We start from the raw sequence: 230,686 nt of genomic DNA, 5'->3' as shown, positions 1-230,686 counted from the left end.
TTACGGCCGGCGGCCACACCGGCCGCACGGCATGCCCCGACCGGGTGCCGCCGGTGCCGCGCCGACCGGGGCGGTACGGCGTCCCACCCTGGGCTGATCGGCCAGGCGTAGGTGACTGGGGGCACCTTGCTCGGGGAGGCTCGGGTCCGCGAGGCTTGCTGGCGGGTGGCATGCTCTGGCGTCTACGGGCCTGTCGACGACGGCCGGTACGCGGGCGGCGACGCTACGCACCCGAGGAAGGATGTCCGAGTTGGTCAGGATCCGTGTGGTTGGGCGGCGGTCGGCCGCGGTGACCCGATGAGCCTGGTCGACCGTACCCGTGGTGTGCTCGGTCAGGCCATCGACGTCTACCGCGGCACGCCGTACGAGCGGCGGCTGGCCGCCGTGCGCGACCGGCTCGACGAGCCCCTGCGGGTGGCCGTCGCGGGCCGGATCAAGGCGGGCAAGTCCACGCTGCTCAACGCGCTGGTCGGGGAACGGCTGGCGCCCACCGACGCCGGCGAGTGCACCCGCATCGTCACCTGGTACCGCGACGGGCACACCTACCGGGTCGTGGCTCAGCCCTTCGCGGGTCCGCCGCGGCAGTTGCGGTTCAGCCGCGAGGACGGCGCCATCGAGCTTGACCTGGGCGGCCTCGGCGTGGACGAGGTGGCGCAGCTGGAGGTCACCTGGCCGTCGCAGGCTTTGCGCACGGTCACGCTGATCGACACTCCGGGTATCGGGTCGCTGTCCGAGCAGACCTCGCGGCGGTCCTGGAGCCTGCTGGCGCCCGACGACGAGGAGACCCCCGCCGACGCCGTCATCTACCTGATGCGCCACCTGCACAGCAACGACGTCGAGTTCCTGCGGGCCTTCCACGACGTGGAGGTGTCCCGGCCCAACCCGGTCAACGCGATCGGGGTGCTGTCGCGGGCCGACGAGATCGCGGTGGGCCGGCTCGACGCGATGGCCTCGGCACGCCGGGTCGCGGGCCGGCTGAGCACGGACCCGAGCGTGCGGCGGCTGGTGCAGTCCGTCGTGCCCGTGGCGGGCCTGCTGGCGGAGACTGCGGCGACCCTCACCGAGGTGGAGTTCGCCCGGTTGCGCCGGATCTCGGAGCTGCCGCCGGCGCAGGCCGAGCAGCTGCTGCTCACCGCCGACCGGTTCGTGAACACCATGCCGGAACTGGGCATGACCTCCCTCGAACGGGAGGCGCTGCTGGGCCGCTTCGGCGTGTTCGGGCTGCGGCTGTCCGGGGCGCTGCTGCGGCACGGCACCTGCGGCACCGCGACCGAGCTGGCCCGGGAGCTGATGGAACGCAGCGGGCTCGGCCAGTTGCGCGAGGTCCTCGGGTCGCTGTTCTTCGAACGCCGCGACGTCCTCAAGTCCCGGTCCGCCCTGCTGGCCCTCGCCGACGTCACCCGGGTCTGCGACCGGCCGGGCAGCGCGCGGGTCGCCGCCGGGGTCGAGGAGATCATCGCCTCGGCGCACCCGTTCAACGAGCTGCGGGTGCTCTCCAGCCTGCGCGCCGGATGGGTGACCGGTAAGCCCGACGTCATCGCCGAGCTGGAACAGCTCATCGGCGGCGCCGGTGCCGCGGTCCACCAGCGGCTGCGGCTACCACCCGACGCCTCCGGCGCCGAACTGGACGCGGCCGTCGACGCGGCGCTGGCCCGCTGGCAGCGCCGGGCCGAGAATCCCCTGACCTCGGCGGAGCTGGCGGTCGCCGCGCGGGTGGCCGTCCGATCGTGCGAGGGCATGATCGCCGACCGGCGGCGGCCGCGGTGAACACCGGATGAGCCGGGATCGAACCGGTTGACGCGCCCCGGCGTTCGCCTCTGTGACGACCTGACCGAGCCTTGTATCGATGACCATAATCGGAGCACCCATCCATGTACGCGCTTGGCATTGACCTCGGAACCACGTTCACGGCGGCCGCGATCTGGCGCGACGGCCGGGCGGAGACCGTGTCGCTCGGCGACCGGAGCGCGGCGATCCCGTCGGTGGTGCTGCTGCGGCAGGACGAGACGTTCCTGACCGGCGACGCCGCCCACCGCCGGGGCTTCTCCGAGCCGCAACGGGTGGCCCGCGAGTTCAAGCGGCGGCTCGGCGACACCACCCCGATCCTGCTCGGCGGTGTGCCGCAGTCGGCGGAGGCGCTGATGTCGCGGCTGCTGCGGTGGGTCGTCGACGAGGTGTCGCGCCGGGAGGGCAGCCGGCCCGACGTGGTCTGTGTCACCCACCCCGCGAACTGGGGTCCGTACAAGATGGACCTGCTGCGCCAGGCCGCGCGGATGGCGGACCTCGACGTGCCGGTGACCTACGCCAGCGAGCCCGAGGCGGCCGCGGTCAACTACACCCAGCAGCAGCGCGTCGAGCAGGGCACCGTCGTGGCCGTGTACGACCTGGGCGGCGGCACCTTCGACGCGGCGGTGCTGCGCAAGACCGCGACCGGGTTCGAGGTGCTGGGCCAGCCCGAGGGCATCGAGCGCCTCGGCGGCACCGACTTCGACGCCGCCGTCTTCAACCACGTCCGTACGGCGCTGGGCGGCAAGCTGGAGGAGCTGGACGAGGACGATCCGGCGGTGATCAACGCGGTGGTCCGGCTGCGCGACGAGTGCGTGCAGGCCAAGGAGGCGCTGTCGTCGGACACCGACACGACGATCCCGGTGCTGCTGCCCAACGTGTCCACCGAGGTCCGGCTCACCCGGGCCGAGTTCGAGGCGATGGTCCGCCCGGCGCTGCACGGCTCCGTCGAGGCGCTGCAGCGGGCGATCCGGTCCGCCGACTGCGACCCGGACGAGGTGCATTCGGTGCTGCTGGTGGGCGGCTCGTCCCGGATGCCGATCGTCGCCCAGCTGGTCGGCTCGGAGGTGGGCCGCCCGGTGGTGGTCGACGCGCATCCCAAGCACGCGGTCGCGCTCGGCGCGGCCTGGCTGGCGGGCGGAGAGCTGGCGAAGCCGGCCACCCCGGCGGCGGCCGCGACCCCGGCCCCGGCCCGCCAACCGGCAGCAGCCGCCGCCCCGGCCGCACCCGCCGCCCCGGCCACACCCGCCGCCCCGGCGGCGGCCGCGACCCCGCCCCGGCAGCAGGCGGCACCCGCCGCCGCGCAGGCGAGGCCGCCCGCCAGCCCGGCGGCACCCCCGGTTCCGGTGGTCAGCCCGGCAGCCTCGGGCGGGCCGGTCCCGGCGACGTATCGCGGTGGGTCCATGACCCCCGACCCCTCGACGCGCGTGCTCCAGCCGGCGCTGCCCGCCGCGACCGTGGTCGGCAACGCGGGCGTTCCGGCGCCGGGCGGCGACCCGACCGGGCGGACCACGACGTTCGTGTCGGCCTCGGCCGCCGGTGCCACGTCGACGTCGTCGCGCGGCCGGGGCCGGGTGGCCCTGCTGGCGGCCGGCGCGGTGCTGGTCGTCCTGCTCGGCGGCGGCGCCGCGGCCTGGGCGTACACGAACCGCAACGCGGGCGACGGCGACCGCAAGGCGGCGGACGGCGGCCGGACGACGGCGGCCACGGCCCCCGCGGTCCCGGCCGACGAACAGTGCACCGACGAGATCAAGAGCAACCCGCGCTGGGTCTGCCTCACCTCGGCGAAGGTTTCCGGCGGCAAGTTCACCCTCGAGTACGACGGGGACTTCGACGGCACCCCGCTCGCCGTCAAGGGCGGCTACCACCTGCACATCTGGGGCAGCGACGGCATCACCCCACCGGACGCGATCATGGGTGAGCAGGCCGGCGACCAGAAGGGCTTCTGGTACGTCGACGATCGCAAGACGTCGGTGCTCGACACAGACGACCAGCGCTACACCAAGGCCATCGGCGACGCGCCGAAGGTGTGCGCCCGGATCGCGAACTCCCACCACGGCCTCGTGGAGGACGACCAGGGCAACTACCGGACCGGCAACTGCGTACCGATCAAGCGGGGCTGACGGGTCACGGGGTGACCGGGTCGGCCATGACCCGGTTGCGGCCGGTGCGCTTGGCCGCGTACAGGTTGCGGTCGGCGGCCGCCAGCAGCGCCGACGGGCTGGTCTGGCCGTTGGCGGCGGTGGTGAGCCCCAGGCTGGCGGTCACGGTCATCCGGCCGGTGATCGGCTGCCAGTCGTGCGCGGCGATCGCCTCGCGCAGCTGTTCGCAGCGCCGGTGCGCCTCCTCGGCACCGATGTCGGGGAAGACGAGCACGAACTCCTCGCCGCCGAGGCGCCCGGCGACCGCGGACCCGGCCGCCGCGTCGGCCAGCAGGCCGGCGATCTGGATGAGTACGGCGTCGCCGGTGGCGTGCGAGAGCGTGTCGTTGACCCGCTTGAAGTGGTCGAGGTCGACCAGGGCCGCCGAGATCGGGGTACCCGCGCGGATGGCGTGCTCGATGAGGATGGCCAGCCGTTCGTCGATGTAGCGCCGGTTGTACAGGCCGGTGAGCGGGTCGCGCTCGGCCAGCTCCCGGAACCGGGCGCTGTCGCGGCGGGCCTCCTCGTTCTCGAACATCGCCTGCATGGCGCGGGCGCGGGCCTCGCGCTGGGCCGACAGCAGCGACTGCATGGCGGCGTAGAAGCGCTCGAACTCCTCGTACGCCTCGCGGTAGCGGCCGGTGGCGGCGTACAGCTGGGCCTGGGCGTGCCGCACGTGTGCCCGCCCGGCTACCACCCCCCGGGCGTCGCACAACAGGGCGGCGCGGTCGAGGGTGGCCTGGGCGGCGGGGAAGTCCCCGCGCAGCCGCTGCGCCTCGGCCGCCGTGAGCAGGGCGGTGGCCAGCATCATGCCCTCACTGATCAGGTACTCGGCGTCGCCGGTCAGCACCGGGTGCAGGGCGGCCTCCGCCTCGGCGTAGTTGCCGCGCGACAACTCGATGCGGGCGACGGTGTCGAGGATGTGGGCGCCGAGGGTCAGGCCGTGGCGGGCGCTGACCGCCTGCAGCTCCGCCAGCAGCTCCTGGACCCGTTCCTCCTCGCCGTTCTCGTACGCCGAGTAGGCCATGTTGTTGAGGATCTGCAGCACCATCTCGTGGTCACCGGCGGCCGCGGCGATGTCGTGGGCCTGCTCGGCGCGGCGCTGGGACTCCTCGGGGGAGCCGTTCTCGTGCAGCATCATCGCCAGGACCTGCAGGTGCCGGGCGCGCAGCCGCGCCGGTACGTCCGGCTCGGTGTGCGCCACCGCCTGCACCGCGTGGGTCAGCGCGTCGGCCAGGTCACCCACATGGCGGAAGAAGCCCGCCAGCAGCAGGTGGCTGCGGGCGATGAGGTAGGCGTCGCCCTGTTCGGTGGCCCAGGCGTTCACCTGCTGGGCGATGCGGCCGGACTCGGCGGCGTCGCCGTCGCGGCGCAGCACGTCGGCGCGGATCAGCCGGGCGCGCATCTGCAGGTCGGGCCGGTGCAGGGTGAGCGCGAGCTGTTCGGCCCGCGCGGCCGCCGACCCGGTGGTCCGCAGCTCCTCGGTCCGGACCATCTCCAGGGTGTGCAACCCCGCGGCCAGCCGTTCGGCGGCCTGCGGAGTACCCGGAGACACCCCGACGAAGAGATCGGCGAAGCGGTCCGTCGGCACCGACGGATCGATGGCCTCGGCGGCATCCTTGACGCTCAGCACCCTGTCACGCACAGCGCAGAACGGTAGGTGCGCCGCGTTGCCCTCGCCCGGCCCGTTGCGGTGCAGTCCGGGTGCGCGGGGCGCGGACCCGGCGGCGGTCCGCCGCGCGCAGGTGCCATGCCGCCCTCAGCGGCCTCGCCGCCAACCCCTACGGTCTGAGGGAGGCCGTAGGGGCGATTAGGGGTCTCAGAACGCGCTGTCCCGGTGTAGAAAGGGGCCGCGACGTTCCGGCACCCCGGCGTCCCAGGAGTTGCAGCACTGCGAGGAGAGTCAGCCGGTGTTCAAGCGCGTCGCGATCGTCAATCGCGGGGAGGCCGCGATGCGGCTCATCCACGCCGTACGGGACCTTTCGGCCGAGACCGGAACGCGGATCGAGACGGTCGCCCTCTACACCGACGAGGAGCGCTCCGCGACCTTCGTCCGGCAGGCCGACGTCGGCTACGCGCTCGGTCCCGCCTCGGCCCGCCCGTACCTGGATCACGCCGTGCTGGAGCGGGCGCTGGTGGAGACCGGCGCCGACGCCGCGTGGGTGGGCTGGGGGTTCGTCGCCGAGGACCCGGCGTTCGCCGAGCTGTGCGAGCGGATCGGGATCACCTTCGTCGGGCCCAGCGCCGAGGCGATGCGCAAGCTCGGCGACAAGATCGGCGCGAAGCTGATCGCCGAGGAGGTCGGGGTGCCGGTCGCCGCGTGGAGCCGCGGCGAGGTCGCCACGCTGGCGGACGCGCTGCGCGCCGGTGAGGAGATCGGCTACCCGCTGATGCTGAAGGCGACGGCGGGCGGCGGCGGGCGCGGCATCCGCATGGTGGCCTCCCACGACGAGCTGACCGACGCGTACGAGCGGACCAGCCAGGAGGCGCTGCGGGCCTTCGGCTCCGGCGTGGTGTTCCTGGAGCGGCTGGTCACCGGCGCCCGCCACGTCGAGGTGCAGGTCATCGCGGACGGGCAGGGCACGGCCTGGGCGCTGGGCGTGCGGGACTGCTCGGTGCAGCGGCGCAACCAGAAGATCATCGAGGAGTCGGCCTCGGTGGTGCTGGCCCCGCAGCAGTCGGCCGAGCTGAAGGCGGCGGCCGTGCGGCTGGCCCTGGCGGTGGACTACCGGGGCGCGGGCACCGTGGAGTTCCTGTACCAGCCCGCCGAGAAGCTGTTCGCGTTCCTGGAGGTCAACACGCGGCTGCAGGTCGAACACCCGATCACCGAGATCACCACGGGCACCGACCTGGTCAAGCTGCAACTGCACGTGGCGTCCGGCGGGCGGCTCACCGGTGAGCAGCCGGTCGAGAGCGGGCACGCCGTGGAGGCGCGCCTCAACGCCGAGGACCCGGACCGGGACTTCGCCCCCGCGCCGGGGCGCATCGCGCGGCTGGCGCTGCCCGCCGGGCCGGGCATCCGGGTGGACACGGGCGTCTCGGAGGGCGACACCATCCCGGCCGCGTTCGACTCCATGATTGCCAAGATCATTGCGTACGGGCGGGACCGCGACGAGGCGCTGGGGCGGCTGCGCCGGGCCATGACCGAGACCACGGTGATCATCGAGGGCGGCGCCACCAACAAGAGCTTCGTGCTCGACCTGCTCGACCAGCCCGAGGTGCTCGACGGCAGCGCCGACACCGGCTGGATCGACCGGGTCCGCGCCCAGGGCCGCCTGGTCACCCACCGGCACTCCGCGATCGCCCTGGCCGCCGCCGCCATCGAGGCGTACCAGGACGAAGAGGAGGTCAGCCGCCATCGCCTGCTGGAGACCGCACACGGCGGGCGCCCGCAGGTGCAGCACGAGAGCGGCCGCCCGCTGGACCTCAAGCTGCGCGGCGTCGGCTACCGGGTCCAGGTCGCCCGGGTCGGCCGCAAGCGCTTCCGGGTCGGCATCTCGGCCGGCGGCGACGTGCGCTCCGTCGACGTCGAAATCGAGCGCTTCGACGAGCACAGCGGCCAGCTGGCGGTCAACGGGCACCGGTTCCGGCTGATCACGGCGACGCACGGGCCCGTACACCTGGTCGAGGTCGACGGCGTCACCCACCGGATCAGCCGCGACGAGGGCGGTGTGGTCCGCTCCCCCGCCCCCGCGCTGGTCGTCGCGACGCCGCTGGCGGTCGGCGACGAGGTCGAGGCGGGCGCGCCGATCGTGGTGCTGGAAAGCATGAAGATGGAGAACGTGCTGCGCGCCCCGTTCCGCGCCCGGGTCCGCGAGTGCCCGGTCTCGGTGGGCAGCCAGGTCGAGACGGGGGCGCCGCTGATGCGGCTGGAGCCGCTCGGCGACGAGGCTTCCGCGGACGCCGACGCGTCCGGCGACGCCGTCGAGCTCGACCTGCCCGCGGAGCGCACCGACGTGCCCGCCACCGTCCGGGTCGAGCGCGGCCTGCAGGACCTGCGCAGCCTGCTGCTCGGCTACGACGTCGATCCGCACGACCGCACCCGGGTGCTGGCCGGGTACCTGGCGGCCCGGGCCGAGCTGGGCGGCCGTCCGCTGCCCGGCGAGCTGGAACTGCTGACCGTCCTCGCCGACCTGCTGGAGCTGAGCCGCAACAAGCCCGCCGGCGAGGTCGAGGTCGAGCCGGGCAGCCCGGTGCACAGCCCGCGCGAGAACTTCCACAGCTACCTGCGCAGCCTCGACGTCGAGCGGGCCGGGGTCACCGACGAGTTCCAGGCCCGGCTGCGGCAGGTGCTCGGGCACTACGGGGTGAGCGACCTCGACCGTACGCCGGAACTGGAGGACGCGGTCTTCCGCATCTTCCTCGCCCAGCGGCGGGTGTCGGCCGACGTCGCGATCGTCTCCGAGCTGCTGCGGCAGTGGCTGGCCGGGCCGACGCCGCCCGAACCGCTGGCCGCGCGCGCCGGGCTCACCCTGGAACACCTGATCGAGGCCACCCAGGTGCGCTTCCCCGCCGTGTCGGACCTGGCCCGTGGCGTGGTCTTCCGCTGGTTCGCCCAGCCGCTGCTGCGCCGCAACCGGGCCAAGGTCTACGTCGAGGTCCGCGACCACCTGCGCCACCTCGACCGGAACCCGCACGCCCCCGACCGCGCCGAGCGGATCCAGGCCATGGTGGCCAGCGCCGAGCCGCTGGTCCGGCTGATCGGCCAGCGGATCGGCCGGGCCGGGCGCGACCACGCGCCGCTGCTGGAGGTGCTGACCCGCCGCTACTACGGCAACCGGGGGCTGTCGCAGGTCGCCACGCGCGACGCCGCGGGCTGCCGGTTCGTCACCGCCGAGCACACCGGCACCAGCGGTGTGACCCGCGTGGTCACCACCGCGGTGGACGTCGAGGCCCTGCCGAGGGCCGTCGGGGCGATCGGCACATTCGCCGCCGGTGTCACCGAGCGCGGCCTGGTCGCCGACGTCTACGTGCGGTGGGACGACCAGCCGGACGCCGACGCGACGGCCGTCCGGCTGGCCGAGGTGCTGGCCTCCGCACCGCAGACGCAGGCGCTGCGCCGGATCACCGTCACGGTCGCCGGGACCAGCGGCGTCATCCACCATCACTTCACGTTCCGGCCCGGCGGGTCCGGGCTGGAGGAGGACCGGCTGATCCGGGGCCTGCACCCGCAGATCGCCCGGCGGCTGCAACTGCAGCGGCTGGCCGAGTTCGTCCTCACCCGGCTGCCGTCGGTCGACGAGGAGGTCTACCTGTTCAAGGCGGTCGCCCGCAGCAACCCGGCCGACGAGCGGCTCATCGCGATGGCCCAGGTCCGCGACCTCACGCCGCTGCGCGACACCGACGGCCGGCTGGTCGCGCTGCCCGCGCTGGAGAACACCGCCGCTGCCGCGCTGGACGCGATCCGCGACGTCCAGGCGCAGCGCCCGCAGAACAAGCGGTACGACACCAACCGCATCATGATGTACGTCTGGCCGCCGACGGAGCTGCCGACCCACGACCTGAAGGCGCTGGTGCAGCGCATCCTGCCCACCACGGCGGGGGCGGGCCTGGAGGAGGTCCAGTTCCTCGCCCGGCGCCGCACCCCCGGCGGCGATCTCACCGAGGTCGCGGTCCGGGTCACCCTCGATCCCGGCAACGGCGCGCAGCTGCACATCGGCGAGCCGTCCACCGAACCGGTGCGCCCGCTAGACGACTACCGGCAGAAGGTCCTGCAGGCGGCGCGGCGCGGCAACGTCTACCCGTACGAGCTGACGGACCTGCTGGCCGGGCCGGACGGCACGTTCACCGAGCACGATCTGGGCGACGAGGGCACGCTGGTGCCGGTGACGCGCCCGAAGGGCCGCAACACCGCGGCGCTGGTGGCCGGGGTGGTCACCACGCGGACCGTACGCCACCCCGAGGGCGTCACCCGCGTGGTGCTGCTCGGCGACCCGACCAAGGCGCTGGGCGCGCTGTCCGAGCCGGAGTGCGCGCGGGTCATCGCCGCGCTGGACCTGGCGGAGTCGATGCGGGTCCCGCTGGAGTGGTTCGCGCTGTCGGCGGGCGCGCGGATCTCGATGAACTCGGGCACCGAGAACATGGACTGGGTCGCGGCCGCGCTCAAGCGGATCGTCACGTTCACCCAGGACGGCGGGGAGATCAACGTCGTGGTCGCCGGGATCAACGTGGGCGCCCAGCCGTACTGGAACGCCGAGGCCACGATGCTGATGCACACCAAGGGCATCCTGGTGATGACGCCGGACTCGGCGATGGTGCTCACCGGCAAGCAGTCGCTGGACTTCTCCGGCGGCGTGTCGGCGGAGGACAACTTCGGCATCGGCGGCTACGACCGGGTGATGGGTCCCAACGGTCAGGCGCAGTACTGGGCACCCGACCTGAACGCCGCCCGCGACGTGCTGATGGCCCACTACGACCACACGTACGTGGTGCCCGGCGAGGCGGGCCCGCGGCGGGCGGCCACGGACGACCCTGCCGACCGGGACATCTCCACGTTCCCGCACGCGGTGGCGGGCAGCGACTTCACCACGGTCGGGCAGATCTTCTCGGCCGAGCACAACCCGGACCGCAAGAAGCCCTTCGACATCCGTACGGTGATGCGCGCCCTCGCCGACCAGGATCACCAGGTGCTGGAACGCTGGGCCGGGATGGCCGACGCGGACACCTCCGCGGTGCAGGACGTCCACATCGGTGGCTGGCCGGTCTGCCTGATCGGCATCGAGTCGCGGTCGGTGCCCCGGCGCGGCTTCCCGCCCACCGACGGTCCGGACACCTACACGGCGGGCACGCTGTTCCCGCTGTCGTCGAAGAAGACCGCCCGGGCGATCAACTCGGCGTCGGGCAACCGGCCGCTGGTGGTGCTGGCCAACCTGTCCGGGTTCGACGGCTCACCGGAGTCGATGCGCAAGCTGCAGCTGGAGTACGGCGCGGAGATCGGCCGGGCGATCGTCAACTTCGACGGCCCGATCGTGTTCTGCGTGATCTCCCGCTACCACGGCGGCGCGTTCGTGGTGTTCTCCAAGGCGCTCAACCCGAACATGACCGTGCTGGCCCTCGAAGGCTCGTTCGCGTCGGTGCTGGGTGGTGCCCCGGCCGCGGCCGTGGTGTTCTCCGGCGAGGTGAACAGCCGCACCGCGAACGACCCGCGAGTCACCGAACTGCAGGCGCAGGTGGGCGCGGCCAGCGGCGCCGAGCGCGCGGCGCTGAACGCGCGGCTGGCCGAGACGCATTCGGCGGTGCGCGCGGAGAAGCTGGGCGAGGTGGCCGCCGAGTTCGACCGGGTGCACAGCATCCAGCGCGCGGTCGAGGTCGGCTCGGTGGACGCCATCGTCAGCACCGCCGACCTGCGGCCACGGATCATCGAGGCCATCGACCACGCCATGAAGCGCTGAGCATTTCCGTCGTAGTTCTAGGCAAGTCGTAGTTCTAGGCAAGGAGAGCCAACCATTCGCCGGTCCTCCCGCGTTAGACCGGTGTGAAAATCGAGTCGGGCGACGAGCGGGCGGAGTTCGTCGCCTTCGTCCAGGCCCGCCAGCACCGGCTGCTGCGCTCGGCCTACCTGGTCTGCGGTGACCACCACCTGGCCGAGGACCTGTTGCAGGGTGCGCTGGTGAAGCTGGCGCTGCGGTGGCGGCAGGTCCGCGACGGCGAGCCCGAGGCGTTCCTGCGCACGGTCATCTACCGCGACGCGGTGTCCTGGTGGCGGCGGTGGCGGCGGGAGCACCTGAGCGCGCAGGTCCCTGAGCCGCCGCGCCGCGACCGGGCGGCGGACGACGTGCCGATCCGGCTGGCGCTCGAGCAGGCGCTGTTCCGGTTGGCCCCGCGACAGCGCGCGGTGCTGGTGCTGCGCTACTTCGACGATCTCACCGAGGCGCGCACCGCGGAGATCCTGGGCGTCACGGTCGGCACCGTGAAGAGCCAGGCGAACGCGGCCCTGCGGCGACTCCGCGAACTGGCACCGGAACTCGGCGAAATCACGCGGACGGGACGGGAGAAGTGACGATGGGAGAGAACCGGCTGGCGGAACTGTTGCAGGAGACCGCGGCACCGATCGCGGCGCCGTCGCTCGCCGAGGCCGCCTGGGCGCAGGCCCGCCGGGTGCGCCGCCGCCGGTACGCGACGGTCTGCGCGAGCGCGGCCGTGGCCGTCCTGGCGGTCACGGCCGCGACGGTGCTGCCGCTCGGCGGCCGCGACCTGCCGAACCCACCGACGACCGCGACGACGCCGGCGCAGCGGCCGGTGGCCCACCCCATGCCCGGCACACTGCCGCGCCGTGCGATCGCCCCGCTGCCGGCCAACAGCACCGGCATGGCCCCGCCGGACGCGCGCAAGCTGTCCGAGCATCCCCTCGACCGGGCGGTCGCGGTGGTGCAGCCGTACGGGCCGGAGGGCAGCAGCGCCGTGCAGCCGGTGTACGCCCTCGGCACCGACGGCACCTGGGTCCGCGTGGACGTGGTCGACCTGGTCCTCGCCAGCGACGCGCATGGCAACCATGGCATCCCGCTGACCGGCTCCGCCCTGTCACCGGACCGGCGCCGGATCGCCCTGCCCCAACCCGGCTCGCTGGTGGTCGTCGACCTGACCACGGCGAAGGCCCATCGCATCGCGGTGCCCGGCTTCAACGAGCAGGTGCTGTGGTGGGGCAACCGGACCGTGCTGGTGGGCCAGGGCGGTCCGGGCGCGGTCGCCGTCGACTGGGCCGCGGGCACCGCCACGGCCACCACCACCGGACTGTCGGTCGGCGACAGCGCCTGGCCGGCGAGCGAAGGCGCGCCGGTGACCGAGTTGACCGAAGAGGCCAGGGAAGGCCAGCGGGCCCGGCTCAGCGTCAGGCAGTGGCCGCCGGGCAGGGCGGAACCGGTCAGCGACGTGCCGGTCGACGACACCGGGCTGGGCCCGCAGCACGGGGTGCTGGGCTGGAACGGCCCCGCCATCGGCGACGGCGCCGAGCGGGTCGTGCGGGCCGGGTGGGGCATCAGCGGCACCTACCACGGGGTCGAGATGCTGGCGGTGGTGAACACCCGCACCGGCGTGGTCGAGCGGATGCTGGACCTCGGCCGGGACCGGTACAAGGGGTGCTGCCGTGCGCTCGACTGGATCGACCGGGACACCGTCCTCGCACAGACCGACAAGGAGGGCGTGATCGCCTGGGACCTGCGCACCGGCGCCGTCACCCAGGTGGTCGCGGGCCCCCTGCCGGCCGCCCTGGCGGTGCGCCTGCACGACGGCTCATGATCTCCCGTCGCCGCGTACCGAGCGCAGCAGCAGTTCGGACACGTCGCTGACCCGTACCTCGTCGGCCGCCCTGCCCTGCTGTTTGCGGGTGGCGACGCCGTCGGTGAGCATGCTGATGCAGAACGGGCAGGCCGCCGCGACCACGCTGGCGCCGGTCTCCAGCGCCTGGTCGGTGCGGGTCTCGTTGATCCGGGTGCCCAGCGGCTCCTCCATCCACATCCGGGCCCCGCCCGCACCGCAGCAGAACGACGTCTCGCGGCTGCGTTCCATCTCGGTGAACCGCAGTCCCGGCACGCTGCCCAGCACGTCGCGGGGCGGTTCGAAGACCCGGTTGTGCCGCCCGAGGTAGCACGGGTCGTGGTAGGTGACCGCGGTGTCGACGGGGTGCGCGGGGCGCAGCCGCCCGTCCGCCACCAGCCGGGACAGCAGCTGCGTGTGGTGCACCACCTCGAAGTCGCCGCCGAGCTGGGCGTACTCGTTGCCGATCGCGTTGAAGCAGTGCGCGCACGTCACCACGATCTTGCGTGCCCCGACGGTGTTCAGCGTGTCCACGTTCTGCCGGGCCAGCTCCTGGAACAGCAGTTCCTGGCCGAGGCGGCGGGCGGAGTCGCCCGTACACGTCTCGCCGTCGCCGAGCACCATGAACTCGACACCGGCCTCGTGCAGCAGTTCGGCGACCGCGCGGGTGGTGCGTTTGGCGTTCTCGTCCAGCGCGCCCGCGCAGCCCACCCAGAACAGGTACTCGACGTCGTCCGGGAGCCGCTGCTCGCCGCTGGCGCCGAAGACGCGTACCTCGAAGGGCAGCCCGGCCGTCCACTCCAGCCGGGCGTTCGCGCCCCGGCCCCACGGGTCGCCGGCCCGTTCGAGGTTGCGCAGCAGGACGTTGGCCTCCTTGGGGAACTGCGACTCGATGAGCACCTGGTAGCGCCGCATGTCGACGATGTGGTCGACGTGTTCGATGTCGACCGGGCACTGTTCGACGCAGGCGCCGCAGGTCACGCAGGACCACAACACGTCGGGGTCGATGACGCCGCCGTCGGCCACCGGCGCGACCAGCGGCCGCTCCGCCTCCGCCCGGACGGTATCGGGCAGCTTCGCGCGCTCGGCGTCCGAGGAGGCCAGCAGGTACGGCGCCTTGTCCAGCGCGTGATCGCGCAGGCTCATGATGACCAGCTTGGGGTTCAGCGGCTTGTCGGTGTGCCAGGCCGGGCACTGGGACTGGCAGCGGCCGCACTCGGTGCAGGAGCCGAAGTCCAGCATGCCCTTCCAGGTGAAGTCCTCGATCGCGCCCCGGCCGATCTTGTCGTCCTCGTCGGGGTCCTCGAAGTCGACCGGCTTGCCGCCGGAGTACACCGGCAGCAGCGGGCCCAGCCCGCGCGGTCGCCGGGAGAACAGCACGTTGAGCGGCGCGAGCCCGATGTGCAGGTGCTTGGAGTGCACGACGATCACGAGGAACGCCAGCACGGCGCCGAGCGAGAGGAGGATGCCGACCGTCTCCAGTACCTCGTTGGCCGCCTCACCGGCCGGTGCCAGCAGCCGCCCGACCGCCTCCGACGCGAACGCCCCCTGCGGGAACGGGAAGTTGCCGGTGTTGACCTGCGCGCCTCGGTAGAGCAGCAGCGTCCACATCACGTTGAAGATCATGAACAGGACGAGCCACGCCGCGCCCAGGTGGGACCCGAAGAACCGCGACCGCCGCCCCTCCCGCTGTGGGCGGTGCCGCAGCCGGATCCCCGCGAACACGACCAGCGACACGAGTACGGCCACGGTGAAGAGGTCTTCGAGGAAGCCGAGCCAGGGCTGCGTGCCGATGATCGGAATGTGGAAGTCCGGGTCGAACAGCGCGCCGTAGCCCTCCACGATCGTCGCGCCCAGGATCACGAATCCCCAGAACACCGCGAAGTGCGCGAGGCCGGGCACGCTCCACTTCAGCAGCTTGCGCTGGCCCAGCACCTCGGTCACGATCGCCCATCCGCGCGTGCCGAGGTCGCTGGTGCGGTCGGGTTCGGCCGGCTGCCCGGAGCGGGCCAGCCGGTACAGGGTGAGGATCCGCCGCCCGGCCAGCACGAACGCGACCGCGGTCAGCGTCAGCCCGAGCACCAGTCGTACCGTCACGTCGTCTCCTCGCTGTGGCTGATCACCGGGTGGCCTTGCGTCGTGCGATCTCGGCCAGCAGCTCGGGCACCACCCGGTGCACGTCGCCCACCACGCCGAGGTCGGCCAGGTCGAAGATGGGGGCGGCCGGGTTCCGGTCGATCGCCACGATCTTCTCCGCGTGCTGCATGGCGGCCCGGTGCCGGACCGAGCCCGAGATGCCGAGTGCCAGGTACAGGCGGGGATGGACGATCGTGCCCAGCTGGTCGATCTGCTGGCGCCGTGGGCACCAGCCGAGCTCGGTCGCGGTGTGCGACCCGCCGACGGTGCCCCGCAGCGCCTCGGCCAGCGCGCCGACCAGGCCGAACGACTGCTGCGAGCCCAGGCCCCGGCCGCCCGCGACGACGATCGCCGCCGTGGCCAGCTCCGGCCGCAGCCCGGCACCGCCCGGCCGCCGGGTGCTGCGGCGTACGGCACGGACCTCGGGCGGGAAGCGGATCTCGACCCGCTCGACCACCGGCTCCACCGGCGCCGGCACCGGCACGACCGCGTCGGTCCGTACGGTGAACACCGGCGTGCCCCGGGTCACGCTGGACTCCACGCGGTACGCGCCGAGCAGCACCGACTGCACCGCGACCGGCCCGTCGGCACCCATCCGCAGGTCGACGGCGTCGGTGATGAGCCCGGAGCCGAGCCGCGCGGTCAGCCGCGCGGCGACCTCCTGACCGAGCCGGTGCGAGGCGACCAGGACGGCGGCGGGCGCCGTCCGGCGGACGAGCTGGGCCAGCAGTGCGACCCGGGCGGCGGCGGGGTGCTCGTCGAGTTCGGTGCGGGTGACGGTGGCGATCCGGATGGCGCCGAAGCGGCCCAGCATCGCCACCGCGGCCGGGTCGGCGGGACCGCACAGCACCACCGTGGGCGGGCCGAGCCGGCGGGCGAGGGTCAGCAGCGCGCACGTGGCGCGGTCGCTCGCGGTGTGCTCCGCCAGCACCAGCACCGATCCCATCGGCCCCTCCTCACGGGTTGCGCGCGGTGGCTACCGCAAGCGGCGGCTACAGGAACTGGTGTACCGCCAGGAAGTCCGCCAGCCGGATGGCCGCGACCGTGGGCTCGTCGCCGGGCACGAGGTGCGCCGTGCCGCCCGGCTGCGCCCGGACGGCCCGGACGACGGTGCCGTCGGCGCCGCGTTCGGCGATGCCGAGGTCGGCCAGTGACCAGGTGCGGACCAGTTTGTGGTGGGCGTCCAGAGTGGCCGCCAGCGACGGCAGCCGTGGCTCGCCGCAGCGCTCGGTCACGGAGACCACGGCGGGCAGCGCGGCCACGTACGCCCGCAGCCCGGCGCCGTCGTCGCGGCCGATCTCGACCCGGTGTTCGCGGACCCGCAGCAGGTCGGCGAAGCAGAGCACCGGGATGCCGAGCAGCTCGGCGACCATGGCGGGCACGGCGGCCGCACCGGCGTCCGAGGAGGCCGCGCCGGACAGCACGAGGTCGAACCCGAGCCGGCGCACGGCGGCCGTCAGCACCCGCGCGGTGGTGAGCGCGTCGCTGCCGCGCAGCCGGCCGTCAACGACGTGGACCGCCTCGTCGGCGCCGAGAATCAACGCCTTGCGCAGCGCCTCGACGGCCGGGGCCGGACCCATCGTCACGGCGGTGATCTGTACGTCGCGCCGCCGCCGCGCGATGCGCACCGCCTGGTCGACGGCGTACTCGTCGATCTCGTCGAGCTGGCCGCGCCGCGCGGTGCGGTCCAGCAGGTGATCGGCGCCGAAGCTCATGTCGCGTGTCGTCCAGGGGACGTGTTTGACCAGAACCACGATCCGCATCAGTGCCGGCCTCCGCCCGATCAAGAGCACGACGCTGTCGCGAGTTTACCGGCGTACGCATTGATCGCAATAAATTGATCACGCGAGCCAGACCGGATTGCTGAGGGCGACCATGGTGGTCAGCGTGGTCGAACCGGGCTGCGGTCGGTGCACCTCGGCCCGCAGGAATCCGGCGCGGGCGCCCCGGGTGCGCCAGGTCAGCACGCCGGCGCCGGTCCCGGCGATGTACCCGGCGGCGACCTGACCGTGCCGGGTGTGCAGGGTGACGGTGGTGCCGGGCACTCCACTCACGACGGCCGTCACCTCGACGGAGCCGGCGCCGGTCTCCAACGTCTGGCCCGGCCCGGCGACCCGGCCCCCGGCCGCGGCGGTCAGGTCGAGCGTGACGCCGGCCGACTCGGCCAGGTACGAGCGACCCGCGCGCACGGCGGCCAGGATCGCCGCGCGCGACAGCTCCGGCGCGTACACGACGGTGTGCGGCAGCCCCACGACGTCGCCGGGACCGTGCGCGTCGCTGTTGCCGACGGCGGCCACCCGGCGCCCCTGCCGCAGCAGACCGTCCCACATGCGCACGGCGGCGGCGTCGTCCAGCGTCCACGGCCCGTTCCAGACCTCGATGCCGTCGACGTGGTCGTACCCGAACTCCCACAGGGCGCCCGGCCCGGGGGTGAGGGGATGCGCGGCGACGGCGATGCCGCCGAGCGCGCGGACGGCGTCGGCGTACCGCTCGAACAGTCCCTGCCCGGGCGCGTAACGCCAGTCCACCCATTCGGCGCTCAGGCCGAGGGCGAGCCAGTGACCGTGCCGCGTGGTGACCTCCTCGCCGCCGATGATCAGCAGGTCGTCGGTGGCGTGCTGCCCCCAGATCTGGTTCGCCGCGCGGGTGTTGTGCTCGGTGGAGGCGAAGAAGTCCAGGCCACGGGCGCGCGCGTCGGCCGCCAGCCGGTCCGGGGTGCGCTGGCCGTCGGAGTGGACGGTGTGCAGGTGCATGTCGCCGCGGTACCAGGCGGGGCCCCGGCCCTCGGCGCGGGCCGGGGCCGGGGACGCCTGGAACGCCGGACCGGCCGGGCCGGATTCGAGGGTGACGTCGACCGTCCAGTCCATGCCGCGCGGGTCGCACACGATCGGGCCGAGCGCCACCGCCCAGGTGCCGGGGTCGAGGGGACCCGCGAGATAGCCCGGGGTGGCGTCGGAGGCGGAGAGGGTGAACGAGTCGCGCGCCCCGCCGGACCACCCCCGGAACCCCGCCTCGGCACCGGCTCCCCACCCGGCGGCGCCGAAGATCCCGATGTCCAGGACGTTCTGGAGCAGCCCCGGGACGAGCACGAAGGGGTGGAACCACCGGCTGACCGAGATGCGGTTCACCCCGGCGGGAACGTCGAACGGCACGTACGCCCACTGGTCGAATCCGGCCGGCGAGTGCCCGGTGAACCGGGTGGTCACGAGGCGGCCGCCGGTGTCGGCGCGCGCCGTCCGCGCGGGCACCATCGGGGCCAGGCCGCCGAACGCGATCGCCGCGCCGAGGCGCAGGACGTCGCGGCGCGGTGCCGTCGGTCGGGTTTCATCACGGTCCGTGGGCATGGGCGGGATCCGTTCCGCGTACGCGCCGCTACATTGATGAAACTCGATGTTAAACGGTTGCCCGCCGGGCAGCTACCCCAGGAACGCGCCGGTGCGCGACGACGGCTGCAACAGGCGGGCCGCCTTGGCCTTGTTGACCGCGTCGAGGCGCGAGACCGCCCCCAACTTGGTGTAGACGTTGGTGAGATGGCGCTTCACGGTGCCCTCGACGATGCACAGCCGGGTGGCGATCTGCGCGTTGCTCAGCGCCTGGGCGGCGAGCTCCAGCACCTGCAGCTCGCGGCGGCTCAACGGATTGCTGACCGGCACGGCCAGCTGGGCGGCGTTGCGGTGGGAGACCACCAGCACGCTGTTGGCCTCGTGGCACACCGCGCGGATCACGCCGACCAGCTCCTGCCGGCTGGCGGAGCGGACCAGCACGGCGTGGGCACCGGCCGCGAGCACGTCCTGCAGCAGCCGCAGGTCGTCGTCCATGGCCAGCACGATGACCCGGGTGCGTGGCGAGATCCGCTGGATCTGCCGCACCGTGGCGCAGACGGGCCGGTCGGGCATCTTGACGTCCAGCAGGATGACCCGGGGGCGCCGGGCGGCCACCGACTGGACGGCGGTCACGCTGTTTCCGGCCTGGCCGACGACCCGAAAGTCGGGCTCGGCCGCGACCAGCTCCACCAGGCCCTCGCGCAGCAGGGCGTGGTCTCCGGCGACCAGGATGTCGATCGATCCGACGTTCCGGGTGCGGCCCGGACGCGGCGAGACGAACAGACCCTGCCCGTTCCTGTCGAGCTCGTGCATGACACCTCGTACTCCCACGGATAGCCTTCCCCGGCGCGCATGATCCGGTGTTGGCAGCCGGGCTGTACTTCCTTCTCGCTCGACGACCGTGCCGCGATCGGTACATGCCTGACTTCGTCGATTCTGCCGACATCCGGGGGTGATTGTCCACATAGCCCGGTGCGATTGACGTCTTTTCACATACGCCTTCGGACTGTCAAGAGTGATTGGCCCCGCGATCTTCCGGGCAGGAAAACCGCCTACCCCTAAAGGTGTAGTTAGCGGCACGCCCTTCGTACACCCGGCGCCACGCAGCAGCGCCCGAGGTCCTGCTCATTGCGGCGCCGGGAGTCCCGCGCCCGGGTGGCAGCCCTGCCATCGCTGTTGACTATGGAACGTCCCGTTTCGGCTCTATTGGAGGACTCCCGTGACCCGACATGTCGAACCGCCCATCGGACGGCTGATCAGGCGGCACCGGTTGCGCCGTGCCATGACCCAGACGGCACTCGCGGATGCGCTGGCGGCCGCCTCGGGCAATCGCTCGGTCAGCCGGGACCAGGTCAGCCGCTGGGAGAGCGGCGGCCGCGTGCCCGGACCCTATTGGCGGGGCTGGCTCGGCGCGGTCCTGGATCTGCCCCGCCAGGAATTGGACCGGGCGGCCGCCGAGGCCCGGGCGGCGCGTCTACTGACGATCGCTGGCGTGCCGACCGGCCGAAGCTATTGACGACCGCGATTCAAATCAGCATTAGTGAATGACAATATTGTCAGGATGGTTTCGTGGCGGGGCGAACAAACCGGGGTGGCCAGAAAACGGACTCTTTCTCCGCGCCGTACCCGAGGACAGGATCTGTTCTCGAAAGGCCGGACCCGCACCACCGGCGGGTACCGGACAGTGTCGACCCCAGGAGGAACTCGTGTCTCTCATCACCCGGCGTATCGCTGCACTCGGCACACTCCCGCTGGCCGTGGGTGCCGCCCTGGCGCTGACCGTGTCGCCCGCCAGTGCGGCACCGCTCGTGCCCCCCGCGCCGGCGTCCAACATGGTGATCAGCCAGGTCTCCACGCAGGGCCCCGGCGGCGTCACCGACGAGTTCGTCGAACTGCACAACACGGGCCCGCAGTCGATGGACATCTCCAACTTCAGCGTCTGGGCCTGCAGCAACTCCGGCCAGCACATCCTGCTGGCGACGGTCCCCGCCGGTACCATCCTGAGCGGCACCGAGGAGCAGCAGCCCGAGACCGGCCAGTACTACCTGCTGGCGGCGCAGGGCTACGAGCGGCTGACCCCGCCCGACCAGACCTACAACGGCAACATCGCGCGGACCGGCGGCGTGCTGCTGCGCGGCACACCCAACATCGAGAACCCGATGGGCGCCCGGGTGGACTCGGTCGGCTTCTCGGCCACCAACATCTGCACCGAGACGGCACCCGCGCCCGCGCAGACCACGAACTTCTCCGACCAGTCCGTGTTGCGGGTGGCCGACCAGGACACCAACAACAACGCGTTCGACTTCCGCCGGGTGGCGCCCGCCATGCCGCGTAACAGCAGCTCTTCCTGATTCTCCGATGCCGAGCGGCCGCGCCATGTCTCAGCCCTGCCGCCCGATGGGTACGGCCCGGTGGGAACCCCCACCGGGCCGTTCCGCGATCGCCTCAGCGCGAGGGCGCCGCCGCGAGGCCGTACGCGCCGCGCACCGTCTGCTGCAGGCGGTTGCCCGCGCTGTCCCACGCCTCCGCCTTGAGCCACATGCCGTCCGGCCCGGCGACGGCGGGATTGCGTACGCCGATCTGGTAGCGGCCCGGCGCGAGCTGGCGGACGGTGGCCGGTCGCCAGGTCTGCCCGGCGTCGGCGGACGACCACAGCCAGAGGCCGGCCGGCGCGCCGCCGTTCTGCGCGCCCTGCGGCTGCCGGGCCAGCACCTCGAAGGCGAACTCCTGCCCGGCCGGTGCCCGGTTGCCCGGATCCAGACCCAGCCGGTAGGTCAGCTGGATCAGCGGCTGGTGGGCGCAGCCGCCCGCCACCGCGCCCGGGCAGGGCAGCGACGGCGACAGCGGCGGCCCGGAGCGGAACGTCCACCGCGACGTCGTGTGCGCCACGGGCCGGACCGAGACGCTGGACGGCGTCGGCCCGTCGACCTCCAGCCGGTAGTCCGCCGGCTCGGACGGCAGCCGGAAGGTCGGCATCGGCAGGCCGGCCGTCTCCTGCGGAGGGATCTCGGCGCCGTCGCGGAAGAGCTGGACCCGGCTGCGGTAGTCCGGCCACGACTGGATGGTGTGCGTACCGGTCGAGTCGCTCAGGTGCCAGGCCGGGAAGAACACGTCGCCGTCGGGCCCGCCACGGCACAGGCCGCAGCCGTCGGCGCCACCGACCGGCTCCCCTTCCAGGACCGGGCCCTCGTACCACCGCTCCTCGGGCAGCGATCGGGGGCCGGCGCCGAAGACATCGCGGCTGAGCAGCGAGGTCGTCTGCGCCGGGGCGTTCGCGGGCTGCTCGTTCTGCGTGGTCCAGCGGATCCAGGTCACGGCGGGGTCGGGCGGTCCGACGTACTCGGCCCGGACGGCCGGCGCCGTGAACTGGACGCGTTCGCGGACGGCGCTGAGGCTGCGCGGGCCGAACGCGTACCAGTTCTTCTCGTAGGTCATCGTCCGGTCGGCGTGGTAGCGGGTGGGGATCATCACCAGCGTGGCCGGGGTGGCGACGTCGGCGCGCCCGGCCGGGACGCCGGCGGCGGGATAGAACAGGTTGTAGTTGCTGTCCGGCGAGTCGTCGCCGGACAGCGTGATCCGCACCGTCCCGTCCGCCAGCCAGGCCCGCAGGGCCGCCCCCTCGGCGTAGCCGAGGAACAGCTGCGGCACCGGAGTCGCGGCGGGCCGGGCCAGCGGTACCGCGCCGGTCCGGTCGACGTACGCCAGGATGCCGGCGGCACCCGCGTCGGCCACCGCCCGGGTGGCCGCCGTGGCCGCCTGCGCGGCGGCGCCCACCGGGTCCGGGGCGTTGCCGGGCACGGCGACGGCGACCAGGGCGAGCCGGCCGCGCAGGTCGAGCCCGGCGAGGTCGGCAGGCTGCCCCCGGCCGGCCCACACCAGGTCGGCCTGCCGGCTGCCGGGCCAGCGGGCGGGCGTGCGGTACACGTCGTACCGGGGGTGCAGGTCCACGGCGGTGGCGCCGGTCTCCGCGCGCACGCGCAGCCCCGCGCCGGCCAGCGTGCGCTTGTCGTAGGTGTCCAGGTCGCCCCTGGCCGTGGCCGGCTGCGGGGTGGCGAAGATGCCCAGGTCCGGGTCGGTGCGTACGGCGGCCAGCAGGCCGATCTGGGCCCCGGCGGTGGTGCGCACCACCTCGACGGAGCGGGCCAGTTCGTCGGTGGCCTCGCCGGTGGTGACCGTGTGCCGCTGGCCCTTGCGGGCGTCCAGCGTGATCTCGGTGTCGCCGGTGACGGTGACTTCCGGCGACACCAGCAGATCCGTACGCCGCCCGGTCAGCTCGCCGACGGACATCGACGCCAGCGCCGTGTACACCCCGCCGCGCCGCACCGTGGCCTCCCCGGTCCCGTCCTCCACCGCGACGACGAGGGTGGCGGCGGCGAAGGGGTCGTTGGAGGTGGCCGGGTCGAGGCCGGCGTCGACCAGGTAGACGGTGCCGAAGGGTGCGGGGCGGCCGTGGTGGTCGGTCATCCGTACGGTCAGCCGCGCGGCGGGTGGGGCGAGGTAGACGCCGACCGCGGTGCGCAGCGAGACCTGTTTCCCGGTCGCCGTGACGGCCCCGCCGTACGCGCCGCTGGCGGCGGCCGGGTCGATGGTGACCGTGGCGGTGGCCTGGCCGCCCGCCGGCACGGTGAGCTCGGTCGTCGAGAGGCGCCCGAGTTCCGGCGCGGGGGCGCCGTTCCAGCCGGTGAACGTCATGCCCAGGTGCAGGTGCAGCGGTTCGGCGCCGTCGTTGACGTAGCTGATCGGGTACTGCGCGGAGTCCGGGGTGGGGCCGTCGGCCCCGGCCTGCAGGGCGCCGGTGGCGGCGATGTCCTGCCGGGTCGCCCGGGCCACGTCCACCCGGCCCGCCCCGACCGCCGCCCAGCCGCCGTCGACCGGGGCGGCGCTGCTGACCAGGGCATCCTTGAGCCGGTCGGCGCGCCACGCGGGACGCCGCTGGGCGAGGATCGCGGCGGCGCCCGCCACGTGCGGGGTGGCCATCGACGTGCCGGACAGCGTCGTGTACGCGTGGCCGACGGGTTCGCCGAGTTCCGTGCCGTCGGCGCGGGCCGCGACGATGCCCACGCCCGGCGCCACGATCTCCGGTTTGATCAGTCCGTCACCCAGTCGCGGGCCCCGGCTGGAGAAGCCGGCCACGTGGTCGCCGCGGTCCACGGCGCCGACGGTCAGTGCGGCGCGCGCCGCGCCGGGCGTGTTCACGCTGACCGGGGCGCCGTCGTTGCCGGCGGCCACCACGAACAGCGCGCCGGTGCGCCGGCTCAGCTCGTCGACCGCCACGCTCAACGGGTCCGTGCCGTCGGTGGGGTCGCCGCCCAGGCTCATGTTGACCACCCGGGCCCCACCGTCGGCCGCCCACTGCATGCCCGCAATCACCATGGAGTCCAGCCCGGACCCCTCGTCGTCGAGCACCCGCCCGATCATCAGGTCGGCGCCCGGGGCGACACCGCGGTAGCGGCCCTCGGAGGCCGCGCCGCTGCCCGCGATGATGGAGGCGACGTGGGTGCCGTGCCCCAGCCGGTCCGCCGTGGTGCCGGACCCGGTGAAGTCCACCGCGCTGGTGATCCTGCCCCGCAGGTCCGGATGGCCGGCGTCGACTCCACTGTCGAGCACGGCGACCTTCACGCCCCGGCCGTCGTATCCGGCCCGCCACGCCTCGGGGGCGCCGATCTGCGGCACGCTGTGATCCAGGCTGGCGGTGACCCGGGCGTCGAGCCAGATCCGGCCGACGCCGCCGCGCAGAGCGGGCCGGGCCGTGCGGGTGCCCGGCGGTCGGACCGCCTTCCAGAACGCGGCGCCGTCGCGGTTCACCCGCAAGGCGGCTCCGCCGAGGGCGGGCAGGGCGCGGGTCCGGCGGTTCGCCGCAAGCGGGGCCAGGTCCCCGGGGCGGGGGTGGGTGGCGATGACCGGCAGGGTGGCCGAGCGGTCGTCGTCCAGCCCTTGCCGGGTGAGCCCGCGTACGTTGAACAGCTCCCGGTCGAGCGCGCCCGCGCTGATCAGCGGCTCGGCGTCCGACGGGACGACGTAGAGCGCCGGGCCGCCGGCCGCCGCCCGGCGCGCGATGGTGGCGTAGGTGACGCCGCGCCGGTCGGGCGGGGTGTGGACGGTGACCTGCGCCCGGCCGTCGGGCAGATCGCGGTAGCGAACGCGGTCTCCGGTGAGCAGAGTGACGGTGTGCGTACCGTCCACGGTCGCGGGCGACGGCGCCGGGGGGCCGGCCGCCGCCGGTACGGCCCGCGCGCCGGTGGGCGGCAGCGCGGCACCGACGCAGACGAACACGGTGGCAACGGTGACCCCGGGGCGCCAGCGGTGGGCACCGCCGGAGGTGGGACTGGAGCTCATCGGACCGTCCTTCCGTCCAGGTGGCGAAAGAACAGCACCACGTCCGGTGGCGCACGACGCGGTGCTGGGTGGGCCGCTAGGGCTGGGGTTATGAACCTGCCACTAACAACTCATGAAAAGAATGAGGTCCCTCGATGCGTTGCGGAACGGCTGCGCCCTGGCGAGAACTCGCCCCTGACGCGATGACGCCAGCCCGAGGGCGGGTTTGCGGGCGACGATGAGCCAGATGTTCTCCGTAGCCGGACTCGGACCCGACGACGAGGCCGTGTACGCGGCCCTGATGGACGGGCCCGCGACCGTGCCGGAACTCGCGCGCAGAACCCGCCTGGCGGCGGAGCTGGTCCGCGTGGCTCTGGATCACCTCGAGGAGGCCGGGCTGGTCGGCCGCGGCGCCGGCCACCCGGAACGGCACACCGCGGCGGCCCCCGACGTGGCACTGGAGGCGCTCATCCTGCGCCAGGAGGAACAACTGCAGCGTGCCCGCCTGCACGCACACCAGATGGCCGCGCGGCACCGCCGCGCCCACGCGGGCGACGACCCGGCGTCGCTGGTCGAGGTGGTCACCGGGCGGATGGCGGTGCTGGAACGGTTCGAACAGGTCCAGCGCGCCGCCCGGCACGAGATCCGGGCCATCGACAAGCCGCCCTACGCGGCACCCTCGGGCAACCGCAACCCCGTCGAGCTGGACATGCTGGCCCGGGGCGTCCGCTACCGGGTGATCTACGACCCGCGCGGACTCGTGGAGTTCCACGATCTGCGCACCGACCTGGAGCAGAGCACCGCGCGCGGCGAGCTGGCCCGGGTCCTGGCCGCCACGCCGACCAAGCTGATCCTCGCCGACGACCGGGTGGGCCTGATCCCCCTGCAGGCGGCGCCGTCCTCCATCGAGAGCATCGTCGTGGTGCATCCCTCGGCGCTGCTGGAGGCGCTCGGTGCGCTGTTCGAGTCGCTGTGGGACCGGGCGCTGCCGCTGGGGTCCACGACGGACGCCGGTACCGGTGCCGCCGGTCCGACCCGCGACGAGCGGCGGCTGCTGACGCTGCTCACCACGGGCCTGCCGGACGAGGCGATCGCCCGTCAACTGGGCCTGAGCTACCGCACCTTTCAGCGGCGGCTACGCCGGCTGCTGGTCCGGCTGGACGCCGAGACCCGCTTCCAGGCCGGCGTACGGGCCGCCCATCTGGGCTGGATTCCGCCCGACGGCCCGTGACGCGTCGGTCAGGTGGTGCAGGTGTCGAGCATGGTTTGCAGGGCGCCGGCCTCACTCGCCTGCGCGGTGAGGCTCCAGTGGTACTTCACCGCGATCCACATCTTGGCGTAGGTGCACCGGTAGGAGTACACGGACGGCTGCCACGTGGCGGGGTCCTGGTCTCCCTTGGCCTGGTTGACGTCGTCGGTGACGGCGATCAGCTGGGGGCGGGTGAGGTCGTTGGCGAACGCCTGGCGCCGGCTGGTGGTCCAGGTGTTCGCGCCGGAGCGCCAGGCCTCGGCCAGCGGGACGAGGTGGTCGATGTCCACATCGGAGGCGGCGTACCAGGTGGCGCCGTCGAACGGTGAGTACCAGGAGCCGGAGACCGCGGCGCAGGACGCGTCGGTGACCACCGAGGTGCCGTCGCGCTGCAGCACGGTCTCCCGGGTGTTGCAGCTGCCGCTGATGGTTATCCAGTGCGGGAACAGGTCGCGCGAGTAGCCGCTGGTCGAGCCCTGCGGGGCCACGGTCAGCGCGTCCAGTTGGGCCTGCGCGGTCGAGGTGGAGGGGATCCCGGACGGGGTGGCGTCGGCGGCGGTCGCGGCGCCGATCGTGACCGCGAGGGTCAGCGTGGTGAGGGTGGCGAGGGGGATGGTCCAGCGAGGTGTGCGGCCCATTGCCGACTCCCATCGACGGTGAGACGGGCACCGTAGCGGTGATGTGTCAAATATGAACGAGAAACGGCGTCCAGCGCTCCCGGCCGCCGGTGAAAAGCGCGTGAGCTTCCGGCGAGCGTGCTGCCGGAGCTGCGCAGGCGGCCGGCGATCAAAGCGATCGTCTACTTCGACACCGAGAACGACGCGTTCGGTGACCGGGACATCAGCGTGGACAGCTCCGAGTCCGGCCTGGCCGCGTTCCGGCGGCTGGCGGCGGACCCGATCTTCGACGTCACGGTTAGACCGCACGCTGGATGACCGGCCGCCTCGGCACGCGGCCACCCTCGTTCAGAGAGCATGGGACAAAACGCACAGGTGAACTCCCGTGGTCAGGCCGGCCGGCGATGGGCGGCGGTGCTGCTGGCGACGCTGGTGCTGACGCTCGCCGGCTGCACCCGGGCGGCCCCGGCCCCGATGCCGCCGACCTCCGCGCCGCCGCTGCCCCGCCCGGACGGTGTGCCCCGCCAGTACAGCAAGGTGCTGCTGATCATGGAGGAGAACCACGAGTACGACGCCATCATCGGCGACGGGGACGCGCCGTACCTCAACGATCTCGCCGCCACCTACGGCCTGGCCCGCCAGGTGGACGCGGGCTACCCGCCGGAATGCCCGTCGCTGGCCGCGTACCTGCTGCTGACCAGCGGCAGCACGCACGACGTGTGCGACGACCGGGCCCCGCGCGCCCATCCGATCACCGGCGACAACCTCTTCCACCAGGTCGCCGCCAGCGGACGCGAATGGCGCAACTACGCCGAATCGTCGCCGGGCCGGTGTGTCCTGCAGAACGCGGCCGAGGGCCGTTACCTGGTCCGGCACGTCCCGGCCACCTACTACGTCGACGACCGGGCCGACTGTGCCCGCTGGGTGCTGCCGCTGGGCGATCCGAGTTCGGGCGCGCTGCACGACGATGTCGCCGCGGGCACGCTGCCGGCGTTCGGCCTGGTCAGTCCGGACGCCTGCCACGACATGCACGGCGCCGACGCCTGCCCGCAGCAGCGCACCGCCAACGGGGACCGCTGGCTGCGCGACTGGGTCTCCCAGATCCTCGCTGGGCCGGACTACCGGGCCGGACGACTCGCCGTGATCATCACCTGGGACGAGGGAACCAAGACAAACAACCACATCCCGACGCTGGTCATCGCACCGTCCACCCGGCACGTCACGGCGGACCAGCCGTACACGCACTGCTCCACCCTGCGCACGATCGAGGACATTCTGGGGCTGCCACCGCTGGGATGCGCGCGCACCGCCCCCGCGATGACGACCGCGTTCCGCCTCTGAGTCACTCGTACAGTCCGCCATCCGCACGGAGGTCCGTGAGCTGGCCCGGTAGCGTGGGTGATGTGGGAGCAGGCCGGAGTGCGGTCACCGGGCGGTTGGCGCGGTGGATGTTGCTGGCGTGCACGCTGTTCGGCCTGGCCGCGATGCACACGTTGGGTCACGCCGGTCTGCACATGGAGGCCCACACCGACCACCGGCCGGCCGGGCCAGTGGTCACCGTCGCAGCGGTGACCGCTGCCGGGCCGGCGGTGATGGAGGTGTCCGCCAGCGTGGTGGACGGCTGCCCCGGGTGCCCACACGGGGCCGACCCGTCCGGGTCCGGCCACGGTGACGGCGGCATGTCCGGGTGGGATGTGTGCCTGGCCGTGCTGACCGGGTTCGCCGCGCTCGGACTGCTGGCGGGGCTGCTGCTGGCGCGATCCCGCCCGGATCGTGCGCCGTCGGGTACGCCGCGGACGCCGCCGCGGGTGCCCCGGGGTCCGCCGCTGCGTCTGGGGTTGGTTCTTGCCGCGGGATCGGTGCTGCGCGTATAGGCCCGTGCGGGTCGCGGCTGCCCGCAGGTGGGTGGTCGTGGCACGAGGTCTGGTTGTGCAGGTTCGCCGATACCGAAAGGGCTTCTTGTTGTGTTGACACGTTCTGTTGTGCTGCGCCGTGCGCTGATCGCCGGTGCAGCTTTGACCATCACGGTCGTGCTGGCTGGTTGCGGCGGCGACCACGCGTCGTCGCCGGGGTCCGGGATGGGGCACGGTATGGGCGCCACCACGGCGTCCGCGTCGCCGGGCGCGGTGTTCAACACCGCGGACGTGACGTTCGCCCACATGATGATCCCGCACCACCAGCAGGCCATCGAGATGGCCGAGCTGGCGCCGACCCGGGCGGCCAGCAGCGAGGTCAAGGCACTCGCGGAGAAGATCAAGGCGGCGCAGCAGCCGGAGATCGATCTCATGAACGGGTGGCTGGTCTCGTGGGGTCAGCCGACTCCGATGCCGGGCATGAGCGGCGGCATGGCCATGCCGGGGATCAGTCACGGCCCCATGGCCGGGATGATGTCCCAGCAGGATATGAAGGCGTTGGAAGCGGCTTCCGGGGCCGCGTTCGACAAGCAGTTCCTGACCATGATGATCGGCCACCATCAGGGCGCGATCACGATGGCGCAGCAGGAGCAGGCGCAGGGATCCAACCCCGACGCCAAGGCGCTGGCGGCGAAGATCGTCACTGATCAGCAGGCCGAGATCGCCACGATGCAGGACCTGCTGAAGAACATGTGACCGGCTGGCGGCCGGTACCCTGCCTGGGTATCGGCCGCCAACGGGTCGCCGGTGCGTGGATCAGTGGGCGTGGTGGTACCGGTGCACCACCGCGTGGCCCTTGCCGCGGGAGATCATCCACCGGTTCACCGGGGTGGTCAGCAGGAACGCCACCACCAGTGCGAACGCCAGCGATCCCCAGAACAGGGCGCTGGTCAGCCCGGCGTCCATCGCGCCGGGCACCGCGACGATGACCGCGTTGTCGAGTAGTTCCATCACCGCGATCGACACGGTGTCCGCCGCCAGCGCGATCTTCAGCGCGGCGCCGAAGCTGACCCCGGCGCGGAGCACCCCGCGCATGGTCAGCCCGTAGCCGAACAGGAACGCCAGCGTGATCGAGAGCACCACGGTGGCGGCGTTGTGCAGACCGGCGGCGGTGCCGATCACCATGCCCAGCACCTCGCCGATCGCACAGCCGGTCAGGCAGTGCAGCGTGGCCGACGCCGCCATTCCCCAGGTGACCTTCGCCCGGCCCGGCTGCTCCTGGTTGTGGTGCTGGTGGCCGGTGTGCCCGGCCGAAGACGCGACGGAACCCGCGGCGGGAGCCGCCGTGGCGTGCTGGACGTGACCGCTGTGATCCATGTCAGGACCTCCCTCGCCGCTCAGCATACCCCCTGGGGGTATAAGCGCAAGGGCCGCTGGCGGCGGCCGCCGTCGCGCTGCTCGTCTGGGACATCGGCTTGATCCGCTCGGTGCGGCTGCGGACGCTGGTCTACAGCCCGCCGGTGCCCATGTCGCTGATGCTGGCGGGGCGGGCTGGTTACCCGCCAGCGCTGACATCACGGCACGAGCCGCCCGGCTGGTGCCGGGCGGCTCGTGGGGTTGCTGTGTGCTCCTGGGTCAGGCGATCTTCACGTTGAAGATGGGGTTCGCGGCCAGCGTCCGGAACGCGGCCAGGTTCTTCTTGGTGGAGTCGATGCTGATGTCGCGGTTGCCCTCGTCGTCGTGCTTGGTGTCGAAGTACACGATCGCCTTGATCCCGGGCCGCTTGGCCAGCTCCGGCAACACGCTGTTGTAGCCGGCGGTCTTGTCGACCGGCTGGCCGATGCGGTGGTACACACCCCACTCCGCGATCATGATCGGCTTCGACGGGTGGTTCTTGACCGCCCAGTCGTACCAGCCCAGACCACCCTGACCCTTACCGCCCTTGGCCTTACGGTCGAGCAGGTCGGCGAACTGGCCGTAGTGGTAGTAGCCCTTCTCCGCGGACACGTACGAGTCCAGGCCGATCCAGTCCACCACGTCGTCGCCGGGGTACAGGTCGTTCCACCAGGACTGCGCCATCCACTTCTCGTTACCCATGTAGGCCATCACGTTGATCGCGTTGTCCACACCCTGCGCTTCCAGGCGCGCGATGGTGTGCCGGTACATGGCCTTGAAGTCCTTGGCCTCCATCCCGGAACCCTTGCGGGCGATGACGTCGTTCTCCGGCTCGTGGTTGAGCACCAGGAAGAACTTCTTGTCGCCGTAGGTGCTCTTCACCCGCTGGGCGAACTTGTCGATCCGGGCGTCCTGCTCGCCCTTGGCGACCTTGGCCCAGGTGGAGCCGTAGGCGACCTTCCAGTTGACCAGCAGCACCCGCGGCTTGGCCGGATCCGAGGTCATGGCGATCTCGCTCTTGGTCGGGAAGACCTCGTCACCCTTGTGGTAGGTGTGGAAGATCGACGCGGTACGACCGGACAGCTGCTCCCACTTCTTCAGCTCCGCATCACGCGGCGCGCTGGTGAACCCACCCGCGGCGGCGCCCCACAGCACCCCACACGAGGGGACGAGCTTGGCGTCGGTGACGCAGCGCTGCGCGGTGGGCTTGGTCGTCTTACCCGCCTTCGCCGGGGCGGCGTGCGCGGCTCCGGCGGCGCCGATCACGGCGGTGGTGCCGGCCAGCATCGCGCCGAGCAGGGTGACGGCCTTGCGAACCTTGCGGCTCAAGCGAATCTCCTCCGTTTGGTCCGGCCCACGTCGGCCGGTCACATGAAGAAGATTCGGGGCCGGGGGGAGCACACCCGGGTCCAGGAAGGTTTCCTAACGGTTGCGACTCATACTTTCGTCTCGCCCCGGACCACGGCCGGACGATAGAGCCCCCACCGAACGGCGATACGGGTCTGTCCGGGGTCTTTGGCGGAGAATGCGAACTCGTTCGACGTTGCCGACGGCGAAGGGACCGACCGGAATGCTTCCTGACTGTCGGGTTGCCGCGCGCTCCCAACGGGCGGTCACACGTGGCCGATCAGGTCGGCACCATGGTGCAATGCGAGACATGTCCGTCGATGCGCCGGGGCGGAGGACCGCCCCGGATGGCGTAGATCGCGACGACGGTGGGCCGGGCGGCGCGTGCCGTGGCACAGACTCGGTCCAGTGGTAGCGGGTACGGCCGCCCGGTGATGGAGCGGCCGCCGAACCGAAGCACCGGACACTTGGGGGCAGCAGTGCACCGACAATCACTCACGCGGTTCGGCCGCGCCGTACTGATCGCCTGGTCCGCGGTCCTGACCGTGCTGGCGCTCGCGGCGACTGTCCCGCGGCCCGCCGCGCCGGTCCCGGTCGGCGCGGCCCGCGCCCAGGCGGCCGGCGCCCCGGCCTGGAACCACGACCCGGCCCGGCCCGAGGGCCCGCCGCACTGGTCCACATTGACTCCCGACTGGGAGGCGTGCGGCGGCGCGGGCGACCAGTCGCCGGTCGCGCTCGGCCACGGCAGCCGCACGCCGCTGCCCATGCTGCGGATCGACTACCCCCGGGTGCCGCTCGTGGTCGAGAACACCGGCCACGTGGTCGAGGCGCCGCAGCCGGCGGACCTGCCCGGCACCCTGCGCTCCGGCCCGGACACCTACCGCCTGGTGCAGTGGCACGTGCACGCCCCCAGTGAGCACGTGCTGCGCGGCCACCGGTACGACCTGGAGATCCACCTGGTGCACCGGGACAACCAGGGGGCGACGCTCGTGCTGGCCGTGCTCGCGGACACGCCCCGATCGGGACGGGCGCACGGCGGCGCCGCCGAGCTCCTGCGCCGCACCCTGCGCGCGGCGCCCGGCGAGGCGGGCGAGGAGGCCGACACCGGGACCACGGCGAGCGCCGTCACCCTGCTGCCCCGCGACGTCCGGCGCGGCGGCTACTCGAGCGCCCGGGTGAGCGACTACCTCACGTACGGGGGGTCGTTGACCACACCGCCGTGCACGACGGGCGTGCGCTGGGTGGTCCTGCCCACCGCGGTCCAGGTCGGTGACCGTACCGTCGAGCAACTGCACGACCTGGTGGCCCACTTCCCCGGCTACGCCGGCTACCCGGACAACAACCGCCCGCTCCAGCCGCTGGGCAGCCGTACGGTGCTCCGCAGCGACGGCTGACGCCGGCCCCGGTCAGCCCGGGGGCAGGGTCCGGGTGCGCAGGCATGCCCAGACGACCTTGCCTCCGTCGACGGGCAGGCAGCCCCACCGGTCCGCGGTCGCGTCGACCAGCAGCAGCCCCAGACCGGCAACGGAACCCGGCGGTTGCTCGCGCGCCACCAAGGGGCGCGCGGCAGAACCGTCGCGCACACTGATCATCAGGTGGTGCGAACCCACCGCGAAGCGGATGTCGGCCATCGTGCGGGCATGGATCAACGCGTTGGTCGCCAGCTCGTCCGCGATCAGGCAGGCCGGGCCGACCAGGGCGGGCAACTGCCAGCGGGCACACGCCGCGGTGGCCAGCTCGCGGGCGCGTCGGGCGGCACCGCTCACCGGCAGCAGCGTGTCGTGCAGCACGGTCACCCGGCGTGGGGGCCGGGCGGTCAGGGCCTGCTCGGGGGAGGCGAAGACCGGCAGGAGGCGGCGGCAGCCATGGGTGAGCCGCCGCGCCGTCTCCGCGTCCGGGGTGCAGATCAGCAGGGGTGTGCCCGGCCACGTCGCGGCCTGCCAGGCCACCGCCCGGAACACCGACGCCGCGCGCGGATCGCGCACGACCAGCTCGGTCACGTCGACCACCAGCGCGTCCGGCCGGTCCACAGCGAACTTCAACAGCTCGGCCCGCACCCGCACGGCGTTCGCCGCGGACAGCTCGCCGTGCAGGCGCACCAGGACCCTGGTGCCCATCTGTTCGACCATGCACCCCACCGGCGCCATGCCGGCATCGTCGCGCGGCCGTGCCACGTCGCGCCATGCGCGACGGTTTCGGGTTTCGTCCCGTGGTTCGACCGTTCGTCCCCCGGCGCGACCGGGTCGGCGGCGGCGACTGTTCGTTCTGGAGGGTGGTGGCCTTTCGCATTCTGGCGTCACATGCCACTGTGGGCGGTGTCGGGCGAGGCGGCTGCGACGCCGCCGAGCTGGCATCGATCCGGTGGAGCAGCCATGCGGGACGAGGACGGACGGCGCGGCGAGCGGTCTGCCGGCGGCCTCGCCTCACCCGCGCACGTCGGCCGGATCTTCACCCGCAGTCCCGACGAGCACCATGCCTGGATCAGCTCCCGCTACCACGACCACGAGCGTCGGGTACGGGTCCACGGGCGCGACTTCTCCTTCCTCGCCGAGTACTGCGCGCTGGGCGAGCTGGCCGCCGTCCGCAGCAGCTACACGGCGGCGAGCGCGGAGACGACCTGGCAGCCGATGGCGCACATCCTCGCCGTGCACCTGTCGGCGGGCCGGTGCCGGCACCGTTGGCGGGGCGGCGAGGCGTGGCTGGGTGAGCGCGGCACGATGCTGCTCCCGCCGTACGGCTACGACCACTTCAGCGACTGCAGCGACAGCAGCGGCGTCACGCTGCCCATGGAGGTCGTGCTGCGGGTGGCCGAGGAGGCCACCGGACTCGACCGGGCGGCCGTCCGGTTCACCGGGCTGCTACCCGTCACGCCGACCGCGCACCGGCACTGGCTGACCACCGCCGACTACGTCCGGCGCGGCATCTACAGCCTGGCCCTGGCCCCGCCGTTGCTGCTGAGCGCCGCGGAGCAGATGGTCGCGGCGAGCATGCTGGCCACGTTCCCGAACACCACCATGACCACCGACGTGCGCGGCCCGCGCGACGCGGCCACCCCGGCGACGGTGCGGCGGGCGATGGCCTTCATCGACGCCCGGGCCGAACACCCGATCACGCTGACCGACATCGCCGCCGCCGTGGGCGTGGTCCCCCGCACGCTGCAGTACGCCTTTCGCCGGCACCGCGACATCACCCCCCTCGGCTACCTGCGTCAGGTCCGGCTGGCCCGCGCGCACGAACAGTTGCTGGCCGCCGAACCGGGCGACGGCACCACCGTCGCCGCGGTCGCGGCCCGCTGGGGCTTCGCCCGCCCCCACCGCTTCGCCACCGCCTACCGCCAGGCCTACGACCAGCCGCCCGCGCAGACCCTGCGCTCATGAGCCCGAGGAGGTGGGAGCGTGCCTCCCCCGGAAACGACCGCCGGACAGCCCGACCGGATCGCCGTGGAGTTCGCGACGACCGACCCGGACCGCGCCCAGTCGTACCTCACCTCCGCGTACGACGCGACCATGACCATCAACGGCGACCGGCGCACCTACCAGTTCCGCCACGTGCGGCTCGGCGGCGGAGCGTTCCATCTCGACACCCTGGAGCACCGGGCGGCCACCGAATACCGCTGCGGGCCGGTCGCGGCGGTCGTGGTCGGCCGGGTCCACCGCGGGATGCGCACCGACCTCGACCTGGACGAGCAGTTCGGGCCGGGCGACCTCGGCCTGCACGCCCACACGGACCGCCCGTACCACGTACGGCAGGAGAGCGTCCTGGAGTCGGTCGTCTCCCTTCCACCGGGGGCGGTCAGCGACGCCGCCCGTAACCACCCCGACGGCCCCCCGCCGGCGCTGAGCTTCACCGCCATGCGCCCGATCCACCCGGCGGACACCCGGCGCTGGGTGCACGTCGTCGACTACGTGACGAACACGCTGCTGGACGCCCCCGCGTTCATCACCCATCCGCTGCTGGTCGGGCCGTTCACGCGGCTGCTGGCCGCGACGCTGCTCACCACGTTCCCGAACTCCTGCATGCCGGAGCCGCGCCACCACGACCGGACCGACGCCACCGAGGCGACCTTGGCGCGCGCCATCGCGTACGTCGACGCCAACGCCGACCTCGACATCAGCAGCGTCGACATCGCCCGCGCCGCCCGGGTCACCGTCCGGGCCGTCCAGCTCGCCTTCCGCCGCCACCTGGGCACCACCCCCCTCGGGTACCTGCGCTCCGTGCGGCTGGACCGCGCCCATCAGCAGCTGCGCGACGCCCTCCCCGGCGACGGCACCACCGTCGCCGGGGTCGCCGCCCGCTGGGGCTACGCCGATGCTCGCCGCTTCACCACGTCCTACCGCCGCGCGTACGGGCGGGCGCCCAACCACACGCTGCGCCGCTGACGCGTCTCGCGGCGCGGCAGCTTCCCGTGCTCACACCTCGGATCAGCTAGCGGCGGGCGGGGCGTCGGCGGGGTAGGCGCGCGTTTCGGCGGCCTTGACGGCGGCCCACACCTGCTGGCCGGGGGCGAGGTGCAGGTCGGCGGCGGCCGCCGGAGTGATGTCGGCGGCCGCCGCGATCGGGCCGGTGAGCTGCACCCGCAGGTTGTCGCCGTGGCGTTGCAGGCCGGTGATCGTGGCAGGCCAGGTGTTGCGGGGGCTGCCGCCGGGCTGGCGGGGGTGCAGCGCGACCGCCGCGGGCGGGAACGCGACGAACACGTCGCCGTGCAGCGCGTCGGCGGCGGTCAGGGCGAAGCCGGAGCCCAGTTGCACCGTGTGTCCCGCCGCGGTGCCGCGGTAGAGGTTGAGCCCGACGAGGCGGGCGACGTAGTCGGTGCGCGGCTGCCCGGTGATGCTCGCCGCGTCGCCCTCCTGCACGATGCGCCCCTGTTCGATGATGATCAGCCGGTCGGCCAGGACCAGCGCGTCGAGCGGGTCGTGAGTGACCAGCAGGGTGGCGCCGGGGTGCGCGGCGAGGTGCCGGTGCAGTTCGGCGCGGGTGTCCAGGCGGGTACGGGCGTCCAGCGCGGCCAGCGGCTCGTCGAGCAGCAGCAGGACGGGGTCGACGGCGAGGGCGCGGGCGAGGGCGACGCGCTGGGCCTGCCCGCCGGACAGCTGCCGGGGTTTGCGGCGGGTGTGTTCGGCCAGGCCCACCCGGTGCAGCCAGTCGGCGGCCCGCCGGCGGGCGGTGCGCCGGTCGGCGCCGTGCCGGCGGGGCCCGAATGCGACGTTGTCCAACGCGCTCAGGTGCGGAAAGAGCAGATAGTCCTGGAACACCACACCGATCGGCCGCCGCTCGGTGGGTGTCCACAGTCGACCACCGGGGCGGTCGAGGTCGCGCCCGGCGAGCGTGACGTGCCCGCCGGTCAGCGGCTGGAGCCCGGCCAGGGCGCGCAGGGCGGTGGTCTTGCCGGCGCCGTTCGGGCCGAGCAGCGCGACCACCTCCCCGGCGCCGACGCGGACGGGTACGTCGAGACGGAAACCGCCGAGGTCGACGAGCAGGTGTGCGTCCAGGACCGGGGTGGACGTCATCCGCTGGTGATCCACTTGTCGCGCAGCGCCGCCAGGATCGTGACCGACACGGTGAGCAGGATCAGGCTGAGCACCACCGCCCCGGACAGGTCACCGCCCTCCATGGTCTGGTAGACGGCCAGCGGCATGGTCTGGGTGATGCCGGGGTAGTTGCCGGCGAACGTGATGGTGGCGCCGAACTCACCGAGCGCGCGGGCCCAGCAGAGCACCGCACCGGCGGCGATGCCCGGCGCGACCAGGGGCAGGGTGACGTGGGTGAAGGTGGTCCACCGGCCGGCGCCGAGCGTGGCGGCGGCCTCCTCGAACCGGGTGTCCGCGCCGCGCAGCGCCCCCTCCACGGCGATGACCAGGAACGGCATCGCCACGAACGCCTCGGCGACGACCACGCCGACGGTGGTGAACGGCAACGTGATCCCGAACGTGGTGTCCAGCCAGGCGCCGATCAGCCCCCGGCGGCCGAACACCAGCAGCAACGCGACGCCGCCGACCACCGGGGGCAGCACGAGCGGGACGGTGACCAGGGCCCGCACGACCCGCCGGCCGGGGAACTCGACGCGCGCCAGCAGCCAGGCCAGGGGCACCCCGAGCGCGAGGCACACCACCGTGGCGACGCTGGCGGTCTGCAACGACAGCCGCAGCGCGGTCAGCGCGCCCGGTTCGGTGAGCCGCTGCCCCAGGGCGCCCCACGGCGCGCGGATGACCAGCCCGGCGAGCGGCAGCACGAGGAACGCCAGCCCGGCCACGGCGGGCAGCAGCAGCGGCACCGGTACGCGCTGGGTGCGACGGCGACGCGGCGGCCCGGCCGGTGGCGGGGCCGCCGCGTCCCGATCGTCGGTACGGACCATGATCCTTCTACGGGGCTTGGAAACCGGCGGCCGTGAGCACCGACCTGCCCTGCTCGGACAGCACGGCGGCGGCGAACGCCCGGGCGCCGGCGGAGTTCGGGGCGCTCTTCAGCACAATGATCGGATAATCGTTGATCGCGCTGGCCGACTCGGGGAATTCCACGCCGTCGACGTCGGCGGAGGCGGCCTTGGCGTCGGTGCGGTACACCAGCGCGGCGTCCACCTCGCCCAGCTTCACCTTCGACAGGGCGGCTCTCACGTCCTGCTCCAGGGTGACCGGTGTGACGCTCGCGTGCGCCGTGGCGAGGACCTTCTGCGCGGCGGCGCCGCAGGGCACCTCGGGGGCGCACTGTGCCACCTTGAGCTCCGGCCTGGCCAGGTCGGACAGGCCGGTGACGCCCTTCGGGTTGCCCTTGGGCACCGCGATGACGAGCTGGTTGCGCACGAACGTGCGCGGATTGCCGGCGCCGTTGCCGGCGTCGGTGACCGTCTTCATGGTGGCCGGCGAGGCCGAGGCGAACACGTCGGCCGGTGCGCCCTGGTTGATCTGCGTGGCCAGCGCGGAGCTCCCGGCGAAGTTGAACCGCACCGTCGCGCCGGGGTGCGCGCGCTCGAAGTCCTTGCCGAGCCGGGTGAACGACTCGGTCAGCGACGCCGCCGCGAAGACCGTCACGGTCCCGGTCACCCCCGTGCCGCTGGCCCCGGCCCTACCGCCGGTGTCGGTGCCGCCGCAGCCGACCAGCCCGGCCAGCGCCACCGCGGTCAACCCGGCCAGCGCGGTCCGAACGAAACGTGTACCCACCCGCACTCCCTTCGCCGCGTTCACCCGCCCGGCCTCGCCTCGGGTGCCACGGCCGGGGCGGACCGCTCCACCACCACCGTCGTCGACTTGATCACCGCGACCGCGACCGAGCCGACACTTCCCGGCTCATCAGCGACCCTAGCGGTACGCATCTGCGGGACCGAACAGCCCGTCCGCCGTGCGGGTGCCGCATCCCTGCCGCGCTATCGCCGCGCAACTGCCTCTCCCCGGTGAACCCGGGCGGGCGTCAGCGCACCAGCGGCAGCACCAGCCGGGAAACGCCCAGGCGCACGCCCACCTCGGTGCCGGCCGGGTAGCGCAGGGTGTGGTCGCGATCGGTGGAGATCAGCACCAACCCGATCCGGTGCCCCGGCGCGAAGACGTGGTCGGTCGTCTGCAGCGGCCACCGCAACGTGTACGCCTTGCCGGGCCGCACCGGCGCACTGCGCGCGATCGAGTACCGGTTCCGCGCGTCGAGCCAGCCCCGCGTGACGATCTCCGACGGGGTCCGCGCCGTCACGTACTCGCGGCGGTTGAAGCAGCCGGGATCGCCCGGGATGCCGGGGCCGACGCAGTCCTGCACGCTCAGGGCCCGCATCCCGGCGTAGCGGTCCGCGGGACCGTAGTCGACCAGCAGCGCGGTCACGTACGGCGAGTCGCCGTCCAGGTCGGCGCGCAGCGTCACGCTCGGCGTCCCGGACAGCCGGGTCTCCCGGGTCAACGGCTCGGACAGGTACGCCAGGCGGTGCGGATCGGTGCCCGTCTCGTCGTCGGCGAGTTCCTCCGCGGTCTGGGCGGGATCGTCGACGAACGACTGCCGCACGCCCGCCCCGGACGGCCGCGGCCGCAGGCCGGACTCCCCCAGGAACATCGGCGTGTCCCGGCTGCCGGGCACCGGCCAGGTGGCGGCGGTGCGCCAGACCGTGGGCGCGACCTCCACGTCCGCCATCGGCTCCCGCATGATGCCGGTGTCCATCCCGTACAGCCACTGGTCGAACCAGCGGTGCAGGGTGCTGAGCCACTGTTCGCGGCGGACGTTGAACGGGTCGGCGTGCGCGGCCTGGTGCAGCCAGATCTTGCGCGGCACGTGGCGCCGCGCCAGCGCGTCCCACCACTGCCCGGCCTGCCCGGTGCGCACGTTGTCGTCGTGCAGGCCGTGCACGAGCAGCACGCTGGCGCGGACCTTGTCGACGTCGCGCAGGTAGTCCCGCTCCGCCCAGAAGCTGTTGTAGTCGCCGGTGACCCGGTCCTGGTCGCGTTCCAGCGACGCCATCACGTCGGCGCACGCCTCCGGACCGGCGCGGGTGAGAACGGCCCTGGCCAGCACGTCGGTGTCCTCGCCCTGGAAGCCGCCGGGCGCCACCACCCCGCCCCCGGAGCGGTAGTAGTCGTACCAGCTGGAGATGGCCGCGATCGGCACGATCGTCTCCAGGCCCCGGACCCCGGTCGCCGCGACCGCGTTCGGCAAGGTGCCGTTGTAGGACACCCCGATCATTCCCGTACGCCCGGTCGACCAGTCGGCGCGCACCGGCGCACCGGCGGCGTCGAAGCCCGGCGCGCGGCCGTTGAGCCAGTCGACGACCGCCTTCATGCCCTGGGTCTCGTTGCGGCCACCCGTGGTCGGGCAGCCCTCCGAGCCGCCGGTGCCGAGGCTGTCGGCGAAGACCACCGCGTAACCACGGGGCACGAAGTAGTTGTCGAGGTAGCCGGAGAACACGATGGTCTCGGCCGCGCGTGCGCTGCCGGTGGCGGCGCCGAAGTGCGCGCTCGTGCCGTCGCGGTCGATGTCGTCGTGATTCGGTACGTCGTTGAGCCCCGCGTAGTACGGGCTGGCCTGGAAGATCACCGGCACCTTCCGGCCGTCGGTGCGCGGCCGGATGATCCGCACCGCCACCCGGTCGGGACGGCCGTCGCCGTCGCTGTCCACCGGGGTCTGCACCCACACCTGTTCGCGGACGGCCTGGCCGTAGTCGTACACGGGCTCCGTGCCCGTGCCCGAGGCCCGGGCCGCCGCGGCCGGGGTCAGCAGGAGCAGGACGATACCGCTGGCCAGGCAGGCACGCACCAGAGCACGCAAGGGCAGACCACGGACGGATCGCATCGCAGGACGCCTCCGGCGCTCGGGATCATTGCCGTCCGACCATATCGCCTTGCATCGATGTCCGGGTGCCCGGTCAGACGACGGCCGGTTCGCCGATGCCGCCGAGGACGTGCGCGTTGATCTCCCGGACCAGGTGCCCCAGGTCGCCGAGCTCGACGACGTCGACACCCGCCCTGCGCAGGGTGCGGATGCCCTGGCAGGCGGCGAAGACGGGCGGTTCGCGCAGGGCGAGCACGACGCGTCCGAGGCCGGCCGCGAGGATCAGGCCCGCGCACGAGTCCGGCCGGGATCGCCGCGTCGTGCAGGGCTCCAGCGAGGTGTACATCGTGGCCCCGCCCAGGTCGCCGTCGTACCGGCGGGGCAGCTTGGCCAGAGCGACCTCCTCCGCGTGCAGATGCGGCCCGGTCTCGGCGGTGTAACCGGCGGCGAGCGCCGTACCGGTGCGGTCGTCGACGACGATCGCGCCGACGGCGTAGCGGTCCTGCGACCGTGGCGACAGCCGCGACAGGTCGATCGCCGCCATCAGCCATCCGCGATCGCGTTCCCCGCTCATGGACACCCCCGTGTCGCGCGCCCGGCCTCCGGTCCCGTCGGTGGCCCGGAGCCGGTCCGCGGCCCCGGGCGGCGGCGCTGCCACGTGCACCGGGGATCGGTCGAATGTCGCTGAGCCTAGCGCGCCCCAGTCCGCTGTAGACGGACCGTGATGCCCGCCACTACGTCATCCGCCATCGCGGGCGTCGACCAGCCGGGCAGGCGGCGGCGCGGGCGAGTTCCGTGCCGTCAGGTCCATCCCCAGCCGGTGCGGCAGCGCGACCACGAGCACCGCCAGCAGCAGCGTGATGGCGTTCTCCGCGACGACGCCGGGCCAGCCGTCCGCGTAGTGAGAGGTCGCCGGCAGCCGGTGCAGCACGAACCAGAACGGGGACGCGATCGTCAGCAGCAGGACGGCCGAGGCGCCCACCAGGCGAAGCCGCACGACTCTCGGCGGCGCTCCCGCCAGCCTGCGGCGCCACGCCGTGTCCATCAGGATCACCACGGCGGGCAGCAGGAACGTCATGTGATGGGTCCAGGAGACCGGGCTGATGAGGCCGGCGGTGAGTCCGACCAGGGTGAAGGCGGCCAGTTCGTCGCCGTTGACGTGCGCCTGCCGCGCCCGGGCCAGCCCCAGCACCAGCGCCGCGAGCGCGACGAGTACCCAGGCCAGGGCGGGGGCGTGCGGCGTGTCGGTCAGCCGGGCCAGCAGGCCGGCCAGCGACTGGTTCTCGGAGACGTCGGTGCGACCGACGCGGTCGGTCTGCCACAGCGTGGCGCCGAAGTACTGCAGCGTCGTCCGGGGCACCAGCAACGCCGTCGCCAGGGTGGCGGCGGCGGCCGTGACGATCGCCGTCCGCGCGGCCCGGCGTTGACCGGTGACCAGCAGGTAGACGATGAACAGCGCCGGCGTGAGCTTGAAGGCGGCGGCCAGGCCGATGCCCACCCCGGCCCAGGTACCGGCGTTCCAGCGGCGGCGAACGGCGCCGTCCCCGGCCGGCGTGCGGACCGGGGCGCCCCCGTTCGCCACGCGGGCCGCCCGCCGGATCGCCAGCAGGTCCGCCGTGATCAACGCGAACAGCACGAGGTCGACCTGGCCCATGCCGAGGGTCTGCCGTACCGGCTCGCTGAGCAGCGCGATCGGGAGGGCGATCGCCACCGTACGGCCGCGGTTCCAGCCGTAGCGGTCCGCGACCGGACGCAGGACGATGCCGAGGACGAAGGTCAACGCGGCGACGCTGACGAGTAGGCTGCCCCAGCCCATCACGCCCGCCGGGAGCCAGGCGAACGGCGCCATGACCAGCGCGGCGAACGGCGGATAGGTGAACCCGAGCCCCGAGCCCGGCGCCGCGTACGCGTACAGGGGGTTGCCGGCGATCCACGACCGCACCGCTCCGAGGTAGATGCGGGTGTCGACGAACGTGTAGTGCCGGACGAAAGCGACCGCCAGGATCACGGCCAGTAGCGCACCAACTCCCGCGAGCCACCAGTGCCGCGGCCGCAGGGCGAGAGCCGGTCGGTCCGCGGTCGCCGCCCCCCACGGCGCCCGCAACGCAACGCTGTCGAGGTAGCTACGCAGAGTGGTCGAAAGCCGGGCAGCACGCCGCTTCCAGGCGGCGGAGGTGCTTCCCGCACGAGTGTTGATCACGACGACGGAGTATGCCGTTCGCGGTCAAGTGCATCAGCAGCGAATGATCCGGACCTGACGGTACGATCAGGTGCCCCCCGGCCCCGTAACGGTGAGTACTCGCCCGTCCGGCGCCGGTGAACTGGCAAGCCGGCGGTGGGCGGCGCGCTCAGCCGGCCGACGCCCGCTCGGCGGCGGCCGTGTGGGTCAGCACCTCCATCATCGGGGCCTGCGGCGCACCGAACTGGTGGTACAGCGCCGCCACGGTGATCACCAGCCGTTCCCGGTGCCCCCACCCCCGGCAGGCGTCGGGCAGCGGCATGTCCGTCGCCGCCTGCCAGTACGGCACCCCGGCCGCGTAGCGGCGGTCGGCCTGCTCGGCGACGTGCTCCAGGTAGCCCCGGAACTCCCGCACCCCGGCCAGGTCGGTGACCGGGCCATGGCCCGGCACCACGTACCGCGCCCCGGTCGCCTCGATCCAGGCGCACGCCTTCAGCCAGTTGTCGACCGGCCCGGTCCACATGATGGGGTGATCACCGATGAACAGGATGTCGCCGCTGAACACCGTCGCGGCATCGGGCACGTGCGCGACGACGTCGCCGTCGGTGTGCGCGGGACCGACCTCGACCAGCTCGACCGTACGGCCGCCGACGCGCACCTCCAGCCGGCCGGTGAACGTCCGCGTGGGCGGGGTCAGCGCGATGCCGGAGAAGTCGAAGCAGCCGAAGGACCGGCGCAGGTAGTCGCCCAGCGGCCCGTCCGGGGCGTGGGGGCCGCTGAGCGCGCCCAGTGCCTCCGGCGGCACCTCGTGCGCCATCCCGTGCGCGGTGGCCGCCGAGCCGATGATCTCCGAGTCGCCGAACAGCTGGTTTCCCCAGCAGTGGTCACCGTTGGCGTGCGTGGTGACCACCGTACCGATCCGCAGGCCGGGCAGCTCGGCCGCGATCGTGTCGATCAGCGCACGGGTGCGCGGCAGGTCGAACTGGGTGTCCACCAGCAGCGCCTGGTCACCATCGGCGACCAGGCCGCAGTTGCTGAACCCCCAGGTGCCCGGGGGCTGCAGGTAGGCGAAGGTGTCGCCGGCAAGGCGGTGCAGTCCGGCCGTGTACGGAATCGCGGTCACCGAAGCATCCTCGCGAAGATCCCCTTTGTACGCAATGGCACCACGACGAGCCGATTGTCGGCGGCGGCGTTCGCGGCGACCGCCCCGCAGCGCACCGGTGGGGTCAGCCCCGGAAGGGGCCGGTCACGCAATAGGTGATCCCGCCCGCGGAGGTGCCGGAGGTGCCGCGCTGCGACGAGAAGTACAGCCGGTCCCCCGCCGGAGTGAAGGCCGGGCCGGTGATCTCGGACCGGCCGTGTCCGGTGACGCGCAGGAACACCGAGATCGTGTCGTCCGGCGTGATCAGGCAGATCTCCATGTTGCCGCCGTCCTCGGCGACGTAGAGGTCGCCGCCGGGCGTGCCCGTGATGTTGTCCACGCCGGTCAGCGGCGCCGGGCCCGGGTTGACCAGGTTGTCGTCGTAGGCGAGTTCGTACGTCCCGGCGGTGAGGTTGACCTGCCAGACTCGGTTGTCGCCCTTGGTGGTGAACCAGACGGTGTCGTCGGCGTAGTGGCAGCCCTCGCCGCCGTTGAAGACCTTCGCGCCGGAGACCTGGTGGCGCGTGGCGGTAGGAGATCCGTCCGGGTCCGGCACGGTGGCCCAGGTGAAGGCGCCGGACGTGCCGGTGCCGGCGCGGAGGACCTGCAGCGTGCCGGCGGACAGGTCGCCCCAGGCCGCCGGGACGAAGCGGTAGAACCGGCCGTCGGGTTCGTCCTCGGTCAGGTAGACGACCTGGCGGACCGGGTCGGCGGCCGCCGCCTCGTGCTTGAACCGGCCCATCGCGGGCCGGGCCACGGCCGACCCGCCGAGCGGGTACGTCTCCCAGACCCGGCCGCGGGCGATCTCCTCGCAGGACAGCCAGGTGTGCCACGGGGTCCTGCCCCCGGCACAGTTGATGTCCGTGCCGGACAGGATGCGCGCGGCGTCGACGACCGTCCCGTCGGCGGCGAAGACGACCTTCGAGGCGCCGCCGCCGGCGGACGCGGCGACCTCCGAGTTGGACACGTAGATCCAGCCGCTGCCGTGCGGGATCACCGCCCCGCCGTCCGGCGCGTCGTGCCAGACGTACGAGGTGCCGGGCACCATCTGCCGGGAGCGGGCGACCACCTGACTGGTGAAGCCCGCGGGGAGCTGGATGCCGTTCGCGTCGGCGGGCCGCAGGGGTCCGTACGGGCCGTCGGCGTTCTGCGCGGGCGCGGCGTACGCCGCCGACCAGGCCGTGAACGGCAGCGCCAGGCCGCCGGCTCCGGCGACGGTGGCACGCAGCAGGGTACGACGGTCCATGGAACCTCCCGGGAGCGGAGCGAACGGCCAAGGTGGAAGGACGGTAGCGGTGCGCCCCTGTTCCCTAGCGGACCATACGTAAACGGCTTGTGTCCATCGATTGACATCTATTACTTACGCGCCGCGGGTGCGACGCGCAGGTGTGCGCGTTCGCCCTGCCGGCCGATAAGGCTGAGGTACTCGACGGGACCGGCGCTGGTCGCCCCGAACCAGTGCGGGGTGCGGGTGTCGAACTCGGCGGCCTCCCCGGCGTCGAGGAGCAGATCGTGCGTGCCGAGGACCAGGCGCAGCCGCCCGTTGAGGACGTAGACCCAGTCGTAGCCCTCGTGGGTGCGCAGGTCGGGTGCCCGCTCGTCGTCCCCGGCCGGGAGCACGAACTTGTACGCCTGGATGCCGCCGGGCCTGCGGGTCAGGGGTAGGACGGTCGCTCCGTCGCCGACCGCGATGGGGCGCAGGTTGATCCGGGGATCGCCGGTCGGCGGCGCGTCCACGAGCTCGTCGAGGGTCACACCGTGGGCGCGGGCGAGCGGGAGCAGCTGTTCGAGCGTGGGACGGCGCAGGCCCGCTTCCAGCCGGGACAGCGTGCTGACCGAGATGCCGGTCTCCTTGGACAGGTCCGTGAGGGTGATGTCGCGGCGCGACCGGAGCTGTTTCAGCCTGGCGCCGACGGCGTCGAGCGTGCGGTCGTACTCCTGCCTCACGAACCCACCTTGCCATTCGGCAAAGAGCTTTGCCCAGCGGTCACGGGCCCGGTCACCATCGGGGCGACCGGCACAGACGACGAGGAGCTGGAGATGATCGAGCGGTTCGTGCGGGACGGCGCCGTGGCCCGGCTCTCGCACCCGGGGGCGGCCCGATGAGGCACGGGTTCGACAAGGACTACTGGGACCAGCACTGGCATCAGGCGCACGACGAACGGTCCGGCGCCGTGGCCGACGGTGAGCCGCCGAACCCGTATCTCGTCCAGGCGACCGGCGACCTGGTGCCGGGCACGGCGCTGGACGCCGGGTGCGGCACCGGCGCCGAGGCGATCTGGCTGGCCTCGCGCGGTTGGCGCGTCGTCGCGGCCGACATCTCCGCCGAGGCGCTCGCCCGGGCCGCGCAATGTGCGACCCGGGCGAGCGGGGTGTCCGAGCCGGTGCGCTGGGTGGAAGCGGACCTGACCGTCTGGGAACCCGGCACGCGCTTCGATCTGGTCACCACGCACTACGCGCATCCGGCGATGCCGCAGCTGGCCTTCTACGAGCGCATCGCGGGCTGGGTGGCGCCCGGCGGCACGCTGCTGATCGTCGGGCACCTGCACACCCCGGAGGCGGCCGGACACCCGCACGCCTCCGACGCGGCCGGACACGGGCATCATCCGCCCGCCGAGGCATCGGTCACCCTCGCGGACATCACCGCGGGCCTCGACCCCGCCCGGTGGGAGATCACCACCGCCGAGCAGCAGCTCCGGACGGTGGCCAGGCCCGGGGGCCGGACCGTCGACCTGCACGACGTCGTCGTACGCGCCGCACGGCGCGACTGATCAATCCACCGATTCAGGCTCCTCACGCGGCAGGCATGCGGGGACCGGCGCCTCAGCCGTGACGCATGAGCCTGCGGATGAGGCGTACTCCCCGCGCGGTGAAGGGCGGCTGCGCCAGCCGCAGCGTGTCGGGCCTGAGCGGCTTGGTCAGGACGGGCTTGAGGTGGCTGAAGGAGCGCCAGGAGTAGCTGCCGTGGTAGGCGCCGATGCCGCTCGGCCCGACACCGCCGAAGGGCAGTCCGGTCGCGGCGGCGTGGATCAGGGCGGCGTTGTGCACGACGGCACCGGAGGAGGTGTGCCGCTCGAACAGGCGCCGGGTGCGCGGTGACGAGCTGAAGACGTACAGGGCGAGCGGCTTGTCCCAGGCGTTGATGACCTGGACCGCCTCCTCGGCCGAGGCGACCGGGACGATCGGCAGGACGGGGCCGAAGATCTCTTCCCGAAGTACGGGGTGGTCGGCGAGCGGGCCGACCACGGGACGGCCGCCGTCGGGGAGGGTGACGACGGTGGGGGCGAGGTAGCGCTGGCCGCGGTCGTGGTCGCCGCCGATCACCACCTCGGCGCCGGTGAGGTAGCCGACTAGGCGGTCGAACTGGTGCTCGTTGACGATCCGGCCGTACTCCCCGCTCGCGCGGGGGTCGGCGCCCCACAGGTCGTCGATCGCGTGCCGGAGCGCGGTCACGAGCGCCGGTACCCGGTCGGGGGTGGTCATGACGTAGTCCGGGGCGACGCAGGTCTGCCCGGCGTTGGTGAACTTCGCCCAGGCGAGGCGGCGCGCGACCGCCGGGAGATCGGCATCGTCGTCGAACCAGACGGGCGACTTGCCGCCCAGCTCCAGCGTCACCGGCGTCAGGTGTTCGGCGGCCGCGCGCATGACGACGCGGCCGACCGCGCCGCCGCCGGTGAACACGATGTGGTCGAACCGCTGCGCCAGCAGCTCGGTGGCCTCGGGGACACCGCCCTGCACCGTGCGTACGGCGCCGTCCGGGAAGTAGCGCGGCACCAGGCGGGCGATCAGCGCCGCGGTCGCGGGGGCGAGTTCGCTCGGTTTCAGGACGGCCGTGTTGCCCGCGGCCAGCACGCCGACCAGCGGGTCGAGCAGCAGTTGCACCGGGTAGTTCCACGGGGCGATCACCAGCACCACACCGAGCGGCTCGGGAACCAGGCGGGCGCGGCCGGGCAGCAACGTCACCGGTACGGGCCCGCGCTTGGGCCGGGCCCACCGGCGCAGGTAGCGCAGCGCGTGATTTATCTCGGCAACGACGACGTTGAGCTCGGTGAGCTGCGTCTGCGCCGGGCTCTTGTGCAGGTCGCTCCACAACGCGGCCTCGAAGTCCGGCTCGTTCTCGGTGAGCATGGCGCGCAGCGCGCGCAGGTGGCGGATCCGGGCGGAGAGCGGACGGGTCGCGCCGGAGTCGAAGTGCTCGCGCGCCGCCGTGACCGTCTCGGGAATCCGGCTGCCTTCGGCGAGGGTCGATGCGCTCATCGCCCCACCGTAGCCGATAAGCGAAACGGAAGCTTTTCGTTTTGTGTGTGAGCGACACCACGAGCCACGGCGCGGGGAGAATCCGGCTGTGGCGACGAACATGGACCCGGTGCGAAGGGGGCGGCGCAACGACCCGCGCCTGGACCAGACGCTGATCGACGCGGCGATCGAGGTGCTCAACGAGTCGGGCTACGCGGCGTTCACCACGACGGCGGTCGCCCGGCGCGCGGGTGCCTCCACCGCGTCGCTGTACCGGCGGTGGCCGTCCAAGCAGGCGCTCGCCGGTGCCGTCGCGCGGCACATCGCACTCGACGAACTGAGCGACATCGACACCGGCTCACTCGACGGCGACCTGCGCGAGCTGCTCGCCCGCAAGCAGCGGATCCTCGACGCCGCCGCCGGGCCCGCGCTGCTGTCGCTGATGGGGCAGGCCGCGCACGACCCCCACCTGCGGCAGATCCTGCGCGACGACGTGTACCTCGCGGCCCGCGAACGGATCGAGACGCTGATCGCGCAGGCCGCCCGCCGAGGGGAACTGCGCCGCGACGTCACCGCCGCGCGGATCAGCGTCCTGGCCCTCGTGCTCATCGGCACCGGGCTGGCCCGCGCGGTGTTCACCGCCCCGCCGCCCGGGCAGGTCGGCGACGCGTCGGCCGAGCTGGCCCAGAGCGAGCTGGCCCAGACCGAACTGGACCTGCTGCTGGAGGTCCTGCGACCGGACCGGGATCGGGGCGCCTAACCAGACCCCGAGCCCGAGATCCGTGGTTTGCCCGGTTTGCAGCCGGGAACGAGGAAGCCATGGAGCGAGGGAGCAGCAAGCACAGTTCTCGTGTCGACGAACAGATGAAGCACGAGGTCCTCGGTACGGTGCAGGGCGTCACCGGCGGCCGCGCCGAGGAATGGAAGATGGCCGAGCCGGCGGGCGAGGACCAGCCCGATCCGACCCAGACGCTCGGTGCCGGAGCCCCGAACGACGCGCTCAGCCGATTCGGTCGCTTCATCGGCCGCTCGGCGCTACCCGGTGACCGCGACACGTTGCGCCGCAGCGCCGAGACTCTTGAGGCACCCGACGACGTCCTGGCCGACCTGGACCGCCTGCCCGATGGCGTCGTCTACGACACCGTCGTCGAGGTCTGGAGGGCGCTGGGACGCCGGTGATCGCGGCCGTTCCTGACGCGGCTCCTACGGCATCCGCTGCCGTAGGAGCCGCGCCGGACTCACGAGGTCGAGGCCGCCTGCTTGATCTGCTGCCCGGCGTCCTGCGCCGAGGACTGCGCCTGGTCCCGGGTCGTCTGGGCCGCGTCCTGGGCGGTCTGCTTGACCTGCTGCGCCGCCTCCTGCGCCTGCGACTTCAGGTCCGACCCGAGGTCGGACGCGACGGCCGTGACCTGCTCCTGCAGCTCGCCGGCGTTGTCGCGGATCTGCTGCCCGACACGCTTCTCGGCGTCGGACGCCGGGATCAGCGTGGCCGCCAGCAGACCGGCCCCGAAGGCGATGATGCCGGCCGCCAGGGGGTTGCCCTGAGCCTGCTGGGTGACCGCCTGCGGCGCTGCGCGAACGGCGTCCACGGCTTCGTGCGCCTTCTCGCCGACGGCGTTGCCGGCGTGCGTCGCCTTGTCCTGCACCGTGCTCAGCGCGCCACTCGCGGTGTCGCGAGCGTGGTCCGAACTGCCCATCACCTTCTCCTTCACCGCCGTCCAGCGGCGTTGCGCGACCCGCCGCGGGCTGGTCTTGTCGGCCAGCAGGTCCACGTCCCGGGTGAGTGACGCCCGGGTCTGCTCGATGTCCCGCCTCAGCCGGTCGGGTTCTTCAGCCATTGCGCGTCCTCCTTGATCGTGTCGACGGTGCGCCGGGGCATGGGATCCACGGTCGCGAGCTGCTTACGGCCGACGGTGTACAGCACCGCGCCGATCACTGCCCAGATGACGGCCACGATGAGCGCGGCCCAGCCGGCGTCCATGACGTTGGCCAACGCGAACACCAGGGCGAAACTCAGCAGGACGACGGCCAGGTAGGCGGCGAAGCCCGCACCGCCCAGCATCCCGGCGGCCTTGCCCGCCTTCGTCGCCTCCTGCTTGACCTCGGCCTTCGCCAGCTCCACTTCCTGGCGGAACAGCCGGGAGAGGTCGTCGCTGATGTTGCCGATGAGCTCACCGACCGACATCTCGCCGGCCTGCGCCCGGTCGCTGTCGGAATACGGCCGGGTCATCGCACGCCACCCGGGCGGTCGGTGGACGGGAACGCGCCGTACTCCTCGCTGACCGCCACGGGCGTGCCGGTGCCGGTCGCCGCGTACTCGGCGGATGTCGCGCCGAAGGTCCCCGGCGCCGCCGGTGCGCTCCCGGCGCCGGTCCGCGGATAGCCGTCCGCGGACCCGGCCGGGTCGCCGCTTCGCGACACGAACGCGTCGCTGGCGGGCTTCGCCTGGCCGGCGTGGGAGTCGGCCTTGGTGACGCTCTTGCCGAGGCGGCCCACGACGAATCCGGCCGCGAGCGCGGCCGCCAGGAACGCGCCCGGGCGGCGCCGGGCGAAGTCCTGGACCTCCTGCAGAACGCCCTCGGGCCCGTGGCGGTCGAGGTAGTCGGCGAACTGCCGGCCGCTGTCGGCGACGCGGGAGACGACCGTGGCGGCGGGCGAGTCGCCGCGGTCGCCGCGCATCTCGTCGAGCTGGTCCGCGGTCTGCCGGATCGTGCTGACGAGCCGGTCGTTCTGCGTCCGGGCCTGCTCGCTCACGGTGTCTCGTACCTGGGTGGCGAGGTTGCGGGTCTGCGCGGCCGCCTCCCCGGCGACGCGGCGAGCCTGGTCCTTCACCGTGTCGGTGACGTCTCCGGCGGCCTGCACGGCGGCTTCCTTGCCCTGCTCCGCGACCTGCTTCGCCTTCCCACCCGTGGACGAGCCGGTGGACGAGCCGTCCGGGCCGGTGCCGCTGCGGGATGCGGGCTCGGGTGGAGCAGGTGCGTAGGCCGCGTCCGGGGTGGCCGGCGGGTAGCCCGGACCGGCCTCCCGCACCGGCGTGCCGATGTCGGGGCCGGTGCCGCGTGCCCCGGGGCTGGACGGGATGTCACTCATAGCGACCTCCAAGAGGGGATGTCGTGGTTGTGGCCTCGCCCCGATCCCTACCCGGCGTGCCGCCCGTCCATGCGTCTTCGCCCCAGATCGGCAGCGTGCGTCGGTGGCCACGGGAAAGCACCGTCACCGGCCATCGCCGGGAGGGTCGCGCGTCGATGTACCCCCCGGGGCGAACGGTTATCACGCCGGTTCGGGGGAAAGCCAGGGGGATGACGACAGCGCAGCGACGGGAGTTCGCCGTGGTGACCGGCGGGTCCAGCGGCATCGGGTACGAGCTGGCCAGGCAGTTCGTCGACCACGGGTACGACGTGCTGATCGCGGCCGAGGACGCGGGGATCGAGGACGCGGCGGACCGGCTCGGCCGCGACCACGTCACGCCCGTGCGCGCGGACCTGGCCACATACGACGGCTGCGAACAGCTCTACCGCCGGGTCGTGGGGACCGGCCGCCGGCTCGACGCGGTGGCGATCAACGCGGGCCGGGGCATCGGCGGCGACTTCACCCGCCAGACCGACCTGGCCGACGAACTCAACGTCATCGACGTCAACGTGACGAGCACCGTGCACGTCGCCAAGCGGCTGCTGCCGGAAATGCTCGAACACGGCGGCCACGTGCTGTTCACGTCGTCGATCGCCAGCATGATGCCGGGCACCTTCCAGGCCGTGTACAACGCGTCGAAGTCGTTCGTGCAGTCGTTCGCCGAGGCGCTGCGCGAGGAGCTGAAGGACACCGCCGTCTCGGTGACCTCGCTGATGCCCGGCCCGACCGACACGAACTTCTTCGCCCGCGCCGAGATGCTGGACACCCGGGTGGGCACCGGCGCGAAGGACGACCCGGCGCTGGTCGCCAAGCAGGGCTTCGAGGCGATGCTCAAGGGCAAGGAGAAGATCGTCGCGGGCTCGGTCAAGACCAGGGCGCAGGGTGCGGTGTCGAAGGTCCTGCCGGACAGCGCCAAGGCCGGGATGCACCGGCGCATGGCCGAACCCGGCTCCGGCGACGGCTGGACCGGCACACCGTGACCGCGGTGAGCGTGACGATCCCCAAGGCCGTGCCCGAGACCCGGCCGGGCGGCACCCCGGGTACGCGGATCGGCGTGCTCGACGTCGGATCGAACACGGTGCACCTGCTCGTGGCGGACACCGGGGTCGGGTTGCCGATGCCCGTCCACGTGGTCAAGACGAGACTCCAGCTCGCCGAGCAGACCGACCGTGCGGGACGCCTGCAACCCCGCGCCATCCGGCGGCTCGCCGAGGCCGTGGAGGAGACGCTCGCCGCGTCGCGGCGGTGGGAGCTGGACGAGCTGTTCGGGTACGCCACCGCCGCCGTACGCGACGCCCCCAACTGTGCGCAGGCGCTGGCCGCGGTGCAGGAACGCGCCGGTGTCCGGCTCGGCCTGCTCACCGGCATCCAGGAGGCGGAGCTGACCTTCCTGGCCGTGCGCCGGTGGATGGGCTGGCGCAGCGGTCCCCTGCTGATGCTCGACATCGGCGGCGGCTCCGTCGAGATCGCGTACGGGCAGGACGTGGCGCCCACGTTCGCGGTCTCCCTGCCCATCGGCGCGGGACGGCTCACCCGCGACCTGACGCTGGGCGACCCGCCCCGGCCGACGCAGTTCAAGGCGCTGCGCAGACACGTCCGAGGCGAGCTGTCGGAGATCGCGACCCGGATGCGCTGGGAGGGTGAGCGGACAGCCGTCGCGACCTCGCGTACGTTCCAGCAGCTCGCCCGGCTCTGCGGGGCCGCGCCGATGCGGGAGGGGCCCTTCGTGCCGCGGGTTCTGCGCCGCCGCGACCTCAAGCGCCAGCTGGACCGGCTGGCCGGGTTGTCGGCCGCCGAACGGGCCGAGCTGCCGGGCATCTCGCGGCCGCGCGCCCGGCAGTCGCTGGCCGGAGCGGTGATCGCCCACACGGCGATGTCCCTGCTGCGCATCGATGCCGTCGCCGTGTGCCCCTGGGCGCTGCGCGAGGGTATTCTGCTGCGTCGCCTCGAATCCCGGTCCCGTTGGCACAATCCGGCCGGTCCCCTGCCCTGGCCCGCGCCGCGCCGCCCGAGCTCACCGACCGATCCGGCGGTCGCCGCCGTGCTGCCGATGAGCCCGAGGTCGCAGCGCGCCCGCGTGGAGTAGGTCGCGCCGCTGGCCGGCTTCCGTTTCGTCGCTGACCGGCCGGGAAGCATGCCGGCATGGCAGCGTTGATCGACGACACGCTCAGGCTGGCGCTCCAGGGGTACGGGTGGCTGCCGAACCGGCGGCGCCGCGCTACCGGGGCCGCCGTCCACACCCGGATCATGGGCCGGCGCGCGGTGGGTCTCTGCGGGCCGCAGGCCGCCCGGTTCTTCTACGACGAGGACCACATCCGGCGGCACGGTGCCGTGCCCGAGCCGGTGCGGAGCACCCTGTTCGGCCACGGCGCGGTGCACACCCTCGACGGGGACGCGCACCGGATCCGCAAGGCGATGTTCCTGTCCCTGGTGCGCCCCGACGACGTCGCCGCCCTGCTGCGGCACACCGCCGAAAGCTGGACCGAAACCGTCTCGTCCTGGTCGGACGGACGCCCGGTCGTGCTGTTCGATGAGTCGAGCCGCGTCATCACGCGGGCGGCCTGCCGGTGGGCGGGCGTGCCCCTCAGCGAAGCCGACCTGACCGACGTCGCCGCCGACCTGGTCGCCATGGTGGACGGATTCGCCACCCTCGGGCCGCGGCACTGGCGGGCGCGGGCCGCCCGGGGACGGCTCGAACACCGGCTGGCCGCGCTGGTGGGGCGGGTCCGCGCGGGCGTGGAGCCCGCTGCGGCGGGCTCGGCGCTGGCCGTGGTCGCCCAGCACCGCCAGATGGACGGCACGCCGCTGCACCCCCGGCTGGCCGCCGTCGAACTGCTCAACGTGGTCCGGCCCACCGTGGCCGTCTGCTGGTTCGTGGCCTTTTCCGCTCACGCGCTGCACCGCTGGCCCGAACACCGGGCCGCACTCGTGAGCGGCGACGAGACCTTCGCGGACGCGTTCGCCCACGAGGTACGCCGCTTCTACCCCTTCGCGCCCTTCGTCGCCGGCCGGGCCGTACGCGAGTTGTCCTGGCAGGGCGAACGCATCCCGTCGGACGCGCTCGTGCTCCTCGACCTGTACGGTCAGAATCACGACCCCGCCCTGTGGCCGGAGCCCTACCGCTTCGACCCGTACCGGTTCGTCCGCCGGGAGATCGGCCCGTTCGAACTCGTGCCGCAGGGCGGCGGCCACCCGGCCACCGGCCACCGCTGCCCCGGCGAAGGTAGCGCCAACGGTGTCCTGCGGGTCCTGGCGACCCGGCTCGCGGCCCTCGACTACGACGTACCCGAGCAGGACCTGACCATCGCCCTGCACCGCATTCCCGCCCGGCCCGCCAGCGGCTTCGTCCTGACCCCGCGGCGGTCGCCGTGACCGCGGCCTACCGGTGGACGGCGATGTCGTCGAGCCGCCGCAGCGCCTCCGCGTTGCGGGGCCGCATGAGTACCGCCTGCACCGCGTCGGGCAGCAGCCGGCCGATGCCGGAGGAGAGGGTCTCGGCCATGCGGACCCTTGTCGCGGTGGCGGACACCGGTTCCAGCCGGATCTGGACGACCGCGGCGCCCAGCGGCCACATCTGGGCGTCGAGTTCGAGGAATCTGCCGGGCTCGACCGCGCGTACCACGGTCTTGTCGTTGATCTGCAGCGGCCACGGCCCGACCCGGTGGTGGATGCGGGCGCCGACCGCGGGCCAGCTCGCGTCGACGTCGCGGATGTGCGCCGCACCCACGACCCAGCTCGCGTAGCTCCAGCCGTCCGCCAGGACGGCGAAGATCCGGTCCGGCGTGGTGTTGACGGTGTGGCACGTCTCGGACACCGGGTGCCCCCTCCTGTCGTCCGGCCTCCCGCCGGTTTTCCCCGGGGCGAGGCGCGCAAACCGGCCCGACGACGACGCATCCCGCCGCCCGATCCGGGGTACGCCCGATACGCGGCCGTCCGGCCGGGGACGGGGGGCGGTGCTGATGCGCACGGTCGACGCGGTGGTCATCGGTGCGGGACACAACGGGCTGGTGGCCGCCAACCTGCTGGTAGACGCCGGATGGGACGTTCTGGTCCTGGAGGCGACGGACGCCGCTGGCGGATCCGTGCGGACCGAGGAGTTGACCGCCCCGGGCTTTCGCCACGACACCTGCAGCGCCTTCTACCCGCTCGGGATGGCCTCGCCGGTCCTGCGCGAGCTCGACCTCGAATCGCACGGGCTGGTCTGGCGCCACGCGCCCGCCGTGCTGGCGCACGTGCTGCCCGACGACCGCTGCGCGCTGCTCAGCCGTGATCCGGCCGAGACGGCCGAATCGCTGGCCGCGTTCGACGCGCACGACGGGCAGGCGTGGCTCGGCGAGGTGGGCCGGTGGCGGCGGGTCGGCGCGCCGCTGCTGGAGGCGATGCTGCGGCCCTTCCCGCCCATGCGCGCGGGCGTCCGGCTACTGCGCGCCCTGGGCGCCGCCGAAGCGCTGCGCTTCTCGCGGATGGCCGTGCAGCCGGTGGACGACTTCGGGCGGGAACGCTTCCGTGGCGCCGGCGGGCAGCTCCTGCTCGCCGGCAACGCCCTGCACACCGACCTGGGCACCGGACAGGCCGGGAGTGCGATCTTCGGGTGGCTGCTGGCCATGCTCGGGCAGAGCGTCGGCTTTCCGGTACCGGCCGGCGGCGGCGGGCAACTGGTCGAGGCGCTGCTTCGTCGGCTGGAGTCCCGTGGCGGAACCGTCGAATACGGCCGCGCGGTCACCCGGATCCTGCATGCCCGCGCCACCGCTGTGGGCGTGCAGGACGTCCACGGCGAACGGGTCCGGGCCCGCCGCGCGGTCCTCGCCGACGTCAGCGCCCCCACCCTCTACGCGGACCTCGTCGGGCTGTCCGGCCTGCCCGCGGCCATGGCCACGGACGTCCGGAGGTTCCAGTGGGACCACGCCACGATCAAGATCGACTGGGCGCTGTCCGGACCGATCCCGTGGACCGCGCCGGACGCCCGCCGCGCTGGCACGATCCACCTCGGCGCCGACATGGCGGGCCTCGCCGAGTACAGCACCGACCTGGCCCGAGACCGGCTGCCCGGACACCCGTTCATCCTGCTCGGCCAGATGACCACGAGCGACCCGAGCCGCTCCCCCGCCGGGACGGAGTCGGTCTGGGCGTACACCCACGTTCCGCAGCGGATGGCCCGCGACACCGGCCGGATGCGGGAGCAGGCGGAGCGGATGGAGGGGGTCATCGAGCGCCGGGCGCCGGGCTTCCGGGCGTCCGTCGTGGCGCGGCACGTCCAACTGCCCGGTGATCTGCAACGGCACAATCCCAGCCTGTTTGGCGGCGCCGTCAACGGCGGCACCGCCGCGCTGCACCAGCAGTTGTTCTTCCGGCCGGTGCCGGGACTGGCCCGGGCGGACACCCCGATCGACCGGCTGTACCTCGCCAGCTCGTCCGCGCATCCGGGCGGCGGGGTGCACGGCGCCCCCGGCGCCAACGCGGCCCGCGCCGCGCTGGCCCGCAACGGCGCCGCCGGACCGGCGTACGCCACGGTCATCGGGGCACTGCACCGCCGCCTGTACGGGTGACGCCGGTCGCTACCGCCACGGGAGTCGCCGGGTGACACCGCGACCCGGTCAGCCGCCGGCCATGGCGCCGACGACGAGGAAGGGCTCCTTGCCGGCCCGCACCTCCTCGGGTAACGGCGTGTCGGGGGGTTCGTTCGACAGGTCCTCCTCGCAGGCGTAGAAGCGGATGAACGCTCGGCGCTGCCCGGTGTCACGATCCCTCATCGTGCCGCGCAGCATCGGGTAGCGGGCCTCCAACTCGTCCAGCACCCGGCGCTGCGTGACCGGATCCGCCACCTCCAGTTGCACCTCGTGGCCGACCTTCGCGAGGATCTTCAGGTGCGCCGGCAGCATGACGCGGATCATGGCAACGCCTGGACTTCCACCGACAGCACGGCGGGCAGGTCACGCACGATCGCGGTCCAGGTGTCGCCCCCGTCGGACGAGCCGTAGACCTGCCCGCCCGTCGTTCCGAAATAGATGCCGCACGGGTCGAGCGTGTCGACCGCCATCGCGTCGCGCAGCACGTTGACGTAGCAGTCGGCCTGGGGCAGGCCGCTGGTCAACGGCTCCCAGTCCTCCCCGCCGACGCGGCTGCGATACACCCGCAGCTTCCCGTCCGGCACGTAGTGCTCGGAGTCACTCTTGATCGGGACGACGTAGACGGTCTCGGGCTCGTGGGCGTGCACCGCGATGGGGAACCCGAAGTCGGTGGGCAGGTTGCCGCTGACCTCGCGCCACGACCCTCCGGCATCGTCGCTGCGCATGACGTCCCAGTGCTTCTGCATGAACAGGACCTCGGGCCGGGACGGGTGCATGGCGATGCGGTGCACGCAGTGCCCCACCTCGGCGTCCTGGTCGGGAATCTGCGCGGAGCGCAGCCCGCGGTTGATCGGCAGCCACGTCGCGCCGCCGTCGTCCGAGCGGAACGCGCCGGCGGCGGAGATGGCGGTGAAGATCCGCTGGCGGTTCGATGGATCAAGAATGATCGTGTGCAGGCACATGCCGCCCGCACCCGGCTGCCACTGCGGCGCGGACGGGTGGGTGCGCAGGCCCGACAGCTCCTGCCAGCTCTGCCCACCGTCGGTCGAGCGGTACAGCGCCGCGTCCTCGCCACCCGCATACACCGTGTCCGGGTCGTCGGGCGCCGGCTCGAAGTGCCAGATGCGCTTGAACTCCCACGGACGCGGCGTCCCGTCATACCAGAGGTGCTCGCCGACGGCACCGTCGTAGCCGAAGTCGTTGCCGACCGGCTCCCACGACTTGCCGCCGTCGTCGGAACGCTGGACGACCTGCCCGAACCAGCCGGAGGACTGCGAGGCCCACAGCCGGTCCGGATCGGCCGGTGAGCCGTTGACGTGGTAGATCTCCCAGCCCCCGAAGTGTGGGGGGCTCACCTTCCAGTCCCGCCTGCTGGCGTCCGCGGTGAGGATGAAGGCGCCCTTGCGGGTGCCCACCAGTATCCGTACCCCGGTCATGTCGCACCTCTATCCCGGCCTGCCGGCCGTGAGTCCGTTGACCACATCGCTGCGAACATCCTCGGCCACCCCTCCGACACTTTTCCGGCTGGCGCGGAATGTCAAACCCAACGGCTTACCCGCGGAGAAGTGGAGAAGCCACGTCGCCCAGGCCGGGTGAGGTGCGGCGTTTCGCTACCGTGTCGTGCGGTCGGGTGCGGTCGCGCCCACCCGCCGCGAAGGAGACAGAGCGTGACAGAGGGCACCGGCTCCCAGCCGCAGATCCGCCCGTCGACCGTGGGATACACGCACCATCTCGAACTCAGCCCCGACGGCCGTTTCCTGCTGAGCACGCACTCCGGAGACCGGGTGCGGGTCTGGGACCTGGCGGCGCGGGCGCCGGTGGCGCAGTGGGTCGATCCGGGCGACCTCGTCTTCGGCACCGAGCCGGCGACCGTCCTCGCGGCGGACGACGCAGTGCTGCGCCGCGTCGACGTGCGCAGCCACCAGGACCGGACCCAGCCGTGGCCGTACCCGCACGGGCACTTCCTGCCCGGTCCGGACGCCACGCAGTGGTACCTGGTCACCGCCACCGGCGCGGCGAGGCAGCTGATCGACGTGGCCACCGGCGCACCGCGGTGCACGCTGTCGGAGCCGGCCGGCACCATCGCCCGCGGCGTGTTGTCGCCGGACGGCCAGTGGCTGGCCACCTACACCTGGCACGGCGGGGACTACGCGGTACGGATCTGGCGCACGGCGGACGGCGCCCAGGTGGGCGAGCTGCCCCAGAAGAGCGCGGTGTACCAGGTGGCGTTCCTGCCCGGCGGGCAACGGTGCGTGGTCGCCGCCGACGACACCACCCGGGTGTGGGACCTGCTCAGTGGCACGGTCGTCACCGGGTTCGACGGCGTGGAGTTCGCGCTGTCGCCGGACGGCACCCGGCTCGCCGTGGCCGGCGAGGAGTCCGGCACCTGGATCCATTCCACGGCGGACTTCGAGCCGCTGGTCGAGCTTCCCGACCACGGTGAGATCGGAGCCCTCGCGTTCACCGTGGACGGACGGTTCCTCGCGACCGGCCGTTCCGACGACTCGATCATCCGCGTCTGGGACGCCGCGACCGGCGACGCCGCATATGAGCTGGGCGGGGTGACCCGCGAGGTACACGCGCTCGCGTTCAGCCCGGACGGGCAGCGGCTGGCGTCCGTCGTCGACGACGGCCACGTACGGATCTGGGCGACGGACACGGGGCGGCTGGTGCACCGGCTGCCCGCGCACACCGGCGCGGTGCAGGCGGTGGCGTACCACCCGGGTGGTGACCTGCTGGCGGTGGCCGACGACGAGACCGTGCGTTTCTGGGACGCGGCGACCGGATCGCCCGCCGGCGAACTGCCGCCCACCGGCGCCGGGACGCTGGCGGTGGCCTACGCGCCGGACGGCGGCCGGCTCGCGACCGCGGGCGACGACGGCGTCCTGCGCATCTGGGACACCGGCACGCGGGAGCCGGTCGCCGAGCTGACCGGCCAGGAGAAACCCATCTGGTACGTGGCGTTCCGCCCGGACGGGCGCCACCTCGTGATCGCCGACGACGAGGAGGTCTGGGCGTGGGACACGGTCACCGGAGCGGTCGCCGACCCGCTCGCTGAGGCGTCGGGCTGGATCGACGCGGTCGGCGTCGCCCCGGACGGCAGCGGCCTCGCGGTCGGCAGCTGCGACGATCACGACGATGCCACGCTGGAGATCTACGGCGCTGCCGGCGAGTTCCCCGCGCAGCCGTACACGAACCGGGTGTGGGCGCTGGCGTACACGCCCGGCGGGGCGCTCGCCGTGGGTGGTGACGACGCCCAGGTGCGGATCTTCCCGGACCCGCTCTCCGAGCAGGACGTGGTGCGGTTGGCAGGTCACACCGGGTTGGTCCGGTCGCTGGCCGTCGATGCGCAGGGGCGGCTGCTGGCCGTCGGCGGCACCGACGGCGCGGTGCACCTGTGGGATGTCGAGCAGCGGCAGCGGCTCGCCGTCCTGGTGGTGCTCGACGACGGCGGTGCGGCCACGCTCCGCGACCTCGACCAGCATGTCGTCGGCGGTACGCCGCACGGCGAGTTCTGGTATCCGCGTCCGGCGCTCTGACCGGCCGGTCACGGCAGGAGCTCGACGTACCCGTCGCTTCCGTGCACGCGGATCCGCTGGCCGTCGGGAATGAGCCGGGTGGCGTCGACGACGCTGACGACGGCCGGCAGGCCGTACTCCCGGGCGATCACGGCGCCGTGGGTCATCAGCCCGCCGACCTCGGTCACCAGTCCCGCGACGGCGACGAACAGGGGCGTCCAGCTCGGGTCCGTGTGGGCCGTGACGAGGATGTCACCCGGTTCGAGATCGGCCTGGGCCATGTCCAGGATGACGCGGGCGCGCCCTTCGACGGTCCCGGCGGAGACGGGCAGGCCGGCCAGGGCTCCGGCCGGCACGTCGTCGCGCCGGTACGCCCCGGCGAGGACCTCGCCGTCCGAGGTCAGCACCCGGGGCGGCGTGAGTGCCTGGTACGACCGGAACTCCTCCCTGCGCCGCCGGATCAGCTCGTCGTCCACCCGGTGGAAGCGCACGACGTCGTGCAGTTCGGCGAACGTGAGGTAGAAGGCGTCCTCCCCGGCGGCGAGCACGCCGGCCCGCACGAGGCGCTCGACCTCGGCGAGCAGGGCCTGCTTGTAGACGAAGTAGCGGCTGACGATGCCGTACTTCGGGTACTCGCGGTAGCCGATGAAGGTCCGGACCCGGTCGATCATCCGCTTCGTCTCGTCGGCCTTCCGCTCGCCGTCCGGCAGGGCCCGCAGCCGTTCGAGCACCTCCCGCTCCTTCTCGCGCGCCTGCCGCCGTCCGTGCGCGAAGCGGCGTGCGGCGGCGCCCGGCTCGAACGTCCGGACGTTGTCGAGCAGCACGGGTACGAGCGTGGTGGGGCGTTCGCGCCAGCGGGGCCTCGTGATGTCGATCTCGCCGACGCAGCGCATGCCGTACCGGTCCAGGTAGGACTCGATGGCGTCGCGCGCCTCGGCCCCGCCCGGGAGCTTCGGCAGTTCGTCCAGGAAGCCGTCGTCGTCGACGGCCCGCAGGAACGCCACCACCTGCGGATGCGGACGGATGACGTCCGCGACGTCGAGCAGTGCCAGTCCCATCTCCGACGTGATGTTGCCGGGCGCGGACAGGGTGAGGGTGTCGGCCGCGTTCCGCTCGCCGAGCCATTCCCCCAGCCGGTCGTTGAGCCACCAGGTGGCCTCCATCCCGGCCATGATCGCCCGCATGCTCACGGGGTCGCCGAGGTCCCGCTTGTGCTCCTCGAAGGCCTCCAGCAGGAAGTCGAACAGCGCCGGTCCGGTCAGCGTCGCGATGTCGCGCCGCAGGGCGGCGATGGACGCCTGGCTGCGCTCGATCAGCTCGGTGACGATGGCCGGATCGGTCTCGATCGGGGCGTACCCGCCGCCGACCGGCGGCCCGCCGTCCGGCAGCGTCGGGACGAAGTCGCCGCGATCGAGGAGGGTCTCCAGCGCGTCCCTGGTCAGCGGATCGCCCCTGCCCACCATCTCCAGGAAGGCCGCGCGGCTGGCCGGTGCGGACAGACGCGCGGTGGCGTCGACGAACAGCCGCCCGCCCGCCTCGTGCATCGGCGCCAGGGCCGTCAGCCGCCACATGGACGCGCCGAGCGGCTTCATGGGGTCGGTCATCATCTGCTGGTGGCCGACGGAGAGGTAGACGCGGTTCTCGCCGTCGCCAGCCGCGGGGATGGGGAAGAGCGTGGTGATCGGCCGGCTCTGCACGATGTGGAAGTCGTCGTCGACCAGGCACCATTCGATGTCCTGCGGGCGGCCGAAGTGCGCCTCGATCCGCCGCCCGAGCCGCACAAGCCTGACGGCCTGCGCATCCGTCAACGCCGGCCGCTCCTGCCGCCGCGCTTCGACCGCCACGTCCCGCGTCCCGCCCGCCGGGACGGCCACCACGGCACGCTGTTTGGCCGCGACCGCCCTGGCGACGACGGCACCGTCGCGCACCGTGAAGACGTCCGGGTTCACCAGGCCGGACACCAGGGCCTCGCCGAGGCCGAAGCTGGCGTCCACCGTGGCGAGCCTCCGGTTGCCGGTGACGGGGTCGGCCGTGAACAGGATGCCGGCCGCGTCCGGGAAGACCATCCGCTGCACCACCACGGCCATGTGGACCTTCCGCTGGTCGAAGCCGTTGCGCAGGCGGTACGTCACGGCCCGTTCGGTGAACAGCGACGCCCAGCACCGGCTGACGTGCCGCAGCACCGCCGCCGGCCCCACGACGTTCAGGTACGTGTCCTGCTGGCCCGCGAAGGAGGCCGTCGGCAGGTCCTCGGCCGTCGCGCTGGACCGCACGGCGTACGCGGTCTGCTCGCCGAGCGGGCCGGTGATGGCCGCCGCCAGATCGCCCGGAACGGCGGTCTCTCCGATGCTCCGGCGGATCTGCGCGCTGAGCGTGCGGATCGCCGCCCGGTCGGCCGGGTCCAGGCGCGACAGCCGATCGAGCCGATCGTCGATCGACGGGGCCTGCGCCAGGATCCGCCGGAAGGCCGCCGTCGTCACGCACCAGCCGGCCGGTACGCGGACGCCGTCGATCCGCGACAGCGCGCCGAGGTGCGCGGCCTTGCCGCCGACGAGGGCGACGTGCGACTCGCCGACCTCGTGAAGTCCCAGTACGTACTGCTCGATCATCTGTGATACCTCCGCGGCAGCCGTGCTCCATCGCACCGCACCGGCCGACCGAGTCGTCGGCGCCACGCGCTGTGTCGGGCGTCCGGCCGCCGATTCTGCGGCACGACCCGCCTCTGGCCGCAAGCCACCCTGCGCGCCAATCGACGTTTGCCGGCCGCCGGTACGGGCACTGCACCGGCATGGACGACTTGGCCTCCGTCACCGCCTGCGAGGATGGCCCCCTGCTGCTGCGCGGCGCGTTCACGCTGCTCACCCAGGACGGCGAGGTCATCGACCCCGGGCGCCGTACGGTCGCGCTGTGCCGCTGTGGGCGTTCGGCGATCAAGCCGTTCTGCGACGGGACGCACAAGGCCGTCGGCTTTCAGGCCCCCAGCGCGCCGACCAGCGAGCGGCCGTGGGAGCGGGACTGATCCCGCAGCGAACTGCGGCCGTCGGCCCACCGCCGCACCAGATGCCCGGCGAAGCGGCCGTCGAGGGCCAGCGCGCAGGCGGCCCCGAACAGCACGAGCGACGTCTGCTCCGCGCGTCGCGATGGCGGCTGCGCGGCGCAGAACGCACCGCACAGGTCGTGCGCGGCGATCTGCTCGTGGACCGCGTCGGCCTCGACGTGCTCGTCGTAGAACCGGGTCGCGTCCGCGCTGCCGCCGAGCCGGCGCAGGCCGTTTCCGTACCGGCGGTTCGGCAGCGACGAGGTCATCTCGAAGACGGCGAGGTGACCCAGGATCGCGGCGAGCAGGCGGCGGTGCAGACCGAACAGCGACATGAGGTTGTTCGTGGCCAGGGTGGCCGCGGGGACCGCGTCGAGGTGGGCGCCGTACCGGGTGTCCAGGCCGAGCTCGCGCATGGTGGTCCGGAACAGTTCGGCGTGCATGCGTTCGGCGCGGCCACCGCCGTACTCGTCGGCCTGGATCTCCACCAGTGCCGCCTTGGGCCGCCCGGCGAGCCGCGGGACAGCCCACGTGTGGGGGTCGGCCTCGCGCAGGTGGTAGATCGAACGGTGCGTGACGAACTCGCGGAACTGGGCGATTGTCGCGCGGCCGGCGAGGTATCTCGACAGTTCGGGCCCGTCGTCGGCCTGGACGAGAGCGGTGAGCGCGCGCGGCACCTCCTGCGGCGGCACCGGCGCCGGGGGTGGCACCAGGCGGCGCAGGGCGGTTTCGAAGCGGGACTCCGCCGCCTGGCGCAGGGCCAGCAGCGACGGCTGCCACTCCCAGCCCTCGTCGACGTCGTCGAAACCGCGGTAGTGCAGTTCGTAGCAGATGTGCAGGGTGAGTTGCAGGTCCTCGTCGTCGAGCGGGTCGCCGGTGGCGCGGGCCATGTCCGCGAGGTGCCCCGGCAGCTCGTGCGGGGCACCGGTCAGGGCTTGCCGGAGGGCGGCCGTCACCGGCCCCCGGGGCTGCGGAAGCTGCATGGTCATCACGTTCCCGCAGCCGCCTCGGTTAACCGCGGAATTCCCGGGCAAATGCGGACCATGTTGTCTGCCACCACCCATGCCCCGCCGCTGCGGGACGCCGCGCTGCGCCGGCTCGGCGCGGCGCTCAAGGCCATCGGGTACGAGTTCACCACCGTCACGCCCGGCACCCACGAGCGCGTCAACCGCCGGCCGGGCAACGCGGAAGGCCACACCCTGTCCGACGTGCTCGGGTGGAGCCGGCCGTTCCGGCCGGGAGCCCTGCCCGAGGACGTCGTGCGGCTGCTCGTGGACGCACACGCGCTGCGGCGCGACGGCGATCTCTGGTACAGCCTGATCCGGGTCTCCAGCTTCGACGGTGAGCTGTTCGTACACTCGGCCTTCCCCGCGGCCGGGCCCGACGCGGTCTTCTTCGGTCCCGACACCTACCGCACGGTCGACGCGGCGCTGGCGCATCTGGCCGCCGCCGGGGCGGCACCGGGGCGGGTCGCCGACGTCGGCACCGGCAGCGGCGCGGTCGCCGTCGCCGTCGCCAGGCGCGTGCCGCAGGCGGAGGTGATCGCCGTCGACATCAACCCCACGGCGTTGCGCTACGCCCGGATCAACGCCGCACTGGCCGGGACCGTGCACGTCGACGTGCGCCGCAGCGACCTGCTGGACGACGTGCCCGGCGACTTCGACCTCATCGTCTCCAACCCACCGTTCATGATCGACCCGGAGGGCCGGGCCTACCGCGACGGCGGCGGCCCGCACGGGCACGACCTGCCGCTGGCCGTGCTCGACACGGCCGCGCGCCGCCTCACACCCGGCGGGTCGCTGGTGCTGTTCAGCGGCACCGGCATCACCGGCGGACGGGACCCGCTGCGGGCTGCCGCCGCGCACCGGCTGGACCGCACCGACCTGCGTTGGACATACCGCGAGGTGGACCCCGACGTCTACAGCGAGAACCTGGACCAGCCCGCCTACGCCCACGCCGACCGGATCGCGCTCAGCGTGCTGACCGCGACCCGCCCACCCGACGACCGATGATGTCGCTCACCGACCCGAGCCCGGCCGAGGCATTCACCCGCCAGATACCGACCGTCGGGGTCGAGGAGGAGTTCCTGCTGCTCGACCCGGAATCCTGGCTGAACGCGCCGCGGAGCGACGCCGCCCGCGCGGCGTTGTCACCGGCCATGCGGGAACGCAGCCGGGCCGAGTTCCGCCGCAGCATGATGGAGATGGTCAGCCCGGTCTGCGCCGACCTGCCGCAACTGCGCCGGCATCTGCTGGACAACCGGGCCGCCGCCGCGGACGCCGCCGCCGCGGTCGGCGCCCGGCTGGTCGCGGTGGGCGCCACGCCCGTGGGCGAACCGGACCGGCGCGTCGTCGACACCCCCAGGTACCACGCGATCGCGGACCACTACGGTCCGATCGCCCACGACCCGGCGGTGTGCGGCTGTCACGTGCACGTCGGCGTGCCCGACCGGGAGCTGGCCATCCAGGTCTGCAACGGGCTGCGGCCGTGGCTGCCGGTCGTGCAGGCGCTCACCGCCAACTCGCCGTTCCACGACGGCGCCGACACCGGCCACGCCAGTTGGCGCGGCATCGCGCTGGATCGCTGGCCCAGCCTCGGCCCGTCGCCCTACCTCGAATCGGCCCAGGACTACGAGCGCACCGTCGGCGAGCTCATCGCCGCCGGAGTCATGTTCGACGCCTCCATGGTGCTGTGGTGGGCGCGTCCCTCGTCGCGATACCCGACGGTGGAGGTACGGGTCAGCGACGTGTGCCCGACCGCCGGCGACGCCGTCCTGGTCGCCGGTCTGGTACGGGCGCTCGTCGCGACCGTCGTCGCCGACATCGCCGCCGGCCGCCCCGCCCCGAGGCTGCCCGACCACCTGCTGCGCGCGGCCCACTGGAACGCCGCCCACACGGCCCTCGACGGCACACTGACCAACCTTCTGCACCGCACCACCCAACCCGCCTGGGAGCTGGTGGACGACCTGATGGCCACCGTCGGCGCGGCGCTCGACCGCCACGGTGACCGGGCCACCGTCACCGCCGGTCTGGTGCACCTGCGCACGCACGGCACCGGCGCCGCCCGGCAGCGCCGCGCGCACGCCCGGGGAGCCGGAGTGTCCGGGGCGCTCGCCGAGCTCGCCGGGGCGACCACCAGCGGCTGAACGACACGGGGAGCGCAGTGATGGCGGAGCGACGGTCGGCCGCGGCGATGATGACCATCGCCACGCTCGACGACCAGCTCGCGTCGTTTGGCGAAGCAGTGGCCGGGTAGCCCAGAGACATGGAAGAACGACCCGAGCAAGCCTGGCGCGACGATCGGGCACTGCCCCTGTCCGACCTGACGCGCGCGATGGCGACGTACTCGCACGACGGACAGGTCGACGACGTCACCGGCGGTGAAGCCGGGGCGGAGGAGGAGTTCGGGCACGGCCCGCGCCCGATCGAGACGGCGGCTGACCAAGCCGCCGCCGAGGATGAGCCACACCCGGATCGGGCCTCCGGGAGCGACCGGCTTCGCCCGTCGCCCGACGGTTCGTCGCCGTCCGGGCGCAGTGGGCCCACCTAGCCGGCGCGGCACACGGGGAGGAGGCGCAAATGATCAGGTTCAGCCTGGATCAGACGGTGGAGGGTTGGAGTTGGCGACTGGTCAGCCGGACCGACTGCGCGGCGGACCTCATCGCCCGTAGCGGGCCACCGACCACGGACCACACCGCGGCGATGGAGGAGCTGGCGTTGCTGGGACACGGCCCCCCGCCGCGCATCGTCGGCAGCGATGACGGTCACTGGAGGTGGCTGCTGTCGGCACCGGACGGGACGATCGCCGCGCAGTGTCCCGCCGTGCATCGCAACCCGCTCGCCTGCCGGGAGGCGTTCACCGACGCCCGCCGCGCGGCGGTTGTCGTACTGCGGCGGCACGGCCACCCGGCGGCATGCCAGGCCTGCGGATGAGCCGTACGTCTGCGCGACGACGGGTCCTGCGGGGAGACTGAGACCTATCCCTTCGGTGTCTGACCGGACCAGAAGGAGGGGATGGAGATGACCGCCTGGACGACCACCGACCGGATCACCGTGCCGGGGGCAGCACTCGACGGTGACCTTGTCCTGCCGGAGCACGCGCACGGGTTGGTGCTGTTCGCCCACGGCAGCGGCAGTTCCCGGCACAGCCGCCGCAACCGCGCGGTGGCCGACGAGCTCAACCGGGGTGGCCTGGCGACGTTGCTGGTCGACCTGCTCACCGCCGAGGAGGAAGAGGCCGACGCACACACCCGGGACCTGCGGTTCGACATCGGGCTGCTGGCCGACCGGCTGATCGGGGTCATCGACTGGGTGCGCGACCAGCCGCCGACGGTCGCGCTGCCGATCGGGCTGTTCGGCGCGAGCACGGGCGCGGCGGCGGCGCTGGTGGCCGCGGCCGCTCGCCGCGACGTGGTTCGCGCGGTGGTGTCCCGGGGCGGCCGTCCCGACCTGGCCGGTCCGGCGCTGCTCCAGGTGGCCGCGCCGACGCTGCTCATCGTCGGTGAACGCGACGCGCAGGTCTGCGACCTCAACGAACAGGCGCGCAACACGATGCTGGTGTCGGCGGAACTGCGGATCATCCCGGCCGCCTCGCATCTGTTCGAGGAGCCCGGCGCCCTTGAGCAGGTCGCCGAGCAGTCCCGGCAGTGGTTCGCCGACCACCTGGAATCGGCGGCCGCGGACCGGGCACGGGAGCACAGCGATGATCTTCGCGGATCGTCCTGAGGCGGGGCGGGCGCTGGCCGACTCGCTCGCCTCGCGGATGCCCGCGTCCGGTCGCTCCGGACGGGTTCTCGTGCTGGCGTTGCCGCACGGCGGGGTACCGGTCGCGGTGCCCGTGGCCGCGCGGCTCGGCGCCGACCTCGACCTCGTCCTCGCCCGCAAGATCGGCGCACCGGGCCAGCCCGCGTAGCGCACCGGGCCAGCCCGAGTTCGGCGTCGGCGCGATCGCCGAGGACGGGCCACTGGTCTTCGACCGCACCGCCCTGCGCGACCTCGAGCTCACCGAGGACGACCATCGGTGCGGCGGTGATGATCGTCGGCGGGATCGTCCTCGGCGTCGACGCCGAGGGCAGGTCCCTGGAGGACGTCGCCGCGCCGCTGTCCGCCGTGACCAGCCGCCCCCGCGCCACCGGCTGACCGGCGCCTACGGCAGCCCGGGTACACGCAGCGGCAATGCGACGGTCTCGCCACGCGACACGGGATGTACGCTGGCGAGGCCGTCGCGGCGGGCGCGGCTCAGGTAGCGCAGCGGCGGCGACTTCTGCACCCGGTAGTCGTCGCAGTGGATCGGGATGGTCCGCCCGGCCCGGATCAGCCGCGTCAGTTCGACGCCGTGCCGGTCGTCCATGGTGACCAGCAGGCCCAGCACGCGGGTGCCGCCGAGGTGGATCAGCATGGCGTCGATCTGCCCGAACCGGCGCGGTATCTCGGCCAGCCCGGGCCGGTAGAGCGTGTCACCGGTGACGTAGAGGGTGAGGCGGGATCGTCCCGCGACGGCGAACTCCACCACCGATCCCATGACGTCGGGCAGCAGCAGATCCGCGATCCCCGGCCCGTGCCGCCCGGGCACGGCCGTGACCCGCAGCCGCTGGTCACCGCGCGTCCACTGGTGGGCTTCCCAGGTCGGCATTCCCCGTACGTTGGGGAACCGTCGCCGCAGGCGGCGTTCGGCCTGTGGGGTGGTGAGGATCGGCAGCCGGGGGTCGAGACGTCGGCGGGCGGCGCGGTCGAAGTGGTCGCCGTGCAGATGCGACAGCAGGACCGCGTCGAGATCGACGCCGTCGAGGCAATCCAGCACCGGGTCGCGCAGGCGCCTGGTGAACAGGCCGTAGCCGAGCGAGACCCGGCTGCCGGCCGGCCCGAACGCGGGATCGGTGAGCACGGTGAAGTCGCCGATCCGCAGCAGCACGGTGGCATTGCCGACAAACGTCGCCTCGGCGCGCACGGTTGCCTCCTCGGGTGGTGGGCTCCTGCCGCATACCCGGTGGCGGCCCGCCCATGCGCGCGCCGGGACGCTAGTCCACGTCTGATGATTACGCCCTGAAGTGCCCGCTTCCAGGTGAGTCCCGGCGATCCATGGGTACCTAACCCAGGAACGCTCCGGTGACGACCAGCGGAAGGTGCTGCCATGAACCTCGACTTCCTGCGCCCGCTGTTCGACAGTCCAGGCTCGTGGGTGTCGGTGTATCTCGACGCCAGCCGGGCCGGGGAGAACGCCGACCACGAGGTCGACCTGCGCTGGCGTGCCCTGCGCGAGCGGTTGACGCGGCAGGGCGCCGACGCCGCCACCCTCGACGCCGTGGAGTACGCCGTCCAGAACCACCCCTACCAGCCGGGACGGTACGGCCTGGCGGTCTTCGCCCGCGACGGTGAGGTGGCCATGCTGGAGACGATGTCCGCTCCCCCGGCCACCGACGAGGCCTGCCTGGAGCCGCTGCCGCACGTCATGCCGCTGATCGCACAGCGCGGCGAGGAGATCCCGTACGTGCGGGTGCTGGCCGACCGGACCGGCGCCGACCTCGACGCGCTGGCCGTCGGCGGCGCACCCCGGCACCAGGAGGTGACCGGCAGCGCCACGTTCCCCATCCGCAAGGTGCATGTCGGCGGCTGGTCGCACCTGCACTACCTGAAGGCGGTCGAGGAGTCCTGGAAACGCAACGCGGGCGACGTGGCGGCCGCGGCGGTGGATCTCGCGGACGCCGTCGGGGCGGAGGTCATCGTGGTCGGTGGCGACGTCCGGGCCGTGCAGGCGTTCGTCGGGCGGCTGCCGAAGCGCTGGCAGGACCGCGTGGTCTCCACCGACGCCGGGTCCCGGCATGCCGGCGCCGACGAGGCGGCCCTGGACGACGTGACGGTCCAGGCGATCGCCGAGTGCGCCGACCGGCGCGTCCGCGAGGTCGTCGATCGCTACCAGGCGCAACGGGGCGACGGCACCGCCGGCAGCGGCCTGGACGACGTGGTCACCCGGCTGCCCCGGGGCCAGGTCGACACGGTGCTGCTGGTCGACGACCAGTCCTCCACCGACACCCTGTGGATCGCCCCGGACGACCCGACGCTGGTCTCGGTCGACGACCGTCTGCTGCGCGAGGCCGGCGTGCCGGACCCGCAGCGGGTCCGGGCCGACGCCGCGCTGGTACGGGCGATCGCGGGCACCGGCGCCGACCTGGTCCTGGTGGGCCCCGACGAGGCACCGCTGGAACAGGGCATCGGCGCCGTCCTGCGCTACGCGGACGCCGCCAGCGCCGCCCGCTGAGCGCCCCACGGAGCGATGCGACGCGTATCGGATTTCCGGTCAGGACTCGCGGTTGAACAGTCGCTTCGACCACAGGTACCCGCCGAGCGCGATGACGGCGCACCAGGCGAGCGCGATCCATGCGGTGTGCCCGATCGGCGTGCCCATCAGCAGACCGCGCAGGGTTTCGATGATCGGCGTGAACGGCTGGTGCTCGGCGAACCAGCGCACCCCGGCCGGCATGGATTCGGTGGGGACGAACCCGCTGCTGAGGAACGGCAGCAGCACGAGCGGCATGGGCAGGTTGCTGGCGGTCTCGACGCTCTCGCTCAGCTGGCCCAGCGCGACCGCCAACCAGACGAGCGCGAAGCTCACCACCATCAGGAAGCCGGCCGTGGCCAGCCACTCGCCCAGCGCGGCGGTGGGCCGGAAGCCGACCAGCACCGCCACGCCGATCACGATCGCCACGCTGACGATCGCCTGGATCACGCTGCCCAGGACGTGGCCGGTCAGCACGGAGACGCGGGCGATGTGCATGGTGCGGAACCGGGCGACGATGCCTTCGGTCATGTCCATGGCGATCGAGATCGCGGTCCCCTGCACGGTGGCCGTGATGGTCATCAGGATGATCGCGGGCGTCACGTAGTTGGCGTACGCGGCGCGCCCGTCGGCCGCGCCCAGCCCGGCTCCCATCGTGCCGCCGAACACGTAGACGAACAGCAGCAGGAAGACGACGGGCATCCCGACGAGCATCACCGTCATCGACGGGTACCGCAGCAGGCGTTTGAGGTTGCGGCGCAGCATCGTCGCCGAGTCGCGCAGTGGATGGAAACGCAGGTCCGCCGGGGCGGGGGTGAGGGCCTGGGTGCTCATCGGGTGGTCACCTTCTCGTCGGTGAGTGCGAGGAAGACGTCGTCGAGGTCGGGGGTGTGCACGGACAGCTCGTCCACCTCGATGGCCCGGTCGTCGAGCCGTCCGATCAGGGCCTTCAGCGAACTCAGGCTGCCGTCGCCGGGCACCCGCAGGGCGAGCGCGTCGTTGTCGCGGGCGACCTCGCCCAGTACGCCCAGGGCCGCGTCGAGGCGCCGCTGGTCGGCGAACCGCAGGCGGACGTGTCCGCCGGGGATGCGGCGTTTCAGCTCCTCCGGGGTGCCGTCGGCGACCACCCGGCCGCGGTCGAGGACGGCGATCCGGTCGGCCAGCTCGTCGGCCTCCTCGAGGTACTGCGTGGTCAGGAAGATGGTGACGCCGCCGGCCACCAGGTCGCGGACGATCTGCCACATCTGTCGGCGGCTGCGCGGGTCCAGTCCGGTCGTCGGCTCGTCGAGGAAGATCACCTGTGGGCTGCCGACGAGGGTCATCGCCAGGTCGAGCCGCCGCCGCATGCCCCCGGAGTAGCTCGCCGCCGGTTTCCCGGCCGCCTCGGTCAGGTCGAACTGTTCGAGCAGCCGGGCGGCGCGCCGCCGGCCGTCGCCCCGGGCGAGGTGGTGCAGATCCGCCATCAGCCGCAGGTTCTCCTCGCCGGTGAGCAGGTTGTCCACCGCGGAGAACTGGCCGGTGACGCCGATCGCGGCGCGCACCGCGTCCGGTTCGCGGGAGAGGTCGTGCCCGGCGACGCGAACCTCACCGGCGTCGGCGCCGAGCAGGGTGGACAGGATCTTGACGGTGGTGGTCTTCCCGGCGCCGTTCGCGCCGAGCAGCGAGAAGACCGTTCCCCGCGGCACGTTCAGGTCGACGCCGTCGAGCACGACCTGGTCGCCGAAGGATTTGCGGAGCCCGGTCACGGTGATCGCCGGCCGGGATTGCGTCATGGTCATGGTGTTCCCATCTCCGGGGTCAGGAGCGGTGGATGGTGATGTCGCCGTACGAGGTGCGGCCGCGCACCTGGACGGTCTCGTCGGTCTCGCCGGGCCGGGCCACGTTCTCCAGCTCGTTGCGTACGTGGCCGTATCCGGTGTTGACCTCCAGCCAGGCGGCGGAGCCCTCGGCGACGCCGATCTCCAGGTCGCCGCAGGCGGTCCCGAGGACGACCGAGCCGCGGACCACCTCGCCGAGGCGGATGGTGCCGTTGGACGACTTCGCGTCGACACCGGCGCCGGCCCGTTCGATGTGGATGGCGCCGTTGGCGTTGCGCACCCGCACGTCGCCGGTGACGGCGTCGATGGAGGTGTCACCGTTGGAGTTCTTGACCTCCGCGGTGCCGTCGATCTCGCCGAGCCGGATCGTGCCGGTGCCGGTGGAGATCTCGGCGTTGCCCATGACGCCGTCGGCCGTGATGTGACCGGCGCCGGTGTGCAGGCGCAGCGGGCCGGTCCGTTCGAGCCAGACGTTGCCGGTGGTCCTGACCCGGCACTCACCGAGCCGGCCGGCGGTGCGCAGGTCGCCCATCTGCAGGTGGGCGGCGAGCTGGGAACCGCTGGGCAGTTCGATCGAGACCGCGACCGACCTGGTCTTGCGGGAGAAGTCGAACACCCGCCTGGGGCCGGTGACCTGGAGGATGCCGTTGGTGCAGTCGACCCGGATCTGCCGGGCGGCCTGCACATCGGACTCGTCGGCGTCGTCGCTCGGGCGGATGTCGACGACGGTGTCGGCCCGGTCGCTCGCGGCGATGCGGATGTCGCCGACGCTGAGTTCGAGCGTGACGGAGATCGGTTCTGGCGTCTCGTAGGTGGGCATGGGTGTCCCCGCATCCTGGGTAGGTGGATCGTCCCCGCAGGCCGGGGACGCGGTGTGGGCGAGCGTGCGGCGCGGCTAGCGCACCCAGCCGGTGAAGCGCTGCTGGCTCCGCTTCCCGCGGTCGCGGGGCTCGGGACGCTGATCGCGATCGGCGCGCTGCAGGCCGGCGGCGGCCGCCCGGACCAGCCAGGCGTTGACGGAACGGCCCTCCTTGGCCGCGGCCTCCTCGATCGCGGTCTTGAGCTGTTCGGGCATGCGTACGTTGATCCGCGCGGCCGGGCCGTCCTCGGCGATCAGCAGATCGCTGTCGGTGTCGGCCGGCGGCGCGGTGTCCCCGGTCGCGAACCCGGGCGGCTCGGCGGGGGGCGGGGTCACGACGAAGTTCGGATCGCGGCCGCGCAGGCGCAACTCCACCGAGCCGGGGGCCAGGTCCCGGCTGATCTCGTCGGCGGCATGCGACAGCGCGTCCAGCAGGGTCATCCGGATCGCCGACTCCAGCGACCCGGTCAGGCGCTCGACCAGCGCACGCGATTCCGCACCGCCGGCTTCGGCGAGCGTGGCGAACTCCCGGCCGAGATTGCTCACATACGAGGTCAGGTCCATGGTGCCATGGTGGCACACACTTGGCACCACTACAAGCCATTCTGGCTCAGAGTCGGTGCCATGATGGCGTCAACGTGGTGGGACTCGTGAAGGTCCGGTGCGTGGCGTCGCGCCGGACCGGCGGGCGGGAGGGAACACCGCGCCGCGCGAACCGGGCCGCCGCGCCGGCCGCCGCTGCGGCACAATGGCCGCCATGCGCGTCCGAGCAGCCGTCGTCGCGGCGGCCATCCTCCTCGCCGCGACCGCCTGCGACAACGGGCCGTCCCGGGTAGCCGACGCCCCGGCGCCGACCGCCGCCCCGTCCGCGTCCGGCCCGACCGCGGCATCGGCGGCCGCCGCCGGATCGGCGAGTGCGGCCCCCGCCGACTCCCCGAAGGGCCCGGCGCCGTCGACCAAGCCGGTGGCCACGGCGCAGGGCGCCTGCGACCCGGTACCGGCGGGCAGCTACTGGCGGGCCGACGTCTCCCGGCTGCCCCGGCACCCCCGCTCCGCCACGTACGTGGCCAGCATCGGCAAGGGCGCCGCGCTGACCGCCGACTTCGGCTCCGGGCAGTGGGACGGCGGGCCGATCGGCATCCCCGTCACCGTCGCGAAGGCCGGCACCCCGCGCGTCCCCGTACGGTTCGAGTACGCCGACGAGAGCGACCCCGGCCCGTACCCGATCCCCCGCAACCCGAAGATCGAGGGTGGTCCCGCCGCCACCGGCGACCGGCACATCATCGTCTACGACCCGGCCGCCTGCCGGGCGTACGAACTGTTCGACGCCCATCCCGCCGGCAGCGGCTGGCGGGCCGGCTCCGGCGCCGTGTACAACCTGCGCAGTCAGCGGCTGCGCCCGGACGGCTGGACCTCCGCCGACGCCGCCGGCCTGCCCGTCCTGGCCGGCCTCGTCCGGTACGAAGAGGTCGCCGCCGGCCACGTCGACCACGCCCTGCGCATCACGGTGCCGCGTTCCCAGGCGGCGCACGTGTGGCCCGCCCGGCACCACGCCGGACGGCGCGACGCCGCGCTGCCGCCGATGGGACTGCGCCTGCGGCTGCGCGCCGGCGTCGACCCGAACCGCTTCCCGCCCCAGGCCCGGCCCATCGTGCGGGCCCTGCAACGCTACGGCGCGATCGTGGCCGACAACGGCTCCGCCTGGTACGTCAGCGGCACACCCGACGCACGGTGGAACAACGACCAGCTGCACGCCCTCAAACGGCTCACCGGGGCCGACTTCGAGGCCGTCGACGCGAGCGGGCTGATGGTCGACCGCAATTCGGCCGCCGCCCGCGGGTAGCGCTCCGCAACCGGTCCGCTCCGCCGCCGGGACCGTGCCGCACCCGCCGGGCATCAGGCTCGTCTGATACCTCGGGGCTCGGCCGTGCTCCCGCGTTGGCGCACGGCCCCGGGCGGACGCGCGTCGGTACCGATCGGCGGTTCGCCCGCTTTCCAGCCCTGACCGATCAGGCGGAGGGGCACACCCAGTGGGGCGACGACCGCAAGCGCGACCCGACCAGCGGTACCGGGCTGGAGCCCGGCGACTTCTCACCGCGGCGGTCACCGCGGCGCTCGCGGCGTCTGTGGCGATCGCGCTGCCCGCGCCGGCCTCGGCCCAGGTCCCGCGCAGCGCGCAGCGGTGGGCTTCGCTGATGTACCACAGCCTCACCCCGACCCCCCAGTACGTGCGGGTCCGTAAGGCCCTCTCGGCCCAGCGCACCACCCTGCGCACCCGGTCCCAGCGGCTCACCGCGGCCCGCAAGACGCACGGCGCGGCGCAGGCCACGCTGACCACGGCCGTCGCCGCCGACGCGGCCGCCCGTACCCGGTATGTGCTCGCCCGGGAGGCGCTGACCAACGCGCGCAACAGGCTGATCGTGGTGTCGCTGCAGCGGCCGCGCGACAACGACGCGGTGGCCCGGATGCAGAACACCGTCACCGCCGCGCGCAGGACCGTGACCACCCGGGGGGTTCGGGCCCGCACCGCCGGTACGGCGCTGCGCAAGGCGGAGACCACCGCCCGCACCGCGACGGTCGCGGTGGACCGGGCGACCACCGCCTGGCGCAGCACCAACGCGGTGGTCCGCAAGTACCAGCGCAGGCTCGTCGCCCTGGACCACTCCGCCGAGATCGCCGCGCAGGCCGCCGCGATCAGCCGCTCGGTCGTCACCGACGTTCAGGACGAATTCACCACGGCCGACACCACCACCGTCAACGGCATCACCGTGCACAAGAGCGTCTCGTTCGCGTTCCGGCGGATGCTCGCCGACGCGCGGGCCCGCGGGATCGTCCTGGGCGGTGGCGGCTTCCGGACCAAGAAGCGGCAGATCGAACTGCGAAAGATCAACGGCTGCCCGGACATCTGGACCGCGCCGCCCTCGTCCTGCCGCGTGCCGACGGCGATTCCCGGCACGTCCCTGCACGAGGTCGGCCTGGCGGTCGACCTCACGGTCGACGGCGGGTCGCTCACCCGGGACAGCGCCGCGTTCCGGTGGCTGTCCGCGAACGCCCGCAAATACGGATACGTGAACCTGCCGTCGGAGCCGTGGCACTGGTCGATCACCGGTTCCTGACGGCGGACGCGTCAATCGGGCTGGAGCCGGCCGAACCGGCTGCGGTGGAAGACCAGCGGTGAGGGGTCGCCCAGCCCGGCATGGCGCGCGGCCAGCAGGCGCAGCAGCACGATGGTGTGGTCACCGGCGAGCACCTCGCGATAGATCGTCGTCTCGAAGTGGGCCAGGCCGTCGTCGAGCGTGACGGCCCCGAGGGGCGACGCGGTCAGCGACAGCCCGTCGAACCGCCCCGCCGGTGCACCCGCGAGCTGGCGGGCCACTGCGGAATGGTGGTCCGCCAGGATCGTGACTCCCAGGTGCACCGCGCGGCGCAGGTCGGGCCACGTCTTCGAGGCGTTGGCGATGGAGAACGACACCAGCGGCGGGTCCAGGCTGACCGAGGTGAACGAGCTGGCCGCGAGACCCACGGGCACGCCGTCCACGACGGCGGCGACCGCCACCACCCCGCTGGGGAAGATGCCGAACACCTCGCGCAGCCGGTGATGGTCCAGGTCCTGATTGGTACGCAACGCGGTCATGCGACCTCCTCCCGGGTCCGCAGGAACGCGCCCACGACGGGGCTGGTGGCCGCCAGCCAGTCGGCGTAGGCGGCGGGGTCGTCGTGGTGCCTGTCGATGACGAACAGCCCCCGCCCCGGCACGGTCGCGCCGATCTCGGTGAGCACCGGCCGCAGCGTCAGCTCGGCGGCCAGCTGGTGTTGTGGCCCCGCGCCGAGCAGCAGCGGCACGGCGAGGCCGCGCAGGCCCGTCCCGCCCGCGAACCGGTCGAGGAAGAGTTTGAGCAGGCCGGTGTAGGTGCCCTTGTAGGTCGGGCTCGCCACCACCACGAGGTCGGCCGCGCCGACCTCGTCGACCAGTGCGGCCACCCCCGGGTCCGCCCAGTCCAGCAGCGCGGCGCCGAGGGTGGCCAGGTCGACGGTGAGGCCCGGGTCGCGCCCGGTGAGCTCGCGGGCCAGGTACGTCGCCGCCGCCAGCGTGCGGCTGGCCGGGCGTGGATTGCCGACCACGACGGCCACCCGGGCGTTCACGACGCCGTGGTCACGAGGCGGGGTGCCGTCGACGGGTAGGCGGCCGAGGTGCTGGATCACGGGTCGCTCTGACATGTGTCACTCCGGTACGACGAGGGGGGCGGACCGGCGTGGACGGGGTTCCACCGATCCCTTGCATATACCGAATGACTATAGGCTTAGTAGGATATTGTCGCGCAAGCGGTTCTCGGCCTTTCCGCCGTACCGCATACCTGCGCGAGCCGAACGGCCAACCTTTGCGGGCACGAACCGCGTGAGTGTGGTCATATCGACTGGACGCCGCACCGAACCCGGCTGCTAGCCTCGGCGGCAGGTCATGAGCGCCAGCGTGAAGCCCCGGCTTGCTGGCCGGCAACCCTCCTCCGCGGTGGGGTGCCCCGGGTGAGGACCAGGCATCGGAGCAAGCCCCCGATGCAAGCGTGGCCTGGCCCCCCAGGTCAACACCGACCCAGGAGAGCCATGTCTTCCCGCCGTTGTGCCACCTCGCCAGGCGCGGGCCCGGATCCGCGGGCCGCGCGCCCGCTGCCGGCCCTGACCCGGCGACGGCACATCGACATGATGCGGGTGTGCAGCGCGGTGTGTCGCCACGCCGCCGCGCGCTAGGCGCACCCCACCCCGCAATTCCCTCGCGGTAGGCGCACCCCGCCGTCCGATCGGACCGCTGCGCCCACCGCACCGACCACCCTTCTCGGAGAACCCTGTGCGATTTCTGCCTGCCCTCACCCGGGCCGCCACCCTCGGCGCCGCTGCGATCCTCGGCGTCAGCCTGCTCACCGCATGCGGCGACGACGCCAAGTCCGGCTCGGCCGACAACCCGTACGCCCTGCTGCAGCCCGGCGTGCTGCGCGCCGGCACCCTCACCGACGCCCCGCCCAACGTGTACCTCAAGGACGGCAGGTTCACCGGCTTCGACAACGACCTGCTGACCGCGGTCGCCGCCAAGATCGGGCTGAAGGTGGAGTTCGTCGGTACCGACTTCTCCGCCCTGCTGTCACAGGTGAACAACCACAAGTTCGACGTGGGCAGCTCCTCGATCACCGTGACCGAGGCGCGCAAGCAGACCGTCGACTTCGGCAACGGCTACGACTTCGGCTACTTCGGACTCGACGTCCCGGCGAACTCGTCGATCACCGGGTTCGACCAGCTCACCGGCAAGCGGGTCGTGGTCGTGCAGGGCACGGTCCAGGACGACTACGCCACCGGCAAGGGCCTCAACCCCGTCCGGGTGCCCGACTACAACGGCGCGCTCAACCAGCTCAAGGCCGGTACCGCCGACGCGTGGATTGCCCCCGCGGAGATCGGCGAGAAGTCCGCCGCCGACAGTGGATCCAAGATCAAGGTGGCGGCCAAGCAGCTCAGCCCCGCCCCCACCGCGTACGCGGTGGCGAAGGGCAACAACGTGCTGCGCGAGGCGCTGAACGCCGGCCTCGACCAGGTCATCGCGGACGGCACCTGGAACCGGCTGCAGGCCCAGTACTACCCCGGCCGCCCGATCCCCGCCGGGTTCACCCCGGGCAGCGGCAAGGCAGCGCCGAGCGCGGCTGTGTCTGTGTCTGTGTCTGTGTCCGCGGCGTCCTGATCCGATGACGACTGAGTGGGGGGCGGTGACCGGCCGGTGGAATCGGTGAGCACGCTGTGGGAGACGTTCTTCGACTGGCCGTCGATGCGCGCCGCGCTGCCCGAGATGCTGACCGTCGGGCTGCGCAACACGCTCGTCCTGGCGGTCTCCGCCGCCCTGCTCGGCTCGCTGCTCGGTCTGCTGCTGGCCGTCGCCGGAATCTCGCGGACCCGCTGGCTGCGCTGGCCCGCGCGGGTCTACACCGACGTGTTCCGGGGCCTGCCGGCGGCGGCCACCATCCTGCTGATCGGTGTCGGACTGGCACCGCTCGGCATGCAGGTCTGGGGGCCCAACCCGTACCCGCTGGGCATCCTCGCGCTGTCGCTGATCGCGGCGGCGTACATCGGTGAGATCTTCCGGTCCGGCATCCAGTCCGTGGAGGCCGCCCAGCTGGAGGGGGCGCGCGCGCTGGGCTTCTCCTGGTCCGAGGCGATGCGCCTGGTGATCATTCCGCAGGGGATCCGCCGCGTGCTGCCCGCGTGGGTCAACCAGCTCATCGCCCTGATCAAGGACTCCAGCCTGGTGTACTTCCTCGGGCTGGTCGCCAGCCAGCGGGAGCTGTTCCGGATCGGGCAGGACCACGCGGCCACCACCGGCAACGAGTCCGCGCTGCTGCTGGCCGGGCTGTTCTACCTCGCGCTGACCGTGCCGCTGACGCATGCAGTCAACTGGATCGACCAGCGGCTGCGGCACGGGCGGCAGGCGAGCGCACCGGACGACGACGAGGAACCCGCGCTGTCCGGCGCGGGAGCGGGGAGCGACCGATGACCGGCTCGGTGAGCCTGAGCCTGCGCGACGTCCACCTGGCGTTCGGGCGCAATCCCGTGCTGCGCGGCGCGGACCTCGACGTGGCCCGGGGGCAGACCGCCTGCGTCATCGGGCCCTCGGGCTCGGGCAAGTCGACGTTGCTGCGCACCATCAACCGGCTGATCGAACCGGACCGTGGTGACGTGCTGCTCGACGGACGCAGCGTGCTGCGCGACGACCCGGACCGCCTGCGGCAGCGGATCGGCATGGTGTTCCAGCAGTTCAACCTGTTCCCGCACATGAGCGTGCTGCGCAACATCACCCTCGCGCTGCGCAAGCTCAAGGGGCTCGCCGAGGACGAGGCGGCGGCGGTCGCCCGTACCCAGCTGGAGCTGGTCGGGCTCGCCGCGAAGGCCGACGCCCGGCCGGCGCACCTGTCCGGCGGGCAGCAGCAGCGGGTCGCGATCGCCCGCGCGCTGGCGTTGCAGCCGCAGGTGATGCTGTTCGACGAGGCCACCTCCGCGCTCGACCCCGAGCTGGTCAAGGGCGTACTGGGACTGATGGCCGACCTCGCCGCCGAGGGCATGACCATGGTCGTGGTGACCCACGAGATGGGATTCGCCCGCCAGGTCGCCGACACCGTCGCCTTCATGGACCGGGGCGTGGTGCTGGAGGCCGGTGCGCCCGCCGCGATCTTCGAGGACGCCACCCATCCGCGCCTGCGCGGGTTCCTGTCCCAGGTGCTCTAGCCGGTCGGCACCGCACGGGTGGCCGCCGGGCGGCGCAGTCCGAGGTGGTCGCGCAGGGTCGGGCCGGTGTACTCGGTGCGGAACACGCCGCGTTCCTGCAGTAGGGGCACCACGGTGTCGGCGAACTCGTCGAGCCCGTCCGGCACGACGTGCGGCACCAGGATGAACCCGTCGGCGGCGTCGCACTGGACGAGGTCGTCGATCTGGTCGGCCACCGTCCGGGGGCTGCCCACGAACGTCTGACGCCCGCTCACCTCGATGACCAGTTCGCGAATGGACAGCTTGCCGGCCTCGGCCCGCGCGCGCCACTCGCGGGCCGTGGCGACGGGGTCGCGGTGCATGCGTACGCTGGCCCGCCCGCGGGCGATGTGCTCGGTGGAGACGTCCGGGTCGATTTCCGGTAGTGGCCCGTCCGGGTCGTAGCCGGACAGGTCGCGGTTCCACAGCTGCTCCAACAGCTTGATCGCGGTCTGGCCGCTGATCTGCTGCCGCCGGATGACCGCGGCCCGTTCCCCGGCGTCGGCGTCGGTGTCGCCGAGCACGAACGTCGCCGCCGGCAGGACGAGCAGCTCGTCGCGGTCGCGTCCGTAGGTGGCCAGCCGGCGTTTGACGTCGGCGTAGAACGCCTGGCCGGCCTCCCGCCTGCTGTGCCGGCTGAAGATCGCGTCGGCGGTGGCGGCGGCGAACTCGCGCCCCGCGTCCGAGTCACCGGCCTGCAGGATCACCGGCCGTCCCTGCGGGCTGCGCGGCACGGTGAACCGGCCGGCGATGTCGAAGTGCTCGTCGCGATGCGCGAACGCGCCGGCCCGGCCGTCGGCGAGGAAGACACCGCGGTCACGGTCGGCCACCACGGCCCCGTCCGGCCAGGAGTCGAACAGTACGCCCGCGGCCGCGAGGAACCGCGCCGCCCGGCTGTAGCGGTCGGATTCCGCGAGGAAACCACCCCGCCGGAAGTTCTCGCCCGTGAACGCGTCCCAGGAGGTCACCACGTTCCAGCCGGCCCGGCCGCCGCTGAGGTGGTCCAGGCTCGCGAACTGCCGGGCCACCTCGTACGGCTCGTTGAAGGTCGAGTTGATGGTGCCGGTCAGGCCGAGCCGGTCGGTGACCGCGGCGAGGGCGGACAGCACCGTGAAGGTGTCGGGGCGGCCGACCACGTCCAGGTCGTAGATCTGGCCGCCCTGCTCGCGCAGGCGCAGCCCCTCGGCCAGGAAGAAGAAGTCGAACTTGGCGCGCTCGGCGGTCTGGGCCAGCCGGACGAACGAGGCGAACTCGATGTGGCTGCCCGAGCGCGGGTCGCTCCACACGGTGGTGTTGTTGACCCCGGGGAAGTGCACCGCGAGGTGGATCTGCTTAGGCAACGCTGTCCTCCGCGTATCGGTTGGCGGGCCGGGGCAGCCCGAGCAGTCCGCGCAGCGTGGTGGCTTCGTACCGGTGGCGGAACGCGCCGCGGGTCTGCAGTTCGGGGACCAGGCCGCGGCTGATCGCGCGGAGGTCGGCGGGCAGCCGGGCGGGCAGCAGCCGCACGCCCGTGAGGCCGGCGGCATGCCATCGCAGGAGCCGGTCGGCCAGCTCACCCGGGGTGCCCGCGAACACCGCCGCGTCCGGCGGGAAACCGGCGCCGTCCACGTCGTCGAGTCGCCGCCGGTGCGCGCGGGCGGCCTGCGCGTCGCCGTCGAGGACCACAACGAGGTCGGCGAAGACGTGCGGAGCGGACTGGTCGCCGACGATGTCGCGAACGTCGTCGGTGTCGCGGGGGGTCGTGAAGACCACGTCGGCGCCGGCGCGGGCGGCCAGGCCCGTGGCTGCCGGGGCGCCGACCGGCGGCTGACCCTGCGGCGGGCGCGGCGTGATGGACGGGCCCTGCACGCTGAACCACCGGCCGGTGAAGCCGATGTAGTGGAGCTTGTCGCGGTCGATGAACCGGCCGGTGGCGGCGTCGCGGATCTCCGCGTCGTCCTCCCAGCTGTCCCAGAGCCGGCGCACCACCTCGACGTAGTCCGCGGCCTCGTCCAGCAGGTCCTGGACGCCCCGCGGCCCGGTCTCGACCACCCGGCGACCGAAGTGGGCCGACTCGTGCGGGAGCTCGGAGACCTGGACCTGCCACCCGGCCCGCCCGGCGCTGACGTAGTCCAGGGTGGCGATCGCCTTGGCCACGTGGAAGGGCTCGGTGTGGGTGACCGTGGCCGTGGGGATCAGCCCGACGTGCCGGGTCAGGGGCGCGATGCGTGCCGCGATCTGCACCGCGTCGAGCCGCCCGCGCACCTGGTCGGTGCGCTCGTCCGGGCCGTCGGCCCGGCTGGACTGCATGCCGAGCGCGTCCTCGATCGTGACGAAGTCGAGCAGGCCGTGCTCGGCCTCGCGGACCAGGTCGGTCCAGTACCCGGCGGTGAACAGATCGGCGGGGCGGGCGGTGGGTTCCCGCCAGGCGGCCGGGTGCCATCCGGCACCGTTCAGCGCGACGGCGAGACGCAGGGGCAGCGAACGGCTCATGGGCACCTCACGCGTCGACGGTAGACGCCTCACGCTAGGCAGGACGCGGGATATCCTCAAGTCCTATCGGGAAAGTATGTTCAAGGCATGACCGTCCGAGGCGCGGGCCGTGCCGGGCGAGGGCGCCGACCTGCAGATCTGGATTCTGGGCAGCAGCGGGGGTGAGAGCGCCCGGGTGGCCGGCGAACGAGGGCTGCCGGGGCCGGGGCGATGCCCTACCCCAGTCCGGCCGAGGCCGACACCCTGCCGTGGACCGACGCCGACCGGGATCTCGTCGCCGACCGGGTCGACACCCAGTTCGTCGGCACCCCGGATGTCGTCGCCGAGCGGCTGACCACCCTGCAACGCGTCACCGGGGCCGACGAGCTGCTGGTCACCACCGTCACCCACGACCACGCCGATCGCGTGCGCTCCTTCGCGCTGCTGGCCGAACGCTGGCACCGCTGACCCGGCGGCCCGGACGCTCAGCAGGCCCCGGAGCCGGGGCCGCCGTAGCGGAAGGTGCGATTGCTCAGCTGGGCGACAGTGTAGAGGCTGGGGACGGCGTACGTGGACAGGTTCACGTCGAGCGGGCTGAGGAAGGAGACGCTGCCGATGCGTGCCGCGCTGGCGTTGCTGGCGGGCAGGCCGTTGCCCATGTCGGTGCACGTTTGGCTGTTGGGCGAGGCGACCTCGCCGAAGTACTGCACCGTTCCGGTGAGGGTGAACTGCCCACCCCACAGGCTGTCCGGGAAGTAGCCCACCCATTCCGTGTCGTACGCGATCCACCACGCGCCGTTGTAGTGCTGGATGCCGAACTGCTTGCTCACGCCCTGCGGCAGGGTGTCGCCCGGCGTGATGTTCTGGCTGTACTGGACGAAGCCGCACGCGTTGTAGCAGGTCTCCTGGTGGTTCACCCAGTGGTAGACGAACAGGTGGGGGTCGCTGTCGCCGTTGACCGTGCGGTCCACGTTCCAGCCGACCTCGACGATGTGCGCGCCGTCGAGCGACTGCACGCTCATCTCGGCCAGCGTGTGGTAGTCCCCCGCCGCCAGCTCCGGTTTGGCGATGGTGAAGTTCGCGTACGTGCCGCTGAACAGCAGCCCCCCGACGCTGACGTTCTGCGATCCGACGGAGTAGAAGTAGTTGACCTGCGACCCGCCGCCGGGCTCCTTGAACGCGGGCGGCTTCGGCGGCACCACGTCGGTGGTGCTGTTCTTGACGACGCCGCCGCGCGTGCTCAGGCCCTTGGGCGCGAACTCGGGGTCGGGCTCGGTGTCCCCGCTGGTGTCGGCCGGTGCGACGTCCGCCCCCTCGGCCGCGACCTCGGCGCTGCTGGCGCCGGGTTCCGCCTGGGTGAGATCCGTCGGTTCGCCGCCCCAGGGCAGGACCGGCGGTGGTGCGGAGTCGCCCGGGCCGGCGTCCGGCGCGGCGCTCGACGATGACGTGGTGGCAGGGTCGTCGGTCGCGCTCGAGGAGGTCACCACGGAGACGCTGTCGGTGTTCTCGGCCGCGCCGGCGTTGAGCGTAAAGACGACGCTCATCGAGCCGACGGTGACCACGGCAAGGCCGGCGGCGATGAGACCGCGGCGGGAGATCGACACTTGTCAGTCCTCATTGCTCGGGGGATGAGGCGGGGGCGGGGGGATGCCTCCGGCGCCGTTCTCGACGGCGGTGCCGACGATATAGCGGTCTCGATCGCGCGTACCCCCACAAAGGAGCCTTCCGCCTGTACGGCCGAGGTTGCGGACCGATCCGGCGACACCGGTCGGTGGAGTCGACACCAACCGTGTCGGCGCGGTCGCGCTGAGCACACCGCGCGCTCGATGAACAGAGGCAAAGTATCGGAGGTTCTTTCAGGTCCCCGGTACTGACCGGTCCATCATGGAGCGCCCGTCGGCTCACTCGCCGTGGAACACCGGCGTACGCCGCTGCAGGCTGGCCTCGATGCCCTCGGCGCTGTCGCGGGTCGCCCACAACACGCGCTGCTCGGCCAGTTCCTGCTCAAGTGCCCGCCGCACGCGGTCGGCCAGGTCAGCGCGCAGAGTTCCCCGGATCGACCGGACCGCCAGCGGTGCCGACGCGGCGATCTGCAGCGCCAGCGCCCGGGCGGTCTCGCGCACCCGGCCGGGCTCCGCGAGCCGGTCGGCAAGACCGATCCGTACGGCCTCGTCGCCGCCGACGCGCCGTGCGGTCAGCAGCATGTCGGCCGCCGCCTGCCGGCCCACCAGTTCCGGCAGGGTCACGCTCAGGCCGAAGCCCTGGTGGAAGCCCAGTCGCGCGAAGTTCGCCACGAACCGCGTCGACGCCTCCGCGACCCGGAAGTCGGCGGCGCAGGCCAGGCCCAGCCCCCCACCCACGGCGCTGCCCTGCACGGCGGCGATCACCGGGGTCCGTACGTCGAACAGCCGGGCCGCCCACCGGTACAGGCCCTCGGCCGCGGCCGCCCGGTCCCGGACGAACTCGCCCTCACCGAGGTCCGCACCGGCGCAGAAGTGCTTGCCCTCCGACGCCAGCATGATCACCCGGCAGGCGGGGTCGTCATCCAGGGCCAGCGCGGCGGCGACGATCCGCTCCAGCAGCGACTCGTCGACGTGGTTCGCCGGGGGGCGGCGCATCTCCAGCACGGCCACCCCGTCCGCGACGGTGACCGACAGATCCGTGCTGGTTTCCGAACCCACTGCTTGCCTCCGCGCGCCGCGACGATCTATCACGACACCCTGCCACACGCGGCAGTCGACCCCGCCTCGGATCGGTCATTCGGTGCGGATCGACGTACCCAGCCGCGGGCCGGTCGGGTACGCCGAAGCGCGCTGATCTTCCTCCTCAGGAGCGGCGTTGCCCGGCCGATCGGTCATCTGCGGAATGCTGACTGGCGCTGGGTGGTGATGGGTCGTGACCGACGGGCGTACCGCGCCGGCTGCCCTCGCGAGGGCGGGCGACGCGTGGTTCCAGGCCCTGGTGGACCTGTCCCCGGACACCATCTTCGTGATCTGCGACGGATATCACGTTTTCGCGAACGCCCGCGGACTCGCGCTGCTCGGTGCGCGCACCATCGCCGACCTGCAGGACCGGCCGGCGATCGAGTTCATGCACCCGGACTACCGGGACCCGGGCACGGCGCGGATGCGCTCGCTCACGGCCGAGGGCGAGCCGCTGGAGTACGTCGAGGAGAAGCTGGTCCGCCTCGACGGCGGCGTGGTCGACATCGAGGCCGCCGGGACGCCGCTGGAGTTCCAGGGCCGTCCGGCGGCGCTGATCGTGGCCCGGGAGATCACCGCCCGCAAGCGGGCCGAGGCCGAACTCGCCGCCGCCCAGCAGCGCTTCCAGGCCGCCTTCCGCAACGCGCCCACCGGGATGGCGATCCTCGACGCCACGGGATCGGTGACCGAGGCGAACCCGGCGCTGGCGGTGCTGCTGGCCGAGTCCGCCGCCGGCATCGTGGGCAACCCGTACTGGCAGTGGGTCGACGTGACGGACCGGCAGCGCGCCCGCGCCGGCTTCCACGCCCTGGCCGCCGGAGAGATCGACGCCAGCCGGGGGGATCTGCGCTTCCGCCGCTCCGACGGCACGGAGGCCTGGGTGCACGTCTGCCTGGGCGCGCTCGCCGACAGCGGCTCGTTCGTGGCCCACCTGATCGATGTGACCGCCGCCAAGGCGGCCGAGCAGCAGCTCACCCAGCAGGCCCGGATGGACCCGCTCACCGAACTCCCGAACCGGGCGACGTTGCTGGAGCACCTGGCCCGCGCGTTGGACATGCGGTTGAGTCAGGTGGCGGTGCTCTTCCTCGACCTCGACGGCTTCAAGCAGATCAACGACGGGTACGGTCACGCGGCCGGCGACGAGCTGCTGCGGTCGATGGGGCGGCGGCTGCGTGGCGCGATCCGCTCGGAGGACTTCGTGGGCCGGCTCGGCGGCGACGAGTTCGTCGCGATCCTCACCGGCCCCGACTGCGAGCGGCGCGCGCAGGGGTTGACCACCCGGATCCGGGACGTGGTGCGGCAGCCGGTCGCGCTGGCCGCCGGCGAGGTCAGCGTGGACGTCAGCGTCGGCGTGGCCGTGGGCACCGGGACGTCGTACGACGCCAAGGGGCTGCTGGCGGCGGCCGACAGCGCGATGTACCGGGCCAAGACCGCCCGGCACGGCACGCCGGTCGCCTCCCGCTGAACCGGCCGGCCGCTACCGGCGACCGGCCCGCAGCGGCGCGCCCACCTCGTGCAGGTGCCGCAGCGCCTGCCGGTACGACTCCAGCAGGCCCGTCTCCGCGTAGGCGACGCCGATCTCGGCGCAGTACGCCGCCACGATCGGCTGTGCCCGACGCAGGTTGGGCGTCGGCATGGCCGGGAACAGGTGGTGCTCGATCTGGTAGTTCAGCCCGCCCAGCAGCGCGTCCGTGAACCGGCCTCCGGTCACGTTGCGTGAGGTCAGCACCTGCTTGCGCAGGAAGTCCTCGGTGCCGTCCGGGTGCGGCATGCCTTTGTGATTCGGGGCGAAGGTCATGCCCAGGTACACCCCGAACAGGGCCTGGTGCACCACGAGGAATCCGAGCGCCTGCGCCGGGGAGAGCACCAGCAGCAGCGCGGCCAGGTACCCGGCCAGGTGCAGCACCAGTAGTGCCGCCTCCAGGTTGCGGCGTTTCATGTCGCCGCGGATCAGCGCCTTGACGCTGGACACCTTCAGGTCGATGCCGAGCAGCGTGAGCAGCGGGAAGAACAGCCCCGCCTGGTGGCGGGTGAGGAAGCCCTTCAGCCCGCGCCGGCCCCAGGCGGACTCGGTGGCCCAGATCAGCACCTCGGGGGCCACGTCCGGGTCGAGATCGTCATGGTTCGGGTTGTTGTGGTGGCGGGTGTGCTTGTCCATCCACCAGCCGTAGCTCATCCCGACGCCGAGGTTGCCGGCGATCCGTCCGGTGATCTCGCTGGCGCGCCTCGTGCGGAAGACCTGGCGGTGGGCGAGATCGTGCGCCACCAACGCCACCTGGGCGAAGGTTACCGCCAGGAAGGCGGCCACGGCCAGCGTCCACCACGAGGGCCCGACCAGGAAGAACGCCGTCCAGCCGCCGATCAGCGCCACCGACACGGTGGCCAGCCGCGCCGCGTAGTAGGCCGGCCTGCGTTCGAGCAGGCCGGCCCGGGCCACCCGGCGATTCAGTTCGGCGAAGTCGCTTCCGGTCGCCGGCCGCGCGGGCTCCGTCGTCATCGTCATGCCCTCAGCCTCGCGGCCGCCCGGCGCGGAGTCAGGAGTGCCAGAACCCCCCGGATGGTGGTGCTAGCACCCGCGCGGCACCGGCGGGAACGTGCGCATGGTGGGGCCGGGAAGAATGGAGAACCATGGAGACACGGTCGTGGGCGCGCGACGGCCTGCGCGCCGTCGGCGGCGGCGCCGGCACGGCCGGCCTGGCGATCACCAACCTGCTGCTGGTGGCGGTGGCGCTGGTCGCCCTCGTACTCATCCCGGTGCCGTTTCTCGGCCTGGCTCTGCTGCCCTGGGTGATGACCCTGGTACGCAAGCGGGCCGACCTGGAACGGCGGCTGGCCGCGCGGGCGGGCATCGCCATCGCGCGCCCCTACCGGCCGCGCCCGGAGCGTGCCCTGCCCGGCGGCTGGCGGCGTTTCCGGTGGATCGTGACCGACCCGGCCACCTGGCGGGACCTGGCCTGGCTCGTCCCCGGCGCCGTCGTCGGCCTGGCGCTCGGCCTGCTCGCGGTCGCCGTCCCGTTGTACGGCGTCGAGGGCATCTCGCTGCTCCCGCTCTGGCTCTACCTGAGCGTCGACTGGTACGGCTACGGCTTCTTCTGGCCGATCGAGAACCTTCCGCAGGCGCTGCTCTCGTTGCCGCAGGGCGTGCTGTTCCTGGCGATCGGGCTCACCGCCGCCCCCCTGCTGCTCAGGGTGAACGCCCTGTTCACGAGGCTCTTCCTGGCCCCGACGAAGGCCGCCGAGCTGCGGCTGCGGGTCGCTCAGCTGACGGTCACCCGGGCGGACACCGTGGACGCGCAGGCCGCCGAGCTGCGCCGGATCGAGCGGGACCTGCACGACGGCGCGCAGGCCCGGCTGGTGTCGCTGGGCATGACGATCGGCCTGGCCGAGGAGCTGCTGGAACGCGATCCCGCCGCGGCCCGCCGGCTGCTCATCGAGGCCCGGGAGGTCAGCAGCACCGCCCTGCTGGAGCTGCGCAACCTGGTCCGTGGCATCCACCCGCCGGTGCTGGCCGAACGCGGCCTCGACGGCGCGGTACGCGCGCTCGCGATGAGCCTGCCGATGCCGATCGCCGTCGAGCTGGATCTGCCCGGCAGGCCGGAGACGCCGGTCGAGTCCGCGGCGTACTTCGCGGTGGCGGAGGCGCTGGCCAACGTGGTGCGGCACAGCCGCGCCGGTTCCGCCCGGGTGTCGATCCGGTACGCGGGCGGACTGCTGGCGCTCGTCGTGTCCGACGACGGGCGCGGCGGCGCGGACCCTTCCCGGGGCACCGGCCTGCGCGGCATCCAGCGTCGCCTGGCCGCCTTCGATGGCACCATGACGGTGTCGTCGCCGCCCGGCGGTCCGACGGTCGTGATGATGGAGTTGCCGTGCGTGTTGTCCTCGCCGAAGACCTCGCCCTCCTCCGGGACGGCCTGACCCGGCTGCTGGAGGCCTTCGAGTTCGAGGTGGTCGAGGCGGTCGACAACGGACCGGCGTTGCTGCCGGCGCTGATCCGGCACCGGCCGGACGTCGCCGTGGTCGACGTGCGGCTGCCGCCGACCTTCACCGACGAGGGGCTGCAGGCCGCGATCGCGGCTCGCGGCCAGGTGCCCGGCCTGCCGGTCCTGGTGCTCTCCCAGCACGTCGAGCCGCTGTACGCCCGCGAGTTGCTCAGCGACCGCAACGGTGGGGTCGGATACCTGCTCAAGGACCGGATCTCGAACGTCGCGCAGTTCATAGACGCGGTGCGCCGCGTCGCCGACGGCGGCACCGCCATGGATCCGGAGGTGGTGTCGCAGCTGCTGGCCCGCCGGGAGCCGCTGGCCGGGCTGACCGCCCGGGAGCGCGAGGTGCTCGGCGAGATGGCGGAGGGCCGGTCGAACGCGGCCATCGCGGCGACGCTGTTCATCACGGAGAAGGCCGTCAGCAAGCACATCAACAACATCTTCACGAAGCTGGGCATGCCGCCCTCGGACGACGACAACCGGCGGGTGCTGGCGGTCCTCACCTACCTCAACGCGTAGCCCACTCGACGCTGCCGCCCATAGCCGGACGTATCCGGATATGTAGGTATTCATTTTCGTGACGATGCTCTCCTGAACCGTCCTCGCCTAGGCATCCGCCGTCGCGGTGTGCAACTGTCTGACCGAGCCCAAGGTCATCACCGCAGGTCACAGCAATGTGGACGCAACCTGGCGACTGCGGACAGTAATGGCTGCGGATCAGTGCGAGCACCACCGGCGGCGCTCGCTCGTCAGCCGCCACCCGGTCGTCCGTTCCGGCCAGGCGCGCCCGTCCGACGTGGAGGATGTCGATGAGCCCTGTGCCCAACCCGCAGCCAGGCGCCGGTACGGACGGGTACAGCTACAGCGAGTACAGCATGCTGGCCGGTCCCGCGGAGCAGCCCGCGCAGTCCACTCCGTACCGGGTAAGAATGCGCCGGCTTGCCCGGCGTCGCCCGATTGCCACCGTGCTGATTACCTTGTTCGCTTTCGCGTTCGAGAGCACGTTCTTCGGCTGGTTGCTGGCCGCCATCGACCTGCCCGACTCGGGCCTGCATCCCGTCCTGTTCGGCGCGACCATCTTCATGATCGTCGCCACCGTCCTGATCGAACTGTTCCGGCTGATCAACGTGGTCACGCTGTGCCTGTCGAGCCTGTGGGCCCGCGACCCGCAGCCGGTGGTCCCCGACCCCGCACTGCGGGTGGCCTTCCTGACCACCATCGTGCCCGGCAAGGAACCGCTGGAGATGGTGGAACGCACGCTGGTCGCCGCCAAGGACGTCCGGCACGCCGGCGAATTCGACGTCTGGCTGCTGGACGAGGGCGACGACCCCGAGGTCCGGGCGATGTGCGAGCGCATCGGCGTACGCCACTACACGCGGCACGGGCTGCCGCGGTACAACACCCCGGCGGGTGCGTACAAGGCCCGGACAAAGCACGGCAACTACAACTCGTGGGTCGACCGGCACGGCGACGCGTACGACGTGTTCGTCTCCGTCGACCCGGACCACGTGCCGCAACCCAACTTCTGCGAGCGGCTGCTCGGCTACTTCCGCGACCCCGATGTCGCGTTCGTGGTCGGCCCGCAGGTGTACGGCAACTACGACGGCGTGGTCACCCGGTGGGCCGAGTCGCAGCAGTACCTGTTCCACTCGCTGCTCCAGCGCGCCGGCAACAAGCGGGGCATCGCCATGCTCGTCGGCACGAACAACGCGGTGCGCATCTCCGCGCTGCGCAGCATCGGCGGCCTGCAGGACTCGATCACCGAGGACATGGCCACCAGCCTGGTCCTGCACCGCACGAAGAACCCGGAGACGGGCCGGCGCTGGCGCTCGGTGTACACCCCGGACGTGCTGGCGGTCGGCGAGGGCCCGTCGTCCTGGACCGACTACTTCAGCCAGCAGCACCGCTGGTCGCGCGGCACCGACGAGGTGGTCGTGCGGCAGTTCGCGAAGCTGTGCTGGCGGCTCGGATTCGGGCGGGCGTTGCACTACGGACTGCTGATGTCGTACTACCCGCTGACCGCGCTCGCCTGGGTGCTCGGTGCCACCGTGGCGGTGTGCTACCTGCTGCTCGGCGCGAAGGGCGTGCAGGTGCCGCAGCAGGTGTGGCTGATGCTGTACGTCGACGCCGCGCTCTTCCAGATCGGGCTGTACGTGTTCAACCGCCGGCACAACGTGAGCCCGCACGAGACGGCCGGCTCCTCCGGGGCCGCGGGAATGCTGATCTCCACGCTGTCCACGCCGATCTACGTGTCGTCGTACTTCGGTGCGCTGTTCGGCCGCAAGGCCGGTTTCGTGGTGACCCCCAAGGGCGACTCGACCAGCCCGGACCGCCCCCGCACCTTCCGGCACAGCCTGCTCTGGGCCGCCTTCTTCGGCGCGCTGCTCGCGATCTCGCCGTTCCTCGGGCATGTGGACGGCGCGATGTGGCTGTGGCCCAGCCTCAACCTCGTGATCTGCCTGCTGCCGATCGCCATCTGGCGAGTGCAGGCCACGCTGGCCCGGCGCCGTGGCGCCGCCCCGCGCATACCGACCCCGACGACGATGGAGAAGACGTTCGCATGAGGCAACGCACCCGTCCCGCGCTCGCCCGCCGGCTGGGCAACAGCCTGGTCGCCGTGCTGGTACTCGGCATCCTCGCGGTCGTGAACCGGCCGATGGTCGCCGCCGCCGCCGAGGCGCTGCACGACTTCACCATCAACCGCCCGGACTACAAGGCCCGGTACGGCCACTGGGCCCACCTGCCCGTGCCCGCGAACTTCCGGATCAACGCGATCCACGCCGCGCTGCTGCACACCGGCAAGGTGCTCATCATCGCGGGCAGCGGCAACAACCGGGAGGCGTTCGAGGCCGGCACGTTCCGTACGGTCCTCTACGACCCCGCGACGGAGAAGTTCAGCGAGGTACCGACGCCCACCGACGTGTTCTGCGCCGGCCACACCTTCCTGCCCAACGGCAACCTGCTCATCGCGGGCGGCACCGAGCGGTACGAGGTGCTGCCCGAGAACATCGAGCACGCGTACGGCGTCATGAAGCTCAAGAACGAGTCCGTCACCGGGGGCCCGCGCGCCTTCGCCAAGGGCACCAAGCTGCGCTCGCAGGGCGGCTACGAGTACCGGACCCGCGACGACGTGATCCTGCCCGCGGCCACCCAGATGAAGCACGGCGGCAAGGTGATGACCCACGCCGGTGAGGTCGAGGTCTTCGTGGACGCGATCGAGAAGGGCAACGCCCCCATCGTCACCGCGCCGCAGCAGTACATCGTGGAGGGTCTGACCGGAGCGGACCGGCGCAACATCTACGGCCTCGCCGACAAGATCACCCGGGAGAAGCAGGAGTACGGCGGCGACAAGGAGTCCTACGAGTTCGATCCGCTGACCGAGCGGTACGTCCGGGTCGGCGACATGGTGAAGAACCGCTGGTACCCGACGCTGGCCGAACTGCCCAACGGTGACGTGCTGGCGGTCTCCGGCCTGGACGAGTTCGGCCGGATGATCCCGGGCGACAACGAGAAGTACATCGCCTCGCAGAAGCGGTGGGTCGACGCACCCGAACTCCAGCGGACGTTTCCGACCTACCCCGCGCTGCACCTGATGGAGAACGGGAACCTCTTCTACTCCGGCTCCAACGCCGGCTACGGCTCGGACACCGTGGGCCGCACCCCCGGCGTCTGGAACGTGCGCAACAACAGGTTCACCGAGGTGCCCGGCCTGCGGGACCCCCGACTGACCGAGACCAGCACCTCGGTGCTGCTGGCGCCCGCGCAGGACCAGAAGGTGATGATCCTCGGCGGCGGCGGGATCGGCGAGTCCGAGGTCTCCACCCGGCGCACCGACATCATCGACCTGAAGCAGCCGAAGCCGCGCTACCAGCCCGGCCCGGACCTGCCCGCACCCGCGCGCTACCTGAGCGCGGTGCTGCTGCCCGACGACACCGTCTTCACCACCGGCGGCTCGTCGGGCTACCGCGGCGGCAGGTACGGCAACCTGACCCGCAGCGACCTGTACAACGCGCAGATCTACCGGCCGTCCGACAATGCCTTCGCCACGGCCGCCGAGTCGAGGGTGGGCCGCAACTACCACGCCGAGGCGATCCTGCTGCCCGACGGCCGGGTGGTCACGATGGGCAGCGACCCGCTGTACGACGAGGCGGGCAAGGGCCCGGGGACGTTCGAGAAGCGCATCGAGGTGTACTCACCCCCGTACCTTTACCAAGGTGAGCGGCCGACCATCACCAGCGGGCCGCAGCGCGTGCAGCGGGGCACCACCGTGCGGTTCGGCACCCCGCAGCCGGCCCGGATCACCAAGGCGCGGCTGGTCCGGCCCAGCGCGGTCACCCACGTACTCGATGTGGATCAGCGCTCCGTCGCGCTGGACGTCACCCCGAAGGCGGGCGGCGTGGACCTGTCCATCCCCAAGGCGAAGGGCCTGGCGCCCTCCGGCTGGTACATGCTGTTCCTGCTGGATGACAAGCAGGTGCCGTCGGTGGCCCGCTGGGTGCGGGTGAGCTGATCCGTGGCCGCCCATGCCAGAGCGCCGCGCCCCGCTGCCCGGCTGCTGCCCGTGGTGGCAGCGGTCGTCGTGGCCGGCGTGGTGACGGCGGCGCTCTGGCGCGGCGGCGACGCCGGGCAGGACCCGGTGAGCCCGCGGGCGAGCACGTCCGCCCACCCCGGCGGCCCGGCCGTCGCACCGCCGTCCGGTCCGGCGGCGGCCGCACCGCCGTCCGGTCCGGCGGGCGTCGCCGGGCCGTTGTCCGGAGCGGCGCTGTACCTCGACCGGACCGGCGCGGCGGCGAAGCAGGTCACCGCGTACGAGAAGGCCGGCCGGGACGCGGACGCCCGGCTGATCCGCCGGATCGCCGACCAGCCCGCCGCGACCTGGTTCGGCGATGCGTCGAGCGGGACCGCCGCCCGGGCCCGCGCCCTGGTCACCGCCGCCACCCGGGCGGGCAGGCTACCGGTCCTGACGATGTACAACATTCCGCACCGCGACTGCGCCGGGCACTCCCGGGGCGGCGCGTCCAGCGCGGACGCCTACCGCACCTACGTCGCGGCCATGGCGAACGCCCTGCGGGGCCACCGCGCCGTGGTGATCCTCGAACCCGACGCGGTCGCCCAGGCCGTGCAGGGCTGTCTGGACGCGGCGCGCAAGGCGGAGCGGTTCGCCCTGCTGGCCGAGGCGATCGGCACGCTGCGCGCAAACCCCGGCGTGACCGTCTACCTCGACGCGGGCAACCCCACCTGGATCACCGACCTCGCCCAGCTGGCCACCGCGCTGCGCGAGGCCGGAATCGAGCGCGGCAACGGCTTCGCACTCAACGTGGCCAACTTCGAGACCACCGCGGACAACGTCGCGTACGGCACGGCGCTGTCGCAGCGGCTCGGCGGCGCCCACTTCGTGGTGGACACCAGCCGCAACGGCAACGGGCCCGCCCCGCGCGGCGCCACGCCCGACGGGCACTGGTGCAACCCGCCCGGTCGCCGGCTTGGCCAGCCGCCCACCACGGACACGGGGCAGCCGCTGGTGGACGCGTACCTGTGGATCAAGCGGCCCGGCGAGTCCGACGGCGCCTGCGGTAACGGCGCCCCGCCCGCCGGCCAGTGGTGGGCCGACTACGCGCTCGGACTCAGCCGCTCCTGACCGGAGACCTCGGCCACGCCGCGGCGGTATCGTGCGGAGGAAGCACCGGTAGGCGCGCCGCGGCCGCCGCGAAGCCACCGGACGGCCGGGGCTGCCCCGCGCGTTCGCCCCGGCCCGCCGGGGTCGACCCGGCTTCTACCTGGGCAGGGGCGGTAGCGCCGGTCTGTCGAGCCACGCGGTGAACAGGTCGTCCAGGGGCTCCCTGGCGAAACGCTGGGCGTGCTCGCGGAACTGCTCGGTCGTCACCGTCGCGTGCCGGTGCTCGGCGGTCCAGGCGCGCAGGAGCGCGAAGAACGACTCGTCCCCGACCCGTTTGCGCAGCGCGTGCACGGTGAGCGCGCCCCGCTTGTAGATCCGCTGGTCGAACATCTTCTCGACGCCGGGATTCGCGAGAGTGACGTCCATCGGGCGGGCGGCGACGCGGGCGTGCCAGTGGGCGGCCAGGGCGTCCGTGGACAGATCGCCGCAGACGCCGGACCACAACCATTCCGCGTACGTGGCGAAGCCCTCGTTGAGCCAGATGTGCCGCCAGTCCGCGACGGTGAGGCTGTTGCCGAACCACTGGTGAGCCAGTTCGTGCACGACGAGCCGCTCGTGCGTCCGGCGCCCGTCGACATGGTTCGACCCGAAGACCGACATGCCCTGCGCCTCGATCGGATCGTCCAGTTCGTCGTCGGCGACCACGACGACGTACTCGTTGAACGGGTACGGTCCGAACAGCCGCTGCAGCGCCTCCATGATCTCGCCGTGCCGGCCGAAATCGTGGGCGAACCTGACCCGCACCGCGGGCGGGATCGCGGCGCGCTGGACGACCCCGCCCACGGCGAGGTCGACCATCACGTACCGTCCGATCTGGACGCTCATCAGGTACGGGGCGGTGGGTTCGCGTCGCTCGTACACCCAGGTGGTGCTGCCCGCGCCGCGCCGGCGCGAGACGAGATCGCCGGTGACCAGGACGGTGTACAGCGACGAGGTGGTCAGCGCCACCCGGAAGGTGGCCTTGTCGCTGGGCTGGTCGTTGCAGGGAAACCACGACGGCGCACCGTTCGGCTGGCTGGCGACCAGCGCGCCGTCGGTGAGTTCGTCCCACCCGATGTCGCCCCACCGGCCGGAGATGGGCACCGGCCTGCCCCCGTAGCGGATGTCCACGCGGAACGTGTCGCCCGCGAAGATCGGGCGCTCGGGCGTGATGTGCACCTTGTCCGGCCGGTGGGCGAATTTCGCCGGCCGCCCGTCGACCCGGATGTCCTGGATCCGGAGCCGGCCCAGGTCGAGGGTGAAGCGCGACAACGACTGGCTCGCCACCGCGGTGATGGTGGCCCGGCCGGCGACGCGGTTCGACACGACCCGGTAGTCGAGGTCGAGGTCGTAGTGCTGGACCCGGTAGCCACCGTTGCCGTGCTGCGGAAGGTACGAGTCGGTCGAATGGTCGGAACCGGGCAAGGCGCCGCGAGCCCCCGGCACCTTCGAGATCATGCCCGGCGGACGGCCGTTACCGGCCAGGTCGCGATCGGGTTGCCCAGCCACCGGCTGTCCTCGGGCACGGCGTCGCCGCGGGTCACCAGCGAGCCGGGCCCGACGGTGGTCCGCGCGCCGATGCTCGCGCCGGGCAGAACGATGCCGTGCGGGCCGAGCGCGGCTCCCGCGCCCAGGGTCACCATGTCCATACTCATGACACGATCATGGAACAGGTGGGTCTGCACCACACAACCCCTGTTCACCGTGGCGCCATCACCCAGACGGACCAGGTCGTACTCGGGCAGCCAGTAGGTCTCCAGCCAGACACCCCGGCCGATCGTGGCGCCGAGCGTGCGCAGCCACGCCGTGAGCAGCGGCGTTCCGGTCGCGAAGCGCACCAGCCACGGCGCGGCGAGGACCTCGACGAAGGTGTCGGCGAGCTCGCTGCGCCACACGAACGACGTCCACAGCGCGCGCTCGGTGACCCGGAACCGCCCGACCAGCAGCCACTTCGCGGCCGTCGCGGTCGCGGCGGCCACGAGCGTCGCGCCGATCAGCACCGGCCCGGCGGCCAGCGCGGCCACCCCACCCCCGGCGACCTGCCACACGTACGTGAGCGCGGCCAGCACACCGACGGCGAGGGCGGCGGCGCACATCACCGGGACGATCCGGCACAACTCAACCGCCGCCCGGGCCAGTTTCAGCCGGACCGGCGGGTCGAAGGTGCGGCTGGTGTCGGCCGCCTCGACGGTGCGCCGCAGCGGCATCGGCGGTGCGCCCAGCCACGACGAACCCTTCTTCGCCTTGCGCGGCGCCGACGACAGCACGCCGACCAGGCCCCGCTTGGGCACCGACCGGCCGGGCGCCGCCATCCCGGAGTTGCCGAGGAACGCCTGCTTGCCGATGCGGGCCGGGGCGACCCGCAGCCAGCCGTGGCTCAGCTCGTACGTGGCGACCATCGTGTCGTCGGCCAGGAACGCGCCGTCGTCGACCGTGGTCATCGCCGGGAGCGCCAGCACCGTGGAGGCCTCCACGCCGCGCCCCACCTTCGCGCCCAGCAGCCGCAGCCACACCGGCGTGAAGAGGCTGGCGTAGAGCGGGAACAGCCCGACCCGGGCCATCCCCATCAGCCGCTCGGTCGCCCAGACTTGCCAGGCCACCCGCCCCTGCACGGGGTGGTACCCGGCGCGCACGCCGAGGCTGAGCGCCCGGACGGCGACGAGCACCAGCAGCGCGTACCCGACGAGGTAGGCGAGCGTCGCGACCGCGACGGCGGCCGGCACGGCGCCCACGCTCGGCCGGTAGGTCAGCGTCCAGCCGAGCAGCGCGAGCGCCGGCACGGCGGCCAGCACCGGCACCAGGCCCAGCAGCTGCGCGGTCAGCCCGTACACGGCGGTCCAGAAGCGGGACCGCGACCGCGAGCGCCGGGGGCGCCCGGCGGGCCACTCGGTCGCGTCCTCGGCGGCGGGTGCCGCCGGTGAGCCCGCCCAGCGCTGGTTCGCCGGCACCGCGCCGACGACGGTCGAGCCGGCGGCGATCCGCGCGCCCTTGCCCACCCGCGCGCCGGGCATCAGGGTGCTGCGGGACCCGACCCGGGCACCCGCGCCGACGCGCACCTTGCCGATGTGGACCACGTCGCCGTCGACCCAGTGGCCGGACAGGTCGACCTCCGGCTCGATCGCCGCGCCACGGCCGAGCTTGAGCAGGCCCGTGACCGGCGGGGCGGAATGCAGGTCCACGTCCACGCCGACCTGGGCGCCGAGCGCCCTGGCGTACGTGATCATCCAGGACGCCCCGGCGACGCTGGTCGCGCCGGTCACCTCGGCGAGCCGCTCCGCGGCCCACAGCCGCAGGTGCACACCGCCACCGCGCGGGTAGCTGCCCGGGCGTACGCCGCGCAGCAGCAGCCGCGCCGCACCGGCGGACAGGCCGATCCGGCCGAGCGGGCTGAACAGCACCGCCCAGCCCAGCACCACCCACCACCAGGACACGGTCGGTGCCCACGGCGCCGCCGTGAGCACCGCGAGGACGTTGCCCAGCGCCGCCAGGACGGTCAGCCAGCGGAGCCCGACCAGCGCGAACATCGGCAGCATCAGCACGCCCTGCACCAGCCCGGCCCGCCGCGGCGTCGGCCGGACCTCGCGGCGGACCGCCACCGCGGGGTCGAGCGCGGCGAGCACCGCGGCGAGCTGTGACAGCCTCGGGTGCCGGTAGATGTCGGCCACCGAGACCCCGGGGTGCCGGGACCTGATCCACGCCACCAGTTGTGCCGCGCTCAGGCTGCCGCCGCCGTGGTTGAAGAAGTCGGCGTCCGCCTCGGTGGGACGGACGCCGAGGATCTCCGCCCAGCCCTCGGCCAGCCACTGCTCGGTCGCGGTCAACTCCCCCGCCGCGTCCGCCACGGTGGCCAGCGGCCAGGGCAGCGCGGCGCGGTCCACCTTGCCGGACGTACGGGTCGGCAGCGCGTCCACGACGGCCAGCAGCGGGACGAGCGCGGCCGGCAGGTGCTCGCGGATCCGCACCGTCGCGGCCGAGGCGTCGAAGGTCATCGCGTCGTGCGGTACGACGTACCCCACGAGGAGCTGGTTGCCCGCCGCCGTGCGCCGTACCGCGGCGGCGGCGCCGGCGACCCCCGGCAGCGCCTGCAACGCGGCGTCGATCTCACCGAGCTCGATCCGGCGCCCGCCGAGCTTGACCTGCTCATCGGCCCGGCCGACGAACAGCAGGCCCTCGGGCTCCGCCCGGACGATGTCCCCGCTGCGGTACGCCCGCTGCCAGCCCAGCGCGGGCAGCGCCGCGAACTTCTCGGCGTCCTTGCCCGCGTCGAGGTAGCGCGCGAGCCCCACCCCACCGATGACCAGCTCGCCGGTCTCCCCCATCGAGACCGGCTCGCCCGACGGGTCGACCACCGCGAGCTGCCAGCCGGCCAGCGGCAGCCCGATGCGCACGGGGCCGTCGCCGGTCATCCGCGCGGCGCAGGCGACCACGGTCGCCTCGGTCGGCCCGTAGGTGTTCCAGACCTCGCGGCCCTCGACGGCCAACCGCTCGGCGAGCTCCGGTGGGCAGGCCTCCCCACCGAAGATCAGCAGCCGGACGCCGTCCAGGGCGTCGACCGGCCACAGCGCGGCGAGTGTCGGCACCGTGGACACCACGGAGATGCGCTGCTCGGCCAGCCACGGGCCCAGGTCGACGCCGCTGCGCACCAGCGACCGCTCGGCGGGCACCAGGCATGCGCCGTGCCGCCAGGCCAGCCACATCTCCTCGCAGGACGCGTCGAACGCCACCGACAAGCCGGCCAGCACGCGGTCCCGGGGGCCGATCGGGTCGCCGGCCCCGTCGGCGAGGAACAGCCGCGCCTCGGCGTCCACGAACGCGGCCGCCGCGCCGTGGCTGACCGCGACGCCCTTGGGCGTACCGGTCGAGCCGGAGGTGAAGATGATCCAGGCGTCGTCGGCGGGGCCGGGCCGCCCGGGCCGGCCCTCGGGGGCGCGGCGCGGCGACACGGCCAGCCCGTCACCGAGTACGGCGCAGACGTCGGCCTCGGCGAACACGAGCCGGGCGCGTTCCTCGGGGTCGTCGGAGTCGACGGGTACGTAGGCCGCGCCGGCCGCCAGCACGCCGAGGATCGCGAGGTACAGATCCGCCGTACCGGAGGAGATCCGGACGCCGACCCGGTCGCCGGCGCCGATCCCGTGCGCGGCCAGCGACGCCCGCACGGCCTCGACCCGATCGGCCAGCTCGCGGTAGGTCAGGACCGTGGTGCCGGCGTCGAGCGCGGCGGCGTCGGGATGCGCGCGCACGGTGCGGTCGAGAATGTCGACCAACGTCCGGTGGGCCGGAGCCGAGGAGGAACGGAAAACCGCCGGGTCTGCCGCGGGGTCGGCGATCGGGGGAAGCTCTACCAGCCGCAGATCAGTGGTCTGGGTCACCGGGCGTGCACCATCTTCACCTCGCGGGTCAGCCAGGCGTGCGAACCCGCCCAGGGCAGCCCTCAACGATACGGGTGATGAGCGCAGTGTGTCGGCGACGTGTCGGATTCGTGACCGTCACCACAGCAAATCACCCGGACGGGAGCAGCGTCCCGATCACGGGGCAAATCGGGCGGAACGCCCCCAACCTGGCGGCCGGGGGCGCTCGGCGGGATGCCACGGCTGGCTCACGCCCACCGCGCGCGGGGTCAGCGAGGCGGTTCCGTCGCGGGCAGGATGCGGCCCCGGACCTCGCCGAAACCGATGACCGTGCCGTCCGGGCCGGGTGCGCTCGCGCTGATCACGACCTCGTCGCCGTCCTCCAGGAAGGTGCGCGTCGTGCCGTCCGGCAGCCGCAGCGGTTCCGCGCCGCCCCAGGACAGTTCGATGAGCGAGCCTCGCTGGTCGGGGCGTGCGCCGCTGATCGTGCCGGAGGCGTAGAGGTCGCCGGTACGCAGCGACGCGCCGTTGGCCGTCAGGTGCGCCAGCATCTGGGCGCCGGTCCAGTACATGCCGTCGAACATCGGGCGGGACACGACGTGGCCGTTGAGCCGCACCTCGAGCCGCACGTCCAGCCCCCACGGCGGCGTCCGGGCGTCGTCGAGGTACGGCAGCAGGGGCACCGTCCGGGCCGGTGGGGTCACCCGGGCGGCACCGAGCGCGGCCAGCGGCACGACCCAGGGCGAGATGGAGGTCGCGAAGGACTTGCCGAGGAACGGGCCCAGCGGCACGTACTCCCAGGCCTGGATGTCGCGCGCGGACCAGTCGTTGACCAGGCAGACCCCGAAGACGTGCTCGGGGAACCGGTCGATGTCGACGGGCCGGCCCAGCCGCGACCCGGTGCCGACGACGAAGCCCAGTTCGGCCTCGATGTCCAGGCGCGCCGACGGCCCGAACGTGATCTCGCCATCGGTGCCACGGCGCTGGCCGCAGGGCCGGACGATGTCGGTACCGGAGCCGACGATGGTGCCCGCGCGGCCGTGGTAGCCGATCGGCAGGTGTTTCCAGTTCGGCGTGAGCGGATCCTGCCCGGGGCGAAACATCTTGCCGAGGTTGGTGGCGTGCTGCTCGGAGGCGTAGAAGTCGACGTAGTCGGCGACCGTGAACGGCAGGTGCAGCACGGCGTCGCGCGCCGGGACGAGGTGCTGGCCGAGCCGCTCACTGAAGGTGGCGTCGGTGAGCCACGCGGTCACCAGGGCACGCACCTGTGACCACGCCTGGGGCCCGGCGGCCAGCAGGGTGTCCAGCGACGGTCCCGCCACGGCGGCGGCGAGCGGCGGGGCCAACTGCCCCACGGCCGCCGCCAGGTCGAGGATCATCTCGCCGATCGCGACGCCGACCCGCGGGCCGGGATCCGACGCCGTGCTGAACACCCCGTAGGGCAGCGTGGCGACGCCGAACGGATGATCCGCCGGGAGGTCCAGCCAGGAAGTCGCGGAAGCGGTGGTCAACGTGGGTCCTCCGGGAGAAGTCCGTGGCGCAGCAGGCCGTCGACCGGCTCGGTGATGCTGCACGTACCGAAACTGACGAAGTGGTGGCGGACCCGCTCGGCCAGCGTGTCGTCGATCCCGGCGACCGCGGCCGCCACCCGGGTGCCGTCGGCGTCGGCCAGCGCTGCGGCGACGCCGTCGGCGCCCTCGCCGTTCAGGGCGCGGGCGGTCGCGAGGAGCACGTTCAGGTAGCCGTGGTGTTCGAAACCGGTCGCGGGGTCCCGGTGCCGGACCGGGTCGTGCAGGCCGGCGGTGAGCTTGAACGCCACGCCGCCCCGCACGGCCGCCACGAGCACCCCGGCCAGTTGCCGCTCGTCGGGGAAGGCCGACGCGACCAGCCCACCGGTACGGACCTTGAGGCGCAGGCCCGCGCCCGCGAGCGTGGCGACCCCCGCCGCCGTGACGTCGGAGCGGGGCAGCTCGACGTACGTGTGCACCGCCGAGGGCACCTGCCGGTCCACGATGGCCGCCAGGTCGGCCAGCCGCTCGGCGGACGCCGGGACCTCCAGCGCCAGCAGCCGCACCCGGGGCTCCGCGCGCGTGTGCGCGATCGCCGCGGGCAGATCGTCCGCCCCACCGGGGAGGGTGAGCGCGAGCGGCAGCGGGGATCCGCCGGTCAGCGCCCCGCTCAGCTCCGCCCACCGGGGCAGGGAGCAGATGAACGGCCCGAGCAGCGGCGCCAGCGGCGTCGACCGCCGGTCCTGGTGGGCCCGTACGGCCTCCGGCAGTGCGGCGTTGCCGGGCGGGAAGATGGCGGCGTCGTCGAGCAGGCCGGCGAACAGCCGGGCCGGCGCGGTCCGGGTCTCGGTCACGCGGCCGGTCCCCGTCCCGCCCAGGTCCAGGCGTACCGGCCGTCGTCGCAGGCCCGTCCGCCCTCGCCGAGGCCGAGCGGCCGGAACGTGTCGACCATGACGGCGAGCTCGTCGAACCGTTCCGCGCCGAGGCTGGCTTCGATGGCGCTCGGCTGCGGGCCGTGGGAGTGGCCGCCGGGGTGCAGCGAGATGGAGCCGACGTTGATCCCGGAGCCCTTGCGGGCCTCGTAGTCGCCGCCGACGTAGAACATGACCTCGTCGCTGTCCACGTTCGAGTGGTAGTAGGGCACCGGCACGGCCAGCGGGTGGTAGTCGACCTTGCGCGGCACGAAGTTGCAGATGACGAAGTTGGTGCCCTCGAAGACCTGGTGCACCGGCGGGGGCTGGTGGACCCGGCCGGTGATCGGCTCGAAGTCGGCGATGTTGAACGCGTACGGGTACAGGCAGCCGTCCCAGCCGACCACGTCGAAGGGGTGGTGCGGCAGCACGTGCACGGTCCCGGCGAGTCCGGCCGGTCCGTCGCCACGGTGTTTGATGTAGACCTCGACGTCCTGCTCGTCCACGGTGCGCGGTGCGCCCGGGGCCCGCAGGTCCCGCTCGCAGTACGGCGAGTGCTCCAGGAACTGGCCGTAGCGCGACAGGTAGCGCTTCGGCGGGGCGATGTGGCTGTTGGCCTCGATGACGTACAGGCGCAGCGGCTCGTGTCCCGCCGGCACCCAGCGGTGCGTGGTGGCCCGCGGGATGATCACGTAGTCGCCGGTCCCGACCTCCAGGTCGCCGAAGACCGTCTCCACGGTTGCGGCGCCGGCTTCGACGTACGCGCACTCGTCGCCGGTGGCGTTGCGGTAGAGCGGCGACGGCTCACCGGCCACGACGTAGGTGATCCGGACGTCGGCGTTGCCCAGCACGAGCCGGCGGTCGCGCACCGCGTCCCGCGACTTCCACTCCTGCTCCCCGAACAGCTCGTGCAGCTTCAGGTGCCGGGGCAGCAACGGCTGGTTCGGCACGGTCGCGAGGTCGGGCAGGTCCCAGGCGCGCGCGTCGACGATCGCCGACGGTACGTGCCGGTGATACAGCAGCGACGAGTCCGAGGAGAAGCCCTCCTCGCCCATCAACTCCTCGTAGTAGAGGCTGCCGCCGGAATCGCGGTGCTGGGTGTGCCGCTTCGCCGGGATGCTGCCGGCTCGCTGGTAGTGCGCCATCCGTACCTCCGTTCGTGCCCGAGGGGGTTGCCGATGCGCCGGACGTCGCGCCGCCGCGTGCGCTCGCCGACGCCGCGCGAGCCGTGTCGGTTGAGCGTGTCACGCACGGACATGGACTGGTCCCTCTTCCGCGGGATCGGGCTGCGGCCTCCAGCTTGGTGAACCTCGGTGTGGTGCACAACGCGACCAGTCGAGGGCGAGCATTCTGCGCAGAACCGCCGGGCCGAGCGCGCACCCCTTGAACAATCTGTACAGCACCGGACGAGGGCTTCAGCCCGCCGCGCCCAGCCGGTCACCCGACAGGTCCCCGGCCGCCGCGCCGCCCGCGACGGGTACGCCGTCGATCCACACCCGGGCCACGTCGTGCGGCGTGGCCAGCGTGAAGACCTTCGCCAGCGCGTCCTCCGCTCCGTCCGCGTGCCGCAGGCCGATGTCCAGCGGCGTGCCCGCGCCGGGCCGCACCCAGATCGCGTCGAAGCGGCGGCCCACCCCGAGGTCGCCGACCTGGTCGCGCAGGCCGAGGGCCTGCGCGCCGGCCGCGGTGGCCAGGTGCAGCAGGTGGGCGGGCCCCAACACCACGCTCTGTTCCGCACGTACGCGTTGCAGGAGGTACGCCTGCAGCCCCTCCTTCAACAGCGAGAAGCCGGTGCCGGCGCCGACGTCACAGCCCAGCGCCACGGCGACCCCGTGCTGGAGGTGACGGTTCAGCGGGAACAGCCCGCTGCCCAGCGCCGCGTTGCTGGTGGGGCAGTGCGCCACGCTGGAGTGGGCCTGCGCCAGCCGCTTGAGCTCGGCGTCGGTCGGGTGCACGTTGTGGGCGAAGACGCTGCGCGGGCCCACCAGCCCGTGCCGGTCATAGCAGTCGAGATAGCTGCCGTCGCCGAACAGCTGCTCGACCGTACGGATCTCGATGAGGTTCTCGTTCAGGTGCGAGGTGAACCAGCTGCCGGGCACGTCGCGGTGCAGCTGCCCGCAGGAGGCCAGCAGTTCGTCGGTGCAGGACAGCGCGAAGCGCGGGGTGACCGCGTACCGGCTGCGTCCCTTGCCGTGCCAGCGTTGCGCGAGTGCCAGCCCTTCGTCGTAGCCGCGCCGCGCCGTCGTGTGCAGGTCGGGGCGCAGCATCCGGTCGGCCACGATCAGACCGCTGGTGATGCGCAGGCCGGAGTGGGCGGCCGCCGCGAACAGCTCGTCCACCGCCGGGGCGAAGTGCGAGCCGAAGACCAGCGCCGTGGTGGTGCCCGCGGCCAGCAGCGAGGTGACGAACTCGTCCGCGACCGTGCGGGCGTAGCTCACCTCGGCGAGCCGGGCCTCCTCCGGCAACGCGCACCGCTCCAGCCATTCCAGCAGCGGCATGCCGAGGGCGCCGATGACGCGGATCTGCGGGTAGTGCACGTGCGTGTCGACCAGGCCGGGCAGCAGCAGGCCGCCGTCCAGCCCGACCACCCGCGCCGCCGGGTGCCGGGAACGCACCCGCGCGAAGGGGCCCCGCTCGACGATCAGCCCATGGTCGACGAGGATCCCCGCGTCGGCGTCGTGGCGCAGCCCGCCCCCGCGGAACGGGTCGTCGGGGGTGTCCAGGACCTGCGTGCGGTACAGGATCATCCGTCGGCGTCCACGGGCGCGGCGAGCGGGGCGGCGGTGCGCTGCCCGGCCTCGCCGTCGAGGGTGCGCAGCAGGCCGGCGGCGACGCTGACGGCGATCGTGGCGGGTTCCTTGCCGCGGATGCCGTCGATCCCGATCGGCGAGGTGATCCGTTCGACCGCCGCGGCGTCGTGGCCGTGCGCGGCGAGTTCGGCGCGGAACCGGGCCCACTTGGCGGCCGAGCCGATGAGGCCGATCGAGCCGAAGTCGCCGCCGCGCAGCACCGCGTCGCAGAGCGCGAGGTCCTCGGCGTGGTCGTGCGTCATGATCAGGACGTGGGTGCCGGCGGGCAGCTCGCCGAGCACGATCTCGGGCAGTACGGCGAGCCGGTGCACGTGGACCTGGGCGACGGCGTCGGCGAGCACCGCCAGCCGCTCGTCAGCCAGCTGCTCCGGGCGGGTGTCCACCAGGTGCAGGTCGAGGTCGTGCCGGGCCAGGATGCGGGCCAGCTCCAGACCGACGTGGCCCACGCCGAACACCGCCACCACCGGCGGGGCGGGCAGCGGTTCCAGCAGGAGGGTGACGGCCCCGCCGCAGCACTGCACGCCGTGCTGGTAGGGCGCCTTGTCCGACAGCGCGACGGTGACCATCTCGGGCGTGACCGCGCCGGCGGCCAGCAGCGCGCGCGCCTTCTCGGTGGCGACCGCCTCGAGGTTGCCGCCGCCGACCGAACCCCACGTACGGGCCGCGCCGACCACGAGCTTCGCGCCGGCGGCGCGGGGCGCGTGCCCGCGGACCGTGGCGACGATGACCAGCACCCCGGGCTCACGGGTCTCGCGCAGACGCGCCACCGCGCTGATCCAGGTGTGCTCAGCCATGGTGCACCGCCTCGCCGGCCCGTTCGAGCACCTGGCCGCGCCCGTCGCCGGTGCGGGCCCGCTCGACCGCCCAGAACACCGCCTCCGGGGTGGCCGGGGAGGCCAGGTCGACGCTGATGCCCGCCGGACCGAACGCCGCGGCGGCCTGGCGCAGCGCCTCGCGGACGCAGAAGGCGAGCATCAGCGGTGGCTCACCGACCGCCTTGGAGCCGTAGACGACGCCGTCCTCGGTGGCGTCGGTCAGCAGCGTGACGTGGAAGACCTCCGGCATGTCGAACAGGCCGGGCAGCTTGTAGGTGCTGGCACCCTGCGTACTCAATCGACCGCGAGCCGGCCCCCCGGTCTCCCAGCGCAGGTCCTCCAGGGTGAGCCAGCCCGCGCCCTGCACGAAGCCGCCCTCGATCTGCCCGACGTCGATCAGCGGGGACAGGCTGTCCCCGACGTCGTGCACGATGTCGACCCGCCGGGTGCGGTTCGCCCCGGTGAACCCGTCCACCTCCACCTCGGCGGCCGCCACCCCGTACGCGAAGTACTTGAACGGTGAGCCCCGCATCACCGACGCGTCCCAGTGCAGGCCCTCGGTGCGGTAGAAGCCCGCGGCGAACAGCTGCACCCGCTGGAAGTAGGCCGCGCGGACCAGCTCGTCCCAGCCGACGCCGTCGGCGGCACCGGCCCGCCGGGCGACGCCGTCGATGATGCGTACGTCGGCGGCGTCGGCGCCGAGCATGGTGCCGGCCACCGCGGCGAGCCGGTCCCGGATCTGCGCGCAGGCGTTCCTGACGGCGCCGCCGTTGAGGTCGGCGCCGGAGCTGGCCGCCGTGGCCGACGTGTTGGGCACCTTGTCGGTACGGGTCGGCGCCAACCGCACCCGGGCCAGCGGAATGCCCAATGTGGTCGCGGCCACCTGCAACATCTTGGTGTGCAGGCCCTGGCCCATCTCCGTGCCGCCGTGGTTGATCAGGACGGAACCGTCCTTGTAGACGTGCACGAGCGCGCCGGCCTGGTTGAACGCGGTGAAGTTGAAGGAGATGCCGAACTTGACCGGGGTGAGCGCCAGAGCGCGCTTGGTGTGCGGGTGGGCGGCGTTGAACGCGGCGATCCGCTGCTGCCGTTCGGCGACCTCGCCGCTGTCGAGAACCTGCTGCCACAGCCGGTGCAGCCGCTCCGGGTGGCGCACCGGCTGCCCGTACGGTGTGCTCTGGCCTTCCTGGTAGAAGTTGCGCCGGCGCAGCTCGGCGGGGTCGATGCCGAGCAGCGGCGCGCAACGGCCGAGAATGTCCTCGATGACCATCATCCCCTGCGGACCGCCGAAGCCGCGGAACGCGGTGCTGGACGTCTTGTGGGTACGCGCGATGCGCCCGGTGAGCCGCGCGTGCGGCAGCCAGTACGCGTTGTCGACGTGGCACAGCGCGCGGGCCAGCACCGGCTCCGACAGGTCCAGGCTCCAGCCGCCGTCGGCGGTCAACGTGGCGTCCAGGGCCGCCAGCCGCCCGTCGGCGTCGAAGCCGACCCGCCAGTCGACGTGGAAGCCGTGCCGCTTGCCGGTCATGGTGAGGTCCTGGGTCCGGGTGAGGCGGACCAGCACCGGACGGCCGGTCAGCGTGGCACCCAGCGCGGCGATCGCCGCGAAGCCGTGCGGCTGCATCTCCTTGCCGCCGAAACCACCGCCCATGCGCAGGCACTGCACGGTCACCTCGTGGCTGGCGCGGCCCAGCACGTGCGCGACGATCTCCTGGGTCTCCGAGGGATGCTGGGTGCTGCTCTGCACGAAGATCTGCCCGGCCTCGTCGACGTGCGCGAGCGCGCACTGCGTTTCGAGGTAGAAATGCTCCTGCCCGGCGAACTCCAGCGCGCCGTGGAACACGTGCGCGGCGCCGGCCAGCCCCGCCTCGACGTCGCCGCGCACGACCTGGGGTTTGGCGCCCTGGAAGCTGCCCGCGGCGATCGCGTCGGCGAGGGTGACGTGCGACGGCAGCGGCGCCACGTCGACCTCGACCGCCGCGGCGCCGAGCCGGGCCGCCTCGGCGGTCTCGGCGAGCACCCAGCACACGGCGTGCCCGAAGAACATCACCTCGTCGGGGAAGAGCGGCTCGTCGTGCTTGACCCCGCCGTCGTTGACGCCGGGCACGTCGGCGGCGGTGAGCACCCGGACGACGCCGGGCACGGCCAGCGCGGGCGCGACGCGCAGCGCGGTGACCCGGGCGTGGGCGTGCGGTACCTGCACCGGGTGGGCGTGCAGCACGTCCTTGGTGCGAACCACGAGGTCCTCGGTGTACAGCGCGGCGCCGGTGACGTGCAGCGTGGCGCTCTCGTGCGGAATCGCGACCCCGACGGCGGCGTTCTCCGGCCGCGCGGACAGTTCCCTCATGCTGTGCTGGCCGGGCATGCGCTCGCGGCCCTCGCTGCGCTCGGTGCACTCGCTCATGCCGTGCTGGCCGGGCATGCGCTCGCGGCCCTCGCTGCGCTCGGTGCACTCGCTCATGCCGTGCTGGCCGGGCATGCGCTCGCGGCCCTCGCTGCGCTCGGTGCACTCGCTCATGCCGTCGCCTCCGGCGGGCGGTCCGCCCACAGCTTGCGCAGGCCCTGCTCGAGCATCGCGGCCCGGTACGCGGCGCTGGCCCGGTGGTCGTCCAGCGGGGTGCCCTCGCCGCGCAGCACCCGCGCGGCGGCGTCGGCCGTCGCCGCGGACCACGGCTCGCCCTCCAGGGCGGCCTCGGTGGCGCGGGCGCGGATGGGGGTGGCCGCGACGCCGCCGAGCCCGATCCGGGCGCGGACCACCGTGCCGTCGACGACGTCCAGGGCGAAGGCGGCGGCCACGCTGGAGATGTCGTCGAAGCGCCGCTTCGAGATCTTGTGGAAGGCGGCGAGACCGGCGGGCGGCAGCGGGATCCGCACCGCGCGGATCAGCTCGCCGGGTCGCCGGACGCTGCGCCGGTATCCGGTGAAGTAGTCGGCCAGCGGCACCTCCCGCTCCCCGTCGGCGCTGGTCAGCAACACCGTGGCGTCCAGGGCGAGCAGCACCGGCGCGCAGTCGCCGATGGGCGACCCGGTGCCCAGGTTGCCGCCGACGGTGGCGCTGTTGCGGATGAGCCGGGAGGCGAACACCGGGAACAGCTGGTCGAGCAGCGGCACCCGGCCCGCCAGGCGGCGTTCGAACTCGGTGAGGGTCAGCGCGGCGCCGGCCTCGATGTGGTCGGGGCCGACGGTGAAGCCCCGCAGTTCCGGCAGCCGGTCGATCGCCACGGCCAGCACGGCCCGCGCGCCGCGCAGGTTGACCTCGACGCCCCAGTCCGTGGCGCCCGCGACGACGGTCGCCTCCGGGTGCTCCCGCAGCAGCGTGAGCGCGTCGGCCAACGCGGCGGGACGCACGAACGCGCCGTCGCCGTGCCGCAGCCGGGTGGGCCGGGGCGGCGGCGCGGGCTCGTCGCGGCGGCGGGCCAGCGGGTCGCCGCCGGGCGCGGCACCGAGCGCGTACGCGGCGTCACGGATCGGCCGGTACCCGGTGCACCGGCACAGGTTGCCGCTGAGCGCGTGCAGGTCGAATCCGTTCGGCCCGTGGTCGGCGTCCGGCCGGTCCGCCTCCCGGCCCGGGCGGTAGAACTCGGCGGCCATGCTGCACACGAAGCCGGGCGTGCAGTAGCCGCACTGGGAACCGCCGCGCACGGCCATCTCGTGCTGCACCGGGTGCAGGTGGTCCGGGTCGCCCAGCCCCTCGACGGTGACGACCTCCTGCCCGTCGAGCCCGGCGGCGGGCAGCAGGCAGGCGTTGACCGCCACCCATTCGGTCGGCGTGTCCACCCCGGCGCGGGCGACGAGCACCGAGCAGGCGCCGCACTCCCCCTCGCCGCAGCCTTCCTTGCAGCCGGTCAGACCGATCCCGCGCAGCCACTCGAGTGCGGTGGTGTGCGCGGGGATGTCGCCGAGCGGAATGTCCCGCCCGTTGACATGGATCTTGGCAGCGACCATGTCCAGCTCCCGTCCGCCGTGCTGTACCCGGGCCGCGTTGGGCCGGCACATGGTTGGCGGTGTGATGCTGGGGGCGGTTGGTTATCCATGCGAACAACGCGCCCGAGCCGTGGCCCACTCTAGCCCTGCCGGTCCCCGCCGGGAAGATCCCGCGACCCGCGGAAGGGCGGCCCGCCGCCGGACAGACCCGCCACGACCCCGGGCGGGATCGACGTAGATCAGCGGAAGGCCGAGTCGCGCAGCGCGCGCGGCAGCGCCCGGTCGAGGTAGCCACTGGTGCCGCTGTCGCGCAGCTCCGTCGCGGCGTCCACCAGCGCACCGTACGCCGCCCAGGCCAGGCTGCCTCCCGTCGACACCCGCCGCACGCCGGCGGTGGCGAGTTGCGCCACGGTCGGGCCGTGCCGCAGCGCCAGCACGTTCACCGCCGCGCCGGTCTCGCGGACCACGGCGGCGATGTCGCCGAGATCGGCCAGCCCCGGGGCGTACAGGCATGCGGCGCCCGCGTCCCGGTAGGCGAGCAGGCGGTCGATGGTGTCCCGCAGGTCGCCGATGCCGTAGAGATGGTTCTCGGCGCGACCCGTGAGCACCAGGCCGTAGCGGGCGCACACCTCGGCGGCCGCGGCGATCCGCTCGACCGCGACCCCCACGGGATCGATGCGCTCCGTGGCGGGGTCGTAGTCCTCGATCGACACGCCGCTGGCGCCGGCCTCCGCCAGCATCCGTACGGTCTCGGCGACGCCCGCCGGGTCCGCCGCGTACCCGCGCTCGGCGTCCACGGACACCGGTATCTCGACGGCAGCGGTCAGCGTGGCGACGTGGGCGACCAGCTCGTCGCGGGTGGCGCGCTGGTCGGCGCGGCCGAGGGAGGCGGCGAACCCGGAACTCGTGGTGGCCAGCGCCGGGAAGCCCAGGCCTGCCAGCAACCGCGCCGACGGCACGTCCCACGGGTTCGGTATGACGAACGTGCCCGCCTCATGCAACCGGCGGAAGGCACCACGGGCGTTCTCGATCATGCCGGCCGATGCTACCCGCGTCAGAGCAAGCCGTTGGCCCGGGCGCGGCGGGACAGATGTCCCGGCCAACGGTCCAGGCTGACGTGCGGAGCGTGGGTCGTGCGTTGTCGGCCACGGGGGTGTGGCGCACCATGGGGGTTCAGCGAGCGAGAGGACCGTCACGTGTTCTTCGATCTGGGCGTACGCGATTTCCTGGACCGTGCCGAACTGGTGTACGCCGACCGCGTCGGGGTCGTCGACGAGCCCCAGCAGCCCGCCCCCTCCTGGGGCTCACTGACCTATCGGGAGGTCGCCAGGCTGGCCCGGGCCCAGGCCGCCGGGCTCGACGCGCTGGGCGTACCGGTCGGCGGCCGGGTGGCGATCGTGTCGCACAACGCGGCCCGCCTGCTCGTGTCGTTCTTCGGTGTCTCCGGTTGGGGCCGCATCCTGGTGCCGGTCAACTTCCGGCTGTCGGCCGCGGAGGTGAAGTACATCGTGGAGCACTCCGGCGCCGAGGTCCTGCTCGTCGACCCGGAGCTGGAGCACCTGTGCGACACGGTCACCGCGAAGCACGTCTGCACGCTCGGGGACGACGACGAGATCTTCGGCAGCACCGCCGACCCGGCGCCGTGGGCGGGTGACGAGTCGGCCACCGCGACGCTGAACTACACCTCCGGCACCACGGCACGGCCCAAGGGTGTCCAGCTGACCCACCGCAACCTGTGGCTCAACGCCGTCACCTTCGGACTGCACACCACCCTGTCCGACCATGACGTGCTGCTGCACACCCTGCCGATGTTCCACGCCAACGGCTGGGGCATGCCGTACGCGCTGACCGGGCTCGGCGGGCGGCACATCGTGCTGCGCAAGGTCGACGGCGCCGAGATCCTGCGTCGCATCGACCGGCACGGCGTCACCATCCTGTGCGCCGCGCCCGCGGTGGTCACCGCCGTACTGGACGCCGCCGCGACGTGGGACGGGGAGGTCCCCGGCCGTGACCGGGTACGCGTCGTGGTGGCCGGTGCCCCGCCACCCACCCGCACCATCGAGCGGATCCGCGCCGAACTGGGCTGGGAGTTCCTCCAGATCTACGGCCTGACCGAGACCTCACCGCTGCTGACGGTCAACCGCATGCGCGCCGAGTGGACCGGCCTCGACCCGCACGAGCAGGCCGGCCTCCTCGGCCGGGCCGGCGCGCCCGCGCTCGGCACCCGGATCAGGATCGACGAGGACGGCCAGGTGCTGGCCCAGTCCAACACCAACCTGGAGGGCTACTGGGCCAACCCCGAGGAGACCGCACGGGCACAGGCCGGGAACTGGTTCCACACCGGCGACGGCGGCACGTTCACCGACGGCTATCTGACGATCTCGGACCGGAAGAAGGACGTCATCATCACCGGCGGCGAGAACGTGTCCTCGATCGAGGTCGAGGACGCACTCATCTCGCACCCGGCGGTCCGGGAGGCGGCCGTGATCGGCATCCCCGACGAGACCTGGGGCGAGCTGGTCACTGCGCTGGTGGTCACCGACGGCCGACCGCTCACCGCCCAGGACATCATCACCCACTGCCGGGATCACCTGGCCGGTTTCAAGTGCCCCAAGCGGGTGGAGTTCCTCGACGCGCTGCCGCGCACCGCCACCGGCAAGATCCAGAAGTTCAAGCTGCGCGAGCCGTACTGGGCGGGCCACGAACGCGAGGTCAACTGACCGTCAACCGGGCCGGACCACGCGGGGACCCAGGGGCGGCGAGGCTGTGACGGGAACCCGCAACTCGCGGGCGGGATCAACGGCATGTGCGCCCAATCCCGTACGCATCGACTTGCCGCCCCGGTGATGGCGGACCGGTGGTCCGGTACAGACCTCCCGGTACGCGATGCCGAGCGCCGCCATCGCACGCGACAGACCCGGGCGGTGCACGGTCGCATAGCTGACGACCACGGCGCCGGGCTGGACGGCACGGTTGATCCGGTAGAACTGCGCGCCGTGCACCAGCACGGATCGGGCCTGTGCCGCCCGCAGCAGCGCGGCCTCGTCGCATCCGGCGGGCAACTCCAGGTAGGTCTGCAGGCCGCTGGCGGCGCCGATCGGCCGTACCCCGGGCAGCAGCCGCAGGGCATCGTCCCGGACCTGCTCACGCCGCTTGCGTACCTCGTCGCGCACGCGGCGCAGGTGCCGGTCGAAACCGCCGGTCTCCAGGAACCGGGCGAAGGCGAGCTGTTCCAGCCCGGAACACCCGAAGTCCCGGCTGGACCTGACGAACTCCAGGCCGGGCATCAGCGGGGACGGCACCACCAGCCAGCCGAGGCGCAGCGCCGGCGCCAGGACCTTGCTGGCGCTGCCGGCGTAGACCACCCGGTCGGGGGCCAGGCTCTGCAGCGCCGGCGCCCGGTCGGCGGCGGCCACGAAGGCGCTCTCGAAGTCGTCCTCGATGACGAAGCCGTCGACCCGGTGCGCCCACTCGACCAGCTCGGCCTTGCGGTGCGCGGCCAGCGGCACGCCGGTCGGAAACTGGCAGGCCGGGGTGACCACCACCGCGCGGGCACCCGTGCGGTACAGCTCGTCGACGACGAGGCCGTCGGCGTCGACCGGGACGCCGACCGGCCGCAGCCCGGCCCGGGACATGAACTGCCGCTCGCCGGGATGGCCGGGGTCCTCCACGGCCACCACCTCGTGACCGCGCTCCCGCAGCACCGCGCAGAGCAGCGCGAGGCCCTGCGCGAACCCGGCCGTCATCATGACCCGGTCGGCGCGGGCCCGTACGCCGCGCACCCGGCTGAGGTAGCCGGCGGCCGCCTGCCGTACGGCGGGGGGCCCGGCGGGGGTGGCGTATCCCAGCTCGCTCGGGCCGGCCGCGCTGATCACCGCGGTCAGGCAGCGCACCCACTCCTGCCTGGGGAACCAGGACGCGTCGCAGCCCCCGGTGCGCAGGTCCCACCGCGCGGCGACCGGTCGCTGCGGCGCCGCAAGCACCGACTCCCGCGGCGGGCGCACCGAGGGTGCGACGGAGGTGCCGGAGCCGCGCCGGGCGACCAGATACCCCTCGGCGATCAACTGCTCGTACGCCTCCACCACCACGCTGCGCGAGACGCCGAGGTCCATTCCGAGTCGCCGGCTTGAGGGCAGCCGGGTCTCCGGTTGCAGCATGTCCTCCTCGATCATGCGCCGGATGGCGTCGCGGGTCTGTTGCGCGATCGGGATCCTGGATTGTCGATCGATCGATATCTCTAGATGCCTGCTCAATTGGTCTCGTCCCCCGATGATGAAGTGGTATGGACGGCACGCGTTCCGCGTTGATCTGATGTTTCCCAACGAGCCGGCGATGTGTATCGCCCAATCTCAAACACGGTATCGGGGCTGGTGACAGTCCTGTGTGGAGCGTCATTGTGACGCTCACTACAAGCCGAGTCATCGAGGCTTCTCGCTGCGAGAAACGCGCACGCTCAGCGTCCAGGATGGATTGACCAGAAGGCCGGTTGCGGAATGGGACCGGAAATGCTGCACACGGGGGTAAGCCGCATGTCTGATCCGAACCAGAAAACCCTATTGGCGGGAACAGTTCCGATTGCGGTGCACGTCGTACCGCTGCCGCCCGTCGACCCGCTCGCGCTCTACGCGACCCTCGCCGCCCAGCGTCCGGCCGGCGACCTCTACCTGCTGGAGAGCCTCGACGGCCCGGACCAGGACCGCCATGGCGCGATGCTCGGCTGGGACCGCCTCGCTGAACTGCGGTTCGTCGGCGACCGTCTGGAACTGCACACCTCCGGCGCGCTCGGTGCCGCCCTGGCCGCCGTCGCCGACGCGGTGCTCGGCGTCCGCCTCGGCCAAGCGGACGGCGTGCGCACCTGGCGGGTCGCGGGGCCGGACACGGTCTGGTCGACGGTGCGCGCGCTGACCGGCGCGCTCGCCCTCGACACCGAGGTGCCGGTCGGCGCGTTCGCCTTCGGCTTCCTCACCACGTTCGCCTACGAGGCGGCCTGGGACATGGACACGCTGCCGCCCAACCCGGCCGCCGACCAGGTCGCCCGCCTCACCCTGACGTTGTTCCGCAACACGGTCTGGTGGGATCTGGACACCGGTACCGTCAGTCAACTGGTCAGCTCCGGTCCGCTGCTCGATGCCGGGTCCACGCCCCTGGTGACCGACCTGCTGGCCGGTGCGGTCGAGCCCGCCGGCACGCCGGCCGCCCCGGCGCCGCACTGGGTACGCGACAGTGTGGACGCTGAGACGTTCCAGGCCCGCGTCAAGGAGTGTCTCGGCTTCATCGAGGTCGGCGACAGCTACCAGATCCAGATCGGCCACCGCATCGAGGTGGCCAGCGACCTCGCCCCGCTGGACGTGTACCGGCGCCTGCGCGAACGCAGTCCCTCGCCGTACATGTACCTGCTGCCGTGGGCCGGCGAGACCGTCATCGGTGCCAGCCCGGAACTGTTCCTGAAGATCCAGGACGGCTCGGTGGTCATGCGGCCGATCGCCGGTACCGTCCCCCGCGCCGCCGACCCGGAGAGCGACCGTGCCCGCGTGGCCGAGCTGGTCGGCAGCGACAAGGAGCGGGCCGAGCACGTCATGCTGGTCGACCTGTGCCGCAACGACATCGGACGGATCTGCGTCCCGGGCACGCTGAGCGTGGACTCGATGATGCGGGCCGAGCCGTTCGCGTACGTGCACCATCTGGTGTCCACGGTGTCCGGGCGGCTGGAGGACGGCGTCGACGTGTGGGACGCGGTCTGCGCGGCCTTCCCCGCCGGCACCATGACGGGCGCGCCCAAGCTGCGCGCCATGGAGATCATCCAGTCCATCGAGGACAGCCCGCGCGGCATCTACGCGGGCGCGCTCGGCCTGCTCGACCCGCGCGGGTACGCCATCTTCGCGCTCTGCATCCGCACCGCGGTGCACGACGGGCGGGTGTACCGCACGCAGGCGTCCGCGGGCGTGGTCGCCGACTCGACGCCGGGCGGCGAGTGGCGCGAGACGCTGGCCAAGATGAGCGCGACCTACTGGGCGCTGACCGGAAGCGAGCTGCTGGCATGAGGGTCCTGCTGGTCGACGCGTACGACAGCTTCACGCACATCATCTACCAGTACCTGCGGACACTGGGCGCCGAGACCGTCGTCGTACGCTCGCGCACCCGCACCCCGGACGAGATGGCCGCGCTGGCGCCCGACGCCGTGCTGCTGGGCCCGGGGCCCGGCCACCCCGCCGACTCGGGACACGTGGAGCTCGTGCACCGCTTCGTCGGCGAGGTCCCCATCCTCGGCGTCTGCCTCGGCCACCAGGCGATCGGGCTGGCGTTCGGCGGCGTCACCGCGGTCGCCACCCACCTGATGCACGGCAAGACCAGCGTCGTCGACCACGACGGCCGGGGGGTCTTCGCGGGCTCGGCACGGTCGCTGACCGTCACCCGCTACCACTCCCTGATCGTCACCCACGACATGCCGCCGGAGCTGGAGGTCACCGCGGTCGCGCGCGACGACGGCTACGTCATGGGCCTGCGGCACCGCTCGCTGCCCGTCGAGGGGGTGCAGTTCCACCCCGAAAGCATCATGACCGAGGACGGGGCACGGCTGTTCGACAACTTCCTGCGCGGTGCCGCCCGCACCTCGGTCGCGCCGGTGCCGTGACCCTCGGGTCGGCACGCCGATTGGCCTCATCGAACGGCGCGGCATTGGTCGCCGCGCGGTCCCGTCCGCGGACATACGGTGCGGCGCAGAACGCCACACCCTGAGGAGTCCCATGCCACAGCCCACCGACCCCGGCGGTATCCGGGTCACCATCGACGAGCGCGTGCTGGAACGCGTACCCGACTATGTGCTCGGCCTGATCGCGGTGCCCGCGCTCGACGTGCCCCGCGACCACCCGGCGGTGCGGCGGCTGCTCGCCGCCGCCGAAGCGACCGTGCAGGCGCGGGGGCTGGACAAGGCCGGTGTCGCCACGCTGCCCGGCATCGCGGCGTGGCGGGACGCGTACCGCGCCGTCGGGCTGAACCCGAACCGGTTCCCGTGCGCGGCCGAGGCGATCGCCCGGCGGGTCGCCAAGGGCGACCGGCTGCCCCGGATCAACGCGCTGGTGGACCTGTGCAACGCGGTCTCGCTGGCCACCAGCCTGCCGGTCGCGAGCTGTGCCGTCGGCTCCGTCGTGGACGAGCTGGCGGTCCGCCCGGCCGGCGGGACCGAGACGTTCCTGCCGCTCGGCCAGCCCGACGCCGCCGAGCACCCGGAGCCCGGCGAGGTGATCTACGCCGACCGCGCCGGACGCGCCCACTCGCGGCGCTGGAACTGGCGGCAGAGCCATGTCCTGGCCACCGGCACCGGGCCGCAGCGGCTGCTGCTCACCGTGGAGGCGGCGGATCCTGCCGGTGCGGCCCAGGTGGACGCGGCCCTCGACCGGCTCGGCGACGCCCTGGCTGAGCTGGGTGACCCACCGGCGCACCGGCTGCGCCTGGACCGCACCGTCCGCACCGGATCACCGTTCGCCGCCGAGACCGTCACCGTGGGGAGGCCGTCATGAAGCGTGCCATCGTCATCGTCTACCGGCCGCAGGCCGGCCGGTACGCCGCCCAGTTCGCCAGCGTCGTCGCGGCGGCGCGGGAGTACGGCGTCGAACCGGTCGCGGTGATCCCCACCGGCTGGGACCCCGCCGACGCCGGCGGGGTCCGCAGCTACCACGCCGACCTGGACGACTCCGCGCACGTGCGCCGGGTGATGGACACGATCTGCGCCGAGCACCGGGTGGAACGGATCTTCCCGCTCTTCGAAGGGGACGTGCTGACGGCCAGCCGGTGCCGCCGCGACCACGCCATCCCGGGGCTGGACCCGGAGCAGGCGCTCACCTTCCGCGACAAGAACGTCATGCACCGGCGGGCGGAGGAGCTCGGCATCCTGGTGGCGCGCTCGTGCCGCCCGGACACCCTCGGCGCGATCCAGGAGTTCGCGGCCACCACGGGCTACCCCATCGTGCTCAAGCCGTACGCGGGCTGGGCCTGCGGCCGTACGTTCCGGGTCGACTCCGACGCCGAGCTGGAGCGGGTGTGGCCGGAGATCGCCGACGACCGGCACGACTACCGGGTCGAGGAGTACGTCGAGGGCGTCGAATACCACGTGGACTCCCTGGTCAGCGACGGCGAGATCGTCTTCGAGCAGCTGTCCCGGTACACGTACTCGATCCTGCAGTTCCGCGACGAGCCGGGCGGGACGATCTCGCGCCGGCACGACCTGTCGGAGGGCGAACGGCGCATCCTGTCCCAGAACGCCCGGCTGCTGCGCGGCTTCGGGATGCGCACCGGGGTCGCCCACGTCGAGTTCTTCCTGCGCGACGACGGGTCGGTCGTGTTCGGGGAGGCGGCGGCCCGGGCGGGCGGCGGCTCGATCGTGCCGGCCATCCAGGCCGGGCACGGCATCAACCTGGCCGGCGAGTGGTGCCGGCTGGAGCTGGACCCGGCGCACCGGCCGGTGAGCCGCGGCGGTCCCGAGGTCGGCACCGAGTACCTGTCCTCGTCGCGCGTCGGCCGGATCACCGAGATCACCAGTGCCGAGCAGCTCAAGAGGCTCGACTCGGTGCTCGACGCGGACGTGTGGAAGCGCGCCGGCGACGTGCTGGCCCCACCGACCGCCTCCAACGACGTGCTGGGCTGGTTCGTCTGCTCCGGCCGCGACTGCGAGGACGTGAAGGCCCGGTTCAAGGTCATCCGGGACACCTTCGTCGTCCGGACCGCGCCGGAGCAGTCATGATCGGCGCGGCCCGGCTGCGGCAGTTCGCGGACCTGCCCAGACCGTTGCGGGTCCTCGTGCTGGCCTGCTTCGTCAACCGGGTGGGCATGTTCGTCTTCCCACTCCTGGCGGTCTACCTCACCGACGCCAAGCACCTGAGCACCGGCCAGGCCGGCGTGCTGATCTCGGTCGGCAGCACCGGCCTGCTGGTCGGCAGCCTGCTCAGCGGCCCGGTCTGCGACCGGGTCGGGCGGCGCCCAGCGCTGCTGGTCAGCCTCATCCTGAACGCCGTGGGATACGCGGGCCTCGCCCTCGTGCGGGACTCGCCCTGGCTGTACGCGACGTTCCTGTTCGTCGCGCTGGTCGGCATGGGCATGTTCGCGCCCGCCGCGAACACCCTCATCGCCGACCTGGCCTCGCCCGAGCAGCGGCCGTTCGCGTACACGGTGAACTACATCGCCAACAACCTGGGCATGGGCATCGGCCCGCTGCTGGGCGGCGTCGCCGCGGCGTACTCGTACGCGCTGATGTTCGCGGGCAACATCGCGCTCGGGCTGGCCTGCGCCGCGATGATCGCCCTGTGGGTGCCGCGCGACACGATCCGCCGCAAAGCCGAGCCGGGACGCCTCCACGAGCCGTCCGGGCGGCGCCGCGACACCGACGTGGCGCTGGTGGTGCTCGCGTCGCTGTGCTACGTGGCGCCGCTGATCGGCATCGAGTACGCGCTGCCGCTGGCGGTCACCACCGTGCTGAACACGTCCGCGGCGATGATCGGCGTCGTCTACACCATCAACAGTGTCGTCGTGGTCTCGGCGGGACTGCTCATCGAACGCAGGATCAAGACGCACCCGACCCGGATCCTGCTGATCGTGGCGGGGGTCCTGTGGACGGCGGGCACCGCGCTGATGGTCTTCGCCTTCTCGCTTCCGGCGATCCTGCTGTCCACGGTGGTGTGGACCCTCGGCGAGATCATCGTGTCGGTCGTCATCCCGACGTACATCGCCGACCACGTCGACGGGCGGCGGGTCGGGCGGTTCATGGCGCTCAACGGCTTCGTGCTCAGCTTCGCCCGCCTCGTCGTACCGATGGGCTTCGGCCTGCTCTGGCAGGAGCAGGGCCACGCGCCGGTGTTCCTCGCCCTGTTCCTGGCTCCCGCGCTCGGCATCCTCGCCTACGCGGTCCTGCCGGTGCGCCGCGCGCCGGTGCCCGAACCACGACCCCAGTACGTCTGATCACTACCACCCGGAGATGCACAGCAGATGCCCGTCACCCGATTCCTTCTGTCCGCGAACGACCTCCCCACGACCTGGTACAACGTCGTGCCGGATCTGCCCAAGGGGCTGCCGCCGATGCTGCACCCCGGCACCCGGCAGCCGGTCACCCCGGCCGACCTCGCGCCGCTGTTCCCCCAGGCCCTGATCGACCAGGAGTTCTCCACCGACCGCGACATCGACATCCCCGGCGCGGTCCTCGACGTGTACCGGCAGTGGCGGCCGAGCCCGCTCGTCCGGGCGCACCGGCTGGAGCAGGCCCTGAAAACGCCGGCCCGGATCTACTTCAAGTACGAGGGTGTGAGCCCCGCGGGCAGCCACAAGCCCAACACGGCGGTGCCGCAGGCCTACTACAACAAGCGGGAAGGCGTGGCGAAGCTCACCACCGAGACCGGCGCCGGGCAGTGGGGCAGCTCGCTGTCGCTGGCCTGCTCGTACTTCGGGCTGGACTGCGAGGTCTACATGGTCCGGGTCAGCTACGACCAGAAGCCGTACCGGCGGGCGCTCATGGAGACCTTCGGCGCCAGCGTCACCGCCAGCCCGAGCACGCTGACCGAGGCCGGACGGGCGGCCCTGGCCGCCGACCCGGACTCCACCGGCAGCCTGGGCCTGGCCATCTCCGAGGCGGTCGAGGCGGCGCTGGCCAGCGGCGGCACCGCGAAGTACGCGCTCGGCTCGGTGCTCAACCTCGTCCTCATGCACCAGACGGTCATCGGGCAGGAGGCGCTGCGCCAGCTGGAGCTGGCCGACGACTATCCCGACGTGGTGATCGGCGCGGCCGGGGGCGGCTCCAACTTCGCCGGCCTGGCCCTGCCCTTCTGGCGCCGCCAGCACGACGGCAGCGGCCCGGCGGTCCGGCTGATCGCGGTCGAGCCCGCCTCCTGCCCGTCGCTGACCGAGGGCACCTACGAGTACGACTTCGGTGACACCGCGGGGATGACACCGCTGACCAAGATGCACACCCTCGGCCACGACTTCGTGCCGCCGTCCATTCACGCCGGTGGGCTGCGGTACCACGGCATGGCGCCGATCGTCAGCGCCCTCAAGGACACCGAGGCGCTGGAGGCGCGGGCCGTGCCGCAGCGGGCCTGCTTCTCCGCCGGTGTCCAGTTCGCCCGGGCCGAGGGCATCGTGCCCGCACCCGAGTCGACCCACGCGGTGCGGGTGGCGATCGACGAGGCGCTCGCCTGCCGGGAGTCCGGCGAGTCGAAGGCCATTGTGTTCTCGCTGTCCGGCCACGGCCACTTCGACATGCAGGCGTACGTGGACTACTTCGCCGGACGACTGACCGACTGACGCGGCGCGCCCGGAAGGGGTTCCTTCCACCGTCCGGGCGCCCACGCCGATTCACGGGGGACGAGAGGACATGCCAAGCAGCATCCTGGCCATCAACGGTTCCGAACGCGCCGGGGGAAACACCGACCTGGCGGTGGCCCACGCGGGCCGCCTGATCGCCGCGCGCGGCGGCGAACTACAGACGATCTTCCTGCGCGACCACCGCATCGCGCCGTGCAGCCCGTGCGGCAACTGCAACAGCCGGCTGGTGCCGTGCGAGCTCACCGACGACATGCCGGCCCTGATCGAACGGATGCGCGCGGCCGACGGCATCCTGTACGCCGCGCCGGTGCACGGCTTCGGCCTGGCGCACCTGATGCAGATCTTCATCGAACGCGCCGGCGTCGGCTACCTGCGCTTCGACCGTCCGCTGGCGAACAAGGTCGGCGGGGTGATCGTCACCGGCCGCCGCTACAGCGACTCGTCGGCACACAACCAGATCGTCAACAACCTGCTTCTCAACCGCATGATCCTCGTCGGCAGCGGCTTTCCGGTGCTGCTGCGCAACACCGACAGCACACCGGGCCTGAACGACGTCGAGGGCCTCGACGCTCTCGAACGCATGCTGCACCGGATGCTCGACATGATCCAGCTGCTGCACCGGCACCAGCGCATCGTCGACGGACCGGTGCTGCCCCTGCGTGATCTCAACGAACGCGTTCCTCGTCCGCGCCGCGGCGAGCACACCCCCCACCGAGGAGACATCGACAATGTCCACTGACGCCGTCACCCTGCCCGTCGGCATCGACTTCCCGAACGCCGAGTGGGAGACCTGGCACAAGCCGGGCGCCGACGGGCGCGTCAAGATCGCGTACGTGGGCGGTCAGCGACTGCGGCTGCTGGAGCTCCCCGCCGGTTTCGACGAGCACGAGTGGTGCGTGCGCGGCCACAGCGGCTACGTGCTGCAGGGCGAGTTCACCATCCACTTCCGGGACCGGTCGGTGCCGTGCCGCCCCGGCATGGCCTTCGTCATCCCCGACGACGACGAGCACCGCTCGCAGGGTTCCAACGACGAGCCCACCGTCGTGTTCGTCATCGACCGGGTCGTCGCCGCATGACCGAGCGAAGCGAGGGCACGCCGGGCCGGCACAGCGTCACCGGAAATGTGGGACCCGGTTACGCACAGGGCGAAATCGACCGAATGCGCAACCGCATCGACGAACTCGACGAGCAGATCGTCGCGTTGCTGGCCGAGCGGACCGCCGCCGTGCGGATCCTCACCGAGCACAAGACGGACGAGGCCGCCGTCCGCTCCCCCGACCGGGTCCGGGCGGTGCTGGCCCGCGTCGAGATGCTCGCCGAGCGGCACGGCATGCCCCCGCGGATCGCCCGGGAGACGTACCGGGCGCTCATCGAGGAGCTGACCGCCATGCAGCTGGTCCGGTTGGCGCGGCGGCGCGGGACACCGGTGTGATCACCGACCTGCGTACGGCGGTCGCGGCGCTGGAGTCGATGCCGGGCGAGCTGGTGCGCGTCGACGACGAGCTACCGGCCCGCTTCGGCCCCGGCGCGCACTACGCCCGGTGGGCCGGGACGCCGGCCCCGCCGCCCACCGGCCCCGGCCCGGCCGTGCTGTTCGAGAAGGTACGCCCGGTCACCGGGCCGCCGTCGCGGGTCCTGATGGGCCTCTACGGCACCCGCCGCCGGGCCGCGGCCCTGCTCGGGCTCCGCCCCGGCCAGGTGCCGTTCCGGCTGCGCGACGCCGTGGCCGCACCGCTCGCCCCGGTGCCGGCCGCCGAGCCGGGCCGGTGGCCGCGCCACGTTCTCCCCACGGACCTGTCGGCGCTGCCGATCCCGGTCCTGACCGGTGAGGACGCCGGCCCGTACCTCACCCTCGGCGCGGTGCTGGCCACCGACCCGGAGACCGGCGTACGCAATCTGTCGGTGCACCGCATGTGCGTGCGCGGCACCGACCGGCTGACGATCTGGATGGTGCCCGGCCGCGACCTGGGGCTGGCGTACGAACGTTCGCTGGCGCGCGGCAGGTCGCTGCCGGTCGCGATCCACCTCGGCCTCTCCCCGGCCGTGATGCTCTCCTCCTGCTGCCCGACCTCGCTGGTGCCCACCGGGCTGGACGAGCTGGCGGTGGCCGGGTCGCTGGCCGGGGCGCCGGTCGAGCTGCTGCCCTGCCGCAGCGTCGCCGCCGAGTTCATCGCGGACGCCGAGTACGTGCTCGAAGGCGAGATCACCGCCGAGCTGGCCGCCGAGAACCCGGACGGCGAGGCGGCCACCCCCGAGTTCCTCGGCTACCAGGGCCGCGCCCACCCGGCGCTGCCGGTGGTCCGGGTCACCGCGGTCACCGCCCGGCCGAATCCGATCCTGCAGGCCGTCTCCGGCCCCGGATACGAGCAGTCGCACCTGCTCGGCTTCGGCATGGAAGCCGCGATCCTCGACGACCTGCTGCGCCGCGACGCCCCGATCCGGGCGGTGCACTGCCACACCTCGGGCGGCGGTCAACTCATGACGGTGCTGCAGTGGGCCAAGCGGGACGCGGGCGACGACGAGACCGTCCGCGCCGCGTCGCTGGCGGTGCTGGAGCGGTTCCGGATGGTCAAGCTGGTGGTCGGCGTCGACTCGGACGTCGACGTGGAGTCCGAGCAGGACCTGTGGTGGGCGATGGCGACCCGGCTGCAGGGCGACCGGGACATCGTCGTGCTGCCCGACCGGGAGGGGTTCCCGCTCGACCCCTCCCAGCACACCGGCTACTCGACGACGATCTCGGCCGACGGGCGCACGGCGAAGACGCTGTTCGACTGCACGGTGCCGTACGGGCAGCGGCACCGGTTCCGGCGGCCCGCGTTCAGCACGCCGCCGCCCCCACGGTGATCCGTTCGGTGCCCCTCACGGCGTCCGCGACGCGACGAACTATTTCGACGATTGGTGCGTCAAGACCACCAGAATTCCCAACGCAGACCTTGACGCCAACGGTGGGGATACCGGTTGGACGCCGGGGACATGAAGAATCGCGAATAGCTGACCTGGCTATGGTCATAGTCTGATCCGGCTTGGCTGGAACCAGCCAAGCCTCGTAGATGGCCTTCACCGAAACTGCTACTGATAACGGTCGGCGATGACGGTGCGGAATGGTCCCTTCGCCAACTGCATGACTCTCCTCAAGATCACATAGTGGGCCAGTGCAAGCCGCCCTATAAGCTCACCCCAACACCCCCAAACGGAAGGGCTGACGTGGCCGAGTACGAGCACTGCCAGGTAGTGACCACCACGGACTCCCGCGATGCAGCCGACGCACTGGCCCGAAGTGCGGTCGAGGCCCGGGTAGCGGCCTGCGCCCAGGTCAGCAGCCCGATCACCAGCACGTACTGGTGGGAGGGTGCGGTCGAATCCGCCGAGGAGTGGCGGATCACCTTCAAGACACCGATCGCTCGGTACTCCGCCCTAGAGGCGCACATCCGCGAGCACCACAGTTACGATGTGCCCGAGATTCTGTGCAGTCCGATCACGGCCGGCAATCCGGCCTACCTGGCCTGGCTAACCGCAGAGACACAGGGGAGCTGACTCCCGGTTGGTTAGCCGACGTGTACGGCCGGGCGGTCATGTTATACACGTTGGACAGCTCGGCGCGCACCAATGAGTCATACGTGTCGTCGGTGCGATCGAGCGCTACGCCGAATGACCGAGCAAAGCCGTCCAGCTCGGCTTGTACGGCCAGGCCGGATTCGCTCGGGCCGATCACCTTCTCGATCTCCAAAAAGGTACCGGCATGGTCTACGTCATCCAAGCACAACGACAGGTCCCGATACCTGGCCCCCCGACGCGCTTTGACGATACGGACGGTCGGATAGAAGCCCATCTGCATGATCGCCTGGTGCATCTGCTCGCGGTCAGCTACCTCGGACTCGAATTCAAGGCACGACTGCTCGTTCTCCACCGGCCGCTTGAGCGTGAACAAATGGCGACCGTCCTGGGTACGCAGCCGGGCGAACGAGGTTCCGACCTTGCTCATGCCGTACTGCCACCCGACCGGGGCGTACGCCTGGTCGTCCTGGTGCACAGCCGTGGAGAGCGCAATACCCCGCTGATGCAGGGCAAGTAGGAGGCCGTCGAAGTCCCGTACGCGGTACTTGACCTCGATCTCTTGAGCGCTGCTCACGAAGCGGCTCCCTCTTGCTCGACAGGCGGTCGAGCGTGAGCGTAGCGGCTACGCACTGGCCAGCGGGGATCTGCGGCGTTGGTACCCGCCGGTGCCGCAGCAGTGGTCGGACTCGGTGCGCCCGGGGCGCGCGCAGCGCCAAGCAGCCCCGCCAAGACCGCGTCCGACCCGCCGCTGATCTGGCCGCGACACCGACCACGTCGGCGCACCGCCGGGCCGGGACACCGGGGGGCGCTGCGCAGGCGGGGTCGTCGTGGTACCGGACGGAGGGAAACCCCAAACTCAGCCGGATGGGTTGCCGACAGCGGACTCACGCCGATCGGGCGCCGCCGCGCGGACCGCCGCGGCGAACGACGCCACCCCCTCGGTGATCCGTTCGGTCGGCACCGCCCCGTAGCCCAGCAGGAACATCGGATCATCCGGGGTGGGGCCGACGAAGTAGTCGGCCGCCGGATAGACCAGCACCCCACGCGCCGCCGCCTGGCGGGCGATCTCGGCGGCGTCGGTGCCGCGCACCCCGCCGATGGTGACCAGCACGTGCAGGCCCGCGTCCGCCCCGCTCACCCGGACGGCGCCGTCGAACTGTACGTGCAGGGCGTCCAGCAGGCGGCGCCGGCGCTGCCGGTACAGCCGGTCCATCCGGCCGATGTGCCACGCGTACGAGCCGGAGGAGATGAACGTGGCCAGGGCCTCCTGGGTGACAGTGGCCGTCAGCCGGTCGGTGATCCACTTCAGGCCGAGGAACGGCTGGACCAGATGCTGCGGCAGCACCGCGTAGCCGATCCGGATCGACGGGTACAGGGTCTTGCTGAAGCTGCCCACGTACGCCACGTCGGCGTCGCCGGGGTCGGCCGCGATCGCCGGGATCCGTTCGCGCGACAGCGTGAACTCGTGGTGGTAGTCGTCCTCCAGCACGGTGGCGCCGTGCCCGCCCGCCCAGGCCAGCAGGTCGCGTCGGCGCTGCGGCGACATGATGTACCCGGTGGGGAACTGGTGTGACGGCGTCACGTAGATCAGCCGCACCCGGTCGGGTTCGTGTCCGGCCGCGCGGACGTGCCGGTCGATGTCGCCGACCCGCAGGCCCTGTTCGTCCACGGGGACGGCCACCACCGTCGCGCGGGCGTACCCGAAGATCTGCCGCAGCACCGTGTGGCTCGGATCCTCGATGACGATGACGTCGTCGGGGCGCACGAGCAGCCGTACCAGGATGTCTATCGCCTGGGTGGCGCCGCTGGTGATCAGGATGCGATCGTCCGGGGCGAGCAGCCCGCGGCTGCGCCGCAGCAGCGCCGCCAGTTGCGCGCGCAGCGCGGGCGAGCCCTCGGCCGGGCCGTAGCCGAGCAGGGCCGCGTCGGCGTGGCTGAACGCCTCGTTCACCGTCCGGCGCCACCGGGAGATCGGGAACTGCGCCAGCGCGGGTGTGCTGTGCCGGAAGTCGATGGCGTTGTCCGCCGACCGCTCCCACGGCTGCCAGAGTGGATGGTCGGCCTGCCCGGCCAGGGGCGGCTCCGGGGCCAGCCGAGACGTCCGGGCCGGGCCGTCGGGCGGCCGCCAGCGGGGCAGCGTGCGGCTGACGCGGGTGCCGGAGCCGCGCCGGCCGTCCAGCACGCCGTTGGCGCGCAGCAGCTCGTACGCGCGCAGGACGACCGTACGGGACACGCCGAGTTCGTCCGCCAGCTCGCGGCTGGGTGGCACCGGATCGCCGGGCTGGAGCTTGCCGGTGCGTACCGCGTCGACGATGTGGTCGCAGAGCTGGGTCTGCAGGGAGACGGCGCTGCCCCGATCCAGGGCGATCATGATCTGCGACGTGCCCACCGCACCAGACTACTCACCGGCACATCGCGCCCTACCGGGCGACTTGCACCCCCGTTGATGCCGGTCGGGGCGGGTTTGCATCCCGGCCGGGTCGGGAACTGGTGACCTCGCCCGGCGCCGAGGTCTCCGCGATCCGCCGTCGCCCGGAAGGGGGGCGGGGCCGTCCGCCGCGTATTGTTCTGGGTGCCGCTGACATGTGCCGAGGTTGCGCAGGCGGGAGGCTTTCTGAGGCCGGTAAGGAACGGAAGACACGGACCATGATTGCCGATGAGCACCGGTCGCGGGCGTCCTCAGCGGCCGAGGTCTTCGCGGTCGGCGGGGATGTCGGCCGGGACCTCGCCGCGGTGTCCTGGGAGGCGACGCCGCTCGGTTCACCGGCGGCGTGGCCGCAGAGCCTGCGGACCGCGGTCAGCATCCTGCTGTCGTCCCGGTTCGCGATGTGGATGGCGTGGGGCCCCGAGCTGACGTTCTTCTGCAACGCCGCCTACCGCCGCGACACCCTGGGCCGCAAGTATCCGTGGGCCCTGGGCCGCCCGGCGAGCGAGGTGTGGGCGGAGATCTGGGACGACATCGGCCCGCGCATCGACACCGTGCTCTCCACCGGCGAGGCGACCTGGGACGAGGCGCTGCTGCTGTTCCTGGAGCGTTCCGGCTACCCGGAGGAGACTTACCACACCTTCTCCTACAGTCCGTTGCGCGACGACGACGGCGCGCTCGTCGGCATGCTGTGCGTGGTCAGCGAGGACACCGAACGGGTGATCGGCGAGCGCCGGATGGCGACGCTGCGTGACCTCGGCTCCGACCCCAGCGCGATCCGTACGGAACAGCAGATGCTCGCCTTCGTGGGCGCGCAGCTCGGCCGCAACCTGCGGGATCTGCCGTTCACCCTGACGTACCTGTTCGACGGCGAGGGTGCCCGCCTGGCGGGTTCGACCGGCATGCCGACCGGGCATCCGGCCGCTCCTCCGGTGCTGCCGGCCGGTGACTCCCCGGCGTGGCCGACGGCGGCGCCGGCGCGGGGCGAGTCGGCGCTGGTCGCGCTGGACGGCGGCCCGTTCACGCGGTTGCCGTGCGGGGACTGGCCGCAGCCACCGACGCACGCGCTGCTGGTGCCGTTGCTGCAGCAGGGCGGCGCGCCGTACGGCTTCATGGTGGCCGGGCTCAACCGGTACCGGACCCTGGAGGACAGGTACCGGGGATTCGTGGAGCTGGCCGCCGGGCACGTGGCCGGCGGTATCGCGAGCGCTCGCAGCTACGAGGCGCAGCAGCGGCGGGCGGAGGAGCTGGCGGAGCTGGACCGGGCGAAGACGGCGTTCTTCTCCAACATCAGCCACGAGTTCCGCACGCCACTCACGTTGATCATGGGTCCGGTCGAGGAGCTGCGGACCAGGTGGGCCCCGGATGAAGGCGTCCGCGCCGAGCTCGACGTCGTGCACCGCAACGGGCTGCGGCTCGGCAAACTGGTCAACAGCCTGCTCGACTTCTCCCGCATCGAGGCCGGCCGCATGCAGGCCCGCTACGAGCCGGTGGACCTGGCGGCCGCCACCGCCGAACTCGCCAGCGTCTTCCGCTCCGCGCTCGAGCGGGCCGGGTTGGCGCTCGAGGTGGACTGCCCGCCGCTGGGCCAGCCGGTGTACGTCGACCGCGGCATGTGGGAGAAGGTGATCCTGAACCTGCTCAGCAACGCGCTGAAGTTCACGTTCACCGGCTTCGTGCGCGTCGCCGTACGGGCGGAGGGCGACCGGGCGGAGGTCACGGTGGCCGACACGGGCGTGGGTGTGCCCCGGGAGGAGATGCCGCGGCTGTTCGAGCGTTTCCACCGCATCGAGAACGCCCGGTCCCGCTCGAACGAGGGCAGCGGTATCGGCCTGGCCCTCGTCAAGGAACTCGTCGAGTTGCACCGCGGCACCATCACGGCCACCAGCACCGTCGGCCGGGGCACCACGTTCGTGATCGGCCTGCCCTTCGGAACCGACCATCTCCCGGCCGACGCGTTGGCCGACCCCGGCGGCACCGTCACGGTCTCGGCGACCGCGGAGCCGTTCGTCCAGGAGGCCCTGCGCTGGGTGCCGGCCGGCCCGGAAACCGAGCAGGTCGCGGGCGCCCGGCCCGAGGCGCAGGCGAGCCCGGCCGGCACAGCGGCCCGGGTGCTGGTCGCCGACGACAACGCGGACATGCGCGACTACCTCACCCGGCTGTTACGGTCCGCGGGCCACCAGGTCCAGGCCGTCGAGGACGGGCAGGCCGCCCTGGAAGCGGCGCGCCGGCAGGTGCCGAACCTGATCGTCAGCGACGTCATGATGCCCCGCCTGGACGGCCTCGGCCTGGTCGCGTCGCTGCGCGCCGATCCACGTACGGCGGGCACGCCCGTGCTGCTGCTGTCGGCGCGGGCCGGGCAGGAGGCCTCCATCGAAGGCCTGGAGGCCGGCGCAGACGACTACCTGGTCAAGCCGTTCTCCTCGGCCGAGCTGCTGGCCCGGGTACGGGCGAACGTGGAGCTGGCCCGGCTGCGCAACCACCACGCCCGGTGGCGCACCGCCCTGATCGACTCCCTGCAGGAGGCGTTCTTCATCTGCGACGAGGACGGCACCGTCATCGAGATGAACTCCACCTTCACCGACATCCTGGGCTACGGGCCCGAGGGCCTGCCGTATCCGCCGGTGCATCCCTGGTGGCCCGACCCGGCCACCGATCCCGAGGGGTACCAGCAGGCGGCCGAGGCCTTCACGGTGCTCGTCGAGCGGCCGCACGGCGCCTACACGATCCCCGTCACCCATCGCGACGGGCACCGGCTGTGGGTCGCGGCGGCCTTCAACCAGGTCGACGACCCGGAGACCGGGCGTCGCGTCATCGTCGGCACGCTGCGCGACGTCACCGCCGAGCACTACGCCGTCCAGCGGGAGAGCGCCCTGGCGGCCCTCAGCGTCCGCCTGTCCCAGGCGGAGAGCCTCACCGGGGCGCTGCACGGCGTCCTGCCCGTCCTGCAGGGACTGTGGCAGGCGACGCGGGTGTTCACGACGGTCTTCGACGGCTCCGGCACGCCCGCGGTGACCACCTCCGGCCCCGAGACGCGCTGGGACACGCTGACCGAGCAGCGCCGGCGGGCACTGACCGCGTTGCGGGACAAGCCCCTGCTCACCCCGGTCGCCGAGCGGACCGGCGGCGCCGGCGTCGCGTTGGAGCACCCCGACGGCACCATGGTGCTGTGGATCGACCTGGCCGAGAACCGGCCGTTCACCGAGCAGGACCAGACGTTGCTGGCCGTGCTGGCCGGCCACCTCGGGCAGGGACTGCGCCGGGTGCACCAGCTCGACCAGCAACGCGAGACCGCGCTGGCGCTGCAACGCGCCATCCTCGGCCCGGCCGAGCTGCCGGCCGGATTCGCCGTGCGCTACGCACCCGCGACCCGGCCACTGAAGGTCGGGGGCGACTGGTACGACACGGTCCCGCTGGCCGACCGGCGCATCGGCATCGTTGTCGGCGACTGCGTCGGCCACGGCCTGCCGGCGGCCACCGTCATGGGCCAGCTGCGCAGCGCCTGCCGCGCCCTGCTGCTGCAGACCACCGACCCCGCGCAGACGCTGACGGCGCTCGACCGTTTCACCACCCAGCTGCCCGGCGCCATGTGCGCCACCGTCTTCTGCGGCATCCTCGACCTGGACACCGGCGCGCTGTCCTACGCCAGCGCCGGCCACCCGCCCGCCGTCGTCACCCATCCCGACGGCACCACGGACCTCCTCGACCAGGGCCGGTCACGGCCCCTGGGGGTCCACTCCGACACCCGGCGGCCGGAGGCCCGGTACAGCATGCCGAGCCGCGGCACCCTGTTGCTCTACACCGACGGACTGATCGAACGACGCCGCCAACCGTTGACGACCGGCATCGGCCGCGTCACCGTGTCGGTTCAGCAGGGACGCGCCACCGACCTGGAGGAGCTCGCGACCGGGCTGATGCGTGACATGGCGCCCCTGGGTGGGTACCAGGACGACGTGGCGCTGCTCCTGTACCGGCATCCCGGTCCGCTCGAACTCGACTTCCCCGCCGAAGCCACCCGCCTGGCCGCCGTCCGGGCGAGGCTGCGCGGCTGGCTCGCCCAATGCGGCGTCGACACCACCACCGCGCAGAACGTCCTCGTCGCCGCGGGTGAGGCGTGCGCCAACGCCATCGAGCACGGCCACCGCCACCTGCCACCCGGACGCATCCGCCTGCACGCCGCCGCCACGGCGGACGATCTTCACCTGACCATCACCGACAGCGGTCGCTGGAAGACGCGGCAGCCCACCGACGACTCGAACCGGGGCCGGGGGCTCACCATCATGCGGGCGCTCATGACCCAGGTCACCGTCACGACCGGTGTCGCCGGCACCGTCGTCGGTCTGCATGCGAGGATTCCCGCATGAGCGCCGCCCTGACCTTGGCGACCGGCCGCCGTTCGGACGGCGCTTTCGTGCTCACCGCGACCGGCGAGATCGACATGAGCAACGCCGATGCGTTCGCCACCGCTCTGGCCGGGGCGCACCGGGACGCCGACGGCGCTCCGTTCGTCGTCGACCTCACCGGGGTGGCCTATCTCGACAGTGCCGGACTGGCCGCCCTCTTACCCCACGTCGAGCACGTCCACCTGCTGGCCACGCCGTTGATCGGCCCGGTGCTGACGATCGCCGGCCTCGCCGAGCTCACCACCATTCACGATCAGTGAGCTCGGTTCGTGCGGGCGTCAGACCGTGAACCGGGTGGTCAGCGTACGGATGGAACCGGCCAGTTCGGCCAGTTCCGCCGCCGCGACGCTGACCTGCTCGGCGTGGGTGGCCGCGGAGCCGGCCGCCCCGGCCACCTCCCCGATCACGGCGTTCATGTCGGACACCTGACCGCTGGTGCTGGCGGTGCCGCTGGACAGCAGGTTGGTGGTGGCCTCCTGCTGTTCCACGGCGGCGGCGATGGTGATCTGGTATTCGCTGATCCGGTCGATGACGGACGTGATCCCGCCGATCGCCTCGACCGCGGAGCCGGTGTCAGCCTGGATGGCGGCGATCTTCGCGGCGACCTCCGCGGTCGCCTCGGCCGTGGCGTTGGCCAGCGTCTTGACCTCGGTCGCGACGACCGCGAAGCCCTTGCCCTGCTCACCGGCGCGGGCCGCCTCGATCGTGGCGTTGAGGGCCAGCAGGTTGGTCTGCTTGGCGATGGAATCGATCAGGGCGATCACGTCGCTGATCTCCGCGCTGGACGCGCCGAGTTGGGTGACCGTGCCGCTCGCCGAGTTGGCGGCGTCCACCGCGTCCGCGGTGACCCGCGCCGCGTCGGCGGCGCTGCTGGCGATCTCGGCGATCGAGGCATGCATCTCTTCGGCGCCGCTGGCCATGGTGTCGACCTGGACGGCGACGCCCTCGGCGGTGGCGTTCATGCGCTGGGCCTGCCGGGCAGTGTCCGCGGTGACGGTGCTGATCTCGGCGCTGGCGGCCTCCAGCTGGGCGCTGTTGGCGGCGACCGCCTCGGCGGCGTGGTGCAGCTGTTCGATGGCGGCGCGGCTGTTGCCCACGGCGGCGTCGACGGCCGTCGCCATCCGGGCCAGGTCGTCGGTGCCCTCGAGCTCGACGCGGGCGGTGAGGTCACCGGCGGCGACCCGTTCGAGGGTGTGCCGGATGCGGCCGATCGCCGAGGAGATGCGGCGCACGATGCGCCACGCCGTGACCGCCAGCAGCAGCACGCCGAGGGCGCCGACGATGCCGGTGGTGCGGGCCTCGGCGGCGGCCGTGGCGTCCACGTCGTCGACGTACACGCCGGAGCCGACGATCCAGCCCCAGGCGGGGATGCCCTGCACGTAGGAGACCTTCGGCTGGGGGTCCTGCCTGCCGGGCTTTGGCCAGGAGTAGTCGACCTGACCGGCCCCGTGGGCCTTGACCACGTCCACCATCTCCACGAACAGGTGCTTGCCGTCCGGGTCGACGTTGCCGGTGAGGTCCTGGCCGTCGAGCTCGGGCTTCACGGGGTGCAGCACCATGCGCGGGGTCATGTCGTTGACCCAGAAGTAGTTGTCGCCGTCGTAGCGCAGGCCCTTGATCGCGGCGACCGCCTGCTGTTGGGCCTGCTCGCGGGTCAGCTCCCCGGCGGTCTCGCGAGCGACGAAGCCGTTGATCACCCCGGCAGCGGTCTCCACCACGTGCCGGGTCTGCAGTTCCCGTTCCGCCATCAGGTTGGCGCGGGTCGTGAGCTGCGCGGAGATCACCACGGCCACGATGCTGGCCAGTGCCAGCAGGACCATGAGGGCGAGACGGGCGGTGACACCCGGTTGGGTGAGCTGCCGCAACCGCGTCGTCAGGGCGTTCATCGAGGGGTTCTCCTTCGCGCCCGTCAGATGGGGGTGTGGGCACTGTCAGACTTTTCGGTCGCTGCATGGTGCATCCGCATCGTTCTCGCCGCGCCTAGCCGTGACGCCTGCCACAAGCCGCCAGGCGGGAGTTGCCAGTCCGGGCGGCGTCAGCGATCGAGCAGCTGGGCCAGGTGCACGGCCGTGCGGTCCCGCAGGTCGGCCACCTGGGTACGGCAGGAGAATCCGTCGGCGAGCACGACCGCGTCGGGGGCGGCGTCGAGAGCGGGCAGCAGGTCATGCTCCGCGACGGCCACGGAGACCTCGTAGTGCCCGCGTTCGACGCCGAAATTGCCCGCCAGGCCGCAACATCCGGCCAGCCGCCGCACCCGGGCACCGGCGGCGGCGAGCAGGTCGGCGTCGGCCTTCCAGCCGAGGACCGCGTGGTGGTGACAGTGCGGCTGGGCGACCACCTCGACGTCCGACAGGTCGGGCGGGCTCCAGCCGGGGGTCTTCGCGAGCAGCTCGGCGAGGGTGTGCACCGACCCGGCGACCAGCGCGGCGTCGGGGTCGCCGGGCAGCAGCTCGTGGACGTCGGAGCGCAGCACCGCCAGGCACGACGGCTCGACGCCGACGATCGGGACGCCAGCCCGCGCGTCGGCCGCGAGCGCCGCGACCGTACGTGAAAGGATCTTCTTCGCCGAGTCGAGCTGACCGGTGGTGATCCAGGTCAGACCGCAGCACACCGACCCGGACGGCAGTCGCGGTTCGTAGCCGGCGGCGCGCAGCACCCGTACCGTGGCGTCGGCGACCTCGGGTGCGAAGGCGTCGGAGAACGAGTCGGCGAACAGCACCACCGGCGTGCGGCCCTCGGCCGCCGCCGGCCGGAAGGTACGCCGGAACGGGCGCCGGGCGAAGGCCGGCACGGACCGCCGCCGGTCGACCCCGGCCAGCCAGAGCGCGACAGCACCGAGTACGGGCAGCCGGACGGCCGCGTTCGCCAGCCGTGGCGTCCACCCGGCCAGGCGGGCCCAGAACGGCAACCGGCCGAGCGTGTAGTGCGCGCGCGGCCGCAGCCGGCCCCGGTAGGTCTGGTGCAGCACCTCGGACTTGTAGGTGGCCATGTCGATGCCGGTCGGACAGTCGGAGGCGCAGCCCTTGCAGGACAGGCACAGGTCCATCGCGTCGTGGACCGACGGGTGCGACCAGGACAGTTCGCCGCGTACGACCTCCTGCAGGACCCGGGCGCGCCCCCGGGTGGAGTCCTTCTCCTCGCGGGTGGCCAGATAGGAGGGACACATGACCCCGCCCGCGGCGGAGTTGTCGGCGCGGCATTTGCCGACGCCGGTGCACCGGTGCACGGCCTGCCCGAGGTCACCGCCGTCGTGCGGGTACGCCATGGCGAGGTGCGGCACACCGAAGCGCCCGGCGGGACGGACGTCGGCGTCGACCGGGTCGGGGTCGACCAGCACGCCGGGGTTGAGCAGGTTGGCGGGGTCGAAGGCGTGCTTGATCCCCGCGAACAGGGCGATGGCGTCCGCGGAGTACATGTGCGGCAGCAGCTCCGATCGGGCGCGGCCGTCGCCGTGCTCGCCGGACAGCGATCCGCCGAACTCGCCCACCAGCTTCGCCGCGTCGGTGAGGAACTCGCGCAGCACCGCCGTTCCGCCGGGCTGGTCGAGCGGGTAGTCGAGCCGTACGTGCATGCAGCCGTCGCCGAAGTGGCCGAACGGGGCGGAGGTCATGCCGTAGGACGAGACGAGCTCGTCGAAGCGCGCGAGGTAGGCGCCCAGCTTCTCCGGCGGTACGGCGGCGTCCTCCCAGCCCGGCCAGGCGGGCTTGTCGGAGGGCGCGCGGCCCGCCAGGCCCGCGCCGTCCTCCCGGATGCGCCACAGCCGGGCCTGCGCGGCGGGCTCCGTGACGACGAGGGCGTCCGCGCTCCCGTCGGCCGCCAGCTTCCGCGCCCGCGCGACCACCTCGTCGGGGTGCTCGCCGGCCAGTTCGACGAAGAGCCAGGCCCCGCCGCGCGGCAACGACGGCACGGCGTCCGCGCCACGGCGCGCGCGCAGCACGTCGAGCAGCCGCGAGTCGAGGCCCTCGCAGGAGGTGGGGCCGTGCGCGACCACGGCCGGTGCCGCCTGGCCCGCCGCGATGATGTCGGGGAAGCCGAGCACGACGACGACGCGGACCGGCGCGTCGACGACCAGCCTCACGGTGGCCTGGGTGATGACCGCCAGGGTGCCCTCGGAGCCGACGAGCGCCCGGGTGAGATCGAACCGCTCGGGCAGCAGGTGCTGCACGGCGTAGCCGGACACCTGGCGGCCGAACCGGTCGAACTCGGTCCGGGCGGTGGCGAGGCGGGCGCCGACCACGTCGCGCAGGCCGGCGATCACGGACTCGGCACCGTGCGCGTACGCGGCGCCCCGGTCGTCGTATCCGGTGGTGACCCGCTCTCCCGCCGCGGTCAGCAACTCGAGGCCCGCCACGTTGTCTGAGGTTCGGCCGTACGCGAGCGATCGTGAGCCGCAGGCGTTGTTGCCGATCATCCCGCCGATGGTGCAGCGCGGGTGGGTGGACGGGTCGGGCCCGAAGCGGACGCCGTGCGCCATGGCGGCCTTCTGCAGGACGGCGTGCACGGTGCCGGGCTCGACCACCGCGGTACGCGCGGCCGGGTCGACGTCGAGAACCCGGTTCAGGTGCCGGGAGAAGTCGAGGACGATGCCCCGGCCGACGGCGTTGCCGGCCACCGAGGTGCCGGCGCCGCGGGAGGTGACCGGCACGCCGGTGTCGCGGGCGACGGCGAGCGCGGCGGCGACCTCGTCGACGTGCCGGGGACGCACGACCGCCAGCGGGGGGATCCGGTACAGCGAGGCGTCGGAGGCGTACATCCCGAGGGTGCCGGCATCGGCCCGTACCTCGAGCCCGGCCTTTTGCAGGCTCTCCACCACGCCGGTCGGCTGCTCGCTCATGAGTAACATGTTACTCATGCCCGTGCTTGCCCTCCCGCCGGACGCGCCATCGCTCGCCGACGCCGTCGCCCAGGCCGTCCGGGACGGCGTCGCCGCCGGCGAGCTGGTGCCCGGCACGACGTACTCCGTCTACCAGCTGGCGGAGCTTCTCGGGGTGTCCCGCAGCCCCGCGCGCGAGGGCCTGCTCCGCCTCGCGGAAGCCGGACTCATCGAGATCCGCCGCAATCGCGGCTTTCGCGTGCTGCCACCGAGCGCCCACGACATCGAGGAGATCATCGGCATCCGCCTCGCCCTCGAACCGCCCGCCGCGCGCCACGCCGCCGAACGGGGCACCGACGAGCAGCTCGCCGCCGTCCGAGCAGCCCTGGAGGCGATGGCGGCCGCGGCCGGGCGCGACGACGACGCGTCCTTCTGGCCGGCCGACCGCACCCTGCATGACCTGCTGCTGCGCACCGCGGGCAGGCCCCGTACCGCCGCCATCGTCGAGCGGCTGCGCACCACCACCGCCCTGCTCGGCCCGCCCACCACCGCCAGCGGCCGCACCCTGCGCGACATCCACGCCGAACACGAGCCGGTGGTCTCGGCCGTACTGGGTCGCGACGGCGCCGCCGCCGAGGCCGCCATGCGCGCGCACCTCGAAGCGACCAGGGACCTGCTGATGGGAAATCTGCGGCAGGACCGTGCGACCTCCGGCGCGCAGGCCGGGCCGTAAGGTCACTCTCATGAGCGACCGCAACCTGCCGACCACCGCCAGTTCCCCGTCCACCCCGGGCGGGACCAGGCAGGATCACACCGACGTGTTGCGGGAGATCGAGCAGCGGGTGCTCTGGCTGTCGACGGCGATCGTCGACCACGCCAACCGGGTCCGGCCCAACCCGACCGGCCTGAAGGTCGGCGGCCACCAGGCGTCCTCGGCGTCGATGGCGACGATCATGACGTCACTGTGGTTCCAGCACCTGCGCCCCGAGGACCGGGTGTCGGTGAAGCCGCACGCCTCGCCGGTCCTGCACGCCATCAACTTCCTGCTCGGCACGCTCGACGAGTCCTACCTGACCAGGCTCCGGTCCTTCGGCGGGCTGCAGAGCTACCCGTCGCGGGCCAAGGATCCCGACCCGGTGGACTACTCGACCGGGTCGGTCGGCATCGGCGCCACCGCGCCGATCTGGGGAGCGCTGTCGCGCCGCTACGTCGAGTCGCACCTCGGCGGAGCCGGGACCGGGCGCCAGTACTCGCTGGTCGGCGACGCGGAACTCGACGAAGGCGCCGTCTGGGAGGCGATCCTCGACCCGATGGTCGCCGAACTCGGCGAGATCTGCTGGATCGTTGACATGAACCGGCAGTCGCTCGACCGCGTGGTGCCCAACATCGGCGCCACCCGCCTGCAGGGCATGTTCGCCGCCGCCGGCTGGCAGGTGCTGACGGTCAAGTACGGGCGGCAGCTGACCGAGCTGTTCACCCGCCCGGGCGGCGAGCAGTTGCGCCGGCGCATCGACGACATGACCAACCCGGAGTATCAGCGGCTGCTGCGGTGTTCCGCGACGCAGCTGCGCGAGCGGCTACCCGACAGCGACGACCTGCGCGCGCTCGTGGACACGCTCGACGACGCCCAGCTGCGCGACGCGATCCGCAACCTCGGCGGTCACGACCTCGCGGCCCTCGACGAGGCCTTCCGGAACATCGACGACACCCGCCCCACGGTGATCTTCGCCTACACCGTCAAAGGCTACGGGCTGGCCACCGAGGGGCATCCGCAGAACCACTCCTCGCTGCTGTCCGAGGAACAGATGACCGAACTCGCCGCCCGGTCCGGCACCACGCTGGACGCGCCCTGGCAGCGGTTCCCGGCCGGGAGCGGGGCCGCCGAGCTGTGCGCCCGGCGGGCCGCGAGCCTGCGCCGCGAACCGGTGCGCACCGGCCCGGCCGGGGCCCTGCCGGCCGACCTGGGCCGCACACCGTCGGGCCGGGCCACGACGCAGGCCGCGCTCGGCCGGGCGCTGCTCGATCTCACCCGGGCCGCCCCCGAGACCGCCCGCCGGGTGGTCACCCTGTCCCCGGACGTGTCGTCGTCGACCAACCTCGCCGGATGGGTGAACAAGGTCGGCGTCTGGTCGCAGACCGCCCGGCAGGACTGGTTCAACGACGACCCCGAAACGATCCTGCACTGGCGCGAGCATCCGCACGGCCAGCACCTCGAACTCGGCATCGCCGAGGTCAACCTCGTCGGCCTGCTCGGCGAGCTGGGGGCGACCTGGTCGCGGTGGGGACAGCCGCTGCTGCCCATCGGCGTGCTGTACGACCCGTTCGTCCAGCGCGCCCTCGAACCGTGGTCGTACGGCCTCTACGCCGGCGGGCAGTCCATTCTCGTCGGCACGCCGTCCGGGGTGGCGCTGGCACCGGAGGGCGGCGCGCACCAGTCCATCACCACGCCCTCGGTCGGACTCGAACAACCCGGCTGCATCAGCTACGAGCCGGCCTTCGCCCTCGACGTCGAGTGGACCCTGCTCGCGTCGATGGCCCGCCTGGGCCGGCCGGACGGCATCTCGGCGTACCTGCGGTTGTCGACCCGCCCGGTCGATCAGACGCTCGCCGCGGTGCCCACCGATCCCGCCGCCCGCGAACGACGCCGCAAGCAGGTCGTGGCCGGGGCGTACCCGCTGCGCCGCGCCCCCGCCGAGACGCCGGCGCTCACCATCGCCGCGATGGGCGCGGTCATCCCCGAGGCGCTGCAGGCCGCCGACCGGTTGCAGTCGCTGGGCACGGCCGTCGACGTCGTCTGCGTCACCAGCCCCGGGCTGCTGTTCGACGCCGTCCAGGCCCAGGCCGGGCGTCCGGCCCGCGCGGCGGCCACCGAGACGTGGATCCTGGACGCCGCCTTCCCCGCCCGCAGGGCGGCACCGCTGATCACCGTGCTGGACGGTCACCCGCACACGCTGGCCTTCCTGGCCGGCATCCGCCAGGTCCGGGCGGCCCACCTCGGCGTGACCACGTTCGGGCAGTCCGGCGACCTGGAATCGGTGTACCGGCACCACGGACTCGACACCGACAGCATCGTCGCCGCGGCACTCGACCTGCTCTGACCACGCGAGAATGCGCGGCGCGTGTCGGATGGGGGCGGCGCCGTTCGTAGCAGGGTAGAGACACAGGAGATGGAGGCCACGATGGTGCGGTACCTGATATCCGTGCTCCTGGGCGAATGACCGGCGTCGCCGAGGTGATCACCCGGGTCCACCGCGACGAGTGGGCCCGGGTGGTCGCGACCCTGGCCAGACGCATCGGTGATCTCGACATCGCCGAGGAGATGGCCGCCGAGGCGTTCGCGACCGCCGTGGAACGCTGGCCCGTCGAGGGCGTCCCCCCGAATCCCGGCGCGTGGCTGACCACCACCGCCCACCGCAAGGCCATCGACCGCCTCCGGCGCGAGGCCAAGCGCGCGGAGAAACACCGGGAGGCACTGATGCTGCTCGACACCCCGGAACCGCTCGGCGCCATCGACGACGACCGGCTCCGCCTCGTCTTCACCTGCTGCCACCCCGCCCTGGGCATGCAGGCGCGGATCGCGCTGACCCTGCGGATGGTCGGCGGGCTCACCGTGCCCGAGATCGCCCGCGCGTTCCTGGTCGAGGAGGCCGCCATGAGCCGGCGGATCACCCGCGCGAAGGTGAAGATCAAGGCCGCCAGGATCCCGTACGGCGTGCCGTCGCGCGCGGACCTTCCGGCCCGGGTCACCGGGGTCCTCGCCGTCCTCTACCTGATCTTCAACGAGGGCTACCTGTCCTCGGACCCCGGCAAGGAGCCGGTCCGTGCCGAGCTGACCGCCGAGGCGATCCGGCTGACCCGGCTGGTGCGTGCCCTGCTGCCGGCGGACGGCGAGGTCGCCGGGCTGCTGGCGCTGATGCTGCTGACCGAGTCCCGCCGGGCCGCGCGGGTGTCGGCGGGCGGCGAGCTCGTCACGCTCGACGAGCAGGACCGCGGCGCCTGGGACCGCGACCTGATCGCCGAGGGGCACGCCCTGGTCCGGGCGCGCCTCGCGTCGGGCCAGGCACCCGGGCGCTATCAGATCCTCGCCGCGATCAACGCCGTCCACACCGACGCCCGCGACATCCGGGACACCGACTGGTCGCAGATCGTCGCGCTCTACGACCAACTGGCCCGCCTCGACCGCTCCCCCATCGTGCGGCTCAACCGGGCGATCGCGGTCGCCGAGCTCGACGGCCCGCAGGTCGCCCTCGCCGAGGTGGACGGGCTGCCGCTGGAGGGCTACCACGCCTTCCACGCCACCCGCGCCGACCTGCTGCGCCGGCTGGGCCACAGCGAGCAGTCGCGGGCGGCGTACGACCGGGCCATCGCGCTGGCCGGCAACACCGCCGAGACGGCGTACCTCATCCGCCGGCGTGACCAGCTGGCCGGTTCGTGAGTTCCGCTTGGCGTTCGGCGCGGTCGGCCTGAGTGGATCATCCCGCCGGGTGCCTTGCCGGGCAGGCCTACCGTCGTAGCAAAGACCGGCTTCCCGTTTCCGTCCCTGGGAGGTGCGACATGCGAACGTCGGTCCGTACATCCATAGTCGCGGTCCTCTGCCTCACCCTCGCCGCCTGCGGCTCTCCCGCGGTCGATCGGCCGAACGCGCCGGTCGCCGCCGCACCGGGAAGCGCCCGCAGCGCCTCGGGGGCCGCACCGGCGCTGGCCGTGGCTGCCACCACCACCCCGTACTGCGGCATCACGTGGGGCAGCGGCGAGAAGACCGCCGGCCCGCTCAGTCCGGCGCCGCTGATCAGCGTGCAGACCGGCCGCCACGACTGCTGGGACCGGGTCGTGTTCGAGTTCAACGGCACGGCGCGGGGATACTCCGTGCGCTACAGCGACCAGGTCCCGACCGACGGCGAGGGCCTCGACCTCGTCCCGTACACGGCGGGCGGCGCGTACCTGTGGGTGACGTTGCGCGCTCCGGCGTACGACGCGGACCACGTCTCGACGATCGACGCGCGCACCGGCGACCACACGGCCAACGTGGTGCGCTACGCCACGCTGCGCGACGTGGTGTTCGGCGGCTCCTTCGAGGGCTACACGACCTTCGCGGTCGGCGTTCGGGCCCGGCTACCGTTCCGGGTCACGCTGCTCACCGGTCCGGGCACGCACAGCCGGATCGTGGTGGACATCGCGCACCGCTGGTAGCCGGGTCCGGGGCCGGGTCAACCGCTGTAGTACCGTCCCCGCCGCGAACGATAGGGCTGGCGGCTGCCCACGAGTTGCCTGGTCGCGAACGCGCCCGCGGCCAGGCCGCCGGCGAGCGCGATGAGCACCAACGGCAGATTCGTTCCGGACGACTGGCGTTGCTCGCCCGCCGCCAGCACCGGCGCACCCGCCGAGGGCTGGGCCGCCGACGGCGGGGGCGCGGTGGGCAGGGAACCGAAGTCGACGATGCCGCTGCTCTCCAGCAGCGTCAAATGCGTCATGACGAACTGGTTCGCCCGCTGCGCGAGTTTGCGTACGGTGTCGTTGCGGGTGCTCGCCCGGATCGTGGCGATCGCCGGGAAGATCTTGCCGTGCGCCGCGCGGAGCCGGTCGATGTAGATCGTGTCGAACTGGCTGCCCTCCGCCTCCCGCATCTCGGAGAGCCATCCCTGCTGGTCACTGTTGGGCTTGTCCGGCAGCTCGATGCCCAGCTTCTTCGCGGCGTCGCGGGTGAGCTGGTCGAGCACCACGTGCTGGTCGGCGATGTTGCGGCCGATCGTCTTGATGCGCTCGTCGCCCGACTTGTCCTGCGCCATCTCACCGGCGGGAATCTCCCACAACCCGGCGAGACGAACCTTGATCACGAAATCGCGGTCCGCGTCCGCGATGGCGCCCTTACCCCGGTCGGACAGCAGCTCGTTGGGCGGCACCGGAACGCCTGGGTCGGCGCGAACCTTCTCCGGCAGGAGCAGGATCAGCGCCGCGGCGAGGACCGCGGAACCCCACAGGCGGCGCCATGGGGACATGGAACGGGCAACGGACACACGAACCTCCTTGGCTCTTGCGTGTCTCGCCGTCACCCTCCGGCGGACCTAGTTCAGATCCGTCCTCGGGCACGTCGACACGTGCAGACAGCAGGCAGTACGCAACGCCGACCGGATCGGATCATCCCGAGACCGAAGAGCAATACAAGAGGTCGGCGGGCCCCGACCAAAGCCGGACTTGTCGGCACATTCGGGCGGCATCGGTTCGGCCAGCCGGCGGTACCGACTACCCGCGCCGCACCGACGACAGGTCGGTGAGCACCCAGGGTGCCTTGACCAGCCCGGGGGCCAGGTCGAGCGGCGCGCGGACGTGGAACACGACTGATTCGCCGGGCAGGAGGGTGACGAAGCCCCGGTCGACCACCGCGCGCGGATGGATCCGGTCCGGCTGGAGCAGGACGTCGCGGGCCAGCGCGACCGCGTGCACGCGTACGTCGAGCCCGCCGGCGACCGCGTCGACATCGACGGTGAGCCCCGGGTCGTCGTACGTGAAGTCCAGGTCCTCGACCGCGAACCACAGGGCGCGCGCGTCGTCGAGCCGGACGACCAGCAGTTCCGCCGCCGGATCACCGAACCGGGCCACCGCCGCCGGCACCGGCAGCACCGCGACCGATCGTGGCGCCACCCGGACCGGCTCGGCCGCCGCGGCCAGCAACGCGCCGCCGGTGCCGCGCCGTTCGATGACCAGCGTGCCGGTCCACGGGTCGCGATGGTCGTTGAGGACGGCCACCACCGGCCCGCCGTCGCGGGGCTGGACGGTGAGCGCTCGCGGGGCGTACAGATCGCGCAGGGCGAAGTAGAGCGGCTTGTACCGGCCCGCGCCGTCGATCGCCGCCCACGAGGTGACCGGCCACAGGTCGTTGAGCTGCCACAGGATCGTGCCGCCGGTGTGCGGCCAGTGCGCGCGCCAGTGCTCGACGCCGGTGCGCACGGCGCGGACCTGATTGAGCTGGGTCAGGTAGTGCCAGGCCTCGGTGCTCGCCGGTGCGCCGAAGTGCGGGGCGAGGCCGCGGGCCAGCTTGCCGTTGCCGTCCTCGGCCTTCTGGTGGTGCAGGACGCCGGGCGAGTCGGGCAGCAGTGGCTCGTCGGACACCGCGTCGCGCAGGGTGGTCCACGCGGGCGGCGCCTGCCAGCCGAACTCGGCGACGAAGCGCGGCGCCGAGTCGCGGTAGTGGGTGTAGTCCCGGCGGTTCCACACGTCCCAGGAGTGGAACGTCTGGTGGTCCGGGTCGTTCGGCGCGTGGTCCCACGAGCCCGACCACGGGCTGCCCGCCTGGTACGGCCGGGACGGGTCCAGCTCCGCGACGATGTCCGGCAGCGTCCGCAGGTAGTACGTCTCCCCCCAGCTGGACTGGCCGCCGGGTTGTTCGGGCCAGCCGCACGGGTCGCGTAGCCACAGGTTCTCGTTGTTGCCGCACCAGGTGATCAGACTGGGGTGCGCGGCGAGGCGCAGCACGTTCTCCCGGGCCTCGGCGACGACTTCGGAGAAGAGCGGTTCCTCCTCCGGATAGCAGGCGCAGGCGAACGGGAAGTCCTGCCAGACCATCAGTCCCAGCTCGTCGCAGACCTCGTAGAAGGCGCGGTCCTCGTAGATGCCGCCGCCCCACACCCGGACCAGATTGACACCGGCGCCGGCCGCCTCGCGCAGCCGCCGTTCGTAGCGTTCGCGGGTCATGCGGGATGGAAAGACGTCGTCGGGGATCCAGTTGACGCCCTTGACCAGCACCGGTTCACCGTTGACGTGGACGACGAACCGGTGCCCGACCGCGTCGGCGGACCGGTCGATGGTGACGGTGCGGAATCCGGTGTGGCGTTGCCACCGGTCGAGCACCCGGTCGCCGTCGAGCAGCTCGACGGTCAGCTCGTACCGGGCGGGTTCGCCGTAGCCGCGCGGATGCCACGGCGTCACATCGCCGACCGCGACCTCGGCGTGCGCGGCCGTCACGCCGCCTGGCAGATCGAGTACGGCGATCCGCCGCCCGTCGAGCAGCACCCGGGCGCGCAGATCGCACTCCCGGGTGCGCTCCACGCCGACGGTGATGTCGAGGGTCCCGGTGCCGTCGTAGGTCGCCAGTGGACGGACCGTGGCCAGCCGCGCGGTGCTCCAGCCTTCCAGCCGTACCGGACGCCAGATGCCCGCGGTGACCAGCGTCGGGCCCCAGTCCCAGCCGAAGGCGCAGGCCATCTTGCGGATGAAGTTGAACGGCTCCGGGTACGCGTTGGGGCGCGGGCCGAGCAGGTCGCGGACCCGTTCCGCCTCGGTGTAGGCGGAGGTGAACCGTACGGTGAGCGGCCGCGCGGTGCCGTCGAGCAGCGCGCTGACGTCGTAGCGGTAGCCGCGGTGCATGTTGCGCGTCGAGCCCAGGGCGGCGCCGCCCAGTTCGATCGCCGCGACCGTGTCGAGGCCCTCGAACACCAGGTCGACGCGCTCGTGCGGCGGCCCGGTCCAGGCCACGTCGCGGTCGTAGCGCCAGTCCGTGCGCCCGACCCAGGCGACCGCGAGCTCGTTGTCGTCGCGGAACGGATCCACCAGCCGGCCGTCGTTCAGCAGATCGACGTGTACGCAGCCCGGTACCGACGCCGGCACGGTGGTCCCGGCCAGCGCCCGGGACTGCTCCGGCGGTGTGGCGCCGGCGCCCTCCGGGTCGGCCCGCAGTTCCCACGCCCCGCCCAGATCCTCCACCTGCAGCATGCGTGCATCCTGCCTCATTGAGGGCTCCGGTCGTGGCTGCGGCGGTGGTGACGTGGTGACCCCGCGGCGGCCTCACCAGCTGGTGCGCCGGCGCAGCCGCCACGGCCTGCCGTCCGGGTCGTAGACGAGCCGGTACAGCGGCATCGCCCACATCCGGGTGCCGGCCCGCAGCCGCTCGGGCCGGTGCGGCCGCAGGCGCCCGGGCGGCCGCTCGCCGACCCGCCCGCCGTCGTGCCAGGCCTGCAGCGCGTCGGCCGCCTTGCCGAGCACCTCGACCGCCTGCCGGGCATCGATCAGGTCGGCGTCGTCGCCGTCGGCGCGGTCCAGGTGCTCGCGCATGAGCCGCAGGCGCAACTCCCGGGCGAAGACCCGGGCGCCGTCCCCACGGCCGCCGGGATCGGTGGGTTCGCGCGGGTCCAGCTCGGTGTCCAGGACCGCGCAGGACAGCTCGCTGTCGTGCGACCACGAGCGCCGGTTGAAGTTGTCGCTGCCCACGCTCGACCAGGTGTCGTCGACCACGCACACCTTGGCGTGCACGTACACCGGCGTCCCCGCGTGATTCTCCACGTCGAACACGTGGACCCGGTCCGGCGCCGCGTCACGGCACACGCGCACCGCCTCGACCCGCCCGACCTGGTTCGGCGGCAGCGCGAACCGGCCGTCCACGTCGGCGTGCCGGGGCACCACGACCACGAGGTGCAGCGCCGGGTTCTCGCGCAGCGCCGCGGCGAACAGGTCCGCGACCTCCCGCGACCACAGGTACTGATCCTCCACGTAGATCAGCGACCTGGCCCGGCGCACCGCCTTGCGGTAGGCCCGGGCAATCGAGCGCTCCCCGTCCGGGGCGAACGGATACGGCGGATGCTTGTCCGGGTACGTGCGCAGCACCTGAACCAGGTGCGGACCGGCCGGCGGCGGATCCGGCGGCCGGGGCGGCAACTCCCCCACCTGCAGGTCGGCGCCCAGCATCCGGTCCCGCAGGTAGGCCAGCGGCCGGCGGGCGTCGAGGGTGGTCTTGTCCCGCCAGCGCTCCCGGAAACACTGGTCCAGGGCGCCGACGACCGGCCCGCGCAGCATCAGCTGCAGGTCGTGCCACGGGGGACGCGCACCGTATGGTTCCGCCATCCGCACGGCCTGCGGGTCGCCGCGATGTTCGGCGTCGTCGCGCCGGCTGTGGCACAGGTCGATGCCGCCGGCGAACGCGACGTCCCGGGCCGGATCGCTCGGGTGCCGCAGCACGATCAGCTTCTGGTGGTGCGACCCGCCGACGCGGACCCGCTGGTCGAGCAGCACCTCTCCACCCGCCTGCTCGATGTATTCGCCGAGGTGGCGGTTCTCGTCCTCGCTGTACTGGAAGGTGTCCAGGTGCGAGCGCCAGACCAGGCCCTTGACGATGACGCCCCGCTCGGCGGCGGCCACGAACAGCTCGCGGACCGTCGGCCCGGCGCCGGTCAGCCGCTGGTCGGGGTCACCGCGCCAGTCGGTGAAGAACAGGTGGTCGCCCGCCGACATGGCGGCGACCTCCTCGGCGAGGCGCGCGAAGTACGCGGATCCGTGCACCAGCGGCTCGGCGCGGTTGCCCGCACACCACGCGGGCAGGCTCGTCGCCGGGTTCCCGCGTTCGCGGTCGGTGAGGAACCAGTCGTCGATTCGCATGAGTGCGCTCCGGGGGCGTGGACGTCACGTCTGTCGTGCCCACTCGGCACTGACCTCAACCTCCCGGTCAGGTGTGCTGGTGCAGGCGCTGGGCGGCGGACCGGCCCATCGTGGTGGCGGCCTCCAGCAGACCCGAGTCGAGTCGCGCCGCCGCCACCGAACCGGCCACGGCGGGACCGGCGGGTCCGGGCGCCGCCGGCAGCAGCCGGTTGACCCACCCCAGCACCCGGACGGTGGTCGCCGGGAACAGCCCGTGGACGCGGGTGCCCAGCTTCGCCGCCGGGGTGAGCACGAGCTCGGCCCGCCCGGCGAGACCGGCGTCGACGATGCGCCGGGCCGCGCGTTCCGCGCCCATCGACAGCAGCGGCAGGCTCGCCGCCAGCGCGAACCAGGCGTACTCGGAGTTGGCCCGGCCCTTGAATTGAGCGCGCAGGTGCGAGCCGGTGCGCATGAGTCCGGGAACGACGGTGGTGACCGTGACACCGCTACCGCTCAACTCCGCGCGCAGCCCCTCGGAGAAGCCGACGGCGGCAAACTTGGCGCAGTTGTAGGGCAGCAGGTGCGGTGCGCTGATCCGGCCACCGATCGAGGTGATGTTGATGATCCGTGCGCGACCACGCTCGCGCAGGTGGGGCAGGGCGGCGATGGTCGGGTACAGCATGCCCCAGAACATGACGGCGTGCGTGTCGGCGAAGTCCTCGACCGTCATGGCCGCCAGCGGGCCCACTTCGATGATCCCGGCGTTGTTGACCACCACGTCCAGGCGCCCGAAGCGCTCGATGACGGCCCGGACCAGATCGTCGACCTGCGCACGGTCGGCGACATCGCAGCGCAGCGCCAGCACCTCGGCGCCCCGCGCGGCGAGTTCGGCTTGCGCGACCGCCAGCTCCGCGGGCTCCCGCGCGCAGATCGCCAGCCGGAACCCCCGGGCGGCGAGGTCGGCGGCGATCGCGAAGCCGAGCCCGCGCGAGGCGCCGGTCACCAGCGCCACCCGATCAGCGGCGCCCCGGCGCGCGAGAGCCCGGGCCGCCACGGCCCGGCGCACGATCACCGCCCCGGCCGCGCCGGCCGCCAGCGTCGCCCACGTACCTGTCCTCATGGTCGTCACCCCCGCACCCTTCTACCCGGCCCGGCCGCGATGAACCGGCAACCGCCGGCCGGATGTCGGTCGTGGCTGTCGGGGACCCGGCGCCGTGGTACGGATCCGGCCCGCGTGGGCGTTCCGCGGGGCGCCGGTTCTCAAATCCGAAGAATTCTCGTTCATTGACTTGTATGGATTTAACAGCTCCGTAATGCTTCCCCCGAGAGGGCTCCCCCGAGCCCTTCGGCAAGGAGGCCGTCATGTTGCACACGTTCCGCATCCCCCTCGCCAGCTGCGCTCTCGGCGTCGTCGCGGCCCTGAGCATCAGCGCCCCCGCCGCGGCCGACCCGGTGGCCGTGACCTGGGACTGCCAGGCGCAGCCGCCGATCGGCGGGCCGCAGCAGCTCAACCTGGACACCCCGATCACCGGCTCCGCGCCCGCGAGCGTCCCGGCCGGGTCGGACTTCGAGATCGCCGCCGAATCCGCGCCGTTGACGATCCCCTCGTCGGCCGGCGGGAACACGGTTCGCTACCTGAAGGACCTCCAGGTACGGACACCGGTGCCCGCCGGTACGGCGCTGCGCGGCGTGACACTCACCGGCGGGTCCAACCTCGGCACGGGCGTACCCACGACGTCCGTGAGCAACGGCGTGGTGATCCTCACCGTGCCCGGCACGCTCGCGGGCGGATCCACCATCCAGCTCCCGACGATCCGCCTCGCCGTCACGGCGACCGCCCCGGCCGGGAGCACGATCACCTCGACGCTGGCCGGCACCTCGTACGCCGATCCCGGCCTGACCTTCACCGCGAACGTGAAGATCCTCTTCGGTGGGATCGACGTCCCGGCACGCTGCTACACCGCCCCCAGCCCGGTGCTGACCAGCACCACCGTCACCGGGTGAGGACGAACGACTGACACCGGCCTGATCGGAGCCGCCGACGAACACACCCGCCGGCGGCTCCTGCGCGCCCGGGGGCGGGAGCACACCCGAACCATTGACGTTCTTGAAACATCTTTGTAACTTGCTTCATAACTTTCTCATCGCTTGCAGCGCGTTCCACACCCGATCCCCCTCATAGTCGGGAGTCCCTCCGATGCGGCGACTACTCTCCGCTGCCTGTACGGCGGCGCTGCTCGTGGCCGGGCTGACCGTCCTGCCCGCCGCCACCGCACACGCGGCCGCCGACGGCCAGAACCTCGGCGGCCGATACGACGCCACCCGCACCAACGTCACGTTCCGCGTGTTCTCCGCACACGCCACCCGCATCACCGTCTCCGTCTACGCCGCCGCGAGCGGCCAGCAGGAGAAGGCGTCCTATGTGCTCACCCGCGACGCCGCCGACATCTGGTCGACGACGGTCAGCGTCGCGACCCTGCGGGCCGCCGGCGTACCCGGCACGATCTTCTACGGCTACCGGGCGTGGGGCCCGAACTGGCCGTACGACCCGGCCTGGACCAAGGGTTCGCAGACGGGATTCGGCACCGACGTCGACGCCGCTGGAAACCGTTTCAACCCCAACAAACTGTTGCTCGACCCGTACGCCCGGGAGATCAGCCACGACACCGCGATCCCGGACGCGACGGCCACCGACTACTCGACCGGACCGGCCCGGCGGGCAGCCGACACGGGCGCCATCGCGCCGAAGGGCATCGTGATAGCGCCCGACACCACCGGCACGGGCACGAAACCGACCCGTCCGTTCAAGGACGACGTCACGTACGAGGTGAACCTGCGCGGCCTCACCCGCAACGACCCCGGCATCCCGGCGGGCGTCCGGGGCACCTACGCCGGCGCCGCGCTCAAGGCCGGCTACCTGTCCTCGCTGGGCATCACGGCGGTCGAGTTCCTTCCCCTGCAGGAGACCCAGAACGACGGCAACGACACCAACCCCACGAGTACGAGCGGCGACAACTACTGGGGCTACCAGACGCTGAACTTCTTCGCCCCGGACCGGCGCTACTCGTCCGACAAGTCCCCCGGCGGACCGACCCGCGAGTTCAAGGCCATGGTGAAGGCGTTCCACGACGCCGGGATCAAGGTCTTCGTCGATGTCGTCTACAACCACACCGCCGAGGGCGGCCGCGTCGATCCCGGCGACAAGACGGCCTACCACCTCTTCTCCTGGCGCGGCCTGGACAACCCGACGTACTACTCGCTCACCAGCGACCGCCAGGGCGAGATCGACGTGACGGGTCTGCGGCACACCTTCAACACGGCCAACCCCACGGCCCAGAACCTGATCGTGGACTCGGTGGCCTACTGGAAGGACAGCCTCGGCGTGGACGGCTTCCGGTTCGACCTCGCCACGGTGCTCGGCAACACCTGCCAGCACGGCTGCTTCAGCTACAGCCGCACGGACCCGGCGACCGCGCTCAACCGTCTCACCGCCGAGATGCCGGCCCGCCCGGGCGGGGGCGGCGACGGCGTGGACTGGATCGCCGAGCCGTGGGCCATCGGCACCGGCACCTACCAGGTGGGGAACCTGCCGCCCGGATGGTCGGAGTGGAACGGCATCTTCCGGGACACGCTGCGGGCCGACCAGAACCAGATGGGCGTCGCCACGGTGACCCCCGGGGAGCTCGCGACCCGCTTCGCCGGCTCCTCGGACCTCTACGCCGACGACGGGCGCAAGCCCTGGAACTCCATCGACATCATGGTCGTGCACGACGGCCTGACGCTCAAGGACCTCTACAGCTGCAACGGGAAGAACAACGACCAGGCCTGGCCGTACGGCCCGTCCGACGGCGGCAGTGACGACAACCGGTCCTGGGACCAGGGCAACGTCGCCGCCGACCAGCGCAAGGCGGCCCGCAACGGGCTGGCGTTCCTGATGCTCTCGGCCGGCACTCCCCTCATCACCGGCGGCGACGAGACGCTGCGCGGCATGCAGTGCAACAACAACCCGTACAACGTGGACTCGTCGGCGAACTGGCTGAACTGGTCGCCGAGCACCGAGCAGACGAACTTCCAGAAATACACCCAGCGGTTGATCGCCTTCCGGAAGGCGCACGCCGCGCTGCGGCCGCTGAACTTCTACGCGGCCGGCGACGGCAACGGCAACGGCCTGGGCCAACTCGACTGGTTCACCCCCGGCGCGACGACGCCCGACTCCGCGTACTGGGCCAACGGTGAGAACCACGCGCTCGCGTGGCGCTACGACGGCACCGAGCTGGGCGACCCCGCCGCCGCGATCTATGTCGGATACAACGGCTGGTCGGGGGACGTGACATTCACACTTCCGGCGCCGCCGGCCGGGAAGTCCTGGTACCGGGTCACCGACACGTCGGCCTGGGCCGAAGGCCCCGACCAGGTGGCCGTCCCCGGCTCGGAGACCGCCCTCGGCGGGCAGGGCAGCACGTACGTGCTGCACGGCCGCGCGGTGCTGCTGCTGATCGCGAAGTGAGGGAGCCCCCGGCCAGAGCGGCGCACCTCGACGACGCGGGTCAGGCGCGCGGGGCCGCGCCGCGGTCGGCGGTGTGCCAGTACAGCCACGGGCCGTCCACCGTACCGTCCGCCACCAGCGCGCGCAGGGCCGCCGCCGCCTTGGCGGTGTAGACCGGCTCGGTCACCAGGCCGGCGTGCTCGGCGAGCCAGCCGGCGGCGGACGCCGAGTCGGCGGTGGCCACCCCGTAGCCGGGGCCGAGCCAGTCGCGGCGCACGGTGAGCGGCGCCAGCGCCGTACCGTCGGGCAGTGCCGCACCGGCCCGGCGCAGCAGCCGCGCCGTGGCGGCGGCGAGCCGACGGACCTGCCCCGGCCCCATCGGGGTGCGGTCGTTGACGAGCACGCCCACTACCTCGGTGGGCAGGCCCGCCAGTGCCAGCCCGAGGGCCAGCCCGGCCGCGGTGCCGCCCGAGCCGACCGGCAGCAGCACCCGCCGGGGCGCCGGCAGTTCACCGCGCGTCACCTGGTCGGCGAGCTCGAACGCCGCCTCGACGTAGCCGAGGCAGCCGCGCGGGCTGGAGCCGCCGACCGGGAGCAGGGCCGGCCGCCGACCGGTCACCGCGGCCTCGGCCAGCAAGCGGGCCGCGGCGACGTACCCGCCGGGGACCGTGCGGACCCGGCGGACCCGGGCGCCGGCCGACACCATCGCGGCGAGCTGGCCGGCGACATGGTCATCGTACGGTTGCTCCAGGGCGACCACGCAGACCCGCAGGGTGGCCGCGGCGGCGTAGCGGGCCACCGCGACGGCGTGGTGGCTGCCGGTGCCGCCGGCGGTGACAACGGTGCGCCGGCCCCGGCCGAGCAGGTCCGCGAGGGTCCACTCCAGCTTGCGGACCTTGTTGCCGCCGTAGATCGTCCCGTAGCCGCTGTCGTCCTTGACCCACACCTGCGGTGCGCCGTCGATCCGGCGCACCGGCGTGGGGCCCGAGCCCAGCCGCCGAAACGGCAGCCGGGCCACCGCGGTGGGGTACCGGGCGTGCAGGTACGGCGCGGTCATCCGATCAGCGTACGGCCAGCCTCACCATCATGCTCAGCGCTGACGTCGCACCGCGTCAGGCAGCGTCCGCGCGGACATGGATTCCGTCGCGCCGACGTGGGACGGCTGAAGCACACCTTCACAGCCTGGCCCATCACCGGGTACGCCGCCGTCACTGACTCTCGGCCTGGTCGGGGGCTCCGGCGAGCAGGTTCTGCCGCAACAGCGCTTCGTGTTCCGCCTCCGCCTGCTGTTCCGGGGTGGGCGCGAGGGGATCTGTGGGGGGCGGGGCCTGTAGCTGGGCGAGGCGCAGGCCGTAGCCGCATCGGGAGCCCGCCTTGATGACCAGCGGACCGGCCGGCGGGCCGGGCCAGGCGATGATGTGGAACCGCTCGCCGGACTCCTCGACCACCCGGTCGAAGTGGCGGTCCCGGCCACTGGCCTGTAGCCGGACCCGGTAGTACCCACCGCCGTGGCGGCTGAGGGTGGGCAGGACCGGCAGCTCGGCGGGTGTGTACTCCAGAGGTGCCACGGTCAGCGCCCCATGGGGTACGTGGAGGCTGAACTCGGCGACGTCTTCCCAGGACGCCAACGCGGCCCATTGCTCGGCGGTGTCCAGCGGGGGACGGTGATCGGCCGGTTCGGTGCTCACCGTGACGTAGCCGCGGTCGATGCCGGCGGCCACCAACGCGGCGGACTCCATCACCCCGGCCAGTCCGGTCGAGTGGTCCATCGTCTCGAACGGCGTACTGACGTCGCGATCGGTGAGGAAGAAGACGTGATCCTGGACGCGGATGCGGATCGCGTCGGTCATGGCTTGTCCGTCCCTTCCCGCCGTCCGACCCCGGCCCGGTGGTGCGGTGCCGGTCGCCCGGCACCGCACTGTCCTGCTGGGCACACCTTCAACGTACGGGGTTCAGCTGCCGATCCCCACCCGGAACGGATCGTTGCCCAGGACTCGGTAGTCGTAGTAGAAGGCCGCCATGAGGCCGCCCTGGGCGTTGTTCTCACTCGCGGTGATCATGCAGGCGCTCGCCCCGGTGGGTCCGGTCACGTTGGTCGGGGCGTTGATGTTGCAGCCGGAGAACGTACGCCTGCTGCCGCCGAACGCCAGCCCCTGATGGGTCGAGGCCAGCGGATACTCGTCGCAGCTCTTGCCCGAGATGCTGGGCGCGTCGCCGCAGGCCCGGCTGCGGTTCAGGTCGATGGTGGCCTGGTCGACGTTGCGGGTCAGCGGGTCGTTGAAGGTGCGGCCGGGCAGCCCGGAGCCCTGGGCGCGGGAGACGTGGGAGGCCAGGGACGGGTAGCGGCTCTGGCTGTACAGCACCTGCGCGGGGAACCACGGCACCACGCAACCGACCCGCATCGGCCGGGAGCCGTTGGCGGGCACGGCGTTGTCGCAGGAGATCTCCGCCATCGCCGACGATGCGGTCGCTGCCGGGTAGCCGGCGGGGACCAGGCGCAGGTTCCAGGTCGTGGTGCAGTAGCCGATCGCGCCGACTGCCGTCGCGGTGGTGCGGGCTCCGGCGTCCCCGGACCGCGTGACGTTGTTGGCCGGCGACAACGACTGCACCGGGAACGACGATGCGCCGTTGACCACGCAGTCGCCGGCTGCCGCGAGCGTGCCGGTGACCGTGGAGTTGACGGCGGCGCCCCACCCTGACCACGGCGACAGGCCGATCTGGTGGATCCAGTTCGGCAGGTCCACCGAGCTGTAGGTGTAGTCGTAGACATCCATGTTCAGTTCACCGGTGACGCGGGTGGTCCCGTTGACCGTCTCCCAGGTCGTCAGGACCAGGCCGGTGATGCGGCACGCCGCGGTGCGGGTGGCTGCGACGGGCACCCCGCCGTCGCTGTCGGCGCACCAGGCCGGGAACGGTACCGGCGCCAGCGCGGACGACGCGGGCCGCCGGCTCGGCCGTCCGGGTGTGAGGCAGACCGATCGGGTGTTCGACGTTGGGGCGCAGGTCCGCTGGGTCAAGCCCGACGGCGTGCGCGCGGCGTCCGCGCCCGGCCGGGCGATCGGCATGTGGGCCGGCTTGGCCATCGCGTCCGGTGTGGCGGCGTGGGCCGGGCCGGCGTCGGGCGGGGCGGCGGCGGCCGGCGGTGTGGCGGCGATGGTGGCGGCAGTCATGAGCAGCGACGCGACCAGGATTCTTGGTCGGGCACGCAGATACATGGTGCTCTCCCCTCGTGATCGTCGTTAGGACGATGAGCACCGTCAATCGAAACATGTCGATCTCATGGGTTTCAACCACGACGCCACTCATGGCATGAATCCCACGCCAGCGGCCGACAACCTGCCCGGCGAGCCCACCGGCCACCAGGCGCCCTCTCGCCCCCGGACCCCTTGCCTGCCGAGCGCGCCCGCAGGTCAGAACGCGAGGCTGGTCACGGTCAACGGCCGGTATCCGATGTTGGATGCCTTGACCGACCGGCCGGCGAAGAACCAGGTCACACACTTGGTCTCTGACCGGCTCATCACGAGCTCGTAATGGCGCGGCTCCGGTGCGGTGTCGTCGTCCAGCCGCCCCTCCGCGTACCCGTCGTTGTCCTTGTTGTCGAAGCAGACGGTTGTCGGCAACAGGGTGTTGGTGGGCAGGCGGGCCCAGTCCCCGTGCTCGGGCAGGACCCGAGTGTGGCCGTCCGGAGTGGCCTGCGGGTTCGGCTGCTCCCCAGCGGCCGGCCGCGTGACCTCGACCGCCTGCGCCGTACTCGCACCGGCGACCTGCGCAGGGGTCAAGACCAGCACGGCCGCAGTGGCGACGGGCAGCAGGGTGAAGCGAACGGATCCTCGGCTCACAGCCTCTCCTCCTGGTAGCGGTGCCTGGCAGATGTCTCACGAGACCATGAGAAAACGTGAGGGACAAACGGATGTCGTCCCGGTGGCTGCCGGCCCTGCCGCATGCGGGCACCACGGTGGGGCGATCTAGCGATTCCAACGACCCGGTAGGGTATGTCAGACATTCTGATGGGTTTCGATGATTCGGGGCGGCATGCGATCACACAACGGTTACCTGGGTCTGCGTGCCGACCGCGTATTCGACGGTGAGCGGGCACTGACCGGCCGTCCGGTCGTCCTGCTGCGGGACGGGCGGATCGAGGCCATTCAGGACGGCCCGCTCGCCGCGGACATCCCGGTCACCGACTACGGCCGGGCCACGCTGCTGCCGGGACTCGTGGACGCCCACGCGCACCTCGTCTTCGACCCGTGCGGAGACGTGGCCGACCAGTGCCTGACCGACACCGACGAGACGCTGCTGACGCGTATCCGTGACCATGCGCGATTGGCGCTGCACAGCGGCGTCACGACGCTGCGCGACCTCGGCGACCGCGGCTACCTGACCCTGCGCGTCCGCGACGAGCACGCCCCCGACCTGCCGGAACTCGTCTGCGCCGGCCCACCGCTGACGCGCGAGCGGGGTCACTGCTGGTTCCTCGGCGGCGAGAGCGAGCCCGGCCCGGCGCTGAGCGCCGCCGTCGACGAGCACGCGGCCCGGGGCGTGGACGTCATCAAGGTCATGGCGACTGGCGGGGTCATCACTCCGGGCTGGAAGCCGCACGAGTCGCAGTACACGGCCGAGGATCTGCGCGAGGTCGTCGTGCGCGCCCACTCGCACGGGCTCCCCGTCACCGCCCACGCGCACGGCGCCGACGGCATCGCCGCGGCGCTCGACGCCGGGGTGGACGGCATCGAGCACGCGTCGTTCCTCGGCGCCGGTGGCGTCGTGGTCCGCGACGAGGTCATCGGCAGGCTGGCCGACTCACGTGTCTTCGTCGGCGTCGCCTCCGCCCGGCTCCCGACGGACAAGCCGCTGTCACCGCTGTTCCAGGCGGTCGCCGCGGCCTTCGACCGCCAGCGTCAGGCCGGCGTCCGGCTGGTCTGCTCCTCGGACGCCGGGGTGGACCCGCAGAAGCCGTTCAACTGCCTGCCGCACGGGATCGTCGACTTCCGCGACGTCATCGGCATGGACGACCACGGGTCACTGGCGGCCGCCACCAGCCTGGCGGCGCAATCGTGCGGCCTCGGCCACCGCAAGGGGCGCCTCGCCTCCGGCTACGACGCCGACGTCCTGGTCGTCGCCGGCGACGCCACCGCGGATGTGTCCGCCCTACGTCAGCCCCTCGCCGTCTACCGCGCGGGCGCGCTGGTCACCTGACGCCCCCGTCGATCGAACCGGGTTTGCCCGCAGCGGTGCCGGGCGGAATGCTGTCACCATGATCGACCGGCTGTGACCACCGCGTTCGGGGCGCAGACCACCTGGGCGGAGCTGCTCGGCTTCGCCAGCGGCCCGCTCACCGTCTGGCTGCTGGTACGCCAGCACGTCCTGAACTGGGCGCTCCCGATCACCCCTCGGCCGCCCGTCGCCCGCGCCGGGAGGGACTACTGGATGGTGATCGGCACGAGCGCCAGCTCGTTGAGCGCAGCGCCGTCGCGCCACACCAGGTCGACGAACCAGATGTTGCCGGGCTGGCTGGGAGGCACCGCGGGGACGATGAAGTCGAGCTGGTTTGCCTTCGGGTCGATCGACGCCTGGAGATACAGGTACGGCGCGTGTCCCATGCCGGTCGAGTGGCCCAGCCACAGTTCGATGGATCTGACCTGATCGGCGTACGCGGTGTCGAAGCACCAGGACACGTGCACCACGGCACCCGGCGCGGCGGCGGACGGTGAGATCGCGGTGTGGGTGAGCACGACGTCGCGCAGCGGTGGCGTGGCGGCGAGCGCGGCGCCCGGGGCGAAGAGCCCCAGCAGCGTCGCGGCGCACAGCACGGCGAAGGCCTTCCGGAAGCAAGTCATGGCCGGATCCCCATTCCCCTGACGGGCGTGGCATCTGCGTGCCCCACCTCCATCCTGTCGGGCGGGGATGGACTGCCGGCGAACGCCGTTTTACAAGCCTGGTCAGCCATCCACACCCTGTCGCGAGCACCATCACTGTCGACAGCATTGGGGATCATTGAGCGTGAATGGTTTCCCCCCAAGGCGATGAGGACGATATTCGTGCTTGAGTTCGACCGGTACCTGCTGGAGTTCGACACCGAGACGGCCAGACTGGCCAGGCTGGCGCACGACGCGGACGCTCAGCGTCCGATCCCGACCTGCCCCGGCTGGACGTTGGAACAGCTCGTGGGCCATGTCGGCCTCGGGCACCGGTGGGCGGCCGAGATCATCCGGCGGCGCCTGCTGCAGCCGATTCCCTTCCCGGAGGTCGCCGTGCCCGCCGGCCCAGAGGAGCGAAGCGAGTGGCTGATCGCCGGCGCGTCGATGCTCGCCGACGCGGTGCGGGAGGCGGGACCGGACCAGCCGGTGTGGACCTGGCAGAAGGATCGGTCGGCGGGCTTCTGGCTTCGCCGGCTGCTCCACGACGAGGTGGTGCACCGCTTCGACGCCGAACTGGCTCTGGGCATCAAGGGTGAGCTGGCCACGGATCTCGCGGCCGACGGCGTGTCCGACGTCCTGGACACCGCCGCGACCCTGTCCAGGACGGACATCGGCGTGTCGAGCGCGTTCACCGGCCTGGTGGGTACCGGTGAGTCGTTGCAGTTCGTCGCCACGGACGAGGGCCTCGGGACGAACGGCGAATGGTCGGTCGTTCGCGGCCCGGGCGGTGTCACCTGGCGGCACGGCCACCAGCGGGCGCACGTCACGGTACGCGGGCCGGCCCTGGACCTGCTGCTCCTGCTCAACCGCCGCCGGACGGTGGAAACGGCGGACGTGGAGATCATTGGCGACCGGGAGCTCTTCGCGCATTGGTGGTCGAACAGCACATTCTGATTTCGCCGTCGGCAACCGGTGGACGGCGGAGAGTGGATGATCTCACACGGCCAGTGGCCGCCGGGCGCTGCCGCACGGCCGTGAGCTGGGTCTTCACCGGCGCCAGTGGACACGCGCCCGCTCGCCGGCGGCGCTTCAACTTGACCGTCACGCAGCGATGTCGTCTGATCATGACGCACCGTCGAGTGAGCACAACTCACCGCAAGCGTCCTCATTGGTGTGTCGGCTCGTTGATCTGCCACGAGTCTGCGCCGGGGAGGCGTTTCGCCGACGGTGAAAGCACATCCACCCCCTGCCCGACCGGCGGGGATCACACGAAGGAACCGACCCATGAAGTCTCTCGCCGTACGCGCTCTCGGCATCGTCGCGATGGCCGGCCTCGCCGTCGGGGTCAGCGCCGCGCCCGCCGCCGCCACCCTCGACAACACGTTCGAGCTCTCCGTCGGGAGCGTGTCCGCCTACGGCACCTACGACCGGATGATGAGCATCCCGGAGCGCCCGGTCGCGCCGATCCGCATCAGCGGCACGCTGGCCGTCAACTCCGCCAAGGCGTGCGGTGTCGTCCAGGTCGCCTACAACGGTCCCACGGACGCCATCGAGTGGCGTACGTTCGGCCAACTCTGCGGCAAGGGCAAGACCAACTTCACCACCACCTCCAACCTGCTGTTCGGGGGCTTCCAGCCCGGGGTGCGGCTGTGCAAGGGCACGACCGTGAAGAGGGCCGAACGCGGCACCTCCTGCGACACCTTCATCCCCGCGGCCGACTGACCGCAGCGATCCAGGTCGACACCGCCGAGCCGGCCGGGCGGCAGCCACCCTGTCGCCCGGCCGGCTCGGCGGCGCTCCCCCACCCTGAGCCACCGCGCGCGCCGTCGCGGGCCCACCCTGCCGATCACGTCCCCTACAGCGTCCTAGGAGGCTGGGCCGAGCTCCGATAGCGCCGGGCAACTGCTTCAGCTTGCCCGACCCTGGCCGATGGAGGAGGAGAACCGGACTGGGGGTGGCACCTTGATCGACAGCGCGACCAGCGCCGAGCAGCTGTCGGCTGCCCTGCTCGAGATCGAGGACCGAAGCCTCTGGAACGCCGAGGCCGACCTCGCCCTCACCACCGAGCTTGAGGCCCGGGCCGTGGAACTCGGCGACGACACCCTGGTCGCGCGTGCCCGCCTGTGCCGCACGCACCTGCTCGCGCGCGCCGGCGACATCGCCGAGGCCGCCCGCCGACTTGACGACAGCATGGTGTGGGCGGTCGAGCACGGCGACCGTCTGATGCAGGCCCGCATCCACGTGATCTGGTCGTACGTCCAGCGGTTGCGCGGCGACTTCGCGAAAAGCCTGGAGCACGCGCTGAGCTCGGTCGAACTGCTCGACGGGACCGCCACACCGCAGATGCGGGTGCGGCACCACATGAAGCTGGCCGACGCCCTCGCTGACAGCGGCGCGTTGGACGCGGCCCGGCCGCGGTTCCGGCAGACCGAGGAGCTGGCCCGCGAGCTGGGCCTGTGGGAACCGCTCACGAACGTGCTCAACAACTGGGCGTACTCGGAGTATCTCGCCGGGGACTTCGTGCGCGCCCAGGAGGTCGCAAGCCGGCTGCAGGAACACGCCGAGGCGCACGGCATCGAACTCGCCACCTTCACCCTGGACACCATCGGCGCGATCCAGATCGGCAACGGCCAGTACGCGGAAGCCGAACAGACCATGCTCGCGTGCATCGAGCTGCACCACACGGGGCGCTACGACGGCGCCGAATACCTGGCCGAGTATCTGCTCACCCTGGCCCGCGCCCAGCGCGGAATGGGCGCCACCGACCGGGCCCAAGTCAACCTGGACGCCTCCCGCGCCGTCTGCGCCGAACGCGAGCTGCACGAGGTCATGGTCCGGGTGCACCAGGAGCAGGCCGAGCTGCATGCGGCCCGCGGCGAGATCCATGAGGCGTTCGCGACGCACAAGATCTTCCACGAGGCCTACGAGAGACTGCGGTCGAAGCAGCACGAGGCCCAGGCACAGACCATCTTCGAAACCGTCGAGGTCCGCGAGGAGGCCGAACGCTTCCGCGAGCAGGCCCGCCGCGACGCGCTGACCGGCCTGCGCAACCGGCGCTACATCGACGAGGAGCTGCCCGCCCTGATCGCGGCGAACCCCGACCTCACCGTGGCCATCGTCGACCTGGACCACTTCAAGCGGATCAACGACGAACTCTCCCACGACGTCGGCGACCAGGTACTCGTCCGGATCGCGAAGCTGCTGGAGAGCGAGCTGCTCGCCGCGACGCCGGACGGGTTCGTGGCCCGGCTCGGTGGGGAGGAATTCCTGATGGTCCTGCCCACGACGGCCGTCGCCGCCGCGACGGACCACCTCGACCGGATCCGCAAGACCGTCAGCGCGTACCCCTGGCCGGAGATCACCGGCACGCTGCCCGTGACGATCAGCATCGGCGTGGCGGGCGTGCACGAGGCGTCCGACCGCAGCCAGCCGGCCCTGCTGTCCACGGCGGACCGTAACCTCTACATCGCCAAGCACGCCGGCCGCGACCGCGTCGCCTCCAGCCAGCCTGGCAAGGCCCGCACCTACCGCGACCTCGACGCCGCCTGAACCCGCCGCGCCCGCCGCTCGCCGGCGTCCGTCAGAGCGTGACCGGGACATCCTTGGTGTCGCCGGGCTTCGCCGCCTTGAAGACCTCCGGGATGACCACCTGCACGGCGGCGCGTCCCTTCGTCGTGTCCGGAATCATGAACGACACGTAGCCGTCCGGCACGATCGCCGAGGTGTACAGCGCCTCGCTGGGGTAGTCGGTGGGGCCGACGGTCGTGCCGTCCGGCATCTTCAGGCGCAGGTTGCCGGAGCCGAAGCCATACCCGTTGCCGCCGTCCAGGTGACGCTGCAGGTCGACGCCACACGCCAGCATCGTGTAGCCCTTCTTCGCCTGTTCATGGGAGGGAACGACGTCCGGGCGCAGCTCACAGTTCTTGAGCCACACGCTCATCTCGTGAATCCGCACCTCGTGCGATCCGGCCAGCACCATGCGTGGCTCGTTGGCGACGAGCGTCCCGGCGGATCCGAGTGGGACGCGGGCCTGGGTGTTGTTCGCATTGCCGACGAGGATTTCGCCTGAGCCGAAATCGCCGGCGAAGGTATTGCCATCCAACCGGAAGGCCACCTTCTGCCGGCTCTTCTGAAGCCCGCCGACCAGCGTCGCATCCTCGAAGTAGCCTTCGTACTGGTGGCCCCCCACGGACAGCATGAGGCCCACATCGGGCGTGTAGTCCCGTTTCGACAGATTCTCGGCCAGGACTTCCCCGGTGAGCTGGGCGCCGTCTTCCTGCGGATCGAAGGTCAGCGTCTCGAACGTCCATTTGAAGCCCAGGTACCAGACGGTCTTTCCGACGGTGAGCGTCTGCTTGGCCGGCTGCGCGGGCGACGCCTCACCCAAGGACGACCGAGGGGGCTCGGACGAGGACTCCTTCTTGGAGCCCAGACCGCACCCGGCGACCACGGCTGCGGCAACCACGACAGCCACGAGCGTCGCGGTCGAGAATCGCCCAGTACGGGGAGCTGAAGATTGATTCACCACGCGAACGGTAGGTAGCGCGACTCGCCCCGAGCAAGCGTGATCGGGCACCACATCATGCCCCATCAGGCAATGTCGAGAAGCCGGTAACGCCGGGAACATGATTCGACCGTTCCGGTTCTGACAGACGACGTGTAGGGCACTTCGCCTTGTTTACACGTCGCGAGGGCTTCGGGCACCATATGTGAGGCCCCGGTATCGCGGCCGATCCCCGGTACGTCGATCATCTGGGGTTGTCATGAGGCGTGACCAGCCGCCGTTCCTGCTGTCCCGGCCCGACCACCCCGGCATGTCCGGCGGACAAGTGGTCACCGTGGTCGGTGATTTCGACACCGGTCTGGTCGAGGCGGCCGTCTCCGGCCGCTGGGACGCCGGGCTCAAGACCACCGCGGCCGGACTGCTGCGCGCCTGCCTGGTGGGTGAGCCCGCCGGTGTGCTCGTCGACCTGCAGGGCCTGGCGGATCCGGGCGGGGCCAGCGCCGCCCTGTGGGCCGCCGCCCGGCTGTGGGGTGCACGGACCCCGGCCGTGCCGGTGGTGGTGTGCCTGCCGCCCGCGGCACCGCTGGCCGGGGTCCTCGCCCGGCGCGACACCGGCTGGGACCTGCCGGTCTACGCGTCGGTGCCCGAGGCCCGCGCCGCTCTCACCGCCGGCACGGCACGGTTGGAGCGGCTGGTCCTGCACCTGGAGCCGGACGGCAGCGTCCTGTCCCTGGTCGCCGAGATGCTCGGTGAGGCGTGCACCGACTGGGGGCTGCTGCCGTTGTACCGTCCGGCCTGCGCGGTGCTGACCGAACTGGTCGCCAACGCGATCGAGCACGCCGGCACGTCGATCGACGTGGCGGTCACCCGCCGCCGGGCGGGGTTGCACCTGGCCGTACAGGACGGTGATCGCCGGTTCCCGCGCGGGCCCGGCGACGTCAGGGGTGATCCGGGTGATCCCGCCCGGCGCGGCTACGGGCTGCGCCTGGTCCACGCCGCGACGGCCGCCTGGGGTGCCCTGCCGACCCGTACCGGCAAGATCGTGTGGGGCACGCTCGCCATCGCGGAGGCCACCGCCGACCGGCCCCGCCAGCCGGCCGCCAGGCCGCTCGCGGCACCCCGGCACGGCAGCCGGCGCTGACCTCCGCCGGCCGCACCCGGGTACGAACGCGCACGCCGCAGCCCGAGCCCGGCCGCACCGCAGCGGCATCGCCGTCCGTCAAACGCTGGGACAGTGAAGCTCTTCACTGTCCCAGCGTTTGTCCATTCCGGACGCAGTTGCGAGCATCGCGGAGTGGGAGAGCGCATACGGCTCGTGGACTACGTGGTGAACGAACTGCTCCGGGCGGGCGTCCGGCACGTCTTCGGCGTCGGCGGGGCGAACATCGAGGATCTCTACGACGCGGTGTACGCGACCGCCGGGCGGCTGCGCGGGGTGGTGGCCAAGCACGAGTTCTCGGCCGCGACCATGGCCGACGGCTGCGCCCGGTGCACCGGACGGCTCGCGGTCGTCGCCGCCACCTCGGGTGGCGGGGCGATGAACCTGGTGCCGGGACTCGCCGAGGCGTACGCCTCCCGGGTGCCGGTGCTGGCCCTGGTGGGCCAGCCGCCGACCGGCCAGCAGGGGCGCGGGGCGTTCCAGGACTCCAGCGGACTGGGCGGCTCGTTCGACGCCCGGGACGTCTTCGCCCCGGTGTCGCGGTTCTGCGTCCGGGTCGACGAGCCGGACGCGATCGTCAAGGCGTTGCCCGAGGCCGTGGCGGCGGCGCTGGCCGAGCCGCGCGGCCCGGCGGTGCTGTTGCTGCCGAAGGACGTGCAGCAGGCCGGGGTCGAGGTGCCGACGCCGCCGGTGGCCTTCGCTTCGGCGATCCCGGCGGTCGCCGACCCGGCCGTCCTCGCGCGGGCCGCCGCCGTGCTGGCCGGTGCCCGGACCGCGCTGATCGTCGCGGGCGAGGGGGTCGCCGCCGGGGGTGCCCGCGACGAGCTGGTCGCGCTCGCCCGGCGCCTGGGCGCGTGGGTCGCGGTCACCCCGGACGCGAAGGACGTCTTCGACAACGCCGATCCCGCGTTCGCGGGGGTGGCCGGGGCGATGGGCCATGCCAACGTCGCGGGTTGCCTGGGCCGGGCCGAGGTGTGCGTGCTGGTCGGTACCCGCTTGCCGGTGATGGCGCGGGCCGGGCTGGAAGCGGCGCTCGCCGCCACCCCGGTGGTCTGCCTGGACCCGGAGCCGCCGTTCGTGCCGGGCCTCGCCGTGGGCGGTGCGCTCCGGCCGGCCCTGCGCGGCCTGCTCGACCGGCTGCCGCCCGGCGGGCGGGCCTGCCCGCCACACGCCGGCCCAGCGCCACTGGCCGCAACAACCAGCGCCAGGACAGCCGACGCCAGGGCGGTAGCCGGTGCCGGGGCGGTGGGCGGTGCCGGGGCGGTGGGCGGTGCCGGGGCGGTGGGCGGTGCCGGGGCGGTGGGCGCGGTGGCGGCGGCGTTGCCGCCCGACGCCGACGTCTTCGTCGACGCCGGCAACGCCGGTGCCACCGCGATCCACCTGCTGCCGGCGCCGCCGCGCGGCCGGTTCGTGGTCGCGGTCGGCATGGGCGGGATGGGGTACGCGTTCGGCGCCGGGATCGGCGCCGCGCTGGCCAGCGGCCGGCGCACGTACGTCCTCGCGGGTGACGGCGCGTTCCTCATGCACGGCCTGGAGGTACACACGGCGGTGGAGTACGGCGCCCCGGTCACCTTCGTGATCTTCAACAACAACGCGCACGCGATGTGCGTGACCCGGGAGCGGCTGCTCTACGGCGACGCCTACAGCTACAACCTGTTCCACCCGGTCGACATCGCCCGGGGGCTGGCCGCCGCGAGTGCGCGGCTGCCGGCGACCGCCGCGGACGGCCCCGACGAGCTGCGCGCCGCGTGCGAGCGCAGCAACGCGACCGCCGGGCCGGCCCTGGTCGCCGTCGACCTGGACCCGGCGGAGCTGCCGCCGTTCGGCCCCTTCCTGGCCGCCCTCGGGCGGCCCGCGACCGCACACACCACGACCGACGAAGCGGAGGCGTCCGGTGACCGGATCCATGTTGGCTGACGTACCCGGACTCATCCGGGTGGAGAACACCGCGCCGGAGGACATGCTGGCCCGCTGCCTGGAGCTGACCCACTCGGTCTACCCGCACGACCAGGTGTACGGGCGGTTCTGCACCGTGCAGGAGTACGTCGACTGCCCGCCGGAACAGGTCTACGACTACCTGCGCCACGGCCACCATCTGCAGGAGTGGACGTACAGCGTGCGGGACTTCGCCCCGGCCGGCGAGCCCGGACTGTGGGTGGGCCGGGACCGGCTGGCGGAGCGGACGCCGATCTACTGCCGGGTGCTCGCCAACGCCGACGCGATGACCGTCGACTATCACTGCGCGTGGGATCAGGGCGAGCGGCTCTGGATGATCTACCTGATGCGGGTGGTCCCGGCCGCGCTGGTGCTCGACCGCCCCGGCTCGGTGATCACGTGGACGAACTGCCGGCATCCGTACTACGACCACAATCCCCGTCCGGACCTCGCGCCGCGGCCGGACCGGCCGTGGGTCGGCGACTACTGGGACCTGTTCTACGCCGGGCACGGCATCGAGCTGGCCAATCTCAAGTCGATCCTGGAGTACCGGCACGCCAACGGACTGCCGGTCAGCGTCCCGCCGACGGTGGCGGCGCCACGGTGACCATCACGGTCAGCCTCACCGACGTCGCCGGCTACCTGCCCGGCGAGCCGGTACCGGCGGAGTTCTTCACGCGGTGTCCCGGCGCGGATCAGAGGTTGCGTCGCAGCGTGATGTTCGCGGCGCCGCCGTACCGTCATCATGTGGCGCCCGGCGACACCAACGTGGACCTCATCGAGCGGGCCGTCGCGCCGCTGATGCGGCGGCACGGCGCCGCCGAGATCCGGCGGGTCGACGTGCTGCTGGTGCACTGCCAGCTGCCGGATCTGCCGTTCGTCGGGGCGGGCACCGAGGTGGCCCGCCGCCTCGGCCTGGCGCCGCGGTGGCTGCTGGACGTGTCCAACGGCGGATGCGCGTCGTTCGTCTCCATGATCGAGCTCGCGGCCCACCTGCTGCGCACCACCGATGCCCGCACGGCCCTGGTGTGCAACGCCCAGACCGTCGCCGGTCAGGTGTTCACCCAGCCCGCGGTGCGCCGGCTCGCCCAGGCCGCGGTTCCCGGCGACGGCTGCGGCGTGGGCTATCTGACGACCTCGGCGGCCGCGCCGCTGCTGGCCGTCGCGACCCGCCACATCGGCGAGTACGCCGGCGACATGACGCTGGCCTGCGACTCGGACCGGCGCTACTTCGAGCCGGGGCTGGACCCGATGCGGATCGGCTTCACCGAGGCCAGCATCGGCCGGGTCTTCGCCCGCGGCAACCGCCTGGTGCCCGAGCAGGTCGCCGAGGTCTGCCGGGAGGTCGGCGTCGGCCCCTCGGCGATCGACGTGCTGGTCACCAACCAGCCGAACCGGGCGTTCCTGCGCAACTGGCGGGAGGCGCTGCAACTGCCCCCGGAGCGGCACCTCGACACGTTCGAGGAGTGCGGCAACCTGTTCGGGGCGGCGATTCCGGTCACTCTGGACCGGGGGATCCGCTCCGGCGCGGTCCGGCCGGGCGACCTGGTGGTGCTCGCGGGCTTCGCGCACGCCGGCGACTACGCGGCGGCCGCCGCGGTGCGCTGGGGCGGCTGACGGTCAGCGTTCCGAGACGGCCAGCGAGACATCCGGCGCGGGAGCGAGGTGGGGCGGCGGCGCGCAGGCGAGGGCCCGCAGTGCCGCCTCGACCCTCGCCGCCACCGGGCGGCGGTGACGCCGTACCCACGGCAGCTCGGTGAGCGCGTCGAGCAGCCCGCCTCGAGAGTCGCGGCTGGCCAGGGACCGCAACGCCGCGCGGGCACCGACGCTGAGCGGCCGGCGCGTCCAGGCGGTGAGCAGGGCGTTGCGGGCCTCCCGCCGGCGCCGGGCGCCCGGGTCCCGGCCGGTGGACTCCGGAAAATGCCGCACCACGAGGGACGGCACGTACGCCAACCCCCAGCCGGCGCTCGCGAGGTCCATGGCCAGCAGCGCCTCCTCGCCGTACATGTGAAGTTTGGGTTCGAAGCCGCCGACCGCCAGGAACGCGTCGCGGCGCACGACGGCGGCGCATGCCAGAAAGCCCAGCACCGACGGACCCGGCAGGTCGCGGGGCACCCCGAGCGGCGCGGCGGCCATCTGCCGGGAGACGGCGTCGAGGCGGCCGTCCTCGCCGGCAAGAACCCGCCCCGTCAGCAGCGCCGCCCGCGGATGCGCGGCCAGCAGCCGTGCCGCGGACGCCAGCGCGTCGCTCTCCCAGTAGGAATCGTCATCGGCGAAGGCCACATACGGCGTCTCGGCGGCCGCCACGCCGATGTTGCGGGCGGCCGCGCCCGCGTTCTCCCGCAGGCGGATCACGCGGACGTGGGGAAAGCGGCTCTCCACCATCTCCGCGGTGCCATCCTGCGAACCGTTGTCCACGACGATCACCGGGGCCGTGTGCCGGTCCAGCAGGCGCACCAGCTGCTGGCAGCGGTTTCGCGTGGCGATGACCACGGTTACGGGAAACACGGCGGATGACGTCCCTTCCGTCTTGACACCTGCCTTCTCAGCCATCCGGGGCTGCCTTTCGGCGGGCCCGGTCCGCTGCCGGTGCAACCCTGTACCCCCGGTCGGCGGTCCGAAATCATTCGTCACTCCGCGTAATTATGCGAATAGATCACGAGTCGGCAACGAAGCCTGAATTGATCTTGTGATGGCCGGGACGACGCCGAACAGCACCCTCCGGATGGCCGTAGACGTGAGGTGGATTCCCGGCGCGCGACGTGCGCCCCGGCGGACGGTGCCACCTGATCCGGCCGAAAGGGGCCTGTGAATGGGACCGTTGTCAGCATCGTCGCTGAACCGGCGGCGGTGGGCAGCAGCCGCGGGCGGCGCCGTCGTCGTGGTCGCGGGACTCCTCACCGCGCAGGCACACTCCGCGCCGAAGCCGGAGAGTGTCGTCAGCGCCGGGGACCCGACCGTCGCGCGCGAGGAACTCGCCGACTACGACTCGCGTGACGCGCTGAACGCCGCCCGGGCCAAGCAGCCGGCGGTCGCGACCAAGAGCGCCAGTGTCGCCGTGCGGCGCCTGGCCGCCGCGGTCGAGCCGGGCAGCCCCGTCCGCAAGCTGCGGGACAAGCTGGGCATGCAGGGCGTCGTCGAGATGGACCGGGCCACGGGTACGCCGCGCCGCGTCGCCAAGATCGACGGGTTCCTCACCGGTGTGGTGAAGAACCCGATCCCCACCAAGATCGCCCTGGACTACGTGAAGGCGAACTCGGCGGTGTTCGGCCTCAATGCCACTGAGGTGGGCCGGCTCAAGCTGCGCCGGGACTACGTCGACGTCGCGGGCACCCACCACCTCAGCTTCGTGCAGAGCGTGGGCGGCGTGCCGGTGTTCGGCAACGGCGTCAAGGCCCACGTCGCCAAGGACGGGCGGCTCATCCAGGTCGACGGCTCGCCGGTCGCGGAACTGCCGGGCAGCCCGGGCAGGGCCAAGCTGAGCGCCGAGAAGGCGCGCGCCGCAGCGGTCCAGAACGTCTTCGGCGACTCCAGCGCCGACGTCGTGAGCCGGGCCGCCGGCGTGACCACGTTCTCCGACCAGGGTTCTGCGAAGCTGGTCATGTTCCAGACCGCCGCCGGCCCGCGCCTGGCGTGGCAGACCGTCGCGATGGACGAGGGCTGGATCCACGTCATCGACGCCGCGGACGGCACGGTGCTGTTCCGGCAGAGCATGGTCGCCGAGGACGCCTCCCTCGTCTGGCCCAACTACCCGGGCGCGCCGTCCGGCGGCCAGCAGGTCACCGTCGACCTGGCCAGGTGGCTGCCGAACGGCTCACCCCGGCTGGCCGGCAACATCGCGCACGTCTACACCGACATCAACGACGACAACCGGGCCAGTCCCTCCGAGGAGGTGAGGCCGACCGTGAACGGCACCTGGAGGTACTGGTTCACGGACTTCAGCGCGCAGGTCGGCGGCAAGTGCAGCGCCGTGATCAAGTGCTCCTGGAACCCGGCGGTCCCGTACTCGTGGCGGAAGAACCGCAGCCAGTCCTCGGTGGAGCTGTACTACCTCCTCGGCGTGTGGCACGACCACCTCGCGGCCAACCCGATCGGCTTCGGCCGTGCCGCGGGCAACTTCGAGGCGATCGACGACGACGCCGTGCAGGCCGAGGCCCTGGACGGCGCCAACACGGACAACGGCCTGCCGGACTCCGACCACATCAGCAACGCCAACATGAGCACGCCGCCGGACGGCACCGCGCCGCGCATGCAGATGTACCTGTGGGGCGACCCGACCAACCCGGACGACGAGTCCATCGCGGGCAACTCCAGCGACGAGGCCGACACCGTGTTCCACGAGTACACCCACGGCCTGTCCAACCGTCTCGTCGTCGACGCCAACGGCGTCTCGACGCTGACCGTGGCCCAGTCCCGCGCCATGGGCGAGGCCTGGAGCGACTGGTACACGCAGGACTACTTCGTGGCCAAGGGCTACGAGAAGGACACCGCGAAGGAGGGCGACGTCCTCGTCGGCAAGTACATGTTCGGCGGCGCGACGCTGCGCAGCGAACCGATGGACTGCCAGGTCGGCAGCACCTCCCGGGCCTGCCCCGGCACGCCGACCGCGGGTCCCGGCGGTTACACCTACGGCGACTACGGCAAGATCTACTCCGGTGGTCCCGACGTGCACACCGACGGCGAGATCTGGGCGCAGACCCTGTGGGACCTGCGCAAGGCCATCGGCAGCGCGAAGGCCCGGTTCCTGGTGACCCGCGCGATGGAGCTGTCGCCGGCCAAGCCGTCGTTCCTCGACCAGCGCAACTCCATCCTGCAGGCCGACCGCGTCACCAACGGCGGCCGGCTGCAGGCGACGATCTGGAAGGTCTTCGCCCGCCGCGGCATGGGCTACTTCGCCGGCGCAATGGACGGCACCGACACCGACGTCGTCGAGGACTTCTCGCTGCCGCCCGCGGCCAACACCCCGCGCGGCACCGTGACCGGCACGGTCACCGACGACGAGACCGGCGCGGTCGTCGCCGGCGCGACCGTCACGTTCAGCGGCCACACCTCGGGCTTCGCCAACGACTACGTGACCACCACGGCGGCCGACGGCACGTACCGGATCAGCCGGGTGCTGCCCGGCACCTACCCCAAGGTGTTCGCCAGCGCGGCCGGCTACGACTCCGGCGTCAAGACCATCTCCGTCGGCGCCCGCACGAACGGGGTCGACTGGGCGTTGCGCCGCGACTGGGCGGCCACCTCCGGCGGCAGCAGCGTCGACAGCTTCACCGGGCCGGACTTCACCACGGCCCGCTGCGGCCCGAAGCACCTGTTCGACCAGTCGTACGGCACCGGCTGGGGCTCGGAGGTCACCGACCCCACCGGCTACCACGTGGTGGTCAAGCTGCCGCAGGCGGTGGACATCACCGAGCTGACGCTCGACGCGACCGCGACCTGCGGTGACGCCGGAAGCGCCTCGACCGGTTTGTTCCGGATCGAGACGTCGCCCGACGGCACCACCTGGACCGTGGCCGCCAACGGCCAGTTCACCGCGGCCAACCGGAACCTGGCCAACCCGGTTCCGCTGACCGCGGGAACGACCGACGTGCGGTACCTGCGGTACACGATGCTGTCGAGCCAGGCGCAGGACCTGGGCGTGTGCGCCACCCCGGACGCGAACTACTACAGCGGCTGCTCCTTCATGGACTCGACGGAACTCGCCGTCTACGGCACCCCGTCCTGATCCGCACCGCCACCGGCCCGTCCCGCACCCGCGGGGCGGGCCGGTGGCGTACCGCTGGCCACCAGCGCCGCCTGGGTGCGGGAGGACAGGTCCAGCTTGCGCAGGATGTTGCTGACGTGGGTGCGCGCGGTGCGTTCACTGATGAACAGCGCGCGGGCGATGTCCTTGTTCGCGTACCCCTGGCCGATCATCGCCAGCACCTCGCGTTCGCGGGCGGTGAGCCCGCTCAGGAGATCGGCGCCCGGTTCCGTGCTGCCCGGTTCCGTGCTGCCCGGTTCCGTCCTGCTCGCTGGCGGGGTGTGGGCGGGGCCGCGGGGGGCCCGCCGCACGCCGACCACCACGTAGTGCAGCAGCAGGAGCGCCGCCCACAGCAGAGCGAGCCACAGCGGCCACCAGTAGTCGGCGCCGTAGTCGCGGGGCAGCGGATCGCGGTCCCGGACGCCGAGCCACAACAGGATCGTGGCGGTGGTGAGCACGGCGAAGACGCCGGCATGGGCCCGCCAGCCCCGGTCGCGCCAGGCGCGGCGCCACGGCCGGTCGACCTCCGGGAGATCACCCAGCACCGTACGGAGGTCGGCCCGGGTACGTGCCCGGCGTACGGCGGCGGTGCGCGCGAGCAGTTCGTCGCCGCTCAGCCGTCCCGCCGCGCGGTGTGCGCCCAGCTCGCCGATGGCCGCCGACCGGTCGTCGTCGCTGATCCGGTAGTGATCGTCCACGCCATTCATCATCCCCGATCGTGTGGCCCGGAGCGCCCCGCCGGCGCCCGGAACCCAGCTCGGCGGCGGTGCGTACGTCAAATGTCGCGTCCGGATCACCGCATTGCGCCGATGTGTCGGGACGCGCCCCGGAGCCAGCCTTGGTCTGCCCGAAACAGACCGGAGGACTCCAGTGATGAGTGGCTACCTCGCCGTCCTGTTCGCCGCCACCCTCTCGGCGGTGCTGCCGATCTCGCCGATCGAGCCCTACCTCGTCGGGCTCGCGGCGACCGGACACCAGACCGCGGTGCCGCTGAGCATCGCCGCCGCGGCCGGGCAGAGCACCGGCAAGCTCCTGGTCTTCCTCGGCGCGCGGGCCGGGCTGCGCACCGGTCGCGTCCAGCGCTGGTACGCGTGGGCCACCCGGCGCATCGCCCGGGTGCCGGACCACGCACCCGCATACCGGTGGCCGACCCGGTGGCGGCGCGCGGTCGTTCGGCCGGTCGGCGCCGCGGGACGCCGGCTGACGGCCGTGCTCGACCGCCCGGCCTGCACCGCACCGGTCGTGTTCGTCAGCGCCGTCACCGGGGTGCCGCCGCTGCTGGCCACCAGCGTCTACGCCGCGCGTACGCCGATCGCCGCGCCGCTGTTCACGCTCGCCTGCCTGCTCGGGCGCTCGCTTCGCTTCCTCGCCATCACCAGCGCCCCGCTCCTGTTCATCGACCAGGCGCCCTGACCGCGATCGTCCGGTTGGGCGACCGGCGAACCTGCGACACCTCCGACGCCAGGCAGTCCCCCGCTAGAAAGCGGCGATTCCTCATCAAGACGATCCGGATCGCAGGGAGATGGCAACGTGCCTGCACCCGGCGGTCGGTATCCATATCCCGTGACCCGTGAAAAGGCAGACGATTCAGGTGCCGTCGCCAACCGCTGGTACCTCGCCGTCGGCGGGCTCGTCGTGCTGGTCGGCACGGCCCTCGACCTCGAGGTGCGCCTGTGGGTGTACGTGGCGGTCGCGGCCTCGGTCATGGGGGCCATCGCGGTCGGTGTGCGCTGGCACCGGCCGGCCTGGAGCGCGCCGTGGTGGCTGATGGTCGCGGCGGTGGCCTCGTCGTTGGTGGCCAACGCCGGCTGGGCGTTGGCGCTCACGCCGGCGGGGGTGCCGCGGTTCCCGTCGTTCGGTGACCTGTTCTACGCCCTCATGCTGGTGCTGCTGGTGCTCAGCAACTACCGGTGGGTCCGTCCCGGGCAGCGCCGCGGCGGTGCCGTGGAGGGCGCCATCGTGGCGCTCGGCGGTGGCGCGGTCTCGTGGACGGTCGTCATCGAGCCGTTGCTGTTCGACGGCCGGTTCAGCGGGCTGCGGCTGGCCAGCTACCTCTGCTACGCCGCCATCGACCTGGTCTTCCTGGTGCTGACCGTACGCATCGTGGTGGTCTCCCGGGTACGCACACCCGCGTACCGGCTGATGGTCGCCGCCAGCAGCCTGCTGATCACCACGAACACCGTGAACTTCGCCGGGCTGCTGTCCGGCACGGACCTCGACCGGCTGGTCGCGCTGGGCTGGCTGGGCTCGTACCTGTTCATCGGCGGTGCGGCGCTGCACCCTTCGATGGCCCGCAGCACCGGCACCGTCACCCGCAACCCGGTGCCGACGTCGCGTGGCCGGCTCCTGCTCTACGTCACCCTGATCCTGGCCATCGGCGCGCTGACCGTCACCAGCCTGGCGACCGACCGTGGCGGCAACTCGCCCCGCACGATCGGGCTGGTGCTGCTCGGCGGCGCCATGTCGATCATGCTCATCGTCCGGATGGCGCAGCTCGCCGCGCTGCTCAACCGCCGTTCCCGGTTCGACGGCCTCACCGCGCTCGGCAACCGGGCCCGCCTGCAGGACGGCCTGGACACCGCGGGCCACCGGGACCAGGTGCTGCTGCTGGTCGATCTGGACGGCTTCCGGGACCTCAACGACAGCTTCGGCGACCAGATCGGCGACGCGGTCCTGGTGGAGACCGCCCGCCGGCTGCGCGCGGTCCTGCCCGACCGGGCCACCGTGGTCCGTATCAGCGGCGACGAGTTCGCCGTGCTCACCGACACCGCCGACGGCCTCGACGGTGCCGACGCCGCCCAGCGCATCCTCGACGGTCTGCACCACCCGTACCGGCTGCCGGGCATCCCGGCGCGACGCATCGCCGCCAGCATCGGTGTCGTGCCGCTGGGCGCGAACGCCCCGCGCCGGCACGCGCTGCGCGACGCCGACCTGGCACTGCGCAGCGCGCGGCTGGCCGGCGGCCAGCAGTACGCCGTGTACGACGCCGCCGTGCACGCCGAACGGCTCGCCAACACCCAGCTCGTGGCCGACCTGCACCGGGCCCTCGAAGACGGGGAGTTCACCGTCCACTACCAGCCCATCGTCGCGCTGGCGACCGGCGCCGTCGTGGAAGCCGAGGCGTTGCTGCGCTGGACCCGTCCCGACGGCACCAGCATCTCGCCCGGACGGTTCATCCCGCTCGCCGAGCAGAGCGGCGCCATCGTGGCCATCGGGTCCTGGGTGCTGTCCCAGGTCTGCGCCGACCTGCGCGACCTGCACCGCGACCACGGGCTGTCCGTGACCGTGAACGTCTCCGCCCAGCAGCTGCGTGACCCCCGGTTCGCCCAGCACGTCCTCGACCTGCTGGAGCGCAACGACCTGCCCGGCTCGGCGCTGATCGTCGAGATCACCGAGACGGTGCTCGTCACGTCGGTCGTCGACGCGGGCACCGTCACCGAACAGCTGCAGATCCTGCGCGATCACCACGTACGCATCGCCATCGACGACTTCGGCACCGGGTACTCCTCCCTGGCATACCTGCGCCAGCTGCCCGTCGACATCCTCAAGATGGACGGCTCCTTCACCGCGTTGCAGATCGAGGAAGGCACCGAGCGCGACCTGGCCTTCATCCGCGCGATCCTGGAGCTGAGCCGCAACCTCGGGCTGCAGACCATCGCCGAGGCGGTGGAGACCGCCGCCCAGGCCGACCGGCTGCGGGAGCTGGGCTGCGACCTGGCGCAGGGTTACCACTTCGCCCGGCCCGCACCGCTCGACACCCTGCACAAGATCATGCGCGAGCGCCGCGACCCGGCCGCCGCCGCACCGCTGACCCACGTCGAGCTGCCGCGGCCCGACCCGACCCTGACCGCGGCCAACAACGTCTCCTGACCCGGCGCACCGCCGCCACGGTTTCGCGCCGCGCTGACTGAGCCGCCACCCAGCGGGTATGTCAGCGGTCATGGCCGATCACACGCGTGCCGGGGTGCTGTTCGACGTCGACGGCACCCTGGTCGACACCACATACGTGCACACCGTCGCCTGGTGGGAGGCGTTGCGGCTCGAGGAGCGCGACGTGCCCATGGCGGAGATCCACCGGGCGATCGGCATGGGCTCCGACAAGCTCCTGGACCACCTGCTGGGCGGTGACCGCGACACGAGCCGCGACGAGGAGATGACCACCGCCCACGACACGCTGTACGCGACCTGGTGGGAGCGCCTGCGCCCGCTGCCCGGAGCCACGGACCTGCTGCGCGCCGTGGCCGGGCTCGGCCTCGCGGTGGTGCTCGCCTCGTCGGCCAAGGAGCGTGAGCTGGCGGTGCTGCGCCGGGTCCTCGGCGCCGACGACGTGCTGACGGCTGCGACCAGTTCCGCGGACGCGGACGAGAGCAAGCCCGCCCCGGACATCCTGGAGGCGGCCCTGGCACAGTCCGGCGTGAGCCCGGACCGCTGCGTGTTCGTCGGCGACTCGGTGTGGGACGTCCGGGCGGCCGCGAAACTGGACATCGCCTGCATCGGGCTGACATGCGGGGGCACCAGCGCCGCCGAGCTGACCGACGCCGGGGCGGTCGCCACGTACCGTGATCCGGCCGACCTGCACGCGGCGCTGGGCGGCAGCGCCATCGGGCGGCTCGGCCAGCGCTGACGCATTTCACCGGCCACACCCGCATGGCCGGGCCCGCCGAGGGGCACCAGACGAGCGTGCCACAGACCGATCTCGTCTTCGCCCTCCTCGGGGTGTCCGCGCTGCTCGCCGGAGTACTCCCCCGCGTCCTGGAACGCCGGCCGCTGTCGTTGCCGATCGCGTTCCTGGCGCTGGGACTGATCGTCTTCGCCCTGCCGCTGGGCCTGCCCGACCCGGATCCGTCGCGGTATCCGCGGCTCACCGAGCACCTGACCGAGGTCTGCGTGATCGTCGCGTTGATGGGCGCGGGGCTGAAGATCGACCGGCCGCTGGGGTGGCGCCGCTGGGCGTCGACCTGGCGGCTGTTGGCGGTGGCGATGCCGCTGAGCATCGCGGCGGTGGCGCTGTTCGGCTGGTGGTGGGCGGGGCTCGCTCCGGCCGCGGCGTTGCTGCTGGGCGCCTGCCTGGCGCCCACGGATCCGGTGCTGGCCTCGGACGTGCAGGTGGGCGAGCCCACCGACGTGGAGGACTCCGAGGACGAGGTCCGCTTCGCGCTGACCTCGGAGGCCGGTCTCAACGACGGGCTGGCGTTCCCGTTCGTGTCCGCCGCGCTGGCCATGGCCGCCGCCGCGGTCACGCACGAGCCGTGGTTCGGCGAGTGGGCGCTGCGCGACGTGCTCTACAAGGGTGCGGTCGGCGTGCTGGGCGGGCTGTTCGTGGGCAAGTTGCTGGGGCGGCTGTTCTTCCGGGCCCGGATGGAGTCGCTGCGGCTGGCCCGGCATTCCGAGGGCTTTCTGGCACTGGCGGCCACGTTCCTCGCGTACGGGCTGGTCGAGGTGGTCGGCGGGTACGGCTTCCTGGCGGTGTTCCTCGCCGCCCGGGCGATCCGCGCGGCCGAGCGCACCCACGAGTACCACCAGGTGCTGCACGACTTCGCGGAGCAGACCGAACGGCTGCTGACCGTGCTGCTGTTGCTGCTGCTGGGCGGGGCGGTCGGCTCGGGCCTGCTGGCGCCGTTGACCTGGCCCGCGGCGTTGACCGGCCTGGCGCTGATCCTGGTGATCCGGCCGGTGACCGGTTTCCTGTCGCTGCGCGGGGCGCCGGGCACCGTCGCCGAGCACTGGGTGATCGGCGCGTTCGGCATCCGCGGGATCGGCTCGTTCTACTACCTCGCGTACGCGACCACGCACGGCCACGTGCCGCACGCGGAGCTGTTGTGGGCGACCGTGGGGTTCGTCGTGGTGGTCTCGGTGGTGCTGCACGGGATCGCCGCGACCCCGGTCATGCGCCTGCTCGACCACGCGCACGAGCGGACGGGAACCCCGGACGGGCACAACGCCGCGTGACGAGCGCCGGCGGTGCGCCTCAAGCGGCGGCGAGGGCGACGAGCGCGACCAGCGGAGGAGCGGCCTGTACGACGGCGGCCCGCGCGAAGCGACGGTCGGTGGCCACGAGTACGGCGCCCGCGCCCACCATGCAGGCCCCGGCGAAGCCGATCAGGCTGGCGCCCACGACGGCACCGCCCCACACGCTCGCGCCGACGCCGCCGAGCATGCCGAGGGCCAGGAACAGGTTGTAGAAGCCCTGGTTGAACGCCATCGGCCGGATCGCGTCGGCGTCGCGCTGCGACGTGACCAGGAAACGCCGCCAGACCGCCGGCCGGGCAAAACGCAGGCTCTCCAGGATGAAGAACAGTACGTGGATGAGCGCGGCGGCGGCCGCGGCCAGCAGGGCGACTACGAGCATGGAGGCTTCCCCAACATTCCGTACCGATCGGTTCGGAAATATACTGGACCGATCGGTACGGATTCGTCAAGCGGGAGAGGCGATGGCGCGCACGAGGTCCTTCTCGGCGGCGGACGCGGTACGGGCCGCCCGCGACCAGTTCTGGGAACACGGTTACGAGGCGACCTCCATGGCCGACCTGGAGCGGGTTACCGGGCTCAACCGCTCCAGCCTCTATCCGGCGTTCGGCACCAAGCGCCAGCTCTTCGCGCTGGCCCTGGAGAGCTACCTGGCCGAGGTGGCGGGGCCACGCCTGGCGGCCCTGGAAACGCCCGGTGCCGGCATCGAGCAGGTCGTCGGCTATCTCGACTCGCTGGCCGCCGCGATGGCGGAGACCCCCGACCCCCTCGCCCGGCGTGGCTGCCTGGTCGTGAACACCATCACCGAGCGCGCCGCGCACGACCCGGACGCGCTCGCGGTCGCCGACGCCTACCGTGGCCGGCTGCTCCGCGCGTTCGCGGGCGCCCTAGCGCCGGAGACCGCCACGCACCGGGCCGAGTTGCTGACCGGCAGCGTGATCGCCGTCCTCGTCACCGCCCGCCTCGACCCGGCGGCGGCCGCCGGCCTGGCCCGCGCCGCCGCGATCGAGGCACGCACGTGGAGCTGAACCGCAGCGCGCCGTCGTCAGTGGACCTCCTGGTCAGGACCGGGACCGGTCCTGTTTCCACGACAGTGGACCGGGCAGGTCCACCCGGTGTGCGCGCGCCCTGGAATTCCACGACCAGCGGCCGATCTTGACGGTCCAGGACGAGAGTCCTCGTTGGGTGAAGTTCAGGATCAGCGGACCGAACTTCTTGCGACTGCGGTACATGATGCCCATCGGGATCGTCCTTCCGTGGAGAACTGGTGGACCGGAAGGTTTCCGAGAGCCGATTGCGGTAAACGCGGCTGTGGCCCTTGCCGCGAAGGGCCACAGCCACGGTGCCGCGCGGTCAGTGCCCCGTCGGGTACGGACGCGCCGCCGCGCTCGCCAACGCCATGAACGCGGGCCGGTTGAGGTTCCAGAAGCCCGACATGCACGAGTAGCGCGGGAAGAAGCCGCTGCACCCGGAGGAGCTCGGGCCCACCTCGATCGTGTAGCCGGGAACGCCCCGCGTGCCGTAGATCCAGTCGTCGGTCGCCCCCGGCGCGAAGTAGTTCAGGCCGCCGTCACCGTGCACGACCTCGTAGTGGTTGGACTGGCTCATGGCCGTGGCGATCGTCCGGAGGTCGTCGTTGTTCGGCGCGAGCGAGTTGGTCCACCCGTACGGATAGATGTTCAGCTCGCCGTAGCTGTGCAGGGTGAGGAACGTGCCGGTGGTGTCGGTGGTGGCCGGCGAGAAGTCGGCGCTGGGCTTGGTGTCGCGGTAGATGCCGGCCAGGAAGTTCTGGATGCCCTGCGTCTCCGGCTCGCTGGCCGCGCTCGTGCCCGGATAGGTCTGGCTGCACGTGGTGCCCTGGTTGACGTCCCAGTGGTAGCTCGAATTGCGGTTGAGATCGACGCCTCGGCCGGTGCCGGAGCATCCGTTGTCGTGGGCGTTCTTGCGCTGGGAGACGGGCCGGGTCGAGTTCGACGAGACGATGTCGACGCCGTCCGGGTTGGCGATCGGGATGACCCACAGCTCGGTGGTGTCCATCAACCGCGTCACGTCGGCGTTCGTGCCGTAGTTGTTCACCAGGTAGTCGATCCACATGTAGGCCAGCTCGCCGGTCGCGAGTTCGCGGGCGTGCATCTGGGCCATGAGCGTGAACTTCGGCTTCGTACCGTTGGTGCTGATCGCGCAGTCCCCGGCCTTGATCTTGGTGATGCACAGGGCCTGGATGTCGTGGCCTCCCCTGTTCTGGGTCTTCAGCCACGACTGACCGATGCTGCGCAGCACGACCAGGTCGGGATGCGCAGTGGCCACCTGCTGGTTGTGGGCCTCGTGCCCGGCCGCCGTGTGATAGCCGCCGTAGTACGTCCCGGCCGCCGCCCGGAACGACGCCGCCACCGGCTGGTGGAGCGGGCCGGCGTAGCGCACGGATAGGCCGCGGTGCCGCAGTCGCTGCGCGTCCGCGGCGGTCGCCAGGATCGGTACGCCGCTGTTCAGCGACCCTTCGAGTACGTCGTAGCCGCGCCGGGTGAGATCGGCGGCCAGCCCGGCCGTGGTGGCCGACGGCGACGTGACGTCGTAGTAGGCCTGTTCCGTGTCCGGCAGGGCGGCGGAGGCGCCGCCGGGCAGCGCCAGTCCCGCGCCGAGCAGGGGTAGCAGCACGGCCGTCACGGCGGCGAGCGACCTGCGCAGGCGCGACCGGCGGGAGTACGCGAACCTGGTCATCGGTACCTCGATCATCGGGTGGCCCGGCGTCACCGTGCACCGGGGCGTTGGATATCCACGATGATCGATGCATCCGCCCCCGTCAACATTTGTAACGCGGCGTCGGCGCCGTTTGCGCCACCACGGACTATATGACCGTGGTAGCCTCCGGCCGACGTAAAACGGACATATGCGTTGGCGTGTTTCGGGAGTGCGTCATGGCTTACCTCGTGGATTTCACCACCGTCTCGACCGTCGGCCTGGAGTCGTCACCGGTCGCGGACGCCCTGGCCGGCCTGCGGGCGAACGAGTCCCGCTATTTCAAGAACAAGTACGACCACGATTTCACGGTGCGGCCCGCGAGCGACGCGAAGGCGACCATCGACTGGATACACAAGATCCTGAAGGAGGAACGCGACATCGTCATCGCATCCCGCCCGCTGGAGGCCACCGAGTTCCAGGTCGAGAACATCCGCTGGGCCTACGTCTTCTACGAGAGCGGCCTGTCGATCAACGTGCTGTACACCCTCGACGACTCCGGAAAGCGGGCGGTCGGGTTCAAGCTCTCCGACGGGATGGACGTTCCCGGCGAGCTCGCCGAGAAGTTCAAGTTCGCCCGGCAGAAGTCGAAGCTGGCGGGGACGATCCGCGGCTCCTACTTCACCATCAAGAACGAGTACTGACCCCGGAGCGGACGGACCTTTGTAGACGGGGTGTCGCGCCGTTGGGGCTCGCCCGACCAGGAGACCTGCGCGGCAGAGGCCATGATGAAGCTCACAAGATCGCCGAGCGGGTGCGCCGGCCCCGTCCCACCCCCGGCGGCTCCGAGAAGGTCAGCGGTCGAGCCGGAGGTCTCCGATGACCGCGAGGAGGAGCGCCTCGGCGAGCCGGTCGCGGTAGGCGAGCACCTCCGCCGACGGCGGCCCGCCGGAACTGCCGAGCAGGATGTCGACGTACACGGCGTTGTGTCCGACGAGGACCCGCTCCGACAGCACCGTCGACACCCCGGCCAGGGAACGGACCCGGCCCGTGAGGGTGAAGTCGGTCCGGTACGCCGGGTACGACACGGCCGGGGGCGGCCCGCTCACGTATCCCCCCTCCATCACGCCGGTGTCGGTCACCGACGACGGGATGGTGAGGTGCGCGCACCGCTCGGTCAGCTCCCGATCGAGCCGGAAGTCGCGGACCGGCGTCACGTACGACGTGATGCCGAGGGTGACCGTCACCTCCGGGTGCGGGCCCACCGAGATCGTGTACTTGCGCGCGACGTCCGCGGTGCGGGCCCGCGCCCGCTCCGCGTCCGCGTGACGGGCGAACGCCGCGCGGCACGTCCGCGGCCGTAGGTCCGGGACCGTGCCACCGCCCCCGGGTTCCATCTCGACGCGGCGATGCCCGGCCGGCAGCAGCCGGTCGGCGACGCCGAGCGCCGCGGTGGCCGCGGCGGCGTCGAGCGGACGGCCCGGATCGCCGCCGCCGGTCCCGGTGGGCGCGGACGGCGCGGGCGGGACCGCGAAACCGGCGGCCGGATCCCGGCCGGGTGCCGTGTCCAGGGAGGCCAGGTAGTCCGACCAGTCGTGCGGGCCGACGGCCAGCGGCGGCAGCGCGCCGCCGACCAGCGCCAGGCCGAACAGTCCGACGAGCAGGCCCGTGGCGGGCGCGGCGACGCGGCCGGTTACCGGCCGCCGCGCCCGCCGCCGGTACCGCTCCAGGAGGCGCAGCCCGGCCAGCAACACCGGCAAGGTCAGGACGGCCGCGACGAAGAGCTGCCATACCGGCCAGCGGACCGCGGCCAGCAGCACGCCCACGCTGAGCCCGCGGCCACCGGCGGCGGCGACCCCGAACGTGACCGCGCCGGCCACGGCCGCGGCGACGAACCCACCGGCCAGCGCGCCGGGGATCGCGGACACCATCGCAGCGGTCGTCCCCGGCCCGCCCCGGCGGGAGGCGAGCAGCACCGCCAGCACGACCCACCCGGCCCAGGCGCAGATCATGGAACGCTGGCTGAGCAGGACGAACAGCAGATCGTCGGAGTCGGCGGAGTCGATCCGGAGCCGCCAGCTCAATCCGGCGGCGACTCCGCCGGTGGCCGCCGCGACACCGATCACCCACGCCGCGACGGGCACCGGGACGGCACGGCGGCGCAGCGCGGCGAGTCCGCAGCCGAGCAGGACGAGCGGCGGGGCCCATCCCCACTCCCACAGTCCGGCGCCCACCAGCATGGTCCGGATGCGATCGGGGCCGCCGCTCTGCAGATATCCGACCAGGACCCAGATGGACGCCGTGAACGCGGTGGTCCACGCGGCCGCGCCGGTGAGGACCGCGGCAACCGCCCAGCCGGCCCGGTCCGCCGTCACGGCGAGCCCGGCGGTCAGCACGGCCACGCCCGCCGCCACCACGGCCACGGTCCCGGCACCGAGCGTCAGATGGCCGGCGAACTGGGCCTGCCAGAGTCCCAGGGACGTACGGGTCGATTGTCCGGGGATCTGGATCAGGAAACCCGCGACCGTGCCGACCACCACGCCGGCCACCGGTCCGGACCAGGTCGGCGCGCCGCCCGCCGCCGTGGCCTGTCGCGCGCGGCGCCACCAGGCCGGGACGATCACGCCTGCCCACAGCAGACTCCCGGCGGCCGTCGCCAGGTTCAGCGGCAGCCGCGCGTTCCAGGCGAGGCCGGGGACCGCCAGGGCGGTGTAGGCGGTCTGCACCGTCAACATCGCCAGCAGTGCGCTCGCGGCGCTGACGGCGAACCCGCCCTCCCACCGGTCCGGTGCGGCCGGGTCGGCGCCGGCGCGCACCGCGGGCGGCGGGTGCACCTCCCGCAGCCGCCGGAGCCACCCCGCCAGCCCCCACCCCGCCAGCCCCCACCCCGCCAGCCTCCGGGCGGGCCGGGCCGGGGCGGAGCCCAGCAGTCCGCGCAGCGCGTCGGGGTCGCCGAGAACCTCCCGCGCGTAGCGGTCCGCCGCGAACTCGCGCCGCCGCAGCAGGGCCGCCCGCAGGCCGAGCACGAGCACCGACAGCGCGACCGCCACGGCGAATGAGGGCAGGTACTCGGCCAGCAGCGCCCCGCGTTGCCGGGGCCACCGCGCCAGCGGGCTCAGCGCCACCAGCAGCACCGGCACGCTGAGCCAACCGGTCCACCACACCGCCGCCGCCCAGGACACGTCCCGCGACCGCACATGGGCGAGTTCGTGCAGCACCAGCACGTCGAACCGCGCGGGCTCCAGGTACGCGTGACCCAGCGGCAGCACCACCCGCGGCGCCCCGAACGGCAGGCCGGTGGTGAACGCCTGCCGCCCCGACGCGTACGGCGCGCTGAGTACGAGCCGGGGCCGCCGCCGGCCGGTGAGGCCGAGCAGGTCGCACCAGGCCGCGAAGCGTTCGGTGGCCCACCCGGCCGCGGCGGTGCCCGCCGGGGGAACCGCACCGCGGGCCAGCCGCCACCGCACCAGCACCGCTCCGCCGAGCATGAGCAGCGCGGCGGCCAACGGCAGCGCGATGCCGCCGGCCAGCATGAACAGGCTCTGGTCGCGGGCGTTCGGCGCGACGCAGGTGCGGATCCGTTCCCGGATCTCCGGGCTGCGCTGCCACGGCGAATCGAGCCGCCGCAGCGCCGTCCAGTCGATCCCCTGCTCGCTCAGGCAGCGCACCGCGGCGGCCGCGTGCCGCGCGCTGTACGCGTCGCGCATCGCCGCCGCCGCGCCGCCACCCAACAGCACCAGCGCGACCGCGACCAGCACGTACATCGACACGAGGCGGCGGGGCGCCGGGACCGCCGGCGAACCGGTGACCGTGGCCGGCGGGCGCGGCACCGCCGCCGTGCTACTCATCGACGTGCTGGGCATCCGCCAACGCTCGGCACAGGGCGCCGTGCACGGCGTCGGCGAGCAGCGTCGCCTCGGCCTCGCTGAGTCCGAGCGTCGTCCCGTGTCGCACGCACGCCGACCGCAGGGCTTCCACCTGGTCCGCGTCGAGCGTCACCCGGGTCCGGGGCCCGGCCTGCGCCGGTCCCCGGCGCCGCGACCACCACCCGCGCCGAAACCACCGGCGCCGGCCGCGCCAGGTGGCAACCGTCGCGGCGCCCAGCACCTCCGCCGAGGCACCGAGCAGTATCGGGCCGATCACCTCGGCCAGCAGCACCGGTTCGAGCCCGGAGCCGATCGATCCGCCCGTCCAGCCGGGGCGCCGGTGCCCGGCCCCGGCATCCCGCCGCGCCGTGGCCGCCGTGTACAGGTCGATCTGGTCCGGCGCGGTGGCCACCACCGCCGCATGCGCCAACTCTCCCAACTCGACCGTCACCGTCCCGCCGGTCGGTCGGGAGCGATCAGTCGCCCCGTGCGCAGCGCGTTCAGTCACCTGATCTCCTCGTGACGACTCGATCTCAGTGCGTACAGGATAGACGGACTTCACCCGAGCGATCGCCACCCGGCGTGACGGATTCATGTCGTTGCGCACGACCGCACGCATGCGCTCGGACCAGGCAGGCAGGCGTCGTTTTCCGGCGCGGCAAGCCGGGCAAGGGCATGGTCATGGACCGTGGGTATGTGCTGGACGGCCGGTACCGGCTGGTGGACCGCCTGGGCGAGGGCGGAATGTCGGTGGTCTGGCGTGCCCACGACGACGTGCTCGGACGGGATGTGGCGGTCAAGGTCCTCTCGCCTCGGCTGGCCGCGGACGCGCCACTGGTCCGTCGCATCCATCTGGAGGCCCGGGCGGCGGCCGGCCTGCGACACCCCAACATCGTCCAGGTCTATGACTACGGACAGCAGCACAGCGACGACGGCCGATCATTTCCGTACGTCGTGATGGAACTCGTCGAGGGGCGCTCCCTCGAACAGCTGCTCAGCGGTGGGGCGTTGCCGTGGCGGGTCGCGGTCCTCGTCGGTGCCCAGGTCGCGGCCGCGCTGGCGGCCGCGCACGACCGGGAGATCGCGCACCGCGACGTCAAGCCGAGCAACGTGATGGTCAACGGCCACGGCGTCAAGCTGGTCGACTTCGGTATCTCGGCCAGCATCGGCGACACCGACCGGCCCAACGGCGAGCTGCTCGGGACGCCCGCCTACCTGGCACCGGAACGGCTCAACGGCGGGCCCGTGCATGGCGCCACCGACGTGTACGCGCTGGGACTGCTGCTCTACCGCATGCTGACCGGGCACCTGCCCTGGAACGCCTCCACCACCACCGAGATGCTCAAAGCGCACCTCTACCACGAACCGGCCGCCCTGCCGCGCGTCGACGGCCTCCCACCGGAGGTGGTCAAGCTGTGCCGGCGGTGCCTGGCCAAGCGACCGGACGCCCGGCCCGCCGCGGCGCAGGCCGCGGCGACCCTCGGCCGGGTGGCCGGCGTCCTGCCCTCCGTGCTCACCCCGGACGCCGCGGGCGACGCCGCGTCACGCCTGCTGACCGAGCCGCCACCGGCCGACACCGTCCCGCACCTGTCCGGCCTTGCCCCGCAGGCCCATTCGGCGCCGAACACGCCGGCTCGACGCCGGTGGCGTATGCCGTCACGGCGCGGGATCCTCGTGCCGCTGGGCGCCGCCGTCGTGCTGCTGCCCGTGGCGGTGTTCGGTCCCGGCCGGCTCGGGGCAGACTCCGGCAACCCAGACGCCGCGCGCCTGACCGGTCCGGCCGCCGCCGCGCCGGCGAATCCGCCGAAGCCGCAATGCTCCGTCCGCTACGCCATGCGGCACACCGGCGACGGCCGGTTCTCCACCGCCGTCACGATCGCCCAGACCGGCAAGACCCGGGTGAAGAACTGGCGGCTCACCTTCACCTTCCCATCCGAGCAGCACATCACCCGCGGTTGGGCCGCGCAGTGGCAGCAGACGGGCCGCTCGGTCCAGGCCCGGGGTGGCACTGTGGAGCCGCACGCCGCCATACCCACCGGCTTCGACGCCACCTACCGGAACACGGCCTCGCTGCCGACCCGCTTCCAGCTCAACGGCACGACCTGCCAGGCCGCCTTCTCCGTCACGGTGTCGACCACGCCGCCCGCCGCGGCCCCGCCGAAGGGCCGGACCGGCGACGACGACCACGGCCCGGGAAAGAGCGAGGGCAAGAGCGGCAAGGGAAAGAAGAAGGGCAAGAACAGCGGCCCGTCATGAGGACCCCCCATCGCGCGCCCGGTAGCGCGGCACGGGCAACCCGGCCACGCCCCAGTTCGCCAGTGGCACCTCGTCGATGACGACGTGCGTGGTGGCCGGATCCTTGTCCAGGACCTGCCGCAGCAGCTCCGTGACGCCGTGGATCAGCGCCGCCTTCTGGGTGTCGGTGACGCCCTCGTCGGTCACCCGGATGTTCACGTAAGGCATGCCGCAGGCTCCTCGGTTTCCGCGAGGTCGTAGTGGAAGACCTTGCTGATGATCTGCCAGCGGTCGTCGACGCGGACCAGGGTGAGCAGGTCGATGAACCGCTTGGGGCCGATCGCGCAGGTGACGACCGCGCTGGCCGTGACCGGACCGGCCAGCTGGATGGAGATCACGGCGTCGCGTCTGGTCTCGGCGCGGGCGGCCGGTGCCGGGCGGGCGTCGACGATCGGAAAGTAGGCGTCCAGGGTGAGATGGGTGAGAGTCCCGCCGGTGGCGCTGGCGTACGTCGCCTGCGGGTGGAAGGCCCGGGCGAGCCGGGTGGTGTCGCTGTGATGGAGCCCGTCGAAGTAGAGCTGGAGGACCGATTCGATCGCCTCCCGGGTGCGGGCGTCGGGTTCGGTGAGCGGCCCGGTCATGCCGCGACCGTCGACGCGGTCGCGGACCGGTCCGCATCCCCGGCGTCCGGGTGCCAGCCCCGCGCGATCCGGGCCACCCGCTTGCCGAGGTGCTCCGCGGTGCGCCGGTCCGAGGCCGAGGGGCCGGCCTCCGGGCCCAGGTCGGCGGGCGACTGCGCCATCGCGCCCACGAAGGACGCCAGCCGGTTGAGGTCCTCCGGAGTGCCCGTGCTGCTGTGATTGCCAGGCAGCAGCCCGAGACCGACCCAGACCATGCCGTGTTGCATGGCGAACAGCGCGAGATGCTGCAACGCGGCCAGCTTGTCGCCGTTGATGCCCGCGGAGTTGGTGAACCCCGCGGCCAGCTTGTCCTTCCAGCCCTGTTCCGCCCACCGGCTGGCGGTGGCGTCCAGGAACGCCTTGAAGGGCGCGGAGACGCCGGCCATGTACGTGGGCGAACCGAAGATGATCGCGTCGGCGCGGTCCAGCACCTCCCACGGGTACGGGCTGTCGTCGACGGCGACCAGGTCGACCTGTACACCGGGGACGGACCGCGCACCGTCCCGGACCGCCTCCGCCTGCACCCGGGTGTGGCCGTATCCGCTGTGGTAGATGATCGCAACGCGCGTCACGTCTTGCTCCTTGTCGTCTGCTGGCACCGCTCGGCTTGATCACCCGAGCTGCAATAGACGTTAGGAACGCGCCAAGCATTCGTCCAAGACGAAACTTCGATAGCAACACTAAGCTCAGGTTATGGATGTCGATCTGCGCGACCTCGAACTGCTGGAGGCCCTGGACCGCGGCGCCACGCTCACCGCGGCCGCCCAGCAGCTGTACCTCAGCCAGCCGGCGTTGAGCCAGCGTTTGATCCGGCTGGAGGAGCGCCTCGGAACCCCGCTGTTCGAGCGGCGCGGCCGCCGCCTGGTCGCCAACCGCGCGGGCAGGCGCATGGTCCAGGCGGCCCATTCCACCTTGGCGGAGCTGCGGGCGGCGACCCACGACGTCCGCCGCACCGGTCAGGGGCGTGCCGCACCGGTCCGGCTCACCTCCCAGTGCGCCGGAACGTACCAATGGCTCCCGCCGGTGCTGCGCGCCTTCCGCGCCCGGATGCCCGGCGTCGAGGTCCTGATCGAGCACCTGCCCGACACGGAGGTGATCCCGGCGCTGCTGCGCGGCGACCTCGACCTCGCGCTCGTCACGAAGCTCGACGCGGGGATGACCCAGCTCCGGCTGCACCACCTCTTCGACGACGAGCTGGTGGCCGTCGTGGCCGAGGACCATGCCTGGGCGGCGCGGGCGCTCGTGCGCGGTGCGGACTTCGCCGACGCCCACCTCGTCCTCGTCGACGCGTACGACCCGCGCCGGGTGCCCGCCGTCGCGCTGCCGATCCCGCCCGGGGCCCACCCGGGCCGGCTCACCACGGCACCGGTCACCACGGACCTGATCATCGAATCGGTCGTCACCGGCGACGCGGTCACCGTCATGCCGCTCTGGACCGTGGCGCCGTACCTGACCGGCCACGGCGTCGCCGCCGTGCCGATCGACGGCCCGAACCAGCGACGCACCTGGTATTGCGCCACCCGGCACTCCGAACAGTCCGAGGCGGTGGATGCCTTCGCCGAGGTGCTGGTCGAGACGCTCACCCGCACCGGCCCCGAAGCACACACACCACCCCGCGTCCTCCAGGCACACGGCGGCAACGCGTCGTGACCGGATGGTGTCGGCGGATGGATCAGGAACTCATGGCTTGAGCACCCGCACCGGGTCGCCGCGGACCAACCCGTCGTGGATCCGCCAGCGGGCGGTGGTCGCCTCCCGACCGGCCGCCGCGTCACCGCGCTCCAGCCGCCCGCGCAGCAGTTGCAGGGCGATCCTTCGGTTCAGCGTGAACTGGCGCTCGGTGTCGACGACCACGACGGTCCCGGACGGTCGGTGCGTGGCGCGCACCGCCGTGCTCGCCTTGTTGCGGTGCTGGCCGCCCGGCCCGCCGGTACGCACCGCGACGATGTCCACGTCGGACTCGTCGAAGACCGTGCGCGCGGCGCCGACCCGGCACGGCTGAACGGTGACGTACCAGTTCTTGCGGCCCGAGCCCCTGCGGTACGGGCTCGGCGCTTGCCAGCACACCGTCCCGGTCCAGGACGCGGCGAACTCGTCGGCCGTGTCCCCCGAGATCCGCAACAGCACCGACCGGAACGTCCCCGGCCGCTCACCCGCGACGGTCTGCACCCGCTCCACCGTCACCGTCCGGCCACACGCGTCCGCCTCGAGCCGCCGCGCCACCTGGGCGAGCGCCCACGAGCACTCCTGCGGCCCGCGCCCGGCGGACATCAACAGATGCGTGCTCATCGCCGCCCCCTGCGGCGGCGCGGCTCGACGTCGGCGGTCTTGTAGGTGACCAGCGGCACCGTGCTGGCCACCCGGGTGGCCAGCCCGTGCTCGACCAGATCGCCGATCACCTGCTCGATGCGCTTGTACGCGGTCGGCGCCTCCTCGAACAGCAGCTGCCGGTCGCCGCAGACCACGAGCGACCCCACGGGCGTACGCCGGAGCTCCTCGACCGTGTGTTTCGCCCGGCCGCGCCGCAGTGCGTCGGCCCGCGACATCTTGCGGCCGGCGCCGTGCGCGACGGAGAAGCCCGCCTCGGCCCCCGCATGCCCGGCGACCAGGAACGACGGCGTGCCACGGGTGCCGGCGACCAGGACGTCGCGCCCGTCGCCGGGCGCCGCGCCCTTGCGGTGCAGGAACTCGCCGTCGCGGATCTCCACGAGGTTGTGGCACTCGTCGACGATCGGCGGCGCGTACGGCGCACCGAGCGCGTGGGCGACGCGGGCAGCCATCAGCCGCCGGTTCAGCGAGCCCCAGCGGACGGCGTCGTCGTGCGCCGCCAGGTAGGCCGCCGGATCGGCGGCCGGCCCGGCACCGTGCACCTCGGTGTGCGTCCGCAGGATCCGCTCGCCGAGGCCGCGCGAGCCGCTGTGCACGATCAGCACCAGGTCGCCGGCGGCCAGCCCGAGGCGCTCGGCGTGCCCGGCGTCGAAGATCGTGCCGACCCGGGCCAGCTCGACGAAGTGGTTGCCACGGCCGACGGTGCCGAGGCTCTCGGTGTGCCCGGCCGGGATGCCGCCGTCGAGGACCGCCCAGGCCGGGTCGCCGTCGTCCGGGTCGAGCGGGATGTCCAGGTCGGGAAAGCGGGCGGCGAGCTTCTCCGGCACGGCCCGCTTCAGTCGCAGCGGGAAGACCGCGATGCCGCAGCCGATGTCCGAGCCGACCAGGAACGGGTACAGCACGGACGAGGTCATGGCGGCGCCGATCGGGGCGCCCTTGCCGGGGTGCAGGTCGGGCATCCCGGCGACGTGCCGCATGCCGGGCAGGGCGGCGACCTGGTAGCACTGGTCGAGCGCGGCGGACTCGATCCAGCTGCTCGGGGACGCGAAGACGGTGACAGTCGTGGTGATCGACCGATCAGACAAAACAGATGCTCATTTCCACAGGGAGAACGGCTGCCCGAAGCAGGCATGGGCCGTCGGAGAAGAAGGACCTGGGTGGTGGCATCAGTACGTCATGCCGGACAGCCTCGCCCGCCCCGCGTCCGGGCGCAACCGAATATCCGTCCGCCGGTCTGACCGGTCGCTGCCTCGCCGAATGGACAGTGCCCCGGAACCGGGCGACCAGGTCGCCCGGTTCCGGGGCAGTGCCGTGCGCGGGTCAGCTCAGGGGCGGCCCGAGCCGGTTCAGGTAGATCGCGTTGTCGGTGCCACGGACGAACAGGTGAAGCACGCTCTGGTACACCCCGGCGCCCGGTCCGGACGGGGTCGCGCCGCCACCCGGGACCTGCGACCATCCGGACCACGCGCTGCCCAGCGAGTTGAGGTAGATCGCGTTGTCCGTGCCCCGGACGAACACGCCGAGCTCACCGCGGTAGACCACGGCGGACGGGGACGACGGCGTGCGGCCACCACCCGGGACCTGCGCCCACCCGGACCAGCTGGACCCCAGCCTGTTCACGTAGATCGCGTTGTCGGTGCCCTGCACGATCAGGTACAGCGTGCTCTGGTAGACCACCGCCGCGGGGCCGGACGGTGTCGCACCCCCGCCGGCGACCTCCGACCAACCGCCCCACGTGTTCGTGTACCGGTTGACGTAGATGCGGTTGTCGGTGCCCTGGACGAACAGGTACAGCGTGCTCTGGAAAACCGTCGCCGCCGGGGCGCCGTGGGTGGCTCCGCCGCCGGGGAGCTGGGACCAGCCGGACCACGAGGTGCCGTTCAGCCGGTTCACGTAGATCCGGTCGTCCGTGCCCCGGACGAAGAGATAGAGCTGTGACTGGTACACCACGGCCGCCGGGCCGGAGGTGGTGAGGCCGCCGCCCGGCACCTCGCCCCAGCCGGACCAGAGCACCCCGTTGTGCCGTTGCACATAGATCCGGTTGTTCGTGCCCCGGACGAACAGGTACTGGATGTCGTTGTAGCTGACGGTCGCGGGCGAGTCGTACGTCGCGCCGCCGCCGGGGACCTGCGACCAGCCCGACCAGCCCGACGGCAACGCCGCCTGGGCCGTCGCCGGCTGCCCGCCGACCAGCGCCAATGCCACCACGATCGCCACGATGCCCGCTACGGCGGCGCGGACGAACCGTCGGCCGACGCCACCGCGGGCCTCCTGAGCCATCACTTGTCTCTCCTCGTGATCAGTGGCGCGCGTTCGGCACGCCTAGATCGACCGTAGTCGATGCTTGTAACCACAATGGAGGGACGGGATTACGACCCGTGAAACCTTGTTGCTAGACGGCAATCACCTTGTTGCGTCCGCCCGTCTTCGCCTCGTACAGGGCGTGGTCCGCGCGGGCGAGCAGCTGGTCGAGGCCGTCGTCGTGCACGTTGAGGGCGGCCAGGCCGATGCTGATCGTCACGGTGACGGGCCCGTCCCGGGTCAGCACCGGTTCCGCCGCCACGGCCGACCGGATCCGTTCGAGCGGGGCGATGTCGATGTCGGCGCAGTCCGGCAGAACCACCGCGAACTCCTCGCCGCCGTAACGGCCGAGAATGTCTGATTCCCGCAGGGCGGCGGCGATGCGGTGGGCGACCTCGCGGATGACGTCGTCGCCGACGCCGTGCCCGTACGTGTCGTTGATCTTCTTGAAGTTGTCGATGTCGAGCATCGCCGCGCTGAGCCCGTGGCCGCCGCGCCGCGCCGCACCGAACAGCGCCGTCGCCAGCGAGAAGAAGTGCCGGCGGTTGTGCACACCGGTCAGCTCGTCCGTGGTGGCCAGCTCCTGCACCCGGGTGAACAGTTGCGCGTTGTGGTAGGCGGTCATGCCCTGGCCGGTCAGTGTGGCGGCCACATTGCGTGCGGTGTCGTCGAAGGCGCGCCCCGCCAGCAGCACCACGCCGACCGGACCGTCACGGTTGACCAGCGGCACCACGAGCGTCGTCGGGTGGTCACCGAGCAACTCGGCGACGACGGGCGGCGCCTGTCCGGCGCGCAGCACGGTCACGGATTCGACGGCGCCCAGCGCGGCCCAGGCCCGGTCGGTGCCCGGGTCCACCTGACGGCCGACCGCTCCGGGTGCCGGGCCCGCCAGGTGCGTGACCGTCAGCGAGTCGCCGCCACGCAGCAGGGCGGCGGTCGCGGCACCGAGCTGGGTGTGCAGGGTCGTGAAGAGATGGTGCAGCAGTTGCGCGGGGTCGAGGATCGTGGTCAGTTCGGCGAGGCTGGCGCGCAGCGTCTCCGCCAGCTCCTGCTGGCGGCGCGCGGTGCGCACGGCGAGGTCGAGCTGGGCGGCGCGGGCGGTCTCCAGGGACACGGCGACGTGGCTGGTGATCGCGGTCAGCACCTCGACGTCGTCCTCGGTGAAGATGCCGCGCGCCATCCGGCTGTCCAGGTAGACGATGCCGATGAGCCGGCCCTTGAACTGCACCGGGGCGACCATGATGCTGCGCAGGCCGTGCACCACCACGCTCTCGGAGCCCAGCGAGGCGCCGTGTTCGGTGCCGGTCACCACGAGCGCCTCGCCGGTGTCCGCGACGCGCTGCACCAGGCTGGAGCCGTAGTCGCTGACCGCGTCGAGGTCGCCGCCGACGGCGTCGCGGCCGACGAACGGGCGGACCCGGCCACCGTCGTCGACCAGGAACATCAGTGCGCGCTCGGCGCCGAGGATGCGCAGTGTCTCGTCCAGCGCGATCCGGGCCAGCCGGTCCGGGTCGAGGACCGAGGCGGCGGCGATGCTGACCTGCTGGAGGGCTTCCATGCGCCGGTTGACGACCGTCCTCGTGACCCGCTCCCCCATCCGCGTGACCGGTGCGGCGGAGGTGGCGTCGGTGATGTCGAACTCGGCGCGGACCTGACGTGCCCGGCTCTCCAGGCCGTACCGGGTCGCGATCATGTGCGCCCACTGCGCCTGCCGGTCCGCCTCGCCGGTGATGCCGGTGCGGCGCAGTGCCCGGGCCCGCAACCGGGCGATCTCGAAGGCGACCAGCGGCGAGTCCAGGGGCCGCGCCTTGCGTTCGATGCGGTCGACCAGGCGCAGGACGGCGCTGTACTTGCCCTCCAGCAGCAGGAGCGCGGCCCGGGTCAGCGCGTGCGCCACGCCCAGCAGCGGCGTGGCCGTGTGCCGGCCGAGTTCGCGCACGGCCGCGTGGGCGGCGGCCAGGAGGCCGGCGTCCGGCTCGGGGGCGAGCCGGCACTGGGTGAGGCGGCCGTAGGCGACATAGGTGTAGCACCAGTTGTGGTGGGTCATCAGCCCGCCACCGGCGGCGATCCGCTCGAAGTCGGCGACGGCCGCCTCGAACAGCTCGCCGAACTCGCCCTGTTCGACGAGCGAATGCATGGCGGCCAGCGCCAGGGTGCGGCGCTGCTGGATGCCCGCGGTGTCGTGGTCGAACGATCCCTGCAGGTCGGCGAGCGCGGCGGCCGCCTCGCCGAGGTGGCCCTGCTGAGCCGGGATCATGACCGACAGGGCGGCGAGACTGGTGCCGCTGATCTCCCGCCCGGCCGGTAGCACGGCGATGCCCCGCTCGTAGCAGGCCTGTGCCTCGCGCGGATTGCCGCGCAGGACCTGGCGCATGCCGAGGGTGCCCATGCCGGCGATGAACTGGGCGGGCTCCAGCCACCGGGCGTGGCGGTCCAGTATCTCGTCCCATTCCCGGCCGGAGTCGCCGGAGCCGGAGAACAGCAGCCCCACGGTGCGCGTGAAGTCGACGTACGCGACGAGGGCGGGGTCGGCCAGGTCGGCGGCGTAGCGGGCCGCGCGGGCGAAGCAGCGCAGGCCGACGCCCCGCAGCCGGACCATGACCGCGATGAAGCCCACCATGGCGTAGGCGCGGGCGAGCGGGGCCCCGGGCCCGAGCCGGTTCGCCACGAACAGGGCGCGCTGGGCGAACGCGGCCACCTCGTCCAGCCGCATGCCCAGGGCGGCGGCGTAGGCGCCGGTGTCCAGCAGCCGGGCCCGGATGAGGTACTCCTCGCGCCGGCGGCCGCGTACGGTGCCGAACCCGGCGCCGGTGCGCCGGACCACCGCTGCCCCGAAGGCGGGCACGAACCCGGACAGCACGCGAGCCAGCTTGTTGCCCGGCAGCGGCCGGCCGATCTCGGCCAGTCCGGCCATGACGGCCTTGGCCGCTTCCTCGTCGGCGTAGGCGACATTGTGCAGCTCGGCGAGGGTCGTCCACAGGGCGGCCCGCTGCCATGGATCGTCGGAGCGCGCGAGCGCCAGGTCGAGCCGCTCCCGCGCCTGCGTCAGCCGTCCGGCCCGCAGGTACGCCGTGGCCAGCAGGTGGTGGGTGTCGATGGCGACCGGCAGCCCGTGGGCGTCCGCGGCCTGCACGGCCTGCTCCAGGAACGTGACGGCCTCGGCGGGCGCCTGGTCGGCCAGCGCCTGCCGGCCGGCGGCCACGCTGGTGCGGTACACCGACTCCGCCTCGCCGGCCGGGTCGGCCTGCGCGTAGTGTCCGGCGACGGCGTAGACGTGGTCGGCCTCCCGGGCCGCCGGGTCGAGCGTTTCGAGGCGCCGGGCGATCCGCGCGTGGAGACGGCGGCGGTCGTGCGGGTCCAGCGTGGCGAGCAGGGCCTGGCGGACGGCCGGGTTGACGAAGCCGTAACGGCCCCCGGCGCGCGCCTCCACCAGCCGGCGGGCGGTGGCCGCCTCCACCGCCGTGGCGACGTCCTCCGCGCAGTGCCCGCCGGCCGAGGTGAGGTCGAGGTCGAAGCGGCCGCCGACGGCGGCCGCCACGGCCAGGACGGCACGTTCGGCGTCGGTCAGCTCGTCGAGCCGGGACACGACCAGGTCGAGGCCGTCGGCCGGAATCGGCAGCGCGTCCAGCCCCTCCTCGTCGAGCAGCCAGGTGTCCCAGTGCGGCACCAACAGCCCGCCGTCGACGAGGCGCCGCAGGTACTCGATTGCGGACAGGGGCACGCCGCCGGAACGGGCGGTGACGTGGGCGGCCAGCTCGCCGGGAACCGGGGCTCCGGGCAGCCGGGAGGCGACCAGGGCCGCCATGTCGTCGTCGGACAGCGCACCGAGCGCCAACACCGGGTCGGCACCGGCGGCGAACTCGCCGGGGGCCGTGTCCGCGTCGTGGGCGGCGGTGATGAGCACCAGCAGGGGTGCCCCAGCCAGCTTGCGGTCCAGGTGCGCCAGCACCCGGCGACCGCTGTCGTCGAGCCAGTGCGCGTCGTCGATACGGAGCAGGACCGGGCCGAGACGGGTGGACAGTTCGATCAGGAAGGTCGCGACCGCGTGGACGAACTGCTCGTCGCGGCCCTCCGCGACGATGTCCGGAACGTCCGCGAGCAGGTCGGCCAGGCCCGCCGACAGGGGCTTGAGCAGGCTGGCGCCGGCCGCCAGCGCCGACTCCCGGACGGTCTGCGCGGTGGCTACCCACTCGTCCTCGGGCAGCGCCCGCCACCGCTGGATACGGCGGTCGAGCGCCTCGCGCAGCGCCGCCAGCGGCACGGTGTCGTCCGGGCCGCACCGGACGTCGAGGACCAGCGCGCCGTCGGCGGCCGCGGTGACCGCTTCGAGCAGGCGGGTCTTGCCGAACCCAGCGGGACCGTGCACCACGGCGACGCCACCGGCCCCGGCGCGCGCCCTGGCCCAGCGCGACGTCAGCGCCGACAGTTCGGCGTCGCGGCCGTACAGCGGCCAGATCATCGGCGCGCCGGGCGCAACGGCGTCGGAGCAGCGGCGCAGCGCGGTGAGCAGTTCGGTGGCCGAGCCGAACCGGTCGTCGGGGTCCTTGGCGAGCAGCCGGGTGACGATCTCGGCGAGTGCCGGGTCGACGTCCGGCCGGGTCTCGCGGACGTCCGGGATCGGCGCGGCGGCATGCTGGCGCAGGAGGGCGCCGACGTCCGGGCTCTGGTACGGCGGGTGCCCGGTCAGGCACTCGAAGAGTACGGCCCCGAGGGAGTAGAGGTCGGAGCGGCCGTCGACCGGGCGCTTGAGCATCCCGGTCTGCTCCGGGGAGCTGTAGATGAACGTGCCGACCGCGCTGTCCTCGGCGACCGCCTTTCCGGCGCGGGCGGCCAGGCCGAAGTCGATCAACACGGCGGGGCCGGAGCGCGGCACCATGACGTTGTGCGGCTTCAGGTCGCGGTGCACCAGACCGGCCTGGTGCGCGGCGGCCAGCGCCTGGGCGATCTCCGCGCCGAGCGTGACGACGCGCGCCTGGTCCAGCATGCCGCCGGTCAGGAGGTCGGACAGCGGGGCGCCATCGATCAGGTCGGCGACCAGAGCCGGGCGTCCGTCGAGCAGTCCGACGGCCCGGGTGCGCCTCAGGCCCGGATGGTCCACGCATGCCATCAGAGCGGCCTCGCGCCGGAAGGACGCCAGCGCCTCCGGCTCGTGGCCGGCCGCTCCGCGCAGCTGCTTGAGGGCGTACGGTCGGCCGTGGCGCTGCGCCCGGAACACGACCGTGGCGGCGCCGCGGCCGATCTCGGCGCCGACGTCAAGATCGGTCAGTTCCAGACGGCTGCCCGCAGACCAGCGGTGTCCACGCGCCCCGGCGTCGCTCACTCGGTCCCCCTGGTCCGATCCATCCTTCGCTGTCATATCGTCAGACGGAAAGTGGATCTGAGGAGAGTTGGCGCCGCCACGGCGGCCCGCTCCGCAGTGATCACCACACGGCCGGAGATCGTTTCGGGTGGCGGACGTTAGGACGACGGATGAGCGCGCGTTTTCAACTAGTCATCGACTGTGCCGACCCGGCCAAGCAGACCGCCTTCTGGTCCGCCGCGCTCGGCTACGTGCCTGAACCGGCGCCCGCGGGTCACGCGACGTGGAAGGCGTACTACCGCTCTCTCGGGGTGCCCGACGACGAGCTGGAACAGATGGGCGACGACGACGCCGACTCCATCGTCGACCCGGACGGGGCCGGGCCCCGGATCTGGTTCCAACCCGTCCCCGAAACCAAGATCGTCAAGAACCGGCTGCACCTGGACATCAGGATCGCCGACCGGACGGCGGCCCTCCAGACGCGGCGGGAGCAGATCGACGCCGAGGTCGAACGGTTGACGGGGCTCGGCGCGTCCGTGGTCCGCGTGCTGGCCGAACCCGGAATGGATCATTACGGGGTCACCCTGCACGACCCCGAGGGCAACGAGTTCTGCGTGGCTTGATCACCGCGCCGGCGCCGGCGATCTTCACGGGGCTCGCGGAGGCTCAGGTCGCGGGAGTCCGGTGGATCACCGACAGCGCGTGTTCGCGCGCCGCCGCGCTCAGTGCCGCGTTCAGCTCGTGGAACAACGCCTCCGCCGTCACCCCGTTCCAGCCCGGGGGCAGCAGGGCCAGCGGGAGGCCGGGGTCGCGGTAGGGCAGGCGGCGCCATTCGGTGAGCATCGGGACGTACGTCGTGAAGGCGTCCAGCGGCGTGGCGGCGCCGGCCGTGACGCGATCGAGCACGGGGCGGTGCTGGCGGAGGAACTCGGCGTACAGTCCGGTGAGTTCGTCGAGGTCCCACCAGGTGCGGACCTTCGACCGCAGGTCGCCGAAGGCGTAGTAGTCGCCGGTGAAGATGTCGACGTAGGTGGTCAGTCCGCGGCGCTCGAGGGTGTGCCGGGTCTCGGTCGCGAGGTTGCCCGGTGCGACCCACACGCCCGGAGCGGCGGTGCCGAAGCCCAGCCTGGTCAGGCTGGTGCGCAGCTCGTGCCGTTTCTCCCGTTCCGATTCCGGCACCGAGAACACGACCATGAGCCAGCCGTCGGTGGGTACGGCCCGCTGACGCTGGAAGATCCGCACGTCGCCCTCGGCCAGGAGTTCGACGGTGGAGTCGGCGAGGGCGTAGCCCGCAGCGCCGTCGTGGCGGACGCTGTCGAGCACGCCGCGTCGTTTCAGCCGGGAGATGGCCGAGCGGACGGCCTGCCCGTCCACGCCCAGGTCCGCCATCAGCCGGACCACGGACGCCACCGACAGCCAGTTGTGTTCGGCGCGGGCGTACAGGCCGAAGATCGTGAGGATCAGCTGGGCGAGACGGACGTCGCGGCCGGTGGCCGCTGCTCGGCCCGGTAGGGAGTCCGCCGTCATGCCGGGCATGGTACGCACCGGCTACGTCCGGACCGGTGCGGAGGACCCGGCGGGCGGTGGCGGACTCACCTGCGCGGAGCCGGTGGCCGGCCGCCACCGGACGTGGACGTCGTCGCCGGTGGGCTCCGCGCGCAGCAGGGACAGGCGCGGGCGCACCGCGTCGGTGCGTGCCGTCGGGGGGCGGCGGCGGCCCGCCGCGAACTGCACCGGCCAGTCCGCCCCGGCGCCGCGGTACTCCTGTTCGGCGGCGGCGTGCAGGGTCCACTGCGGGTCGTAGAGATGGGTGCGGCCCAGCGCGCACAGGTCCGCGCGGCCGGCCAGCAGGATCGAGTTGACGTCGTCGTACGACGAGATGGCACCGACCGCGATCACGGCCGCGCCGGCGCCGGCGGCCACCTCGTGCCGGATCCGGTCGGCGAACGGTGTCTGATAGCTACGCCCGTACGCCGGCTTCTCGGCCTTGGTGACCTGGCCGCTGGAGACGTCGATCCCGTGGGCACCGTGGGCGATGAAGGCGGCGGCGATCCGGACCGCGTCGTCGGCGGTGTTGCCGTCCGGTACCCAGTCGGTGGCCGAGATGCGTACCAGCAACGGCCGGTCGCGCGGCCACACCGCCGCGACGGCGTCGAAGACCTCGAGCGGGTAGCGCAGCCGGTTCTCGACGCCGCCGCCGTACTCGTCGTCGCGCCGGTTGGCGACGGGCGAGAGGAACGACGAGAGCAGATAGCCGTGGGCGCAGTGCAGTTCGAGGAGGTCGAAGCCGCACGCGGCGGCCCGCGTGGCGGCGGCGGCGAAGTCGTCGCGGACCCGGTCCATGTCGGCGCGGGTCATCTCGCGCGGCGTCGCCGATCCGGGCCCGTACGGCACGGCCGAGGGCCCGATGATCTCCCAGCCGCCCTCGGGCAGCGGGTCGTCCATGCCGTCCCACATGAGCCTGGTCGAGCCCTTGCGCCCCGAGTGGCCGAGCTGCACGCCGATGTGGGCGGTGGACCGGGCGTGGACGAACTCGACGATCCGCCGCCACTGCCGCTCCTGCTCGCCGGTCCACAGGCCGGCGCAGCCGGGGGTGATGCGGCCCTGCGCGCAGACGCAGACCATCTCGGTCATGACCAGCGCCGCGCCGCCGAGCGCCTTGGAGCCGAGGTGCACCAGGTGCAGGTCGCCGGGGACGCCGTCGACGGCCGAGTACATGTCCATGGCGGAGACGACGACGCGGTTCTTCAGCCGCAGCGGGCCCAGTTGGAACGGCTGGAACATGGCCGGCGTGTCGGCGGGGCACCCGATGCGTTCGGCGAACCGGCTGCCGACCAGATCGGCGAACCGTTCGTCGCGGGCGCGCAGGTTGTCGTAGGTGATGCGGCGGGACCGGGTGATCAGGTTGAAACAGAACTCGGTCGGGTCCTGACTGGCGTAGACGCCGATGTTCTCGAACCACTCCAGCGACGCCTGCGCGGCGCGCTGGGTCGACTCGACCACCGGCCGGCGTTCGGCCTCGTAGGCGGCCAGGGCCGTGCCCGGGTCGGGGTGCTCGTGCAGGCAGGCGGCCAGGGCCAGGGCGTCCTCCATGGCCAGCTTCGTGCCGGAGCCGACGGAGAAGTGGGCGGTGTGCGCGGCGTCGCCGAGCAGTACCACGTTGCCGCTGGTCCACCGTGCGTTGCGGACCGTGGTGAACTCGAGCCATTTGGAGTTGTTGCCGAGCAGCCGGTGTCCGCCGAGCTCGGCGGCGAACAGCTCGCGGATCCGGGCAAGGGCGAACTCGTCGGAGGTGCCGGGCGGCAGCACGACGCCCTCGGTGGCGGCGAAGCCGGCGGCACGCCACACGTCGGAGTGCATCTCGACGATGAAGGTGGAGCCGTTCTCCGAGTAGGGATAGCCGTGGACCTGCATGGTGCCCCAGCGGGTCTGTTTGATGAAGAACTGGAACGCCTCGAAGACCTGGTCGGTGCCGAGCCAGATGTACTTGTTGTGGCGTACGTCCAGCGACGGCTGGAAGTCGCCGGCGTACCGGGCCCGGATTCCGGAGTTGCCGCCGTCGCTGGCGATGACCAGGTCGTGGTGCTGGCGGAGCTGGTCGACGTCCGGCGCGGGCGTACGGAAATGCGTGGTGACCCCGAGGGCGGCGCACCGCTGCTGGAGCAGCGCGAGCAGTTCCTGGCGGCTCATGGCGGCGAAGCCCTGCCCGCCGACGGTGTGCCGTTGCCCGTCGAGGTGGATGTCGATGTCGGTCCAGCGCGCGAACCTGGCCGCCATCGTCGCGTGGAACGCGGCGTCGGCGTTCTCGATGCCGCCGAGGGTCTCGTCGGAGAACACCACGCCGAAGCCGAACGTGTCGTCGGGGGCGTTGCGTTCCCAGACGGTGATGTGGTGGGCGGGGTCGAGCTGCTTCATCAGGGTGGAGAAGTACAGCCCGGCCGGGCCACCTCCGACGACGGCGATGCGCATGGCGGTCCTTCGGTTCTCTGTCAGTCGGGGGCCCGGACGAGGCCTTCCTGGGCGACGGTGGCCAGGTGGACGCCGTCTCGGGTGAAGAAGCGGCCGGTGCCCAGGCCCCGGCCGTGCTCGATCGCGACGGCCTCCTGCAGGTAGAGCAGCCAGCCGTCGACTCGCCCGGCGCGGTGGAACCACATGGCGTGGTCGAGGCTGGCCGTGACCAGGCCGGGCCGCGCCCAGGGCAGGCCGAGGACGCGCAGGATCGGTTCGAGGATGGTGTAGTCGCAGACGTAGGCGAGCGCGGCCTGGTCGCGGTTGGCCGCGGTCAGGCCGGGCACGTCGCGCAGCGCGTCGAACGGTTTGATCCAGACCGCCTGGTGTCCGGTGGCCGCCCCGTCGACGGTCAGGTAGACCGGGCCGGGAACGTGGCGCAGGTCGAAGCTGCGCCCGCCGGACCAGTAGGCCTTCGCCGCGTCCGTCATGGTGCCCGCGGCCGGGGTGCCGGGCACCGCGTCCCGCAACACCTCGGCGGAGGGCGGCAGCCTCTCGGGCGCCGGGACGCCCTCCGGCGCGGCACCGCGGTAGCTGCCGCCGGGCTCGCCGACGTGGAAGGACGCGAGTCCGGCGTAGATCGCCTTGCCGTCCTGGAACGCCCGCACCTGGCGGGTGGAGTAGCCGCGGCCGTCGCGGAGCCGTTCCACCTCGTACCGCACGGTCGCGCCGATCTGTGCCGGGCGCAGGAAGTAGCTGTGCATCGAGTGCAGCCGGCGGTCGGCGCCGGTGGAGCGCATCACGGCGGTGGCGGCCTGGGCGACCAGGTCACCGCCGTACGCCTTGGGCCACGGGCACGGCTGGGTCGTCGCCTCGTACGCCTCGTCGAAGACCTGCGGCGGCACCGGCGTCAGCGAGATCGCCTCGGTCAGGGTGGCGGAGGTGGTGGCGGTGCTCACGCGCGCCGGAACCCGGTCAGGTCCTCGTCCAGGACGTCGGCCAGGTTGACCACGAGGTTCTCCGGGGTGCGGGTGGTGAGCCAGGTCAGCTCCTCGGTGGTCGACATGTTGCATTCGACGTGCGGCAGGAACGGCGGCACGAACACCCAGTCGCCGGTCGCCAGGTCGACGTACTGCGCGAAGTTCTCGCCGTAGTAGATGCGGGCCTTGCCGGACAGGACGTAGCCGCCGGTCTCGGCCTCGCCGTGGTGGTGCGGCAGTGACCGGAAGCCGGCGTTGTTGAGCACCTTGCCGTACCAGAGTCTGCGGGCCGGGGTGTGCTGGATGCTCACTCCGGAGATCCGCACCGCCCCACCGGACGACATGGTCTGTACGTCTTCCTCGCCGGCTCTGGTGACCACCGGCCCGAGGCTGCCGTCCGGCAGCAGATAGGCGGTGGCGTCGCCCTCCAGCTGGTATCCCTCGAAGTTCACCGGGCATCTCCTCGATCCCTGACGAAACCGTATAGCCAACTTCTCACGACCGTCAGATAAAGTCTATAAGCGCGAGAGCTGCCCGATCCCCGGACGTCAGGAGTAACGATGCCGCCGCTGCCGATCAACCCGCCGTCCCTGCCGGCGCCCCGCGGCTATTCGCACGGCACGCTCACCGGCAACACCCTCTATCTGGGCGGGCAGACGGCGCTGGACGCCGAGATGCGGATCGTCGGAGGCGGGATCGTGCCGCAGTTCCGGCAGGCGTTCGGCAACGTGCTCACGACGTTGCGCGCCGCGGGCGGCATCCCCGAGGATCTGGTCAGCATCACGATCTACCTGACGGACATCCCCGACTACCAGGCCAACGGCCGGGAGATCGGCACGATCTGGCGCGAGCTGGCCGGACCCGTCTACCCGGCCATGGCCGGCATCGGCTGCACCGCGCTGTGGCAGCCGGAGGCCCTCATCGAGATCCTCGGCGTCGCGGTGATCCCCGACGCACGCCTGATCCGCCCGGCGGCCTGATCCCGCGAAACGCCTCAGCAGCCGTCGTCGAGCAGGTGCTCGAAGCTCAGGCCGAGATCGGTCACCGCGACGGCGATCGGCGCCAGTGCCGCGCGGACGTTCGCCGCGACGCAGGGCGTCGGCGCCTCGCGGGCGAGCTCACGCAGCAGCCGGTACGCGTCGAGCAGCTTGCGCTCCTCGCCGGTGAGCGGGTTGTCCAGCAGATCGCGGGTCACGGCCGGTCCTTCCGCCGATGGGGTGCTGCTCATGCCCGTACCGTCGTGTGTGCGCCCGCCGGGCGCAGGTCGGAGAGGCGTTTGGCCTTGAGCTCGAAGCGGGGCAGGGCACCGGTGGCAGCGCGTTCGAGAATGAACAGCAGCCCCTCGTGCGCCTCGGCCAGCTCCACGACCAGCGCCTCGGCCAGCGCGGTCCAGGCCGCGTCGTCGAACCGTGGGTGCGGTTCCACCTGCAACACGACCTCGTCACGGGCCCCGCGCCGCTCGATCCGGATCTGGAACTCCTCGATCCCGTCATGGGTGCGCAGAATCGCCTCGATCGCTCCGGGGTAGACGTTGGTGCCCCGCACCAGCTTCATGTCGTCGGCGCGCCCCACGATGCCGCCCTCGTAGAGGTCCCAGGTGCGGCCGTTGCCGGCGGCCGCGGCCGGCTGGCGGACCACGAGGTCGGCGGTGCGGTACCGCAACAGCGGGATCATGCTGCGGCCGAAGGACGTGCACACCCGTTCGCCGCGTTCGCCGTACCCGAGGCGGTCGCCCGTCTGCGGGTCGATGACCTCCTCGATGAAGTGGTCCTCGATGATGTGGCAACCACCCGGCTGGTTCTCCGGCTCGAACATGAAGATGGTCGACACCTCGGTCATGCCGGCCGTGTCGAAGGCCTTCGCCCCCCACTGCCGTTCGATCAGGGTCTTGGTCTCCACGATGGAACCGGCCGGCTCGCCGGAGAGCACGAGCCGGGACACCGCCGAGCCGGGCAGGTCGATGCCGAGCGCCTCGGCCTCCTGGGCCATGCGCATCGCGTACGTCGGGGTCGTCGCCACCACGGTCGCGCCGAAGTCGACGATCTGCCGTACCCGGGCCGCGGTGGTCTGCGCGCCGCCGGGGATGGTCAGCGCACCCACCTTCTCCAGGCCGTAGTGCAGTCCCCAGAAGCCGATGAACGAGCCGTAGCCGAACGCGACGTAGCCGATGTCGGTGGCGCGCACCCCGATGCCCCACAGCGCGTACGCCCACATCTCCGCCGCCCACGCCCAGTCCTTGCGGGAGTCCAGGGCGCGCAGCGGCGTCGAGCCGGAGGTGCCGCTGGTCGTGTGCAGGCGGATCGCGACCTCCCGACCGGCGACGGGCAGCTCGCCGTAGGGCGGACGCTCGTCCTGGCTGTGCATCCACTGCTCCCGGGTCAGGAACGGGATGCGCTGGATGTCGTCGAGCGTGCGCAACTGATCGGCGGAGAACCTCGCCGCGGCGAAGCTGCGCCGGTAGAAGGGGCTGCGGGCCTGGGCCCACTCGGTGACCGCCCGGAGCTTGGCCAGTTGCAGCGCCCGCAGCTGTTCGCGGGGCATGCATTCGGTCTTCGGGTTCCAGTACGGCGCTGCGACGGTCATCACCACCACACCCTTCCTGCTCCGCACCTGCGCCGCGCCGGGGCCGGGCGATGGATCACCGGTCGGCACGAGCAGGCGCCGCAGGCCGGACAGCGCGAGTAGGCAATGTCGTCAGTTGGCGTCGTTGGTCGGCAGATGGTCGGTCCGCGCGGACGGGTCACCTGCCGACCAATATCGCATCAACAACGACCGTCAGCAAGACGCAATATTCGCAGGCCCAGGGTGCTCATCGGACGGCGGCGGCGTCCGCGGTCCTGATCGCCTCGACGAGGATGGCCAGCCCCTCACGGGCCTCCTCCTCGGTCAGCGTGAGCGGCGGCCCCATCCGCAGCACGTTGTTGTAGAGACCGCCCTTGCCGACCAGCAGACCCGAACGGCGGCACTCCTCGAACACGGCGACGGCGGTGGCCGGGGCCGGCTCGTTGCCGCCGGGGCGGACGAACTCGATGCCGATCATCAGTCCCCGGCCGCGCACCTCGGCCACGACGGCGCAGGACGCCAGCGCCGTACGCAGCCCGTCCAGCAGGATGGCGCCGACCCGGCGGGCGTTGGCCTGCAGGTCGTGGTCGAGCAGGTAGTCCAGGACGGCGGTGCCGGCCGCGGTGGAGACCGGGTTGCCGCCGTACGTGGAGAAGCTGATCGCCGGGACCGCGTTCATCACGTCCGCGCGGCCGACCACGCCGCCGAGCGCGAACCCGTTGCCGATGCCCTTGGCGAACGTGATCAGATCCGGTGTCACGCCGTGTGCCTGGTAGCCCCAGAAGTGGTCGCCGGTGCGCCCCCAGCCGGTCTGCACCTCGTCCGCGATGAGCAGGATGCCGTGCTCGTCCAGCTCCTTCTTGTACGCCCCGAGCAGCCCGTCGGGCGCGTGCACGAATCCGCCGACGCCCTGGATCGGCTCCGCGATGAGCGCGGCCACGTCGCCCGCGGTGACCGTGGCCAGCACCTCACGCAGCTCGTCGACGGCCACCTCGATGTGGTCGGCGTCGGAGAGGCCGCGCATGCGCCCCCGCACCCGGTCGCCGGAGGGCAGCCAGGACACCTGCAGCGGGCTCAGCGAGCTGGCCGACCAGCCGCGGTGGCCGGTGATCGCCATGGTGGCGAACGTCCGGCCGTGGTAGCTGTTGCGGACCGCGAGGATCTGGTTGGAGCGCCGGATGTTGGTGGCCATCAGCAGCGCGGTCTCGTTCGCCTCGGTGCCCGAGTTGGTGAAGAACACCCGCGCGTCCGGGATCCCGGAGACCCGGGCGATCTTCTCGGCCAGCTCCACCTGCCGGCGGATCAGGTACAGCGTGGAGGTGTGCACGACGCCGGTGGCGAGCTGCTCGGAGACCGCCGCGGAGATCTCCGGGATGTCGTACCCGATCATGTTGGTCAGGACGCCGCCGAAGAAGTCCAGGTAGGAGCGCCCGGCGGCGTCGACCACCCGGCGCCCCGAGCCGGAGACGATCTCCAGCGGTTCGTCGCCGTAGTACAGCGGCATCCAGGTCGGCAGCACCGCCCGGTGCCGGGCCAGCAGGTCTTCCGTCATCGCGCAGCCTCCTGTAGATCAGCGCCAGCCGCGCGGGTGCGGGCGGGCTCGGGAACCGGAACCGTTGCCACCTGCCGGGCGGGCCGCGGCGGCCAGAATGTCGGCGAGGTCGTCGTAGCCGTCGCGGACCAGGCCCACGGTCAGCCGGACATGATCGCCACCGCCGGACGGGGACACCAGGAACGGCGTACCCGGGGCGACGCCGATGCCATGCCCGGCGAGGGTGACCATCGCCCGCTGCTGGTCGTCGACCGGCAGCCACAGGTTGATGCCGTCGGCGGCACCGGCCGGCACCCCGCGCGCGGCCAGCGCGGACAGCAGGGTCTCGCGGCGCCGGGCGTACTCGTCGCGGGCCTTCGCGACCGTGGCCATCGTGTCCGGCGAGGTCAGCAGGTCGAGCAGGACCGCCTGCAGGATGCGGCTGGACCAGCCGGGGCCGAGCAGCCGCCGGTCGGCCACCGCGTCGATGAGCTCGGCCGGCCCGCCGACCGCGGCCAGCCGCAGATCCGGCCCGTGGCTCTTGGAGAAGCCGGCCACGTGCACGCTCCGATCGTGCAGGTGGGTGCCGAGGCTGACCGGCGGCGCGGACGCGATGTCCCCGGCGTGGTCGTCCTCGACGATCGTCACCCGCGGATATCCGGTCAGCACAGCCGCCAGCTCCCGGGCCCGAGCGGCCGACATGCTCACCCCGGTCGGGTTGTGGGCCCGGGGTTGCAGGAACAGCGCCACCGGATCGGACTGCGACAACGCCTCGGTCAGAGCGGTCACCGACAGACCCTCGGTGTCCAGCGGCACCCCGACGACGCTCGCTCCGGCCGCGTCGAGCAGGTCGAGCAGGGGCGGGAACGCCGGGTTCTCCACCAGCACGTGGTCGCCGAACCGCACGGCGACGCCGATGATCCGGTCCAGCGCGTCCATCGCGCCGTCGACCACGGTCAGCCGCTGCGGCGCGAAGGGCAACCGCGCCCGCAGCTCGTCCTGCAGCGCCGGCAGGACCGGCGCGTCGAGATAGCTGGTCGTCAGTCGCCCATCACCGATGCGGCGCAGCGCGGCGGTCACGTCCGGCAGAAGATCATGATCGGGTACGCCGGTGGAGAGGTCCCGGGGCAGCCCGGCCGAGGTGCTGCCGAGCTGCGCGTAGCGCAGGCGGGTGCGGCCGGACGCGGCACCGGTCACGAACGTCCCGGACCGTCCCCGGGTCTGGATGGCCCCGGCCCGGGCCAGGCTCCCCCACGCCTCGCTGACCGTCGTCGGGCTGACCCCCAGCGACCGGGCGACGTCGCGCACGGTCGGCAGGCGGGTGCCGGCGGTCAGCGTGCCCGCGGTGACCAGACGGCTCACGGCGGCCGCGATTCCGCGGGCGCTGCGGTCGTCGACGGCCTCCGCGATGAGCGCGAGCAAGGGTGCGGCTCCAAACATTCTGTAGCAGTAGGGTCTTTGTACGCCGGAATCTGTGTCGTAGTGTCCTACGGTATCCGGCCCCGATGTCAAGCCGAGGAGCGGACGACAAGAGGTCGGACGATCACGAGGAGGGGCTGCTCCATGACCGGTGTCGTTCGGGCCGCTCTCGTCCAGACCAACTGGACGGGCGACAAGGAATCGATGATCAAAGCGCACGAGGACTACGCCCGCGAAGCGGCCGCGCAGGGCGCGAAGGTGATCTGCTTCCAGGAGCTCTTCTACGGCCCGTACTTCTGCCAGGTCCAGGACGCGAAGTTCTACGAGTACGCCGAGGCGATCCCCGGCCCCACCACCGAGCGTTTCCAGGCTCTCGCCGCCGAACTCGGCATGGTGATGGTCCTGCCCATGTACGAGCAGGAGCAGCCGGGCGTCCTCTACAACACCGCGGCCGTCGTCGACGCCGACGGCTCGTACCTCGGCAAGTACCGCAAGCACCACATCCCGCAGGTCAAGGGGTTCTGGGAGAAGTTCTACTTCCGGCCCGGCAACCTCGGCTATCCGGTGTTCGACACCGCGGTCGGCAAGGTCGGCGTGTACATCTGCTACGACCGGCACTTCCCCGAAGGCTGGCGCGCCCTCGGCCTGAACGGCGCCCAGATCGTCTTCAACCCGTCCGCCACCAGCCGCGGCCTCTCCAGCTACCTGTGGCAACTGGAGCAGCCCGCCAGCGCGGTCGCCAACGAGTACTTCGTCGGCGCCATCAACCGGACCGGCATCGAGGACCTCGGCGACAACGACTTCTACGGCCAGTCGTACTTCGTCGACCCGGAGGGCAGGTTCGTCGGCGAGGTCGCCGACACGCACAACCCGGAGCTGGTCGTCCGCGACCTCGACATGAGCCTGCTGGGCACCGTCCGCGACCGCTGGCAGTTCTACCGCGACCGCCGCCCGGACAGCTACCAGGGGCTGGTGAACCCGTGACCATTCTGATCAAGGGCGGCCTGGTCATCGGCCCCAGCGGAGCGAGCCACGCCGACGTGCTGGTCGACGGCGAGACGATCGCCGCGCTGTACGCACCCGGCCGGGGCCCGGCCGACGTCGAGACCATCGACGCCACCGGCAAGTACGTCATCCCCGGCGCCATCGACGCGCACACCCACATGCAGCTGCCGTTCGGCGGCACCGAGGCCAGCGACACGTTCGACACCGGCACCCGGGCGGCGGCGATCGGCGGCACCACCACGATCATCGACTTCGCGGTCCAGCGCTACGGCGAGGTCGTGCACGACAGCCTGGCCGCCTGGCACGCCAAGGCCGACGGCAACTGCCACATCGACTACGCGTTCCACATGATCCTCGGCGGCGTCGACGACGAGTCGCTCAAGGCCATGGACCGGCTGGTCACCGACGAGGGCATCAGCAGCTTCAAGCTGTTCATGGCGTACCCCGGGGTGTTCTACAGCGACGACGGGCAGATCTTGCGGGCGATGCAGAAGGCCCGGAGCAACGGCTCGATGATCATGATGCATGCGGAGAACGGCCCGGCCATCGACGTGCTGGTCCAGCAGGCCCTGCAGCGCGGCGAGACCGACCCGATCTTCCACGGCCTGACCCGGCCGCAGGAGCTGGAGGCCGAGGCGACCAGCCGGGCGATCTGGCTGGCCGCGGTGGCCGCCGACTGCCCGCTCTACATCGTGCACCTGTCCGCGTCCAAGGCCCTTGAACAAGTGAAGGCGGCCCGTGACCTGGGCCGCAACGTGTTCGCCGAGACCTGCCCGCAGTACCTCTACCTGACCCTGGAGGACCAGCTCGGCGCACCGGGCTTCGAGGGCGCCAAGTGGGTCTGCTCGACGCCGCTGCGCTCGGGCAAACAGAGCCACCGCGCCGACCTGTGGCAGGGCCTGCGTACCAATGACCTGTCCGTGGTCTCCACCGACCACTGCCCGTTCTGCATGAAGGACCAGAAGGAACTCGGGCTCGGCGACTTCTCGAAGATCCCGAACGGGATCGGCGGCGTCGAGCACCGCGTCGACCTGCTCTACCAGGGTGTCGTGGACGGCAAGCTCTCGCTGGCCCGCTGGGTCGAGACCATCGCCACCACGCCCGCCCGGATGTTCGGCCTGTACCCGAGGAAGGGCGTCATCGCGCCCGGCTCGGACGCCGACATCGTCGTCTACGACCCGAACGCGCACACCCGGATCAGCGTCGAGACGCACCACATGAACATGGACCACTCCGCGTGGGAGGGCTGGGAGATCGACGGCGGCGTGGACACGGTCCTGTCCCGCGGCACGGTCGTCGCGCGGGGCGGCACCTACACCGGCCGGGCCGGTCACGGCCGTTTCCTCAAGCGCGGCCTTTCCGACTACCTGCTCTGAGGGGGGCGCATGCGCGCGATCGAGAATTGGATCAACGGCAAGACCGTTCCGGGTACGAGCGGACGACAGCTGCCCGTGTGGGACCCGGCGACCGGCGAGCAGCAGGCGTACGTGGTCGCCGCCACAGCGGCCGAGACCGACGCGGCCGTGGCGACCGCGCTGGCCGCGTACCCGGGGTGGCGGGCGCAGTCGCTGAGCCGCCGCGCCGAGGTGATGTTCCGCTTCCGTGAGCTGGTCGACGCGAACCGCAAGGAGATCGCGTCGCTGGTCAGCGCCGAACACGGCAAGACCGTGGCCGACGCCGAGGGTGAGGTGGCCCGGGGCCTGGAGAACATCGAGTTCGCCACCGGGGCGCCGCACCTGCTCAAGGGCGGCTACAGCGAGCAGGCGTCGAACGGCGTGGACGTGTACTCGATCCGGCAGCCGCTGGGCGTGGTCGCCGGGATCACCCCGTTCAACTTCCCCGCCATGGTGCCGATGTGGATGTTCGCCAACGCGCTGGTCTGCGGCAACACGTTCGTGCTCAAACCCAGCGAGAAGGACCCGTCGGTGTCGCTGCTGCTGGCCGACCTGCTGCACCAGGCCGGGCTGCCGGACGGCGTGTTCAACGTGGTCCAGGGCGACGTCGAGGCGGTGGAGGCGCTCATCGCCCACCCGGACGTGCAGGCGCTCAGTTTCGTCGGCTCCACCCCGGTGGCGAAGTCGATCTACCAGCGCGGCACCGCCGCCGGAAAGCGGGTGCAGGCCCTCGGCGGCGCGAAGAACCACATGGTCGTGCTGCCCGACGCGGACATCGCCGCGGCCGCCGATGCCGCGGTCTCAGCCGGGTACGGCTCGGCGGGCGAGCGCTGCATGGCCATCTCGGTCGTGGTGGCGGTCGGCGGCAGCGCCGACCCGCTGGTCGCGGCGATCCAGGAGCGGATCGGCCGGATCGCGGTCGGCCCCGCCACCGACCCGTCGGCCGAGATGGGCCCGCTGATCAGCCGCGAGCACCGCGACAAGGTCGCGGCGTATCTCGACCACGACGGCGTCGAGATCGTGGTCGACGGCCGCGACGCGCCGATCGCGCGGGGGCCGGGCTTCTTCCTCGGCGCGTCCCTGGTGGACAAGGTGCCGACCGATTCGCCGCTGTACACCGACGAGATCTTCGGACCGGTGCTGTCGGTGGTGCGGGTCGGCACGTACGACGAGGCGCTGCGTCTGGTCAACGCCAACGAGTTCGGCAACGGGTGCGCCATCTTCACCCGCGACGGCGGCGCGGCCCGCCAGTTCCAGTACGACGCCGTGTGCGGAATGGTCGGCGTCAACGTGCCGGTGCCGGTCCCTGTCGCCTACTACAGCTTCGGCGGCTGGAAGTCCTCGCTCTTCGGCGACCTGCACATGTACGGCCCTGACGGCATCCAGTTCTACACCCGCGGCAAGGTCGTCACCTCCCGCTGGCCCGACCCCGCCACCTCCGAGGTCGACCTCGGCTTCCCGAAAGTGCGGTGAGCAATGGCTGCCAAGAGCATGGACATCGGAGTCGTCCTGCAGAACGACCCGCCCGCCATGGACGTGGTCGCGCTGGCGAAGAAGGCGGACGCCGCCGGGTTCAGCCACGTGTGGACGTTCGACTCGCACGTGCTCTGGCAGGAGCCGTTCGTCATCTACTCCAAGATCCTGGACTCCACGTCGCGCGTCGTCGTCGGACCGATGGTGACCAACCCCGGCACCCGCGACTGGACGGTCACCGCCTCGCTGTTCGCCACGCTCAACGAGATGTACGGCAACCGCACCATCTGTGGCATCGGCCGGGGCGACTCGGCGCTGCGGGTGCTCGGCGCGCAGCCGCAGACCCTCGCGCAGTTGCGGGAGGCCGTACAGGTGATCAAAGGGCTGGGCAACGGCGAAGAGGTCACCTTGCGCGGCCAGCAGTTGCGGTTCGCGTGGGCGCCGGACAGCCGGCTCGACGTGTGGGTGGCCGCGTACGGTCCCAAGGCTCTGGCCGTGGCCGGCGAGGTGGGTGACGGCTACATCCTGCAGCTCGCCGACCCGGACATCGCGGAATGGATGATCAAGGCGGTCCGCGCGGCGGCCGCGAAGGCCGGACGCGACCCGCAGGCGATCAAGTTCTGCGTGGCCGCGCCCGCCTACGTGGGCGACGACATCGCCCACCAGCGGGACCAGACCCGCTGGTTCGGGGGCATGGTCGGCAACCACGTCGCGGACATCGTCGCCCGCTACGGCGGCGACGGCGCGGTGCCGCAGGTGCTGACCGACTACATCAAGGAGCGCCGGGGCTACGACTACGCCGAACACGGCCGGGCCGGGAACTCACACGCCACGTTCGTGCCGGACGAGGTGGTCGACCGGTTCTGCGTGCTCGGCCCCGTCGAGAACCACCACAAGCGGCTGTCCGAGCTCAAGGACCTCGGCGTCGACCAGTTCGCCGTCTACCTGCAGCACGACGCCAAGGAGCAGACACTCGCCGCGTACGGCGAGCACATCATCCCGGCGATGCCGTGAGCCGCGGACCGGGCTGATCACCAAGGGCGACCCCCACCCGGGTGCGGCCCGGCGAGCGGGTCCACGATGGACCGGGTGCTCTTGGGCTTTGCCTCGTAGCGTGGAAACATGCCGAGAAGCGCCGGCAGGAGGCCGGTAGGGCGGAGCCTCGCACCCCCGGTCCGCCGGTGGGACCGGTGTCGCGCGAGCGTGGCCTCACGGGTCGCTGGAAGGAGGCGGTCGTATGGACCGTCCAGCGCAGATCGACATCGTCGTGGACGGCACGGTACGCGTCGCGCTCGCCGCAACGGTGGTCATGGTGCGGCACGACGAGGTGTTGTCGCAGGTGGAACAGGCGATGAAGGCCGCACGCGGTACACGGTTGCAGATGGACCTGACCGAGGTCACCGCACTGGACTCCTCAGGCGTCGCCCTGCTCGTCCTCGCCCGGCGGCTGGCCGTCCGGTCCGGCGCCGAGTTCCAGGTGCGGGGAGCGTCTCCCGAGATCCGGCAGCATCTGCACATGGCGGGACTGACCACGCTGTTCGGTCTGCCACCGGCCGAGGCTGGCGACGGACCGGACACCGGCGCGGCCGAGGAGGTCCCCGGTGCCGCCGCGTCCGCCGTTCATGTCCTGGACGAGCCGTTCGACCGGCAGGGCATCCAGGCGATCCGCGACCGCCTGTGGAGCTATGCCACGAGCTGCGGCCTGTCCGGCTTCGATCGGTACCGGCTGGTGCTCGCCGCGAGCGAGATCATGACCAACGCGGTGCTCCACGGTGGTGGCCGGGGGACCATCGACGTCGAACGCCAGGGTGAGCGGCTGGTCCTGCGGATCACCGACCAGGGCCCCGGCATACCGCGCCAGCACCGAACGGGGAACCTTCGTCCGCGCCCGGGCCGGGTCCGCTCCGCCGGCCTGTGGCTGGCCCGCCAGATCTGCGAGCGGGTCGACATCGACACCGGGCCCGGGGGCACCACCGTGCTGCTCACGTACGCCATGCCGCCGCGCGCCGAGTAACACCATGGATCCTGCTCTCGTCCCTGGGCACGGCGCGAGCGACCGCACCGGGGACGCGCCCGCGCCGCCGCGGGACTTCCTCCTGGCGGCGTACCGGATGCTCGGGCGCTCGCTCAGCCTGCACCGCAGCGCTCGCGCCGCCGTCTGGCTGCCGGTTCCCGTGCTGGCCGGGACCGCGGCACTCGTCCTCGTGACCGGACCGCAGCGGGCCCACTGGTGGACGACGGACGCCCGGACGGCGGGGAACGGGCCGGAACGGATGCCGGTCCGGTCGGCGGAGCAGCCGCCGGTCGTCCTGCCGGACTGGATCCGGTCCGCGCTCGCCGTCGCGGACGGGCCCTGGGTGCGGCCGGTGCGCTCCGGCCGGTGGGGCCTCCCCGACGGCACCGAGCGCCACGGGCACGGGGTGGTCGTCCGGCTGCCGTGCGACCACCTGTGCCAGGGCGTGCTGGTGCTGCTGCGCGAGGCGAACCGCCCGGCCTTCGACGACGCCGACAACTCCCTGGCCATCCGGTACGCCGAGCCGGTCGGCCGCGCCGTGACGGCGGCCCTGCTCTACCGGGATCAGGTCCGGGTCGCCGACGCCCTGCGCGCGACGCTGCGGCCCGCCGCGCCGCCGCCCGTCGCCGGCCTCGACCTGGCGACGGCGTACCGTCCGGCCCGCGAGGCGATGCACATGAGCGGCGACGTCGTACACGTCGAACCGCTCGCCGACGGTGGTGTCCTGTGCATCCTCGGCGACGTCTGCGGCAAGGGCGTCGACGCGGCGGTGGCCGGCGGCCAGCTCCGGCAGGCCCTTCGGATGCTGCGCCGGGTCACCGAGCAGCCGCTGGACATCCTCGCCGTGCTCAACGACGCCTCCTTCGACCTCAACAGTGCGGCGGCCACCCAGTTCGCCACGGTGGTCGTCGGCTCGGCGCGGGCGACGCCCGGCGGGGCGGTCCTGCTGCGACTGGCGGCCGGCGGTCACCTGCCGCCCTTGGTGGTGCGGCGGACCGGCGAGGTGGAGGCGGTGCGGATCGGCGGCATGATGCTCGGCGCCGACGTGCCAGGGACGTTCGCGGAAGCCGTCGTCTGGCTCGCCCCCGGCGAGACCTGCGTCCTGTACACCGACGGGGTGACCGAGGCCCGTGGACCATCGGGGGCGATGTTCGGCCCGGACCGGCTTGCCACGCTGCTGGCCGACTACGCCGGCGCGCCGGCCGCCGTGGTGGCGGAGCGGATCGAGCAACGCGTCGTCGACTGGCTGACCGGGGCCTACCACGACGACATCGCCATTCTCGTCGTACGGGCGCAGCCGGCCGTTGCGCCTCGAGGAGGAGCACGATGATCGAGACGCCCCACCCCGAACATCAGACTTTGCTCCGGAGTGTTCTGGCCGCAGATGAACCGGGCGCGTTCCGGCTCGCGCACCATCTCATCGACACCGGCACCAGCCCGCAGGAAATCCTGCTGCGCCTGATCGCGCCGGTCCAGGCGGCCCTCGGGGAGATGTGGGCGCGCAACCGCCTGTCCGTGGCCGAGGAACATGTGGCGAGCTACATCAATGAGCGGCTGACCCTCGTCTGCGCCGCGGGCGAGCGGCCGGACCCCCGGCCCGACCTGCTCGTGGTCGCCTGCCCGGACGGCGAGTGGCACGCCTTGCCCGCCCGGCTGCTCGCCGAGTCCCTGCGGCTGCGCGGCTTCTCGGTGAGCTTCCTGGGGGCCAGCGTCCCGGCCGCACACCTGACGTCGTACCTGCAGCAGCACGAACCGGCCGCGGTGCTGCTCAGCCTCTCGCTGCCCGTCCGCCTGCCCTCCGCCCGCCGGTCGATCACGGCGGCCCGGCAGGCCGGCGTGCCGGTCCTGTGCGGCGGCCTGGGATTCGGCGACACGGCACGGTGGGCACACCGCCTCGGGGCCGACGCGTGGGCCGCCGACGCCGTCGAGGCCGCCGCCGTGCTCGACGACTGGCCGGCGCCCCGGGCGGCCCACGCCGGGCTCGACCTCCTCGCCGACGAGGAGTACGACCGGCTGATCACAGAGACGCCCGGCCTGGTCGACGGTGCCCTCTGCGTCCTGGAGCGACGGTTCCCGCCGATGCGCGGCTACACCGGTCGGCAGCGGGAGGCGACCGTCGAGGACCTGGGCCACATCATGGCCTTCCTGGCCACCGCGGTGTACGTCGACGACGAGGCGCTGTTCGCGCGGTTCGTGGCGTGGCTGGCCGTTGTGCTCGCGGCCCGGCAGGTGCCGCCGGCCAGCATCGATCTGGTCGTGGAGCACCTGCAGGAGACGCTGGACGATCGCCCGCGTACCGCGCGGGTGCTGGCCGCCGGCCGGGCCGTGCTGCAGGACGGGAGGCCCTGTCGACCATGAAGAACGGAACCGTCTCCGGCCTGCGCGCGCAGGCACCGCGGCGGGCACGGCAGGCGCAGCGGGCCGTCCGCAACCACCCCGCACCGGCGGCGGGCGTCCTCGCCCTGGCGGGCGCCGTGGCCGCCGTGCTCCTCGGCCGCCGCGCGGCGAAGTCGCGATCGGCCCGCAAGCGACGGCTGCCCCGCCTTCTGCACCGTTGAGCCCTTCCCGGCCGACGACCTTCCCCGAGTGGCGACCACTCCAGGCTGGCGTGGGGCCCCGGGCCACCACCCGGCCGGGTTCGCCCTACGCCAGCCCCTCGCCGTCCATCGCGGGGGCGCGCCGGTCACCCGAGGGCGGCGGGGCGGCGGCCCGGTAGGCGTCCCGCACGGCCGTCAACCACCGCAGCTCACTGTCGAGGTCCGCGCCGCCGCTGGTGGCGATGTCGGGCACGTCGGTGGAGCGTTCCTCGCCCGCGAGCTTCGCCCTGCGGCCCAGCGCGAGGCACCGGGCCGTGACGGTGGCGCTCGCCTCCATCCCGGACAGTCCGCTCGCGGCCACCTCGGCGGTCACCGTGGCGAACTGCTCCGGAGTGATCCATTCCCGCAGGGTTATCGCGGCATCCCGGATCTCGATGACCCGCCGCTGCAGTCGCACGGCGTTGCGTCTGGTCCGCAGCAGGTCGCGGCCGATCGACGGGCTCTGCTCCAGGACGACACCCGGCACCGCCTCCGTCAGGCTGTGCCAGAGATGGAAGAGGCGGCAGCGCTGCCACCAGGCCCGCGCGCCGGCGACGATCGGCGCCACCACCACGATCGCGCAGCCGAACACGAAGCAGAGAAAGTACGTCGAGGAGGCGTACATGACCAGCAGGGCGCTGGGCGAGCCCGGATGCGAGCCGTCCACGATGGTGACGGTACGGCCCACGACGTAGACCACGCTCGCGGTCGTGCCGATACAGAGCAGCGTGATGGCGAGTCTGAGGGCGCCGAATCGCGTCGCCTTCTGGTGTCGCCACAACCGCCGCGTGCAGTCCACGGAGGCGACCGCGACGAACAGCAGATAGGCGAGCCACCCGATGGTGATGACGCTGCGGGCCACCGTCACGGGCAGCGCCCGGTGGCGGGTCGACTCGGCGATCAGGGTGGAGACCACCTCACTGACCAGCATCGTCACCACGGTCAGGGTGGTGAACCAGAAACGGAAGCGGCTCCCCCGCCGGGACGGCGGGCCGGACGGGCTCGTGCTCGCCACGGTCCACAGGATCGTCATCATGGCGACGTGGCAGAAGCCGCCGATGAAGGCGTCCAGGTTCGGCACGCCACTGGCGCGGGTGACCACCTCCGCGACGGGCCGCTGGAGCAGCGCGATCTCGATCGCCAGCGCGAGCAGGGCCAGCCACATGGGGCGCTGACGCGCCGACAGCACGGCCCGGGAGCGCACGATCAGAGCGGCCCAGCTCACCACGAGCAGAATCAGCCTGATGGTCTGTTGAGTCGTCACGAGAGGATCTCCGCCGGATCGCCAGCCGCGCGGCGAGGGCTTTCAGGCACTCTCGGCGAGCCTGCGCCGCATGTCGGCCACGGTGAACATCTGCGGGAAGAGTGCTCCACCGGGGTCGAGCGGGGCCGAGGCGGCCAGGCCGCCGATGTCGACCGGCACGAAGCCGGTGGCCGTGACCAGGTCACCGACGACCGCCTTGGCCGCCGCGTCGTCGCCGGCCACCGCCACCGCCCACATGCCGGGCTGCCGCCGGCCACGGGACACGAGCAGTTCGTCCATCACGTGGGTGAACGCGCGAACCACGCGCGCCGAGGGCAGCGACGACGCCAGCCGGGAGCCGACGGTGCCGGCACCGTCGAGGCTCGACACGATCCGCCCGTCCGCGGAGAGTCCGACCGGGTTGGTGGGATCGACGACGATGCGATCCGTGGCGCCGGTGGGCCAGCCGGCGACGATGTCCGCGACGGCCGGATGCGGGACGGCCAGCACGACCACGGTCGCGCGCTCCACCGCGGAACGCCAGTCCACGCACGGCACGCCGACCGGAACGTCCGCCGACTTGAGAAGATCGGGATTTCGGCTCCCCACGACGATGTCGCGTCCGGCCTCGTGCCAGTGCGCGGTCAGCGCTCGGCCGATGGCTCCATAGCCGACTACCGCGATCCTGTCTGCCATGTCCATTCGCGCAATCCCACCGCCCGGTCGCCTGATGGTGGCGAACCTACCAGAGGCGTACACGCCGACGGGCGGCCGGTATGAGTCGCTCGTCACGACCGGCGGTCTGCGTAGCGACTCCCGCACGCACCGGTGAAAGTGTCTCCACTGTGTCCCGAGTGGCCCCCAGCGTCAGGAAGTCAGACGCTGTTCCCCGTTGGCACCACCCGAAACAGCAGTGAAGGGCCGTCCCGCGGTTGATCGGCGGACGTCGACCTGTCGCGAGTGAGCATGGCACCACCCACGAAGGCCCGTCAACTACTGTCGTGAACAGAACGGCCCGCGCCGCACTCCACAGCAGAGCACGCAGCGCCCGAGCCCGTTGATCTCAGTCCGGTTTAGGCCGCATTTGTACCGCTTCCCCGGCCATCCGATATGGACGAATCGACGCTCGACGCTGTTGCCTTGTTCACGCTAGTTGACACTCTGGCCATCGTCCGATTTGCTAATCGTCCTATGGACGAACATTCGCCTGCACGTGATCCGGGCGCCGGTCCGGCACCGACACGTACGCTCGCCGACAAGCTCAACGCCCTGATCCTGGAGTACTGGAGTGGCCAGAAGCCCCCCGGCAATGCCGTGATCGCGCAACGCATCCGCGCGGAGACGGGACTATCCATCTCCACCGGATACCTGTGGATGTTGAGAACCGGCGTGCGGGACAACCCCACCGGCAGCCACCTGCAGGCCCTGGCCAAGTTCTTCGGCCGCTCACCGGCGTACTTCATCGAAGCGGACGCCCCCGAGCCGGACGACCAGCTGGCCGCGGCACTGCGGTCGAGAGACGTCGTTCGGATCGCCCTGCGCTCCGACGGACTGTCCGACCACAGCAAGAAGGCCATACTCAGCATGATCGAGCATGCCCGGATGATTGAGAAACTCGACGCCGACCCTCCAGACTGAGGGGTCGGCCGGCGACCACCACGCACGGACGCGACGACTTGGAGCTAGTCAGGTGTGCGGGACGACCATCATCGATCCCGCACCTGGCCGGATCGGCCGAGACTCGGGGGAGTCCAGGAGGGGGCAGGAGTGCTGGACCGGACGCTTCACCAATACTGCGACTCGATCGTGCGAGACATCAAGCTGCCGCGGCCGTTCTCCGCCAAGGCCCTGTGCGACGCACTGGCCGCGCAGTCCGCCCGGCGCATCTATCTGCACCCCTACCGGGTGGTCGGGGTGGACGGCGAGATCCCCTGCGGCGCCTGGATCGCCACGTCGCAGGCGGACCACATCTTCTTCGAACAGCGGACGAGCAAGTACCACCAGGAACAGATCATTCTCCACGAGATCGGCCACATGCTGTGCCGTCACCGCCTGCAGGACATCGACATCGACGAGCAGGAGCTCACCGGTGGCGACCTGACCCGGCCCGAGGTGATTCACGGCGCGCTCATGCGCACCAGCTACACGAACCTGCAGGAGAAGGAGGCCGAGCTCGTGGCGACCATGCTGCTGGACCGGTCGCGATCGTGGGACGGCGACGGCGCCGAGGCCAGGGAGCGCTATCTCGGAGAAGCACTGGGCTTTCTCTGAGCGGCGGGCCCGGGCGGGTCACTCACATTCACCGACATTCGAAGCAACAGTACGGGGACGAGAATGCAAGCGTTGGCTGTGGAACATGACCCGCGAGCGGCGGATCAACTCGTGGACTGCCTGCGTCTACTCGGCTACCAGGCGCAAGTGGTGGACAGCGGATGGAAGGCGCTGGAGACGTTCCGCTTTCACGACCTCATTCTGCTCGACCTCGACCTGCCGGACATCGACCCGCTCTGCCTGTGCCGGACGATCCGAACGGCGGGCGACACCCCGGTGATCGGCCTGACCACCGGCGGGGAGACCGAGCGGGTGCGCGGCCTGCAGGCCGGTGCCGACGACTGCATCAACAAGCCGTACGGCGCCCGGGAGCTCGTCGCGAGGATCGAAGCGGTGATGCGTCGCGCCCGGACGGCCACCGGCCGCCAGCCGGTCCTCGACCGGGGCGCCGTCCGGATCGAACCCTCGATCCGGCAGGTGCAGGTGTCCGGATCACCGGTCCCGCTGACGCCCAAGGAGTTCGATCTGCTGCACCTGCTGGCGACCGAGCCGGAGCGGGTGTTCACCCGCGAGGAGCTGATGACCCGGGTCTGGCAGGACCGCAGCGCCGCCGCCCGGGGCAGGAGAGCGAGCCGCACCCTCGACACGCACGTCGGAACGCTGCGCGGAAAGATCGGGCCGACCGCGCAGATCGTCACCGTGCGCGGCGTGGGCTACCGTCTCGAAGTCGCCGGCGCGGGCGCCCGTTGACGGCGCGACAGCACGGCTACCTGGCGGCCGGTGCGGGGCGAGCGGTGGCTTCGCCCCGGGTGAAGCGCCAGGCCAGGGCCCCGGCCGCGCCGTACGCCAGCGCGGTGATGGCGAACCCCACCGAGGCCGCCCGGTACCAGTCGCCCGCACTGGCCAGCACCGTTCCCACGGCCGCGACCCCGAGCAGCGCCCCCACCTGCCGGTTGGCGTTCAGCAGCGCGCCGGCCGTGTTGGCGTGGCTGCCCGCCGCCTCCATGAGCGTGGCGGTCAGCGCGGGAACGGTCACGCCGACGCAGAAGTTGGCGACGCCGACGAGCACGGCGAGGACCACGTAGGGCGTCGACGCGGAGATGGTCACCATCGTCGCCACGCACGCCGCGGCCAGCGGAAGCGCGACCAGCACCGGTCGACGGCTGCCGACCCGCCGCGCGAGACGCGCGAACGTCAGGTTGCCCAGGACGAACACCGCCATCATGGGCAGCAGCCACACCCCCGCCGTCATCGACGTCAGCCCCCAGGCCCGTTGCATGAACACACCGAGCATGAAGATCGAGCCGAAGAGCGCGAGGTTCAACAGAAACCCGATCGCGGTGGCCGAGACGAACACGGGGTTGTGCAGCAGGGAACGCGGCATGAGCGGGTCGGCGGCGGAGCGTTCCACCAGGATGAGCGTGCCGGCCGCGATGACCGCCACCGCGCCCAGGGCGATCATCCGCGGCGAGCCCCACCCCAGGTGCGGGCCTTCGATGAGCGCGATCGACAGGGCCGCCACCAGACCGGCGGCCGCGGCGTTGCTGGCCAGGTTCAACGACCGGGGACGCCGCGGTGAAGGGCTGATCCGTCGCAGCGTGAGAACGGCGCCGACGATCCCGAACGGGATGTTGATGAGGAAGATGCTGCGCCAGCCGAGCGTGCCCACCAGCACACCGCCGATCGCCGGCCCCAGCCCCGAGGCGGTCGAGACGATGGCGGTCCAGAGCCCGAGCACGGTCGCCCGGCGCCGTGGCTCCGGGAACTCCCCCACCAGCAGGCTCAGCGAGCTCGGCATGAACAACGCGGCACCGGCACCCTGGACGATGCGAGAGACGATCAAGAAGGTGCCGCCGCCGGCCAGTCCGCACATCGTCGAGCCCACGATGAAGACGGCGAGCCCGGCCAGATACGTACGCCGGGCCCCGAACCGGTCGGCCAGCGATCCCGACAACAGCAGCAGCGACGCGAACGACAGGATGTAGCCGTCCATCAGCCAGGTGAGGCCCGCCACCCCCATCCCGATGTCATCGGCGATGTCGACGGCCGCCACGGTGACGATGGTGGCGTCCAGGGTGGCCATCACGAATCCGATCGCCAGCGCCAGAATCTTGACGCCGTCCCCGGAACGGGCCCCGGTCGGTTCCGAACGCGATGTCGCGGCACTGTCGGCGACGGACATCAACCCTCCTGTCGTACGGGATGCCGTCGGGCATCGGTGTCGCGTGCCTCAGTACAGCCGGGCGAGATCGGCGGCGTCGAACGGGACGAGCTCGTCGTGCCGCCCGGCCGCGATCTTGTTGACCCACGCCGGGTCGGAGATGAGCGCGCGACCCACGCAGACGAGGTCGAACTCGCCACGGTTCAGGAACTCCGCCACCCGCGCGAGCCCCTCCACTGCCGCCCCCGCGCCGGTCAGCAGCGTCGAGATGAAGTCGCTGTCGCGCAGGCCCACCGACCCCACCGCGATCGTCGGCAGCCCCGTGATGTGGCGGACCCAGCCGGCCAGCGTCAACGGCGATCCCTCGAACGCGGGCTCCCAGTACCGGCGCGTCGAGCAGTGGAACACGTCCACTCCCGCGGCCGCCAGCGGGGAGACGATCTCCTCGAGTTCGGCCGGCGAGGCCGCCAGCCGGGCATCGAAATCGGTGATCTTCCACTGCGAGAGCCGGAAGATGATGGGGAAGTCGGAGGACACCGCCGACCTGCAAGCCCGGACGACGTCGGCCGCGAAGCGGGTCCGCCGGGCGATGTCGCCGCCGTACTGGTCCGTCCGCCGGTTGGTACGTGACCAGAGGAACTGGTCGATCAGGTAGCCGTGTGCCCCGTGCAGCTCGATGCCGTCGAATCCGAGCCGCTGGGCCTCGCCCGCCGCGGTGCCGAACGCCGCGACGATGTCGTCGATCTGCGCGCTGCTCAACGGATCGGCGACCACGGCGCCGTGCAGGTCGACGCCGGAGGGCCCGGCGGGGTGCACGAGCGGGTCCGGTGGGTCGCCGACCTTGCGGTCCATGCCGACGTGCCAGAGCTGGGGCACGATCGCCGCGCCCTCGGCGTGCACGGCCGCGACCAGCTCGGACCAGCGCTGCAGGTTGGCGTCGCCGTGGAAGACGGGGATGCCGGTCCGGTTGCGGGCGGCCTCGTGCGCGACGGTCGTGCCCTCCGTGATGATCAGTCCGACGCCACCGGCGGCCCGGCGCACGTAATAGTCGATCATCGCGGGTGTCGGCGTGCCGTCGTGCGACGCCTCCCGGGTCATGGGCGCCATGACGACCCGGTTACGCAACCGGAGCCGGCCGACGTCGAACGTCGTGAGCAGGGCGTTCTCCACCGCTGCAGTGGTCATTTGCGTCCTTCCGGTGCGGGGGCTGCCGCCGTACGCTGGCGGGTCATCTCGTCCGAGGTGTCCAGACGGCTCATCTCGGCGTGGGCGAGGCCGATGGCCCGCTCGACCGGCATCACCGTCGGCAGGTCGAAGGTCCGCACGAGGGCGTTGAGCCGGTCGGGCAGCGATCCCCCGATGATGTACACCGGCATGCCCGCCTGGCGCAGCGTGTCGAGCAGCAACCGGTCGGACTTCGCCCGGAACTCCTCGGAGACGGGCCGGTGCCCGTCGGCGGCGAGCGGGAACTCGATCGGCAGGTGGGCGAACGCGTCGTAGGTCTGCAGCGCGTGCCGCCGCATGACGGCGCCCATGGCGTCGATGACCTGGGCGAAGAAGGCGCGTTCGGTCTCCGACCGGAAGCCGTCCCCGTCCTGCCGGGTGCCGGGGTGCAGGCCGACCGCCACCCGCGTCCGGCCGTACACCCACTCGTGCAGCGACGATCCGTCGGAGATGAAGCCGTCCGGCAGATGGCTCTCGTGGACCGCACGCTCGGCGTAGCGCACCATGCCGAGCTGCAGCAGTTCCGGGATGCCGCAGTCCTCCAGCCGCCGGCCGGGCAGGAGCGCGGGCAGGATCTCCCGCATCGTCTTGGCGTACGTGCGGGGAATCCCGGTCAGCCGGGACAGCGCGATCGACGTCGTCGTCTTGCCGGACGAGTAGGTCCCGGAGATGGCCAGCTTCATACGTTCGCCACCTCGGGCAGCCGGTGGCCGAGCGCGTGCGTGACGGTGGTGTCGGCGAAGGTGCCCTTCATCGTGGACACCCGCCAGCGCCCACCGGCGAAGTCCAGCGTAGAGCTCCGGGTCACCTGCGAGTCGCACGACACCGGTCCGGACAGCGCCGGGCCCGGACCGCTGCGCGCCATGTCGACCGACCGCATCCACAGCGTGTTCGTCTCGCCGCGGCGCAGCCCGTCCAGCGTGTACATCAGGATCTGGGCGACCTGGGCGTACACCAGCGTGGCGTCGACCAGCGTGATCGCCGGCTGGTACGCCGAGCCCAGCTCACCGCCACCCGCCTCGGTCCGCGCACCGTCGCGGACATCCACGGTCGCCGCAATGGACCGGTTGTCGGTCCGCATCACGATGCCCCCGATCTCGTGTGTCCGGAAACGATATCCACCCGCGTGATACGCCGCCGTGACCGGGGACAGCGGAGCCTGTGCGGGCAGGCGTCCCGCTTCGTGCTCCACATGGCACCGGACCTTGATGCCACCGACCACGCACACGAACTCGGTGGACAGCCATCCCCCCGCGCCCGGGCGGCTCTCGCCCAGCGCGATCCGCAGCGGCACGCTGCGCAGATCGGTGTGCGGCCGGGAACCGGGTCGCATCGTGTACCGGCGCAGCCACGCACGGGCCACCTGGTCGGCGGTCAGGCCCAGGCGCGAGCGCAGGTAGGTCTCCACCAACCGCAGGCTCAGGACCAGCGCGTCGATGGTGCTGAGGTGAACGGCGTCGGCGAGGCTGTGACTCTTCGACGACCAGTCGTCGGGATAGGTGACCTCGGCCTCGCCTCCGGCCGGCAGGTCCGGCTCGGGAATCCAGGCGAGGCCCGTGATCCGCTGGGACACCCGCTTGTAGCCGGAGCCGAAGAACCGCTCGGCGGAGGGTCCCAGGTAGTCGTCGACGTGGTCCGCGCGCGGGGCTGGGCCGGATTCGACGAGGTCATCGTTCCGGATTCTCGACACGAGCATCGCCCTGCTCCTCAGATCGAACGCGGCCGGGCCGGACGCGGGTCCGGTGTGCTTTCCGCGGCTCGACACGTGGTGCCCCGGCGGGGGCACCACCGTGCGCCCCATCGGGCAGTGATGACAGAGGATACGAGCTGAGGCCCGGGACTGACAGCGAACCCGATCCGACTTGGTCGATCCTTGACATTGCTTTGACATACCGCGCAATCCACATTGCCGGGCCACGGGCCTGCACGGCGTGCCTTTGCCATCGCGGTATGGCACTCGTCACGGAGGGCGTCCCCGCACGGGTTCGGCGACGGGCGCCGCGTCGCGCCCTCAGACGGCGGGTACGGCCGAGGACATGGAGACCGACGCGGCGATGACCGGCGCGGCGAGGTAGCCGAGACGGAAGCCGACGCCGCGTACGGTCTGGATCCACCGGCTGTCGCCCAGCGCCCGACCGGCCGAGGTCAGGCGGTCCACTCCGGATCGCGGCCGATGAAGCCCAGCAGTCTGGTCTGCGCGTCGGCGTTGTCCTTCACCGGCACGCGGGGGCCGTACTGCCCGGACGAGCGGATGATGTCCTCCATCGGCTCCATCCCGGCCACCAGCTGCGCACAGAAGTCCTCGTCGAGGTGGTCGTCCTGGCCGGTGGCCCGGGCCAGGTCCCAGGTGTGCATGAACACGTCGGCGGTGTAGAACTGGTCGATCGCGCGGTCCAGCGGCAGCTCACCGAGGTGCGGGTTGGACAGCACGCGGCCCGCCGTGGCCGGGTCGTCGAGCAGGGACTGCACCGCGTCGCAGTGGGTCTGCCACGCGGCCACGGGGTCGTCGTCGACCGACGGCCCGGCGGGGAGCCGGACGCCGGAGCCGCTGGCCAGGAACGCCGGGAACCACTCGGTCAGGTGGCGCACCACGTCGCGGGCCGTCCACCCGGCGACCGGCGCGGGCGCGTCCCACGACCGGGCGCCCCGAACCCGGTCGGTGAACCCGCGCCCGACCTGCCGGTGCCGCTCGGCGGGCTGGTCAGACAGTGCCATCGGCGAGCATCCCGTCGAGCTTGGCGTAGCCTTCGTTGACCCCGACCTCCATGCCGCTGGCCAGCCACGCGTCGCGGTCCTCGAAGCTGTCCACGAGGGACTGGGCGTGCAGCAGCGTCCGCCCGCCGCCGAGGTCCTCGAACCACAGCGTCTCCAGCGCCACGCCGTCGGGTTGCCCCTCGAAGGTGAACGTCTGGACGATCCGCTCCGGCCGGACGTCGTGGAAGCAGCCACGGAACGCGTACCGCTCTCCGTCGCGGGTGGCGACGTAGCGCCAGCTGCCGCCGGAGCGCGCGTCCCATTCCTCGACGCGGGTCTGCATGCCGTTGGGACCGGCCCACTGCGCGAACAGCCGCGGATCGGTGTGCGCCCGGAACAGTTGCTCGGGTGTGGCGGTGAATTCCCTGCGCATTCGGATGATCGGCAGCTTCGGGTCGGCCTCGATCGTGGTCTCGGCGATGGTGCTCATGCCGCGCTCCCCTGCTCGGTCTGGTCGGTGGTCGTGTCCTGGTTCATCTGCGCCAGTACGGCGTCGAGACGGCGGTACCGCTCCTCGGCCTGGCGCCGGTAGCGCTCGATCCACTTGTCCATCAGGTCGAAGACCTCCGCTTCCAGCCGGACCGGCCGAGGCTGGGGCCCCGCCGGCCGGCTCACCACGCCGGCGTCCTCCAGGACCTTGAGGTGCTTGTAGACCGCCTGGAGCGTCATCGGGTAAGGCTCGGCGAGCTGGTTCACGGTCGCGTCGCCCGCCGAGAGCCGGGCCACCATGTCGCGCCTGGTCGGATCCGCGAGCGCCGCGAAGACCCGCGACAGCGTGTCGGCGGCCATGGCCCCTCCTCCGCGTTTCAACCCTCCAGTTGAAAGTCAACCTATCCCCGGCCACCGACGGGTGTCAACCGATGAGTTGAAACCGCAGATGAGCGCTCACCCGAGCAGTGCGGCCGACGCGGCCAGGGTGGCCAGCGACAGTGTCGTGGTCACCACCACCGCCCGCGAGACCACCGCCTCGCCGGTGCCGTACTCCTGGGCGTAGATGAACGTGTTCTGCGCGGTCGGCAGGCCCGCGCACACCACCACGGCGAGCAGCTGCGGCGCGGACAGGTGCAACGCCAACCCGGCCGCCCAGGCAACGATCGGCTGCACGACCAGCTTCAACGCGGTGATCACGGCCAGCTCGGCCGGCTCCACCCGCGGCGCGCCCGCGCCGTGCAGCGACGCGCCGAGCGCGACCAGTGCGGTGGGTACCGCGGCGCCCGACAACAGGGTGAGCGACGATACGACCGGCGACGGGGGGTGCAGGTCGGCGGCCGAGCACAGGATGCCCAGCAGCGACGCGAGGATGACCGGGTTGCGGACCGGCAGGGTGGCGATCTGGCGGACCCGTACCCGCCCGGCCGGATCGCGATGACGGTCCAGGGCGCCCAGGATCACCGGCGTCACCACCAACACGTTCAGCAGCACGACCTGGGCCAGGAACGTCACGTTCCCGAGGATCTGCGTGGCGATCGGGATGCCGAGATTCGCGGAGTTGACGTATCCGGCGGCCATGCCCCAGATCGGCCGCTCAGCGGGCTTGCGGCCGAACAGCCGGCTCGCGCCGGCCCAGCCGACCCCGACGACCGCGGCCACGCTCACCGCGAAGGCCAGCAGCGACCGGCCGAAGAATCCGGACAACGGCATCCGGGACAGGGTCAGAAACAGCACGGCCGGCATCGCCAGATGGAAGACGAACCGGCCGAGAACCGCCGTCGCGGTCTCGCCCATCAGCCCCCAGCGACGCGCCGCGTAGCCGATGGTGGTGAGAATCCAGATCGGCACGAACGCGGACAACATGCTCACTCGGTCATTCCCCTCGGGCGCGCGTCCGGGACAGCACACGCCACGAAGATCGTAAATGCCCTGGCGGGAACTTCGACGCCGTCCACCTCGCGGTGGATGTCGTCGACGGTGTCGCCCCGGGATGGCGGCCTGACCCCCGCGTCGGTGAGCGTCCTCGACGCGAGGGAGGCAGGCGCGACGACCGCCCGTCAGTCCGTGACGTTGTAGACGAGGTCGTACACGGCGTCGCCGTTGCTGAAGGTCCGGGTCGCGTTGGTGACCTCGTCGCACGCGATGGTTTCGCGCTCGACCGTGATGTTGCCCGGCCACTTGTCCAGCACCAGGCGGACCTCCAGACCGCTGGAGCCGAACCCGGCGATCGGGTTTCCGAACAGGCCGGGGAAATGGGTCTCGCCCAGGTCGTACTGCACTCCGTCGCCGCCGGCGGGGAACCATCGGTCCTCCACCTTGAGCCAGACGAAGTCCTCCTGGCTGCCGTTGTCGGTCTGCAGGTTGCGGGCCTTCAGCGACACCATCGCGAAGTCACAGCTGGTGGCCGCCGCGGCGGGAGCCGGCTGCAGGGCGGCGCCGGTCAGGCCGGCGGCGGCCAGACCGAGCGCCATCAGGGTCCGTCCGGTCTTCGTTGAAGCGTTCATGTGCCTGTCTCCTCTGCCGATTTCGGCACCTCGGTGGCGCCGCTGACGCCGACACTCCGGATCACCGTCACGGCACGCTCAGCGTCGCCTCACGGCGGAGCCGTCGCTTCCGGCCCGGTGGCGCCTTCACGACATTGGATTGTGCCCGTGACCAGCGCCGGTGAGGCTGTATCCGGGAGGCGCGGTGCATCCGACGGAGAACAGGCGGCACGCATCGGCGGCGCCCGGGGTCACGTGCCGGGTGGTGGCCGCCGCGGCGGGTTACGGCAAGACGACCGCCATGCGCGACTGGTATTCCGCCGCCCGGGCGAGCTGGCATCGCGGACTGCCACCCGGGCCGGATGAGCCCGTGGACGCGCTCGCCGGCGTGGTGGTCGACGAGGTACAGGCCGGCGCCGGTCAGATCGTCTTCGACGACCTGCCCCGCCTGCCGGACGGCACGCCGCGCTCGCTGGCCCGGGCCCTGGAGGGACTGGCCGGGGCGGCGGGTCCGGTCGACGTCATCCTGGCCTCCCGGTGGCCGCCCGGCACCGCGGCGCCCGCCCTCGCGCGCGTCGACGTCGGGCCCGCCGAGCTGTCGCTGCCGGTCGAACAGATCGCCGACCTGCTCACCGGTTACGACCTGACCGGGGTGGCCGCCGGATCCGACGCGCACGCCCAGGAGCTGCCCGAGCGCATCCATCAGGCGACCGCGGGCTGGCCGGCCCTGGTCCACCTCGCCGCGGAGACGCTGCGGACCAGCGGGGTGCCGCACGGGCCGTTGCTGCCGGTGATCGCGGCACCCGGCGGTCTCATCGCCAGTTACCTCGACGAGGAGGTGCTGCCGGCGCTACCCGACGCGGCCGTGCGGCTGCTCGCGCACGTGGGCGACCTGGCCCCGGTCGGCGCCGAGCTGTGCCGGGCGCTGGGCCATCCGCAGGCCGACGAGATCGTACGGTTGCTTGCCGCCAGCGGCCTGCTGAGCGCCGCGAGCTCCCCCCGGCCGTTGCCCGGCGGACCGGCGCCGTGCCAGCGCGTCGTCCCGGTGCTCGCCGAGGTCGTCCGGTCGTCGCGGCGCACCGGTTCCCGCCCGGCGACCGGCGTCAGCGGACCGGCGCGGCAGGCACCCGGATGCGGGCGGGCGGCCGAGGTCGCGGCGGGCTTCTTCGACGAGCACGGTCCGCCCGTGGCCGCCGCGCTCGCATACCACCGAGCCGGGCGGTCCGCGGACACCGCCCGGGTGCTCGACCGGCACGGCGAGGCCATGCTCGGTGGCGGCCACGCGGAGACCGTGGTGGAGTTGCTCACCGCGCTGCCGGTCGCACTGTGTACGCCCCGGCTGTGGTTGCTGCTCGGCGATGCCCAGCGGGCGACCGGCGCGCTGGAGGCCGCCGCGCGGTCCCACGCGGCGGCCGCGCCCGGGTTGCCGGCCGGCAGCGCCGCGCTGGCCTGGCGTACCGGTCGCATCCACTATCAGCGTGGGGATGCGCGCGCCGCGCTGGCGGCGTTCGCCGAGGCCGGGCCCGGCCCGCACCCGCCCGCCGACGCCGCGCTGCTGGCGGCCTGGACGGCCAACGCGCACCTGCTCGCCGGTCGCCCGGAAGCGGCCCTGCGCCACGCGCGCGACGCGGTGGCCGCCGCGGCCCCGGCCGACGACGACGAGCTGACGGCGGCACTCGCCACCGCGCACGTGAGCGTCGCCCTGTGCCTGGGCGCGCTCGGCGACGACACCGCCAGCGAGGAGCACTACCGTCTCGCGCTGCCCGTCGCCGAACGCATCGGCGACGTGGTCCTGCTGACACGGATCTACACCAACCGTACGTACCGGCTGCTGTGCGCCGCGCGCTACGACGAGGCGCTGGCGGCGGCCCGCACCTGCGCCAGGTACGCGGCGGCCGCCCGCCAGCCGAGCCTGCGGGCGATCGCCACCTGCAACGAGGCCGACGCGCTGGCCATGCTCGGACACTTCGACGAGGCGATCCGGCGATACGAGTGCGCGATCTCGGCGTACCGGGTGATCGGGTCGCGGCGGGTGGCGGGGGCTCAGCTCGGGCTCGGCGAGGTCTATCGCCGGCGGGGCTGGCGTGAGCAGGCGCGGGCGGCCTACGACGCGGCCATCCGGGTGGCCGGTGAGGCCGGGAACGCGCATGTGCTCGTACCCGCGCAAGCCGGGTTGGCGCTGGCGCTGCTGGCCGACGACCTGGACGGCGCGGCCGGTCATGCCGCCGCCGCGGCGCGGACGGCCGCCGCGGCCACGGCTGTTCCGGCGCTGCTGGCGCAGGGCTGGGTGGCGCTGTGCCGCGGTGACGCCCAGCGGGCCGGCGAGCTGGCGGACCGGGCCTGCGCGGCCGCCCGCGCCCAGGGTGACCGTGCCGGCCTGGCTGACGCGCTGGAACTGCGGGGCGCGGCGCGAACCGGCGGTGCGGACGCGGATCCGGGCCGGGCCCGGGCCGCGCTCCGCGAATGCCATGCGATCTGGACGGACGCCGGGGCGAGCGTGGAGGCCGCACGCGTCATGGTGACGATCAGCCGGCTACCCGGCGCCGGGCCGGACGACCGGATCCGCGGTCTGCTGGCCGCCGAACGCCTGAACGCGGCCGGTGCCGTCGTGACCGGCCTGCCGCCGGTGACCGGCCGGCCCGGTGAGGCGGTCGCCGCCACCGAGCCGATGGCCCCTGCGGCCCCGGTCGCGATCCAGGCCCTGGGCCGCTTCGAGGTACGCGTGGACGGTGAACCGGTGCCGCCGTCGCGCTGGCAGTCGCGCAAGGCGCGGGACCTGCTGCGCATCCTGGTGGCCCGGCGCGGGCGGCCGATGCCCCGCGACGAACTGTGCGAGTTGCTGTGGCCCGACGACGATCCGGCCAAGACGGGACACCGGCTCTCGGTGCTGCTCTCCATCCTGCGCGCGGTGCTGGACCCGTCCCGGGCGTACGCCTCCGACCACTACCTCGTCGCCGACCAGGCGAGCATCGCCCTCGACGTGACCCGGGCCCGCGTCGACGTCGAGGACTTCCTCGCGTTCGTCGCGCAGGCCCGCCGGCAGCTCGACGCCGG

The 230,686-nt window shown here is 72.6% G+C and carries 195 protein-coding genes, 1 pseudogene and 1 riboswitch (1 of these 197 running past the window's edge); of the genes and pseudogenes, 95 read left to right on the top strand and 101 right to left on the bottom strand.

The annotated features are described in order from the left end of the window. Positions 1-297: 297 nt before the first annotated feature. Together EV385_RS29435 and EV385_RS29430 are read left to right on the top strand one after the other, a co-directional pair. Positions 298-1,798: pseudogene (locus EV385_RS29435) on the top strand (dynamin family protein). A 73-nt stretch (positions 1,799-1,871) separates the two neighbouring features. Next, on the top strand, positions 1,872-3,908 hold the full coding sequence (locus tag EV385_RS29430; RefSeq protein WP_130512415.1) for an Hsp70 family protein: 2,037 nt from the start codon (positions 1,872-1,874) through the stop codon (positions 3,906-3,908). Positions 3,909-3,912: 4 nt separating this feature from the next. On the opposite strand, the gene EV385_RS29425 is transcribed toward EV385_RS29430, so the two are convergent. After that, positions 3,913-5,571 (bottom strand): GGDEF domain-containing protein, encoded by a 1,659-nt coding sequence (locus EV385_RS29425; RefSeq protein ID WP_130512414.1) that lies wholly within the window; start codon positions 5,569-5,571, stop codon positions 3,913-3,915. A 265-nt stretch (positions 5,572-5,836) separates the two neighbouring features. Between EV385_RS29425 and EV385_RS29420 the strand changes: the two genes are divergently transcribed. From EV385_RS29420 to EV385_RS29410, 3 genes are all read left to right on the top strand, one after another. Further along, entirely contained in the window at positions 5,837-11,317 is a 5,481-nt protein-coding gene (locus tag EV385_RS29420; RefSeq protein ID WP_130512413.1) for an ATP-binding protein, read from the top strand. Between the two features lie 83 nt (positions 11,318-11,400). Beyond that, positions 11,401-11,925, top strand: coding sequence for a SigE family RNA polymerase sigma factor (locus tag EV385_RS29415; protein ID WP_130512412.1), 525 nt, complete (start codon positions 11,401-11,403; stop codon positions 11,923-11,925). A gap of 2 nt (positions 11,926-11,927) precedes the next feature. Next, positions 11,928-13,160: a hypothetical protein gene (locus EV385_RS29410; protein WP_130512411.1), complete on the top strand. Its 1,233-nt coding sequence runs from the start codon at positions 11,928-11,930 to the stop codon at positions 13,158-13,160. Here the strand turns inward: EV385_RS29410 and EV385_RS29405 are convergent. The 5 genes from EV385_RS29405 to EV385_RS29385 form a co-directional block, all read right to left on the bottom strand. Next, positions 13,155-15,275, bottom strand: coding sequence for a (Fe-S)-binding protein (locus EV385_RS29405; protein ID WP_130512410.1), 2,121 nt, complete (start codon positions 15,273-15,275; stop codon positions 13,155-13,157). The genes EV385_RS29410 and EV385_RS29405 overlap by 6 nt on opposite strands. Positions 15,276-15,297: 22 nt before the next feature. Beyond that, positions 15,298-16,260 (bottom strand): electron transfer flavoprotein subunit alpha/FixB family protein, encoded by a 963-nt coding sequence (locus EV385_RS29400; protein WP_130512409.1) that lies wholly within the window; start codon positions 16,258-16,260, stop codon positions 15,298-15,300. A 46-nt stretch (positions 16,261-16,306) separates the two neighbouring features. Continuing rightward, entirely contained in the window at positions 16,307-17,077 is a 771-nt protein-coding gene (locus EV385_RS29395) for an electron transfer flavoprotein subunit beta/FixA family protein (RefSeq protein WP_130512408.1), read from the bottom strand. Between the two features lie 78 nt (positions 17,078-17,155). Beyond that, the gene (locus EV385_RS29390; RefSeq protein ID WP_130512407.1) at positions 17,156-18,658 is read right to left on the bottom strand and encodes a CehA/McbA family metallohydrolase; all 1,503 of its coding nucleotides are present in this window, start codon (positions 18,656-18,658) and stop codon (positions 17,156-17,158) included. Positions 18,659-18,730: 72 nt separating this feature from the next. Next, complete coding sequence (locus tag EV385_RS29385) at positions 18,731-19,450, bottom strand: LuxR C-terminal-related transcriptional regulator (RefSeq protein WP_165449650.1); 720 nt, start codon at positions 19,448-19,450, stop codon at positions 18,731-18,733. Positions 19,451-19,919: 469 nt separating this feature from the next. On the opposite strand from EV385_RS29385, the gene EV385_RS29380 reads away from it, so the two are divergent. Together EV385_RS29380 and EV385_RS29375 are read left to right on the top strand one after the other, a co-directional pair. Next, entirely contained in the window at positions 19,920-20,153 is a 234-nt protein-coding gene (locus EV385_RS29380; protein ID WP_130512405.1) for a transcriptional regulator, read from the top strand. Between the two features lie 190 nt (positions 20,154-20,343). Next, the gene (locus tag EV385_RS29375; protein WP_165449649.1) at positions 20,344-20,988 is read left to right on the top strand and encodes a lamin tail domain-containing protein; all 645 of its coding nucleotides are present in this window, start codon (positions 20,344-20,346) and stop codon (positions 20,986-20,988) included. Positions 20,989-21,082: 94 nt separating this feature from the next. Here EV385_RS29375 and EV385_RS29370 read toward each other — a convergent pair whose 3' ends face one another. Beyond that, positions 21,083-24,973: a S8 family serine peptidase gene (locus tag EV385_RS29370; protein WP_130512403.1), complete on the bottom strand. Its 3,891-nt coding sequence runs from the start codon at positions 24,971-24,973 to the stop codon at positions 21,083-21,085. A gap of 226 nt (positions 24,974-25,199) precedes the next feature. Here EV385_RS29370 and EV385_RS29365 point away from each other — a divergent pair, with 226 nt between their 5' ends. Beyond that, complete coding sequence (locus EV385_RS29365; RefSeq protein ID WP_130512402.1) at positions 25,200-26,183, top strand: TrmB family transcriptional regulator; 984 nt, start codon at positions 25,200-25,202, stop codon at positions 26,181-26,183. 8 nt (positions 26,184-26,191) lie between these two features. On the opposite strand, the gene EV385_RS29360 is transcribed toward EV385_RS29365, so the two are convergent. Then, positions 26,192-26,839, bottom strand: coding sequence for an HNH endonuclease family protein (locus EV385_RS29360; RefSeq protein ID WP_130512401.1), 648 nt, complete (start codon positions 26,837-26,839; stop codon positions 26,192-26,194). Between the two features lie 117 nt (positions 26,840-26,956). Between EV385_RS29360 and EV385_RS29355 the strand changes: the two genes are divergently transcribed. The 4 genes from EV385_RS29355 (at position 26,957) to EV385_RS29340 (ending at position 29,427) form a co-directional block, all read left to right on the top strand. After that, entirely contained in the window at positions 26,957-27,136 is a 180-nt protein-coding gene (locus EV385_RS29355; RefSeq protein ID WP_242625139.1) for a hypothetical protein, read from the top strand. 39 nt (positions 27,137-27,175) lie between these two features. Continuing rightward, the gene (locus tag EV385_RS29350; RefSeq protein WP_130512400.1) at positions 27,176-28,159 is read left to right on the top strand and encodes an alkaline phosphatase family protein; all 984 of its coding nucleotides are present in this window, start codon (positions 27,176-27,178) and stop codon (positions 28,157-28,159) included. Positions 28,160-28,221: 62 nt separating this feature from the next. Further along, a complete protein-coding gene (locus EV385_RS29345; RefSeq protein WP_130512399.1) occupies positions 28,222-28,692 on the top strand; it encodes a DUF6153 family protein in 471 nt (156 codons plus the stop codon). 108 nt (positions 28,693-28,800) lie between these two features. Next, entirely contained in the window at positions 28,801-29,427 is a 627-nt protein-coding gene (locus EV385_RS29340) for a DUF305 domain-containing protein (protein WP_423203138.1), read from the top strand. 60 nt (positions 29,428-29,487) lie between these two features. Here EV385_RS29340 and EV385_RS29335 read toward each other — a convergent pair whose 3' ends face one another. Next, a complete protein-coding gene (locus EV385_RS29335) occupies positions 29,488-30,048 on the bottom strand; it encodes a DUF4396 domain-containing protein (RefSeq protein ID WP_165449648.1) in 561 nt (186 codons plus the stop codon). Between the two features lie 258 nt (positions 30,049-30,306). Next, complete coding sequence (locus EV385_RS29330) at positions 30,307-31,395, bottom strand: glycoside hydrolase family 26 protein (RefSeq protein WP_242625138.1); 1,089 nt, start codon at positions 31,393-31,395, stop codon at positions 30,307-30,309. 497 nt (positions 31,396-31,892) lie between these two features. On the opposite strand from EV385_RS29330, the gene EV385_RS29325 reads away from it, so the two are divergent. After that, positions 31,893-32,807, top strand: a complete 915-nt coding sequence (locus EV385_RS29325) for a carbonic anhydrase family protein (protein ID WP_165449647.1) — start codon at positions 31,893-31,895, stop codon at positions 32,805-32,807. Between the two features lie 12 nt (positions 32,808-32,819). On the opposite strand, the gene EV385_RS29320 is transcribed toward EV385_RS29325, so the two are convergent. After that, positions 32,820-33,530 (bottom strand): STAS domain-containing protein, encoded by a 711-nt coding sequence (locus tag EV385_RS29320; protein WP_242625137.1) that lies wholly within the window; start codon positions 33,528-33,530, stop codon positions 32,820-32,822. Between the two features lie 255 nt (positions 33,531-33,785). On the opposite strand from EV385_RS29320, the gene EV385_RS29315 reads away from it, so the two are divergent. Then, the gene (locus EV385_RS29315) at positions 33,786-34,790 is read left to right on the top strand and encodes a helix-turn-helix transcriptional regulator (protein WP_130512396.1); all 1,005 of its coding nucleotides are present in this window, start codon (positions 33,786-33,788) and stop codon (positions 34,788-34,790) included. A gap of 18 nt (positions 34,791-34,808) precedes the next feature. Beyond that, positions 34,809-35,792, top strand: coding sequence for a helix-turn-helix transcriptional regulator (locus EV385_RS29310; RefSeq protein WP_130512395.1), 984 nt, complete (start codon positions 34,809-34,811; stop codon positions 35,790-35,792). Positions 35,793-35,834: 42 nt separating this feature from the next. On the opposite strand, the gene EV385_RS29305 is transcribed toward EV385_RS29310, so the two are convergent. From EV385_RS29305 to EV385_RS29260, 10 genes are all read right to left on the bottom strand, one after another. Beyond that, a complete protein-coding gene (locus EV385_RS29305) occupies positions 35,835-36,920 on the bottom strand; it encodes an ABC transporter ATP-binding protein (RefSeq protein ID WP_130512394.1) in 1,086 nt (361 codons plus the stop codon). Beyond that, a complete protein-coding gene (locus EV385_RS29300; protein WP_130512393.1) occupies positions 36,917-37,765 on the bottom strand; it encodes an ABC transporter permease in 849 nt (282 codons plus the stop codon). The genes EV385_RS29305 and EV385_RS29300 overlap by 4 nt, the downstream gene beginning before the upstream one ends. Before the next feature lie 7 nt (positions 37,766-37,772). Then, the gene (gene modA, locus EV385_RS29295; RefSeq protein ID WP_130512392.1) at positions 37,773-38,567 is read right to left on the bottom strand and encodes a molybdate ABC transporter substrate-binding protein; all 795 of its coding nucleotides are present in this window, start codon (positions 38,565-38,567) and stop codon (positions 37,773-37,775) included. A 20-nt stretch (positions 38,568-38,587) separates the two neighbouring features. Continuing rightward, positions 38,588-38,719, bottom strand: a complete 132-nt coding sequence (locus tag EV385_RS35835; RefSeq protein ID WP_278045013.1) for a hypothetical protein — start codon at positions 38,717-38,719, stop codon at positions 38,588-38,590. 95 nt (positions 38,720-38,814) lie between these two features. Beyond that, positions 38,815-40,668: a Xaa-Pro dipeptidyl-peptidase gene (locus EV385_RS29285; RefSeq protein WP_130512391.1), complete on the bottom strand. Its 1,854-nt coding sequence runs from the start codon at positions 40,666-40,668 to the stop codon at positions 38,815-38,817. Positions 40,669-40,741: 73 nt separating this feature from the next. Then, complete coding sequence (locus tag EV385_RS29280) at positions 40,742-41,221, bottom strand: deaminase (RefSeq protein ID WP_130512390.1); 480 nt, start codon at positions 41,219-41,221, stop codon at positions 40,742-40,744. Positions 41,222-41,386: 165 nt separating this feature from the next. Next, positions 41,387-42,655: a glycosyltransferase 87 family protein gene (locus EV385_RS29275; protein WP_242625136.1), complete on the bottom strand. Its 1,269-nt coding sequence runs from the start codon at positions 42,653-42,655 to the stop codon at positions 41,387-41,389. 340 nt (positions 42,656-42,995) lie between these two features. Next, entirely contained in the window at positions 42,996-43,949 is a 954-nt protein-coding gene (locus EV385_RS29270) for an MBL fold metallo-hydrolase (RefSeq protein ID WP_207229995.1), read from the bottom strand. Between the two features lie 103 nt (positions 43,950-44,052). Beyond that, positions 44,053-45,213 carry an alkaline phosphatase PhoX gene (locus EV385_RS29265; protein ID WP_130512389.1) on the bottom strand — a complete coding sequence of 387 codons (1,161 nt, stop codon included), beginning with the start codon at positions 45,211-45,213 and terminating at the stop codon, positions 44,053-44,055. 110 nt (positions 45,214-45,323) lie between these two features. Continuing rightward, positions 45,324-45,914 (bottom strand): helix-turn-helix domain-containing protein, encoded by a 591-nt coding sequence (locus tag EV385_RS29260; protein WP_130512388.1) that lies wholly within the window; start codon positions 45,912-45,914, stop codon positions 45,324-45,326. 9 nt (positions 45,915-45,923) lie between these two features. Between EV385_RS29260 and EV385_RS34090 the strand changes: the two genes are divergently transcribed. After that, positions 45,924-46,073, top strand: coding sequence for a hypothetical protein (locus EV385_RS34090; RefSeq protein ID WP_165449646.1), 150 nt, complete (start codon positions 45,924-45,926; stop codon positions 46,071-46,073). Further along, entirely contained in the window at positions 46,070-46,738 is a 669-nt protein-coding gene (locus EV385_RS29255; protein ID WP_130512387.1) for a class I SAM-dependent methyltransferase, read from the top strand. The genes EV385_RS34090 and EV385_RS29255 overlap by 4 nt, the downstream gene beginning before the upstream one ends. A gap of 52 nt (positions 46,739-46,790) precedes the next feature. Here EV385_RS29255 and EV385_RS29250 read toward each other — a convergent pair whose 3' ends face one another. Beyond that, positions 46,791-48,224 (bottom strand): aldehyde dehydrogenase family protein, encoded by a 1,434-nt coding sequence (locus tag EV385_RS29250; protein WP_130512386.1) that lies wholly within the window; start codon positions 48,222-48,224, stop codon positions 46,791-46,793. 88 nt (positions 48,225-48,312) lie between these two features. Between EV385_RS29250 and EV385_RS29245 the strand changes: the two genes are divergently transcribed. Continuing rightward, a complete protein-coding gene (locus tag EV385_RS29245; RefSeq protein WP_130512385.1) occupies positions 48,313-48,963 on the top strand; it encodes a TetR/AcrR family transcriptional regulator in 651 nt (216 codons plus the stop codon). 59 nt (positions 48,964-49,022) lie between these two features. Then, positions 49,023-49,382 (top strand): DUF2795 domain-containing protein, encoded by a 360-nt coding sequence (locus EV385_RS29240; protein ID WP_130512384.1) that lies wholly within the window; start codon positions 49,023-49,025, stop codon positions 49,380-49,382. Positions 49,383-49,441: 59 nt separating this feature from the next. On the opposite strand, the gene EV385_RS29235 is transcribed toward EV385_RS29240, so the two are convergent. Genes EV385_RS29235 through EV385_RS29225 form a run of 3 tightly spaced genes read right to left on the bottom strand, consistent with a single transcriptional unit; the run spans position 49,442 to position 51,293 of the window. Continuing rightward, positions 49,442-50,041 (bottom strand): DUF3618 domain-containing protein, encoded by a 600-nt coding sequence (locus EV385_RS29235; RefSeq protein ID WP_130512383.1) that lies wholly within the window; start codon positions 50,039-50,041, stop codon positions 49,442-49,444. Next, complete coding sequence (locus EV385_RS29230; RefSeq protein ID WP_130512382.1) at positions 50,017-50,433, bottom strand: phage holin family protein; 417 nt, start codon at positions 50,431-50,433, stop codon at positions 50,017-50,019. The genes EV385_RS29235 and EV385_RS29230 overlap by 25 nt, the downstream gene beginning before the upstream one ends. Continuing rightward, positions 50,430-51,293, bottom strand: a complete 864-nt coding sequence (locus tag EV385_RS29225) for a hypothetical protein (RefSeq protein WP_130512381.1) — start codon at positions 51,291-51,293, stop codon at positions 50,430-50,432. Before EV385_RS29225 ends, EV385_RS29230 begins: the two co-directional genes overlap by 4 nt. Positions 51,294-51,502: 209 nt before the next feature. Between EV385_RS29225 and EV385_RS29220 the strand changes: the two genes are divergently transcribed. From EV385_RS29220 to EV385_RS29210, 3 genes are read left to right on the top strand one after another with little or no spacing between them, the layout of a single operon-like run. Further along, positions 51,503-52,312 carry an SDR family NAD(P)-dependent oxidoreductase gene (locus EV385_RS29220; RefSeq protein WP_130512380.1) on the top strand — a complete coding sequence of 270 codons (810 nt, stop codon included), beginning with the start codon at positions 51,503-51,505 and terminating at the stop codon, positions 52,310-52,312. Positions 52,313-52,317: 5 nt separating this feature from the next. Further along, on the top strand, positions 52,318-53,418 hold the full coding sequence (locus tag EV385_RS29215) for a Ppx/GppA family phosphatase (protein ID WP_242625135.1): 1,101 nt from the start codon (positions 52,318-52,320) through the stop codon (positions 53,416-53,418). A 56-nt stretch (positions 53,419-53,474) separates the two neighbouring features. After that, positions 53,475-54,704, top strand: coding sequence for a cytochrome P450 (locus EV385_RS29210; protein WP_130512379.1), 1,230 nt, complete (start codon positions 53,475-53,477; stop codon positions 54,702-54,704). Positions 54,705-54,711: 7 nt separating this feature from the next. Here the strand turns inward: EV385_RS29210 and EV385_RS29205 are convergent, their stop codons facing one another. After that, positions 54,712-55,146 (bottom strand): SRPBCC family protein, encoded by a 435-nt coding sequence (locus tag EV385_RS29205; protein WP_130512378.1) that lies wholly within the window; start codon positions 55,144-55,146, stop codon positions 54,712-54,714. 145 nt (positions 55,147-55,291) lie between these two features. Here EV385_RS29205 and EV385_RS29200 point away from each other — a divergent pair, with 145 nt between their 5' ends. Next, positions 55,292-56,878: a phytoene desaturase family protein gene (locus EV385_RS29200; RefSeq protein WP_207229993.1), complete on the top strand. Its 1,587-nt coding sequence runs from the start codon at positions 55,292-55,294 to the stop codon at positions 56,876-56,878. Between the two features lie 48 nt (positions 56,879-56,926). Here the strand turns inward: EV385_RS29200 and EV385_RS29195 are convergent, their stop codons facing one another. Beyond that, the gene (locus EV385_RS29195; protein WP_130512377.1) at positions 56,927-57,223 is read right to left on the bottom strand and encodes a MoaD/ThiS family protein; all 297 of its coding nucleotides are present in this window, start codon (positions 57,221-57,223) and stop codon (positions 56,927-56,929) included. Then, the gene (locus EV385_RS29190) at positions 57,220-58,335 is read right to left on the bottom strand and encodes a WD40/YVTN/BNR-like repeat-containing protein (protein ID WP_130512376.1); all 1,116 of its coding nucleotides are present in this window, start codon (positions 58,333-58,335) and stop codon (positions 57,220-57,222) included. Before EV385_RS29190 ends, EV385_RS29195 begins: the two co-directional genes overlap by 4 nt. Positions 58,336-58,566: 231 nt before the next feature. On the opposite strand from EV385_RS29190, the gene EV385_RS29185 reads away from it, so the two are divergent. Beyond that, positions 58,567-60,438: a WD40 repeat domain-containing protein gene (locus tag EV385_RS29185; protein ID WP_165449645.1), complete on the top strand. Its 1,872-nt coding sequence runs from the start codon at positions 58,567-58,569 to the stop codon at positions 60,436-60,438. Positions 60,439-60,446: 8 nt separating this feature from the next. Here the strand turns inward: EV385_RS29185 and rph are convergent, their stop codons facing one another. After that, positions 60,447-63,026 (bottom strand): rifamycin-inactivating phosphotransferase, encoded by a 2,580-nt coding sequence (rph, locus tag EV385_RS29180; protein WP_130512374.1) that lies wholly within the window; start codon positions 63,024-63,026, stop codon positions 60,447-60,449. 179 nt (positions 63,027-63,205) lie between these two features. On the opposite strand from rph, the gene EV385_RS29175 reads away from it, so the two are divergent. Further along, on the top strand, positions 63,206-63,436 hold the full coding sequence (locus EV385_RS29175; RefSeq protein WP_130512373.1) for a CDGSH iron-sulfur domain-containing protein: 231 nt from the start codon (positions 63,206-63,208) through the stop codon (positions 63,434-63,436). Here EV385_RS29175 and EV385_RS29170 read toward each other — a convergent pair. Continuing rightward, positions 63,388-64,437 carry an iron-containing redox enzyme family protein gene (locus tag EV385_RS29170; RefSeq protein ID WP_130512372.1) on the bottom strand — a complete coding sequence of 350 codons (1,050 nt, stop codon included), beginning with the start codon at positions 64,435-64,437 and terminating at the stop codon, positions 63,388-63,390. The two genes, EV385_RS29175 and EV385_RS29170, sit on opposite strands and share 49 nt — an antisense overlap. 60 nt (positions 64,438-64,497) lie before the next feature. Here EV385_RS29170 and EV385_RS29165 point away from each other — a divergent pair, with 60 nt between their 5' ends. The 6 genes from EV385_RS29165 (at position 64,498) to EV385_RS29140 (ending at position 68,365) form a co-directional block, all read left to right on the top strand. Next, entirely contained in the window at positions 64,498-65,466 is a 969-nt protein-coding gene (locus tag EV385_RS29165; protein ID WP_130512371.1) for a methyltransferase, read from the top strand. Next, positions 65,466-66,599: a carboxylate-amine ligase gene (locus EV385_RS29160; protein WP_130513627.1), complete on the top strand. Its 1,134-nt coding sequence runs from the start codon at positions 65,466-65,468 to the stop codon at positions 66,597-66,599. Before EV385_RS29165 ends, EV385_RS29160 begins: the two co-directional genes overlap by 1 nt. Positions 66,600-66,718: 119 nt before the next feature. Beyond that, positions 66,719-67,003 carry a hypothetical protein gene (locus EV385_RS29155; protein WP_130512370.1) on the top strand — a complete coding sequence of 95 codons (285 nt, stop codon included), beginning with the start codon at positions 66,719-66,721 and terminating at the stop codon, positions 67,001-67,003. A 29-nt stretch (positions 67,004-67,032) separates the two neighbouring features. Next, entirely contained in the window at positions 67,033-67,386 is a 354-nt protein-coding gene (locus EV385_RS29150) for a hypothetical protein (protein ID WP_130512369.1), read from the top strand. 87 nt (positions 67,387-67,473) lie between these two features. Then, the gene (locus EV385_RS29145) at positions 67,474-68,178 is read left to right on the top strand and encodes a dienelactone hydrolase family protein (protein ID WP_130512368.1); all 705 of its coding nucleotides are present in this window, start codon (positions 67,474-67,476) and stop codon (positions 68,176-68,178) included. Continuing rightward, on the top strand, positions 68,156-68,365 hold the full coding sequence (locus tag EV385_RS29140) for a hypothetical protein (protein ID WP_207229992.1): 210 nt from the start codon (positions 68,156-68,158) through the stop codon (positions 68,363-68,365). The genes EV385_RS29145 and EV385_RS29140 overlap by 23 nt, the downstream gene beginning before the upstream one ends. Positions 68,366-68,599: 234 nt before the next feature. Here the strand turns inward: EV385_RS29140 and EV385_RS29135 are convergent, their stop codons facing one another. Then, a complete protein-coding gene (locus EV385_RS29135; RefSeq protein ID WP_130512367.1) occupies positions 68,600-69,400 on the bottom strand; it encodes an MBL fold metallo-hydrolase in 801 nt (266 codons plus the stop codon). Between the two features lie 183 nt (positions 69,401-69,583). Here EV385_RS29135 and EV385_RS29130 point away from each other — a divergent pair, with 183 nt between their 5' ends. Next, positions 69,584-70,708, top strand: a complete 1,125-nt coding sequence (locus EV385_RS29130) for a baeRF2 domain-containing protein (RefSeq protein WP_130512366.1) — start codon at positions 69,584-69,586, stop codon at positions 70,706-70,708. A gap of 39 nt (positions 70,709-70,747) precedes the next feature. Here the strand turns inward: EV385_RS29130 and EV385_RS29125 are convergent, their stop codons facing one another. The 4 genes from EV385_RS29125 to EV385_RS29110 form a co-directional block, all read right to left on the bottom strand. After that, on the bottom strand, positions 70,748-71,560 hold the full coding sequence (locus tag EV385_RS29125) for an ABC transporter permease (RefSeq protein WP_130512365.1): 813 nt from the start codon (positions 71,558-71,560) through the stop codon (positions 70,748-70,750). Further along, positions 71,557-72,498 carry an ATP-binding cassette domain-containing protein gene (locus EV385_RS29120; protein WP_207229991.1) on the bottom strand — a complete coding sequence of 314 codons (942 nt, stop codon included), beginning with the start codon at positions 72,496-72,498 and terminating at the stop codon, positions 71,557-71,559. The genes EV385_RS29125 and EV385_RS29120 overlap by 4 nt, the downstream gene beginning before the upstream one ends. Positions 72,499-72,523: 25 nt before the next feature. Then, a complete protein-coding gene (locus tag EV385_RS29115) occupies positions 72,524-73,363 on the bottom strand; it encodes a DUF4097 family beta strand repeat-containing protein (protein ID WP_130512363.1) in 840 nt (279 codons plus the stop codon). Between the two features lie 75 nt (positions 73,364-73,438). Beyond that, entirely contained in the window at positions 73,439-73,966 is a 528-nt protein-coding gene (locus EV385_RS29110) for a toxin-antitoxin system HicB family antitoxin (RefSeq protein ID WP_130512362.1), read from the bottom strand. A 193-nt stretch (positions 73,967-74,159) separates the two neighbouring features. On the opposite strand from EV385_RS29110, the gene EV385_RS29105 reads away from it, so the two are divergent. Both EV385_RS29105 and EV385_RS29100 read left to right on the top strand, forming a co-directional pair. After that, positions 74,160-75,245 (top strand): hypothetical protein, encoded by a 1,086-nt coding sequence (locus EV385_RS29105; RefSeq protein WP_130512361.1) that lies wholly within the window; start codon positions 74,160-74,162, stop codon positions 75,243-75,245. A 187-nt stretch (positions 75,246-75,432) separates the two neighbouring features. Then, positions 75,433-76,518: a M15 family metallopeptidase gene (locus EV385_RS29100; protein ID WP_130512360.1), complete on the top strand. Its 1,086-nt coding sequence runs from the start codon at positions 75,433-75,435 to the stop codon at positions 76,516-76,518. An 11-nt stretch (positions 76,519-76,529) separates the two neighbouring features. Here the strand turns inward: EV385_RS29100 and EV385_RS29095 are convergent, their stop codons facing one another. Both EV385_RS29095 and EV385_RS29090 read right to left on the bottom strand, forming a co-directional pair. Then, positions 76,530-77,036: a flavin reductase family protein gene (locus EV385_RS29095; RefSeq protein ID WP_130512359.1), complete on the bottom strand. Its 507-nt coding sequence runs from the start codon at positions 77,034-77,036 to the stop codon at positions 76,530-76,532. Beyond that, complete coding sequence (locus EV385_RS29090) at positions 77,033-77,620, bottom strand: NADPH-dependent FMN reductase (RefSeq protein ID WP_130512358.1); 588 nt, start codon at positions 77,618-77,620, stop codon at positions 77,033-77,035. The genes EV385_RS29095 and EV385_RS29090 overlap by 4 nt, the downstream gene beginning before the upstream one ends. A 237-nt stretch (positions 77,621-77,857) precedes the next feature. Continuing rightward, a riboswitch (SAM riboswitch) is annotated at positions 77,858-77,971 on the top strand. Between the two features lie 274 nt (positions 77,972-78,245). On the opposite strand from EV385_RS29090, the gene EV385_RS29085 reads away from it, so the two are divergent. Genes EV385_RS29085 through EV385_RS29075 form a run of 3 tightly spaced genes read left to right on the top strand, consistent with a single transcriptional unit; the run spans position 78,246 to position 80,659 of the window. After that, positions 78,246-79,124, top strand: coding sequence for an ABC transporter substrate-binding protein (locus EV385_RS29085; protein WP_130512357.1), 879 nt, complete (start codon positions 78,246-78,248; stop codon positions 79,122-79,124). 45 nt (positions 79,125-79,169) lie between these two features. Next, entirely contained in the window at positions 79,170-79,931 is a 762-nt protein-coding gene (locus EV385_RS29080; RefSeq protein ID WP_242625134.1) for an amino acid ABC transporter permease, read from the top strand. Further along, positions 79,928-80,659, top strand: coding sequence for an amino acid ABC transporter ATP-binding protein (locus EV385_RS29075; RefSeq protein ID WP_130512355.1), 732 nt, complete (start codon positions 79,928-79,930; stop codon positions 80,657-80,659). Before EV385_RS29080 ends, EV385_RS29075 begins: the two co-directional genes overlap by 4 nt. Here EV385_RS29075 and EV385_RS29070 read toward each other — a convergent pair. Then, positions 80,656-82,017, bottom strand: a complete 1,362-nt coding sequence (locus EV385_RS29070) for an NtaA/DmoA family FMN-dependent monooxygenase (protein ID WP_130512354.1) — start codon at positions 82,015-82,017, stop codon at positions 80,656-80,658. The genes EV385_RS29075 and EV385_RS29070 overlap by 4 nt on opposite strands. Next, a complete protein-coding gene (locus tag EV385_RS29065; RefSeq protein ID WP_130512353.1) occupies positions 82,010-83,149 on the bottom strand; it encodes an LLM class flavin-dependent oxidoreductase in 1,140 nt (379 codons plus the stop codon). Before EV385_RS29065 ends, EV385_RS29070 begins: the two co-directional genes overlap by 8 nt. Positions 83,150-83,359: 210 nt before the next feature. On the opposite strand from EV385_RS29065, the gene EV385_RS29060 reads away from it, so the two are divergent. Continuing rightward, positions 83,360-83,596, top strand: a complete 237-nt coding sequence (locus EV385_RS29060) for an LLM class oxidoreductase (RefSeq protein ID WP_242625133.1) — start codon at positions 83,360-83,362, stop codon at positions 83,594-83,596. Positions 83,597-83,613: 17 nt separating this feature from the next. On the opposite strand, the gene EV385_RS29055 is transcribed toward EV385_RS29060, so the two are convergent. Both EV385_RS29055 and EV385_RS29050 read right to left on the bottom strand, forming a co-directional pair. Then, positions 83,614-84,732: a neprosin family prolyl endopeptidase gene (locus EV385_RS29055; RefSeq protein WP_242625132.1), complete on the bottom strand. Its 1,119-nt coding sequence runs from the start codon at positions 84,730-84,732 to the stop codon at positions 83,614-83,616. Between the two features lie 297 nt (positions 84,733-85,029). Next, positions 85,030-85,809: an enoyl-CoA hydratase/isomerase family protein gene (locus tag EV385_RS29050; protein ID WP_130512352.1), complete on the bottom strand. Its 780-nt coding sequence runs from the start codon at positions 85,807-85,809 to the stop codon at positions 85,030-85,032. Positions 85,810-86,023: 214 nt separating this feature from the next. On the opposite strand from EV385_RS29050, the gene EV385_RS29045 reads away from it, so the two are divergent. Next, a complete protein-coding gene (locus tag EV385_RS29045) occupies positions 86,024-87,295 on the top strand; it encodes a sensor domain-containing diguanylate cyclase (protein ID WP_130512351.1) in 1,272 nt (423 codons plus the stop codon). Positions 87,296-87,307: 12 nt separating this feature from the next. Here EV385_RS29045 and EV385_RS29040 read toward each other — a convergent pair whose 3' ends face one another. After that, a complete protein-coding gene (locus EV385_RS29040) occupies positions 87,308-88,333 on the bottom strand; it encodes a fatty acid desaturase family protein (protein ID WP_130512350.1) in 1,026 nt (341 codons plus the stop codon). 125 nt (positions 88,334-88,458) lie between these two features. On the opposite strand from EV385_RS29040, the gene EV385_RS29035 reads away from it, so the two are divergent. The 5 genes from EV385_RS29035 to EV385_RS29015 all read left to right on the top strand — a co-directional run bounded on the left by EV385_RS29035 (position 88,459) and on the right by EV385_RS29015 (position 95,451). After that, positions 88,459-89,745, top strand: coding sequence for a sensor histidine kinase (locus EV385_RS29035; protein ID WP_130512349.1), 1,287 nt, complete (start codon positions 88,459-88,461; stop codon positions 89,743-89,745). Then, the gene (locus EV385_RS29030) at positions 89,697-90,332 is read left to right on the top strand and encodes a LuxR C-terminal-related transcriptional regulator (protein WP_130512348.1); all 636 of its coding nucleotides are present in this window, start codon (positions 89,697-89,699) and stop codon (positions 90,330-90,332) included. Before EV385_RS29035 ends, EV385_RS29030 begins: the two co-directional genes overlap by 49 nt. A gap of 290 nt (positions 90,333-90,622) precedes the next feature. Continuing rightward, positions 90,623-92,377 (top strand): glycosyltransferase family 2 protein, encoded by a 1,755-nt coding sequence (locus EV385_RS29025; RefSeq protein ID WP_130512347.1) that lies wholly within the window; start codon positions 90,623-90,625, stop codon positions 92,375-92,377. Continuing rightward, positions 92,374-94,323, top strand: coding sequence for a radical copper oxidase GlxA (gene glxA / locus EV385_RS29020; RefSeq protein WP_130512346.1), 1,950 nt, complete (start codon positions 92,374-92,376; stop codon positions 94,321-94,323). The genes EV385_RS29025 and glxA overlap by 4 nt, the downstream gene beginning before the upstream one ends. Before the next feature lie 3 nt (positions 94,324-94,326). Next, positions 94,327-95,451: a glycoside hydrolase family 6 protein gene (locus EV385_RS29015; protein ID WP_242625131.1), complete on the top strand. Its 1,125-nt coding sequence runs from the start codon at positions 94,327-94,329 to the stop codon at positions 95,449-95,451. 135 nt (positions 95,452-95,586) lie between these two features. On the opposite strand, the gene EV385_RS29010 is transcribed toward EV385_RS29015, so the two are convergent. From EV385_RS29010 to EV385_RS28965, 10 genes are all read right to left on the bottom strand, one after another. Then, positions 95,587-96,927: a M1 family metallopeptidase gene (locus EV385_RS29010; protein ID WP_130513624.1), complete on the bottom strand. Its 1,341-nt coding sequence runs from the start codon at positions 96,925-96,927 to the stop codon at positions 95,587-95,589. Beyond that, positions 96,924-100,838 (bottom strand): Pls/PosA family non-ribosomal peptide synthetase, encoded by a 3,915-nt coding sequence (locus EV385_RS29005; RefSeq protein ID WP_130512345.1) that lies wholly within the window; start codon positions 100,836-100,838, stop codon positions 96,924-96,926. The genes EV385_RS29010 and EV385_RS29005 overlap by 4 nt, the downstream gene beginning before the upstream one ends. A 248-nt stretch (positions 100,839-101,086) precedes the next feature. Further along, the gene (gene fahA, locus EV385_RS29000) at positions 101,087-102,328 is read right to left on the bottom strand and encodes a fumarylacetoacetase (protein ID WP_130512344.1); all 1,242 of its coding nucleotides are present in this window, start codon (positions 102,326-102,328) and stop codon (positions 101,087-101,089) included. Continuing rightward, complete coding sequence (locus tag EV385_RS28995; RefSeq protein ID WP_130512343.1) at positions 102,325-103,179, bottom strand: hypothetical protein; 855 nt, start codon at positions 103,177-103,179, stop codon at positions 102,325-102,327. Before EV385_RS28995 ends, fahA begins: the two co-directional genes overlap by 4 nt. Next, positions 103,176-104,381 (bottom strand): homogentisate 1,2-dioxygenase, encoded by a 1,206-nt coding sequence (locus EV385_RS28990; protein ID WP_130512342.1) that lies wholly within the window; start codon positions 104,379-104,381, stop codon positions 103,176-103,178. Before EV385_RS28990 ends, EV385_RS28995 begins: the two co-directional genes overlap by 4 nt. 270 nt (positions 104,382-104,651) lie before the next feature. Beyond that, positions 104,652-105,983 carry a guanine deaminase gene (gene guaD / locus EV385_RS28985; RefSeq protein WP_130512341.1) on the bottom strand — a complete coding sequence of 444 codons (1,332 nt, stop codon included), beginning with the start codon at positions 105,981-105,983 and terminating at the stop codon, positions 104,652-104,654. Continuing rightward, the gene (gene xdhC / locus EV385_RS28980; protein ID WP_130512340.1) at positions 105,980-106,840 is read right to left on the bottom strand and encodes a xanthine dehydrogenase accessory protein XdhC; all 861 of its coding nucleotides are present in this window, start codon (positions 106,838-106,840) and stop codon (positions 105,980-105,982) included. Before xdhC ends, guaD begins: the two co-directional genes overlap by 4 nt. Beyond that, on the bottom strand, positions 106,833-109,379 hold the full coding sequence (gene xdhB, locus EV385_RS28975; protein WP_242625130.1) for a xanthine dehydrogenase molybdopterin binding subunit: 2,547 nt from the start codon (positions 109,377-109,379) through the stop codon (positions 106,833-106,835). Before xdhB ends, xdhC begins: the two co-directional genes overlap by 8 nt. After that, entirely contained in the window at positions 109,376-110,806 is a 1,431-nt protein-coding gene (locus EV385_RS28970; RefSeq protein WP_130512339.1) for a xanthine dehydrogenase small subunit, read from the bottom strand. The genes xdhB and EV385_RS28970 overlap by 4 nt, the downstream gene beginning before the upstream one ends. Positions 110,807-111,024: 218 nt before the next feature. Next, positions 111,025-111,819 (bottom strand): isocitrate lyase/PEP mutase family protein, encoded by a 795-nt coding sequence (locus tag EV385_RS28965; RefSeq protein ID WP_130512338.1) that lies wholly within the window; start codon positions 111,817-111,819, stop codon positions 111,025-111,027. Positions 111,820-111,981: 162 nt separating this feature from the next. Here EV385_RS28965 and EV385_RS28960 point away from each other — a divergent pair, with 162 nt between their 5' ends. Beyond that, positions 111,982-113,505, top strand: a complete 1,524-nt coding sequence (locus EV385_RS28960; protein WP_130512337.1) for an AMP-binding protein — start codon at positions 111,982-111,984, stop codon at positions 113,503-113,505. Between the two features lie 3 nt (positions 113,506-113,508). Here EV385_RS28960 and pdxR (EV385_RS28955) read toward each other — a convergent pair whose 3' ends face one another. Further along, positions 113,509-115,038, bottom strand: coding sequence for a MocR-like pyridoxine biosynthesis transcription factor PdxR (pdxR, locus tag EV385_RS28955; protein WP_130512336.1), 1,530 nt, complete (start codon positions 115,036-115,038; stop codon positions 113,509-113,511). A 327-nt stretch (positions 115,039-115,365) separates the two neighbouring features. Here pdxR (EV385_RS28955) and EV385_RS28950 point away from each other — a divergent pair, with 327 nt between their 5' ends. From EV385_RS28950 to cutA, 11 genes are all read left to right on the top strand, one after another. Then, positions 115,366-116,826 carry an anthranilate synthase component I family protein gene (locus tag EV385_RS28950; RefSeq protein ID WP_242625128.1) on the top strand — a complete coding sequence of 487 codons (1,461 nt, stop codon included), beginning with the start codon at positions 115,366-115,368 and terminating at the stop codon, positions 116,824-116,826. Then, a complete protein-coding gene (locus EV385_RS28945; RefSeq protein ID WP_130512334.1) occupies positions 116,823-117,416 on the top strand; it encodes an anthranilate synthase component II in 594 nt (197 codons plus the stop codon). Before EV385_RS28950 ends, EV385_RS28945 begins: the two co-directional genes overlap by 4 nt. A 112-nt stretch (positions 117,417-117,528) precedes the next feature. Beyond that, positions 117,529-118,302 (top strand): B3/B4 domain-containing protein, encoded by a 774-nt coding sequence (locus EV385_RS28940; protein WP_130512333.1) that lies wholly within the window; start codon positions 117,529-117,531, stop codon positions 118,300-118,302. Continuing rightward, positions 118,299-119,522, top strand: a complete 1,224-nt coding sequence (locus EV385_RS28935; RefSeq protein WP_130512332.1) for an ATP-grasp domain-containing protein — start codon at positions 118,299-118,301, stop codon at positions 119,520-119,522. Before EV385_RS28940 ends, EV385_RS28935 begins: the two co-directional genes overlap by 4 nt. After that, complete coding sequence (locus tag EV385_RS28930) at positions 119,519-120,733, top strand: MFS transporter (protein ID WP_130512331.1); 1,215 nt, start codon at positions 119,519-119,521, stop codon at positions 120,731-120,733. The genes EV385_RS28935 and EV385_RS28930 overlap by 4 nt, the downstream gene beginning before the upstream one ends. A gap of 27 nt (positions 120,734-120,760) precedes the next feature. After that, positions 120,761-122,068: a TrpB-like pyridoxal phosphate-dependent enzyme gene (locus tag EV385_RS28925; RefSeq protein ID WP_130512330.1), complete on the top strand. Its 1,308-nt coding sequence runs from the start codon at positions 120,761-120,763 to the stop codon at positions 122,066-122,068. A 70-nt stretch (positions 122,069-122,138) separates the two neighbouring features. Continuing rightward, on the top strand, positions 122,139-122,828 hold the full coding sequence (locus EV385_RS28920; protein ID WP_130512329.1) for a flavodoxin family protein: 690 nt from the start codon (positions 122,139-122,141) through the stop codon (positions 122,826-122,828). Continuing rightward, a complete protein-coding gene (locus tag EV385_RS28915) occupies positions 122,818-123,165 on the top strand; it encodes a cupin domain-containing protein (protein ID WP_130512328.1) in 348 nt (115 codons plus the stop codon). Before EV385_RS28920 ends, EV385_RS28915 begins: the two co-directional genes overlap by 11 nt. Positions 123,166-123,248: 83 nt before the next feature. Continuing rightward, complete coding sequence (locus tag EV385_RS28910; protein ID WP_130512327.1) at positions 123,249-123,521, top strand: chorismate mutase; 273 nt, start codon at positions 123,249-123,251, stop codon at positions 123,519-123,521. Further along, positions 123,518-124,933 carry a UbiD family decarboxylase gene (locus tag EV385_RS28905; protein WP_242625127.1) on the top strand — a complete coding sequence of 472 codons (1,416 nt, stop codon included), beginning with the start codon at positions 123,518-123,520 and terminating at the stop codon, positions 124,931-124,933. The genes EV385_RS28910 and EV385_RS28905 overlap by 4 nt, the downstream gene beginning before the upstream one ends. A 360-nt stretch (positions 124,934-125,293) precedes the next feature. Next, positions 125,294-125,623, top strand: coding sequence for a divalent-cation tolerance protein CutA (cutA, locus tag EV385_RS28900; protein WP_130512326.1), 330 nt, complete (start codon positions 125,294-125,296; stop codon positions 125,621-125,623). On the opposite strand, the gene EV385_RS28895 is transcribed toward cutA, so the two are convergent. Both EV385_RS28895 and pdxR (EV385_RS28890) read right to left on the bottom strand, forming a co-directional pair. After that, entirely contained in the window at positions 125,565-126,218 is a 654-nt protein-coding gene (locus EV385_RS28895) for a class IV adenylate cyclase (RefSeq protein WP_130512325.1), read from the bottom strand. The two genes, cutA and EV385_RS28895, sit on opposite strands and share 59 nt — an antisense overlap. A gap of 282 nt (positions 126,219-126,500) precedes the next feature. Beyond that, positions 126,501-128,033 carry a MocR-like pyridoxine biosynthesis transcription factor PdxR gene (gene pdxR, locus EV385_RS28890; RefSeq protein ID WP_130512324.1) on the bottom strand — a complete coding sequence of 511 codons (1,533 nt, stop codon included), beginning with the start codon at positions 128,031-128,033 and terminating at the stop codon, positions 126,501-126,503. A 257-nt stretch (positions 128,034-128,290) separates the two neighbouring features. On the opposite strand from pdxR (EV385_RS28890), the gene EV385_RS28885 reads away from it, so the two are divergent. Together EV385_RS28885 and EV385_RS28880 are read left to right on the top strand one after the other, a co-directional pair. Further along, positions 128,291-132,433 carry a SpoIIE family protein phosphatase gene (locus EV385_RS28885; RefSeq protein ID WP_130512323.1) on the top strand — a complete coding sequence of 1,381 codons (4,143 nt, stop codon included), beginning with the start codon at positions 128,291-128,293 and terminating at the stop codon, positions 132,431-132,433. Further along, positions 132,430-132,732 carry an STAS domain-containing protein gene (locus tag EV385_RS28880; RefSeq protein ID WP_130512322.1) on the top strand — a complete coding sequence of 101 codons (303 nt, stop codon included), beginning with the start codon at positions 132,430-132,432 and terminating at the stop codon, positions 132,730-132,732. The genes EV385_RS28885 and EV385_RS28880 overlap by 4 nt, the downstream gene beginning before the upstream one ends. 18 nt (positions 132,733-132,750) lie before the next feature. Here the strand turns inward: EV385_RS28880 and EV385_RS28875 are convergent, their stop codons facing one another. Together EV385_RS28875 and EV385_RS28870 are read right to left on the bottom strand one after the other, a co-directional pair. After that, complete coding sequence (locus tag EV385_RS28875) at positions 132,751-134,358, bottom strand: methyl-accepting chemotaxis protein (RefSeq protein ID WP_130512321.1); 1,608 nt, start codon at positions 134,356-134,358, stop codon at positions 132,751-132,753. A 149-nt stretch (positions 134,359-134,507) separates the two neighbouring features. Beyond that, positions 134,508-137,306: an FAD-binding and (Fe-S)-binding domain-containing protein gene (locus tag EV385_RS28870; RefSeq protein ID WP_242625126.1), complete on the bottom strand. Its 2,799-nt coding sequence runs from the start codon at positions 137,304-137,306 to the stop codon at positions 134,508-134,510. Between the two features lie 16 nt (positions 137,307-137,322). Between EV385_RS28870 and EV385_RS28865 the strand changes: the two genes are divergently transcribed. The 4 genes from EV385_RS28865 (at position 137,323) to EV385_RS28850 (ending at position 142,475) form a co-directional block, all read left to right on the top strand. Continuing rightward, positions 137,323-138,018 carry a GntR family transcriptional regulator gene (locus EV385_RS28865; RefSeq protein WP_130512319.1) on the top strand — a complete coding sequence of 232 codons (696 nt, stop codon included), beginning with the start codon at positions 137,323-137,325 and terminating at the stop codon, positions 138,016-138,018. Between the two features lie 10 nt (positions 138,019-138,028). Beyond that, positions 138,029-140,383 carry a transketolase-like TK C-terminal-containing protein gene (locus tag EV385_RS28860; RefSeq protein WP_130512318.1) on the top strand — a complete coding sequence of 785 codons (2,355 nt, stop codon included), beginning with the start codon at positions 138,029-138,031 and terminating at the stop codon, positions 140,381-140,383. Between the two features lie 116 nt (positions 140,384-140,499). Beyond that, positions 140,500-141,720, top strand: a complete 1,221-nt coding sequence (locus EV385_RS28855; protein WP_130512317.1) for an RNA polymerase sigma factor — start codon at positions 140,500-140,502, stop codon at positions 141,718-141,720. Between the two features lie 119 nt (positions 141,721-141,839). Beyond that, positions 141,840-142,475, top strand: coding sequence for an AMIN-like domain-containing (lipo)protein (locus tag EV385_RS28850; RefSeq protein WP_207229990.1), 636 nt, complete (start codon positions 141,840-141,842; stop codon positions 142,473-142,475). 17 nt (positions 142,476-142,492) lie between these two features. On the opposite strand, the gene EV385_RS28845 is transcribed toward EV385_RS28850, so the two are convergent. From EV385_RS28845 to EV385_RS28830, 4 genes are all read right to left on the bottom strand, one after another. After that, positions 142,493-143,299, bottom strand: a complete 807-nt coding sequence (locus tag EV385_RS28845; protein ID WP_242625125.1) for a DUF4142 domain-containing protein — start codon at positions 143,297-143,299, stop codon at positions 142,493-142,495. 226 nt (positions 143,300-143,525) lie between these two features. Continuing rightward, positions 143,526-145,991, bottom strand: coding sequence for a glycoside hydrolase family 2 protein (locus EV385_RS28840; protein ID WP_130512316.1), 2,466 nt, complete (start codon positions 145,989-145,991; stop codon positions 143,526-143,528). A gap of 72 nt (positions 145,992-146,063) precedes the next feature. Continuing rightward, positions 146,064-147,647 carry a phospholipase D family protein gene (locus EV385_RS28835; RefSeq protein ID WP_130512315.1) on the bottom strand — a complete coding sequence of 528 codons (1,584 nt, stop codon included), beginning with the start codon at positions 147,645-147,647 and terminating at the stop codon, positions 146,064-146,066. Between the two features lie 67 nt (positions 147,648-147,714). Next, positions 147,715-148,746, bottom strand: a complete 1,032-nt coding sequence (locus EV385_RS28830) for an SDR family NAD(P)-dependent oxidoreductase (RefSeq protein WP_130512314.1) — start codon at positions 148,744-148,746, stop codon at positions 147,715-147,717. A 242-nt stretch (positions 148,747-148,988) separates the two neighbouring features. Between EV385_RS28830 and EV385_RS35410 the strand changes: the two genes are divergently transcribed. Together EV385_RS35410 and EV385_RS28820 are read left to right on the top strand one after the other, a co-directional pair. After that, entirely contained in the window at positions 148,989-149,630 is a 642-nt protein-coding gene (locus tag EV385_RS35410; RefSeq protein WP_130512313.1) for a cyclodehydratase, read from the top strand. Positions 149,631-149,823: 193 nt separating this feature from the next. Further along, positions 149,824-152,133, top strand: coding sequence for a glycogen debranching protein (locus EV385_RS28820; protein WP_130512312.1), 2,310 nt, complete (start codon positions 149,824-149,826; stop codon positions 152,131-152,133). A 40-nt stretch (positions 152,134-152,173) separates the two neighbouring features. Here the strand turns inward: EV385_RS28820 and EV385_RS28815 are convergent, their stop codons facing one another. From EV385_RS28815 to EV385_RS28800, 4 genes are all read right to left on the bottom strand, one after another. Then, the gene (locus EV385_RS28815; protein ID WP_130512311.1) at positions 152,174-153,169 is read right to left on the bottom strand and encodes a pyridoxal-phosphate dependent enzyme; all 996 of its coding nucleotides are present in this window, start codon (positions 153,167-153,169) and stop codon (positions 152,174-152,176) included. A 151-nt stretch (positions 153,170-153,320) separates the two neighbouring features. Continuing rightward, a complete protein-coding gene (locus EV385_RS28810) occupies positions 153,321-153,962 on the bottom strand; it encodes a hypothetical protein (RefSeq protein WP_130512310.1) in 642 nt (213 codons plus the stop codon). A gap of 102 nt (positions 153,963-154,064) precedes the next feature. Next, complete coding sequence (locus EV385_RS28805; RefSeq protein ID WP_130512309.1) at positions 154,065-155,327, bottom strand: NucA/NucB deoxyribonuclease domain-containing protein; 1,263 nt, start codon at positions 155,325-155,327, stop codon at positions 154,065-154,067. Between the two features lie 195 nt (positions 155,328-155,522). Continuing rightward, a complete protein-coding gene (locus tag EV385_RS28800) occupies positions 155,523-155,951 on the bottom strand; it encodes a hypothetical protein (protein ID WP_130512308.1) in 429 nt (142 codons plus the stop codon). A gap of 193 nt (positions 155,952-156,144) precedes the next feature. Between EV385_RS28800 and EV385_RS28795 the strand changes: the two genes are divergently transcribed. Next, a complete protein-coding gene (locus tag EV385_RS28795; protein WP_165449644.1) occupies positions 156,145-157,308 on the top strand; it encodes an amidohydrolase family protein in 1,164 nt (387 codons plus the stop codon). Positions 157,309-157,532: 224 nt separating this feature from the next. On the opposite strand, the gene EV385_RS34085 is transcribed toward EV385_RS28795, so the two are convergent. Next, positions 157,533-157,949, bottom strand: coding sequence for a hypothetical protein (locus tag EV385_RS34085; RefSeq protein WP_165449643.1), 417 nt, complete (start codon positions 157,947-157,949; stop codon positions 157,533-157,535). A 201-nt stretch (positions 157,950-158,150) separates the two neighbouring features. Between EV385_RS34085 and EV385_RS28785 the strand changes: the two genes are divergently transcribed. From EV385_RS28785 to EV385_RS28775, 3 genes are all read left to right on the top strand, one after another. After that, on the top strand, positions 158,151-158,924 hold the full coding sequence (locus EV385_RS28785) for a maleylpyruvate isomerase family mycothiol-dependent enzyme (protein ID WP_165449642.1): 774 nt from the start codon (positions 158,151-158,153) through the stop codon (positions 158,922-158,924). Positions 158,925-159,254: 330 nt separating this feature from the next. Continuing rightward, a complete protein-coding gene (locus EV385_RS28780; RefSeq protein WP_130512305.1) occupies positions 159,255-159,692 on the top strand; it encodes a hypothetical protein in 438 nt (145 codons plus the stop codon). 240 nt (positions 159,693-159,932) lie between these two features. After that, on the top strand, positions 159,933-161,519 hold the full coding sequence (locus tag EV385_RS28775; protein ID WP_242625124.1) for a GGDEF domain-containing protein: 1,587 nt from the start codon (positions 159,933-159,935) through the stop codon (positions 161,517-161,519). A 31-nt stretch (positions 161,520-161,550) separates the two neighbouring features. Here the strand turns inward: EV385_RS28775 and EV385_RS28770 are convergent, their stop codons facing one another. Continuing rightward, positions 161,551-162,495 carry a hypothetical protein gene (locus tag EV385_RS28770; protein ID WP_130512303.1) on the bottom strand — a complete coding sequence of 315 codons (945 nt, stop codon included), beginning with the start codon at positions 162,493-162,495 and terminating at the stop codon, positions 161,551-161,553. 238 nt (positions 162,496-162,733) lie between these two features. Here EV385_RS28770 and EV385_RS28765 point away from each other — a divergent pair, with 238 nt between their 5' ends. From EV385_RS28765 to EV385_RS28750, 4 genes are all read left to right on the top strand, one after another. Then, a complete protein-coding gene (locus EV385_RS28765) occupies positions 162,734-163,615 on the top strand; it encodes an ATP-binding protein (protein WP_130512302.1) in 882 nt (293 codons plus the stop codon). Between the two features lie 153 nt (positions 163,616-163,768). Next, on the top strand, positions 163,769-165,550 hold the full coding sequence (locus EV385_RS28760) for a thiamine pyrophosphate-binding protein (protein ID WP_130512301.1): 1,782 nt from the start codon (positions 163,769-163,771) through the stop codon (positions 165,548-165,550). Beyond that, positions 165,540-166,175, top strand: coding sequence for an SRPBCC family protein (locus tag EV385_RS28755; RefSeq protein WP_130512300.1), 636 nt, complete (start codon positions 165,540-165,542; stop codon positions 166,173-166,175). Before EV385_RS28760 ends, EV385_RS28755 begins: the two co-directional genes overlap by 11 nt. After that, positions 166,172-167,185 carry a 3-oxoacyl-ACP synthase III family protein gene (locus tag EV385_RS28750; RefSeq protein ID WP_130512299.1) on the top strand — a complete coding sequence of 338 codons (1,014 nt, stop codon included), beginning with the start codon at positions 166,172-166,174 and terminating at the stop codon, positions 167,183-167,185. Before EV385_RS28755 ends, EV385_RS28750 begins: the two co-directional genes overlap by 4 nt. A 3-nt stretch (positions 167,186-167,188) precedes the next feature. On the opposite strand, the gene EV385_RS28745 is transcribed toward EV385_RS28750, so the two are convergent. After that, entirely contained in the window at positions 167,189-168,076 is an 888-nt protein-coding gene (locus tag EV385_RS28745; protein WP_242625123.1) for a glycosyltransferase family 2 protein, read from the bottom strand. Positions 168,077-168,380: 304 nt separating this feature from the next. Here EV385_RS28745 and EV385_RS28740 point away from each other — a divergent pair, with 304 nt between their 5' ends. Further along, positions 168,381-171,293 (top strand): M36 family metallopeptidase, encoded by a 2,913-nt coding sequence (locus EV385_RS28740; RefSeq protein WP_130512297.1) that lies wholly within the window; start codon positions 168,381-168,383, stop codon positions 171,291-171,293. On the opposite strand, the gene EV385_RS35830 is transcribed toward EV385_RS28740, so the two are convergent. Continuing rightward, positions 171,275-172,009, bottom strand: a complete 735-nt coding sequence (locus EV385_RS35830) for a LuxR C-terminal-related transcriptional regulator (protein ID WP_165449641.1) — start codon at positions 172,007-172,009, stop codon at positions 171,275-171,277. The two genes, EV385_RS28740 and EV385_RS35830, sit on opposite strands and share 19 nt — an antisense overlap. 175 nt (positions 172,010-172,184) lie before the next feature. Between EV385_RS35830 and EV385_RS28730 the strand changes: the two genes are divergently transcribed. From EV385_RS28730 to EV385_RS28715, 4 genes are all read left to right on the top strand, one after another. Further along, positions 172,185-172,724 carry a hypothetical protein gene (locus EV385_RS28730; RefSeq protein WP_130512295.1) on the top strand — a complete coding sequence of 180 codons (540 nt, stop codon included), beginning with the start codon at positions 172,185-172,187 and terminating at the stop codon, positions 172,722-172,724. 150 nt (positions 172,725-172,874) lie between these two features. Continuing rightward, complete coding sequence (locus EV385_RS28725; RefSeq protein ID WP_130512294.1) at positions 172,875-175,181, top strand: putative bifunctional diguanylate cyclase/phosphodiesterase; 2,307 nt, start codon at positions 172,875-172,877, stop codon at positions 175,179-175,181. A 70-nt stretch (positions 175,182-175,251) separates the two neighbouring features. Further along, positions 175,252-175,935 carry an HAD family hydrolase gene (locus EV385_RS28720; RefSeq protein WP_130512293.1) on the top strand — a complete coding sequence of 228 codons (684 nt, stop codon included), beginning with the start codon at positions 175,252-175,254 and terminating at the stop codon, positions 175,933-175,935. Positions 175,936-175,991: 56 nt separating this feature from the next. Beyond that, complete coding sequence (locus tag EV385_RS28715; protein WP_130512292.1) at positions 175,992-177,260, top strand: cation:proton antiporter; 1,269 nt, start codon at positions 175,992-175,994, stop codon at positions 177,258-177,260. 19 nt (positions 177,261-177,279) lie between these two features. On the opposite strand, the gene EV385_RS28710 is transcribed toward EV385_RS28715, so the two are convergent. After that, the gene (locus tag EV385_RS28710; RefSeq protein WP_130512291.1) at positions 177,280-177,660 is read right to left on the bottom strand and encodes a DUF1304 domain-containing protein; all 381 of its coding nucleotides are present in this window, start codon (positions 177,658-177,660) and stop codon (positions 177,280-177,282) included. Positions 177,661-177,742: 82 nt separating this feature from the next. Between EV385_RS28710 and EV385_RS28705 the strand changes: the two genes are divergently transcribed. Beyond that, positions 177,743-178,306, top strand: a complete 564-nt coding sequence (locus EV385_RS28705; RefSeq protein ID WP_130512290.1) for a TetR/AcrR family transcriptional regulator — start codon at positions 177,743-177,745, stop codon at positions 178,304-178,306. A gap of 33 nt (positions 178,307-178,339) precedes the next feature. On the opposite strand, the gene EV385_RS28700 is transcribed toward EV385_RS28705, so the two are convergent. Next, positions 178,340-178,519, bottom strand: a complete 180-nt coding sequence (locus EV385_RS28700; RefSeq protein ID WP_130512289.1) for a DUF4236 domain-containing protein — start codon at positions 178,517-178,519, stop codon at positions 178,340-178,342. A gap of 112 nt (positions 178,520-178,631) precedes the next feature. Beyond that, positions 178,632-179,996 carry a M14 family zinc carboxypeptidase gene (locus EV385_RS28695; protein ID WP_130512288.1) on the bottom strand — a complete coding sequence of 455 codons (1,365 nt, stop codon included), beginning with the start codon at positions 179,994-179,996 and terminating at the stop codon, positions 178,632-178,634. A 197-nt stretch (positions 179,997-180,193) separates the two neighbouring features. On the opposite strand from EV385_RS28695, the gene EV385_RS28690 reads away from it, so the two are divergent. Beyond that, on the top strand, positions 180,194-180,658 hold the full coding sequence (locus EV385_RS28690) for a phage tail protein (RefSeq protein ID WP_130512287.1): 465 nt from the start codon (positions 180,194-180,196) through the stop codon (positions 180,656-180,658). A gap of 150 nt (positions 180,659-180,808) precedes the next feature. On the opposite strand, the gene EV385_RS28685 is transcribed toward EV385_RS28690, so the two are convergent. Next, on the bottom strand, positions 180,809-183,817 hold the full coding sequence (locus EV385_RS28685; RefSeq protein ID WP_130512286.1) for a M48 family metalloprotease: 3,009 nt from the start codon (positions 183,815-183,817) through the stop codon (positions 180,809-180,811). Beyond that, positions 183,795-184,328, bottom strand: a complete 534-nt coding sequence (locus EV385_RS28680; RefSeq protein WP_130512285.1) for a hypothetical protein — start codon at positions 184,326-184,328, stop codon at positions 183,795-183,797. Before EV385_RS28680 ends, EV385_RS28685 begins: the two co-directional genes overlap by 23 nt. Positions 184,329-184,501: 173 nt before the next feature. Between EV385_RS28680 and EV385_RS28675 the strand changes: the two genes are divergently transcribed. Next, a complete protein-coding gene (locus EV385_RS28675; RefSeq protein WP_130512284.1) occupies positions 184,502-186,076 on the top strand; it encodes a serine/threonine-protein kinase in 1,575 nt (524 codons plus the stop codon). Here EV385_RS28675 and EV385_RS28670 read toward each other — a convergent pair. From EV385_RS28670 to EV385_RS28660, 3 genes are read right to left on the bottom strand one after another with little or no spacing between them, the layout of a single operon-like run. Further along, positions 186,071-186,283 carry a tautomerase family protein gene (locus EV385_RS28670; RefSeq protein ID WP_130512283.1) on the bottom strand — a complete coding sequence of 71 codons (213 nt, stop codon included), beginning with the start codon at positions 186,281-186,283 and terminating at the stop codon, positions 186,071-186,073. The two genes, EV385_RS28675 and EV385_RS28670, sit on opposite strands and share 6 nt — an antisense overlap. Next, on the bottom strand, positions 186,271-186,696 hold the full coding sequence (locus tag EV385_RS28665) for a nuclear transport factor 2 family protein (protein ID WP_130512282.1): 426 nt from the start codon (positions 186,694-186,696) through the stop codon (positions 186,271-186,273). Before EV385_RS28665 ends, EV385_RS28670 begins: the two co-directional genes overlap by 13 nt. Next, the gene (locus tag EV385_RS28660; RefSeq protein ID WP_130512281.1) at positions 186,693-187,307 is read right to left on the bottom strand and encodes a flavodoxin family protein; all 615 of its coding nucleotides are present in this window, start codon (positions 187,305-187,307) and stop codon (positions 186,693-186,695) included. Before EV385_RS28660 ends, EV385_RS28665 begins: the two co-directional genes overlap by 4 nt. A gap of 121 nt (positions 187,308-187,428) precedes the next feature. Between EV385_RS28660 and EV385_RS28655 the strand changes: the two genes are divergently transcribed. Then, complete coding sequence (locus tag EV385_RS28655; RefSeq protein WP_130512280.1) at positions 187,429-188,385, top strand: LysR family transcriptional regulator; 957 nt, start codon at positions 187,429-187,431, stop codon at positions 188,383-188,385. A 30-nt stretch (positions 188,386-188,415) separates the two neighbouring features. Here EV385_RS28655 and prfH read toward each other — a convergent pair whose 3' ends face one another. From prfH to EV385_RS28635, 4 genes are all read right to left on the bottom strand, one after another. Further along, a complete protein-coding gene (gene prfH, locus EV385_RS28650; RefSeq protein ID WP_130512279.1) occupies positions 188,416-189,024 on the bottom strand; it encodes a peptide chain release factor H in 609 nt (202 codons plus the stop codon). Then, complete coding sequence (locus EV385_RS28645; RefSeq protein WP_130512278.1) at positions 189,021-190,148, bottom strand: RNA ligase RtcB family protein; 1,128 nt, start codon at positions 190,146-190,148, stop codon at positions 189,021-189,023. Before EV385_RS28645 ends, prfH begins: the two co-directional genes overlap by 4 nt. A 235-nt stretch (positions 190,149-190,383) precedes the next feature. Next, positions 190,384-191,343 carry a DUF8189 domain-containing protein gene (locus EV385_RS28640; RefSeq protein WP_479723880.1) on the bottom strand — a complete coding sequence of 320 codons (960 nt, stop codon included), beginning with the start codon at positions 191,341-191,343 and terminating at the stop codon, positions 190,384-190,386. Between the two features lie 112 nt (positions 191,344-191,455). Beyond that, complete coding sequence (locus EV385_RS28635) at positions 191,456-196,684, bottom strand: diguanylate cyclase (RefSeq protein ID WP_242625122.1); 5,229 nt, start codon at positions 196,682-196,684, stop codon at positions 191,456-191,458. A gap of 149 nt (positions 196,685-196,833) precedes the next feature. On the opposite strand from EV385_RS28635, the gene EV385_RS28630 reads away from it, so the two are divergent. Continuing rightward, positions 196,834-197,286 (top strand): VOC family protein, encoded by a 453-nt coding sequence (locus tag EV385_RS28630; protein WP_130512275.1) that lies wholly within the window; start codon positions 196,834-196,836, stop codon positions 197,284-197,286. A 43-nt stretch (positions 197,287-197,329) separates the two neighbouring features. On the opposite strand, the gene EV385_RS28625 is transcribed toward EV385_RS28630, so the two are convergent. Genes EV385_RS28625 through EV385_RS28610 form a run of 4 tightly spaced genes read right to left on the bottom strand, consistent with a single transcriptional unit; the run spans position 197,330 to position 202,043 of the window. Continuing rightward, on the bottom strand, positions 197,330-198,190 hold the full coding sequence (locus tag EV385_RS28625; protein ID WP_130512274.1) for a PaaX family transcriptional regulator: 861 nt from the start codon (positions 198,188-198,190) through the stop codon (positions 197,330-197,332). 21 nt (positions 198,191-198,211) lie between these two features. Further along, the gene (locus EV385_RS28620) at positions 198,212-200,632 is read right to left on the bottom strand and encodes a bifunctional salicylyl-CoA 5-hydroxylase/oxidoreductase (RefSeq protein WP_130512273.1); all 2,421 of its coding nucleotides are present in this window, start codon (positions 200,630-200,632) and stop codon (positions 198,212-198,214) included. 20 nt (positions 200,633-200,652) lie between these two features. Continuing rightward, entirely contained in the window at positions 200,653-201,570 is a 918-nt protein-coding gene (locus EV385_RS28615) for an acyl-CoA thioesterase (RefSeq protein WP_242625121.1), read from the bottom strand. Further along, positions 201,567-202,043, bottom strand: coding sequence for a cupin domain-containing protein (locus EV385_RS28610; RefSeq protein WP_130512271.1), 477 nt, complete (start codon positions 202,041-202,043; stop codon positions 201,567-201,569). Before EV385_RS28610 ends, EV385_RS28615 begins: the two co-directional genes overlap by 4 nt. Positions 202,044-202,151: 108 nt before the next feature. Between EV385_RS28610 and EV385_RS28605 the strand changes: the two genes are divergently transcribed. Next, complete coding sequence (locus EV385_RS28605; RefSeq protein ID WP_130512270.1) at positions 202,152-202,571, top strand: RidA family protein; 420 nt, start codon at positions 202,152-202,154, stop codon at positions 202,569-202,571. Between the two features lie 14 nt (positions 202,572-202,585). Here EV385_RS28605 and EV385_RS28600 read toward each other — a convergent pair whose 3' ends face one another. From EV385_RS28600 to EV385_RS28585, 4 genes are all read right to left on the bottom strand, one after another. Then, on the bottom strand, positions 202,586-202,819 hold the full coding sequence (locus tag EV385_RS28600; protein WP_130512269.1) for a DUF6052 family protein: 234 nt from the start codon (positions 202,817-202,819) through the stop codon (positions 202,586-202,588). Further along, on the bottom strand, positions 202,816-204,174 hold the full coding sequence (locus EV385_RS28595; protein ID WP_130512268.1) for a phenylacetate--CoA ligase family protein: 1,359 nt from the start codon (positions 204,172-204,174) through the stop codon (positions 202,816-202,818). The genes EV385_RS28600 and EV385_RS28595 overlap by 4 nt, the downstream gene beginning before the upstream one ends. Positions 204,175-204,400: 226 nt before the next feature. Next, on the bottom strand, positions 204,401-205,705 hold the full coding sequence (locus EV385_RS28590) for an aspartate aminotransferase family protein (protein ID WP_130512267.1): 1,305 nt from the start codon (positions 205,703-205,705) through the stop codon (positions 204,401-204,403). An 18-nt stretch (positions 205,706-205,723) separates the two neighbouring features. After that, positions 205,724-207,106: an aminotransferase-like domain-containing protein gene (locus EV385_RS28585; RefSeq protein ID WP_207229989.1), complete on the bottom strand. Its 1,383-nt coding sequence runs from the start codon at positions 207,104-207,106 to the stop codon at positions 205,724-205,726. A 141-nt stretch (positions 207,107-207,247) separates the two neighbouring features. Here EV385_RS28585 and EV385_RS28580 point away from each other — a divergent pair, with 141 nt between their 5' ends. The 8 genes from EV385_RS28580 to EV385_RS28545 all read left to right on the top strand — a co-directional run bounded on the left by EV385_RS28580 (position 207,248) and on the right by EV385_RS28545 (position 215,547). Next, complete coding sequence (locus tag EV385_RS28580) at positions 207,248-208,087, top strand: nitrilase-related carbon-nitrogen hydrolase (RefSeq protein ID WP_130512265.1); 840 nt, start codon at positions 207,248-207,250, stop codon at positions 208,085-208,087. Beyond that, complete coding sequence (hydA, locus tag EV385_RS28575) at positions 208,084-209,484, top strand: dihydropyrimidinase (protein WP_130512264.1); 1,401 nt, start codon at positions 208,084-208,086, stop codon at positions 209,482-209,484. Before EV385_RS28580 ends, hydA begins: the two co-directional genes overlap by 4 nt. A gap of 9 nt (positions 209,485-209,493) precedes the next feature. Next, positions 209,494-210,975 carry a CoA-acylating methylmalonate-semialdehyde dehydrogenase gene (locus EV385_RS28570; protein ID WP_130512263.1) on the top strand — a complete coding sequence of 494 codons (1,482 nt, stop codon included), beginning with the start codon at positions 209,494-209,496 and terminating at the stop codon, positions 210,973-210,975. Positions 210,976-210,978: 3 nt separating this feature from the next. Continuing rightward, positions 210,979-211,989 (top strand): TIGR03842 family LLM class F420-dependent oxidoreductase, encoded by a 1,011-nt coding sequence (locus tag EV385_RS28565; RefSeq protein WP_242625120.1) that lies wholly within the window; start codon positions 210,979-210,981, stop codon positions 211,987-211,989. Between the two features lie 223 nt (positions 211,990-212,212). Next, entirely contained in the window at positions 212,213-212,989 is a 777-nt protein-coding gene (locus EV385_RS28560) for an ATP-binding protein (RefSeq protein ID WP_130512262.1), read from the top strand. A gap of 4 nt (positions 212,990-212,993) precedes the next feature. Continuing rightward, positions 212,994-214,319 (top strand): PP2C family protein-serine/threonine phosphatase, encoded by a 1,326-nt coding sequence (locus EV385_RS28555; protein ID WP_130512261.1) that lies wholly within the window; start codon positions 212,994-212,996, stop codon positions 214,317-214,319. Next, positions 214,316-215,347, top strand: a complete 1,032-nt coding sequence (locus tag EV385_RS28550) for a cobalamin-dependent protein (protein WP_130512260.1) — start codon at positions 214,316-214,318, stop codon at positions 215,345-215,347. Before EV385_RS28555 ends, EV385_RS28550 begins: the two co-directional genes overlap by 4 nt. Then, positions 215,344-215,547 carry a hypothetical protein gene (locus EV385_RS28545; RefSeq protein ID WP_130512259.1) on the top strand — a complete coding sequence of 68 codons (204 nt, stop codon included), beginning with the start codon at positions 215,344-215,346 and terminating at the stop codon, positions 215,545-215,547. Before EV385_RS28550 ends, EV385_RS28545 begins: the two co-directional genes overlap by 4 nt. 85 nt (positions 215,548-215,632) lie before the next feature. Here EV385_RS28545 and EV385_RS28540 read toward each other — a convergent pair whose 3' ends face one another. Beyond that, positions 215,633-216,829 carry an MAB_1171c family putative transporter gene (locus EV385_RS28540; protein ID WP_130512258.1) on the bottom strand — a complete coding sequence of 399 codons (1,197 nt, stop codon included), beginning with the start codon at positions 216,827-216,829 and terminating at the stop codon, positions 215,633-215,635. Positions 216,830-216,871: 42 nt separating this feature from the next. Continuing rightward, entirely contained in the window at positions 216,872-217,504 is a 633-nt protein-coding gene (locus EV385_RS28535; RefSeq protein ID WP_207229988.1) for an NADPH-dependent F420 reductase, read from the bottom strand. Positions 217,505-217,918: 414 nt separating this feature from the next. Between EV385_RS28535 and EV385_RS28530 the strand changes: the two genes are divergently transcribed. The 3 genes from EV385_RS28530 (at position 217,919) to EV385_RS28520 (ending at position 219,829) form a co-directional block, all read left to right on the top strand. Further along, the gene (locus EV385_RS28530; protein ID WP_130512256.1) at positions 217,919-218,446 is read left to right on the top strand and encodes a helix-turn-helix transcriptional regulator; all 528 of its coding nucleotides are present in this window, start codon (positions 217,919-217,921) and stop codon (positions 218,444-218,446) included. Between the two features lie 168 nt (positions 218,447-218,614). Then, a complete protein-coding gene (locus tag EV385_RS28525; protein WP_130512255.1) occupies positions 218,615-219,079 on the top strand; it encodes a hypothetical protein in 465 nt (154 codons plus the stop codon). Between the two features lie 63 nt (positions 219,080-219,142). Continuing rightward, positions 219,143-219,829, top strand: a complete 687-nt coding sequence (locus EV385_RS28520; protein ID WP_130512254.1) for a response regulator transcription factor — start codon at positions 219,143-219,145, stop codon at positions 219,827-219,829. Between the two features lie 16 nt (positions 219,830-219,845). Here EV385_RS28520 and EV385_RS28515 read toward each other — a convergent pair whose 3' ends face one another. From EV385_RS28515 to EV385_RS28470, 10 genes are all read right to left on the bottom strand, one after another. Next, positions 219,846-221,261, bottom strand: coding sequence for an MFS transporter (locus EV385_RS28515; protein ID WP_130512253.1), 1,416 nt, complete (start codon positions 221,259-221,261; stop codon positions 219,846-219,848). Between the two features lie 48 nt (positions 221,262-221,309). Then, entirely contained in the window at positions 221,310-222,425 is a 1,116-nt protein-coding gene (locus EV385_RS28510) for an NADH:flavin oxidoreductase (protein WP_130512252.1), read from the bottom strand. Then, positions 222,422-223,147, bottom strand: coding sequence for an ATP/GTP-binding protein (locus EV385_RS28505; RefSeq protein WP_130512251.1), 726 nt, complete (start codon positions 223,145-223,147; stop codon positions 222,422-222,424). Before EV385_RS28505 ends, EV385_RS28510 begins: the two co-directional genes overlap by 4 nt. Beyond that, positions 223,144-224,160 (bottom strand): AvrD family protein, encoded by a 1,017-nt coding sequence (locus EV385_RS28500; RefSeq protein ID WP_165449640.1) that lies wholly within the window; start codon positions 224,158-224,160, stop codon positions 223,144-223,146. The genes EV385_RS28505 and EV385_RS28500 overlap by 4 nt, the downstream gene beginning before the upstream one ends. Before the next feature lie 315 nt (positions 224,161-224,475). After that, a complete protein-coding gene (locus EV385_RS28495) occupies positions 224,476-224,622 on the bottom strand; it encodes a helix-turn-helix domain-containing protein (RefSeq protein WP_130512249.1) in 147 nt (48 codons plus the stop codon). Beyond that, on the bottom strand, positions 224,610-225,179 hold the full coding sequence (locus tag EV385_RS28490) for a TIGR03086 family metal-binding protein (RefSeq protein ID WP_130512248.1): 570 nt from the start codon (positions 225,177-225,179) through the stop codon (positions 224,610-224,612). The genes EV385_RS28495 and EV385_RS28490 overlap by 13 nt, the downstream gene beginning before the upstream one ends. Beyond that, positions 225,166-225,648, bottom strand: coding sequence for an SRPBCC family protein (locus tag EV385_RS28485; protein ID WP_130512247.1), 483 nt, complete (start codon positions 225,646-225,648; stop codon positions 225,166-225,168). Before EV385_RS28485 ends, EV385_RS28490 begins: the two co-directional genes overlap by 14 nt. Continuing rightward, positions 225,645-226,007, bottom strand: coding sequence for an ArsR/SmtB family transcription factor (locus tag EV385_RS28480; RefSeq protein ID WP_130512246.1), 363 nt, complete (start codon positions 226,005-226,007; stop codon positions 225,645-225,647). The genes EV385_RS28485 and EV385_RS28480 overlap by 4 nt, the downstream gene beginning before the upstream one ends. A 96-nt stretch (positions 226,008-226,103) precedes the next feature. Next, complete coding sequence (locus EV385_RS28475) at positions 226,104-227,012, bottom strand: AEC family transporter (RefSeq protein ID WP_242625369.1); 909 nt, start codon at positions 227,010-227,012, stop codon at positions 226,104-226,106. A 194-nt stretch (positions 227,013-227,206) separates the two neighbouring features. Beyond that, complete coding sequence (locus EV385_RS28470; RefSeq protein ID WP_130512244.1) at positions 227,207-227,653, bottom strand: hypothetical protein; 447 nt, start codon at positions 227,651-227,653, stop codon at positions 227,207-227,209. A 184-nt stretch (positions 227,654-227,837) separates the two neighbouring features. Between EV385_RS28470 and EV385_RS35825 the strand changes: the two genes are divergently transcribed. Beyond that, positions 227,838-230,686, top strand: the 5' portion of a protein-coding gene (locus EV385_RS35825) for a BTAD domain-containing putative transcriptional regulator (protein ID WP_130512243.1). The gene runs 457 nt beyond the window's last position; only the first 2,849 of its 3,306 coding nucleotides appear in the window; it begins with the start codon at positions 227,838-227,840; its stop codon lies beyond the right edge, outside the window.

The organism is Krasilnikovia cinnamomea, from assembly GCF_004217545.1.
Lineage (GTDB): Bacteria > Actinomycetota > Actinomycetes > Mycobacteriales > Micromonosporaceae > Actinoplanes > Actinoplanes cinnamomeus.
The sequence above is the reverse complement of the archived record's forward strand: the minus strand, read 5'-3'. Positions and strand labels throughout refer to the sequence as shown.

Bases quoted from the DNA above. Each gene is read 5' to 3' on its own strand.
- EV385_RS29430 (WP_130512415.1), top strand. From the start codon at position 1,872: ATGTACGCGCTTGGCATTGACCTCGGAACCACGTTCACGGCGGCCGCG.
- EV385_RS29410 (WP_130512411.1), top strand. From the start codon at position 11,928: ATGGGAGAGAACCGGCTGGCGGAACTGTTGCAGGAGACCGCGGCACCG.
- EV385_RS29400 (WP_130512409.1), bottom strand. From the start codon at position 16,260: ATGGGATCGGTGCTGGTGCTGGCGGAGCACACCGCGAGCGACCGCGCC.
- EV385_RS29395 (WP_130512408.1), bottom strand. From the start codon at position 17,077: ATGCGGATCGTGGTTCTGGTCAAACACGTCCCCTGGACGACACGCGAC.
- EV385_RS29390 (WP_130512407.1), bottom strand. From the start codon at position 18,658: ATGCCCACGGACCGTGATGAAACCCGACCGACGGCACCGCGCCGCGAC.
- EV385_RS29385 (WP_165449650.1), bottom strand. From the start codon at position 19,450: ATGCACGAGCTCGACAGGAACGGGCAGGGTCTGTTCGTCTCGCCGCGT.
- EV385_RS29380 (WP_130512405.1), top strand. From the start codon at position 19,920: ATGACCCAGACGGCACTCGCGGATGCGCTGGCGGCCGCCTCGGGCAAT.
- EV385_RS29370 (WP_130512403.1), bottom strand. From the start codon at position 24,973: ATGAGCTCCAGTCCCACCTCCGGCGGTGCCCACCGCTGGCGCCCCGGG.
- EV385_RS29365 (WP_130512402.1), top strand. From the start codon at position 25,200: ATGTTCTCCGTAGCCGGACTCGGACCCGACGACGAGGCCGTGTACGCG.
- EV385_RS29360 (WP_130512401.1), bottom strand. From the start codon at position 26,839: ATGGGCCGCACACCTCGCTGGACCATCCCCCTCGCCACCCTCACCACG.
- EV385_RS29350 (WP_130512400.1), top strand. From the start codon at position 27,176: ATGGGACAAAACGCACAGGTGAACTCCCGTGGTCAGGCCGGCCGGCGA.
- EV385_RS29335 (WP_165449648.1), bottom strand. From the start codon at position 30,048: ATGGATCACAGCGGTCACGTCCAGCACGCCACGGCGGCTCCCGCCGCG.
- EV385_RS29320 (WP_242625137.1), bottom strand. From the start codon at position 33,530: ATGGGCACCAGGGTCCTGGTGCGCCTGCACGGCGAGCTGTCCGCGGCG.
- EV385_RS29315 (WP_130512396.1), top strand. From the start codon at position 33,786: ATGCGGGACGAGGACGGACGGCGCGGCGAGCGGTCTGCCGGCGGCCTC.
- EV385_RS29305 (WP_130512394.1), bottom strand. From the start codon at position 36,920: ATGACGTCCACCCCGGTCCTGGACGCACACCTGCTCGTCGACCTCGGC.
- EV385_RS29300 (WP_130512393.1), bottom strand. From the start codon at position 37,765: ATGGTCCGTACCGACGATCGGGACGCGGCGGCCCCGCCACCGGCCGGG.
- EV385_RS35835 (WP_278045013.1), bottom strand. From the start codon at position 38,719: ATGCGTACCGCTAGGGTCGCTGATGAGCCGGGAAGTGTCGGCTCGGTC.
- EV385_RS29285 (WP_130512391.1), bottom strand. From the start codon at position 40,668: ATGCGATCCGTCCGTGGTCTGCCCTTGCGTGCTCTGGTGCGTGCCTGC.
- EV385_RS29280 (WP_130512390.1), bottom strand. From the start codon at position 41,221: ATGAGCGGGGAACGCGATCGCGGATGGCTGATGGCGGCGATCGACCTG.
- EV385_RS29265 (WP_130512389.1), bottom strand. From the start codon at position 45,213: ATGGACCGTCGTACCCTGCTGCGTGCCACCGTCGCCGGAGCCGGCGGC.
- EV385_RS29255 (WP_130512387.1), top strand. From the start codon at position 46,070: ATGAGGCACGGGTTCGACAAGGACTACTGGGACCAGCACTGGCATCAG.
- EV385_RS29250 (WP_130512386.1), bottom strand. From the start codon at position 48,224: ATGAGCGCATCGACCCTCGCCGAAGGCAGCCGGATTCCCGAGACGGTC.
- EV385_RS29240 (WP_130512384.1), top strand. From the start codon at position 49,023: ATGGAGCGAGGGAGCAGCAAGCACAGTTCTCGTGTCGACGAACAGATG.
- EV385_RS29235 (WP_130512383.1), bottom strand. From the start codon at position 50,041: ATGGCTGAAGAACCCGACCGGCTGAGGCGGGACATCGAGCAGACCCGG.
- EV385_RS29230 (WP_130512382.1), bottom strand. From the start codon at position 50,433: ATGACCCGGCCGTATTCCGACAGCGACCGGGCGCAGGCCGGCGAGATG.
- EV385_RS29225 (WP_130512381.1), bottom strand. From the start codon at position 51,293: ATGAGTGACATCCCGTCCAGCCCCGGGGCACGCGGCACCGGCCCCGAC.
- EV385_RS29220 (WP_130512380.1), top strand. From the start codon at position 51,503: ATGACGACAGCGCAGCGACGGGAGTTCGCCGTGGTGACCGGCGGGTCC.
- EV385_RS29210 (WP_130512379.1), top strand. From the start codon at position 53,475: ATGGCAGCGTTGATCGACGACACGCTCAGGCTGGCGCTCCAGGGGTAC.
- EV385_RS29200 (WP_207229993.1), top strand. From the start codon at position 55,292: ATGCGCACGGTCGACGCGGTGGTCATCGGTGCGGGACACAACGGGCTG.
- EV385_RS29195 (WP_130512377.1), bottom strand. From the start codon at position 57,223: ATGATCCGCGTCATGCTGCCGGCGCACCTGAAGATCCTCGCGAAGGTC.
- EV385_RS29190 (WP_130512376.1), bottom strand. From the start codon at position 58,335: ATGACCGGGGTACGGATACTGGTGGGCACCCGCAAGGGCGCCTTCATC.
- rph (WP_130512374.1), bottom strand. From the start codon at position 63,026: ATGATCGAGCAGTACGTACTGGGACTTCACGAGGTCGGCGAGTCGCAC.
- EV385_RS29175 (WP_130512373.1), top strand. From the start codon at position 63,206: ATGGACGACTTGGCCTCCGTCACCGCCTGCGAGGATGGCCCCCTGCTG.
- EV385_RS29170 (WP_130512372.1), bottom strand. From the start codon at position 64,437: ATGCAGCTTCCGCAGCCCCGGGGGCCGGTGACGGCCGCCCTCCGGCAA.
- EV385_RS29165 (WP_130512371.1), top strand. From the start codon at position 64,498: ATGTTGTCTGCCACCACCCATGCCCCGCCGCTGCGGGACGCCGCGCTG.
- EV385_RS29160 (WP_130513627.1), top strand. From the start codon at position 65,466: ATGTCGCTCACCGACCCGAGCCCGGCCGAGGCATTCACCCGCCAGATA.
- EV385_RS29155 (WP_130512370.1), top strand. From the start codon at position 66,719: ATGGAAGAACGACCCGAGCAAGCCTGGCGCGACGATCGGGCACTGCCC.
- EV385_RS29150 (WP_130512369.1), top strand. From the start codon at position 67,033: ATGATCAGGTTCAGCCTGGATCAGACGGTGGAGGGTTGGAGTTGGCGA.
- EV385_RS29145 (WP_130512368.1), top strand. From the start codon at position 67,474: ATGACCGCCTGGACGACCACCGACCGGATCACCGTGCCGGGGGCAGCA.
- EV385_RS29140 (WP_207229992.1), top strand. From the start codon at position 68,156: ATGATCTTCGCGGATCGTCCTGAGGCGGGGCGGGCGCTGGCCGACTCG.
- EV385_RS29130 (WP_130512366.1), top strand. From the start codon at position 69,584: ATGAACCTCGACTTCCTGCGCCCGCTGTTCGACAGTCCAGGCTCGTGG.
- EV385_RS29125 (WP_130512365.1), bottom strand. From the start codon at position 71,560: ATGAGCACCCAGGCCCTCACCCCCGCCCCGGCGGACCTGCGTTTCCAT.
- EV385_RS29120 (WP_207229991.1), bottom strand. From the start codon at position 72,498: ATGACGCAATCCCGGCCGGCGATCACCGTGACCGGGCTCCGCAAATCC.
- EV385_RS29115 (WP_130512363.1), bottom strand. From the start codon at position 73,363: ATGCCCACCTACGAGACGCCAGAACCGATCTCCGTCACGCTCGAACTC.
- EV385_RS29110 (WP_130512362.1), bottom strand. From the start codon at position 73,966: ATGGACCTGACCTCGTATGTGAGCAATCTCGGCCGGGAGTTCGCCACG.
- EV385_RS29105 (WP_130512361.1), top strand. From the start codon at position 74,160: ATGCGCGTCCGAGCAGCCGTCGTCGCGGCGGCCATCCTCCTCGCCGCG.
- EV385_RS29095 (WP_130512359.1), bottom strand. From the start codon at position 77,036: ATGACCGCGTTGCGTACCAATCAGGACCTGGACCATCACCGGCTGCGC.
- EV385_RS29090 (WP_130512358.1), bottom strand. From the start codon at position 77,620: ATGTCAGAGCGACCCGTGATCCAGCACCTCGGCCGCCTACCCGTCGAC.
- EV385_RS29075 (WP_130512355.1), top strand. From the start codon at position 79,928: ATGACCGGCTCGGTGAGCCTGAGCCTGCGCGACGTCCACCTGGCGTTC.
- EV385_RS29065 (WP_130512353.1), bottom strand. From the start codon at position 83,149: ATGAGCCGTTCGCTGCCCCTGCGTCTCGCCGTCGCGCTGAACGGTGCC.
- EV385_RS29060 (WP_242625133.1), top strand. From the start codon at position 83,360: ATGCCCTACCCCAGTCCGGCCGAGGCCGACACCCTGCCGTGGACCGAC.
- EV385_RS29040 (WP_130512350.1), bottom strand. From the start codon at position 88,333: ATGACGATGACGACGGAGCCCGCGCGGCCGGCGACCGGAAGCGACTTC.
- EV385_RS29035 (WP_130512349.1), top strand. From the start codon at position 88,459: ATGGAGACACGGTCGTGGGCGCGCGACGGCCTGCGCGCCGTCGGCGGC.
- EV385_RS29025 (WP_130512347.1), top strand. From the start codon at position 90,623: ATGAGCCCTGTGCCCAACCCGCAGCCAGGCGCCGGTACGGACGGGTAC.
- glxA (WP_130512346.1), top strand. From the start codon at position 92,374: ATGAGGCAACGCACCCGTCCCGCGCTCGCCCGCCGGCTGGGCAACAGC.
- EV385_RS29010 (WP_130513624.1), bottom strand. From the start codon at position 96,927: ATGATCTCGAAGGTGCCGGGGGCTCGCGGCGCCTTGCCCGGTTCCGAC.
- EV385_RS28990 (WP_130512342.1), bottom strand. From the start codon at position 104,381: ATGGCGCACTACCAGCGAGCCGGCAGCATCCCGGCGAAGCGGCACACC.
- guaD (WP_130512341.1), bottom strand. From the start codon at position 105,983: ATGATCCTGTACCGCACGCAGGTCCTGGACACCCCCGACGACCCGTTC.
- xdhC (WP_130512340.1), bottom strand. From the start codon at position 106,840: ATGGCTGAGCACACCTGGATCAGCGCGGTGGCGCGTCTGCGCGAGACC.
- xdhB (WP_242625130.1), bottom strand. From the start codon at position 109,379: ATGAGCGAGTGCACCGAGCGCAGCGAGGGCCGCGAGCGCATGCCCGGC.
- EV385_RS28970 (WP_130512339.1), bottom strand. From the start codon at position 110,806: ATGGTCGCTGCCAAGATCCATGTCAACGGGCGGGACATTCCGCTCGGC.
- EV385_RS28965 (WP_130512338.1), bottom strand. From the start codon at position 111,819: ATGATCGAGAACGCCCGTGGTGCCTTCCGCCGGTTGCATGAGGCGGGC.
- EV385_RS28945 (WP_130512334.1), top strand. From the start codon at position 116,823: ATGAGGGTCCTGCTGGTCGACGCGTACGACAGCTTCACGCACATCATC.
- EV385_RS28940 (WP_130512333.1), top strand. From the start codon at position 117,529: ATGCCACAGCCCACCGACCCCGGCGGTATCCGGGTCACCATCGACGAG.
- EV385_RS28935 (WP_130512332.1), top strand. From the start codon at position 118,299: ATGAAGCGTGCCATCGTCATCGTCTACCGGCCGCAGGCCGGCCGGTAC.
- EV385_RS28930 (WP_130512331.1), top strand. From the start codon at position 119,519: ATGATCGGCGCGGCCCGGCTGCGGCAGTTCGCGGACCTGCCCAGACCG.
- EV385_RS28925 (WP_130512330.1), top strand. From the start codon at position 120,761: ATGCCCGTCACCCGATTCCTTCTGTCCGCGAACGACCTCCCCACGACC.
- EV385_RS28920 (WP_130512329.1), top strand. From the start codon at position 122,139: ATGCCAAGCAGCATCCTGGCCATCAACGGTTCCGAACGCGCCGGGGGA.
- EV385_RS28915 (WP_130512328.1), top strand. From the start codon at position 122,818: ATGTCCACTGACGCCGTCACCCTGCCCGTCGGCATCGACTTCCCGAAC.
- EV385_RS28910 (WP_130512327.1), top strand. From the start codon at position 123,249: ATGCGCAACCGCATCGACGAACTCGACGAGCAGATCGTCGCGTTGCTG.
- EV385_RS28885 (WP_130512323.1), top strand. From the start codon at position 128,291: ATGATTGCCGATGAGCACCGGTCGCGGGCGTCCTCAGCGGCCGAGGTC.
- EV385_RS28880 (WP_130512322.1), top strand. From the start codon at position 132,430: ATGAGCGCCGCCCTGACCTTGGCGACCGGCCGCCGTTCGGACGGCGCT.
- EV385_RS28875 (WP_130512321.1), bottom strand. From the start codon at position 134,358: ATGAACGCCCTGACGACGCGGTTGCGGCAGCTCACCCAACCGGGTGTC.
- EV385_RS28870 (WP_242625126.1), bottom strand. From the start codon at position 137,306: ATGAGCGAGCAGCCGACCGGCGTGGTGGAGAGCCTGCAAAAGGCCGGG.
- EV385_RS28865 (WP_130512319.1), top strand. From the start codon at position 137,323: ATGCCCGTGCTTGCCCTCCCGCCGGACGCGCCATCGCTCGCCGACGCC.
- EV385_RS28860 (WP_130512318.1), top strand. From the start codon at position 138,029: ATGAGCGACCGCAACCTGCCGACCACCGCCAGTTCCCCGTCCACCCCG.
- EV385_RS28855 (WP_130512317.1), top strand. From the start codon at position 140,500: ATGACCGGCGTCGCCGAGGTGATCACCCGGGTCCACCGCGACGAGTGG.
- EV385_RS28850 (WP_207229990.1), top strand. From the start codon at position 141,840: ATGCGAACGTCGGTCCGTACATCCATAGTCGCGGTCCTCTGCCTCACC.
- EV385_RS28840 (WP_130512316.1), bottom strand. From the start codon at position 145,991: ATGCTGCAGGTGGAGGATCTGGGCGGGGCGTGGGAACTGCGGGCCGAC.
- EV385_RS28835 (WP_130512315.1), bottom strand. From the start codon at position 147,647: ATGCGAATCGACGACTGGTTCCTCACCGACCGCGAACGCGGGAACCCG.
- EV385_RS28830 (WP_130512314.1), bottom strand. From the start codon at position 148,746: ATGAGGACAGGTACGTGGGCGACGCTGGCGGCCGGCGCGGCCGGGGCG.
- EV385_RS35410 (WP_130512313.1), top strand. From the start codon at position 148,989: ATGTTGCACACGTTCCGCATCCCCCTCGCCAGCTGCGCTCTCGGCGTC.
- EV385_RS28820 (WP_130512312.1), top strand. From the start codon at position 149,824: ATGCGGCGACTACTCTCCGCTGCCTGTACGGCGGCGCTGCTCGTGGCC.
- EV385_RS28815 (WP_130512311.1), bottom strand. From the start codon at position 153,169: ATGACCGCGCCGTACCTGCACGCCCGGTACCCCACCGCGGTGGCCCGG.
- EV385_RS28810 (WP_130512310.1), bottom strand. From the start codon at position 153,962: ATGACCGACGCGATCCGCATCCGCGTCCAGGATCACGTCTTCTTCCTC.
- EV385_RS28805 (WP_130512309.1), bottom strand. From the start codon at position 155,327: ATGTATCTGCGTGCCCGACCAAGAATCCTGGTCGCGTCGCTGCTCATG.
- EV385_RS28795 (WP_165449644.1), top strand. From the start codon at position 156,145: ATGCGATCACACAACGGTTACCTGGGTCTGCGTGCCGACCGCGTATTC.
- EV385_RS34085 (WP_165449643.1), bottom strand. From the start codon at position 157,949: ATGACTTGCTTCCGGAAGGCCTTCGCCGTGCTGTGCGCCGCGACGCTG.
- EV385_RS28780 (WP_130512305.1), top strand. From the start codon at position 159,255: ATGAAGTCTCTCGCCGTACGCGCTCTCGGCATCGTCGCGATGGCCGGC.
- EV385_RS28765 (WP_130512302.1), top strand. From the start codon at position 162,734: ATGAGGCGTGACCAGCCGCCGTTCCTGCTGTCCCGGCCCGACCACCCC.
- EV385_RS28755 (WP_130512300.1), top strand. From the start codon at position 165,540: ATGTTGGCTGACGTACCCGGACTCATCCGGGTGGAGAACACCGCGCCG.
- EV385_RS28740 (WP_130512297.1), top strand. From the start codon at position 168,381: ATGGGACCGTTGTCAGCATCGTCGCTGAACCGGCGGCGGTGGGCAGCA.
- EV385_RS28730 (WP_130512295.1), top strand. From the start codon at position 172,185: ATGAGTGGCTACCTCGCCGTCCTGTTCGCCGCCACCCTCTCGGCGGTG.
- EV385_RS28720 (WP_130512293.1), top strand. From the start codon at position 175,252: ATGGCCGATCACACGCGTGCCGGGGTGCTGTTCGACGTCGACGGCACC.
- EV385_RS28710 (WP_130512291.1), bottom strand. From the start codon at position 177,660: ATGCTCGTAGTCGCCCTGCTGGCCGCGGCCGCCGCCGCGCTCATCCAC.
- EV385_RS28705 (WP_130512290.1), top strand. From the start codon at position 177,743: ATGGCGCGCACGAGGTCCTTCTCGGCGGCGGACGCGGTACGGGCCGCC.
- EV385_RS28700 (WP_130512289.1), bottom strand. From the start codon at position 178,519: ATGGGCATCATGTACCGCAGTCGCAAGAAGTTCGGTCCGCTGATCCTG.
- EV385_RS28695 (WP_130512288.1), bottom strand. From the start codon at position 179,996: ATGACCAGGTTCGCGTACTCCCGCCGGTCGCGCCTGCGCAGGTCGCTC.
- EV385_RS28690 (WP_130512287.1), top strand. From the start codon at position 180,194: ATGGCTTACCTCGTGGATTTCACCACCGTCTCGACCGTCGGCCTGGAG.
- EV385_RS28685 (WP_130512286.1), bottom strand. From the start codon at position 183,817: ATGCCCAGCACGTCGATGAGTAGCACGGCGGCGGTGCCGCGCCCGCCG.
- EV385_RS28675 (WP_130512284.1), top strand. From the start codon at position 184,502: ATGGACCGTGGGTATGTGCTGGACGGCCGGTACCGGCTGGTGGACCGC.
- EV385_RS28670 (WP_130512283.1), bottom strand. From the start codon at position 186,283: ATGCCTTACGTGAACATCCGGGTGACCGACGAGGGCGTCACCGACACC.
- EV385_RS28665 (WP_130512282.1), bottom strand. From the start codon at position 186,696: ATGACCGGGCCGCTCACCGAACCCGACGCCCGCACCCGGGAGGCGATC.
- EV385_RS28655 (WP_130512280.1), top strand. From the start codon at position 187,429: ATGGATGTCGATCTGCGCGACCTCGAACTGCTGGAGGCCCTGGACCGC.
- prfH (WP_130512279.1), bottom strand. From the start codon at position 189,024: ATGAGCACGCATCTGTTGATGTCCGCCGGGCGCGGGCCGCAGGAGTGC.
- EV385_RS28640 (WP_479723880.1), bottom strand. From the start codon at position 191,343: ATGGCTCAGGAGGCCCGCGGTGGCGTCGGCCGACGGTTCGTCCGCGCC.
- EV385_RS28630 (WP_130512275.1), top strand. From the start codon at position 196,834: ATGAGCGCGCGTTTTCAACTAGTCATCGACTGTGCCGACCCGGCCAAG.
- EV385_RS28625 (WP_130512274.1), bottom strand. From the start codon at position 198,190: ATGACGGCGGACTCCCTACCGGGCCGAGCAGCGGCCACCGGCCGCGAC.
- EV385_RS28620 (WP_130512273.1), bottom strand. From the start codon at position 200,632: ATGCGCATCGCCGTCGTCGGAGGTGGCCCGGCCGGGCTGTACTTCTCC.
- EV385_RS28605 (WP_130512270.1), top strand. From the start codon at position 202,152: ATGCCGCCGCTGCCGATCAACCCGCCGTCCCTGCCGGCGCCCCGCGGC.
- EV385_RS28600 (WP_130512269.1), bottom strand. From the start codon at position 202,819: ATGAGCAGCACCCCATCGGCGGAAGGACCGGCCGTGACCCGCGATCTG.
- EV385_RS28595 (WP_130512268.1), bottom strand. From the start codon at position 204,174: ATGACCGTCGCAGCGCCGTACTGGAACCCGAAGACCGAATGCATGCCC.
- EV385_RS28590 (WP_130512267.1), bottom strand. From the start codon at position 205,705: ATGACGGAAGACCTGCTGGCCCGGCACCGGGCGGTGCTGCCGACCTGG.
- EV385_RS28580 (WP_130512265.1), top strand. From the start codon at position 207,248: ATGACCGGTGTCGTTCGGGCCGCTCTCGTCCAGACCAACTGGACGGGC.
- EV385_RS28570 (WP_130512263.1), top strand. From the start codon at position 209,494: ATGCGCGCGATCGAGAATTGGATCAACGGCAAGACCGTTCCGGGTACG.
- EV385_RS28565 (WP_242625120.1), top strand. From the start codon at position 210,979: ATGGCTGCCAAGAGCATGGACATCGGAGTCGTCCTGCAGAACGACCCG.
- EV385_RS28560 (WP_130512262.1), top strand. From the start codon at position 212,213: ATGGACCGTCCAGCGCAGATCGACATCGTCGTGGACGGCACGGTACGC.
- EV385_RS28555 (WP_130512261.1), top strand. From the start codon at position 212,994: ATGGATCCTGCTCTCGTCCCTGGGCACGGCGCGAGCGACCGCACCGGG.
- EV385_RS28550 (WP_130512260.1), top strand. From the start codon at position 214,316: ATGATCGAGACGCCCCACCCCGAACATCAGACTTTGCTCCGGAGTGTT.
- EV385_RS28545 (WP_130512259.1), top strand. From the start codon at position 215,344: ATGAAGAACGGAACCGTCTCCGGCCTGCGCGCGCAGGCACCGCGGCGG.
- EV385_RS28535 (WP_207229988.1), bottom strand. From the start codon at position 217,504: ATGGCAGACAGGATCGCGGTAGTCGGCTATGGAGCCATCGGCCGAGCG.
- EV385_RS28530 (WP_130512256.1), top strand. From the start codon at position 217,919: ATGGACGAATCGACGCTCGACGCTGTTGCCTTGTTCACGCTAGTTGAC.
- EV385_RS28520 (WP_130512254.1), top strand. From the start codon at position 219,143: ATGCAAGCGTTGGCTGTGGAACATGACCCGCGAGCGGCGGATCAACTC.
- EV385_RS28515 (WP_130512253.1), bottom strand. From the start codon at position 221,261: ATGTCCGTCGCCGACAGTGCCGCGACATCGCGTTCGGAACCGACCGGG.
- EV385_RS28510 (WP_130512252.1), bottom strand. From the start codon at position 222,425: ATGACCACTGCAGCGGTGGAGAACGCCCTGCTCACGACGTTCGACGTC.
- EV385_RS28505 (WP_130512251.1), bottom strand. From the start codon at position 223,147: ATGAAGCTGGCCATCTCCGGGACCTACTCGTCCGGCAAGACGACGACG.
- EV385_RS28500 (WP_165449640.1), bottom strand. From the start codon at position 224,160: ATGCTCGTGTCGAGAATCCGGAACGATGACCTCGTCGAATCCGGCCCA.
- EV385_RS28490 (WP_130512248.1), bottom strand. From the start codon at position 225,179: ATGGCACTGTCTGACCAGCCCGCCGAGCGGCACCGGCAGGTCGGGCGC.
- EV385_RS28485 (WP_130512247.1), bottom strand. From the start codon at position 225,648: ATGAGCACCATCGCCGAGACCACGATCGAGGCCGACCCGAAGCTGCCG.
- EV385_RS28480 (WP_130512246.1), bottom strand. From the start codon at position 226,007: ATGGCCGCCGACACGCTGTCGCGGGTCTTCGCGGCGCTCGCGGATCCG.
- EV385_RS28475 (WP_242625369.1), bottom strand. From the start codon at position 227,012: ATGTTGTCCGCGTTCGTGCCGATCTGGATTCTCACCACCATCGGCTAC.
- EV385_RS28470 (WP_130512244.1), bottom strand. From the start codon at position 227,653: ATGAACGCTTCAACGAAGACCGGACGGACCCTGATGGCGCTCGGTCTG.